Consider the following 172,627-nt stretch of genomic DNA (forward strand, 5'->3'; position numbering starts at 1 on the left):
ATTCTACTTTGGACTTTACAAGTCCTATGGAATTTCGTAAGATATATGATCAAAGGATTGCTTGATTTTTCTGTCCGAATTATTGTAGGAACTCCACTCGCCCTCTCCGCTACTCGCCGTCGTGGCTCGTAACGCTCCGAGGCACGGCTCGCTCGTCCTCAGGCATCCTGCCTTCGGATCAGAAAACATCACTCCCTATGGGTCGTTCATTTTCTGACTCGCTCACCCGTTCGATCCCTTCGTAGATTGTTTGTTAGATTGAGATTTATTTTTGGGAAAAGAGGAAAGAGTCTTTGCGGGCGAAGGGACTCGCCCTCTCCGCTACTCGCCGTCGTGGCTCGTAACGCTCCGAGGCACGGTTCGCTCGTCCTCAGGCATCCTGCCTTCGGATCAGAAAACATCACTCCCTATGGGTCGTTCATTTTCTGACTCGCTCACCCGTTCGATCCCTTCGTAGATTGTTTGTTAGATTGAGATTTATTTTTGGGAAAAGAGGAAAGAGTCTTTGCGGGCGAAGGGACTCGAACCCTCGCCAGAAGCTTGGAAGGCTGCTGTGCTACCGTTACACCACACCCGCATTGGTATATACATAGTTTTCTAGGAAGGTTCGCGGTCAATGATTTTTGGTTCCAGAATTGATTCGTTGTAGAGAATGGGTATATGGCCCTTCCGAAAGCTCTCGAAAATTACAGACAGTTCTACCGCAAAATCAAAACGTTTCAGGACATCGGTTCCGTTTTGCATTGGGATTCCGAAGTCATGATGCCTCCTTCGGGCAGGGAATACAGGGCCAAACAAATTGCGGAAATATCCGGCCTGACGCATGAATGGACCGTCGGCCCAGAATACAAAGATTTGATCGAAAAAGCGGTTCAGTCTTTGTCGGAGGTACCACAAACTCAAAAATCCCTCTGGGAAAGAGAGTTTTCCGTCTTGGAAGACGAGAGAAAAAAAGCGGAAAAGCTTCCTGCGGAGTTTGTGACGGAGTTTTCCGAAACCACGAACTTAGCTCATGCCGTTTGGGCGGAGGCCAAAAAGAACCAAAAGTTTTCCGATTTTTCGGAAATTTTGGAAAAGATAGTGGGACTTTCCAGAAAACAGGCAGATTACATCGGTTATACGACCGAGCCTTACGATGTTCTTTTGGATTCTTATGAGAAGGATGCCAAGGCTTCCGAGATCGATCAATTGTTCCAAGACTTAAAAAAAGAATTGGTTCCTATCGTTGAATCGGCTCCTTATTTCGAATCTCCTTTTTCTTCCCGCACCACTTCCAAAGAGAAACAAGAAAAACTCTGCAAGAGACTGCCTCCTCTCCTCGGTCTCTCTTTCGACGTTTCTCGTTTGGATGTAAGCCATCATCCTTTTTCCACAAGTTTGGGAAAAGCGGACAAACGAATCACCACTCGTTATTCCGAATCCGATCCTCTTTCTTCCATCTTTGGTGTGTTACATGAGACAGGACATTCTTTATATGAAGCGGGTCTTTCCGAAATAGAAGATTGGCCTAGCCCTCTCACGGAGTTTTTGAGCTTGGGAATTCATGAATCGCAAAGCAGGCTTTGGGAAAATCAAGTAGGAAGGTCTCGTTCTTTCTGGGAATTTTTATATCCGATCCTTATTTCCGACTTCGGTCTTACTGAAAAAGATATTTCCTTCACCGATCTTTATAAATCCATCAACTCGACTAAAAAAAGTAAAATCAGAGTCGAAGCGGATCAAGTCACTTATAACCTTCACATCATCCTTCGTTTCGAAATCGAAAGAGATCTCATCAATGGTAAAATCAAAGTGAAGGATCTTCCCGAACTTTGGAATTCCAAAGTGAAAGAATATCTAGGTTTGAAAATCGAAAACGATTCGGAAGGAGTTCTCCAAGACATTCATTGGTCTATGGGAGGGTTCGGGTATTTTCCTACTTATACTTTGGGAAATATATTTTCTTCTCAGTTTTTTGCCGCATTTGAAAAAGAAACTTCAGGGTATCAAAATAGTTTTGCGAAGGACGGAGATTTTTCTTCTCTTCTGAAATGGCTTCGTTCCAAAATTCATCACCAAGGTAAAATCCAAGATGTGAATTCTTTGGTTTCTTCCGCAACAGGTGAATCGCCTAATGCAAAGTATCTGATTCAATATCTTAAATCAAAAGTTTCCGAAGTGGGAACTATTTAAAGGAAATAGAATATGTCCGATTCGGATCAAGTATTGGAAAAAATAGGGCAACTTTCCTATTTCGACAATTTAGCTCTTTATTATCTTTGTATCGAAACTCCTCCTCAAACATTGGCACTTGCCTTTTTACAGATGAATGAAAAGATCTGCGGTTCTATGTTGGGAGTGTTGGATGTAAAACGACGCAAATACGTCCATGAATTGATGGCGATGCAGAAAGACGCATCTTTGGAAGATAAGGAAGCCGCCGCAAACGGACTACTTCTGATTGCGGACGGTCTGATTTCCAGAAATCTAATCGTTAAAAAAGGTCAGTTTTTCTTCGGCACTAAAAAAGACTGATACAATCCGATTCCTAAAAGAATCCAACCTATTAAAAAACAAACTCCACCTAACGGAGTGATTGCTCCTAATATCCTTTGGCCTGTGATCGCAAGAGTGTAAAGGCTGAAGGAAAAAAGAAGAATTCCGATGATGAAAAACCAAACGGAAAATAGAATTTTTCGATCCGGTTTTCCTTCTTGGACCGCTAACGAAACCAATACCACCAAACAAACGATCGTATGATAAAAATGGTATTTACTGCCTGTATCGAATACGGGAAGTCTTTCTCCGATAGTTTCTTTTAAGCCATGTGCACCGAAGGCACCTATGGCGACCGCTAAAAACCCTGATAAGCAAGTGATCAGGAAAGGAAGACGCAAGGATTGGTTCTTGACAAGATTCATAATTTACATTTCCTTTTTCCTATGAACCAAGATGCGTCGGGAAATAAAACAAAATTTGTGCGAGTTTGGAAACAATTGCAAGTGGACGAAGTCAAAAAACAACTTTTGTACATAGACGATCTGTACGGAACTTGCGGGAACTGCAAAAAACTAGGGTTAAACTATCTGAAGGATAAAAAGTGCCCCGATTGCGGCAATGTGTTCAAGTATTTAGCCACTAAAGTGAATCAGCCGAGCGAGATCGGTAAAATCCTTTCCCGCATTCAAAAAGAAGGCTTAGATTTAGTTTTAATCGAAAGAGAAGACTTTGAAAAATCCAGTGCGCAGGATGCCGCCAGAGATTTATTCAAATTCTAAAATCGAAAAGACCAATTGAATTGAGCCGTTTTGTTATGTGCTGATGTATCTTCCCAAGCATCGAAAGCACGTACGGCTCTGGTCACTGCCAGCGCCGTAAAAATTCCGATCGCATTCGGACTTTCCCAAACGGTACCAGGCCCTTTTTCATTCATCATATTTGACCAGATGTTCTTTTTAGGAAGGTTTTGCTCCGCATAGTAGTAAGCTCCTCCCACTAAAATCAAATCCACAAGAAAGTATGCCGCCATGCTGATGAGGGTGTCTTTATTCGTGTAAAGGGGGGAGTTCCATGAGTTGTACCCCACGGAAGCAACGGGAGAAATTAAATTTAACCCTTGTGATATGACGTGATACTTTCGTTCCAAAGGAACGGCAAACTCAGCAGGAGGTTTTCTTAGAAATTCCTGTTCGATGATTTGTTTCCACATCCTTTCCTGACCGGATCTAGCGGATTCGATTCTCAAAATGGAATCTTGAGAGGTTTTGCTGACCTTTCCGATATAGATATCGAAGTCGTATGGGTTTTTCCAAGTATGACGATATCGAAAGAGAAAACCTTTTGTTCTATCATCGCCGTAAAAATTAGGATCCATCTTGCTTAGAAGTGCGGTTAGGCGAAGATTCAAATCGTCGGGAGTTCCCATAATTTCGACAGTTTCTCCTGCAAATAAGGGAAAAGAAACGGAACAGAAAAGAAAACAAAGAGCGAGTTTGCGAAAAAAACGGTTCAAGGTGTGACTCCATCCATTTTCATGTAAGCAGCTAACAAACCAAAGATGTTATAGGATGCGTGGCAGGCCACGGAGATCCATAGATTTTTGGTTTTTAAATATAAAAATCCGAAATACATTCCTACGAATGTGAGTAAAAACGGAACGGCAACCGTGGTTCCGCTTCCGAAATGCAGCCAGCCGAAGATAAGGGAGATGATCATCAAACCTTCTTGTTCCAGATTTTTATCTATGAAAGATTTTAGCAAAAATCCACGGAAGAACACTTCTTCCATAATTCCTGTGATCATACCGATGGTATAAATTCCCCAAGCAAGAAGGTAACCGTTTCCTCCCGCAAGAGAGGCGGAAAGTTTTTCCGAAAAAATTCCCGGCTCCATTTTAACGCCTAATGCGAGTAATATATTGGAAATAAGAAGGACTGCCAAAAAAAGAGCAAAGCCGTTTCCTATGCCCTTTAAAATTACCTTCAAAGAAAGTTCTTCTTGAAGATCTGTGATGGGAATTTGTAGGATCTTTTTATAAAAGAAATATCCCACAACAATGTAACATAGAAACCAACTCACCGAATGCACCAAGGTGTAATGCGGTTTGTCCGAAAACATTTTGTCGTAAAACAACACTTCCAGTTTGCCCGGATTCTCTCCCATTTCTTTGGAGAATTCTTCCCGCAAAGGATTGAGGATTGCATTGTAACGATCTAGGGTTTCTTGAAAGCCGATTTTTCCCGCGATGAATTCTTCCAAAATCGGCTGCGTTTCCGCTTCCGGAATTCGGTCGCTGAAAACGTTATTTTGCATGAACCCCAGGTAGATGATAGTGAAAAGGCCGGTAGAGATAAGTATAAGTAAGAGAGCGAAAGCAGTGAGCTTAAAAATCTCATAAAAACGAGTTTGCATGTGCTCCCATCGTCGGTTTTGGGGGATAATCGTCATCGTTTTTTTAAAACCTGTCGACATTCATAGGGAAGGGTTTCTATGAAATTTTGCCGTTTAGCGATTGTCCTTTTTTGTCACATTTTTCTTTTTCATGAAACCCTTTTCTCCGAGCCTGCACTCGTGCTCGCCAATCTGGATTATCAAAATCCGATCTTAAAAAATTTAAGATCGGAAGTAAAAGAGAATCTTAGAATCTCCAAATCGGGACAAAGATACGACCAACTGATCCCTCTTAAATACTACCGCTATAAGGTGAAAAAAGAGGATAACTTTTTCAAAATCATGGCTCGTACCGGGATGGATTTGGAGACTTTGTCTTCAGTAAACGAATTGAGTTCTCCTCACGATTTAGCTCCCGGAATGATTTTGGAAATTCCAAACATGAGAGGAACCTTTCATCCCGAAGGAACACCTAACTCAGAATCGTCGAAAATGGAGTTGTCTAAAAAATATTCCATTCCTGAAGAGAAACTGCAATATGATGAATCCAGAGGCAAGTGGTTCGTTCCCGGAGTGATGATGGGAAAAGTGGAAAAATCTTTTTTCTACGGCTCAGGCTTTTTTATGCCTTTGGTTGAAGCGAGACTCACTTCCGGTTTCGGAAAAAGAAACGATCCTTTCACTAAAAAAGAAACATTCCACGGAGGAGTCGATTTAGCCGCAAAACAAGGATCAGATGTTCTTGCGTCTCAGGACGGAACCGTGGAATTTTTAGGAGTCAACGGCGGATACGGCAAGCTTATCATCCTAAAACATTCTTTAGGTTATGAAACCAGATACGGTCATTTGAGTGCTTACGAAGTCAAACATGGCGACACCGTAAAAAAAGGTCAGAAGATCGGTGAGGTAGGGATGACGGGAAGAGCGACAGGCCCTCATCTTCATTTTGAAATCAGAAGAAACTCCAAAAGACAAAAGCCGTTTTTCTCTTCTCATTGAAAGGGAAACAAGTTTTTTCTATTTAAGTCCTTTCGCAATCTGATCCCTCATCATCTTGCGGTAACGATCCATCGCATCCCTGTAGGTTTGTATACTTGTTTCCCTATCTGCGTGATTTTCCGTCAGATATCCTCTTGCCAATTTTTTTCTTAAAGAGATGTATTTTGCGAATTCGTCCTTACCTATCGCTTTAATGAAAAACTCCGTCATTTTTTTTCGCAAAGGCAGGATGGAATTCATAGTAAGAGTGACCATGATATTATTCGTCACTTCCGTAAGCAGATTTATATGACGCATTTCCAATTCCACGAGTACAGATATGTTGTTTAAGTTCTTCGCTTCTTCTTCATAGATGTTTAACATTTCCCGAATGTTGCGAATGCTGTAACGTTTCCATGCCAACCGGATCAATTCCGGCACAAGCACGATCCAGTATTCGAATGCCTCATCGATCAGATAACTATTGATATGTGAATTGTCCTCTTCCGATTCGGGAAAAAGTTCCATAAGGAATTCGGGACCCGCATTTTTTCTATAGTCCAGAACGTACACTCCGTCACTCCGTTTGATTTCCAAAATCTTCATAAATTCAAGATGTTTGAGAGCGATTCGGAGGGAGGTTTGGTCTGTGTTCAGTTGTTTGGAAAGTTCCCGCAAAGGGGGAAGTTTGTCCCCAGGTTTCAGTTTTTCCTCGTAAACGTCCCGGATGAACTTTTTCACGACAAGCTTATGAGGCAACATGGCTTTCCTGTGAGATATTTATCATTGACATTGTGATCACAATTCTTTAGTATTGTGTGAAAGTGAAATCGTCAACAGTTTTTGCGGTAATTCTGCATCGTAGGACGATTTCTGCATACAGGAATCAATTGCAGCAAATGTAAGAGGTACTACAAATGGACTTCCAAATCCCAGAATCGGTCGAATCCCTCCGCAAACAGATCAGAGAATTCATTCAGACGGAAATCATTCCTCTGGAAAAACACTATAATTACGAAACCGGTAGAATGCCGGAAGAGATCAACAGGCAAGCAAGAGCGAAAGTGAGAGCCGCAGGTCTTTGGACTCCTCATCTTCCGAAATCGGAAGGTGGATTGGGTTTGGATCAAATCGGCACCTGCATCATCTTCAGTGAAATCGGAAGATCACCCATCGCACCCTATATCTTCAATTGCGATGCGCCTGACGAAGGTAATATGCACCTTCTTTCGTTAGCCGCTACGGAAAAACAAAAGGAACTTATTTTACATCCTTTATGCCAAGGAGAATTGAGAACCGCTTTTGCGATGACGGAACCTTCTCCAGGAGCAGGATCCGATCCTACCAACTTACAAACGAATGCGGAGAAAGTCGGTGATAAATTCATACTCAACGGTCGCAAGTGGTATTGTACCGGAGCGAACGGAGCAAAGTATTTGATCGTGATGGCGAAGGTAAACGGAAGTTTCCGCAAAACTACCATGTTCCTTGTCCCTACGGATGCGAAAGGATACACGATGGTTCGGGAGATCGAGCTTATGGGATCCCACGGTCCGGGCGGTCATTGCGAATTGAATTTTGAAAATGTAGAAGTTCCCGAAGATATGGTTTTGGGAAGAGTGGGAGAAGGATTTCGCCTTTCCCAGGAACGATTGGGACCAGCTCGATTAACTCACTGTATGCGATGGACAGGTCTTGCCAGAAGAGCACTTTCCATTGCTCGTAGTTATGCGAAAGAAAGAATCGTTTTCAATTCTAAAATCGCGGAACACCAAGGAATCCAATGGATGTTTGCGGAATGTGCCACTGAAATAGAAATGGGGTTTTTACTGACACTGAAAGCCGCTTGGCTTTTGCAAACTGGTCAGGATGCCAGACAAGAAACATCCATGGCAAAATGGAAGGTGAGCGAATCACTTTGTAAATCCATCGACACTGCCATTCAAATTTGCGGAGGAAAAGGATATTCCAGAGATCTTCCTTTGGAACTCTTTTACAGAGATGCAAGAGCCGCAAGAATTGCGGACGGTCCTTCCGAAGTCCATAAAATGGTGATCGGCAGAAACTATGTTTCCGAAAAATGGGATTTTTGAGGGCTGTGTATGGAAATCAAGGAACTCAAACCTCTTATAGAAAACCATCTCACTAAAGTATGGAACTCTTCCGTAAAGATAGAAGACATCCATCATCTCAGTGGAGGAGCTTGCCAGGATAATTATTCCATTAAGCTTCAATTAGGTGAAGGATCATCCTTTTCCGAAAAAAACATAGTACTGCGAACGGACAAAGGAGCCTCCTTGCTTTCTTCCCTTTCCAAAAGAGACGAGTTTAAGGTGGCGGAACTTGCTTATAAGGCGGGAGTCAAAACTCCTGAGCCGATCTATCTGGAAGAAAACCGATCGATCATAGGTTCTCCTTTTTACTTGATGGAAAAAATTTCAGGAAGGGCAACTGGGCGTTATATCATTAAGGATGCAGAATTGAATGAATATAGAAAGTCGGGAATGGTTCCCGATTTGGCGGGGAATTTGGCCCGTCTTCATACGGTTCGACCCGAATCCGTGTTAGATGAAGAACTCAAACAGAAATTAAAAATCACGAACCCTAAAGTTTATGTGGACGATTCCATTTCCGATCTTCGTAAATCTTTGGATGAATTGCCGGAAGCTCATCCTGCTATTGAAATTTCCCTCAATTGGATGGAAAAAAACAAACCCGAGGTGGATTCCATCGTTTTGGTTCACGGAGATTTTAGAACGGGAAACTTTATGATCACCAAGGAAGGTCTGCAAGGAATTCTGGATTATGAATTCGCTCATTGGGGAGATCGTCACGAAGATGTGGCTTGGCTCTGTATGAGGGACTGGCGCTTCGGTAAATTGAACAAAGAAGTGGGCGGCTTCGGGGACAGACCCGATTTTTATCGTGCTTATGCAAACGTAAGTAAGGTGGAGATCGATCCTAAAAAAGTTCGGTTTTGGGAAATTATGGGAAATTTAAGATGGGCGATCGGTTCCGCACAACAGGCAGAGAGACATCTTTCCGGCAAAGACAAAGGAATCGAACTTGCTGCCATCGGAAGAAGAACTGCGGAAATGGAATGGGAAGCGATGAGACTCATCGAGGAGGCAGAAAATGCAGTATAGACCGGAAGCGAAAGAATTACTTTCCGCAATCCAAGATCTTTTGATGAAAGAGGTTCTTCCTAAATTGGAAGGTGAGGATTTATTATCTTACAAAACACTTGTAAGTTGGAATATGTTGGGAGTGATCGCCAGAGAATTGGATAAATCCGAGGAACAGGCATTTATCGAATTCGAAAGTTTCTCGAAAATAAAATCGGTATTGAAGGATTTCAAACTTTCTCCCGGCGAATTTCGATCCCTTTCTCAAAAGGAAAAAATAGAAAAACTTTCCTCATGGAATTCCGAACTCTCTTCTTATTTGAGAACTTCCAAAGAAAGTTCCGTAAAGTCTGAAGTTTGGGAACAGATCAAATCCGTTTTAAAAAACAATTTGGCGGTTTCGAATCCGAGGTACAACGCTTAGATGGGATTATTGTATTTGGTGCGCCATGGGCAAGCAGACCGTTTAGGAAAAAATTACGATCAACTCACCGAACTAGGTAAAAAACAAGCAGTTCTGTTAGGCGAATATTTTTTAAAACAAAGAATCGAATTCGATTCCGTTTATACGGGAAGTTTGCAGAGACAAAAACAAACTGCGGCCGGAATCTTAAGCGCATTTTCTTCCGAAAAGTTTTGTTTTCCCGAACCTTTGGAAAATGAAAACTGGGACGAGTTCGATTCCAGAATGTGGCTTTCTTTGGCTGCCAAAATCAGAAATATAGATTCCGATTTTGCCTCTTTGTATGAAAAATACAGACTCGCTTGGGAAAAAGGAGAGGAAAGCACTAGGGACTATTTTCAAATCCTTATCCAAAAAGTTTTGGCGGACTGGGTGAACGGGGTTTGGGATCCTATCGAACCATATACCTTCGAAGAATATGTAGAACGTGTGTTAAGCGCTCTTGGTTCCATTCCTCAAGACGTAAAAAGTACCTTGGTTGTTTCTTCCAGCACTCCCGTAGCCGTGACCATGGGGGAGATCTGCGGATTGGAGAGAAAAAGTTTTCCTGTTTTTATGAAATCGATCGTAAATACTTCGTTAAGCGTTTTTAGAAGAGAAAACGGAGTTTGGGAACCTGTTTCCTGGAATGCAGTGCCTCACCTACTTGACCCGGACGAAATCACAATCGTATAACAGAAAACAGGTTTTGATTACATAGGAGAGACGGAGTTGATGAATTTGAGCCTGTTTTTCGCCTTTTGCCCCCACCCGTTTCTAGGGTAGTTTTTATAAAGATGTTCGAAGGCGGCTCTTTCCTCTTCCATCGTTTTGGAAAACCTAACTTTGATTTCAGGTTCTTCCTGGAATTTGAAATTCACTTTTACATGAAAGGTTCCTAAAAAAGTGACAGTCCCGGGTTCCAAATTGAGGCGGGAAACATCGATGTCTTTTCGATCGAAGTCGATATCGATCTTTGCCGGTTGTTTGGTGGAACCGTATGCAAAATCGGAAGCTCCCCGATTCAAAAGATGAATCGCATCGTAGATTTCGTACTGTCCTTCTTTTAGATTTTGAAAGTAGTAATAGTTTTCCGTATTTTCGGAATATTCATAAACGGAATCCCCTTTTCTGAGGGTGACTTTTTGAAACCTAGGATCGATCAATTCATCTAACAGAAGTTCATCTTTTTGAAGGGTCATTTGCACGATGATCAAGGAACTTTGTGCGTTTCTTGGTCCGAAAGTGGAACAATCGGGAAAAAGAAGAAACAATATCCAAAGAATGAGTCCTTTGCGGACAAGAGAGTTTAAGACCGACCGCAGATTGAAATTGATGTTTCTTAGATTCATATTCCTAAACTCTCTTTTGATTTTATCCCATGGGGTATTGGATTTTTTTGGAAACCGCATTGATTTGGTTGAGGATGTCTTCCGATAGAATCACATCCGCCGCTTTCAATGATTCTTCCAATTGTGCGACCGTATTGGCACCTATGATTGTAGATGCGACGTAATCGTGTTGTTTGCTCCAGGCAACGGAAAGCACTGTGGGGCTCAGTCCGAAATTTTTGGCGATTTGGGTGAGTTCCGCAGTGGCAGCAAGAGTGTTGTCGTTTAAGAAACGATTGGACATTCTTTTTTGTCTGTCTCCTTCCTGCATATAACGAATGAAACGCGAATCTTTAGGAGGATTTTCCGTATTGTATTTTCCCGTCAGGACTCCGCCGGCTAACGGAGAGTAGGGTAGAAGGGAAACTCCTTCTTTTCTGCAAACTTGTGCGAGTTCGTCTTCGAATCTTCTGTTGAGGATGCTGAAGTTATTTTGAATGGAATCGTATCGGATGGATTTGTTTTTGTCCGAAGTCCAAAGGCTTTTCATCAGACCGTAAGATGTTTCGTTTGAGCATCCCGCATAACGGATTTTACCTTCTTTTTTCAATTCCGTAAGAACTTCCATTGTTTCATCGTAAGGCATATCCGGATCGGGCCAATGGGTTTGGTACAAATCGATGGTTTCCGTTCCCAATCTTCTTAAAGAACCTTCAATGGCTCTTCGAATGTGGTATCTGTCTAATGCTGTTTTTCCTTCCCGCAAAGGAGGGCTGAACCATCCGTGTCCCGGGCCGACCGCTTTGGTCGCAATGATGACTCCGTCTCTCGGTTTCGTTTGCAGCCACTTTCCGAAAATTTCTTCCGTTCTATGGACGAGTGATTTTTGGGGAGGGACAGGATAAATTTCTGCGGTATCGTAAAAATCGATTCCAGCATCATAAGCTTTATCTAATATACGAAATGCTTCCGATTCGTCGCAAGAAGAACCGAAAGTCATGGTTCCCATACAAATTTCGGAAACCACCATTCCTGTTTTGCCCAGTCTTCTTTTTTTCATAAATTTATAATTACCTTTTGATGGAGAAAGTTCTGAATTGCCCTTTCGGTTCTCCCCATTCTATGATATGGTCTTTCACTTTCGCCTTGGTAGGACCTCTTTGCATCGCACGGTAAAGGTCTTCTATGAAAAGTTGATCTCCTTCTACGACCGCTTCCACTTCTCCGTTCGGCAGATTTTGAGTGTAACCTTTCAATCTCATCTCTTGGGCTTTTTGCATGATGTAGTATCGGAAACCTACGCCTTGAACCGTTCCCCTAACGACGATTCGTGCTTTTTTCTCTATTGATTTTCCCAAGTGATCTCTCCTCTCTCTAACCTAGTTTATTTTTGTTTCTCTGCAATGTAATTTTCAATCAGCCCCTGGAAAAACGGAACAAACTTTTCATACACCGGTTTTTTGAAATCAACCACTGCATTTACAGTGTCTAATAGATGCATGTGTTTGATGGAAATGAATTCTATCTCGAAGTGATCCAGGTCGCATTCTTCCAAACTTCCGTCCCAGTAGTAGAGAATCCATCTTTGCAGCTGGCCTCTGAATTTTTGAAGATGTGAATTTAGACCTAGGTTGTTCGGAAAGTCGTAGGGAATCCAGTCAGGATATTCCCCCACATACACTGCGTTTTTAATTCCCAACTCTTCCCATAATTCTCGTTTGGCGGCATCTATATAATCTTCCCCTTCGTCGATCCCGCCTTGCGGGAACTGCCAGGAGCCGGGAAATTGATTTCTTTCCCCTACGATGACCGATCCCGAATGGTTAAAAACCACCATTCCTACGTTTTTGCGATAGGGTTTGTCCGTCATATAAGAAGAGGATTCGACTTAGAGAGAAAATCGCAAGAAAATCATTAATTTTTTGTTTCTCCCTGATGTCTCAATTTCATTCTTGGGAATAGGAGATCTTAGGATGAAGATCATTTTGGTTCGGCACGGTGAAGCGGAAGATCCTGCTTCCTCAAAATCGGATCAGTCTCGTACTCTCACTGAAAAAGGGATTCGAGACATTCATAAAATCGGAAGGTTCATTAATAAATCATCTTTAAAGGTGAGCCAGGTTTACTATAGCCCTTACATTCGAACCAGACTCACTGCAGAAATTCTTTCCGAAGAGATTCAATTCCAAGGCTCACCTGTTCCTTCCGATGAACTTGCTGCAGGAGCCGGCTGCACGAATATCCTTTCCGACCTGGTTTCTTTGACCAACTCGGACACAGTTTTGTTAGTCGGTCATAATCCCGATATCACTGATTTTGCGGCAAAACTTTTAGGAAACACCTGTGCCGCACAGAACCTTGTGTTCCAACCGGGTTCTACCATCGCCATCAATGTTGCTCGGGAAAAATTCGCACACGGTCAAATCATCTGGGCGTTATCTCCCGATTTATTGGATGAATGAGATTAAGGGACTAATTTTTTGATTTTGACACTCAAAGAAGGTGCTTCTTTCTTTCCATCGTAATACAAACAATTACTTACACAAGTATAGATAGAATTAGTGTCAGAGGTTATATACTGCACTAATAGATACGTATTAGCTGTTGCAATTCTATGCTGGAATTCCAAGCTTTGGGTTGCGGATGTCTCTTGTTTGATAAGAGACTTTATAATTACCGAATTTAATGCTGCCTTTTCAGCCTCTGAGGCACAAGTAAGTGGATTATCGCAACTTCGTGCATAAGCAACTAAGCTTTTGGCAGTTCCATTGACATAGTAAGCGTTAAGTGAATAATCTCCTGCTTCGGGAAAACGAACAATTACGTAGGAATAGCCGTTTATAGTTGCTTTAAAACAAAGATTTACAGTCGGAGTTGTTTCTATGCTTTTTAATTCTTCCACATTTGTGCAAGGAATTTCATTCGCAATTCGGAGTGCGGTGAGTAGCAAAAGATTTGTGGCATCCTTATTTTCTTCGTTCTTTTTGAAAATGAAACAATTTGAGAGTAAAGTGAATAGAAAAATGAGTAGAAAATAGCAGTAAATGGATTTCATTATGATCTTAAAAACCAGCGCGGTTCATTTTAGAATATGAAAATGTAAGGTTGGGCTGACAATCATAAATACTTAAAGAATTCGTAAAGCTTGACCAAAGTTTTCCCTCTGATTTTTTGGCTTAGAAACTAAAAACGGGGTGTAGCGCAGCGGTAGCGCACTTGTCTGGGGGGCAAGTGGTCGCCGGTTCAAATCCGGTCACTCCGAAAGTTTTTTGCTCATAGCTCTCCGAAATACCACAATCGATTTCTTTTTACATCATCGACTAAAATACGTTCACTTTCCGTAAGAGGTATAGCAAGAGGACAATTTGAATTCTGGGCATAGATTGCCAAATAAATCGACGGATCGAAAATCTTTTCTGTTTGAGAAAGGTTCAATAGATTTCGATCCTGAACTTTACTTTGACAATTCACATCATGTAAAAAGTTTTCATAACTAGGATTTAAATTTGACTTAGCTAAAATCGGATCGGTTCCTTTGGTCAACCTAGAAAGAAATTGTATTTCTTCCGATGCATCGATGATGCATGAATCGTATTTCGATGCTAAATCCCTTAGTCCTGAAATTAAAATTTCCAATCGCGCCTTCATAAGCACCGAATATGAATTCTTGTCGCAATCTTTCAGAGATAGATAAATACAGACATCCTTCTTATCCATTGAGACATCATAGGCTCTGAATCTACACCCAGACTGTGCATAATAGATATTTGCAAGAAGAAAAGTCGTTTTGCTTAAATCAGGAGAAGGAGCATTAAAACAACTGATAAAGGAAATACTAAAAATGAAAACTAAAAGTCTTCTCATAGTTAAATGTATGTTCCACCGGTTGATTCTGAAATTGAAAATAGGATTGTTTGTTTGGAACTTGGGTTTTCAGGTATTCTTCCAAACTCATTTCTTTGGATTGATAAGCACCGATTTTTTTTCCATCAACTCCAGTATCAAAAGAAGCGTATGCGTCTATCATATAGTAAACGGAAATGATTCCGAAGATCGCAGCGGATAAATAAAATCCATTTCTTGCATTTTCGAATTCATTTCTTTTTTGATTGTAATCCAAAAAATAGATAGAACTACTCACTTCTTTTCTTTTTTTCATCGAATCAAAAAAGAAATACGTGGCAGCGGTGAGAGCGGATATTTTAGAACCAAGTGCAATTGAATTGGAAAAAGAAATTTCTTTCTCCTCTCGAAGTTGATAATTTTCTCCGCTTCTAAAGTAAATCAGACTTTCGAAAGAGCTTTGCATTGGCGATGAATTATTAATTTTCTGAAAATACGCATCCTCTACAAAACTACGAACTTGGGAAGGATTGAATTTATGGCCAATATTTCCTTGCCTGATAAAGTAAGTTCCATCTTCCAATTTAGAATACTCTGCATTCGTATTAATTCCATCTTGGTAAATGATACGTCCTCGTTTCCAAACTGAATCAGCATACAAATTAGAAACAAAGACAAAGACTAAAAATAGAAAATATCTTACCATAAAATCGATTCTTTGTCTGGAACCACTGCTAATTTGTTACTCTTAGATGAATCTTTATAAAAGGTATACACTCCATTCTCTTCTTCAAAAAAACAGAATTGTATTACTTTTCCTTCTAGCATTTCTGGCGGATGTGGTAGAATTTTCGCTTTCATTAGCTTATGTCTGCAAATATTCAGCGTATCCTTAGGGCGGCTACCATCGTCTTCTACCTGCGAAGGAGTTTTAAGGCACTCCCCTTCTTCATGCTTTTTGTTCTTACAGGATAAAAAAAATAAACATAACAAAACTACAACGATAGCTTTATTATATCGCATTTGGCTTATTATCCCCAGCAAAACAAAAAAATGAAGTTTGTATACATTGATTATAAGATGTGTCACAAACTGAAGGATGAAGTTTACCTTCGGCCTTGCAAGTTTCATATGATTTTGGGCATAGAGCCAAACTAACTGCACACAATTCTTTGGATTGTGATTTTTCTTTCTTTCCCAAAAGGGATTTCCCATTTCCATCACAATGAATTACTAACAATAAAATTAGAATGATTTGAATTAATTTTTTCATACTGAGCAGTGTCCAAAGTAAAAACATAAGATAAGCAATAGTAACGTGTTATCATCAGCTGCAGGAAGTTCAGGAGGTTCTTCCGTCCATCCAGCAGGTTGTCCTGTAGGGAAAGTTGCACTGCTTGTAAAATTACATCTATCTCCCTGAGTTGGGATTGGATTTTCCCACCAATTTAAAGAAGTCAGTTTCTGATCTAAATTTCGAGTGTGCAAGGAATGTCCCCATGGGTGAGAGAAATGAATCCGATCTTCAAGATAAAGTGATGGGTTCCCTACCCACCACTTTCCTGCGGCCAATGCACCTGGATCTGAAAAAGCGAACCACTCGTCCATATGCTCTGCATTCCGGGTCATCGCTACTAAATTTTTTACCATGATAGTTTGGTAACCTAATTGTTGGGAAAGCCAAGTCGTATCAGTCCCTGCCATCCCTAATCTTGCGATGATATAATCTTCCCAAACATTTTCATGAGAACCTGCATATACACTAGATACTACAGTTGTGAGTGAGTTCAATGGCCGATGACACTGCCCTGCTGAAATGCAGGCGTCTATATCCGCAAATACCGCACCAGTAGCAGAGATACCTGCACCTAACATTTCTAAAGCTGCTGACAACATCTCTCTATAAAAGTCCCCCAATACTCCCAGATCACCAAAAAAAACAAATTCCGGTGGATCGGAAGGTCTAGGAGTTTGTCCTAGGAGAAGAACCCTTGCCCCTTGCGCTTGATGGTAAGTTACAATTCTGTTTAAATTATTGACCACGCTATTTTGTCTAAAAATGGTCAACCAAGGAATTGCTTTTAGCATCATCTCAAATCGAAGTAGATCATTCCCGCCAATCAGAATCACTGCTGTTTTGTTTTCCAGATTTACATGATTATTTGTGTGTGGGTCAGGGTAAAAAAGAAAAGGATTATAATCCGCTCGAACATCAAGGGAATGTCTTAGATCTTCTGAAGAAGAAGACCCAACTGCCTTTATCATAATATTATTTGCTTTCGATCCAAAATAAATTTCAGGATTTACTGTTATTAGTCCACCCACACTAGTGAGTGCAGCAGTCATAGAGTCTCCCCATAATAAAACATGATTTCTTGTGTTTGTTGCTACCTCTTCTACAGAAATTGGTCCACGAGGAGAAGATTGATCATTTTTTAAAAAGCACTTAGTTCCAAGTATCTCTGCATATCTGCCGTCTGCATAAGTTTTTACCATCAATGCTTCTGCAAATTCTTTGGCTAATTCTGCCTGAGTTGGAATTCCATTAATTCTCTTGAAAATATTTTCTTGATACCAGTCGTCGATTGCCCCCGCATATAGGCTGGTAGATAAAGAATGAAGTAAGAAAACAATAGATATAAAAATTATTCTTAACATTTTAAAGTCCGATTTCAGCCTTAGATTTTTCTGTGATGATTTTTATAACTTCCTCTCTTAGGAATAAATACTTATCGGATATGTTCGATATGGCTTTACATTCTTCTGAAGTATTCACATCGCATCTGCTCTTGATTAATTGAAGTGCAAACACCCATGATACTATTTCTAGGCGAAGGTCTTTTAAAAATTCTATCGGATGGTTTTTAGCATTCTCAATCGTGATTTGGATTGTTTGGTCGATGTATTCTTCCAAAGTCATACCTGGAGAGTATCCTTCTATTTGCCCAATGAACTTTGTTCCTTCCGAGGTAGTATTGTTTCTAAAAAACTCATTTAAACTTTTGAGTTCTTCCAATTGAATGGTAATGACTTGATTGTCATTAAATCCCTTTCGCAATATTAAATTTTTAGTACTTTCGATTTTTTGGGACTCTACAGCTATCATAGGCGAGGGAGCAAATCCCTCTGGAATGACTAAAGCAGGATATCTGACTTCGGTATTTGAAATTGGCGCAATCAGGTTTCCTTTAGGAGTTGAAAAGTCACAGCCAATTAGGGTACAAACCAAAATAAAAAAAATCTTTAAAAAATAGTTCTTCATAAATGATTCATTATATATTAAATCAGAATATTTTTTAAATTAAAATAGATCTAGTGATTATTTAATATATATTCAGGGTTTAGAACGTTACGAGCGTTATTTCCGTAAGTTTTGAACGTTAAAAACGGTGGATTTGAATTTTTCTGTCTGAGGAGTACCGAAAAACTTTCGTTATCTCTTTGTGAGATGAACTTGTATGTGCTGCTTGCTTTATTTGAGAAAAAAACCAGCAGGCTCTTTGAGGAAAGCCTGCCGGAGAAAATTCAGGATGGTGATGAGTATAACGAATTAAGGAGAGGTTTTTTTGTTTTCGTTCTCTTTGTTGAAATACTTGACTACGTTGTCTTTCAATTCATCAAAACGAACGATTCCCCAAGCCACTCCCATTTTTACTTTGAGAGCACTGTCACTGGTGTCTTTTTCCCCTTGTTCTTTCAGCTGTTTGAAGTTTACCTCAAACTGGCTCTTTTTATCGTTTAGGTCGACAACTAGTTTTTCCCAAACTTCTTTGGAAGTTTTTACGGCTCCGATGCCTGCGTTTACGATTTCTTGAAGTTTATTTTCCACATTGCTCATAGGAGGTTTCTCCTTATCTGAATTCCATTATTTTGCACTGCACAAAACTGGCAAGCCAAATAATATTTTTCTAGAGAAAATAGAACGGTATGGCCAAATTCATACATGCGTACATACAAACTCACTTTCCTAGTGCTTGTCCTGGGATTCTTCATTTCTTGCGGTTCCCCCGTAGAAAGAAAACCTTTGCAAGGTTGCCTCAAAATCGAAGGAACCCCCGGTCCGGAAGACATCGAACTGGCTGTTTTGGACAAAAAGCCGTTCCTCATCGTATCCAGTCATAACAGGCGTAATATGGAATCGATCGGAACTTTGTTTTCTGTCGATTTGAGCACGGATGCAAAGTCAGCTAAAGTGATTCCTTTGCAGGCGAATTATCCGGCAAACTTCAGGCCGCACGGAATCAGTTATGCGAAAGTGGGAGGGAAAGATACACTCGCAGTGATTTCCCATACTCTTAGGGAAACCAATCCTCATACTTTGGAAATATTCGAAAGAGATAAAAAAGGAAGCTGGGTTCACACTAAAACTTTGGAAGATGAAAGTTTAACCAGCCCTAACGATTTGTTCCTCACAGAATCGGGAGAGATTTTCGTATCGAATGATGCCGGATCGGGAGGAAATTTCAGAAGGTATTGGGATGTACTCATTCGAAGCGCACGATCCGACATCTCCTATTATAACGGTAAAAAATTCAAAAGTTTGAATGAACCGGTTCTTTTAGGAAATGGAATTTTAGTCAGAAAAGAAAACGGTTCCGAGAGACTTTATCGTTCCGTATTTGCGGATGATGCCCTTTCCGTTTATGAAATCAAAAGGGAATCGGACGGTCATCCTAACTTGAAGCTTTTGAAAAAAATTCCTTTGGCAAGTGGGCCGGATAACATCATTCAAGACGAAAAAGGAGATCTTTGGGTTGCCGCTCATAAGTCTACTTACCTCTTTTTGAGACACGCCTCCAATGCTAAAAATATTTCTCCCACTCAAGTCTTCCGAATCGACGGAAAGACAAACGACGTGTATGAAATTTATGCGGACAATGGAGAAGAGATTTCCGCAGGAAGCACAGGTTTACCTTTTAACGGACGTTTGTATATTTCTCAAGTGTTCGAAGATTTTCTTTTGAGTTGTTCGAAACCTTGAACTAAGGATTTTCCTACGAAGGCTGCGGCTATGGCGTCCCAAGAGTCGTCATGGCCTTTCAGATCGTGGAATCCTAAAATCAATTTAATCGCCTGCCTCACTTCTTTTTTCGTAGCATTTCCTTTTGCGGAAATTCCTTTTTTGATTTGTGTTGCAGTCGGTTGCACGACAGGAATCGCATTTTCGCCTAAACTAAGTAAGATGACTCCTCTGGATTCGGAAACTCTCATTCCTGTAGTGATGTTGTTTACGAAAAATAATTCCTCAACACATCCGAAATCGGGTTTGTATTCCAGAAGAATCTCATCCAATTCCTTTTTGATTTGAATCAAATTATGAGGGGATGGGGTTTTCGGAGGAACTTCTATGGTTCCATAAACCAATAGATCCGGTTTGGATCTATTGGTTTCCGGAAAGGATAAAACGGCATAACCGATTCGGTGAGAACCTGGATCGATTCCTAAGATTTTCATTGTTTCTATTTTTCCCGTTCACAAGCAGACTTATGTCTACTCATCCGTTCGTCAACCGGCATTGTCGAAAAATGCAAATGACAAGGTACTTTCCCAATATAATGTGGAGGAAAACCATCCCGCAGGTATGAAATAGCATGACCGCAACGGCAGTTAAACTCGAAAAATCGCAAGCAGAAAAGGCTCTTCAATCCCAAGCCTCCCTTTTAAAAGAAGTAACACAACGTCTGGCTAAGAAAAATTCCGAAAACGGAAAAGTATCCGTCAGCAAAATGGATAAAACCCAACATGTATTCTATCAACTCGCATGGATGACCGCACAACAAAGAGTTGCTGAGAACTTCATCGTTTACGCATGGGACACGAACAAAGGAACCGGTGAATTAGAACAAAAAATGGCTCTCTCCTTCGTAGGAGAAACGATCACCAATATTCGTTCCGAATTGTCTGCAAGACCTGCGGAATACGAACTCACTTATCAAGAAATTTTTTCCAAACTCTATTCGGATGAAATCAACACTTATGTCGAAGCGGCAGCTAAAATCGACAACTACAACGAAATCACTGACAAGATCGTAGAACTAGGTCATTTCGGTGCTTACGGTTATTCTGAAGATCATGAAAACTTCCGCCAAATCTTCAAAGATTTCGCAGAAGATGTAGTGATTCCTCACGCAGAACACGTTCATAGACACGACGATATGATCCCTGAAGCGATCATCGGCGGATTGAAAGACATGGGTTGTTTCGGTCTTTGTATCCCTGAAAAATTCGGCGGTATTCAACCTGACGATCGTCCTGATAATATTTCCATGTTAGTCGTTACAGAAGAACTTTCCAGAGGTTCCCTAGGCGCTGCCGGTTCTTTGATCACAAGACCAGAAATCATGTCCAAAGCCCTTCTTAAAGGAGGAACTGAGGAACAAAAGAACAAATGGCTTCCTCTTCTAGCTTCCGGAGAACGTATGGCGGGAATCATGGTAACAGAACCTAATTACGGTTCCGATGTTGCCGGAATTTCCGTAACTGCGAAAGAAGTAGACGGAGGATTTGTAATCAACGGTGTAAAAACCTGGTGTACGTTCGCAGGTTATGCGAACCTACTTTTGATCCTTTGCCGCACAGAATCCGATCCTAATTTAAAACACAAAGGTTTATCCATCCTTCTAGCTGAAAAACCTACTTTTACAGGACACGAGTTCAGCTACAAACAAGATGGTGGCGGAACCATCCAAGGAAAAGCGATCGGAACCATCGGTTACCGAGGAATGCACTCCTACGAAGTTTCTTTCGAAGATTATTTCGTTCCTAAAGAAAACCTACTCGGAGGAGAAGCTGGTCGTGGAAAGGGATTTTACTTCCAAATGGAAGGGTTTGCAGGCGGACGTATTCAAACTGCGGCTCGTGCTAACGGAGTGATGCAAGCATCTTTGGAAGCGGCTCTTCGTTATGCGCAAGAAAGAAAAGTATTCGCAAAACCGATTTACGACTATACTCTTACAAAATTCAAAATCGCTAAAATGGCGATGATCGTGCAAGCGACTCGTCAATATACGAACTATGTAGCGACTCTTTTGGACAACCACAAAGGACAAATGGAAGCAACTCTTGTTAAGTTGTATGCTTCTAAAATTGCAGAGTGGGTGGCTAGAGAAGCGATGCAGATTCACGGTGGAATGGGATATGCGGAAGAATATCCTGTTTCTCGTTACTTCGTAGATGCAAGAGTGTTCTCTATCTTCGAAGGTGCGGAAGAAGTAATGGCTCTCAGAGTGGTTGCGAAAGACCTTCTCGACCAAGCTCTTTCCGCTTAACAAGAAAATAAGTTCGGCGTAAAGCTGGCAAACCTCTCTAAGGTATCTTGGAGAGGTTTTTTTATGTCTAAAATTTAGTTTGCATACTGGAAACTAACAGAAGAAAATCGATGAGTAGATGAGAGTATTAGGATTTTTATCAATGTCATTGATTCTATATTGTCGTTCTGTTCCTCCGGTTCAGGAAACATCCGAAATCTTGAATTTGCCTTTTCGAATCGTTTCGGAAGATTTCATTTTAGTAAAAGAAATGGAAGGTGTTTTCGGAACCTTTTTTGTTTCTGAAGACAACAAACAATCCGATGTTCAACTCGAGCTGGTGATTCGGGAAGAATCCCAGCGACCGCTTCGAAATATCTGCTACAGCCTTCTAGGTCTCACGATGTTGTATTACGGTTCCATGGAAACGAGTTCCGAATTGAATATTAGTTATATGGCAAAGAACGGTTCTTTGGTGATGAAAAGCCTAAAGAATTTGGAAACTAAGGAATCGATTTGGGCACCTATGCCTTTTTATATTGGAACCGGATCTACTTTGGCTGCTCCCTTATTCAATTCGAATCGTTATCCCAGTCATTTGAGAAAGTATTGTTTGGAAGAAAATCCTGGAAATATGCGATCCATTTTTGAACAGTCTAAAGAACAAAATTGCCAAGAATATTCTAATTTTATAAAGCTTTTATTTTTGCAAAATCAGGATCAAATCCGGCAAACTTTATCTTCTATTCAAGAACATCTATGAACAAAGTATTATTTTTACTACTTCTCATTTTTTTGTCTTTTTCCGTTTCTGCGATCTCCATTCCTACCGAAAATTGGAGCTTGGTGTTATATGGTGGAACTTACACACAAACAGACTTGCTTCCCATCGTGTTACGCCAAAAAACGGAATATAAAAATTCCTATATCGGCGTGATCGGGTTCAGCAGACCGCTGGATTATCGAATTCGTTTCATAGAATTCGAAGCGGAAGGGAATGTTGTAAAACATTTCGGCTCTATGAATCATTGGGAAACCAATTTATTCTACATCGCAAAGATTTCGAATTTGGGTGGAACTCCTTTCGCAATTTCCATAGGAGAAGGGCTTTCACTTGCTTCGGAGAATCCGAAATTGGAAAATACGGAAAAAGAGATTCGATGGAATGGTTATCAATCCAAGGCGATGGAATCCAGAAACCTATTGAATTTTCTTATGGTAGAGATGAGTTATAGGCTTCCTATGGAAAGAAAGACGGATATTTTTTTGAGAGTGCATCATCGATCGGGGATTTTCGGACTCTATTGTCCTCCGGATCCGAATTGCGGTTCTAATTTTATCAGTTACGGATTTAGAACTTCCCTATAAATTGGGGCAGGAATCATTCTTTTGTTGAACGATCTATTTATCAAACATCATAGAATCCCGGAACCTGAATTGATGACGGACTCAAACCAGGCGGATGCTTATGCAAATGCGGATTTTTCAGAAGCACATTCTTCCATTATACGAACATTAGTCGATTTGACAGGATCGAGATTCGTTCCTAAACGCATTCTGGATTTAGGTGCCGGTTCGGGAGACATGACTTACAGGCTGCATACCGCATTTCCGTCTGCGGATATTTATGCGGTGGACGGCTCGGAGGAGATGCTTTCCCGAAATCAAAAATTGTTTCAGGAAAAAGGAAAGGCTGCTGGAGAAATCCATTGGGAGCTTACGACTTTACAAACTTGGATTCCGGAACAGCCGTTCGATCTTATCTTTTCCAATTCTCTGCTCCATCATCTTGCAGATCCTTTTGATTTTTGGGGAGCAGTGCAAAGAGCGACATACGAAGAAAGTTTTATTTTTGTTTCGGATCTGTTTCGACCTGAATCTTTCCAGGAAGCGGAATTTTTAGTGAATCAATATTCCGGAAACGAGCCGGATGTTTTGAAAAAAGATTTCTATAACAGTCTTTTGGCGGCCTATCGAATCGAAGAAGTAGAATCGATGCTCATTCGATTGAAGTTGGATCAAAAACTAAAGATCGATAAAATCAGCGATAGGCATTGGATCTGTTATTCCAGAAACGTTCTTTGATTTTTAATCGATTTCTTCCAATAACCAATCGTTGACTAAATCGGGAATCGGCTCTTTGCAATAATCACAATTTGTCGCATCCGTTTCCGGGAAAGGTCCTCCGCATTTTTTACAAGTCACTTCGGAAAATCCCAGTTTGGTTTCTCTTGTTCCGGATAAAACAAGTTTGAGGTTGTTCCTTTTGTGTTCCGGGAGGAGATTGTTTCTTCTCGCCGCACTCCATCTGAAATTACAGACTGCTTCGAAAGAAGTTCCTTTGTTTTGAAAGGAAGACACTTCCACGGAGCCGACAACGGGGAGGAAAAACAGTTCGCGGCGTTTTACTCCTTCCAATAAACTTTTGTTTGTTGTTTCTCTGGAAATGTATTTAGGATCTGCCTTTGTTTTTGCGTAAATCCATTTCCAAAATAAGGAGGAGGCTCTATCCTCTAGGATCTGAATGGAAGAAGGGGATTCCGTATGTTTTTTTGCAAATTCCCTGTAGTCCATAAACCTGTCCGTGTCCCATTCTACTACTTGAGTGATTTCGGAAAGTACCCAGTCGTTTTCTCCCGAATTGAATATGGAACCGCAATATTGACATTTGGTGGTAGTATGACTGAAAGGAGAATCCGCACCGCAAGAAGGACATAGATTGTGAATCAAATCTTTTCCGATTTGGGTTTTTGCGGAAAGTCGTCTGGAAAAAGAATAAACTTCTTCGTAAGTTCCCTCTTCCGCTTCGGATACAAGTTTGTTTTTTTCCTTGTCTGACAAATGAGTGGAAACGGAAACATCTTTGGCTTTGCAGGAAAGTTTTATATGAATCGTAAGATAATCGGAAAACACTTCCACATGCAGAATCTTCTGATCCAGGATTTTAAATTCAGTCGTTAGATTTTTCAGTTCATCCACTTCTTCTAGAAGTTGCAATTGGATGCGAAGTCTTTGGAAAACACCTGCGGAAACATAATGGCGAACAGGTTCCATATTTCCCTTCGTCCAGGATTCCACCAAAGTGTTACCGATGAACTTTGTTTTGGCGAAAAAATCGTTTACATCGAAATTCGGATCGTAGGATAGAATTTCTCCCAGCAGTTTCTTTTTGTTTTGTTCCTGCTTCAGTATTTCGTAAGGGTTCAATTCCACATAATAGGATGATTTTTTCCACTTAGGCAGAATCCAAAAAAAACAAAAACCTAAAATAGTAACAAAGATTAGATTAGAGGAGAGTAAAAATTCCAAATTACTTCCCGAACCGGGAGAAAGAAACAAGGCTCTCATCGCAGCTGCATAGTTTATAAAAAACCAGTTGGAAAAAAGAGAAGGATCCGTTTCTATTTTGACGATTGGAAAATATCCTTCCGGCAAAGAAGAGTTCCAATTCAAAAGCACTCTGTTTTTATCTTTTCCGATTTGAGTGATGGTGGGAATGAGTCTGCCTGCGGTAGGCTGTCCGCAATAATCGCAATCCGTAAGGAAAAGAGAAATGTTCGTTTGAGAAAGATCTACCTCTTCCGGGAAAATAATTTCCAAAGACAAAGAACTGAGTTTGTTTCTCCATTCCTTAACGGAAACCGGCTGCAGATAAATAATTTCCTTATTCCCTTGAGTGAAATGTTCACCTAGTGCGGTGAAGGCGAATTTATAATTGTAAGAGGAGGTTTCCGAATTCTCCTTTTTGATCTCGGGAGAAGAGACTGAGGCACCGATCTGGCTCCAAAAACCGGAACTCATATTGGATGAATAATCGTAATGGATTTGGTAACTAGGACTTAGAAATCTGGGGAGTAGGGAATTATTTTGGGAATAGAAATGATTGATTCCATAATCGAAGAATAATTTTTCCTGGTTCTTCGTTTCTTTCGAGAAAAAAGATAAATCCACTTCGTATCGATCGGATCCGTTTTCGTTGAGAGTGATTTTTTGATGAGTTGTGTAATGTTCTTGATCTGCCGTACCTAGATTTCCTGATCTGGAAGATACATTTGATTCTGGAAAGCCCAATAGTACGAAGTGAGTGAAATCGTTTCGCAAGGAAGATGGGTCTATCGTGATTTTATTTTCGCCTAATATTAGTTTTACGGGTTCTTCGGAATAATCGAAAAGATTAGGATCGTAATATCTTTGAGAAACCTGGAAAGATTTCCAAATTAAATCTTCATCCCATGTGATCGTTACGTTTGCTTTTTCCGGCCGGATGATTTTTTTTTCGACTTCCCAAAATAGCAGAGTGGAGTTTCCGATGGTTTCCATAGGCTGCTCGATTCGGTAGCTCAACTCCAATGGAATTTTAGAATCGTTAGCTCCTTCTTTCCAGTTCACATCGATTTCCCAATCGAAAGCATTCGCATAATACTCTACAGGTGTAACTTTGAGTTCACTGATCTTCCAATTGGCGATTTTTAGAAATTTTTTCCTTACGATTCCTACCTTGGCGGTTTTTTCTTTGATCAGAAAGGATTCAATTACATCTGCCTGTCCCGAACTTTTAAAATGGATACGGATGTCGTGTTTGTCCGCCTCGAAATAGGCGGTCGGTTCCGGGCCTGCAGGAGGAGAACTCGTATAACTGGAAGTAGAACTGCTATTATGCGAAGAGGAATTGCTAGATGAGCGGTAGGAGGAGGAAGAATAAGAACTGGATCGATACGAAGAAGAGGATGACGAGGAATAAGAGGAAGAGCTTCCTGAGGAACGGTAAGATGCGCCCATTCCCGGGCGAGATTCTAGATGAAAATGGACTATAAAAAGGAAAAAAAGAGCAAGAGGAGCAGGAAATAACTTCTTAACCAAGATACTTTCTTTCCACTTGGTGTTTGTCCATTTGGGAAATTTGGAGTTCCAAAGCAAGTTCGTCCAAAAATTCGACTTCCGCCTTGTTGAGGCTTCCGTCCGATGCTACGATGCAGACGGCATCTTCGAAAAAATTCAAAGCATATTGGTCATTGCCCACGACTGCTTTGCTGATGGATTTCATTGGGAGCGGGCTTTCGAATGTCTGAGAAAGAATTTTCAAAACTTCTTTTCTTTGTCCCTTGTATTCACTCAGCAAACATCCAGGTTCAAAAAGGACATTGACCAGCTCTCCCACAAGCTCTCCTTCTCCCGGTTTGAGCTGTCCGTCCGCATTGCAGGCGTAGGACCATAGGCTCAACAGAATTTTTGCATATTCGATATGTAAATCCGTCTCGAGAGGATTCAAATTCTGAAGAGAGGAGGGGTGAGAATTTTTATGGTTCTTTCCCTGTTTCAGATTGTGCAAAATTTTTTTCGGCATACCAAGCCTAGATCCTAATTTTTTAAATTTTCTCTTCAACTTCATTTTTTATCAGTTTTCTTAATTTTTATCAAAAATAGGCTGAATTGCATCTTTCCTTCGGGAAAGTGGAGCTATCTCTTATGTCTAAAAAAATTCTAGTTACAAGCGCACTTCCTTACGCAAACGGATCTATCCATTTAGGCCATATTTTGGAAGCTGTCCAAACAGATATTTGGGTACGCTTTCAGAAGTTAGTGGGCAATGAATGTTACCTTTTCTGTGCGGACGACACCCACGGCACTCCTATCATGATCGCCGCCAAAAAGGCGGGCAAAACACCCGAAGAACTAATTACGGAAGTACAAAAGGAACATTATGCGGATCTGACTTCTTTTTTAGTGGAGTATGACAATTATTATACGACGAATTCGGAAGAGAATCGAAAATATTCCGAATCCATTTATCTGACTCTCAAAAAGAACGGGCACATTTCCGCAAGGAACATAGAACAATCCTATTGCGAACACGATAAGATGTTTTTACCGGATCGTTTCATCAAAGGAACTTGTCCTAAATGCGGCGCCAAAGATCAGTATGGTGATTCGTGCGAAGTTTGCGGAACCAGTTATTCTCCCAAAGATCTAAAAGATTCCCACTGTTCTCTTTGCGGAACCACTCCCGTATTGAAGGAATCGAAACATCTTTTTTTCAAACTTCAAGACTTCCAAGACAGACTGAAAGTTTGGATGGAAGAAGGAGACAGACTTCAGGAAGGTGCCAGCAAAAAATTGCAAGAATGGTTTCATTCCGGATTGCAGGAATGGGACATCAGTCGTGACGGACCTTACTTCGGTTTTGCGATCCCCGAAGAAGAAAACAAATATTTTTACGTTTGGTTGGACGCACCTATCGGATATATGGCGTCTTCTCTGAATTTCTTCAAAGATGAAAAGAAATTCAACGAATTCTGGAAGGAAGGCAAAGGAGAGATTGTTCATTTCATAGGAAAAGACATTCTTTATTTTCACGGATTGTTTTGGCCTGCCATGCTGATGGGATCGGGATACCAAACTCCTTCTCAGTTGAACGTACACGGATTTTTAACCGTCAACGGGGAAAAGATGTCCAAGTCGAGAGGAACTTTCATCAATGCCTCCACTTTCATTCGTTATTTGGATCCGGAACATTTCAGATTCTACATGGCCTGTCGTTTAGGCAACGGTATGGAAGACGTGGATATTTCTTTCGATGATTTCGTCTCCAGGGTGAATTCGGATCTCATCGGAAATTTGGTGAATTTGGTTTCCCGCGTTTCCACTTCGATCCTTGATAAATTGGATCGTAAATTGGGAACTCTATCTTCCGAAGGCAAACAGCTTTTAGGCGAATTGTTGGCGAAAGAGAATGAAATCAAGGATGCTTATCAAACGAGAAATTATTCCAAAGTGATGAGAGAAATCACTTCTTTGGGAGATAAAGTCAATAAATATGTGAATGACTATGCTCCTTGGAACCTCATCAAAACGGATGCGGAAAAAGCGAGAGAAGTGGTGACAGTATCCAGCAATTGTGCGAAGATTTTATTCACTTATCTAGCTCCTGTGACTCCTAAAATCAGCGAAGAAATCAAAAAACTCTATCAATTGGATAAATTAGATTATTCTAACATATCCGAGTTTTTGGAGAACAAAACCCTGGCTCCTTATGCGATGTTGTCCAAAAGAGTGGAAGATAAAAACATCCAAGCGATGATTCAGGATACAAAAGACGCTTACGAAAAAGCAAATAAGGAAAACGTAAAAGTGGAAGTTACCAAATCCGAAACACAAACAAGTTCCAAAGAAGTAAACGAGTCCGGAACCATCACGATCGATGAACTGGCAAAAGTCGAGTTGAGAGTGGGTCTTATCAAAGAAGCGAACCATGTGGAAGGTGCCGATAAACTTTTGAACGTAAAAGTGGATTTAGGCGAAAAGGGGATCAAAAATGTCTTTGCGGGCATCAAATCTTCCTATAAACCGGAAGACCTGGTAGGAAAGAAGGTTGTTGTTGTTGCTAATTTAAAACCAAGACAAATGAAGTTCGGTCTTTCCGAAGCGATGTTGCTTGCTTCCGGGAAAGATTCCACCTTATCTTTATTTGTTCCTGATAAATCGGCGGAACCTGGCGACCTTTTAAAGTAACAAAGATATGGCGATGAAAGCGGATCAAATGCTCAGAGAAAAAGAGATTCAAGGCACAGGCTTTAGTCTCTACGGGAAAATTATGATCGCTTCCATTCTGACCATCATCACTTTTTTCATAGCCCAATCCTTGTACGAATTGTTTATGCTGACGATGATCAATTTAGTTACGATCATCGTTTTGATCGTTTTGTTGAAAACGCTCAAAAAAAATAAGTTTGTATCTGCGATCGGAATCATCTGCGTACTTCTGGATTTGGCGATCGTTAGCGCATTGCCGTTCGTTTGGTACCATTCGGTAGGAGGGGAATCCGTCCCTAGAACCTATCTCATCAAAACCTCTACTCATTTTATCATTGCGGGAACTTTGGTGATGAACGCATTCACCATTCAACCTATGTATCCGCTTTTATATTCCTTCGGAGTTGTGATCAACCAAGCGTTGTTGTTGTGGTATGCACAAGCCGATCCAAGATTCCAAAGTACGGAAAGTTTCAAGGAAGCTTGGTTGGGGAATGCCGCTCATGTGAACAATTATATCGTCACGATGGGAGTCATAGGTGTGTTAGGATTCGCGCTCGCTTATCTCACTTTCCGCATCAGAAAAACACTCTTTCTTGTAGTTAAAAGTGAATTAAAAACCGATCAATTGTCCAGATACTTTTCGCCCCATGTGATTCAGGAGATCGAATCCGCAGAAGAAGGTTTTTTTTCCCCAGGTGGTAAAAAGCAGGATGTGGCAGTTTTATTCTGTGACATTGAAGGGTTCACTCAAATTTCGGAAACACTTGGACCTGAAGCCACATTGTCTTTATTATCCGAATATCATTCTTTTATGTTGGAAGCGATTTTCAAATACAGAGGCACTCTGGATAAGTTTATCGGAGACGGAATGCTTGTCACTTTCGGAACTCCTCAGCCGAGTGAAGAAGATCCTCTTTCCGCCGTTCTTGCGGGCATTGAGATGAAACATAAATTAGCCGAATGGAATCGAACTCGCATTGCTTCCGGTTTGAAACCTATCTCGATCCGAATCGGAATCCATTTCGGTCCTGCAATCGTAGGCAACGTAGGAGTCGCAAAACGTTTGGAATATACGGTTATAGGCGATACCGTGAATGCAGCAAGCCGCATCGAATCCTTAGGAAAGGAATTGAAAAAAAGTTTTTTAGTATCGAAAGATTTACTCGATCGAATTCCGAATCCTTCCTCGATTCCCGCCAAATTGAAATCTTTAGGTGGTTTTTCCTTACGAGGAAAAACCAAAACGACAGAAATATTTTCCATAGAAGTAGAATGATATGATCCCGATTGCTTCCTCCGATTCGATCGTCCTTTTAGAAAGATCAAAGTCGACTCCTTTGTATTTTTCTTTGAAAGTTTTAAATCGTTCTTCCGCAGAACGAGAATTAAGCGAATTACATAAGAACCCTGAAATCGATTTGTATACGGATTGTGACGAAGACACGTTTCTCGTTATGACAAACGGGAATATCAAAACCGATTCTTGGACTTCGATTTGGAAATCGGGCAGTTTTTCCGTAGATGCGGCAGAGTTGGAGTCGCTTTTGGAAAAAGCACCGGATATGTTTCCTTTTTTAGCTTTGGATGAAAACGATAAAGAGCTGATGCTTGCTTGGGGAAAAATCTCCTCTTTGCGGGAAGCAATCGTTTCAGGTCACGGAACATATTACAGCAGATCCAGAAACAAACCTTGGGTGAAGGGAGAAGAATCGGGGCATCTTCAGAACCTGAATGAGATTTTGATTTCTTTGGATCCTTTTTATGTTTTGTATAAAACAAAACAAATCGGCGCCGCTTGCCACACAGGATATTATTCCTGTTTTTTTCGTCAGATACTTTCAAACGAAGAAGTTAAATTCGTATATAAAGATAAAGTGGAAGGTTTGAAATGAACCATTATGTGATCGCCGCAGTCATCATCATCGCAGCATGTCTTGTTTTTTATAAATTAAGATCTTCTCTGGCTACCGACATTCCGAAAATAAAACAAAAGTTAGATGAAGGGGCTTTGGTAGTCGATGTTCGCACCGTATCCGAGTTCGAAATGGGTCATTATCCTGGAGCGATCAACATTCCTGTGGATCAAGTGGGAAAACGTTTGGATGAGTTCGGTTCTAAAGAGAAACCTGTTGTCGTTTATTGTGCTTCCGGAGGAAGAAGTGCCAGCGCTAAGTCGTACTTGAATTCCATGGGATACCAAGATGTGACCAACGCCGGCGGTTTGTCGGATATGCCTAGTTACTGATTTTTTTACGTTTCATATACATCGTCAGCCCTGTCACAGCTTCGCTTCTGATTTTATTTTGAAGCGTCGGCAGCCATCCCATCAAAGTTCCAGGTGTGCCCAAAGCCATTCCTGCCCATTTCCATAAACTGAAACTGTCTTTGTGAGTTTTGATTTTCCCGTCTTGAAAGGTAAACTCTGCATGGATTTTATTGTAAACCATACGTCCCGTTTTGCTGAAGCTGTAGTCCGCTTCCCAATCCGCAGAACCTTTCGTATCGTCCGCTTTCACGTTGGAAAACCGGACTGTCAGATTTTGACCTCGTTCCACTAACATCAACCACATGGCGCCTACTTCTTTGCCTTTCAGATCTTTAAAAACCGGATCGGAGAAAGTGGCTTCTCCATGATAGGAAGATGCCATTGTGTTACCGTCTTTGGATTGGAACGCTGTATAGAATTTATGAATTAACTCTTCGTTGGGGTGCATATAGGGTATTAATCTTCTTGCAATAGAAATCTAACTGCAAGAAAAAAAAGAAATGAATCGAACTTTAAAATTTTCCATCGGACTTTCTGCGGTACTGATCCTTCTGGTAGGCACTTTTTTGGCTGTAGGGCTGATGCAAGATACCAATTACGAAGCAAGTATCTCCGAATTGATTCCCGCTCCTAAAGAAGAGATTTGGAAATATATTACGAATGTGGAAGATGTTCCCAATCGAAGAAATGATGTAGTTAGTGTAGAGATATTAGAGAAAGACGATACTTCCATTCCTCTCCTTTGGAAAGAAAACACAAGTATGGGCGGTTATATGATTTTTAAAAGAGGGGAAACGATTCCTTTCGCAAAAATGGAAATCGTTCTTCAGGAATCTTCTTTCAAAATCAAAGGGTCTTGGGTCTACGAATTGGAGGAAAAAAACGGGGATACCATTTTTTCCGTCACTGAAAAATCCGAAATTGCAAGCCCTGTGGCAAGAGGCGCTTTTTACTTTGCCGGACGGGACAGCACCATCCAGCAAGAGTTAACAATGGTTCGAAACTACTTTCGGGGAAGAAGATAGTTTAAGGAAGTTTGTGAATCCATTCGTTCACACCTTCGCAGATTTTACGAACCGTTTCGTTGTGAAAGATAATTCCTAAGTGGCCTTGTTCATAGCGGGTCACTACCTTGTTTTCGGAAGGAAGTTTCGCTAAATCGGTCAAGGTCTCTTCCGGAACAATCTGGTCTACCGTACCCACCACGCTATAAATAGGAAGTTTGAAGTTTTTGATGAAGTTTTCCGTGTAGTTGATTTTTCCGTCGTTCGATAAAAAGCTTCTGTCGTTGGAGATTTGACTTTGGAAAAACTGCATAATCACGGAAACCGATTCTTCGCAAAACACATCTTCAATGAAAAAATACCATTCCGGCGGAGTGATTTCCTTATAACCGACGAAGTCCTTGATCGTAAGCACTTTCGTTCCAATATTATAACTGAAGGCTCTCAGGCTTGAATGAAGATTCAAAAGGAATTTGAAGAACTTCTTTAAGTCGATGGTTTGGATGGTCGCTTGCATGGAGAAGGATGCCATGCTTAGGATCATATCCGAAATCATTCTGTGAGGCATCATCCCGAAACCTTTTTTGATCGTATCGAGACCGATGAAATTCGATTTCAAACTAATGTAGTTAGGCGAAGTGATGGATACGACTCCAGCGATGTGTTCTTCCGGTCTAGGAAGATTGAATTCTTCTTTGATTTCCTTGATGATATCGTAAGAGGATGCATAAAAACGGGGGATCATCCCTCCCATACTATGGCCTACTACTACGGTTCTTTCACTAGGATAATGCCAGCGAATCCATCTGAGAACTTCCGGGAAGTCGTCTTGGATGTAATTGTCTACGGTCCATCCTTCCTTTTTTCCATGTTTAGGCATGGTTTGGCGAGAGCGACCTCTCATATCCATAAGGAAAACTCTGTAACCGTATTTTAACGCCAGTTCTTTTCCCAGTTTGTCCATCACGGATCTGCGGCAGAAAAAACCCGGAATGAGAAGTAGGTTTTTCCCTGTGCTGTTCAATTTTTCAGGAGTGAAACTTTTTAAAGAAACCGCATAACCTTCCGTAGTCGGGATGATAAAAGAGGCATCCATCCTGTATTCTTTATTGTACTGGTGGGATTTGAAAATGATGGAAGTGACCGGCTCTTTCTGGTCTTTCGTAGTCGTATAAAAGAGGTTACGCGAATTGGAAACCGTATCCGCCTTTTCAATATTCTTTTGGGCGATGTAAGGATCATTCGCTCCTTCCATCTCTTTCGTTACTACGAATTCGATTACGTCGAACAAAGAATAAAGCTGTAGCATTAAAGGACGGATTTGATCTTCCGGGATCGGATCTTTTGTGATCCCCCATAAAATCCCGATCGGGTTTTCCTTCACGAACAGAGGAAGTCCTACCGCATAGTTCATTGTCTCGGAAAGAAGAACCTTTTTTTCAGGATGGATTTCCGCTTCCTTCAGATTGATGATTTGAATTTCGGGTCTTAGGCCTTTGTTGAAATCGATGATTGCTTTTTGAATGAAACGTGCGGATTCATTGCGAGGGTCGCTGAGAGGAATCGGTCTAGCTTTCTGCATGTATTCGTCGATTCCGGGGATTTTTCTTCTCTCTGCGATTTCTTTGAGTTTGAAATGAGTGGCAGTGGAAACGATTTTCAACTGATCCCTGTCGATGACTTCGAAGCTGGAAAAGCTGAAAACAGGCTCATCGTCGAAATGCACGAGAGAAACCATCTTATTGGCAAAGGACTGCCAGATGTTTTCGAGGAACTGATAGGTAGTTTTGGGAACGGGGAAAACATAAATTTTCTCCGGACTCACCATAAGACTTTTATTCGAGTCTCTGGATGAGTTTTTGATCAGTCGGTCATCCCAGTAGGGAATTTCTTCAAGTGCCATTCAGTATCCTTTTTATTTGTAAATACTTATACCCTATTTTCGACTTTTCAGATGCCTGAGAACTAAAAAATAAAGCAATATGCAACAATCTGTGTTTGAACCAATTTCTCGCCTTTCTGTGCCCGCCCTTGATTCTATTTTAGGCAAACCGTTTCCCGTTTTGGACGACGGTTTTGTCAGACTCGTTGATTATATGGGATCTGACGAAGCAATTGTGCAGGCGGCACGCGTTTCGTACGGAAAAGGAACAAAGAAAGTCAACGAAGACAGGGGCTTGATTCGTTACTTAATGAGACACAGACACAGTACGCCGTTCGAAATGTGCGAAGCGAAATTCCACATTCGGGTGCCTATGGATACTTGGCGCCAATGGGTGCGACACCGAATGGCAAATGTCAATGAATACTCTACGCGTTACTCCGTAGCTATCGATTCCGCACAAACCACAAAGCCGGAAGAATGGAGAATCCAATCCTTAGGAAATAAACAAGGAAGCAGCGGATACTTGGATTCCGAAAAAGGAAATCACCTAACAAAGAGAGAACAAGAACTTCAAGCGCTCACTCATTCCGTATATCAGGAACGTTTGGAATTAGGGGTGGCAAGAGAACAAGCCAGGAAAGATCTTCCTTTATCCACTTATACGGAAGCGTATTGGAAAATGGATTTGCACAACCTTCTTCATTTTCTTGCTTTGCGTATGGACGATCACGCTCAGTTGGAGATTCGTCTTTTTGCAAAAACGATCGGAGAAGAAATCGTAAGCAAATGGGTACCTAACGCTTGGGAAGCTTTTCAAGATTACCGCATACAATCGTTAGCTTTGACTCAATACGACCGCGATATCATCGCAGCTCTCAATAAATCCGGCAAAGAAGGAGCTAAAAAATTAGCCATCCAGTTGGGATTGTTGGATGAAGCGGGAACCACTACGAAAAAAAGTAGGGAGAGAGAAGAGTTAGAATCCAAATTAACCGATCTGGGATTTGAGATTCCTTGGTAAAACCGAGGGGAGAAATTCCAATTGTAAAAATATTTCTTGTAAGCCGACGAAAGTAGGGATATATTTTTTTGAATATGTCCAATATACAAAATCAATTATCCTTTATCGTCATTTCCATCCTTCTTTCGGTCGGCACTGCTGTTTCTGCTAATGAATATGCGGTTGCCGGTTATGTGAAGGGGAAAGTGAGCCTACTATCCGTAGGTGATACCGCCAAACTTTGGAAAATTGTCAAACAAAACGATGTGATCAAACCAGGAGACACCATCAAAACGGGCAATGGTTCCAAAATCGATTTGGTTTTTAAAGAAACCGAATTCAGAATCCAGCCAAACTCCAGTTTTACCCTGAAAGAATGGGATCCGAAGAGTCAGGTCTCTAAAGTATATTTGGAAAACGGTGCCGCTTGGTTCAAAGTAAAGAACTTCCAAAAAGGAAAATTTGAAGTAACAACACCAATGGCAACGGCAGGAGTTCGAGGAACTGCATTCGGAGTTTATTATGAAGTTAAAGAGAAAAGAACCTATACTTGTGTTTGCGAAGGGAAAGTAGATGTGAACGGAACCGTGTTTTCTCAAGGAACAGGAGGAGTCGTAGATGAGTCTGCCTCTTTAGAGAAGAGCGAATACAAAGAACTGTTTGAAAAAGGCGAATCCGGCAAACCAGGGAAAGCGAATTTAAATTTTCAAAAGAAAATGAAAGAAGCACCCATGCTTGCTAAATGTCTTCCTTGTCACCAAACAAGCGGATGGGAAGCCAAAGATGTTTTGGCGGATGAAAAATACGGAAAGTAGTGATTCGTAAGTTTCTCTTTCTTTTCATTTTTTTTTCTTCCGCATTGCATCTATATGCAGAGGAAGTAGTCACTACGAAAAAGGAAGAACCCGATTCCTATTACGGATTGAAGTTAGGCGCTATCGTCACTCCTACATTCGGATATCGGGTTCGAGATTCCGCTTCAGGAATTTCTGACACAACCCAATCGGAAAAAACGGGTTTTTCCATGCCTTGGACTTTGCTCTTTATCTCTAAAGAATGGGAAGATACCGGAATCAAAGTAGAGTTTTGGGGAGAAGTGATTCGCAGTAACGTTCTTTCCGCAGATACCTCTGCAGACTCCGGCACAAAAGCCAATCCTTATCTTTTCGCCATCCGACGTGCGAATGTGCAAAAGAAATGGGATTTAGGCGCAACTCGTCACAAACTTATTTTCGGAATGCAGGAACTTCCTCATATGTTCTCCGTCTGGTCAGGATACTATGACTGGCGTTATATGGAAAGATCCCCTTTGGAATCGATGGCATTCTCAGCGGATCCTGTCGATTTAGGATTATCTTATCTTGCGGAATGGAAATCTTTCAGCGCTCATTTGGCAGTAGTGAACGGGGACGGTTATCGCAGCATCCAGAATGCGGGTGGCACAGGATACGATGTGATAGGCAGAGTAAGCTGGGAGCAGAAATGGCAGGATGATCTGAAAACGGGAATTCATTTTTTAGGCAGAAAAGGAAACGCTTTCGGATATTCGGGTAATGAATGTAATGAGGCGAAAACCAAATGTTTTCCTTCGGATAACAATCCGAATACTCTTTTGAGAGGAGATGTTCGCCTGTCTCAGGAAGAAAGTTACGCAGTGGAATCGAATCTTCTTTGGAGAGAGTATATCAATTTAGGTTTGGGAGGAATGGCCAAGAAAAAATTCGGGGGCAGATATTCCGATGCCATGAATCCTACCGAATTTCCCAAAAATATCTCCGAAAAAACGGGCAGAGGAGCCTACGGTTGGATCGGTCTTGGAAATAAAATGATTCGAATCGTCTTTCGAGGGGAAATTGCTACCGGTGGACCGAACCAAGGTTTGCGTTCTACAGAGTCTAACTTACAGGAGCCTTGGGTAAGGTATTCGGAATCTGCCACTTTGAAAACGACACCCGTATATTCGGATAAAGCTTATTATATTTCGAGACAAGTTTATCTGGAATATCTTTGGAGTGAAACGGCAAGATTGGGATTCGGATATCAGGAAATTCGTTCTTTCGATTCCTCAGGAGCTCCTAATAAATGGTACATAGATAATTTCGCAAATGAAAGGACTGTTGCAGACTACAGACAACAATTTTCGACACCAAGCCCTGCCTTGATATCGGAATACAGTCGGTTGGATCGCAACATACTTGTAAAAGCGACAATGCAATTTTAAACTCATGATTTCAGAATTACAACTCTTCATTGAATCCCAGTTATCCGGCAATAGTTTTCATCCTACCGCTTTTTTCTTTTTGATCTTGGGAGGTTTTTTGGCAAGCCTCCTCCCTTGTGTGTATCCTCTTTATCCGATCACTGCCGGGATTTTAAACTCCAGAATCGGAAAAACCAAATGGCTTCATCCTTTCGTATATTATCTCGGTCTCGCCACCATGTATTTATTGTTCGGCGTCATTGCCGCTTTTACGGGAGGTGTCTTCAATCAAATTTTAAGATACCCGGAAACTAACTTAATTTTAGCATATATTCTTTTCGTTTTGGGTATGTCTTCTGCGGAATTGATTTATTTGCCTATATTCAGCCAACGTTCTGCAGGATCGCATAATTCTTCTTATTCGGGAAGTTTTCTTTTGGGAATGGGAGCGGGGCTTTTATCTTCTCCTTGTGTCGGACCTGTGGTGGTCAGTATTTTACTTCAAATCGTTACGAGCCAAGGAAATGGAATCGAATTTTTGACTGTGCTCTCCACTTCCTTAAAGATGCTCGCTTTCGGCTTGGGAGTAGGATTGCCGTTTTTGGCGATTGGGGTTTTCGGGCTTTCTTTGCCGAAATCGGGAAAGTGGATGAAGTATGTGCAATGGCTTTTGGCTCTACTCATCTTCTATTTTTCTTATACATATCTGACAAAAGCGGGACAAATTTGGGGATTATCGGATGCGAAAATTTTCCAAGCTTTCCTGTTATGGATCGCCTTACTGACATTCGCCTATTTTGCACACAGTAATTCCGAACAACTTCTCCCCGTGAGAATGAAATCCGCTTTAGCCGTTGCCAGTCTATGTTTGACGACGGTTTTACTTGCGGTTGTCCTTTTGCAGAATGGTTCTTCCGTTTCAAAGGGTGTCCTTCCGGAATCTTCTGAAATAGAAGTTTCCGGAAATCTAAATTGGCATCGATCCGAGGCGGAAGTGTATTCACTTGCGAAAAAGGAAAACAAACCAGTCTTTATCGATTTTTATGCGGATTGGTGCACGAACTGCAAAGAGTTTCAAAAGCTGACATTGGCGGATGAGGAATTGAATCAGGTATTGGAGAAGGAAGCGGTTCTTTGGAAGGTTTATGATACGGATCCGATTTTCGAAATATTTTCAGATGATCCTCGTTATGCGGAGTTGAAAATCGGACTTCCTTTCTTTTTAGTTTTAGATTCCCAAGCCGGCCTTATTTTTAAAACGAATGACTACCTTGATACAAAAGGAATGATCGAAGCGATTCGAAGGCATAATCAATAAGCCTTCGAATGCAACTCAGCTAAAAACGTAAAACTATAGTTTCGGTTTTTCGTAACTCAGAACCGGTTCTAAAGGAGAAAAAAGTTTTAAGAACCCGATCAACTGGAGGACGTTCCCTTTTTTGTATTCGAATCCAGGCAATGTAGTGAGAGGATTTCGAATGCGAACCAGCATTTCTTTCCAATCCTGCGAGTTTAAATGAACGATGATTTCCGAATCGGAATGATAATCGGGAATCACTTCTGCAACTCCTCTTCTAACATGGACAGTGATCTTTTCGTTCGAATCCGTGAATATGAAACTCACCTTTTGGTTCGTATCTGCGCTGGCAACAGGATCCAAATTGGTGACAAAGCTGGAGAATATTACAGAAATCGGATATCGTTTCAAAAGCTGTGGATTCGGCTTTACTTGTAGTTTGGCGACAAAATTTTTCTTTAACTCCAATGCTTCCGTTAAATAATAATGCCGTGAATTCGCATTCTCTTCCTTTTTCGCCAAAGCTTCCAAGGATTGAATTCTCAATTCTCTTGCTCTGGAATCTTTACGATCGGAGCGAAGTAAATAACCGCTCAATGTCAAAGCGGATTGATGATCTCCCGCATCGAATTTGGATTTCGCATATTTGAATAAATTCTCTCTTCCTCCTGCCAAATCGATGATCAATCGTGCAGTTTCATCTCTACCTAATGGATGTAAGTCTGTTGCATCTCCGCTGAACCATCCCAAATTCCCGTTGAATAAGGATCTTACGGACCAGGATACTTTTCCGTAAATCTGCTGAAGGTAAGGGGATTGGGAAAGATGAGGAGGGAGTTTCACGTATTCCACTAAATCATCCGGATTTAAACCGGCATTGATTCCTCGTAAGGATTGGTCATGTACAAATTGAACGGCATCCCTGTAATCGGTGATGATGGAATTGATTTCGGAAGCGCCGGAAAGAGGTTTCCCATGACTCGGTACTAAATGTTCGGGATGAATGGAGCGGATAATATCCAAAGATTTGTACCAATTTTTTAAACTGCGAAACCAAGTTCCTCGAATTGTATACAAATTCGGGAACGCCTTATAAAAGTTATCTCCTGTCATAAGAACTTTTTTTTCAGGAAGATAAACGTAAATTTGATCGTCCGTTTCTCCGGGAGCATGGATCAGTTTCAAACGAACTCCGGAAATCTTTACTTCCAAGCTGTCTCGAAATGTTTTTGTGGGAGGAGCGAAGTCTAGTTTGCTTTCAGAGTTGTATCCTTGGTAAGGACCGATTCCCACATTCACTAGTTCGCTTTCGTTTAAATAATTGCCGAACATTCTGGCACTTCTCGTGCCGATGATGGGAGTTGTTTCTCCTGCAAGTCTCTGCACTGTAGGAAGAAGAGTTTCGTGTGCATAGATCTCCGGCTGGTAACCTTCAACAAACGATTGTGATCCGAAGATATGATCCGGATGGCTGTGAGTGTATATGATTGCTTTTATAGGAAGAGAGGATATTTTTTTGAATTCCTCTAAGACTTCTTTGCCGGATTTCAGATCATCCATCGTATCGACGATGATGAGTCCGTCTTCTCCTACAATTAGGATCGAATTAGCAATACCGAATCCTACTGCTGAGTAAACGCCCGGTGCGACTTCGTATATTTTCTTCTCAAACTCTTGATTAAAATGTTCTAATTTATGATCGGGAGTGATTTCCTGCTTCGATTTTGTTGTGCGGCATTGCTGAAAAAGAAAGAGCGCGGCAATCAAAAGAACGATGCCGAATCGAATGTTCATTTTGTACAATTTATGAATGGGTTGTTTCATGTTCTTAATTGGATCAAGGGAAAGTTCCCGATTGATAAATCCTTATGTTGACTCAAAGGAAACCTGCCTCAAAAAGCAATTAAAATAATTCAATATAACATAAATATATCTTTTATATTGAATTGAAGTTGTTTTGCTAGAATGCAATGCGAATTGGAATTCTGAACTTTCAACTTAGCTTTGGAAGAATAAGCAGTAGGATTTTTTAGCGGAACTAGAGAACTTATAGCGGAAGTTGTTAAATTTTATAGGCTTTGAGCTTATCCTTCAAATGTAGTACCTCCTACCGAATTCTCAGATTTATCCCAACTCCTATCAGGCAAAATTCTTTTGGCAGGAAAACTTATTGTTTTGAGCCAACACACTGACAATTTATTCATTATAATGTATCTCTAGTTCGTAATAGCAGATATAACAATTGGTGATTTCATCGCACTGAAAAGTTTAGTTCCTAACGCCTCTTTCAGGAACTTCCGCATGAAATATTTTATTTCCTCACTCTTCTTGCTAACAACGATTATATTTCCCGTTTTCGCTCAGAAAGCGGAAAAGGTTACAACTCCGATATCCGCTCCATCGGATGACAGTTCTTCCAAGAATTCAGATGTTTCGGAAAAAGAACGTTGGAGACTGATTTTGTATGCGGGTTACGGAGGAGCTAATATTCAGAACAACCCGAACATTCCTTTCGCATATAGGGATCCGAATTCGGGGCAAATCAATAACACGGCTTTAGGTAGAAGAACCGGTCTAACGAATACAGGAAGTACGTTTTTCCCTTCCGAAGGACAAGGAAATAACAGAGGTTCGTTGATTTCTTTCTCGAATCACAAATGGTTTTTCAGTTACGGATATACTTCCATTCACTTCAATATGAGTCCTTCCCAACAAGGAACACTTCCTTTGGAGCATTTTCAAGCAGGATCAGATCACATCGTTCATAATTCTAGGATCGATTATAATCAGAAAATATCGGATTATTTTACAGCGGTTTTTTCCTTGAGACAGTTTGTCCGCTCAGGAACGTATCAATGGGATAATGTATTGGAATCCACATATGCGAACAATTATTATGTGGCTTTTCCGAAAGTAGAAGCGAATGATAAAATGACGATCAATATGTTTTCAGTGGGATTAAAATTTAACCCTATCGAATCGTTGGAATTGGAACCTTACTTGCAATATCGAGATGCAAGATATTTCGTGAATGTCTTTTCTACGGTAGGTTCGATTCAAAACGCATCTAATTTTTTGCCTGTTGATCCTGGCGCGATTCTCAGCACATGGGGCTATCAAAATTTAGGAAGTGCCTATGCTGTGCCTTTGTACAATTCCATCTCGAAGGATTTCGGAAACGTAGGACTTCGATTGCAATATACTCCTCTTAAGTTTTTGATTTTTAGATCGGATGTTAGGCGAAATCCTGTTTTAGCTGCTTGGGAAGTCAGAGGATCTTTTACGGTTATGCTTCATAAAAATTTCGGAATTACTTTGGGTGGGGTGTATGCAGAACGAGAAATCAATCCGCTCAATCTAAGAGGTTGGGAAATAGGGCCGACCTACACATATTTGTTCTAAGGAAGTATAAGTGACATAATACGGGAGAGAATCTTTTCGCCCCCACCCGAGTTAGGGTGGAGGGGAGTGGCTCGTGGGCCTTCCCTTCCGACCTCTAACAGAAAATCCCTTTTTCGTCGTTTTAAAATCGGGATTTTCGATTTTTTTTTAGTTTTGTTTCACCTTTTTACCTGGGTAGGGCGCCTACGATTTCCAAATACTCTTTGGCCATCTGGTGTACGATTTCTTTCGCAGGTTTGACATCTTCGATCTGCGCCACACCTTGTCCAGCCGACCAAATATCTCTCCAACGTTTGTATTCTTGTTCGATCGCTTGTTCTCCGCCCGCATGACCTGCAGCGATTTTTTTAGGACCGTCTTCCAGAATGTCGGGAGATTTATGAACGGATTTGCTCAACCAATTGGCTGGAATTCCTGAAATCTTTTCTGTATAGATGATTTCATCCGGCTCAGATTCAATTAACATTTGTTTGTATTCATTCTGCGCTCTTGATTCGGGAGTAGCGATGAATTTAGTCCCTACATACACTGCATCTGCACCTAAGGAAAGTGCGGCGGCCATCTGAGCTCCGCCTGAAATCGCTCCTGCTGCGATGACAGGAAGGCCGGTTTCTTTTTTCAGATAAGGAATGAGAGCGAAGGGAGTGATGTTCCCTGCGTGTCCGCCTGCTCCTTGTGCGACAGTGATCAAAGCATCCGCTCCCGACTTTGCTACAATATTTGCATGTTTTAATGTAGTTACGTCGCAGAAAAGATGAGATCCGTTCGATTTGATTTCTTTGGCGATGGTTCTGGGAGTTCCAAGACTTGTGATGATCAATTCGACTTTCATTTCCATAACGATTTCGAATTGTTTGGCCCAGTTCGGATTATGTTCCTTATGAAGGATCAAGTTTACTCCGATCGGTTTTTTCGTCTTGGAACGGATTTCTAATAATCCTTCCTTTAATTGTTCCGGGGTTCTATAGTTGAGAGAAGGGAAACAGCCGATTCCGCCTGCTTCGGAAACTGCAACAACTAACTCCGGATAGGAAACTAAAAACATCGGAGCCGCAATGATCGGCAAATCGATGTTCAACATCTCTGTGATTTTGGTTTTGATTTTCATTCTTTAACCTAGTATTTTGGTGAGGGATTCAAATTAGGAAGGCTTTCGGAGTATTTTCCGTTTCGAGGCACACAGCTCAAACCTACGCCGCGAATGACGTAGCAGATAGAGTCTTTGGTGATGCATTTCAAACTCTTCTCAAACTCTAAGCCGTCGATTTCCGTGGGAATCGAATGGCACTCCATTTTGTCTTGTATGAAGGTTTCTTGCGGGGTGGGAGTCTCTTGAGCGAAAACTGTTCCCGAAAGAACAAAACTAACTAGGATCAGATAAAAAAAGATTGGGAATCGAAAGGGATTCATGTACATTTATCCTGCTTCTCTATTATGGAATGATAAATTGTTAGAAGTCAAACCTATTACATGCGAAAGAATCGGAAAGAAATCCATCTTCCTTTGGATGTTCTTTTTATGTTTGCTTTCCTTGTTCGATTGTCATAGGGAAAACAAAAACTTTTTAAAGGAGGATTCTTCCCTTTCCCTCTTCGATCGCAAAAGGGAATATCTCTGGATCGATCCTAACAAGAACATCAATTCCCCGGAAATTCTTCCAACGGAAGGATGGCAGGAGTTCTCCAAATCTACTTTAGGTTTTGAAACAGAATCTGACCAAGACCTTTGGCTTCGCTTTTCCGATCGGGGCTTAAACACATTTAAAAATCCGGTGCTCTTCTTTGAAATCGGCTTGGAATATTTGGATGTGTATCACGGAAACAAACTAGTGTATCGTTTTCAGGAAAGAGACTACGTTTTTCCGCATATCATTCCTGTCGAAAACGAATCAAAAGGATACATCTATATTTTATGTAGATCATCTTACAAAGGTTTTATCGGAGTGGATAAGGGGCTGAAGTTCCAAGAACATTCCGAAGCGCTCGTACATTTATTTCTGGAGAATGCTGCCAGATCTTTTCTTTCTCCGGTACTAATCGTCCTTAGTTTTATATTTTTGGGTTTGTATTTTCTAAGGAGGCAGGAGCGTCTTTATTTATATTTTTCCGCTTTATTGTTTTCCTGCGCCATCATTGAGGCAATGAACGGGTTTATCGGTTTTTCTTTGAAATCGTATTCCTATCTTACGATTCCCCTAATGTATGTTAATTTGACTCTTTGTCCGGTTTTGCTTCTTATTTTTTTGAGAGAAATTTTCCCGTTATTTTTCAAGAAGATCTTTCAGATCCTGGTCATCATCCATCTTTTCGTTTATTTACAATCGGCCATTCACAATTGGAACAAAGGAATTTCTTTTTTGAACAATGAATGGGATTACAGTTGGTGGGTGATTGTGGAAGGGATCATCGCTATTTTAGCTTCTGCCTATGTTCTCATCAAAGGGGAAACAAAATTAAAGCTCATTACTTACGGGCTTCTTGCGGTCATCGTCACAGGATGCCATGATACTCTCGTCGATATGGAAATTTTACCTTATCAATACAAACTGATCCATATCGGATTTTGGGCAATGATCTGCCAATTTGGATATTTCGTATTCAATTACTATTGGAACGTTCTTAAATCCGTAGACACATACAATCAGGAATTGCAAAAAAAAAATAAAGACCTAGAGAGGCTGATCGCCATCGACAAGGATTTGATTCTTGCTAAGGAATTACAAAGATCCCTCCTTTCCGACTTACATAAAGAAGACGAACAAATCCGGTTGATCGCATTCAGCCAATCCCTTCACAGCATAGGAGGCGATTATTTCGATCACAACAAAGACAGCCTGGGCAATTGGGCGGTTTTGATGGCGGATGTAGCAGGGCACGGAATCTCTTCCGCCGTCGTAGCCGCTATGACAAAAATGGCCTTTGCCGGCACATCCGCATATCTTCAATTCCCTTCCAGAGTTTTTAATTCTATGAACCGTCATCTGGCAGGGAAAACGAAAGGACTTTTCATCACTGCTTCGTATTTGTTTATAGATACGGAAGCATCTACTCTGTCTTATGCGAATGCAGGGCATCCTGGATTTTATATTTTACGAAAATCTTCTCCTCGTCTTTTGGAATACAAAGCAAAGGGAAGACCTTTGGGGATTTTTTCGGATATGGCCTATTCGGAAGAAAAGATAAGTTTGGAAGAGGGTGATAAGATTTTTCTTTATACGGACGGAGTTTTGGATTTATCCGATGATCATAAATCCAATTTCGGGGAAGAAAAACTAAAACAATTGTTATGGGAAAATAAACATCAGTCGATCAAAAGTCTGAGATCCATCGTCCAAGACTCCCTGGCATCTTTTTCAAGGTCTTGGAAGTTTCAGGACGATGATGTTTCATTTTTAGTGATAGAATATAAACATTCTAGCCTAATTCAGGATTCAGAATGAATCGAATCGGATTTCCTTTTTTATCCTCTAACGCATGTAGGTATTCATTCGCTTCTTCCAGTTTATGAATTCCGCTGATGGATCGAGTCAGATCCAATTTTTTTTCAGAATACAATTGAATGAGTTCGGGAATCGCCCTTCTGTCGGAGCCGTAAGAACCGGTGATTCTGATTTGTCTTTCGATGATGAAAAAAGGCATAGGGATTTCCAACTTGATTCTGCCGATTCCTACTAGGACGATCCTTCCTCCTCGGTTCATGCTTCGGATGCTGTTTTCGATATTGGGCATAAAACCGGAAAAATCCGCTAAAAGATCGATTCCTCCCGATTTCTCTTTCAGAATCTTTCCCACTTGCATATTTTTTTCCAAAAGAATCACTTCGTCTGCACCGTAAGAAACAGCATTGTCCAAAGAACCTTTGTCGATATCCACTGCGAAGATCTTTCCTGCACCTAACGCTTTTGCTATGGCAACGGCATGAATTCCCAAACCTCCGCATCCTATGATGGCAACGGTTTCTCCCGGTTTTAGATCTCCTTGGTATTTGATGGCATGATAAGGAGTCGAAACGGCATCCGCTAAAATCGCTCCTTGCGCATAAGGAATGTCATCCGGTAGTTTGTGAAGGTATCGTTCTTCTACGATGAGATATTCTGCGAATCCTCCTCTTTGGTTGAATCCTAAAACTCCGATTTCTTCGCATAAATTGTCTCGATTCGCCAAACAATGAACACATTTCCCGCAGGAAGTTCCCGCACTGACTACGACTCTGTCCCCCAATGAGAATCGGGAAGTGTTTTCCCCCAGTTCGACGACTTCCCCGGATGTTTCATGACCGGGAATGCAGGGAGAATAAGTCGCTTTCATTTTTCCATGTAGGATGAAGTGAATGTCGGATCCGCAGATCCCGCAGGCTTTTACTTTAATTTTGATTTGATTCGGAAGAACGGGAGGAACATCCACTTCTTCGATTTGCAGGGATTTTGTTGCGCTGTTTAAGATTGCCGCTTTCATTAAAACATTCCGTCCAATTGATTCAATAGATCTGCAGATGCATCTTCTTTCACATCGAGATAATCCAAAGTGATTTCGATCGTATCCACCAAATAGTATTTATGATTTCTGTAAGATCCGAAAAAGTCTCGAACCTTTTCTTTTTCATCTTCTGTTAGGCGGCCTTCCAAAGTCAGTTTGGACAAAGCCATCACACCGAAGGCGGATTTAAGTTCGTCGGAATGATTTGCGATTTCGAATAATTCTTTCGTATCTAGTTCAGGAAAAGTGGGAAGCATATCCGAAATCAATTCCATGGCACCGATGGGAATCGCTCGATCCAGAGACTTGACATAATTCATGAGAATTCGATAACTTTTGCTGTCTCCTACATACGACAAAAGATATACCAAACCGCTTAGGATCGCTTTATGAAATCCCCAGCTCAATCTGCCTGAGTCGGCTTCCCGAACCAATTGATAGACCAGCGCCCAGGTATTCTTTTCCCCTTTCGCCGCCAATTTCATCAAATCCAGAATTCTTTTTTCCCAAAGGGGGGAATCCATCTCGGATTTCAGAATTTCTATGGATTCCAAAGGGGAAGAGGGGAGTGGTACGATCGCAGAAGCCATGGTGTATGACATAATATGACGAAAGGATACGAAGATGTCTTTTCTTTTTTATCTTGCTAAGGTTTTCCATGAGAATCCGAAAATAAGGACATAAATGCTAAGATTAGGATCTTTTCTCATCCTGCTCCTTTTTGCCTGGTCGGAGTCTTCTCCGGATCAATCCAGTTCAAAGGCAACCCAGCTAATTCGCGTTAGTTATGGATTGAAGGACAATTATGAATTTTTGAGAATTTTAAACTCTACGATTACGAACAGAGGGACGGAAGATCAAAAAAAATATTTCAAACGCTGCATACAACATCATATCGAATCGGAAATTCTACATTTACAAATGGACTTGGGAAGATCGTATGCGGAGCTTAGGCGAACTCAAGGTCTTTTGATCAAATTGTACATTCTCGTTTTGGAGGATGAAATCGCGGACTTGGATGTGGAGTTGGGAAGATTGGCCAGACTCGCCAACGGAAAGGAAAAAACGGAAACCAAACTCTATTTGAGATTAGGATACAGAGAGATTGCCGTTGCGAAACAAAAATTCATCATAGGAAAAAACATCCGTCCCTATTTGTATTTGATGAAATTACAAGAACTAGCATTCGCTTTAAAGTCGCTCAAACAAACGGAAAAATACATCGTTCTATTGGGACTTTTGCACGACTCCGTCGATGAATTCGACAGAGAAGCCCGTTCTTTTGCAGGACTTGTAGGTGAAGTGAATCGAATCATTGTCAATGATCGCGAGAAATACCTGAAGTTATTGTACGACAGTCAATTCGATTCTTATAATGCGATCAGTTTTTACGAAGGAGTTTGGAAACAGCCGGATCTATTCGAGTTGGCGCAAGGAATTCCTAATTTTGATCCTAAGTACGAACGTAATCCGGAAGAGGTAAAACCTGTCGGAGAAAAAACAAATACCAATCCATGAGATCTTTTATCTGGGAATTTCCCCTAACTGCAAGTTTTGCGGTATTTATGATCATTTTATTTCCGGTGATCAATATCTTTTTTCCAAGTTCGGTAGAGGAATATTTTATCTCCACTCCCGGAGAACTTCAGCCGATCAATTGGGTTCTAAGCACTTTTTTTCACGGTTCTTTCGGCCATTTGTTTATGAATATGTTTTTCCTGTTGATTTTGGGAAGAGTCGTCGAATTCAGAGTGGGTAAATCGAAATGGCTCGTATTCTACTTTATGGCAGGCATATTGTCAGTATTAGGTGACTGGTTCGTAAGAGGATTGATTTTAGGAGACCGCACTCCCGTTCTAGGAGCCAGCGGAGCGATTGCAGGCCTTGCTTCCGTTGCTGCCTTACTTTCTCCTTTCCGTTTCCCGATTTCTAAAAAAACAGCCATCCCTTTTCCGGTTTTTCTTTTCGCCTGGATGATGATTTATTCCGACATCACCAATTTATTTGCAAAAGACAATGTGGCCCACTGGGCTCATTTAGGCGGATTTTTTTCCGTATTCGTAACTGCTTATCTTTTGGACCAACACGAAAGAAAAGAAATCCGGCAGGGCTTTCTCATTAATTTGACCTTTTTTACATTGACTGTCATTCTTCTATTTTTTATCAACAATAGGTAATGCAGATTAAATTTAAGGCCTTTGACTATACCTCTGACGATACATTCGAAGAATCCGAATACGAATATTCGGGAAGCCAGGAGCAGGGTTGGGAGATCCGCAGAAACGGTTCTACTTACCTCCATTTAGGCCCGGGCTATAAAGTCCTTAAAACGAAAGCGTGCGGTGTTTGTTCTACGGACATCGACAGAAGATTTTTACCTCATCCTCTTCCACAAATCATCGGTCATGAAGTTTTAGCGGAAAGCATCGATGAATCTCCCCAAAAACAATATGTAGTCGAAATCAATGATACTTATGAAGCGAGAGGGGATCGAAATTTAGATTCTTTCTGTTTGGAAGGAATTCCGACTCACTCTCCTGAGAGAAAGGTTTTGGGAATCGACAGGCTTCCTGGGGGATTCGGTCCTTACATTCTTGCTCCTCAACATGCAGCCATCGATGCAAGCGGAATCTCTTCCAAAGCTGCCGTGCTGATGGAACCATTCGCTGCCGCTTTGCAAGCGATACTTGCTTCTCCTCCTCAAGCGGGAGATCATGTTGCCGTTTTAGGCCCTCGTCGTTTGGGAAGTTTAATCTTAGCTGCATTGAGAGCTCACAAACAGTCTCAGAAAGTTGACTTTCGCATAACTGCGATTACTAGACACGATCATTTAGTGGCTCTTTCCAAAAAGATGGGAGCGGACGATGTGATCGATTTGAGAGTGACGGATGTCACTTCGTTAGAAAACAAATTCGATATTCTTTACGATACTACCAGCACCGCCAGCGGATTCGAATCTGCGGTGAAATTGGCAAAAAGAGAACTCCATCTAAAAACTACCAACGGTCAGGTGATGGGCGGTCTCAAACATTTGACGGAACTTGTGGTGGATGAACTTTCTTTGCTGCCTGCCGATGCAAAAAATTTGGATTTTCATTGGCCGAAAGAAAAACGTTCCAATCAAACGATCTTTGTTTTTTCTTCCGTGGCTTCCCGATGGAAAGATAAAATTCCGCAGGGAATTCGATTCTATGAAGGAAACGAATCGGATGCGGAACGTATTTTGGCTTCGAAAGAATTCGAAGGTAAACTTCCTCGTTTCGATTTGGTGATAGCTGGTTCTCCGGATGAAATCGGAAAAACGATTCGCCCCAATTCAAAACATGAAAATGCGATCGTCCGCCCTAGAAGCGCCATATTGGTAGATACTTCGGACGCATCACAATGGTCAGGTGATGCTGCCACTGCGAAATCGTTCTTCGATGCGGGAAAAGTCATTCGTTCTTCCCGATGCGGTGACTTTCATTATGCAATTAAACTTTTGAAAGAAAACCCTGACGTAGTGAGTGCTTTGGAAGAGAATATGGTATCCCATCATTTTAATGCTTCGGATCTTCCTTCCGCTTACTCTAAGGCGAAAGAACCTTCTTCCGTAAAAGTAGTGGTCAACTTCGAAGATTGATCCGGGTAAAAACATCCAATGAACAAAACAGAAATTGAAACCTCGCTCGGGCCGTCTTTAGTTAAAAAAGATTCTCATCTTTGGGAAATTGATCTTTCTTCCCTGAGGATCTTCTTCGGTCTCTCCATTCTATCCAGATCTCTTTCGGAAGAAATCGGAAACCTGCTTCATACGAGTCCGGGAGATATTTCCTTCATTCAGAAAATCAATCCTAGCATCAATCATGAGTTAGTTGATATGCACATTCAATATGTGCAGGTTCACTCCAGAGTGGGTGTATTCAAGGACTGGTTGTTGTTTCGGGATCAATTCGAGGAAGATCTCCGTTTCGTTTTGGGATCTTTTCAAAGACAGTCTTTGGCAAAAAAACTTCACCCTGAATTCTACAGCCAAGATCCCAAGTTTCAAGGTTCTGTCGCACTTCTGTTTCCTTTTTATAGAAACAACCGATCCGAAATCGTAAACTACCAAATTCTTTTGGAAAGAGTTACAAGTCAAATCAGTGTAGGTGACTTTTTCATTCGCATAACGATCGATTCGGCGGATAGTTCCCCTTTGAATCTTTCCAATATCCCTCATGAAATCGTTGCAGACAGCGGAGTGAGAACTTACATCGCAGGTTCCTCCAAAATCAGTGAGTCCCTAAACAACGGAATTATCAATGCCGCTCAAAAAGGAGAAACCTTTTTCGAGGAAGAGAACAGGCATTTCAGCAAGGTATTCGAACAAATCGAAAAAACACCTTTAGGCAAACTAACTAATATTAATTTTTATTGGGAGGATCAATTTAGGAATTTAATCCTGAATACCGATCCTCTCAATTCCCTTCCTATGATGAAAAAACTTTTCATTCTTTTGGAAGATTCCGAAGTGGCAAAATCGATCAAGGAAGGAAATACTATCCTCGCTAAACTCGGAAAAACGGAAGTTTATGTAGACCTTTCCCGTTTGGATCGTGTTCTTAATTTCAGTTTCAATAAAAAACGAACTCATGTGGATTCCGATTTTTATCTGAGAAGGATGCCTTTATTGGAAAAGGTGGGCAACTCGGAAAATCACAATTTGAATTTTTCAGGAATCCATATCTTTCTCATCCATCACATCACTTCCGAGATCATCGCTATGATCGAGGCTCTGAGAAGACTGGAAGTCAAATCTTTGGATGTCGCCTTTGTGAAGTATGGCGGGAATATTCCTCCCGTTTATTTGGATGTTCTTTTGGACATTCCTACGGAAGCATTTTTTATGGCGGGTTTGGAGTTCAAACTCACCAAAAACAACCGCCCCTATTATGCGGTCTCTCCGCTTTACAGTAATTTTTCGGAACACAAATTCTTTTCCCAAAAACTGGAAGAGGCTAAATTCGGCTTTTTTGACGCAATGCGTTATTTGGCGACTTATCTTTTTTTCAATAAGATCCTCAAATTCAAATCCGGGGACGATAAAATTCTTTTGATTGAAGACGGAGGATATGTCGCTCCCATTTTGAATCAAAGATGCAAAGAAGATAAAACTTTGGGAGAGTTATGCGAAGAATTCTGGATCTCCTGCCCTCAGGATTTGGCTGGACGCAAACTCAAAGACTTTTTATCGGAAAGAGTGGTCGGAACCGTAGAACACACTCGAAACGGTTATGATCGTTTGGTGAAAACGGCGGGTGTGGAAAAAGATTTGGTTTTCCCTGCATTTTCCATCGCGATTTCAGAGCAGAAAACTTTGGAAGAATCGAAAGAAGTAGCGCATTCGATTTTGAATGCGATCGAAAACGCATTACATGGATTAGGCAAAGTTCTTTCCACTAGAAAGATCATGACCTTGGGATCGATGGGAAACATCGGCGGTTTTCTTCAAAAGTATCTGATCGGGGGAAGGCTGCATGAGACGAATTTGAAAGTCATCGAAGTGGATTTGAAATGCAAATCTTCCACGGATGTGTTGTTTCCCAATTTTACTAGCGTGAGCGATGAGATTTTTTATGACATCGACCTCATCATCGGAGTTACCGGAGATTCCGTTCTCAAACAGAAGGATTGGGAAAACTGGATTTTGAACGGCAACAAACCTCATTTGTATGTTGCCTCAGGTTCCACGAAAACGGTGGAGTTTGCGGATCTCATCGAATGGCTGAATCAATTGTATTTAAACAATGATCCTAAAATCGGAGACATTCCTGTCCGACTTACCAACGATCGAATTTTAGATCCTCAAACGCAGATGGATTTGGGGGGCAAGGTCAGATTCAATTTCGTCCAAGACGGGAAAGAAAAAGAAAAAACGATTTTCCTCCTGAGCGACGGTAGCCCCATCAACTTCTTATTTTTCGGAGTTCCAACGGAATCGATGGATCCTATCATCACCCAATTAACAACCGTTTCTTTAGGACTTGCCGGTCATTATAAAAACAAAACTCTCCCTGCCCCGAAATTGTATGCGGTCGATCATCAAATCGATCAGTGGGGGAAATCTTTATGAGCGACCACGGATTTTTCCAAATCACTCAAAAACTTTTTCTGAGAGATGGAAACAAACTTCTAGTTATGCGAGATAAAAAATCGGGTCATGGAGATCTTCCCGGAGGAAGAATGAACGATGACGAATTCTTCGATGATTGGATGAAAAGCGTTTATCGGGAAATCGAAGAAGAATTGGGAAAAAACGTTCGTATCCAAGTGGAACCCAAACCTATTTTCATCCATAAACACAGAGTCAACGAAGGAAATCATCCTTGCATCATAGTCGCTTATCATGCGAAGCTAGTATCGGGAGAGATTCAAATTTCGGACGAACACGATTATATGAATTGGGTTTCCGTTTCCGATTACGATCCTTCCGAATTGTTTTCGGAGTATATGCTGGAAGCAGTCAACGTTTATCTAAAAGAATATGCATAATCTATACGTACCTCCTATTAAAATTTTTATCTTTTTGTTCTTATTGGGTCTCACCGGATTCGGAGCACATGCTTTTCATAGAGCGGATGTTCCTACCCCTTCTCTTCCTACGATCCCTACTTATACATATAAGGCGGAGGAAGCGGAAGTTTCTTTGGCGGAAAAAACCTGGTCGAACATCGTCATCCAAACCAACGGTGCGGATAGAAAATATGGAAATATCATTTCCATGCAGGTCTATCTAAGATCTTCCGATTTCGCCAAAGAAGAATGGTGGGCGGGAAGAATCGAAGAACTTTTAAAAACCGGGAAAGATGCCAATATTTATGATCGAAAAACAATCGTTATTTTTCCAGAACACATAGGAACCGGTCTTGTTTTTTTAGGCGAAAAGGAATCTGTCTTCGAAGCTAAATCCTGGAAATCCGCTTTGGATCTATTCGCTTTAAAACATGAAGCGGATCTGACACCTTTTCTTCCTTCGGATGTTTCCAAACCTGGCGCCAAATGGGAAGCATCGTTTCGATTGCAGGCTCAAAAAATGGCGGATGTTTATCAAAAAACATTTTCCGCTCTCGCCAAACAATATAATGTTCCAATCCTTGCGGGTTCTATCCTGCTTCCCGGTCCGAAAGTGGTTCGAGGAACTCTTGTTATAGATCCTAAAGCTCCTTTGTACAATGTTTCCGTACCTTTCGCAGCCGATGGAAGAGTGATGGATCCTTTGGTGAAAAAGACGGTTCTTACCGACGAAGAAGAATCTTTCGTGACTGCGGGAGAAGTCAGTCAGGACAGAACTTGGATCGTTCCCGGCTGGAAGGTAGGAGTTTTTGTGGGCCATGAAGTGTTTCATGCCGCATTGTATGACAGATTGAAAGGTCGTCCTTTGGATGGACTTGTTTCTCCGGGTTTTTCTTTCTCCAAGATGAATCGAGAAAGATGGAAAGATTATATTCAAGATCCTGAATTTATGTCTCTGTCGGATGAGGATGTTTGGATCAAACACGGATTGCCCAAACACATCAAAACCACTAGAGCAGTGGAGTCTGTGCAGGTATTTCTTCAGGGAGACTTTTTCGGAGAAACTGCATCGGGAAAAACATTTAACATTCGTGATTTTGTAAACCAAGATGAATCCGGCTCGTCCAAAGAGCCTAGAATATTGAATCTATACTTTTAAGTTTTTTATGATAAGCGACTTAATTCTTCGGGCTTTTTTTTCTCTTATCATAAAATCCGTTTGACATAGGGACGATTACGGAAAGAATTTCGAAGTGCTATGTCGAACTCCGGCCTTCCTAAAAATGAATTCTATTTAAAATGTCCCCTCTACGCAAAAGGATTAGAGGTTTGCCCTAGTTCCAAAGACCGTTTATTGCCTACCGACGTCAGCCTGCTGACAACTCACTGCATAACCGACCATTACAAAACCTGTTCCTTCTTTTCCGGACAAAAAGAGGCGGAGCAAGCCGCCTAACCATCATTTAGTTTCTTTACTTTCTTAAAATAATCATACATCGACCAGTCTTCTTGAGAAAATAGAAGATTGTCGATGACAAGCTCTCCTTTTTTATTCTCATACACGATCCTGTCTCCTGACACTCCCCAAAGCCTTTCCAGAAAAAAAGGCAAATGTTCCTTCTTTCCCAAAACCTTCCATTTCATGGGTTGATTCGGTTCGTTTTGATTTACGGAGATGAATTCATCTTTTCCGCTTAGTTTCCAAGAAATCGCTTCTCTCGTAGAGATGGGAGTTCCTTTGGAGAGATAGGGATTTTTATTCGGCCCGTAAGTGATTTCTCTGAGATATAAATCTCCTACTTTCCCGCCTACGACATAAGCAGAACTTCCGTTGTTGTAGAAAATTCGGGGAAGGACGATGTCTTTGGACAACAAAGAAACTTTGGAATTCGAAAAGTTCAGATAATATAAGTTATATGATCCACCGGTGCCCACCCAGATGAGAAAATCTTTTCCTAATGTGGCTAGCTGGTAATTTGCTTTCAGTTTTGGGAAAGCGGTCGGAAAAAAATCGGATGCGATGTATCTTTTCGGTTTTTTAGGAGGATAGGTATTTTCTATATAAAGATCGTTTTCGAAAAAATAAAGAATTTGCTCCCCGCCGGAGGTGACTGCCATTCCTGTTTTGCAAGGAATATGAACTCCTGATTCGTATTCCAAGGTGGGATCTAAAATGGAATAGGCGAATATGGCACAACCTCCTTTTTGTTTGAGAGGATATTGCACAATCGCATAATCTGAGTTTGTTGAAATTTGAATGTTATCTGGCCTGAGTTTGAGTTCCAGCTCTTTACTTGTATCGTTGATGAGATCTTTGAAGAAAAGGGTTTTGTTTTCTGTCCAAACGATTTTGGTTCTGTCTTCCGAAACTTGCAGAAGCCTAGGTTGGTTCGGTTTTGATTTGGATAGAACCTCTGCGGAATTTCTATTGCCGGACAGTCTGTCTTGAAGCAAAGTAAGCGCTTTTTCGTATTTTTCTTTGGCGATCAGCTCGTCGATTTCCGAGATGAGACTTTCGTGTTCAGATTGGCAAGATACTAAAAAAATAAAAAGGGAGAATCGTAAAAATTTCACTCTAATTCCTGTTCGGCGATATGGTTCCAAGATTCGATTTCTTTAGAAAACAATGCGTGTGCGGTTTTGCCCACTTTTTTGGTATCGAAGAAAGCGAAAGTTCCCGTCACAACGGCTCCTCCTAGAGGAATCCATCTGGCGAATTGTTTTCTTAGGACTGTTTTTGTGATGAGTAGGCCGACTTTTTCGAGAAGGGTTTGAAATACCCTAACTGTTGTTGGGCGAATCAGTATTTTTAGGGAAGTTTCTTCGATGATTTTTCGAAACACCTGTGCGCTTCCGTGTTTGAAAAGGCAATACAACAAAAGTTCCCTGGTGACATGAACTTCTTTGCCATGAAGCGCCGCAATGTCCAAAACCAAATGCCCTTGAATTCTATAAATCACCAAAAGCTCGGGTAAAATGCTGAGAAGCCCCAAGGGACCGGGAGGAAGAGAGCAGGTGGCGCTGACCAGTCCTGTTTTGAAAGCGGCATTTTGAACGAGTTGCTCCACCATGTCGTCGGGAGATTGGATGGTGGGAGCATAAGGACTTCTGTATTCTTCCAAACCCGCAAAAAGGTCAATTAGGCTCTCTAAGAAGGAATTTGACTGGGGGAGGGTGTGATTTTCGTTTATCATGTCCAAATGGGCGAGAGATTTTGGTTTATCAAAATGGGGCATTCTCTACCCTTTCCATAGACATGATAGACAGATTGAAAAAAATACAAGAAAAATACCTGCGCATCGAAGATGAGTTAGGTAAGGCTACGCAATCCGATCAATTGAAGGCTCTTTCCAAAGAAAGATCTCGCCTAACGCCTGTCTATAGTAAAGCGATCGAATATCTTAAGATTACGAAGGATATGGAGGATGCGAAATCTTTGCTTTCTTCCGAATCCGATCCCGATATGCATTCCATGCTAAAGTCGGAAGTGGAAGAAGGAGAAATCAAACTGGAAGAACTTTCCAAAGAACTGGAAATTATGCTTCTTCCTCCGGATCCGAATTCAGGAAAAAACATTCTCGTGGAAATCCGTGCCGGAACGGGAGGAGAAGAATCCGGATTATTTTGTGCCGATCTTTTCCGAATGTACAACAAGTATGCGGACAAGCTGGGAATGAGAGTGGACATCATCGATTCAAGTCCGACAGGAATCGGCGGTTATAAAGAAATCGTTTTCTCTTTGGAAGACGATAGAGCTTACGATTATTTTAAATTCGAATCGGGAACCCACCGAGTACAAAGAATTCCAGAAACGGAATCGGGTGGAAGGATCCACACTTCCGCAGTGACCGTGGCTGTGCTTCCTGAAGCGGAAGAGAGAGAAGTCGACATCAAAGAAAGCGATTTGAGAATCGACGTTTATCGTTCGTCAGGTGCCGGTGGTCAGCACGTAAACACTACCGACTCTGCCGTTCGTATCACTCACATTCCTACGGGAGTGGTTGCCGCTTCTCAGGAAGAACGTTCTCAGATCAAAAACAGGGATAAGGCGATGAGAATGCTTCGTGCCAGAATCGCAGATCAAATCGCCGAGTCCGCCAAACAAAGTGCAGATGCTTTGAAAAAAGCACAAGTAGGTTCCGGAGATCGTTCCGAAAGAATTCGAACTTATAATTTTCCTCAAGGAAGATGCACCGATCATAGAATCGGTTATACGAGCCACAATTTACCTGCCATTATGGAAGGAGATTTGGAAGAGTTGATCGACGCTTTGGTTCAGGAAGACAGATCGAAACGTTTGGCCGAGGCAAAAGCCTAAAAAGCCCTTGCAAGATCTTGATTAAAATCCTTACATTGTCCGTTGAACTATGTGAAAACAATTTGGCGGCGGGCAATGAATGCGAATCTACGAAATTTACTCTTAACTCTTATTTTTTTCTGCATTTCATGCAATAAAGTAAACAGTGGAGCATCTTCCTTATTGCTGGCACTAGGCGGTGCTTCCTTTTTTCAAACGATTGATTCTAGGGAAATCATCATTCCTCCGAGTGAAGTTTCTATCAAAGCTCCTGAACTTGTTTTGCCCGGTGGGATGAATCCGAAATATTTCGGTGTTGAAAAGCTGAATGAGCCTCCTCCGCCTCGATTGAACGCACATTATATTCCAATTAGCGCTGTTTATGAAATTGGCGCTTTAGATTCCGCATTTCAATCCGTTAAGACTGAAGCTGATTTGGAAAAACTTCGTATTCCCGAAGGGGAGTCGGCAAAAATTTCATTTTCCTACGATAAATCCAAGTTAGCTGATTTGGGTCTTGCGGAAGATTTTGCCGTTTTTTATCAGGATGCATTGTCAGGACATTGGAAGAAGTTGAATTATGTTTCCGTAGATAAAACAACAAAAACTGTCACTGCTTTAACGAATCACTTTACTCCCTTTGTACTGACTTCCGTTTATTCTAATGTAGGGAATCTTCCTGCTGCACCGTCCTGTATTTTATCTGAGTATCCCGATCAAATACAATCACCTTCTTTTACGGGAGGATATCGTCCTAGATTTTATTCCGTAAAAGGCGGTCATCGATTTTATGCTGACAGAGATTATGTGATTTTAGATGATCAAAACTTTGCAAGTTTGGGCTTTGAAAACGCCTTGGGGATTTCCACTTGTGAAGGTTCTTCTGATTGCGGAGTTTCTTCTCTTCATAGTCTTTCGAATCAAAATCAATACCTTGAATTCGAAATGAATGTCGATTTTGACATTTTTGTTATGTACGATACTAGAGGCGGATCCGGATCTTTAGATGAGCGAAAATACGATACTAGCCAAGATCCGAATTGGCTTCGTTCTAATTTCACTTTGTTAAAAGATATTGAAGGCCTGCCTGTTTTCCTTAGAACTACCAGTAGTGCGGATTATTATTCTATATATTATAAAACAGTAAAGCAGAATGAAAAGATTAGTTTGGGAGGGAATCGTTTTGAGGTTACGGATCCTAACATTCAAAGTAATTATTGGGTTGTGGTAAAACCGGCTGGTTTTACCGGAAATCGTTCTTCTCGTTTCTTATGTACTCGCGATTCCGTTCGGGAATTTCCGGGCACCATTTCTAAATTTACTGGGATTCCCGGAAAAGACCAGGTAACCCTTTCCTGGTCTCAGCCAGTGGAGAAATCGTTTGCAAAAGTGTTGCTTAGGAAGAGCACTTTATCTTCTCCATCAGATCCTCTTTCAGGCATCGATTTGGACGGAGTGGAAATTTCGAGAAATGTATATATAGATAAAAATCTTCTTTCTGATGCAAATTATTATTACACATTATTTGCGTTAGATTCTGAGAATAATGTGATCGATTCCAAATCAATTCTTGTGCGAACAGGTGCGGATACTGACAACGATGGAGTTTCGGACGATGCTGAAATAGATATAACTTTCGGAAACGGGAATACCTCCAAGTTGCTGGTGGATACGGATGGAGATGGAATTTCCGATGGTGAAGAGATTGCAGCCGGAACGGATCCTACTTTAGGGGATTCTCAAAAACCAGTGATCTCTCAGTTTCTTTTGCAAAGCCTTCAGCTAACCTCTTTTCCTATCATAGAATTTAAGGTTCAATCTACAGATAACGTTCAAGTCAAAAAATGGTCTGTTACCGAATCTTCCGATCCTCCTTCTAGTTTTGATAGTAGATGGAGTTCGAAGGAAGTCATCAGTTTTACTGGCACAGAGAAAAAACTCTACAGACTGTATGCTTGGGTGATGGATGCCGCAGGAAATGTGAGTTCTGCAGTACCTCCGATTGAGGCTGAGATAGAAGGATTTGCTTATTCCAAATACTTTTATCTTACCAAAGGGAATGGAATTGAAACATTAGAATACAGCCTGTCCAGCTTTGGATTCGATTCTATCGGTTATCTTGACTTAGGTGAAACGATTTTAGATACTACTGTGAATGATGCAGGAAGCAGATTGATCGTTTCTTTGGCAAATTCGTTTCGAGTCTATTCCATTGATGCAAATACGGGAGTTTTGGCAGAGATTGCCAGAAAGCCACATACATATAGTTATAGTAAAATTAAACTTTCTGGTTCTGGAGGGCAACTTTTCGCACAAACGGGAAATTATATTCACAAATATACTTTAGATGGGAATGATAGTTTGGTTTATATCGGGTCTATTTTTGGAACCAGCGCCGGCGGCGTCGCTTCCGGTTATACGTTAGAAGGTGATCGATATAGATGGAGTGATTCTAATCCTCGTTTTTGGGGAGACCTTTCCCCCATTCCTAGAAATGTATTATTTGACTTTGATATTACTTATTCAGGTGATGCAGTATTCTACCCGGTCATTGAGAAGTATTTGCCTCCACCTACCAAACAGTTCGATGAAATTTGTACTAGAGGTATCCCCCCTATTTGCAATAATGCGGATACTTTCACATGGATTCAGAGTTTTGAAACAGGAGGCTATTTACTTAAAATCAATTCTGCTAAAAATGCGGATTATGGAAGTTCGCTTGCACAACTTCTTTTGGGTGATGACGGGGATATTATAAACATAGCAATTTCAAGAACCAATCCGAATTTGTTATTTGCGCTTACTGCAAATAACAAGCTAAAGGTCTTTTCTGTGGAAACAAATATATCAGCGACTTATCAATCTGCTTCCGTTACGTTGCCGAATGGCAGTTCCGGTTTCGATTTAGATCCCAAAGGGAAATATCTTTTTGTAAGTAATTTTTCCAATCAAACCGTCAGCAGATATGATATTACCGAAAATGGATCTATAAGTTTCAAAGATACAATTTCGACTTCCTTTCCCCCGAAAAAGATATTATTTTCGCCGAAAGGAGAACAATTGTTTGTGTTTAGTGACTCTCACATTCAAACTTTTTTAATGAACTCTATTTCTGGATCTATATCCGAACTTGCTTTGGTAGAAATAGGTTCTGGAGTAATAAAGACAAATGCATTAACTCGAAGTGATTTAAATCTTCCTCCGATCCTTCAAACAAGTCATCAGAACTATCTCATGTCTAGTTTCGTAGAGAATGGAGATCTTGTTCAAGAAAAATTATGGGAAGGGTATGGCCATTTAGGAGCGTCTACTTCCAATTGGGGTGGTTTCCTCATAACTCTATATGACTATCCTGAGTTTAATGGACAAATTAGATATTTGCAAGATCCGGATGCAGAAAGATGCAATGCCAATGTAAGCCAGTATCGTTATACATTTGACATTTTATCAAAACCTCCTACTTCCAATTTGACAAGATCTAAAATTCAACATCGCAATTTAATAGGGAATGGGAGTTCGATCGATCCATCTCTCACTGGATGGTTCAAATTTAAACCTGATAAGCCCGGCAAGTATATGCTTACTTCTTCCTGGACAGATCATCAAGGCAATTGTGGAACAGACCCTCAAACGGGAACGAAAACATTGACTTTACAAACAGGAACATTGAAGACAGCAAGCGGTTATTCGTTAATTGGTGATCCTCTACCTCCTTTACGTTACCCTGGTGCATCTAGGTCTATAACATTCAGGAAAGATGAAGTATCTGGAAGATATAGATATGTATTATTTGGGGATGGTGTTTTTACAAGAAAGTGTACTTGGCCAGGTGTCTGTGACTTGATGACAGGACCGTTAACTACCACTTGTAGGAAGCTTGGTGCTGGATTTGATTCTTATGAGGCTTTAGCAACTCATTGTAGTTCTATTTTAGTTAAAAAGCCTTTTTTTGAGACCACCTTCAGATGGTCGAGAGGCCCTTATTACAAATATACTGACAGTTGGTATGAATAAATGAAAACATATTCACAGAAAACGATATTTTTCTGTGAATTTCGCTGGATAACCTGTTGTTAATATATAGGATCGAAATATGTGGAGAAGGGAATTCTTGAAAGTTGTTAACCTAATTTTGTTATTATCTATTATTCTGCTTATTGCCTGCAAAAAAGATAAAAAAGACCCTTTGGAAGATCTTATCCTATTGTTATTGATTCAACAATCTGTAGATCCTAGTGGTCCTGACCCCTTGTATCAATACCAATGGCATCTTAAAAATAATGGAGACACAACAGGATCCTTAGTTGATGAAGATGCCAGAGTTGAAGCTGTTTGGGCACAAGGGATTAAAGGAAATGGAGTTGTTGTAACTGTTAACGACGATGGTATGGATACCGGCCATGAGGATCTAAAAAAGAATTATTCAACTGACTTTACCATCGATTATACGGGCCAGAATGCTTTTTATTCCGTAACTAGAAATTGTGCTGTCAGTGGAAGCGGTGGTTATGGTTGTCATGGAACTTCCGTTGCCGGTGTATTAGGTGCCGTTGAAAATAATGCAAGAGGCGGAAAAGGTGCTGCTCCCGGTGTGAAGATAGGTGCCAGGAACATAGGACTAACAGATAGTAACATTAATAATGCGGATGCAATGTCGAAAAACACTGCTTCTGTTTTTATATCAAATAATAGTTGGGGATATCCGGACGGTACGGGGAAAATTGATTTTTCTTTAGGTGATTCTTTGTGGCAAGCGGCTGTAGATACTGGAGTTCAAACGGGGAGATCTGGAAAAGGTACGCTTTATTTTTGGGCAGGCGGAAATGGTGGAACTTCAATTCGATCGGGGAATATATATACACCAATACAATATGATAATTCCAATCAAGATTCGCAGGCGAATTATTATGGAGTCTTTGCCGTTGCTGCATTAGGGAATGATGGCAAAAAAGCAAGGTATTCGGAAGACGGTGCTAATCTATTAGTATCTGCTCATTCTTTGGGAAATTCGGGCGTAGCGATTACAACAACGGATGTAACCGGAAACGGCGGATATAATATTGGAAATAGTTCTACTAATTACTCTGACAAAAATTATACAAACACATTCAGCGGCACTTCTTCCGCCACTCCTCTTGCCGCAGGGGTTGCCGCATTAATATTAGAAGCAAATCCTAATATAACAATGAGAGATATGAGAGTATTGCTTGCGAGAACTGCTAGAAAAAATGATCCTACCGACACTGGATGGATTCAAAATGCAGCGGGACTTAATTTTAATCACAAATATGGGTTTGGTGCTGTAGATGCAGCCTCTGCTGTGACTGCTGCAAAATCTTGGTCTAGTTTAGGGAATGTTCAGAATTCAGTTACTGTAACAGGAGGTACTGGAGGAGGTACATCGGTACCTAATAATAATGCTACAGGGCTTACGAATACCGCAAATTTCTCTTCTTCATCGCTCACAACTGTTGAATTTGTTGCATTGACCATCAATATTTCTGCGGCTACTGAGAATTCAGGCGATCTTTTGATTGAATTAACATCACCTAGCGCAACGAAAGCGGTTCTTGCCATACCTCATGTTTGTTATGCGAGTGCTACTTCCTCCACTCTTAGCAAATGCACTAATTACGCAAATTGGCGTTTTGGAGCGACTACCTTTATAGATGAACCGGCAAACGGGAATTGGAGTTTGAAAATTTCCGATCTATGTAATTATTCAGCAGGTTCCACTACATGTTCAAACTGGGGCGGGTATTCTGTGAATTCAACGAATCTGTCTGTAAGTAACAATGCTCATACTTTGAATTCTTGGTCTTTAAAAATATACGGAAGATAAGCTACCACCTTTAGGAGATAAAATATGAAAACGAATCAAACATTCAGCATTGTAAGTTATAACATTGTGATCTTTAATTTTCTTTTCGCATGCGCAACACATCCTATTTATTCAGAGGACTTAACTCCTGCTGATTTATATTATTATGATGGGAAGAATCGAATCGAATTGGAAGTAGAACCTGGTCTTCTTGCCGAGTTCGGAGCTCCAGAAGAACATACTTCTCCAAAGTCAAAATCTGGAGTCCGTGCATTAGATAAAAATGCGGGTTTAGTAAGAATAAAGGGCAGAACAAATATCTGGAAAACAAATGCTCAAGGCGGCTCCGTATCGACTTCGAAATCGTTGAATCAATCCAAACGAATCGGATATTCTCCTGTTTTTCGATCCTCTCAAGACGGGACGTTGCTCGCTCTTCCAGGCAATATCATCGTGGAATTCAGTCCTTCTTTATCTCATAGTCATATAGAAAACTGGCTGGCAATGAAAGGACTGCGTCCTGTAAAAAAATTGGAAATTGCGAATCGGAATTTTTATGAAGTGGAAACTCCTGCAGGAGTTCCTGCTTTGAATCTTGCAAATTCGTTAGTCGGTCAGGAAGGGGTTGTTTCTTCCTCTCCGAACTGGTGGAGAGAAGTAAGTCCTAAATAGTAGATCTATTTTTGACCGTATAAATCTTCTTCTTTCGCAGTATAATAATAAACTAATTTTAGGATGTCGTCCTTTTTTACCGGTTTGGTGAGATAGGATGTGCAGCCTGAATCGAAACTTTTTTTAATGTCTTCTTTCAAGGCATTGGCGGTCAGAGCGATGATCGGAGTAAAATGTTTCAGTTTGGTTTTATTTTCGACTTCTTCCCATTTCCTGATTTTTTCAGTGGCTTGGTTTCCGTCCATAACAGGCATTTGCATATCCATAAGAACGATATCGAATTTATTTTTTAAAAACAGATCATAAGCTTCTTTTCCGTTTTCTGCAACAGTGATATGAATAGGATACTTTCTAAAAAAGGTCTGAATCAGGAAAATGTTTTCAGACGAATCTTCGGCTAATAATAGTTTGATATTCGGGAATACACTCGGCTCCGGTAAATCCATCCCCAGCCAGTCGTTTTTGAAAAAGTAAGGATCTTCTTCATGAGGGATATAAGGAATTTCGAAGTAAAACAGAGAACCTTTTCCTTCCTCGCTTTTGAGGTAAATTTCTCCTCCCATCAAATGAATCAATTTTCTGGTAATGGAAAGCCCTAACCCTGTCCCTCCGTACTTTCTTGTTGTAGAGTTGTCCACTTGAGTGAAACTCTCGAAGATAGATTCCAATTTTTGTTTCGGGATGCCGATCCCGGTATCTTCTATTTCAAAAAGAATGTTTTCTTTTTTGGATTTTTCAATTGGAGTCTTTGTTATGCGAACAGAGATTTTTCCCTTTTCTGTAAACTTAAAAGCGTTTCCTATCAGGTTGATTAAAATTTGCTGGATGCGGGTCAAATCTCCGAACACGGATTTGGAGATGTCGGATGCGATGCTCCATTCCAACTGAATTCCTTTTTTCTGAGCACGAAGTAAAAATAAAGAAACCGTTTCTTGCACAAGTGCGTGCAGATTGTACGGATGGTTCTCTACTTCCAGTTTTCCGGCTTCGATTCTTGAAAAATCCAGAATGTCATTGATGATATTGAAAAGGGCTTTGCCCGAATTCTTCAGAACTTCCAAATAAGTGATCTGGCTTTGATCCAGATTGGTTTCTCCCAAAACCTCGGTCATCCCTAGTATGGAATTCAAAGGAGTTCTGATCTCATGGCTCATTGCGGCTAAAAAATCGGACTTCGCATTCGAAGCAAGAATCGCTTCTTCCTTTGCCAAAGTGGCCAGATTCATTTGTTCCCTAAGAAGTTTCTCTCTTACTACTTGCTGAGATACGTCTGAAATTTGGATCATACAGAGGGAATCTTCGGGGCGTTCCATCGGAATAGGAATGATGTGTAAAAATTGGCAGATTTTGTCCCCGGAAGTTTTGGCCAGATGGTTTTCGTAGAGAGGAAATGGGAAAGGATTTAAGGAATGAGTGAGGATCGAATACTGGTTATGTTCCAAACAGAGTTCGATCGATTTATAAGTGCGGGTTTCTTTGAGTTCGGGAAAAGCAATATCGAATTTTTTTCCCAGCAAGGTTTCTTTTTCTAGATAAGAATAACGGCTGAACCAATCGTTTACCAGTAGGATCTCAAATTTGGAATTGATGACGATGATTCCAATTCCCGATTTTTCCACAATCGATAGGAGATTTTCCTGGTTAAGTTCATTCATTTTATTTCAATTTTTCAATCAGTACTTTCGAAAGTTCTCGAATGCTTTTGAATTCAAGAACAAAGAAAATATATCCTACAATGTCTTTTCCTTTCAATCGATAGTCAATAAATGCCACTAGAATTGTATCGGAATTTTTCTGATCGAAAAACTCATCTTTGACGATATCTTCGTATTTTCCCACAAAAAATTCGGGAATTTTTGTTTCTATTCTTTTTTCCGCAAGTTTGGCGAGGTTTGTAAGCACGGAATTCAGGATGATGTTTCCGATTTCACTCAGAGCGTCTTTTTCGAATTGAGCGACTTCGTTGATGGCTACATAATCCTTCATCATCATTTTCACAATCTCCAAACTGGAGTTTTTGTGGAAGAGAAGAAATGCGGATCCTGTCCCCATACCTCCACTGAACTTTTGTTCTATGGAACAAACTTCCTTGTCTGCAAGCGCTTCCAATCGAAGAGCTTCTTCCAGCCGGATGATATTTAAATTCGGTACAGTCAAAAGAATCTCATCGGATACCATTTCACTCATCAGTTTTGCTGCTGCACCCAAACTGATGTTAAATATCTCTCCGAGAGCGTCTTCTTCCAGTTCTGTCAACTGATCCATATTAAGTCCCTGCGAAAAGAGTCTGTAATTTTTCTGCTGAAATGGGTTTTTCTATAAATTGAATTCCTAATGCGGAAGCTTTGTCTTTGATCGCATTTTGGATGTTTGCTGTGATGAGAGCGATTTTTGCCGCAGGATATTTCTCTTGCAGGCGTGCCGCCAGATCGAGTCCTGAAATTTCGCCCGGCATATTCTGATCCAGGGTGACTACATCCAAGGAAGGCAGATTCGGTAAAAGAGAAACCGCCTGGTCTGCAGAACTTGCTTCATGGATGTCCCAAGATCCGCTGTTGTCTGTGATGATTTTTCGAATCATCAATCTTGTGACTGTGCTATCGTCGACGATCAAAGCCTTTTTGGATGACATTTTGTAGCCCTACTTTTTTCTTCACATTCTAAGAACGAGTTGTCCTTTTTGCATCTGACGAGAAAAATAAAACATCGAAATAGGAAGTAAAGTGCGATCGTATATATTTTTATTATTTTTTATCACTTTATCATTATCTAATTGTTCCTCGGCGAATGGCAGGTGTTTGGAGGGGGAGTGCGAAAACGGGTCCGGTACTATGGAAATGGAGGATCTTTCCGTCTACGAAGGAAGTTTCTCCAATAAAAAAAGGGAAGGATTGGGGAACCTAACCTACCCGAATGCGGAGAAGTTTGACGGTTCTTTTTTGAACGACGCTAAAAACGGTTTTGGATCGTATCTTTACTCTAACGGGCAAAAGTTTGAGGGTCATTATGAAAACAACCTGAGGTCTGGTCAGGGTAAGTATATATATTCCGAGAAAGAACTATTCGAGGGAAATTATTCCGAAGGAAAGAAGGACGGCCAAGGAGTTTATTATTATTCGAACGGGGACAAATTCGAAGGGATTTACAAAGAAGGCAAACGAAACGGTCCGGGACGTTATACCTTTGCGGATAAAAACATTTTAGAAGGGGTATGGAAAAATAATCTTTTGGAAGGAAAGGCGGTCATCCGTACTCCCAAAGGAGGACTCATTCTGATCGGTTATTGGAAGAACAACGAATACCAAGGAATGAATCCTCTCGAAGAGGAATAACTTTAACTTTTAATTCAATAACTCGAAATTGCTAATTCCTAAAGACTCGTATATCTTTCGAGTCGCCTTAGATTTGTTTAGCGTATACATATGAATTCCTGCCACTTTGTGGTCCAAAAGTCCTCTGACTTGTTCTGTAGCCCAGTGGATTCCCACGTTTTCCGCATAACTATCGTCTTCCGCTCTGGAAAGGGATCTCAAAAGTTTTGCGGGGAACCGCGAGCCCAGAGAGAGTTCCGCCATTCTCGCCATTCCTTTTCTGGAGGAAATCGGCATCACTCCTGCAACGATAGGGATTTTGATTCCTGCGATTTCGCATCTTTCTACAAAATCGTAAAAATCATTATTATCAAAAAATAATTGGGTGCAGATGTAGTCTGCACCTTGATCCACTTTCCATTTCAGATATTCTATTTCTTTCAGTCGGTTCGGAGTAGACGGGTGCCCTTCCGGAAAACCTGCCACACCGATCCCCATTTCAGGGAAATTTTGTTTGATATAAGAGACCAGTTCTCCTGCATATTCGAACCCGTTTTCCGGTTTTACGAATTCGGTTTGGCCTTTAGGAGGATCTCCCCTAAGAGCCATTATGTTATGGATTCCGGAGGAATTGTATCTTTTTAGAACTTCTCCGATTTCATCTTTAGTTGCCCCAACACAAGTTAAATGGCTTACGATGGTGAGTCCTGTTTGTTTTTGCAATTTCACCACAAGGTCGTGAGTGAGGTCTCTGGTAGAACCACCCGCTCCGTAGGTCACACTGACATAAGCAGGATTCATAGACGATAGATCCTGAATGGTTTTGAAAAGATCTTCGGAAGCTTCCTCATTTTTGGGAGGGAAGAACTCAAAACTAATCGATGTTTTTTTGCGACCTAAGACTTGGGAAATGTGCATAAGGACTATAGTCTAAACGGGAATATTTTTCTCAAGTCCCTTGTTTGCCGTCAGCCATCCTTTCGATGCTTTTGTTTTTACCGCAAGCCAGAGAGCAAATCGAGGGAACAGAGCAGGTAGGATTACGATAGAGAATCGCAGACTGGCAGGCACCATCACCTCTCCTTTGTTTTTGCGAATGGCCTTAAGAATGGCTTTCGCCACATCGATCGGTTCGATCACAGGAGTGAAAGCGGACGGTTTGACCCCGTCGATCATTCTGGTTTTTGCCATGGAAGGGCAGATCCAACTGACTCCGATTTTAGTTTCGTAAAGTTCCATCCGTAAAGCTTGGGAAAAACCTACGACTGCATGTTTCGTTGCGGAATAAATAACGGTTCCTTCCGAACCGAATTTACCTGCGATGCTTGCCAGATTGACTATATGCGCTTCCGGTTGAGAAGATAAATGAGGAAGGCAGGAGTGAGTGAGTTTTGCGACTCCCTCTATATTGATGGAGATCGCTTTTTTCCAAACGGAAAAGTTTTGGGAAATAAAAGGCCCGGAAGGAGCGATACCTGCATTATTGATCAGGATTTGGAAAGAACGACCTTCGTATTGAATTTGTTTGGTGAATGTTTCTATGTTTTCTTCACGGGACAAATCGCACGAATAACCGTAGAATTTGACTCCGAAAGATTCCACCTGTTTCTGCACATCGGACATAGTTTCCTTCAAGACATCGACACCTATGATATGGACGCCTGCCTTTGCCAATTCCACACAGGTAAGAGCGCCGATTCCCATTCCTGCACCCGTAACTAAAGCCGTTTTTCCTTTGATTTCCATACCCTAGAATTCGATTCGTTTTTTTGTTTCGTCAATCCAAATCGTAAAAGAATAGTGATTCTATGTCTTATCAACTTCTGAAAAAAGAATCCGGCCATCATCTTCCCACGGTCGAGTCGACCAATGAATGGATCAAAGACCTTTCCGTTCCGCCGGGATCTTGGGTGGTTGCGGAAGAACAAACGAAAGGGAAAGGAAGAGGCGGAAACTCATGGCTTTCGTTAGGCGATGATAAAATTATTTTTTCCGGCAAAATACGGTTTCCTGCGGCAGATATTTCTCTTCCTCTTTTTTCCATCTTCGTATCGGGAGCGCTCCTTCGATCGATCCTTTCCCTTTTTCCTGAAAGAGAAAAGGATACTACGATCAAATGGCCGAACGATATCTATCGGGGAGAAAAAAAAGTAGCAGGCATTCTTATCGAATCCGAATTTACAAACGGAATTTATACCATCGTGATCGGAATGGGTTTGAATGTTTACGGAAAAGAAATTCCTGACTCGCTGAAGAACAAAACCTGCTTTTTGTTAGATGAATCTCCTATGGAAGGAGTTTTGGAAAGACTTACTTTCAAGTTTATAGAAGAAATCAATTCTTATGTCATTCATCTTTTGGATCCGGGCCAAATCCTCAAAGAGATGATTTGGATCGAAGAACATTCCTTTCTGAAAGACAAAGCGATCGAAACGGAATGGGATTCAAAAATCGTCCGAGGGAAAGTTTTGGGAATTGATGAATTCGGATTTTTGATTTTAATGACGGAGAAGGGAGAAAAAATCGAATTGATGGATACTTCTCCTAGTTTTCGGGTGATTTAGATGCAAGACAAACCTCTTTTATTAGTAGTCGATGTGGGAAACACAAACACTGTGTTCGGAATTTTCAGAGAAGGAGAAGACCAGCCCGATTTTCACAAAAGAACGGTCACTCGCAGAGACAGAACTTCCGACGAATTGGGTTTGTTTTTAAAAGGGTTTTTATCCCAAGAGAACGTAAAATCGGACAGCATCAAACGGGCGATTTATTCCAGTGTCGTGCCTTCTCTTAATCCTATTGTAGAGCGTATGTTAGAGGATTGGTTCGACGTAAAACCTCTGCGTGTTCATTATCAAATGAAATTAAATTTCGGCATCACTTACCCTCGCCCCTTCGAGATCGGAGCGGATAGACTTGTGAATGCGGCCTATTGCGCTAAATCTTATCCGGGAAGAAAAGCGATCCTTGTGGATTTGGGAACTGCAACTACTTTCTGCGTCATCAATGAAAAACCTGAATATGTAGGCGGAGTCATCGCACCAGGATTGAAAATTTCCATGGACGCTTTGACTAGAAACACCGCTCAGCTTCCTCCCATCATATTCGGATCGCCTACACAAGTATTAGGCGGATCGACTGTTGAATCCATTCAGTCCGGCTTTTTCTACGGATGGGTGGGTCTGTTGAAAGGGATCGTAAGCGCAATCAAACAAGAGTTGCCTGGCGATTATATCGTAGTAGGAACAGGCGGTCTCGTCACAACCATCCATGCATCGCATAACCAAGTGTTTGATGAGATCGATCCTATGATGACTTTGAAAGGTCTGAAGATCCTTGCGGATTTGAATTCATAGTCCCAAAAGAAGTTTTCTATACTCTTCCCCGATCATTTCCATTCCGATCTGATTGGGGTGAATGGGATCGTCCACCGAATACAAAAGAAGTTGGCCGGAGTGGTTCGAAAAAAGTTTTTCCAAGTCCGCTAGCCTGTATGTGGCTTTGTTTCCTGCAAGATTACGAATTGTTTCGTTGTTTTCCCTCACACTTGTTTGAATCCCTACTTGTTCCGTCAAAGGTACAGTAGACAAAACAATAAAAGACGGGTTTTTGAGTTCCAACCTGTTTAATAACTCGGAATAGTTTTCCCGAAATTTATATGTACCTTGCGACAAAGCATCGTTCGTTCCCAATTCTACGATCCATATATCCGTAGGAATCCCTTCTATATGAGAGGAATTTTCGAGCCAGGAAGAGATGTTGTATCCTGCAATGGATACGTCCGTCACAGAATAGTTGTTAGGCAGCTTTGCTTTGAGTCCGAAACCATCCGATAATTGTGCGATTGAATCGCCCACTACGGTCACTCGTATGGGAACTGTTGAGACTGTGAGGAGGCTTTGTAAAGAGTCGTTATTTTGTTTCGAATCGTAACAATGGACGAAGGATAATGAGCAAAAAACTGCGATGAGAAAATGAAATCGGAAACCTTTCATGGGACAGCCGGAATCGGTTTGCGATAAACAATTGTTTGGTAATGGAGCCAATGGTTGCTGGGAACGGGGATACTCCATTCTTCCCGAATCCAGTCAGGATGTTTTTCCAAAAATGCACTGATGGATTTGTTCTTTAAAGATTCGTTGTAAAAAACAAAAGCTTCTTGGTTTTCGATCGTGGTTTTATAATCGTCTGTTGGAAATTCCAGTTCTCCAGGAATGAATTCCAAAATATTCTGGTTCGGATTTTTCTCTTTTAAGTAGAAGTAAGGATCGGGGAGTGCTTGTAGATAAACGTTTTTATAGGGACGAAGGACCGTTTCCAATCTTTGGAAATGAGCCGTTAGTATTTTTTCACTGTCAAAGCGGATCCAATGCAAATTCGTAATCTGAATCCAGCCTAACAAAGATAATAAAATTCCCCCGGCCGCCAAAATCCTACCTAAGGATTTTTGTTCGATCAAAATGGCCATTCCCCAGGCGAAAGGGAAAAGGAAATGATAAACATACCATCCTTCCGAAGAAGAGTATAATGCGAGTAAAACGGTGATCCACCAAACCCAGAATAATTTCATTCGGGGAGAAAGAGTTTTTTTATCTTTCAAAAAGGCCAAAGAAACTGCGGACATAAGAAGAATTTGAAGAGCGATCAAAACAAGTCTGATTTTAGAAAATGCGAATCCGAAGAGGAAAATTTTCAGCTTAGTCAGCAGATCGAAACTTCCCAGAAGAGTTTTTTTACGGATCAACTGAGCTCCGAACTGCACTTGAAACAAATACCAATCCGGATGGATGTAAAAGGCCCAAACGAGCAGAGGAAGAATTCCACCTAATCCAAAATATACGATTTTCTTCCGGAAATCTTTTCTGTCAGATAACAACGAATATGCTGTCACCAGTCCCAAAGAAGCCCCGAAAGGATGGGAAAGTGCGGAACAAGAAAGCAGAATCCCCGCTAAAAAAGACTTAAAGGAACTTTTTCCCTTCGAAGTGGCTGCGATCAGACTCAGTAAAAAGAAAAAAGAAGTGAGTCCTTCCATTCTGGCAGCGGAACCGAATCGAAAGAACAAAGGTTCCATGAGTATGGTTGCGAATCCGACTAACATTCCCGGTCTGCTGAATTTGAATCGAGAGGAAAGAACCAAAAACAAACCTGCGGAAGCATAAATGGTCAAAGCACTGAGGAGTCTGACTGTAAAAATAGTCTGTGGGAAAATTTTGAGAAACCCTGCGGATGCAAGCATATAGGAAGGAGGCATCCAAAGTGTTTTCGATTCCATCCCTGGAATCAGTCCTTTTAGAACTGTAGTACCTAATACACCTGTATTGGCAAACGACTGAGCGGGAGAAAAGAAAAGAACCTCATCCGGCCAAATAGGAGGAAGATAAGGATGATTTAGAAAAAAGAAGATCCAGAAAAAGGCGGATAGAACGAAAAAGGCAAGAATCGGCAATCGGTTCGAAAAAAGACTATTTGGAAAGAGAAGCGGTTGCTTCTTGTTCTGTTTCGAAGACTTCAAAGAGATCAAGCAGTTCCACCACATCGAATACCTTCTTTACAGGAGGTGTGATGCAGCAAAGTTTCAACTTTCTTCCTTGTTTGTCCAGCTCTCTCACCATCCCCACGAAAATTCTAATTCCGGAAGAGGAAATGTAAGAGATTAGCTCTAGGTTGATGATGATGTCACCTTCACCGTTTTGCACATCGTCTGCCAATTTGGCTTCCACTTCATCGGAATGAGTGATGTCCAAACGTCCATTGAGATGAACTAAAGTGTGTTTCCCTATTTTTTTGGTGATAATTTCCAAAACGAGCCTACTTAGGGCAACAATCTCGTAAATAAGTTATGCTTCAAGAAAATTTTAGGCGGCTTTGCACTTGAAATCATCAAAAAACTCATGTTTTTGCGAATTCTGATACAATATGAGTCTTTGTTTGGTCGATTTGGAGGACCTGTGCCCTAAAAAAGTCTGAATTTCACGCAAAGGAAACCCTTGGTCCCAAAAATAGAGCGCGATGGCATCCCGAATCAGGGGGACATTCACTTCTTTTTGCAGAAGCAGGCTCGCTTTTTTAAGAATGTACTGCACCGATCGTTTCTCTCTTGCTCCGTCTTTGCCTGGGAACAAAGATCGATCGGGGTTTTCTTCATAGGAATAACGATAGAGTTCTTTTGAAAATTCATTAGCAAGAGTTATGTTTCTTTTTTGTAATCTATTTCTTTCCGGGATGCACATGGAGGTGGATTCATAGTCGAAATTATGTATCTTACACATTAAAAGTTCGGGAACGGAAATGCCTGTGGAAAATAAAAATTTTAGAATGAGATAATGAATGTGGTTTTTGTTTCTAAAATAGAAGAACAGTTTTCTGAGATCGGATTGAGTGAAGAGACAAGTTTCAAAATGAGAAAGATCGACGATCAAATCCAATGGGAGAAGGGGGAAAGTGTTGTTGAGAGAGTTTTGATTACGCATATTAGTTTTCCAAAGAAATTATCGGAGTAAAAATTTCACCTTTCCGCTAATTCTATGTAATATATGCCTTCTACTTGGCATTTAGTTCCTATAATAAATTGACTTTTTCACCTTTTTGCCCGAATTCTTTTTCTGCTTGATTCTCTGTTCCATAAATTTCAAATTTTGGGAAACAGAAAATTAGGATGATGTGCGTATGGATTCCCTGGAATTAAAATCAAAAGACCCTGAACTTCAGTTAACCGAAGAAGATATGAAAAAAGTCCAGGAGTTGACTGGCCAGATCAAATTGAATGATCCGAATGAAATCATTCAATACGGATCTTCTGCGCAAGCTAGAGTTTCCGAATTTGCGGACAAGGTGCTTGCCGAAATCAAAACGAAAGACTCCGGTTATGCGGGAGAATTATTAAACAACCTCCTATTCAAAGTAAAAGATCTCAATCTGGACGGGATCGGAGGAGAAGGAAGTCCTTTGGCAAAAATTCCTGTGATCGGCGCTCTCTTCGACGCATCCAGGCGATTTTTGGCGAAATACGAAGATCTATACTCTCAAATCGAAAAGATCATCGAAGAACTTTATACGGCAAGAACCACTCTCACAAAAGACATCACTCTTTTGCAGGCGTTATACGAAAAGAACTTGGAATATTTCAAAGACATTCAGGTTTATATCGCCGCAGGTGACTTAAAAGTCACAGAACTTAGGGATAAAATCCTTCCTGAGATGTTGGAAAAAGCGAAAGCACAAGGCGATACTCTTGCATCTCAAAAATACCAAGATATGGTGCAGATGGTAGATCGTTTCGAGAAAAAAATACACGATCTAAAACTCAGCCGTGTTCTTTCTTTGCAAACCGGACCTCAGATCCGTTTGATCCAGAACGGAAATCAGGTGTTAGTCGAAAAAATCCAAAGTTCCATCCTCAATACGATCCCTCTTTGGAAAAATCAAATCGTTATCGCTTTGGGACTCATCCGCCAAAAGAAAGCTTTGGAAGCTCAAAAAGCGGTCAGCAAAACCACAAACGATTTGATCCAAAAAAACGCAGAGATGTTGAAGACGGGAACGATCGAAATTGCGAAAGAATCCGAAAAAGGAATCGTAGAGATCGAAACTTTGAAGAAAGTAAATCAGCAGTTGATCGAAACCATCACCGAAACTTTGAAAATCCAGGAAGAAGGCAGAAAAAAACGAAAAGATGCGGAACAAGAGTTGGTAAGACTCGAATCCGAAGTCAAACAAAAGTTATTGGAAGCTAGATAAGAATGGAACCATCCGAAATTCAATCTTCGGAAGAGAAAAGATGGGCGAGAAGAGCCCATCTAACTACTCTTCTAGTTTATCCTTTGGCACTACTTCCTTTCCCGTTCGCATGGGAAGCTTTGGGTGCGGTTGCGCTTCCTTTTCTTCTTTGGATCAGTAGACCTTCCGGTTCCTATTCCTCAAGACAGGCGTTGGAAGCGATGTATTTACAAACATTAGTTGGTCTGGGTTACTTCGGCTTCGGCCAGGCATTTTCAGAAGACAGAGTTCTCTTCGTATTTTCATACGTTTTCGTGGCTTTCCTTCATTTATTGTTTTTAGGTTTCGGTGTTTTTAAAACTACTATAGGTAAACCTCATAATTATCCTTTCAGTTTTATTCCTGCATTATTTGCTTCCAAAACGAGAAAGAAAAATTGGAACGATCTCAAAAAACGGTTTCAGAACGGAGGAGACTTCGACAAATTCAAAGCCCATTTGGAAAAAATTGACTCCGTAAAACAAACAATAGATGCAGAAGCGAAACTTTTGCCGGATGCGAATCTTCAAAGTTTAGCGAATCAATTTTCCGTTTCTTTGGAAGATCTCAAACTCAGACTTTTGGAAGATCCTTCTTCCTACAAAAAAGCGGAACAATATCTGAACTATTTTCCGGAGACTACTTCTAAGATCCTTTCTCAATACAATCGAGTGAGTCGGGGAGGAGAAGCGGACAATGAAAAAAGAAAAACGGAACTGGAACAACTGCTCCAAGAAGTCATCAAAACTACGAAAGAAGTTCGCGGTAAACTGAAAGCAGACGAAACTTTGAACTTAGATGTTGAAATCACCGCCATGAAAAAAAACATAGATTTTGGCGGATACTAAATGGAGTCGGAACTCAAAGACAGGTCTTATCATTTTCTTAATTTTTTACCTTCGGTCGGAAACTTTTTAGCCGAAAAACATCTCTCTACAAATTTGCAGGTTTCCGAAAAGGGAACCTACGATTTGGTTACGGAAGCCGACTTGGGTGCGGAGAAAATGGTTTTGGATGAGATCCAAAAGTTTTATCCTCACGACGGTTTTTTATCCGAAGAGTTCGGAGAACATCACGGAGATTCCGGTTTCCGTTGGATTATAGATCCGTTAGACGGCACTACAAATTACACTCACGGCCTTCCTTTGTACGGAGTGTCCGTCGCGGTGGAACATGAAGATACCAAACAACCTGTGATCGGGATGGTTTATTTTCCCGAATTGAATACTTTTTATCATTCCATCAAAGGCAAAGGCGCCTTCCGGGATAAAACTCAAATCCATGTATCTACTCGCAAAAGTATGAAAGAAGCCTTATTCGTTACCGGCTTTCCTTACGATAGAAACAAATCTTTGGATGTTTTGATGGTGTATTATAAATCCATACTTCAAAAATCGAGAGGCATTCGTAGAACCGGAGCCGCTACTTTGGATTTATGTTGGATCGCCGATGGTAAGTTTGACGGTTATTACGAATTGGGTCTTAAACCTTGGGATATGGCAGCGGCGGGACTCATCGTACAAGAAGCAGGCGGAATGGTCACCACTATGGATGGGAACGACTTTAATGTTTATACACCCAGCATATTGGCGACGAACGGACTTCTTCACGAGTTTTTACTCAATGAATTCGAAGGCCATATCAATCGAGTAGTTTACTAACGACTCCAAGAAGTTTGTTCGTAACGATTTCTTTCGTAAAATTGGCCTTCACATAATTCTTTCCGTTGTTTCCCAGTCTTTGGCCCACTTCTTTGTGTTCCAAAAGATACTCCAGGGAGCGGCGGAAAGAAATTTCATCCGAATAATACAGACCTCCCTGACTTCTTTCGCAGTGGCCCCGCATCACATCCGATTTACCGTTCACTAAAACAGGTTTTCCATACGACCAAGCTTCCATCATCGCAATGGAAAAACTTTCCAAAGGCGAAGGGTTTAATACCAAATAACAATCGTTTAGTAGCTTTTCTTTTTCTTTTTGTTCCACAAAACCTTTGAGGTGAACGGAAGAAGGAATGAGAGAATCGGGCAGATGTTTGTTTCCTATGCACGATAAAAAGATATTTTCGGAAGGATAAAATTTCCTCCATTCATCGTACTGACGAAAAAGTTCTCCGAATCCCTTTGCAGGTTCGATTCTCCCCAAGGTGAGTAGAGAAACGGATTCCGAATCTTCTTCGGTTTCTGTTTTTGCGAGATCCGGCATAGGAACATAGGTTCCAATATAAGCATAGTTTGTCGGTAAAGTTCCCATTCTGTTTTTGTAAACTTCCGCTTCTTCGGGAGCATTAAAGGAATAGGAATATTTCGGTAAAAAAGTTCTTTCGTAAACGGGAAGTCTGAGAGGAGGTTCATCGTGAAACGTAGGAATGATCAGAACCGGTTTTTTCAGTTTGGGGAGCAATTTTACGATGGGATAATACAAATATCCCACTAAAAGGAAGAGATCGAATTTATTTTCTTCCTCTAACACTGTATTGACGAGATCCGGAAGATAGGGACCTTGTTCTTGCAGAAAATAATCTTCCAGTCCTATAGGAACATCTTTCCCTTGTTTTAGGCAAAGTTCCAGAATCTGGTTCATATTGTTCATAGACCTGGTCTGTAAAACGGGAAATCTTCTGATTCGGAGACCTTCCCATTCTTCCGTACCTGGTTTGAGTTCCGTTTTCCAAGTCGTATAGTCTTTCGCACAAGAAGTGAAAATGGTAATATCGTAATGTTCTTTCAGGATTTCTGCGTAATCTTTTGCCAGTTTTTCCGCGCCGCCCGCAACATCGGGATGGAATCTGGGAATAACGATCGCTATCTTTTTTTTCTCAGAGGGAGCGGGCATGTTCTTCCAAACTATTTAATAAAAGTTTTATGTCGGTGCGAGAGGAATAAGATTCAAGTCTTTGCGATTGTTTCAAAAGCACGGATTCTTTTTTATCAGGATTCGATTCGAGTTCCAGAATCATGTTTATGATTTCTTTGAAATTTTTCGTTCGAAACAATACTCCTGCTCCATCCATTGTTTCTGCAACGGCACCTGCATCGAATGCGATGACAGGAAGTTGGAACAACATGGCTTCGAGAAGAGGAACACAAAAACCTTCGTGTTCACTCATGGAAAGAAAATAACTGCTCTCTTGATAGAACTTGGAAAGGATCGCTTCGTTCACATAAGGAACGATTTGAACTTCTTCTTTCAATTCGTAAGTTCGAATCATCATTTCCAATTCATCCAGATAGGTTTGTTGGTTCGGGTTGCAGAAACCTACGATTTTCATCGAAAAAGGTTTTTCCGAAAAAGATTTCCAGATTTTTGCGAATCGAATGAGATCGTCTTGCCTTTTGTTAGGTGCAATTCTTCCTACAAAAAGGAATTGGATGGGATCTTTTTTATGTTTTTCATGAGAGATATCTTTCCACTTCTTGAAATTGATATGAAGAGGAAGAAGTTTAGGGTTTTCGAAACCTAAATCCACTAGTTCGCTTCTATTGAAGTTGGATACCGCAAAATATTTGTTAAATTTTTCTTTGATTATGGAAAGATCGTTTCTGCCTTCTCTCAATAAATATGTGAATTTGAGATCGTAAGGCTCGAAAAAACCGTGAGGAGTCACATTATGATAGATGAGTATTTTTCGATTGGGAAGTTTTAAAAGATAAGGAAGCACTTCCGTATGAATGGAATGATGATAGATAAGAACATCTTTGTCCGAGATTTTTGCTTTAGTGAATTTTTCAGCGTAGTTTCCTTCCGCCTTATAAACGTTTCCCGAAAATAATTTTCCTTTCCAGCCGTTGGATTGGAGGAGTTTTTTGATCTCCATCATCTCTTGAGAGATAGCATCTCCCAATTGAAATCCCGCAGAGAATTGATGTACAGAAAAATTAAGATTCAAAGTAGACTCACCAATTTGGGCAGTGTTTCTACCCAAGGAAACTCATTATAGTAAGATAATGCGCTTCTTTGAGAGTTTAAAATTTGATCTATTTTTTTGGCATCCTTAAAAACGGATTCGATTTCATTCGCCAGAGCCGTGTAGTTTTTATTTCGAAAGAGATAACCGCCTTCTCTCATCGTAGAACGGATGGCTCCTTGTTCGAAAGCGAATACGGGCAAGTTCATTCCGAAAGCTTCCAAGATCGGCAGACAGAATCCTTCATGTTCGCTCATGGATACGAATGCGGAAGAACGTTTCAAAACGGATAAAACTTCTTCGTCGGAAAGCCCTGTCATAAATTCCACATCCGCTTCCAGTCGAAGTTCGTTCACTTTGTTTTTAAGAAGATCGAAATAACCGTCGAAAGCTCCGATCACGGAACCGATACAATAGAGTTTGGAGTGAGGGTGTTTTTTTTTCCAATGAAAGAAAAACTCGATTAGATCTTCCCATTTTTTCTGAGGAGAGTATCTTCCCACGAAACAAATGGAACCGTTGTTAAATTCTTTTTCCGTATGTGGATGAATTCGATAGGACTTACAGATGGGTAGAACGGATACATTTTTAAAATTCAAATCGGCGATGGTTTCCGCATTGAAAGGAGAATCACACCATACCGAATCGCAGAAGATGGAAAGAGTTGCCAGTTCCAAATAAGAAAGCGATTCGAAACGAAGCATGGATTGATAAATTTCGGGAGTGGTACTGGTCTTATAAAAATTAGCAGGAGTTATATTGTGGAAACGAAGTATTTTTTTTCCGGGAAGGTTCTGGAAAAAATCAAAAGGATAACCTTGCCCTCCATAATGCAGGATGTGAACATCCTTGGGAGTCAAAGGAAGTTTTTGCTGCGAAGTCGGATAAAAATTCGTATCTGGGACATGTTTTCCTTTTCTAGGAATGCGGGTGATGAAATTCGATTTCCAGCCTAATGTTTGAAATGCGGCTGCCAGACCAAGAGCATCATTTCCTACTCCGTCGGAATCTTTCAGTTCGTCCAAATGTTGGAAAACATTCATTAGGAGATTTTTGTATATTTGATGACTTTTAAATTATCGGATACGGAAAGATCTCTTTCCTTGGAAAAACCGAAACCGGAAAGATAACCGCTTAATAGTTTTAAATCGATTTTAGAAACATGAACGTCCGCAAAAGGTCTGTTCTTTGCATCCGGCTCCGACTGCACTGAAAAATAGAGATGATGGTTCGGCTGCATCCACCGGGAGAGTTCTGCAAAAATAGTTTCCAGATGATGGGAAGGAAAACGATTCAGAGGGAGAAATAAAATCACATTCATTTTTTGAGAAACGTTTTTCTCCAAAGGAAATAGAGATTCCACCAGTTGGATGTTAGACGATATTTTCTTGAGAATAAAATCGTGTTCACTCGGCTGATTCGTGATCGATAGGAAAGGAATCGTTTGAAACGTAAGCTGTTTCAAAATTTCTCCCCACTCCGGAAACAAAACCAAGGTTTTGCCGGAAGCCTTCAAATCATCTAAAACTAGATTCCAATCCTGCGTGAGTCCTGAATCGTCAAAGTATTGATTGGTGGCCCATCCGAAATTCAGATTTGCCTGTCTGTTTCGGTCGGAGTGAAGAAGGTAGTCCTTGTAAAACCCTTCGAATCTGGTTTCCAGTCTTTGGACTCTTTTGCCGATTCGAATTAACTCGTGTAATACGGAGAAGAAGGCGCGAATTCTGTTTTCGGAAAGTTTTTTATCCACGAGGGAATAAAATCCGATGAATCGATTGAATAAGAATTTAAGAGGACCCTTTATGAACCAAAGTTTCGGATTGGTGAACTTGGGAGGGGCGATCCCTTTTTCGAAAAGATGTGCTGTTCCTGCGGGATCAAATTTGCGGAATCCTTCCGGAGATTCCGGTTGGAATTGCATTTGGGACACCCTTTCCCAATCTATTTCGTTGGAAGGAGATAGAGGGATCTTGGATTCGAGGTCTCGCATAATTTCTTTTACGTTCAATTGCGGATCTCTGATTTCCAGAAACGGGGAAGGTGTGAAAAGGGGTTCTTGCTCCACAGAATTCTTTCTTTGTTGAGAGGATTTGAAATTTTGGGAGAATGGCAACTAAATCTTAGGCTGAAAGCGGAAAATTCCCCCATCTATGAAAAAAATAACTACTTTGGTCACCGGAAGCAACGGGTTTGTGGGCAAATACCTTGTTTCCGCATTGGAAGAGGCAGAAAGGTATGAAATTATTCCTTTTCCCTGCGACATTCGTGATCGGGAAGAAACCGCAAAGCTGATTCAAACTACAAAACCTTCTCTTGTTTACCATTTGGCGGCACAGCCTTTTGTCCCCAGAGCCATAGAAGATCCTTGGGAAACAGAAGCGATCAATGTGGGAGGAACTCTCAATCTTTTGGAGTCTTTGCATCGATTGCAGAGTGAAGTCAGAATGTTGTATGTATCTTCGGCAGATGTGTACGGAAGACAAAATCAAACATCTCTTCCTTTGCATGAAGAATTGATCGCAAATCCGATCAATCCCTATTCGGGCAGTAAGTTGGCGGCGGAATCTTACTGCAGACAGTATTCCGCATTCAGCAAAACATTATCAGTCATCATCGCAAGACCTTTCAACCATATAGGCATCGGGCAAAGACCCGAATTCGTAATTCCTAATTTTTGCAATCAAATCATAGAAGCCAAGAGAAAACATCTAACAAACATTCAAGTGGGAGATTTGAATCCCACTCGTGATTTTTCCAATGTGAAAGATATCGTAGAAGGGTATCTTCTTTTGATGGAAAAAGGCGAGTCCGGGCAAATTTACAATATATGTTCGGGAGAGGAAACAAGCATTAGAACCGTAGTGGAGAAACTGATCGCAATCTCAGGAGTATCTATCGAATGTAAGGTGGATGAATCCAGAATTAGATCTGCGGAAACTTCCCGCGTTTTCGGAGACAATCGCAAGCTGAAACGATTGGGATGGTCTTCCAAAAGATCTTTGGAAGATACACTTCTTGAAATTTACAGGGAAATGGAAAACCTCAACTCAGTCTGATTTCGGCAAACAGCTGTTTTTGATTTTTTTCCATTGTGATTGTGAAACGAGCTGTCTGGTTCTTTTTTTCTTCTCGGAGCCGATTAACTTTTTTAAGGTGGCGATTCTTTCCTCAGTGCCTGGATGAGTGCTTAAAAAATCGGTAAAGTCGAAGAATTTGGAAGCTACAGTAGACTTTTTTTCTTCAGGATCTTTGCCGCTGTTTTTGCCTTTGTCTTCTGCCTTAGAAATTTGTTTTTCATCCCTTTGCAGTTTTTCGAAAAAACTATAAAGTCCTGTTAAGGAAAGGTTCGCATCCTTCAGAAGTTGAACCGCATATTCATCCGCTTCCGATTCGAAATCCCTTGAGAATTTTAAAACTAGAATCGTTGTTCCCAGTTCCGAAGCGGTTTCGATCATTTCGAAATCTCCCAATCCTGGTCCCACCAAAATACTGATGGCAAATGCCGTTCCCAATGCCTTGAGTAGGTTTCTGACGTGATGTCTTTTTTCTACGTGAGCGATTTCGTGAGCTAAAACACCTAACACCTCTTCCTGGCTGTCCGCTTTGTTGAGCAGTCCTGATAGAAAATAGATTTTTCCTCCGGAGACTGCGAATGCGTTTGTGTCCGGTCGGGAAATGATTTGAATGGAATACTTGTAAGGCGAATCTTTAGGGCGAATCTCTTCCGTTGCCTTTGTTAAAAATTCTTCCGCTTCTTTGGCTTCGCAAAAATCCATTCCTATACCGGATTCGATTTTTTTGTGAACCATCGAACCGATGCTTTCATCTACGCTGGTGGGAACGAGGCGGTAGATATTTAGAAGACCTAAGTAATATACGAAACCGAAAACCACAAACAGGCACCCGGCTACGGTGATCGTAAGCACAGGATTTATTTCTTTGATGTTATATATGATTTTATGAAAGAAGCCGGTTGTTTTTTTATGTTGGAACCAAACGGATTCCAATGTTTTTGCTTCTTCCTTTGTGCAAAATATTTCCAATACCGGACTTTCGTAAACTTCGTCCGGATTGAGAGTAAGTTTGCATCCGTGAGGGACGAAGTCGAAGTAAGTAAAATTTTGAATCGGAATTTTATGAGTTAGATTTTCGGAAGTGAACTGGAAGTTCGTATTCTGAATGACTGCGACCCCTTCTTCAGGAATCGCAGACTTTCCGTTAAAGTAACGAGATGGATATTCTTTCCCGGGAATCATTTTTATCCGATGAAACCTTCTAAAGCTTCCGCCAAAGCTTCTACACCTTCTACGGTTGCAGATGCAGTTGCATCCGGTTGCGCAGTGATTGTAGAAAAATCGATTTCAGTTTCCAAACTAACAGACTCCAAATAGAGTTTTGTCATGCGAACGACTGCCCAAGGAAAAGCGATGCCCAGTGTAAAGATGACTAATAAATAAGAGATGAATAGATTGAGGAAAATTTGACCGCCAGTGATATCGGAGGAGAATTTTTTACCTTGAAAAGTTGTTTTTCCCCAAATGTAATTTTGGATCTCTGCGGAGAACCAAGCTCCGTAAATTCCTAAAGTCACAATGGAAAGGAAAATTCCTTTGAGACAAAGGAAAAAAAATTCTTTTCCGTCCGCTTGAAATCCGAAATTCGCATTCCCATAACGGATGTTATTTTTGATATAAGTTTCCTGTTCGATATAAAACCAAGGAAAATAAATTCCCAAAGTAATGATGGAAAGAAGTCCGCCTCTTAGATAGATCTTTCCTAATTCCAAACCTTTTCCGTTGAATCCGAAACGAAGGTTGCGGTAACCCGTTCTGGAAGTAAGATATTTGGTTCTTCCTACTAAGATGAAAGGAGCAATGGTAAGGAACAAAGCCGCTGTTAGAATTGTCGAAACGATTTGAACAATGGATTGGGAAACAATCATTCCCACGATGGTATTGATGATCCCTAGAATGATGGCTGCTCCGATAACAAGCACCAAAGCTTTTAAAAAACCGATGAACCTTTCTTTTCCGGTTCCATGAAACGAGAATCGTTCTCCCGCCCATTCCACATTTTCAGCTACGAATTTTTGGACATTCGTCTTTGCCCAAAAATGGTATATGAAGAATGTAAACACTGTTAGAAATGCGTTTTTTAACAAAATGAGAAACAGATTGAGTCCGGTCGCATGGTATTGAATTCGTTTGTTGTCCATAGATCCTGCTTTAGAGATTTCTTGTGGGGTAATTTTGGTGTTAAGTTCGAAGAGTCGTAAAGGAAAATATTATCCTTGTAAAATATTTATTCCTGCAGAGAAAATTAAGCTGAACACAATTCGTGAGTTTTACGTCTATGGAATATATGTTCTCTTTTCGTTTTGTTCCTACGTTTCTTCTTTCGATTCTTTTGTTCGGGATCGGAGGTAATCTTGTCTCTCAATCGGAACTTCCTCCTACTGCAGGAGATCTGCAAGGGCAAGATAAATCCGTCAAACAACCTCCCGCAAGAAAAGAGAAGAAAGGTTGTTGCAAGATCAAATACCCGGCAGGAGGGTATGATTTTTTTCTGGCAACGGAAGAAGATTGCAGAAGCAGTTTGTATTTCGACAGATTTTTAGGAGAGAATAACACATTATGCTTCCGATGGGAAGAGGATTAGATCTACCAAACCTTACCGATGTTAAGGAACAATTCTATCAAACCTTAAATCGATTCCTTCCTATGTACGAAGTGTCCTTGGCGATCGCCGGAGGAGGATGTAAGGCGTTCTACGGTCTAGGCATCGGCAAAGCGCTCCGCAATTGGGGGGTGCGTTTCAACGAAGTGTCCGGAGTTTCCGCAGGAGCCGCAATGGCGCTCTGTATTCTTTCCGAAACCGAAGATGAAACCGTAGAATACTTCGAGGAAATCACAAAACGCAATTCTAGTAATTTCCATTTTTCAAATTTGCTTCGGGGAGAAAGAACCTTTCCTCATGAGGATATGTACAGAAGAGGCATTCGATTCGGAATGAGATTCGATCGAATCCTTGCTTCCGGTGTGAAGGTAATCATTCATACGGTTCGTGCTTATCCGAAAGAAAACTCCCTAAAGAATAAATTCAGACTGGCAAGGTTGATCTCTGAAACGGGAAGAGCCTTTCTTTTGGATGATCGTGACAGAAGCGAAGGCATACCTGCCAACCGCATTTCGGAAATCGTCAAAAAATGGAATATGGAAGATGTGGACTTCACCGAGAAAGATTTTTCCAACCAGGAAGTCATTGAACAGTTTATTTTAAATTCTTCTTCCATTCCTCCCATCGTAGATTTTCAATCCGTAAATAATGAGTATTATTTGGACGGGGGACTTACGAACAATTTGGTGATCGAAAAGTTTGCTCCGAATGCTAAAATCATCGCGATTCATTATGAGCCTGCTACCATCGTAGGAAAAGATCCCGACCTTCTTCGCAAAACTTATATTATGCGTCCATCAAAACGACTTCCTATCACTTCCTTTGACTATACGAATCCGCAGGGAGTGAGAGAAGCTTACGAATTAGGAATAGCGGATGCGGAATCTCAAAAAACGCAGATCTTAGAATATCTACAAAAAGATGTCAGCGAGTTTCTCAGCCGCAGCTGAGAAGGTCTCTTCTTCCGCAATCAAACTCACAATGAGAACCGTCTCCGTTTCGGGGAAACCGTACCAATCCCCCGGATGAAGATACACATTCTTTTCGGACAAAATCTTTTCCGCCCATTCCTCTGAGCTGAGATCTGAGTTTTGGATTTGAATCATCCCGTACCAGCCTGCATCCGAATAAGTCCAAGTTAGGCGAGAGATTTCCGCAAAACGTTCTTGGGCAAACATTACATTTCTTTTGATTCGGTTGAGGATTCGATTTTGAACCATCGATTTCCAAGGAAGAAGTTCGGGAAGCATCGTTTGTATGGGAGAATTTACGGATAAAAAACTATCGGAGATGATTTCCAATCCGGAAAGGGCCTGCTTCTTAAAGGAAGGATTTCCCTGCACATGGATCCAGCTCAATTTCATTTGAGGAAGGGCCAGCATTTTAGAGATTCCGTTGAGAACAAAAACGGGAGCGGAGTCAGTGACAGGATAAAAATGCGAACTTTTATCTGTAAACAGATTCGTATAGTCAGCGAACACTTCGTCCAAGACCAAAACGATTCCCGTTTTTTCGGACCAATCCAGCCATTCTTTCCAATCTTCTTTTCGCATAACAGAGCCTGTAGGATTAGCTGGGCTTACCAAAAGCACAAGTTTGGTCCGGGAAGAAATTTGTCTTTTTACTTCCTCCAGGGAATAATTCCATTCTTTGGATTCGGGCGAGAATGTGAGAGAGTATTCTTTTAAGGAGATGTTTTCCAATTCCGCTAAAAAAGGAAAGAGAGGATACCCCGGTGCGGGGATAAGAATTTCATCGTTCGGATTTGCCAGCAGTTTGAATATAAAAGAATAAGCTTCCGAGGTGCTTGCCGTTAGGATTAGATCTTCCGGATTGATTTCCAGGTTTCTCGTTCGATAGGAAGATGAGATTGCTTCTCTGGTTTGAGGAAGACCTTTCGGATCTGGATTGTATTTCGACCAAAAAGATTTATCTAAGTTATGCGAAAGGATATTGATAGGAAACTCCAACCCCACCAAAGTAGGGTTACTTGCCATTAAATCCAATACGGGAATCGATTGGGTTTCTTTTTCCCTTTTGATTCGGGTCAGTTCATTTTCTTCGTCCGAAATTCCCAAATTTCGAATGCGATCGGAAAACATAAAATCTTTCCTCTTAGACACCATTTATATCGTAAATGTCCTTATATTTCCAATGAAAAAAGATACAAGAAATTGACCAAATGCATTTTATTTTGGATTCTTTTCTGACCACTTGGTCAATGATGGTTGTATGGAAAAAGAATTTCCTCATCCTGACAATCATCCCCTTCATACCATCAAAAAAGAAAGAGCCATCATAGTCGTTCTGGCGGTGCTTCAATTTCTACATATACTGGATTTTGTGATCATGATGCCTCTCGGCCCGGTTTTTATGGAGAGCTTTAAGATCGACTCCACGGAATTCGGTCTTCTGGTTTCAGCATACTCCATCAGTGCAGGGATCTTCGGATTTATCGGAGCCTTTTTTCTGGATCGATTCGACCGCAGATCTTCCTTGCTTACCATCTTCGCAGGATTCGCCTTAGGCACGTTATTCTGTGCTGTGGCTCCTACTTATATCACTCTTCTTTTGGCAAGGATCGTTGCCGGTTGTTTCGGAGGAATGATCAGTGCACTGATTCTATCCATCATAGGAGACATCATTCCTGTGTTCCGCAGAGGAAAGGCGACAGGTGTAGTGATGTCCGCATTCTCGATCGCTTCGGTGATCGGAATCCCCGTAGGATTGTTCTTAGCGAATCAATACGGCTGGCATTTCCCTTTTTTGGCAATCACCGTGATCAGTTTTTTACTTCTGCCTGCGTCTTATAAGATTCTTCCCGAGTTAAAAGTCCATTTGGAACATCATAATCCTACCGATTCGAAATGGTCTTCCGTGAAAACCGTCCTTACTGAGAGATCGCATTATAGTTCTTTTGCGTTCATGATTGCTCTTATGTTCGGAGGATTTTCCATCATTCCGTTTTTTGCGCCTTATTTGGTTTCGAATGTGGGTTTGGATAAAAACGAACTTACCTACATTTATTTTTTCGGAGGATTGTTCACTTTCTTCACAAGCAGATACATAGGGATTTTAGCCGATCGTTATGGAAAATACAAAATGTACGCTATTCTTACGATCCTAGCCGTGGTACCTGTCACTCTCGTTACTAGTTTAGGAAGAACTCCTCTGCCTTGGGTGATCGTTCTCAGTACTTTGTTTATGATCATCGTTTCGGGAAGGATGGTTCCTGCATTCGCACTCGTCACTTCCGCTGTGGAACCTAAAATCAGAGGAAGTTTCATGTCGGTGAATTCTTCGATTCAATCGATTTCCGCGGGAGCTGCATCTTTCATCTCAGGTCATATCCTTACGCAAGGTGTGAACGGAGAGCTAGTGAACTTCGAATTGGTGGGAATGATCTCTATCGTTTGTTTGCTGGTGAGTGTCGTTTTGGCCTCCAAGATCAAAATCCCTGGAAACCATATTTGACTTATCTGAGGAGATTCATCTTCAGGGGCTTGAGAATATCCAGGTTTCCTGTTTCTAAGAAATTCAGAACCAATTCTTTCTGAGAGGGGGAGATCACCTTCCTCTCTTGAAGTTGGTTCAGGATTTCAGTGGCGATTCCTATCTCTGTTCCGTTTAACTCGGAAAAGATGTACTGAATGTTCAGATCCAGCCTGTTTTTTGCAGTATAACTGAGAAGTTTTTCCGTCAGATCCAGTATCTTTTCCTGTCTGCGGATGAGTTCTTCCATCGTGGAAAGCACGATGAATATCTCCATATCGTCCGCAAACAATGCCAACATGTGATCATAAATTTTAGGGGATTGTATGGGAAGCTCATAGATTGCATCGCCTAATGCTTGATAAAGGGTTTTTTCCTCTTCCGGAGTGAAGCCGGTGTAATCTTTGAGATTGGAGACGATGGCGGAAGGAAGTATGACTAAAAATTGACAAGCTAGTTCCGGTTCCTTCATTTCCCGAACCAGATAAACGATCACATCACAGACTTTCTGAAAGTTAAGATAGGTCCAGTATCTGTATCCTCTTACCTTAAAGAAATTTTTTTCTCTTTTTTCTTTGCTGATCGTATCTCTGATGCTGATGAAAGTTTTGTAGTCGGTTCGGAACAAACTGGCGAGAGTTTCCGAAGTGAATGCTTCTATGATGTCCTTCACTAAAGGAGGGTCACTGATATAAAGGTAGTAGGTGACTAGTTCTTGGTTTTCTTTGGATTCGGCCATGAACTCTTCTAGAATTCTATAGTTCGATTGATAAAAGGCGGAGATGCCTACCCGGAAAGTGACCCTGTTCTGTAAAAACGCTCTGAGCTTTTCTTTAGCGATGCACTGCATCTTGTTGATATCAACAAGAGTGTGCGGATCGAAGCTCATTTTACAGTTGTTCGGGCAAGCATCGTCGACAGTAGTTTCTAAAAAACATTTTCGCATAAACAAAATTAAATGAAGTGATTTATTGGACTAAATCTCCGCAGTCTCTCATTTCAGGAGCATAAGGATTTTTGACTTGTTTACCTTTTGCTACCCAGTATTTTTCCACCATCGGACAGTAGAATTGTTGGAAATCTCCCCGAACCGGAACCGCTTGTTTGATTTCGACAAGCACCAGTGCAATCTGGGAAAGATTCTCATACGATTTTTCCAAATCCTTAGGATCTTTAGGAATCAATCCCTTTAACTTAGACTTCCAATCTTGAATGCGGGGATGCGTAGAAGATGCTAAAGAATCGACTGCCTTAGAAAGGCCTTCTAGCTGTAGGTTAGGTGAGTCTTTTAGGAGTTCATCCTGTATTTTTTGGTTTTCTTCAAAAACTTGAGAAACCAGGGAAATATCCGTTTCTGTGAAGGGAATCTCTGCCTGTTTGCACAGTCCCAAAAAAGAAAGAGAAAGGAGGATCAGGGGCAAAAAAACTTTCATATTTAATAGATTTTTCATCCAGCTAAGTCTTGGAATGCACTTTTTACTGAAAATGCTCGTAGATTTACGATAGCTTTTTTGTCGACAAAGCCGGATTTTCAAGCATGATGACAGAAAAGTAAAACAAGGTACAGAAGCAGTATGATCATCGTAGAAGGCATCGGCCACGTCAATATTCCAGTTTCCCAACTCGAAGCTTCCATTGAGTTCTATCGGGAAATTTTCGATTTCGAGGTGGAGACCAAAAAGGATGCGGAAGCGATTCTTTCCTTGGATTCCTTTAAAATACGACTTGTAAAAGGCAATGTTGCTTCCGAGCAAACGATGCCGGTGATCAGCTTTGTGATGGATGTGGATGATTTCACGGAAGCGATCACAGAATTAGAAGAAAAAAATGTAAAAATCGTAAAGGGACCAGAGAGCACAGAATCGGGAGAAAGCCTAACTTTCACAGATCCGAACCAAAATCTGATCGAGATTTATTACGAAAACTAAATCGAGTTGATTTTTCGTTCTTTTTAGATACAATCCTCTTGGCATGCATTCCGTAATCCAAGAGGATGAAAACGAACTCTCCCAAATCCAAGATTTCAAAAAAGGCTACGTTTATTTTCTTTCCGGCCTTCAGAACTTAATCTCCAGTTTTCTACAATTCATTACTTCCGGGAACATTACGGAAGCTAACAAAAGAGACCTTCTTCCTTTTCGGAAGACTCTCGATACGGAACTCAACAGCAGCCAAAAAAAGATCAAAGACATCATCATCAATTTGGATGAGAAACATATGTATCCTATGGTCAAAAAGGAATATGCCCGTTATTTTATAGGTATCCAGGCAGATTCCAATCGAAACGATTTCGTTCAGTTCCACCTAATTTTTGAAATGTTACGAAACTTTGTCATCGATACGAAGGGAGGATGGGAATCCATCCGCTCTGCAATTGAGACAGGCAATTTCCAAGATCCCGAATTCCAAAGGGAAGCTTTGTTGCGATTTAGAATTATTCCCGCTTTGGATCGAATTCAGTTTTTGAGTATTTTTCTCAAACGAATGGCATATATTCTCCAAATTGAAAATCCGAAAGGGATTTGGGATTTGAAGCCCACCAAACCAAAGTTTAAGGAGAATGTGGTCTATCGGCTTTCCTCCGTTTTTTCGGACAAACTCTATCAAGGAGGAGAAAGCCAGGAAGTTGTTGCGATCAATATTCCTTTTGAAGAGAACGACAAGGTTTCTATTACAGCAGGAACCAAACAAGAATCTTCCGCACTGGCCGGGGTCGCCTTAAAAAAAGCAGAACCTGAAATTGCGGCGAAACAACCGAACAAAAAGGAAACGATCGTTAATTATATCCAAGCTTTCGGGAAGTATTCTTGGAACTCGGACCAACATTATTTTTTCCGATTCGAAACGGATAAATATGCGTCCGAAAAGGATCTGTTCAAGCAAACCATCAATATGGACATCCATATGGGTGCAGATGAACAAGTGTTACGTGCAGAACTCATCCGTTCTTTGACCAGTCTGGAAAAGAAAAACAGATCCGGAGAAGAATTGGAAAAAGAATATTTAAGTTTCCTGAATCACTTTTTCGATTTTTGCGAAAACATCATCATGATGAATATGGGGATTCCCGCTCAATTGAAATGGGTCTTTTTGTTTCACATAGGTCCGTCCCATTTTTATATGATCGCTAAAAAGTTTCTTACGGAAGTGAATACAGGTTATTTGCATGTAAAGTCCACCGACGGGAAAAAAGTTTCCAGAGTGATTCCCGGAGAAGTGGTTAAAAAACATGTAATCGATTATTGGAATCGCGTCGTTTTACCGAACGTAGGCGAAGAGAAAAACAATTTAGCTCTTTTGAAAAAACTCGTCGAAATTGTGGATCAAAAATATAAGGAGACTTCCGCACATGCGATTGCCGAATACGACAATCTTCCTGCGGACATCAAAGCTTCCAAACCTAGAGTGCAATTATTTCGGGAATATATGAATCAGTGGATGGGCGCCGCCAACATCATCATCTTCAAGCGCTTCGTGAAAAACAAATCGATTTAGAGATTTAGATCGTGATTCCGCAGGTGGAAGATCCCGCAGTCAAATAGAACTGTGTGGAGATCCCTCCCGGTATAACGACTGTAGGGTCTTTTTGTAGAATGTAATCCGTCGCTTGGCAGCTTCTATTGAAAACTCTGAGAGTGACGATGCTGTCGCATCCGATGGTGATGGATGCGGAACCTGTAATGACATTGGTTCGAAACGCTTTCGTTTCCACTCCGTCGAAAGTGATCGATTTGCTTTCCCCTTGTTTGATTTCGGTTTCTTCCCCGTATTGTTTATTGGTTACCGCATAACAATCTACGAAAAATTCCGTTCCTACACAATTGATTCCCGTTTTTTGTCCTGAGAAACAAGAGCCTCCCGATTTGGAAACAGTAACGTATCCTGAATAGGTTCCGTCAGGGACAAGGGTATGAAGTTCAGTTCCTAAATTGGCTATGATTGTGGCCTGTATTTCGTTGAAACGAACTGTCGCATCCAAGCCGAAGTTTTCGCCTTTGATGGTGACTTCCGTTGCTCCATAGGCAGCGTTCAAATTGTTCTGCGCAGGAGTTCCTATCTGAGGAGTGACTGAGGAAATAGTAGGGGGATTGACAAGAAGCGCAGCAAGCGGATCCACACTGGACTGTGTTTTGCATTGTACGAGCAAAACCGAAGCCAAATATGCGAAAAAGAAAAAAGGAAGTTTCTTCGTTTTCATAACCCCTTCTATTATCGGAATTCATTGCATGATTTCATTTCTATTTTTTCCTTGGAAAAGAATTCCATGAACTTATCTTCCCTTTCCATCAATAAGAATTATGTCGCAATTCTAAGACTGAACCGTCCCGAATTTAAAAACGCCATCTCAGTTTCGCTTTTGGAGTCTCTCCGCGACCATATCCGAGAAGTTCGAGAAAGCAAAGCGAGAGTTCTTTTGATTTTCGGCTCAGAAGATTCTTTCTCTGCGGGCGCAGACTTGAAAGAAAGAATCTCCATGTCCCAAGATCAGGTGAAAAAATTCTTATCCGACATTCGGGACTGCTTTTTGGAAATCGAATCCCTGCCTCAGCCTACACTTGCCTGCATCAACGGATTCGCTTTCGGCGGGGGATTGGAATTGGCTCTATCCTGCGACCTTCGTTATGCGAAACAATCCGCTGTGGTAGGACTTACCGAGACCAAGTTGGGAATTATCCCTGGAGCCGGCGGAACACAAAGATTGACTCGTTTATTAGGATCTTCCGTCGCAATGGAATGGATTTCCAGAGCAAAAAAAGTAAGTGCCGACGAGGGACTGCGCAGGGGATTGTATCAGGAAGTATTTCCCGATTCCGAATTCGAAACATCCTGCCTTGCTGTTGCAAACGACATTGCGGAGTCCGCACCGATTGCCGTAAAGGCTGCGAAAAAAGCGATCAAAGGTGCTTCTGTTTATGACGGAGAAGCCGGCTTAGATTGGGAAAGACTTTGTTATTACGAAACCATACAAACAAAAGATAGACGGGAAGCTCTGGAAGCTTTCCGTGAAAAAAGAAAACCGAAATTTATTGGAGAATGATCCGTGATTTTAACTGGAAAAGAAATTCTAAAAAGACTGGGCACAGACATCAAAATCGAGCCTTATAACGAAAATTTACTGAATCCGAACTCATATAATCTCTGTTTGCATGAAGAGATGCTTGTTTATTCTTCCTTTCCGTTGGATATGAAAAAACCGAATCCTGTGGAAAAGTTGATCATTCCGCCGGAAGGATTGCTGCTTGAACCTGGTAAACTTTACTTAGGCCGTACGATCGAATTCACAGAAACTCATAATTTAGTACCTATGTTGGAAGGTCGTTCGTCTATCGGTCGTTTGGGGATGTTCGTTCACATTACCGCAGGTTTCGGGGACGTCGGCTTCAAAGGATTTTGGACTTTAGAAATCCAAGTGATCCATCCTTTGCGGGTTTATTCCGGAGTGCAGATTTGCCAAATTTTCTATCACACTGTAGAAGGTGCGATCGAAGAGTATAAATCCGGGAAATATCAGGCAAACCAAGGAATTCAACCTTCTTTGCTTTATAAAGATTTCGAGAAAAAATAAAAAAGGCCCGAAGTTTTCTCCGAGCCTTTTTGTTTCGATAGAATCGCAGTTACGGACTATTTTTTCTTCTTATCCACACAATCCCAGCGAGGGTCGTCCAAGCTGACGCCCGCTAACTTGTTCCATGTGTTCGTTTTACCGATGAAAGTAATGGAACAAAGTGTACCTTTCAGATCCAATTTGTTTCCGCCGTCGATCACAGTGAATTTACCGCAGTAGGTTTTTCCGTCTCTAGGGTTATAGATTTTTCCGTTTTTGTAAGTTCCTTCCCCTACGTATTCGAAACCAGTGATGAATTGCATTCCTAAGTTAGGGCGAGTACGAAGAGCAGGGTTTTCGTTGTTATGATCTAAGTAAGGTGTTCCAGGAACTCCCTTGTCTTTGTCTTTTTCCGGGTAAGCGTTGTCTTTGATACAGACCGTTTTTCCACAGTATTTGTCCCCACATTTGAAGATTTCAATTACGGAATCTTTTTCAGGTGGGATATACTTGCCGACAGCAGCATCCGCTTCTTGTGCCGATACTGAATTTGTAAGAGCCAAAGAAACCATTCCAATGCATAAAGCGTATTTATAGTTCATACTCATCCTTATTTCTCTAGGAAATTAATTCCCATATTTTACAAAAAAGGCAAAAAGATGGCAAGCTGGTTTTTTATGGGAAGGATGGATTTGAAGCTCACTGGAAAGAAAAACGTGTTTGTTCTCTTTCCAGTGAAATCGATTTGTAATCTTTTAGTTGAGGCTGGTGGCTTTTTCCAGCAACTTAGTAAGTTTAACTACATTCTTATTGTCAGGATCGATCCCTTGCGCTCTTGTAACATAAGTTAAAGCACGATCGACGTTCCCCATAAGACGGCTAACATCTGCTAAGTTGATTAGGTTTTGGAAATTTTCAGGGTCTAGTTTCAAAGCTTCTTGTGCCGCTTTCAAAGCCCCTTCGTAGTTTCCTAGTTTTTTCTCGGACATAGCCAGATAATACCAATACTCGGAAGAAACTTGGTTTTCTTTCAAAAACTCGGTCAATACTTGAGAGGCCACATCGTAATCTTTTCCTTTGTAACTGACCAATCCCAAAAACTTATTCAGCTTTTGGTTCGTTTGATCCCCTAGGAAGGCTTTTTTCATTACGTGAATGGCTCTTTCGATTTCTCCATTTTGATAGAGAATTTTTCCTTCTTCAAAGGCCCCCGAAGTGGTGAGAGCTTTGTCCCATTCTTCGTTTGTGGATTCGAAAAAATTATCAACAGGTGCTTCCACGGAAGGTTCACTAGTATTGGAAACGGAACCTGCTACTTTTTCATCTTTGTAGCTTAATACCATCATCGAGATATCGTCGGTGATTTCTCCCGCTTGTTTGATCAACGCTTCTACTTTGTAGATGTCTCCGTCCGCATCTTCCACGTATCGAAGGACTTGCATTTCATCTTCATTGATGGTTCTCACATCTTCATCAGGAGTTAAGTCTATATCGTCTCGGCCGTCGGAACCGATGATCAAACGGTCTCCGGGAAGCAGTTGGAAGGTTTGCACTTCGAAAGGATATTCCGAATCTAAACCTAACTTGCGTAATTTGAGTTCTTCTTCTATGAAGCTTGCTTTGCCATCTCTATATAGAATGCTGAAAGGATGTTCTGCGTTGAAATACCAAACTTTCCCCGTTTCATCGTCTATGAGCATAACCGTTGCGGAGATTACCATCGTTCCACTGAACGATTTAAATACCGCATTGACTTCTTCATAAACATCCGTCAGCCATTCTTCCGGAGTTCTGTTGAGGATTCGTTTGTTTCCTGCGGAACGGGCCATAATCGAATTCATTACGACTCCCATCACCAAGGAACCACCGGCACCTTGCATGGATTTACCCATTGCATCTCCGTTCATTGCCATCGTATAACGTCGGAAATCGTCAGGTTTTCCCAGTTTCAGGTTTCCTGTGATACAAATGTCCCCGCCCAAATCCCCCGTTTTATTACGGAATTCGAATGTTTTCTTTTGGTGAACGAAAAAGTCGGAATGAATGTTGGACGATTTGTTCGCATTGAAGAACAAAGGTTTGGCGAGAAGGGAAGTGAGGAAGTAGTCCCCGTCTTGTTGTACTTTGAGTCGATGGATTTCGTCCATTTTCTCTTGTAGTTCTTTGGTTCTTTCTTTTACTTTTTCTTCCAGGTTTTCTGCGTAATCTTGCAGTTCTCTTCTTGCGTCTCGGATGGATGTCACCATCCCGTTGAATGATTCCGCTAAGAATCCGATCTCATCGTTTGTTTGGATCGGAACTTCCACTTCCAGATTTCCTTGGTTTACTTTTTCCACCCCTGCCAAGAGGCTATAGAGAGGATTAACGAGAGTGGATCGGAAGAAGAGAGGGAATACCACAAGTAGAACCACAAGCACGATCGCTAAAATCACTAACTCTAGTCTGGCGGACTTGTGCATATAAGTGCGGTAGTCTCTGTAGTTGAAACCTACTTCTCTATTGACCTTCTTCTTTGCATCGTAAGACATATAGGCCACATAGTGGGACACTCCATCCAGATCCTTACGATAGTGGCGTGTTAAGTCAGGTTTGAAATAACGGAAAAACTTGAGCATCTCCATACGAAGATCTCTTTGGGAAATTTCTTTTCCGTCCCACTGACAACCGTCCAGATGTTTGAGAATGGCGTCTCTGAAGAAGTCGACATTCTTTACTTTTTGGATGTAAGAAGTTCCCTCTTCGCAGAATTGATCCGTCAAAATATCGGACAATTTGTTCGTATTGATGAAAGTTCGTTTGTTCAACTTTTCGATCAATTGACTGACGGATTCTTTCAATTCTCCGTCTTCCAATGTTTGATTTTCTTCCAAATGATTGAGGATCGAGTTTTTGTATCCTTCGAAGTAGTAAGGAGTTTTGTTCAGGATGGAGACGATCGATTTTCTGTAACCTTCCGTAGGTAATGTTGCGATTTCATCGTAAAGTGCAGTATTGTAAAGGTCAGCCTGAACTAAGGGAAGATCCAAATTGATGTTTTGCGGGAGCAAAGATTTTTTCAACGTCTGAGAAGAGACTTCGTATTCCACAATGAAGAGAATATCTTTGGATTTTTCCCCTCCTTCCAAAGCACGCAACGCCTTTTGGATGGAAAAACTATCGTAAGATGTTTCCTTCTCTTGATCCACCAAATAACTGAAAGTCTGCATGATGAGAAGCATGGTAACGAAGGAGATACCTACGATCTTCACCATAAAAGTGGTTCTTTCACTGCTTGTATTGATGAACACGAGTGTGATGAGAAAGAATGTGAGAGTGAAAAGTAATACGAGAGCGGTGAGGTAAGTGGATCTTTCCATTGCGCCGTCTCTGCTCATAACGTTTGTTATGTTGGGAACGATGGCAGCAATCAAACCCGAGAATACCATAGCGGAAAGAGCTCTTCTTTTTCCTTTCTCCATCTTATAGAGACGGTAACCCGGCATAAAGATAAAAGAAATGAAGGAATAAATGACTATGGAGATTCCTAGGATTTTACTTGCATTCTCCGCATTGAAATCCCAGTGGTGGGCAGTGAAGTGGTATTTCTTTTCACTGATCGCAGTTTGGTACAAGAACCAAGTTACAACGATAATGGCAGCACCTGACATCGAATAAAGAAGGATGTCTGCGATTTTTTTATCCTCATTGTCAGGAAAACGGAAGAAGAACTGGCTGAAGTGAATGATTCCGAATAAAATGAGTCCGCCTGTCAGCCAACGATGGTAAGCTGCAATCGGATGGTAGTAGAATGCAGCGATAAAATAGCCTAGCTGGAATAGAGCCAGATAGATGCAGGCTAATCCCATATGTTTGGTGGCAGGTGTTTTGTCTTTTAGTGTTAAGAAAAAAACAGACAGGATGGCAATGAGTACTGTGACGATCAGACTGCCGAAGGTGTAATAGTTGGTGAGTACGTGGCTGGAAGAAAAGATGTTTTCACTCATGATCGGTGGCTTCTAGGTTGAAGGATTACTGCAAAATCGTAACAAAAATGTATCTGAAAGCAATTCATTTTCATATAGAAAAGGCGTTTGGGTGCATTGCACCAAAACGCCTTTTTGGGATTCCAAGAGGGATTTGTTTTCTTTTTATTTATTAGGAATGAAACAATCGATTCCATCGTATTTCATACGTGTTTTTAGGGACTCTGCTTTCGCTTTATCGGCAAAATCTCCTACTTGTACCACATATCTCCCTTCTCTAGGATAAACGAATACGGATTGGTTGTAGTCCGCTTTCATGGTATCTTTGTATTTCATCGCTCTTTCTTTTTCAGCAAATACACCTACTTGCACAGTGTACCCTTTTGGGTTTCCGGAAGTTGTGGTAACTGCCACAGGCTTAGAAGTCAAATTTCCCGGTTTCGGAGTTAACTTTTCCGGTTTCGCAGGAACATCATCCAAAAGTTCTGTATCATCCAGTTCGGCCGCATCCAATTCCTCTTCGCCTTTTTTCAAAACGCGGATGCCTACTTTGGTAACTCCTTTTTCTTTGAATTCCAAAATTTCCGCCGTTTTTTCGGATACGTCTACGATTCTTTCGTCTACGAAAGGCCCTCGATCGTTGATGCGAACGACTGCTTCTTTATTATTTTCTAAATTTTGAATCTTAACCAAAGAACCGATAGGAAGGGTTCTGTGTGCCCCTGTCATTTTCATTCTGTCGAAAGGTTCTCCGCTCGCAGTAGGTCTTCCTTGGAACTTTTGTCCATACCAGGAAGAAAGTCCTACTTCATCGAAATTTCCGCCGGAACTCGGTTTTTTCTCCGGAAGTTGAGATACCGCATCCGTTTTTGTCTTCGGATTCAGATCGTCCAGAATGGATTTTGCCACGGCATCGTCACCTAACCCACTAGAGGTTCTGTTCTTTTGAGATCTTTCGAAAAAGATATCTTCAGGATCGCCGGAAGCGCTGTAATTACGTCTTGTAGCATCTGTGGAGGAACAGGAAACCAACCACAGAACAATGGATAAGAAAATGAATTTTTGCATAATTTTCCCCTTTCTTATGGAATCTTACTTTCAGTTTCGGAGGGTTTTTCGTTTCTCCTTTAATTTTTATTTCCAGGAATGCAAATTTGTTTTCGATAATTCATCCATATATGGCTTCTCAAGACATTCAATCTTTTTACAACGAAGCCGTTCGTTTGGAAAAATCCGGCAATAACAAGGAAGCGAAGGATCTTTACTCAAAAGTAATCGTTTCTGATCCTGCATTTCATCTCGCCTATCAAAACCTAGGCGTAATTTACGCCAAAGAGGGAAATCATGCTCATGCGATCGATGCTTTCTCTAAAGCCATCAAGATTTCTCCCGATTTCAAAAACTGTTATAATATTGCGGTTTCTTTTTACAGACTGAAGGAATACGAAAAGTCCGTTCATTTCCTCAAACAATCGTTACATTTGGAAAAGAAATTCGTTCTGGCCCACCTGCTTTTAGCGCAAATTTATCAAATACAAGAGAATGATGAGAAAACGGAAATTTATCTCACCAATGTGATCAAGATCGATCCCAAACATAAATCAGCACTAGGAGGGCTGGCTATGTACTATTACGAAAGGAATCGTTACCCGGAAAGTTTGAGGATGTTGGAAAGATATTTGCTTCTTTATCCTGGAAATGCGCAGCTGCGTCTCATCCAATCCGAAATTTTAGCGAAACAAGGTCATTATAAAGCTTCTGCAAATCTTTTAGTGGAGATGTCCAAAACGGATGCAGGTTTTACTTCCTTCAACCAAACTCTTGAAGCGGCCTGGAAGGAAGAGGATGAAATGGCAAAGGAAAGTTTGCATAGAATCCAAGGTAAGGCGAAGAAGAAATTAAAGGAATTTCAGGCAAAATTAGAACTTTCTCGCGAAAACCCGGAGGAATTTGCTCCGCCGGATCCGCAGGAAGCTTTGGATTTGAGTTTGTTGTATCTATTCAATGGAAATCCTGAAAAAGCGATGCAATATTTGGTATTTGCTCAAAAGATGAAGGAAAATACCGATTCTACAGGCTCGTCTTGAAACATTTTTTATCCGCTTTTTTTCTACTCAGTTTTCTGTTTTGTTCCTATCCCATCAAAAAGCAGGAAATGATCGAAGGAGATAAAGTTTTCCTTTCAGCGCAAGAGAACGATCCTGCTTATGCCTGCAACGAAGAAGCTTTGGTTCTTACCCGCAAGGGTAAGTTGGATTTAGCGGAAGCGAAATGGGATGACTGCATTCAAAAATTCCCCTCCCAACTTTATGTTCATTTGAACCGACTTCATTTTTATTATGTTTTGGATGAATATGAAGTTTTCAAAAAAAAAGTGGAAGCAAGTTCGCCTAATCGAAATTCACCGATTTACAATCAGCTTTTGCAGTTCCTTCACGATCATCTTCGTTGGGAAGAGAGAGTCGTTCTTCTGGACGGACTCTTGCGTGTAAAAGGATGGGAGTTATATGCTTCCGAAGAATTGGCAAAATATTATTTCCAACAGGGAAACATTCCCTTTTCCGAAGCGTATTGGAATCAAATTTTAGAGATCAATCCCTTTCATGAAGAAGCTTTGTTCGGGATGATCGAAATCCAAACCCAGAAGGAAAAATGGCATACTGTTTTGGATTATGCGAAGTCGATCTCTATTGCTGCAAAAAAAAATAGAGAGTTTCATTATTTTTTGGTTAAGGCAAATTTCGAATTAGGCCGTTATGCGGAAGCCTTAAAATGGATCGACTCAGCTCTTCCTTCCGAAAAATCCCAAATTTCTTTTTTGGAAGTTTGGAGGGATTGCCTTTTGCTTTCCAAAGACGATCCGAGCTGGGCTCCTCTTTTGCCTTACTATCGTAAGGCGGTATCACAGGGATATTCCGTTCCGGAATCCGTTTTTTTTCCTACCTCGGATCGGTCTGGAAAAGAATTGAGAAGAACGATTCGTGCGGGAAGACAGTAAGAGCTAAAAGCGCCTGTTTTTAGTTTTTTTGAATCAGCTTCCAAATTTTTTCGGAATGTTTCAGCTTTAATACGTTATGCGTCCGAATCCAGGGAACTTGTTTTTGCAAAAGATAAATTTCCGCTGCTAAAGTGGCGTTTTCCCGTTCCATCGGAGGGATGCCACCTAATACATTTCCTAAGAAGGATTTTCTGGAGACACCTATCATTAAGTTAGGAAATTCTTCTATGATTTGGTCCAACTGGCGAAGCACTTCGAAGGAAAGTTCCGGATCGGCTCCCAAAAAAAAACCCATTCCCGGATCGAAATACAGAGAAGATTCAGGGACTCCCCAAGAAAGTAATTCTTCTTTTCGATCGTGGAAGAAGGAAAGCACGGTAGATACCACATTTTTCACGCTTAGATCCGACTTCTCTTCCGCAATTCCCAAAGTATGAGAATGCATTACGATCAATTTGGTTCCTGGGCGTTTCCGAAGTTCCTCTTGTAGAATCGTTTGGGAATCCGGGTGGGTGAAACCGGTGATATCATTGAGACATTTCACTCCCGCCCGCAAAGCTGCCAGTTGCACGGAAGGACGGAAGCTGTCCAAACTCAATCGAATTCCCCTTTGGACAAAATGAGCGATGACAGGAGAGACTCGTTGCCACTCTTCTTCTTCGGAAACGAGAGAAGCTTTGATATTGGAAGACTGCCCGGAAAGATCGATCCAATCCGCCCCTTCTTGCAATAATCTTTGCCCTTGGGTTATGGCATGTTCTGGGTTTAAAAACTTTCCCCCATCGGAAAAGGAATCTTGGGTGATGTTCAGAATTCCAAAGATTTCACTCATGGTTTTTCATAGAATGAAAGGGGAAGAGGCGGAATAGCCTTATTTTTCCCTTGGCAGATTTTTCCTTTAAACCGATAGATTAGTGAGAAGGGCAGATGAAATCATTTTATTTTCTCATTCCATTTCTGAGTTTTGGGCTTCTTGCACAACCTCTGCCAAAAACGAAAGATGTTCGTTTTAGTCATCCTCTGAACACTCAAAACGTAGAGTACAATCCGGTCGTTTCTCCCAACGGAAGGTACTTGGTGTTTCAATCCAATCGTCCCGGAGGAGAAGGGGGGATGGATATCTGGATTTCGGAAAACAAAAGTTTTCCCGACCGAATCAAAACTCCCGAATGGGAAGCTCCTAAAAATTTCAGAGAATTGAACACTTCCAATTTCGAAGGAATGTTTTCGATTCTATTCGATGAGGAAGAAAAACCGTACGAATTGTACTTCACTTCCGTTCGAAATTCGGATGCTAGAGATCCTAAAAAGAATAGAGAAGGTTACGACGGATTAAATATCTATTATACTAAGATTAATCCTCGAACGGGACTTTGGGCTTTGCCGGTTCATTTGAACGAAGTGAATTCCCATTTCGAAGATAAAATGCCCGCAATTTCGCCTGATGGATGTTCTATGATCTTTTCTTCCAACCGTCCGGGAGGAAGAGGAGGATATGATCTTTGGATTTCCAAAAGAAATCCTCTAACCAAAGATAAATCGGAAACGAAAGAAAAAGAATCCGAAACAGATAAACCCAAATTGATTTGCAGGGACGGGATTTGGCAAAAACCGATCGCTTTGGGAGAAGACATCAATTCCAAAGACGACGAGATCAGTCCTTCCTATCATTGGGACGGCAATCGGATTTATTTCAGTTCCAACAGAGAAGACAAAAATAAAAAATTCAGTTTTTATTATGCAGAGACGGATCCTGCAAACGGTCGTTTTTTGAAACCTGTTGCAATGGGTTCTCCTTTTAACACAAAACAGGCGATCAGCGGAGATTCCACAGGTTATCCTTTCGATACTCCAGCTGACTATTCCACATACAGTCTTTGGGAAGAAAGCGACAACGAAGGCATTTCCATCACTCACGACGATTTATGGTTTTACTTCGCTTCCAATCGTCCCGGGGGAGAAGGCCAGTTCGATATTTATAAAACGCAAGTGCCCGAAGATTTAAGAAGAACTTACGAATTTTTATTCAGAGGTTTGGTGCTCGACGGATCAGAAGCCATCATGATCGGTCTCGATTCCACATTAAAAATCTACGACGACACTAAACCCATTCAAATCATCACTTCCAAACGAATCGGAGGAGATCTGACCGGGGAAGACCAAGAGAATTTCAGAACCGTGATCAAAACGGGAAAACTCTATCGTGTGGAAATTTCCTCTCCCGGTTTTCATCCTCAGGAAATCCTTCTGGATTTGCGTGGGAACGTAGGAAAAGGAAAGGAACAATATTCTAGAATCGTATTACAGCCGATCCGTCCAGCTAAAGACGACAGGCCGGATAAAACGATTAAGGGTATCCGTTTTGTGATCAAAGACCGCAAAACGGATCTCATCATTCCGAACGCAGAAGCTATTTATTTCGATGATTTGGCTAGAAAGGGGAAAATGATTCCTTCCAAGGACAATTCTTTCACTTTGGAAAAGGAACCGAACATTGGTTTTGAGATTTTAGCCAAGGCCAAAGGTTATAAAGAAGAGACGTACATTTTCTCAGACAAACAAATCAAGGATTTGGTCGGAAAAGAAACGGTTCTGTATCTGAGAAATTTAAGCGACTTTGACGATCTCTACAACACTGTGATTTATTTCCCATTTAACGAAAGAGCGTTGAAGGACGAGGATAAGAAAAAATTGGATCTTTTAGCGGATTATCTGATTCATCATAAGAATGAAAAAGTTGAAATCGGCGGCCATACGGATAATATAGGAAAGAAAGAATACAATATTTCTCTCAGCGATGACAGGGCAACTGCGGTGTATCAATACCTCAGAGACAAAGGAGTTGCGAAGGAGAAAATGAAAGTTCAGGCTTATTATTATTCTCAACCTATCGCAGACAATGAGACAGAAGAAGGAAGAGCCCGTAACAGAAGGGTGAACTTTAAGAAGATAGACTAGTATGATCAATTTGGTAAAACATCATTTCCAATCCGATAGGGATTTTGTGCCTCTGGAAGAGTCGCAAAACCTGCAAGATCTGTACAAACAGATGATGGAAGCGGAAGGGATTTACCTCAAAGGTTATGATACTCATATCAAAGTTAGGTTCAAAGGACAAAGACCGGACGGGAATCATATTTTCGAAATGGAGTCGATTCCCGAATCTTTGGGAAACAGTTTCACTGTTCATACAACTCCTTCTTTTCATGCAGAAGTGGAATACGAACTGATCAGTCAAAAAGACAATTTGCTTTTGGGAAAACTGAAGGAAAAGAAACAAACCTTTTTTGTCCGCCAAGATCCAAGGAACCATAAGGTATTGGGGAATGTTCTTGCGAGTAACTTTCTCATTGCAAAAACGGACATCGATTTTTCAAAACTAACAGGAGTTAGTTCTCAGGTAATTTTAACAGACATACATAGAAATTTACTCAAAGATTATCCTCAATCTAAAGTAGTGTTTTTATCTTCCAGCGTGAACAGCGATGAGATCGAACTCATGCAGAACTATAAAAAACCTCTTTATCTCATCAACACCCAGATGATGGAATCTGCTCCTCTGAAAGAGGTTTTTGATCCTAAATCCAGCTTTGAGGAAGATTTTCTTTTGGAAGATAAAATCGCGGAGTACAAAAGGAAAAAAATGGGGTCTTTTTTGTATTACCCTATTTTCATCCAAATGAACGATCTGCACTTTTTCGCCTATTTGAGTTTGGAATATGAAAAATCCCCCGTTCCCCAGGCGGTTTTCGACTTATATAAAGAAGTTGAAGCGACCTTCCAAGAGAGAATTATGGATTCCAACACTCATATTTTGGATATCAAACAAAATGTTTTGAATATATCCAAAACCGGTGTAGCGATTGAAGTGAGGGACAGGGAGATCATCAAATCTTTGAAGATCAAACCTTCCATGACGATAGACATCAACTTCAAGATGCAGGCACCCATCCGTATGGCTCTGGAACTCAGACATATGGAAGAAGTGAACGATTTTTTTATCATTGGTAGTCGAATTGTCGGAGTCAGTGGTGACAAAAAGGCAAAAGACATCTATCACAGTTTAATCGATTTTTTTCGTTAAACTAACATTATACTAAAGGCATTTGAGGCCTATTTTGAAAGAACAAAAACTCACAACGGCAAATTATAAAGGCACTAGAGACTTTTTTCCCGATCAAATGAAATTGCGGAATTATCTTTTTTCCGTAATGAAACAAGTGGTTCGTTCCTACGGATACGAAGAATACGACGGTCCTATGATCGAATCTTTGGATCTGTACCGTGCAAAAACGGGAGAGGAAATCGTCGGGAAACAAATTTACAATTTCATCGATAAAGGCGGAAGAGAAGTCGCCATCCGTCCGGAAATGACTCCGACTGTTGCCCGTATGGTGGCTAGCAAATTGAGAGAACTTCCTCGTCCCATTCGCTGGTTTTCTATCCCTAATCTTTGGAGATACGAACAGCCCGGCCACGGAAGACTGAGAGAACACTGGCAGTTGAATGTGGATCTTTTCGGAGTCAATCATCATCGTGCCGAATTGGAAATTTTATCTTTGGCTTGCGACATTCTTTTCGCATTCGGAGCTCCTAGAACCTCCTTTCGAGTGAAAGTTTCGCATAGAGCTTTGTTAGACGAATTTTTTCTGAACGGATTGAATCTTAAACCGGAACAAGCTCAGGAAGTTTCCAAAATCCTGGACAAAAAGAATAAAATCACGCAAGACGAATATAAGGCTATGGTTTCCAAATCGATCCCCGGCGATTCGGAAGCGGTGACTAAGATCGATTCTTTTCTTTCCGCAAAGATAGAAACGCTTTCCACAATTCCTGGAATCAAAGAGGAAACACTCAAAATAATCTCCGATTTGTTTTCCGATCTTTCCGAAATGGGATTGGGAGACATGGTGGATTTTGATCCTTCCGTAGTCAGGGGATTCGACTATTACACCGGTTTTATATTCGAAATTTTCGATACTAGCCCGGAGAACAGACGTTCGTTGTATGGCGGTGGTCGTTACGATAATTTGATCGGACTTTTTTCCAATGAGGAACTTTCCGGTACAGGTTTCGGTTTGGGAGATGTGACTTTACAAAACTTTCTCCAAACGCATGGTTTACTTCCCAATTTGGGAAATGAAAATACAGTTTTCATTCCTTTGCTCGACGATGCTTTTTTTCTAAAAGCGCAGTCTCTTGCGGGGAAGTTCAGAAGCGGTTCCGTGGGAGTCGATCTTTCTTTGCAAAGCCAGAAGATGGGGAAACAACTTTCCTATGCCGAAAAAAAAGGATACCGTTGGATTCTTTTGTTAGGGGAAGATGAACTGAGGGACAATACTGTCACTCTCAAAGACATGCTGAATCGGACTCAGGAAGTTTGTTCTTGGGAACAGGCTTTGCAAAAAGTAAAAGAAGTTATCGTTTCATGAATTGGATCTCTCGTTTTGACCAGAGTGTTTCCGTCTGGATCAAGGCACATCTGCATCATCCTCGTTTGAGCTGGATCTTATCCAGAATCAATCGGGGAGAAATGTTCGCCTTGGTGTTACTCCCTTTGCTTTTTCTGAATCCGATCTACAAACCTGTTTATGTTTCCCTGCCTTTGGTATTGATCTTCACTTACGGTACGGATCGTCTCGTGCTTGTTCTGAAAAAATATTTTGCCCGCAAACGTCCGTTAGTAAGTGTTATGGGGAAGGTGGATGCCAATCCGGATATGAAACATTCCTTCCCTTCCGCGCACAGCGCCAACTCGATGATTGTCGGAACCATATTGGTGTTCGGGTTCGGAGAAACTCCCTGGTTTTTGTTATTCAGTTTATTCGCAGGAGTCGGCAGGCTTTTGACATTACACCATTATATCAGTGACATCATAGGCGGCTGGATCATCGGATTTTTCATGGGGCTCTTGGGAATTTTCGCTTACAAGCTGATCGGTATTTATCTACTCTAATTTTAGGAAGTGTAAATATGAAACTCATAGGACAATTTATCACATTCTGTTTCGTTTATCTTTTTTATTTCCCTTTCAAAATCCTTCCTTATAAAACCTGCCTTTCTTACGGAGTCCTTCTGACGGACCTTATCTTTCCTCTGGCTAAAAAACATAGGAAGATTGCGGCGGAAAACATTCGTTATGCGTTTCCTGAAAAGTCGGAAGAAGAAGTTTTGGATTTAGTGAGAAAACATTTCCGCCACTTGGGACATCTTTTGGCCCATACTTTATGGGCGCCCCGAATGACTAAGAAGTGGCTGGATCGATACTTGGTTCTGGATGAGGAAAGCCTTCGTATTGAGGAAGAGACCAAAAAACAAGGAGTAGGCGTTGTTTTGATCTCCGGCCATTTGGGCACTTGGGAAATTTTGGTTCAATTTCTTGGAATTAGGATGAAAGGGGGAGGGATTTATAAAAAAGTCAGAAACCCTTTCGTAGACACTCTTCTTCGTAAAATGCGTTCCACCAACGGAATCGTTTTGGTTCCGGTGGAAGAATCCGCTCAGGTCATCAAAATGTTGAAACAAGGATATTGGGTAGGATTCGGCTCCGATCAAAATGCGGGAAGTGCGGGAATTTTCGTTCCTTTTATGAATCGCCAGGCATCCACATTCGTAGGCCCGGTGTTGATGTCTTATCTTACGGGAGCAAAGATGCTCTACTATTCGGTGTTATCCGGTGAAGATGGCAAAGTAATTGTTCGAGTGAAAGATCTCGGTTTTGTGGATAAAAAATTGTATCCTACAAAAGATGAAGTGCTGCGACATTATACTGAACTTTGGACTCATACTTTGGAAGAAGAAGTGAGATTGTTTCCTGAACAATATTTTTGGGTGCATCGTCGTTGGAGAACTCAGCCTAAGACTGCATGAATTTTCTCAGAGAAGGTCTAAGGAATTTAATCTCTCCTTTTCAGTTGTACAAAAAGGAGAGTCCGAATTTTCCCCTTATCATCACTACTGCAATCGTAATTTCAATTTCAATCGTTCTGGAATACGGACTGGAAATTTCAAAACGCTGGGACGATTTAGGAATCGCCTTAGATTACTTTTTTCCCTTTATCACAATTGTTTTTCTCAGCTGTTTGATCTTGAAACGATTTTGGATTTTGCAATCGTTACGCTTCTGGGTTTTCTTTCTTCTTGTATTTGCCGCTCTTTATGCAAGCGACTCCATGAAATTTCATGTGGCTCTGATTCGTGATTTTGTTCCGGGAGAGCTTCGTTTCATAGTTTATAAGTTTACCGTCCAATTGAAAATTTGGCTGATTTACGGAACTCCAGCTTTACTTTGTTATATGTTCTTTCGATTCACGGAACCTCATCCTTCGGAAGAGAAAGAACGTTCCGCACGATTGGAAATTCCGATCGTCCATTATTTGATCGTTTTAGTTCCCATGATATTGGTCGTTGTTTTGGCATCTTTCGGCACCGACTTCAAAGAATATTATCCCAGAGTTCCCGGTGACAAACCTGAGTTCGGATATGTATCTACGAAAGGGTTGGTTTTTGGCTTTGAGATTGTTTATGCACTTGCCTTTTTTGCTACGGAATGGTTCTTTCGAGGTTTTTTACTGGATGCATTGAATCGTTTTTTCGGAAAAGATTCCATTCTCATCATGACCGTACTATATGTAATCATTCATTTCGAAAAACCGATTTTGGAAACGATCAGCTCCGGTTTCGGAGGATTCGCATTAGGCATATATGCGTATTACACGAAAAAGATCAGAGGAGGGGTATTGATCCATATAGGAATCGCCCTCACAATGGAATTGGCCGGCTGGTTTTGGAAGTATTATTCCTGACGACTTAAGTATAGTTTTTTGAATTCGCAGATCCGCCTTTTCGAAGGAACTTCGTCTTCAATATTTTATTGAGAATTTTCCCATTTTAATTTCGGGTATTGAGTTGAAGTTCCGAAATCCCAAACAGCATCGTCCCATGCTGCATACATGGGAACTCCCGCACAACCGTCACTGGAAACGGTTGGACATTGGAGTTGGGTCGTTGTTCTGGGAATCCCTCTTGTGTCATTGTCCGATTGACCTGCTACATCTATATTATAATAGGCATTTGTTTGAGTGCTTGTTGCCGCTCCAACTAACCCTGATTTATTGGTTCCTGTGGCTGTGACAGGTGCCACTGCATAGGAATTGATCACTATATCGGCACTCAATTGGGATCTTCCAGTGAGTCCCCCTACATAGTCTGCTCCTTGCACCGTTCCTATAAAATAACAGTTTTCTGTCGTGCTGCTGGCGGATCTTCCCGTCAAACCGCCTGAGTAATTATTTCCGGAGACTGTGGCCTTTACGAATGAACGAACGATTCTATCCCCTCCGAAGTTTTCTCCTAGGATGCCTCCTGCAAAGTCTCCCGGAGTTTGAACTGTTCCTTCAAAAGAAGAATCGTATATATAAGATGTGGAACCTGAGATTCTTCCCAAAACTCCTCCCGCATAAGATATGTTCGAATAGACAGTTCCTTGAGTGATATGTATATTTTCGAAATATCCCTGCATGTGGCCACCTAAAACTCCCACATAACTATCTCCTCTTACGTTCGGTTTGACTAGATTGATGTTCCTTGCTTGGACGGTCGAGGTGGAAGTTCCTATCAGTCCGATCCTTTGTATTCCAGGGTGATTCATTGTTAGGTTGAATAAAGTATAACCTTGTCCGTCGATTGTTCCTGTAAAAGGCGTGCTGAGATCTCCTATGGGAGTGAAATTAGAGATGGAGGATAAGTCCAAATCTTGGATGATTTTATAGTTAGAGTTAATGTGTGTAATATGAAATGTGGCGATGGATTGAAGTTGGCTCGGATTACAGATGATATACGGATCACCGATCGTTCCTGATCCGGTGGAAATGGTGGAATCGGCACACGGATTGGGAACATCTATTTTGATCTGCAGTGTCGTTTCCGCATTTCCGGAAGCGCTGGAAAGACTAACTTTAAAGTCCGTTAATGGAATGATTTCTTTCGGGATTCCTGAAATTTCACCAGTGGTCGCTTGGATCGACAGACCTTTAGGTAAATCGGGTTTGATGGTAAAGTTGGGGTTGTCCTGTTTGATCGTGATGGTTGGCGTCAAAGAAACGGATTCTTTCGTGCGTAAGGAAAAAGGAGATCCTGGATAAGAGAAGCTGGTAGATCCGCAAGAGATTTGATTGGCGATACAGAGCATAACTCGAATGTCCATCAATTGGTCTTGAGGCGACTTTTTGAGCTCAGGGAAACAGTGAGTTAAGAAGAAAAAAGAAAATATTGAGAAAACGAGTTTTGCCGGTTGGAAAAAAATAATTGCAAGTCGTTGGTTTCGCATATTGTTTCCAGGGTGGCCGCAGTCAGTCGGAAGAAAACCCCCCGAGCGTCCGGACAGACTAGATATTAGGCGCTATAAAACTGAACATGTCAATTTATTTTTCAGATTGTGCTGGGTTTTGAATATAGTAAAAAAAGCTAGAGTTATGTCGAGATAGGCGAGTGATTGATGTTCGTTTTTAGTCCAGAAATTTCTGAACTAAAAACGATTCAGTTGTGATTAGGGAATTAGCCTAACAAAGCAAGTGTGGGTTTGTGGCGAACTGCTCCTGCATCTGCGATCAAACAAGCGTCGATGATTTCATCCTGCATATTGATCGAAAATTGTTTCTCTTTGTTCACAAACAATTTTAAGAAGTTGAGAATGTTCTTCGCATACATCTTACTTGCATCCATCGGTTGAGTGCTAGGAAGATTGGAATTTCCAATGATCGTCACTCCACCTTGAACGATTGTTTTGTCGTTTTGAGTGTATTCACAGTTTCCACCGTTCACAGCTGCAAGATCCACGATTACGGAACCTTGTCTCATGGAATCCACCATCGCTTTTGTGATGAGGACAGGAGCTTTTTTTCCAGGAATGAGAGCTGTAGTGATGATGATATCCGCTTTTTCTGCATATTTTGCGATCGCATCTTTCTGACGGTTTTTGTAGTCTTCCGTTTGCTCGACCGCATAGCCACCGCTTTGTGAAGCATCTGCAGCACCTTCTACTTCCACGAATTTAGCACCTAGAGACATACACTGTTCTTTTACTTCCGGTCTGGTGTCGAATACGTCTACAACGGCACCGAGACGACGAGCAGTTGCGATTGCTTGTAATCCTGCTACACCCGCTCCTAAAATCAAGGCTCTGGCAGGAGTGATGGTTCCCGCAGCGGTAGTCAACATAGGGAAAAATCTGCTGTAATTGGAAGCTGCCAAAAGCACTGCCTTATAACCGGAAACAGTCGCTTGCGAACTGAGAACGTCCATAGATTGAGCGCGTGTAATACGAGGGATGGTATCCATAGAAAAGATCTTAGTATTGGAAGCTGCTAATTCTTTGATTTTCTGAGGCTGCGCCAAAGGAGAAAGAGTTCCGATATAGATTTTTCCGTTTCCGATTTGTTTTGCGGTGTCCGCATCGATCGGATGAATGGAAATCACCAAGTCGGAGTCGGAAAGAATTTGATTTCTGGAAGCGACCTTCGCTCCCACTTTTTCGTAATCTGCATCGGAAAAATAGGCACGTTCGCCCGCTTTGGTTTCTACAGAAACGGTAAAACCCAATTTCTGCAATGCATCTACGATGTCAGGAGTGATGGAAACTCTGTTTTCAAATGATGGTTCTTGGATTGCGCCTATTTTCATATTTAAACTCTTTTTCTAAAATATTCGATGGTTTTTTTTACTCCGTCTAACAGAGGTACTGTAGTGGAGTAATTTAATTTTTCTTTAGCTAAGGAAAGATTCGGTTTTCTTCTGGTTGGGTCGTCTTGAGGAAGAGGAAGATAGACGATTTTAGATTTGGAACCCACTTCTTTGATCACAAGTTCCGCCAATTCCTTCACTGTGAATTCTCCATCGTTTCCTAAATTCACAGGTCCGATGAAATTGTCGGTGTTCATCATTTTTACGATTCCGTTCACCAAATCATCCACATAACAGAAAGAACGTGTTTGGCTTCCGTCTCCGTAAATGGTGATGTCTTCGCCTTTGATCGCTTGCACGATGAAATTGCTGACAACTCTTCCGTCGTCCGGGATCATTCTTGGTCCGTAAGTATTAAAAATACGAATTACTCTAATATCTGTTTTGTGCTGTCTGTGGTAGTCGAAACAAAGAGTTTCCGCAACTCGTTTTCCTTCGTCGTAACAACTGCGGATTCCGATCGGGTTTACGTTTCCCCAATAGGATTCCGTTTGCGGGTGCTCCAAAGGGTTTCCATAGACTTCACTTGTGGAAGCTTGCAAGATGCGGGCTTTCACTCTTTTGGCAAGACCTAGCATATTGGTCATACCCAAAACATTCGTTTTGATGGTTTTGATGGGGTTGTGTTGGTAGTGGACAGGCGATGCAGGGCAGGCCATATTATAGATTTGATCCACTTCCAATTTGATCGGATCCGTGATGTCATGACGGATCAGTTCGAATTTCGGGTTTTCGATCAAATGTTGGATATTTTCCTTTCTTCCTGTGTGAAAGTTATCGATTGCGATGACTTCATTGCCTTCTGCAAGCAGCTTTTCACAAAGATGGGATCCGATGAATCCGGCGCCACCGGTAATTAGGATGCGTTTTGCCATTGAGATTCTATATTTGGAAGGCTTGCCTCTCCGGCAAATTAAAAAAATCTCTAATACTGTGACTGTCTGTCTCCCGGAGGAAGCAGGTCCGGGGGAATTACGACTCCGCTTTCCGGGTCGACTCCTCTTTTTTCCAACCACATCTTTGCCTCTGGGCTCAGTTGGTCCGGGAATTTCTCAAAACGATCCAAACCCAAATTTTCTTCAAAAGAATCCGCAGGAACTGAATCTTTCAAGGATCCTTTCAGGAAAAAATAGATGATCCCTATGCTGAGAAGAGACCAAAGAGTGGCGATGAGATAACCCAAAAATAAAACGGCGATCGGCACTTCTTCGTGGGATAGATCTTCCGGAGTGAGTCCGGACATCCAAAAGGCGAGAATTCCCGCATCCGTTTCGGGGAGTTTGTCCGCAAAGTCGGAAAGATCGTAGATGGAGTAGAGAGATATGCTAGTGCCTAGAAATACGAGAGTCAAAATCGATATAGATTCACCTAACATTCCTATGACTAAAACTCCCACTCCCCAGAAAATTCCGGTGAAGTAGGCTAATTCGCCTAGCTTAGAATAAATGACACTGACGGAGATCAAAAGGAGTCCGAAAAGGATCAAAGTTTGACGCGCATTTTTTCCTGCAAACCCCAGTTTGAGAAGCAGGCCTCCTACAAGGGAGGATCCTATATAACCTGCGGATACCACCAAGATGAAGGAACCTCGAAATGACGCAGGAGTCGCAATCGTTTCTCCTCCTTCATTCCCGTGCAGAGCGATCCCTTTCACCATACCGCCGGTAAACAATGCGGCACTGGCATGGCAGATCTCATGAATGAGTACTACGAATTCTTTTAGATACGATGTTACATGGTGATCCCAAAAAGCGACAAGGCTGAGGATCAACGAAAGAAAGATCGCAAATTTGACCGGTTTGTCAGACATAGCCTTTCTGATTATCGGCTAGTTTTCCCGGAAAGAGAGACCAATAAAAGTAATATCGTCCGTTTGTTCCTTCGATCCGCGAAATTGTAGGATTTTATTTTCCAGGGCACTAGGGATCTCTCGGACACTCAAATCATCGTGAAAATGTAAAAACTCGATTAAGGATTCCTCTCCGAACAGTTCTTCGTTCTCTCCGAACGTTTCAGTAATACCGTCGGAAAAAAGGAATAGTTTTGTGCCGGATTGGAGACGCAGTTCTTGGGCTTGGTAATCCGTTTCCATGATTCCTAAAACTCTTTGGGTTTTCGGATGGGTGATGATGTTTCCGTTTTGTTCCATTTCCAAAAGCGCTAAGTGGCCTGCATTGATGAATTTGAATGTTTTTTCTTTCGAATCCAGAACTCCACCTAACAAAGTCATGAATTCGTTTCCTTTGTAACGAGCGCGGAAGAAGGAATTGATTTCTCTGAAAAGTCCTTCCAAAGAAGTTCCGTTTCTCAATTGTTCCCTGACAATCCCTTTGATGGCACTGACTAAAAACCCGGTACCTAAACCGTGCCCCGCAACATCACCTAACAAAATGATCATTTTACTGGAGGATACAGGAATGATATCCAAATAATCTCCCGAGATACCTACGGCAGGTTTGGAGATATAACCGTATTCTATGTTTTTGATTTCGCTAGGGAGAATCAATCGAAGAGTGTTGTCGACGATGGATGCTGTTTGGATGTCTCTTACGATTTTTCTTTTTTGGATTTCCGCTTCCAGCAGGCTGTAGTTCTCCAAAAGCATTCCTGAAATTTTCACCACTTCATTGATGAATTTCAATTCTCCGATGGAAAAATATTTTTTATCCGCCTTCTCCCCTAAAAGAATCATCGCTTTAATGTTCTTTTTGCTGGAGGAGAGATCGTAAGCAGGGAAGGCCAACTGGACCCCCAAACCTTTTAAAAAATTATAAAGAGTTTCTCGTAGTCCGATTCCGTATTCGAGATGGGAAGTCACTGTCACTCTATCGTTGTTTATGAAGTAATTCCATATCTCCGATTGGGAAGGGATTCTCATAAAGTTGATATTGCGTAGATCGGTTCTTGCGAATTGATCTCCCGGAATGAGTATGATGATGTTAGAAACGTTCAACGTTTCCATAACGGTTCGATTTATGGAAAGAATCGTTTTTCTCATCGTGATGGGAGAAGAAATGAGTTCAGTAATTTTATCGATTCCTCTACTCAATGTTTTGTTTTTTTCAAAGAACCAATAGTCGATCCATTGTTTGGTTTTAAGTTTGATGGGGATCAAATAGGAAGTGAGGATGAGCAAAAAAAGTAAATTGAGAAACCATCGATCTTTCAAGTAAGGGACTGGGAAAACGAAATCCAGAATCAAAACGATTCCCCCGTACAAACCTGCCGTCAAAGTAACTAAAACAATTGTTATAATGGTAGGAGTGAAGATTACGAAAGAAGGAACGAAGGTATATCGATATGTTCCGTAAAAGAAAGTGATGATGAACAGTACATACGTCAGGAAAAAAAGATATCTGGGTGCGAAGAACCAAGGATGTCCGTTGAAAAAAATCAAACTGATCGGAAGGCTGATGTACAAACCGATGGAAATCAAAAGAGAGATTCTTTTGAAAAGAGCTTCGTTTTGAGGTTTGATTCGGATCAAGTCCGAAAAGTTCATCCCTAAACTCACCAATCCGAAAGTGGCATTGAGCCCGTGAGCGATCGTAGCCATTTTCTCCAAAAGCGCCATGTCTGTCGTTTCTTGAGAAGCGACAATGGCGACTACAAAAGCGATGATCATCTGAGGAAGAAGCCATTTGGAAGGAATTTCCTTCCCTCGTAAGCGATAGATTAGGTGGTAATTTAAGAAAGCGCCTATATAGAGAGAAAAGAAGAACGGAAAAATAGAATTTCGGTAAGCAAGAATGAAAATACTGGTAAGAAGAGTTATTCCTAAATTGAAGAAAAAGGCGAAGATCAAACCGTCTCTTGTGGAATAATAAAAATAAACGGCAGCGATTAGAGTGAAAAAGGCCAAAAATAAATCGAAATAAAATACATTCAAAATCTCTAATTTTTGAAATTGGACGAGTTTGAATTCGCGAGCTTTATAATTTCCTTCCTCGTCCAAAATCCGGACCGAGTAGTAATCGTCAAAGGCGGAAAGTTCCCTTTTTTCGAAACGGGTTAGATCGTCTTTATGAGCCTTTTTACCCCAAAGATCCTTGTTGTCTTCTCCTACGTTTATGATCAGACCGGAAGAATAATAAAAGAATGGCAGTCTAGTCGTTGTTTGTTGGATTCCAATGAAGGAAAAAAACAATAATAGAAAAAACAGAAATGCGGAAAAGATAGTAATGGCAAGTTCTCTCATTGCACAACCGTCTCTTGAAAACTGAATTTTAGGATGGGTTCTTTCCCTTGAAGGATCAATATGGGTCCTTTTTCCATTTGAATCATATTTTTCCAGCCGATGCTGGCGACCACTTCCTCATTGTCGTTTTCACGAGTGATGCGAAGTTGTTTTCCTTCTTGGATCAAATACAATTCGCTGTACCCGATTTTGCCTATGATGAGTTCGTAACGATCTTTCCATTCCAATTTTTGAAATGTAGATTGAATCAAAGTTTTGATGTCGGAAAAACCTTTTAAAATTCTGAGTTGGGATTGGGCATACACCACACCTAAAATATAAGAAAGAAGAATTCCTATATGTTGGTAACTTCTTCCCGCATTCAAAACAACGAAGAACCAAGATCCATCCTCCACTTGGAAAAACTCCACAAGGTTTCCGTGGCTTCTAGGATAAGCTTTGATCATCCAACCTGGAAGTTCGGGAATGGTTCCCGTTTCCAAAAGGTTCTGCACTCTTTCCGCATACTCCGCTTCTTTTCTGTATTTTTTATTTTCGGCGATATGATAAGAGAGAATATGATTGTGAATGGTTAGAGCAGATTGGCCAGCTAACAAAGATAGAGTGTGTGCCGCATCCGCATTGGGAATATTGGAAACAGCTAAAAAACCGAATAATTTTTCCCGAAACAGAAACGGATAAATATAATTCGCATGTAGTTCCAAAAAATCTCCGTTGATTTCGGGAGAGTGGATGGCTTCCGTCACCGAGGCTCCCGATTTTTTACTTCTTAGGAATTCCTGGAAGTTTTGTTTTACTTCGATGTCTTTGGTAGGGCTGAGTTTTTTTTGTCGGCCTCGGAAGTAAGTATGAAAAGAGAATGTTCCTTTCGGAGAAAGGACCGCCATCGTTCCCAATTGGCTTTCCGTGATTTTCACCATATCGGGAAACACATGTTTTACGAGAGCATCGTAATTGAACTGTTTGATTGCCTGTCGAAAAGATTCCGCATCTTCAGTGAGATATTCGGAAAGAAAACGAACTCTTAGACTTTTCGCCATCCTCTCGATGAGAGGGAGATAAATCACGATAGAGATAGCGGCCACAAGAATGAAAGTGAGTTCCAAATGATAGGTGAGGGAACGAGGGATTTGTTTATACACCACATAGTAAGTCGCAAAAACAATGAAGATATAGAGAGTCCTAGTTACGATTGTGGTGATAGACACCTTCAATTGGTAACTGGAAGGAAGCAGAGACTTGATCCATTGTTTTAGTTTATGGAACTTCATGTAGTGTAATAGGCGTTCTCTTTGATGTAACCTTCGGTTAAATCGCAGCTCCAATATGTTTTTTGCACATTTCCGCTTCCTAACTCGACCGTAATGACGATCTCTTCTTCTTTTTTCAGATACTCGGCAATCTTTTGTTTGGTGATTGCATCCGCTCCTTTTACGGGAATGCCTCCCAGATAAATGGAAAGTTGATCGTAAGGAATCGGTTCGTCGAACACTTTACCCACAGCCATCACGAATCTTCCCCAGTTAGGATCTCCTCCGTAAATAGCCGTTTTGATCAGAGGAGAGTTTAAAATTGATTTGCCGATTTTGTTCGCTTGATTTTCGTCTCTAGCTTGTTTGACGGTGAGTTCTAGAAGTTTAGTCGCACCTTCTCCGTCTCTAGCTATTTTTTTCGAAAGATCGATGGCGATGGACTCCAGATGTTCGTAGAATAGATCATCCGAAATGGTTCCCGCAAGGCCGGAACACATAAGCACGACCGTATCACTTGTGGAAGTATCCGAATCGATTGTGATGCAGTTATAAGAACGATCCACGGCTTTTTTCAAAAGTCCTTTGATGTCTCCCGATTCAGGAAGGAAGTCTGAAATGATATAAGACAACATGGTCGCCATATTCGGTTCGATCATACCTGCCCCTTTCGCCATTCCGAACATCACTCCATTAGACGAACCGTTTTGAATCTCCCTGTAGGAGATTTTTTTACGGGTATCTGTCGTCATAATCGCTTCCGCAACCTCATCCAGATTTCCCGGTTTTAAGTATTGTTTGGCGGTTTGGCAGGCAGGGATGAGTTTTTCCATAGGAAGAGGAACTCCGATGACTCCTGTTGAAGAAGGAAGAATATTGCGGGGATCGATGGAGAGTGATTTGGCGACTTCTGCGCAGATTTGATAGGAATCGTCGATTCCCTGTTTACCTGTGGCAACGTTCGAATTTTTGGAATTAATAACGATCGCTTGTAGTTTTCCGTCTTGGATATGATCTCTCCCGACAATGATGGGAGAACCGGGATAATTATTTCTAGTGAAGACTGCTGCCGCCTGACAGATGTTCTCTGAATAAATGACTGCGAAGTCTAAGGTATTGTCTTTAATTCCTATATTTCTGCCGAAGGAGTGAATTCCAAGAGGGTATTTCATATTCAAATTTCCAATGCCACAATAAAATTGGGGCATCTAGGTTACTAAACCTATTTTTTAGGAAATTCAAAAGTAAAAATAGATCCGCCTTTGGGATTTTGAGAAACGTAAACTTCTCCCGAATGAAGCCTTGCGATGTGTTTCACAATGGAAAGACCTAGGCCTGTGCCTCCTTCTTTGCGGGAACGATTCGTATCGACTCGGAAAAATCTTTCGAAAATTCTTTCCGCATCTTCCGGAGAGATTCCGATTCCTTCATCAATCACTTGGATTTTGAATTTTTCGGACGACTCATCCGCTTTTACAAGCACCAAGGAACCTTCCGGTGAATAAGCGGATGCATTGGAAATCAAATTCACTAGTACATCTTCTAAGAGAACCCGATCCGCATACACCTTTAAGGTTTTGGAAACTTCCAGGCGCAGGGTTTGATTTTTGTTGGATAAGATGACTCCCAAAGAATCGGAAACGGTTTGAAGAAGTTCGAAGAGGGAGAAAAAGTCAGCATTTAGAATGGTTTTATGATTTTCCAGTCGGGAGATTGTGAGCATATCTTCCACGATTCGGATCAAACGATCCGTGTTTCTTAGAATCGCATCCAGGAATTTTCTTTCATTGGAATTCGGAAGAAGATTGAGTTTGTATTCCAGTGTTTCCGCATAACCTTTGATAGATGTAATGGGAGTTTTCAACTCGTGGGATGCATTTTGAAAGAATTGTTCCCGTATCAGCTGATTTTGTCTGTCTTCGGTTACGTCCAAAATCACACCGATATAGAGATAGATCATATCGTTCGATTTGATGGGATAAATTCTTGCTGTATAAAAATGATTTCCTTCTTGGAACTCGGTTCTGCCTTCTGCGGACTTTTTGATTTTGCTTTCCATAAACTGAAGCAGTTCCCTGTTTTTAACGGAGGATTTGATCTCTTTGAAGCTTGAGTTTTCGGAAATGATGGAACTGGGAATGTTTCGATTCAGAAACAGAAATTTTTTATTTCCATCGATGGCGAAAACACCTTCTTTCAGGTTTTGCAGCAGATAATTGAATTTTTCCTTTTCTACGGTTAGATCCAAAAATTGATTTTTGAGACGTTTCGCCATCTCGTTGATGGAAGAAGTTAAATTCGCAAGCTCGAGAATGTCGGGAGAAGATAACTCCACTCCGAAATCCCCCGCATTGATTTCTTTGGTTTTCTTTTCGATCATCGACAAAGGGTCTGTGACTTTTCTGGCGATGGTGATGGAAATATAGAATGTTCCGAAGATGGCTACTATGACGTAGAGGAAAAGAAGTATAGGGCGAAACTGGGGATTGATGAAATCCTCTAAAAAGATAACTCCTACGGCTAATGCCAGTAAAACGAGTAGCAGCCCCCAGTTGAGAAGTAGAAGTGTGGAAAAAAAACTACGCATCCCGGAAACGATACCCGACGCCACGGATGGTTTCCAGTCTTTCTTTTTCATCCAGAAGTTTATCGCGAAGTCGTTTTATGTTTACATCGACGGTTCTATCCGTCACAAACACATCTTTTCCCCAGATTCGATCCAATAGTTTGTCTCTTGAGAACGCCACACCCGGGTTAGATGCGAATAATTGTAAAAGTTTGAATTCGATGAGAGTTAGATCGATTTCTTTACCGTCCACATGTACTTTATGAGCGGTAGGATTGATTTGAATTTTTCCGGTGGAAACAGTGCCGATGATTTCCGTTGTGGAAGGGTCGGTATTTCTTCTAGTGACCGTTCTCACTCTGGCAACTAATTCTCGTATATTGAAAGGCTTGCGGATATAGTCGTCAGCACCTAACTCTAAACCTAAAACCACATCGGTTTCCCCGGTTTTTGCGGTGACCATTAGGATGGGGATTTGAGGATATTTTTCCTTGATTCGTTTGCACAGATCCATACCTCCGATTCCAGGAAGCATGACATCCAATATGATTCCGTCAGGAAGATGTTTTTCCAAACGAGGAAGCACTTCCATTCCATTATGACAAACGTCTACTTGGAAACCTTCTTCTTCCAAATGAAACTGAATGAGGCTTGCGATATCCTCTTCATCATCAACAACAAGTATTTTCATGAATTAGTAATAAACGTATCCTAAAATCATTACAAAAAGAATACAAAACGGTTACGACTTGGGAAAAGAGTCTGCCGGAGTTATGACAGATCTCGAATGTCCCGAATCGCCTGTCTTTGTCGAATCAGTAAAAAACCTAGGAAACCCACGAAGAGAAAAAGGCCGAGCCCGTAGACCCAAAGCAGGCTTCTCAGTCTGGCTTGTTCTTTTTCGATCGCTTGCATTTCTTCCAAGTGAGAAATTAGAAAATAAAAATGGTCGATCTTCGGGTAACTTTCCTTAGCTTCTTTGCGAAGTTGAGTGATGAGTTCTTTCGTATCTTCCTTATTTAATTTTTCCACCAAAGGAAAGGTTTTCTCCAAATCCATTTCCAAAAATTCTTTGGGGCTGGGAAGGGGTGCCGGTTGGCTTTGGGAAAAAACGGGAAACGAAATCAAAAGGAAAAGAGAGAGTAAAAAAGGGTACAAAGAAATTAAACCTCGTGAAACCCAAGTTTATCTTTCCATTCCTTTAGAAAAGGAATTCGCATGTTCATCAGAAGAAAACCGAGAACCATAGAATAAAAACAAAAGAATAAACTGGAACTGATTAAAATAGGAAGAAGGGAATAGGTGGATCCGAAGAGCCAGCCTCCCAAAAAAAGAGTTCCGATCGGAATCAAAAACAATGTGAAGGAAAAAGCAAGCCCTGAGATCAAAAACTTCAAAGGAAGAATTTGGTTGAGAACTCGAAAACTCAAAGAAGGGGAAACCTGTTGGTTTTTCAACAAAGGATCCGGAGAAAGGAAAAGGGCTTCCTGGTTTTGTTTGCTTCGCTTATTCATGTTTCCACCACTTCCGAATCAAATCTTTGCCTCTGGAGATATGGCTTTTGATGGTATTGATTTTGATGTTCATATCCTCAGAAATTTCTTTCAAGGATCGATTTTCAAAATAGTGAAGCAGGATGGGTTTTTGATAAGCAATAGGAAGTTTGGATATTAAATGTCTGAGAAGATGTCCTTCTTCTTCATGAGCCAATTGGTCTGCGAAAGAAGGAGTGACATTGGGAACTTGTGTAGGAAGAGAATCGTCCCAAGTCTGAGTGGAAAGTTTTTTCTTTTTGAAATGTTTGGAGATTTGGTTTCTTGCGATTTGAAACAACCAAGTGGAGAACTGAGCTTCTCCTCGGAAGGTACTCAAAGATTCGTAGGCTTTGAGAAAAACTTCTTGGGTAAAATCTTCCGCTTCTTCGGAACTGGAGAACGCTTTGTTGGCTTGAGAAAGTACCATTGCTTGGTACCTTTTCATGAGTTTTTCGAATTGGGACGCATCACCTTTTAGGACTGCCTGAATGGAGTCCCAATCTTCTTGGTTGCAGGCCCTTTCGGGGGCGGCTATTTGCTTTGTTTGTAGTAGGTCAAGAGACCTAGCCCAATTGCGAATGGTATTAACCCTCCGAGCATCGCCATGGAACGACCCAAGACGAGTATAAATACAAAGGATAGTGCAAATCCCGTGAATGTCAACAAAAGACCCAGGAAAAAGGAATAGGCCCTTAGATCGAAGCTCCAGGGCTTGTACTGCCCGGATTGGATGAGAGCCATCTTTTGTTTATGCCACCATTGAAATAGAAAGAAGAGAAGAGTTGTCCCGAAAATGATCCCTACGTTCGGAACTAGGTAGAGGATGATTTTATAAGAAGAACGCTCTTCGTTGAAGTTCTGAATTTCTGTCAGCAGTCTTAAAATTTCTTGGTATTGTTCGGGAGTCATACTACTTCTTGTTCCATGAGTCCGGAAGCGTAACTTCCGATTAGACTCATTCCTTCCTGCCTGTCGCATTGGAAAATCTGAATTCCAATACTATTATTTTCGGACTCATTTTCTGCAAGTTTGATGCTTCTTAAAGTTCCGAAAAAAGTATAAGGAAGAGAATTGATTTCGATTTGAAAGGAGACAGGGGAACCAAGCACTCTTCCTTCGATCATCTGTCTGTTTTGAATGTAGATTCCGATCCCTCCTCCGTTCTGGCTGATGTCTCGAATTTGTCCTTGCTGAGCCACCGTTTCCCAATCTTTCGCATAAGAGAATTCCAGTTGGAATACGAACTCTTCCGCTCTTGCATCTAAAAAAGAAATCAAAGGAGAGATTCCTCCTTGTCCATCGATGTCATTCTGTAAGGCGGCGTTTCCTAGATCGGGAAGATTGCTTATGATTTCAAAATAACCTAAAAGCACTTTGCTTGTGGAAAATACCGGAAGGATTAACACCGATTTGATGTTGTTTAAAAGCAGATTGTCCATAAGCGATCTTACGTAGTTTTCGCTCAATTTTTTAGGAGAGAAAAAACCTCTGTCCGTATAGAATATCCTGCGATTGGCATCTCTTAAATAATAAGGAGTTTTTGATGCGGCCAAAGCTTCCATCAAAGGAGTGTCAGCCGCATAAAAAAATCCGATATTCACCCGTTTGATGAAATATCCGTAGCTTGTGAGAAGCTGCTCCAAATGCATCTGCCATTGTGTTAGAGATTGGTTGATCAAAGATGTTTTTCCATACAAGGAAATGATCGTGCCTAGATCGGCCGTTTGGGCGATTTTGATTTCTTTGGCGGAAACGGAATCGATATTCGCCCGTTTGGCGGATCTCTCCAACGGTTCGATCAAAACTTCCGTAACTTGGAAAAGATCTTCCTGATAAGGATTCACTTGTTTGATTTTCAGTTCCACCCGATTCTCTTTCAGTACGCAGGAAAGAGTGTTCGGTTTGGAAACCATCGGCTCTTGAGCCGCCAAATGAAAATGAACCGACTTGATGATATCGTTGACCGCGGATGGATTTTTTACGTTGTATTTTTGTTTGCTCTGCGGGTCTGTCAGCGATGTGGAAGATAATTTGGAAAGGATTCCCAAAACAGTTCTTTGATCTGTCAGTCTGTATTTTTTCATGTCTAAACTAATATGATTCAGAAACTGTTTCTATTTGCCATAGTTTTACCATCTTTTTTCCCATTATGGTCGGAAAAACCCACATTCGAATATTCGGGAAAAGCGTACGACTTGAGTTCAGGAAAGTACCTGTATTCGGACAACCACAGTGAATATTTCAAAAACGGGATACACAGGTATTCTGAAATCGTATATAAGAATGCGGAAGGAAAACCTTTCGCAAACAAACATATCGAGTTTTTTCCCAATGCATGGGCTCCCAGTTTCGTTATGGAAGATTTTCGAGACGGTTATCAAGAAGGAGCGGAGGTGCAGGATAAATCAGTGCGCCTCTTTTTCAAACGCAAAAGAGAAGATGCTTTGGAGGAAAAAACGTACGTACCACGTTCTCCTGCAGTGATGGACGGAGGCTTCGATCATTTCGTCCGTTCCAACTGGGAGAAACTTTCTGCAGGAGAAAGGATGAGCTTTCGTTTTTTGGCTCCTGTCCAGTTGGATGATTATCTTTTTGCTGTGGAAAAAATCAAAGATGATACTTGGAAAGAGAGAAAGGCACTTTACTTAAAATTGGAAATCGACAATTTTATATTGAAGAGGCTGATCAAACCGATCCTGCTTGTTTACGATTATAAAACAAAAAGGATCCTTCAATACGAAGGAATTTCGAACATCAACGATCCGAACGGCAAAAGTTTAAAAGTAAAAATCATATATGATTATCCTAAGGAAATACTCATAGATTGACCCAGAGAGACTTCGCACAATTTTTTAAAAATCCCAGGGAATGGAAAGAGGATCTAGTCGCAGTCGGAGGGGACTTCGGCGTAGAACGGTTGCTTTATGCCTATACTCACGGAATTTTTCCCTGGTCGGAAGATCCTATCCGCTGGTATTCACTCGACCCCAGAGCGATTTTCGATTTAAAAAACGCCCGTTTTTCCAAAACAGTGCAAAGAAAAATCAGAAAGGGAATGTTTCGAATCACTTATAATGAAGCATTCGATGCAGTGATGCAAGGTTGTTCCTACAGGGAAAAAGACAATACTTGGATCACTTCCGGTTTTTTCAAAGGATACAATCAACTTTATAAATTAGGCTGGGCGCATAGCGTAGAGGCTTGGAACGAAAAGAACGAACTAGTGGGGGGTGTTTACGGAGTTGCGATCGGTAAGTTTTTTGCGGGAGAATCCATGTTCGCTTACGAATCGGATGCCGGTAAAATCGCTCTGTTTCACCTTTTTGAAAAACTAAAACAAAGCGGTTTCACTCTATTCGACACCCAGCAGTTGAATCATGTGACTTGGTCATTGGGAGCGTATGAGATTCCCAAATTTTCCTATTTGGAGCGACTGGAAAAAGCGGTTTCTTCACCGGATCAGTGGATCATTCCACTGTGATTTTATCCAACTCGTCCAGATTCATCACCCAAACTTCCGTTATTTCATTCAACATTTTCAGTAGATCTTCTTTTTGGGATTTTTGGTTCGCATAAGGATCGATATGCGAGTATTTTTTTAGAACTGCGACAGCTTTTGCAAAAGGCAGAGTGGTGCGAAGTATCTCAAATTCCTGAATCCCCACATCCGGATTTTTTTCATTTTTAACATACAATGGTTTGGATAGACTCAGAGTGATTTCTCCCACTTCATAAGGAGCTAATGCGAATGAGAGTCTGCTGAGGACCAGTGCCTGTACTAAAAAAGTGTTCTTTTTGTATTCCTCTTGTGAATCGAATGTGAGTGCTGTGGAACCACCGTAACTGACAAGGACTGACCAACGTTTGTCTGTAGGATTCAAAATCATTTTCCATTCTTTCAGTTGATCTTGTAAGATCATAGGAATGAACTGAGCGATTGCTTCTTCCGTTTTTATGTTCTGGTTTTTTTGAATGGCAGTGATTTCTTCTTTGCCTGCCTGCTTTTTGCTGCACTGCACAGTAAGACAAAAAACTGTGAAAAGTAAAATCGATAAAAAAGATGAATGCTGCTTCATGTTATGTTTTGGATTTTTGTGAGTTCAGTTCCTTAGGGATACCTCCAACTAACATCTTCCCATACATGATCCAATCGGATATGAAGGATAAGAAAGGATACTTAAATGTGGCAGGTCTGTTTCTTTCTATGAGGAAATGACCTATCCATGCAAAAAAATAGCCGGAGAGTAAAGCACCCAATAAAGCGAAAGGGTTACCGCTCACTGCAAAACCTAAGATGAATCCCAAGGCCAAAGAAGAGCCGATAAAATGCAAAGCTCTATTGATAGGATGGCTGTGTTCAGTTAGATAGAAGGGAAAAAATTCCTTTAGATTTTTATATCTTGGGGATGTGGTTTGTGATTCGCTCATACTCGTACTTCCTTTCGAAAAAGGATATTCTTTTTTTTAAATTCTGCCAACTACAATTCTATTGCCGGAAATCTGTTTTGTATGTGGTTTGAACCCGGTTCAAGTGGTCGAAAAAACAGCCGTTTCTACTCAATAATCTTCCAAAAGTTAAACGAAAACAAAAATAATGTTGCACGTTAGAAGGCCGTACCTAATCTGCATTAACATTTAAAAATATAACAAAGAACAAACTAATAAAACAAGTTTCATTTAGAGGTGCCTATGAAACCAAAAGCAATTAAATCTGATGAGTTATCGAAAATCTTCTCAGACTTAAAAAAAGGGGAGGAATCTTCCATCGGAAGTTATCTGATTAAAGGTGTTCGTCTTCAAATCAGCAAGTACAATCTGTCTGGTGCAGAGAGAGTACAGTTGCTTTATAAAAGAAGAAGAACGCAAGGACTATGCATCGTGTGCGGTAAGAAGGTAACAAAGAAAAATACTTCTACCGGTCAACTCTACCGTTTGTGTGAAGAACATAGAAACAAAATAGACAAAGGAACTGTGAAGTAGTTCTCGCTCTTAAAAAATCTGTCTGCGCCCTTTCAGGCTCAGTTCTTTCGGGAATTGAGGCGCAGAACAACGACAGGTAGGGTGGGTTTCTTTCAGAAGCTCACCTGAAACCCTTCCTCTCTCCTCCTCAAACCGACCGAACTCAGAATCAATTTTCTTTTTTAAGTTCCGACTTTCTGATTTCTAATTTTTTCCAAACTTCTGTTCTTTCCTCTTCCGAATAGCTCGACCAGCGCCCGATTTCTTCGAGGGTTCTGTGGCATCCGGCGCAGAGACCTGTTTCAGGGTCCATCATACATATTTTGGAGCAGGGGGATTTTAGCGACATAGTGACTAAAATGGTAAATTTTTATAAATTTTCCTAAGCATGTTTCAAATTCCGTCGATCCTTCATTTGAGGGAACAAGGGAAGGGGACCGAATGTTGGATTGGGTAGAATCGCTTAGAAGTTTATTTACTAATGAAATAGACTGTTACAAACGCCTCCTGGAATGGGAAGGCAAAAAAAGAATCGCAATCCATGCTGCCGACGGAAAGGCACTAGAATCCTGTGTAAAAGAGAGTTACCACATTATGGTTGAGGCTTCCGAATTGGAAAGAATTCGAATGAAGACCATAGAAGATGTTTATAAGAAAGAACAATTCGAAAAAGCGGAAGCAAGCGTTACACTCACTCATTTTTTAAACCAGATGGACAGAGAGTCCAATTTCAAACTCAAAGGTTTTGCGCAAGATTTGAAAGCGACCGTTCAAGATCTGAAAGAAGCCATTCTATTGAACGAAAAACTTCTCAAGACCAGAAAAGAATTTTTACAAAACACGATCGATTCTCTTCACGAACAGGCGAGAGAAAAAGTTTATACGTCTAGCAAACAACCGATTCGGCGAGGGCAGGCCCAAAAGAGTGCGGTCATTCTGAACGCTACTGCCTAGGAGTTAAGTTTATGGGATCCACATTTCAAGGAATCGAAATCGGGAAAAGAGGGCTTTCCGCCCACCAACAGGCAATTCAAACCACTGGTCATAACATATCCAATGCGGATAACAAACATTATGCTCGCCAAAGAGTAGTTATGAACAGTATGGATCCGATTTACGAGCCGGCTTTGAACAGAGCGGAAGTGGCGGGCCAAATCGGACAAGGAGTGAAAGTTGCTGAAATCGAAAGAGTCAGAGACAATTTCATCGACGATAGAATTATAGATTCATCCTCTCTCAAAGATTATTGGGGCAAAAAGAACGATTATCTCTACCAAGTAGAGACTGTATTCAACGAGCCGTCAGGTACCACATTACGATCTCTTATGGACAATTTTTGGTCTTCTTGGGAAGATCTTTCCAGTTATCCGGAAGAAACGGCGCACAGAGCGGTCGTTCAGGAAAAAGCGGAAGGTCTGGGCAGTCGAATGGAAGACGTATTCCGTAAGCTCACTCAATTGAGAGATCAGTCGAACCGCGAAATCGAATCCAAAGTAAATCATTTGAATACGGTAGCTGAGAACATTAAATCTCTCAACGAAAAGATTACAAAATCACAAGCATTAGGTGACAATCCTAACGATCTTTTGGACAGAAGAGACGAACTTTTGCAGGAACTTGCGGGTATGGTGGATATCACCATCGGAAGAAGTGATGAAGATGAGCTTATGGTTTTCATCGGTCAGCAGATTCTTGTGCAAGGACAAAAAGTTCATAAAATCAATATCGTAGGAAACCCGAACAACGACGGGCTTTTGGATATGCAATGGTCCGAAACGGGAAGTCCTGTTCTTCTTAGAAAAGGAAGCATTCAGGCTCTTTATGAAATCAGAGATAAGATACTTGTGGAGAAAATCAATTCCGTAGATGCTCTCGCCATCAATGCGATGGATGTGATCAATGAGATCCACAAAGACGGTTTCGGTCTGAATGGAAAAACGAATTTAAACTTTTTCGAACAAAGGTCCTTAGCCACAAATACGTTCGGCGAAATCGATACGGACGGGGACGGAGTGAACGATAAAACGGCTGTTTTTCGGGTCACAGGAAGGACTTCTTTAGATCCGGATCGTCCCATCGGAATCAGTGGAACTCTTCGTTTTTTGAAGGCAACGGATAGAGGAGAAGAGGAAGTTTTGGTTCCTTACTCCAAAGACGATACTTTGAACGCAGTCATCAAAAGAATCAACCGCTCCGAAACTGGTGTGGTCGCCTACATGTCACACGACAATCAATTGGCGATGAAATCGACGACTCAGCCTTTTAACAAAAAGGAAAACTTCATCATCCGTCACTTGGAAGACTCCGGAGAATTACTCGTAGGTTTGACTGGAATTTTATCCGCAAGCGGAGCCGCAGGATCTTTCGATTATAGAAAGTTAGGGGAATTGAATAAGTTCCAGGCAAACTCGCAAGACATCACTCTCACTCCTATGTATCATCCTTCCGCATTCTTTAAGATGTCGGAAGACGTTCGGAACAATCCTGCGAATATCGCTGCTGCGAGAGGAAAGGATGTTGGCGGAACGGGGGATTATAATTCACCTAATGGACATAAGGATGGAACGAATGCGCTTTTGATTGCCGCTGCGCTTCGGGAAAAACCGGTGATGTTCGATTATTCCAAAACGACGGACGATTTTTATAATTCCTTGATTTCCCGTTTGGGAACGGAAGCTCGTGAAGCGAACCAGGAATATACCACTCAAAACGAATTGATGGTAGAGCTGGAAAATATGCGTCAATCCGTAATGGGTGTGAACCTGGACGAAGAGATGGCGAATATGGTACAGTTCCAACAATCTTACAATGCTTCTGCGAGAATGATCTCCACATTAAACGAAATGTTAGATACCATTATCAACAGGTTAGGTGTATAGTATGATACGTATCACCAATATGATGCAGAATAACTCGCTTGTGCGGAACCTAAACCGTCATCAAGTGTCTATGGACGAGACCCAAAACCAATTGGGAACCGGTTTGAAGATCCGCAAACCTTCCGATGATCCCGGAGCGGCTACGAACCAAATGTTCTTTCGTTCCAGACTCAACGAACTAGCGCAATACGAAGAAAATATCGGGGACGGTTACCAAAGACTCCAACAAATCGACGGAGTTTTGGACAAGATGGGAGAGATTTTCCAGAGAGTCCGTGTTTTGACCGTCCAAGCGGGAAACGGTATTTATCAAGGAGATAAAGGTTTCGAATTGGAAGTGGCGATCGGTAAAGAGATCGACCAACACCTTCGTGCCATTGTGGATCTTGCCAATGCAAGAGATGCTACCGGACAACCTTTGTTCGGTGGTTTTGTGACAGAACGTCCTCCTTTCGAACCGATCGAATCCAAAATCAAAGGTCTGCAAGGTTTGGAATTGAAGAACCAATATGTGGGCGTAGAATACAGAGGAGATATCGGAGAGCAGCTTCGCGAAATCGAAAAAGGAGAATACATCCCTGTCACCATTCCAGGAAACAAAGTTTTCTGGGGAACGAACGTAAGTGTGACGAGTAAGGTGGATAACTCTTCTTATCAGGCGACTTCCGACCAAGTATTCAAAATCGATAACGTAGAGGTTCATATTTCCGTTGGAGATACGATCGATGACATCATCGATAAAATCAATAATGCTCCTTTGGAAGTGAAAGCGAGTAAACTGGCGCAAGATAATATTTCCATTTCCTCCACGGCACCTCATCAGATTTGGATGGAAGATGTGGCGGGAGGAACCGTTCTAAAAGACATCGGTCTTATCGAACCTTCCGCAAGCGAACCACCGAATAACTATTCTAAGTCGGCAACAGTAACCGGACTTTCCGTTTTCGATGTTTTGATTCAGTTGAGAAACGATTTAATTCAGAAAGATCAGGAAAGAATCGGCGGTCGCGACTTGGGCGATTTGGATTTGGCTTTGGAAAACATTCTCAGACACAGGGCAACCGTAGGTGCTAGAATGAATCGTATGGAACAGCATGAAGAACGTGTTTCTTACGATAAAATGTACATGACCGAACTTCTCGCGAAAAACGAAGGGATCGATTTCCCTGAAACCATCATGAACATGAAGTGGTTGGAAACAATTCATAGTTATGCGTTGAACGTGGGCAGTAAAATCATTAAACCTACATTGATGGATTTTTTACGTTAAAAGACAGGACTTAGAATGGCAGTTACGATACATACAAAACCTTTTGGAACCATTCAGGTTGATTCCAGACAAATTTTACAATTTCCACAAGGCCTTCTCGGATTTGACGAATACAATGAATTCGCTCTCATCGAGGAAAATGCGGAAAGCCCTTTCAAATGGCTTCAATCCACTCAAGAATCGGGTTTGGCTTTCATTCTCATTCAGCCGGATCTTTTTCTTACGAATTACAAACCGGTGATTTCGGAAGATGAACTTACCGACATCGGAATCAAAGATTGGAAAGACGGGATTATTTTTCTCATCGTTACCATTCCTCACGATAATCCCAGAGGGATGACAGCCAATCTGCAAGGCCCCATCATCATCAACGGAAAAGAAGGCAAAGGGAAACAATTTATTTCTCGTGACGAAAATCACCCTATCCGAAAAAGTATCGTCGAATCGATGGAAGAACCTTCTTCCCAAACGGTATAATAAGTGTTAGTTTTAGCAAGAAGAAGCAATCAATCCATAATGATAGGTGATGATATAGAAATCGTCATTGTGGATATCAAGGGAGACCAGGTCAAAATAGGAGTGAAGGCTCCTAAAAACGTTTCGGTTCATCGTGCTGAAGTTTATAAAGAGATTCAGGAAGAGAATAAAAAAGCCGCAGGAACCACGATCAAACCGGAAGATCTGGGTAAGTTGAGCGATATCTTTAAAAAGAAACCTTAAATATTCTGCCCGATTCTCCAAAGAACACCGGAAGGATCGATCACTATAAAATCGATCATCTTCCAGGGCTGTTCTTCCGGTTCAGTGATTTTGATTTTATATTTTTCCGCCAGTTTTACTTCCTTTAGGCGGTCGTACCACGCTTGTACATCCTCCACCAAAAGATGCATCATCAAGTTTTCCGCTAACTCTTTTACGCAAAAGTCCTGCAATAGAAAGCTGCAGTTTCCGAAAGCGAAATAGGAAACTCCTCCTCCCTCCGATTTCATTTCAAAGCCCATGTCTTGATAAAATGTTTGGGACAGTTTGTAATTTTGGGCAGGCACGAATGCTTTGATTTCTACCGTTCTTAGTGAGGATTCCATAAAGAGAAAGCTTGGGAAGGGATGGGAAAAAGTCAATGAGAATTAGTCTCAAAATGGGGACCGGACTTTCGTTTTTGGTTTTCTTCGCAGTCCCCTTCTTGAATTTTTGATGTTCAGGATATCTTTTTGAAACGAAAGTTCTTAGTTTGGTTTTTGCCTTTGGTTGCCGTTTTTTTACAAAGGTTGGTCGGTCTCACTTCCAGCATCAGGGTTCTGGGAGATGAATCTTACAATAGTTTGGTGAAGAATAAATCTCCGCTCATCCTTTCCATCTGGCACACGAATGTGCTCTATTCTCCTTATTTGCACAGAGGTAAAAACGTCGCTGTTTTGATTTCGGAATCCAAAGACGGAGATTTCATCAATGAAGTGGTGCATCGATTCGGGAATACGAGCATCCGAGGCAGTTCCTCAAAAGGAGGATCTAAAGCTTTAAAGGCGATGATCCTTCATCTAAAAAAAGGTTTTTCTGCAGCGTTCACTCCGGACGGACCGAGAGGTCCTGCTTTGATCGTACAACCAGGGTTAATCGCTGCCGCACAAGTGACTCAAGCTCCTATCGTGCCTTTTCATTACGAATGTAGCAGGCAATGGATTTTGGAAAAAGCCTGGGACAAACATAGAGTGCCTAAACCTTTCACTACATTCGTCGTTTGTTACGGAAATCCTATTTATATTCCTCGGGAAATGAATGATGAAGAATTCGAAACGCAGAGAATTCTAGTGGAAAAAGCGATGTTGGAAAATAGGCAGAGAGCGATCGACGAAGCGGAAAGACTAAGGAATCATTAAATTAGAAAATCTTCTTGTTTTCTACTTCCGGGTGTAGTGTGATGAGTCATGGCAAATTCTTTCGCACAAGATGTAATCGTCCGCACTGAAAAAAAGAAATACGAAACTTCCATCGATACCGGCCAGCATCGTTGGACTGCGGACGAACCTGTGGAATCGGGAGGAACCAATTTAGGACCGGCTCCTACTCAGATTCTTGTGGCGGCTTTGGGGTCTTGTACGTCGATCACCATACGCATGTATGCCGATAGAAAAGAAATGCCTTTGGATGCCGTAGAAGTTTCTTTGAATCTTGAAAAAACGGCTCCCGACCAAAATAAAATCATCAGAAAAATCAAACTTGTCGGTAATCTAACAACTGAACAACGAGAAAGGCTTTTGTCGGTTGCGAACGCCTGTCCTGTTCATAAATTGTTGAGCGGTAAAATCGAAATTGAAACCGGTCTTTCCGACTGATCTTTCGGAGATCGTCCGTTGGCATTCTATCACTATACAAGTTTATCTTTAGCTGATCTCTCTTCCCTTCTCTCGAAACGCATTTGGGAAGAGAAAAAAAAATCCCCACTCGCTGCACCGATCGTCATCATCCCCAATTTGAATATGCGCAAATGGCTTGACCTCCATTTGGCAAAAATCAGCGGACTTTCCACTCACATAGAATACCAGTTTTTGGAGAAATTTTTCGAAAGGTATTATATAGAACGTTCGGGAAGAGCGTATAATCCCGGAGAGTCATATTTTTCAAGTTATGCGAATGGGCAAAGAAAGATCATTTCTTATCTTTTGGCTGAGGAAAATAAAAAAGAACTTTTCGATTTATCTTCCTATTTGACCAACATGGCTCGGGTTTTTTCCTACAGCACAAAATTGACCTCTTTGTTTAAAGATTACGAATTGAACCGTTCTGCTTGGATCGAAGTTTGGGCGAAGGAAAAATCGATTTCCGTCCCTCGTATCTCCAAAAAACAGTCTCTTTTGCCAGGTAACACATTCAATGCGATACTCCAAAAAAAGATATATCAGGAAGTGATTCTGGACGGAACTTCTTCGATTCCTTTTTTTTTACAGCAGCGTTCTTCAAAACCTTCTTCCGTTCGAGAGACTGCGATCCACCTATTTTGCCTTTCTAACTTGGCCGATACATATTTGGGACTTCTAGAGTCCTTGTCCGTGCAGGATGGAATTTCCGTTTTCTTTTATCAATTTCACAACGGTTCTGATCGGATGGATGCAGGGCAGTCGGATAAAATCGTCAGATGGTCCAAACCTCAAATCGAAATCGCTTCCAGGATTAGAAACATTAAAACGGCAAAATGGGAATCTATCCCTGTGGAAAAAACTTTCCCGAAAGGATTGAAGTTACTTAGAGATTCTTTGAGCGGAATCGGTAGTTCTGTTTCTGATTCACTAAATGGTAATTATGCGACAGAGGACGGTTCGGTTCGGTTCTGGAATGCTCCTTCCGTTTACCGGGAAATGGAGGCGGTTGCGAACGATATTCTCTTCAAAATGAAGAACGATTCCTCTTTGAGTTATCTTGATTTTGCAATCTTACTGACAGATGTTAACTCTTATCGGTCTTCCGTTGAATGGGTATTCGACGGAGGCATTCTTCTGCAAGTAGAGGGATCGGAAATCCCCGTTCGGAAAAAGATCCCATATTCACTTACGGACATCAAGTCGAACGAATCTTCCTATTTGTACAGAGGACTTGCCGATCTTTGGGAAATTTGTTCCGGTAGGGGGATGCGAAAAGAAAATCTTCTTTTTCTTTTAAGGAATCCTCTTCTGCTTTCTCGATTTGAAATAGACGAAGAGACTTTGATTCGTCTGGAAGATCTCATCGAAACTCTAGGTGTCCGTTATGAGGAAGAAGGAAGAGATAAGGAAGCGTATCAAATCTCGGACGGCTTGAAGCGTGCTCGCCTATCTACTGTTTTAGATTCTGATTCTGCATGGGCAAAATGGAAAAAGGCTTTGGTTGTTTTGGAATCTTCGCAAGATCCCGTCCTATTGACTTCTGTGGTCGAATCCTTATTCCAAGTTCGTTCTTATGTAATTCGTTCTTTCCGATCCGGAAATTGGGAAAAAGAAATGTTTTCTCAATTGAGAACTCTTTTGGAATCTGTTTTCGATTTGAGCGATCAGTTTCCGGGAGAAAGTTTTTTATTTCAAAATTGGTTGGAAACGATTTCCGATTGGGAAGGATTACAACTAACAAAAGATCACGATGGCATAGAAATTTTAAAACTTTTGACGGAGCAGTCTTTCGAAAAAATTCCCTTTCGAAAAGGGGAGTATCTAACGGGGGGAGTTACGATTTCTTTACTACAACCGATGAGACCGATTCCTTTCAAACACGTATATATTTTAGGTTTGGGAGAATCCAAATTCCCCGGTTCGGTAGATCGTTCTTCCTTGAATTTGAGAACGGGAGCACCTGAAAACTGGGACTTGAATCGGAGAGAAATTCAAGAATCCCTGCTTTGGGAGTCCGTTCATTCCGCACAAGAATCGATTACTTTTAGTTATGTGGGGAAAAACATCCAAGAAGATAAAACCTTCGAGCCTTGTTCTTCCTTGTTCGAAATTATGGATTCTTTGCACATAAGCACTGCCTTGGAGATCCCTCTGCATCCTTACAGCGAAGAATACATTCATGAAGAGGAAGATCTTCGTTTAGGGAAATTGAGTTTTGATTTTTCCAGAGTATGGGTCAACGGAGATTCATCTTCTCATTCATTGCTCAGCCGTTTTCAAGATCCTAAAGAGCTGGAAAAATTGAAAGCGTCCGAACCTCCTTCTTCCGTTGATTTGAAGGAACTTTCCCGTTTCTTAAGCGATCCTCTCGATACTTATCTCAAAAAAAGAATGAAGATGTATGCGTTAAGTGATGAAGAGGTCGAAGAAGAGGGCGAATTTTTCGATCTTCCTGCTTATGCGGAATCAAGAATATTAAAAGAAGTTCATTCTTCCATTTTCCCCGACTTGGTATCGGATGAAAGATGGGATTGGTCTGAGAAAAAACTTATTTCTGTTATCGGTGAGATTCTTGAAAAAGAAAAGGCGGAAGCCAAATTTCCCGGATCCGTCTTTTTTAAAGTTAAGGAAAAAGAGCTGTTGCGTTATTCCGTTCTTGCTTCCGAAATTCTTTCCGATTGGAAAGAACGATTTCAAGGAGGCACATTCTATCGTCACTTGAGTTTAGGCGATACAGGTCTTTCCGAATCCGTCTGTAAAAAACTGCCTTCTCTTTCTTTGGATCTTACAAACGGCTCCCGATTGGAGATCGTAGGAGAATGGGAGAATGTGATTGAAAAGGACGGAGTGTTGTATTGGCTCAGTTCCAAATCTTGGGAGACGGAACCTACTTACGATGGTTATAAACATTATAAGGATTATTGGGAGAAGATGAGTTTTCCTTTTCTCAGTTTGATCGCCGTTTCTTCACAAGAGGAATCTTCCTTGGAAATGTTTAATTTGAAATCGAGACCTAAACAGGATGAGGATGAAATAAAAAACAATAGTTATGTGCTAAAATACAAAAAGGATAAAAAGCAGGCATATCGTGAATATTTGACATCCTTAGCGGAATTGTATCTTCAGGAAGATCCGGTATTTTTTCCCAGATACGCTTTTTTACAATATTATCAAAATGAAATGTTCGAGAAGGTAGGGAAAAAGAGAACATTCGTTCGAGAGAAATATGAGGATGAAGCCGCTTGGAAGCGTTTTTTGAAGGATGAGGCCGATTTTATTTCTTCTCGTCTTTCCGACACGGTTCGACTGTATCCCGGAACCGAATCTTTGATTTTAAAAACTTCTATTCGTTATGCGGAAAAATTTTATCAGCCATTTTTGGATTGGAAACTATAATGCAGCGTCCTTTCCCTTTCAAACATAGTTTTATAGAAGCTTCCGCTGGTACTGGAAAAACGTTTACGATTATGGAAATCGTATCCGATCTCATCCAGGTTCATAAAATACCTGTATCTGAAATTTTGATTTTAACTTTTACCCAAAAAGCCGCAGGAGAATTAAAAGACCGTCTTCGAAAGAAATTGATAGAAGAGAATTTAACTAAAGAATTGCGGGAGATCGAAGAAGTCACTATTTCCACGATTCACGGTTTTTGCAATATGATTCTATCCGAGTATCCCATTGAAACGGAATCGATCGAATCGTGCCGATTAACTACGAACACCGAAAGAGCTAAAGAAGCATTGTATCGAATTCAACATTCTCTCTGGGAAGGAGTAGACTTCGGTTCGAAATCGGGTTTTAACAGGGATGAGATTCTCGAAAACCTCATCATTGAATCCGATTTTTTAAATAAGAAAGATCAAATTCTGTATGCCGCAGAACGTTTATTAAGTGAGAAAAGTTATGTTTACGAACCTGTTTCTCCTTGGACTGCTTCCAATTTCAATCAAAACACTTCTATTTTGGTTAAAACTTTGGTTCAGGAGGATTTTGCATCCGGCAAATGGATCAGCTATGACCAGATGATTCTGAACGTAAATCGTTCTTTGAAAAAAAATCCTTCTTTAAAAGAATCTCTTCAATCGAGATACAGGGTGGGAATTCTGGATGAATTTCAGGATACTGATAAGGCTCAATACGAGATTTTTTCAGGCTTATTTTTAGATGCGAACGACAAAGCTTTGTATTTGATCGGAGATCCGAAACAGTCCATCTATTCTTTCCGAGGTGCGGATATAGGCACCTACTTTAGAGCAAAACAAGAGTTAACGAATCTAGGTGCAAATTCATTCGCATTGGATACGAACTTTCGATCCGTTCCCGAATTGATTTTAGGATACAATGAAATCATCGAAACCGTTTTTCCTATAGAGGAAGTAGGGGAAAACATCGATTATACGTCCGTATTTGCGCCTTCTCTGGATAAATGTAAGATCAAAAAATCGAACACCGATCAAGCCGCCTCTGTCCAGCTCATTCAACTTTCTGAAGAGAAGCTCGGTCTTGGAAAAGCAAGGGATCTTTGGATCACTGCGATCGCTGATGAAATTCTTCAAATATTAAGTAAATCTAATTTAGATTACGAAGAGAAAACCAAGGAAGGGACTTGGATACGGAAAAATATCAGAGCGCAGGACATTGCCGTTCTGGTGGATAAAAAAGAAAACGGCCATTTGGTCGGTCAAGCTTTGAAAGAAAGAGGAATTCCTTTTACCCTTTACAAACAACAGGGAATTTACGCCTCGCAAGAGTCGGATCAAATTCTGAATGTGCTCAACTGTCTGTCAGATCCGAACAATCCGTCCTCATATAGAAAATTATTGATTAGTGATTTGTTCCAGATTCCTCCTGAGTTTCTTCAGGCTTTCGACGAACATTCCATCTCTTCTTATGAAAAGACGATTTTGGATCATTGGAAAAGTTTGGCAAGATCGAGAAGGTTCGCTGAGTTGTTTCGATCGATAGAAGAAGGGACTCGCATCTTTCTAACGGAAGAAGCAAAGGATATTTTTTGGGAAAGGAAAAGAACCAATTATAGGCAGATCTTTCAGAAACTTCTTGTCTTTCAGGTTCAGAACCATGCCGGTTTATCCGAAGTTCTGGAAGAACTCAAGAGATTACGAACGGAAAAAGCGAATGAAGCCGAACTTCCATTATATGAAAAGGAAACGGAAAAAGATGCGGTTCAAATTCTAACCATTCATGCTTCTAAAGGTTTGGAATGGCCGATCGTTTTTTTCTTTCATTTGAAAGGTTACATGACTACTTATACGAGTTATGAATACAGAACTTCCGATTCTGAAGATTCCCGCACGATTTATCGTTTGGATCTTTGGGACAAGGAGGATAAAGCGTATAAAGAACAGCTTCATAGAGAAGACATTCGAGTGACTTACGTAGGTTTGACGAGACCTAAACTTCGTTTGTATCTTCCTTATTTTCCGGTCGATTCCAGAACCAATTCCTTTTATACCAAATTTATGATTCCTTCTTTGAATCAAATCTTGGAATCGGGATCGAAAAATATAGAGAAAAAAGAATGGAAACCTCTTTCGAATTTTTCCTCTTCCTCTTTGCATGAACCCGCTCGAAAAGCCGGGTCTTTTGTTCCCCTTCTGTTTTCTGAATCCGATCTTCCTAAGACAATTGTTTTAAACAGTTATTCTTCCATCAAATCCAAGGATAGTTCTTCCTTTACCGGTTCCGGTCTTATGGAAGAGGATAAAGTCATTTCAAAGTTAGATGATGAAATAAGAACCGATCCTTTATTTGAAGATCTGCTTCCTTCTTCCGCAAATACAGGTTCTTTTCTACATAAGCTGTTGGAAGAGTTCGATTTCCTTTCTTTCGATACGAAGTCGTATCAAGATCTGGGAAATAACGAAAAACTTATCTCTAGAATCTCACATTATATCGATAGATTTGGATTAGGTGCTGATAAAGAGAATTATCTATCCAGAACTTTGGAGATCCTTTGGAACAGTTTGCACGCAAATTTGACGGATCGGGACGGGCTTTCTTTCTCGCTTAAATCTCTTTCTAAAGCGGATCAAGTTTGCGAAATGGATTTTCATTTGGATTTAAGCCGTCCTCCTTATTCCGTTCCCGGGCCGGGAAGTTTTTTAAAGGGTTCCATCGATTTGGTTTTTTTATGGAAAGGCAAATACTATTTAGCGGATTATAAATCCAATTTGCTTCCCGATTACTCTCCTTCCACGATTCGACAGGTGATTTATAACAGGGAAAATCAATACAATCTGCAAAGAGATATTTACGCATTGATTCTGAAAGAATATTTGGAAAGAATTTTCGGTGCGGAGGAAGCTTATAAAAAGTTAGGTGGAGTTTATTATTTATTTCTGAGAGGGATGAAATCGGGCGAAAATAAAGGCGTTTATTTCGATGGGAATTGGAACCGAGAAAGGATCTCTCTCATTGAAAAAGAAATCGGAAGAAGGATTTTATTATGAGCGAAATGTTCCTTTCCCGATTGAAGGACGATCTAACTTCTCTTACGAATCTTTCGGAAGACATCGAACCTATCCTAACGGAACTTTGGCTGGCGGAAGAAGAGGGTAACCTTTGTATTCCTGTCAAAGAAGAATGGAAACATCTTTTGAAGAAAAATCCTGTTGGTTTGGTTCAGGAGAAGATTAAGGGAGAAACGTTTTTATTTTTTTCAAAGACACATTCTACGAAATCGGTTTTAGAAACCCACTTAAAACAGAGAATTCGTCATGCCGAAACAAAACAGTCTTCGGAACAAATTCCCGATTTCCAATCCTTGTTAGAAGATTTGGAAAGAAATAGTTTCCAATTGAAGGAAGGCCAAAAAGAAGCGGTCCTTACTTCTCTTAGATCCGATTTTCAAATCATCAGCGGCGGGCCGGGGACAGGGAAAACGACTGTGGTCGCTTTCATTCTGGAGATTTTGTATCGGTTGGGAAAACTGCCTTCTTCCGATCAGTTGGCACTTGTTGCTCCTACGGGAAGGGCTGCTCAAAGATTGACCGAATCAATTCAGGAAAATTTATCTAAAATCGCAGGGCTTAGAGAAGAGAACCGATTTCTAAGAGGGCAAACCATTCATAACTTGCTTTCTTATAAACCACAGTTAAATGGTTTTTATTATAATCAGGAGAGATATCTTCCTCATAAAATGATTCTTGTGGACGAAGTGTCCATGGTGGATGCGGATTTAATGAGATCCTTATTGGAAGCATTGCCTCCTTTGAGTCACGATCTAAAGTTGATTTTGATTGGAGATCCGAACCAGTTACCTTCCGTAGAAAAAGGAGCAGTGTTGGGGGATTTTCTGACCGCTTTGAAAAACAAAAAAGGATTCGTTTCTCATTTAACGGAAAGTAATCGCCAGAAGCCGAATGCAAACGGCAAAGTTTCCAGAATCGTAAGTTTGGCCGAGGAGATTTTATCTTCTTCCGAACCTAAGTACGAAACCAAGTCGAAGAACAAAAAAGAAATCAATCAGCCTGATCTTTTTGCACCTAAAGAAGATAACGAGGAAATCAAATCCGTTTCCGCGCTGGGAGAATCGTTTCCTTATCCCAGTGAAGTAGTTTGGTTTAATCTTGAGCTCAATCAGGTTAAGTTAAATTCATTTCAAGAAAGGGAAAAAATCGTATATCATATTTGGAAAAAATTTCTTTATCCTCAGATCATTCGAATCTCCGGCTGGCAAATTCAGGATAAGGAAAAACTGAACGACTATTACGACGATTTCACGAAAGAAATCAAACGATTCAGATGCCTTACCGTATATAGTGGTTATGCGGGAGTTGCCGGAATGCAGGAACAAATCGCTCTTATCGCAAAACGAAGCCTTAATCTTCAAAAGGAAAAATCCAGAATTTATATTCCTAGAAAAAAACTCTCGGAAAGAACCTATTACGTCGGCCTTCCTCTGCTGATCACTGAAAACGATAAAAGTCGTAAATTATTCAACGGCGATATCGGTTTGGTATTGAAGATTGAAAACGAATTAAGGGCCGTGTTTTCCATTGAAAATCAATTGTTTCATTTCGCTTTGGATACGTTACCTCCTCATAAAGAGGCGTACGTTTTGACCGTTCATAAAAGCCAAGGTTCAGAATATGATACCGTTTTCTTTTATCTACCTCCCGAAAACCAGAAGGATGAAAATCAAACCTCAAAACGTCTTCTTACGAAACAAATTCTTTATACGGGACTCACTCGTGCGAGAAACCAAGTCATTTTGGCGGGATCTATCGAGTCTTGGAAGTTCGGAATTCAAAATCAAGTGCATCGACAAACTGGATTTCAATGGTTGGAGGAAAAGTAGATTGAATCGTTTTTCTCTTTTGCTCTTACTTTGTATCTTCATTTCGTTTTGTCAGCAGGCGGATGAAGAGCCTGAGGTGACTTCTGCTCCTCCGATCCCTCCTAGAGTTGCCGTTCCTTTTCCGGAAGCAATGTACATTCAAAACGGGTGTTCTGCCTGTCACGGAGAGAGAGGAGATGGGAGGGGAGCTCTTTCCGGTAAACCTAATATGGGTTATCTGCCGAATTTTAATGAACCCTCCACGTATCGAAACGGGACTTCTATCGACAAAATCAGTAAATCGATTGTAAAAGGAATTCCCGGAACGATGATGCGTGCCTATCCGAATTTAAAATCGAATGAAGTAAAAGCGATTGCGGAATACATTCATAAGATGCAGTGACTTCAAAGAGATTCCCAAACGGGAATGACTGTGGCGGAACCTCCGTCCCATGTGATCTTAGTATGAAAATGTTTTTCTTTGCGGATGCGGGGAACTTTGGCTCCGTTGACATAGAAGGTTCCTCCCGTATAGATCATCGTCTCTCTTTCCTTTTTGAACTCGTGTACGAAATGGTGCATGTGGCCGGAAAGAACTGCAGGAACTTTTTTGCCTTGGTCCTTTGCATATTCCACAGCGATTGCCAAATCCAAATCACCTCCGTCTCCTCCTTCCTTCTTGTAGTCTGCGCCGTATATGGAAGTTTTTCCGCTTCCCAAACCTTGAGGTCCGTTATGCGATAGAAAGAAAATGTTTTTTTGAGTAGTGGAATCGATCAGTTTTTTATACTTCATTACGGAGGTTTCCATATCTGCGATAAAGTAATGTTTTGCGAGATTTCTTGCGAAGTTGAAACCTCCTCCCATGGAATGAGGGCGGCCTACGATCAATGCCAAGTCTTTTTCTTCGGACAGAACAAGAGAACTGTAACCGGTGAGTGCGATGGGACGTATCTTTTCAGAGAAAGATTTCATCCTGCGTGCATAACCGAAACTTCCTAAAAATTTCAAAACTTTGCTGTCAGTCGCTTCTCCTAAAACTCCGATTAGGTTGGTTCCGTCCCAGTTTCCTGGGATCAGATAGGCCTTTTTTGTGAGACCTTCGAATTTGGTTTCCTGAAACGGATTTTTTGTTAGGTGAAATCCTCCGAAATCACCTGTGAAGAAGATGGCATCGTAATCGGACTCGTTGAAATATCGATTGTCTTTTTCGTCCCAAAACCCGTGAACATCGCCGATCAATGCAAATTTCATTTTACTTCCTCAACCCGGAGAGTCCGTCTCTCAGAACCTTTTCATTCTTTCCACCTAATCGAATGAATGCGGTTGGCTTTCCCAAAGGAGATTCCGTTTCTACAAAACTTCCTCCTGAAAAAACCTCATTCGTCCAAATGTGTTGCCATTCTCCTGCGGGAAGATAGGCTTTGACTTTGGTCGCTCCTGAAGAAGTGACAGGTACCACAAGCAGATCATCTCCTAAAAAGAACTGGTATTTTTGCTCGATAAGAACTGCATCTTTCGGTTCCACAAGGAAGTTGTGACGTACCACAGGAAGTCCCGTTTTGAAAGCCTCTTCTTCGAGGAGTTTTAAATATCCTTTTAAAGCGAAATGAAGCTGTCCGATTTTGGCGAATATGGAAACCGTCTCCTCATCGGACAAGGAAGAGATTCCTTTTTCAGTGGTGTATTGGTAGACTTGCCAATTTTTCAAAGGACGGTTTCCCTCATGAGTTCTGAATACAGGGCTGAATGCGGAAAGTTCCGCCCATCTTAAAAGAAGTTCCTTTGGTCTGTGGTAGTTCCTAAGCGGATTAGAAATTGTGGTATATCCGCCGATATCGCTGTGGTTTAGCGCATAACCACTGATACCTGAAGAGGTGAGTCCTAAGATGCTGGAAGGAAGACCGTCGTGAGTTCCCCAACTTACCAGTTGATCGCCTTCCCAGAATAAGGTGGAATATGCATTCGAATAACTGTAACCTGCTCTGGTAAAAAATACGATTTTTCCCTCTTTGCCCGCTTCTTTGATCGCCTCTTTATTGATTCTAGCCCAGTCGACTGGATACCTATTGTGATACACTTTCGCATCCACACCGGAATGTAAGACAGCATCGTAAGGCAACCATTCTCCGAAATCCGCCATCCAACCGGACAAACCAGCTTCGATCATATTTTTTTTGATGATTTCCTTGGTCCATTTCACAGCCGCAGGATTGGTAAGATCGATCAGATAAGCGGGAAAGCCCACTGTCTGGATGAGATAGTCTTCCCCTTTGGAATTTTTTACCAAATAACCTTTGTTTTTTGCTTCCGTAAGCATAGGATTTGTGAAATCGTCACCGCCCGGTTTTTTTGGATCGGTATCGCCCAGAAAGGAATTTATATAACCCAATACATGAACGTTTTTGGAGTTCATCTCCTTTACGAATTTTTTGAAATCCGGATAAAGAGTTTCATCCGCATACCAGCGCCATTTCAACTGATCTCCGAAATTGGTGACTCTTCTTCCGCACCAATCTTGGATCCAAAGAGCAGTCACGGGATTTCCCGCCGTTTTCGCTTGTTCTACGATGGCGGAAACTTTTAAAGAACCTCCCTGCACTCCCAGCCAGGTTCCATAAGACCAATCGGGAAGAGGAGAAAATCGTCCTGTTTTTTTCGTATAAGCTTCCACAAGTTCTTTCGGATGGGAGCCGATCCATATATTTCCTTTAAAGCCTCCGTCGAGTTGTGTGTCCCAAAAGTTTATAGTGACGGAGTTGTTTGAAGTCAAATCGAACTCAGAATAACCACTGTTATCAATGAATACGGATCTGTTTTCCGAACTGATGTAGTGGGGGATCGGTGCATAAGTGCTGTATTCGTTCCCTCCTGCACCTGCAAGAAGATTGGCTCCGAAAGTGATCGGTTGATCTCCTCTTCCGACTCCTTGTTCTTCCGTGAATAGGAACGGTTTTTTGCCTTTGAATTCGTTATTGGAGAATTGTTCCCCGAATCCGTAAAATTTTTCTTTAGAGTCTGAATCGTATTTAAACCAAACTCTATTTAGGCGATTGTCGGAGAATACAACGGAGAATTTGATTTCTTTTTCGGAAACAGGAATGATTGTGAAAGTATAATCGGTATTACAGTAGGAACCTTTTAATTTTCCTTTCTGAATGAAATTCCCTTTTTCTACACGGCTTTCTTCTATGAATTGATCGGAACAGAACCTGGAGATGTTTTCTTTGAAACTGAAAGTGGCCATTCTGTATTTCACATTTGCGTTTCCTTCTGCCGCTTGGAGGAAGGGCTCGGACAAAGAAAAAGAAATGAATTCTCTTCCTGTTTTGCTGTGAAGCAATCGAAGTTTTTCTTTGTTTTGTTCAACGGAGAGTTGGGAACCCAAAGGAAAGGAAGCGGATGCCTTTAAAGGAAATTGAATTTGGGTGGTTGTGCAGGAAAGAGTGAAGAGAACTAAAACGAAAGAGAACGAAAGTGGAAATTTTTCTGAGGAAAAGAAACGAGATAAAGGAACGAAGAGAAAAGCCATGACATCCTCCGGGGAAGTCCTATGATTCGTCCTGGCTTTCTTCTTTTCGTAAATTCTTTTTTTAGACTTTCTTACGATCCAATCCGCCGACTCTAGGTGCTCCGGAAGTCACAGCGGTTTTTTGTCCGAATACGGATACTGCTTGTTTTGGCAGGCTGGATTTTCTCCATTCAAACCAAGAACCTTGATAAGTGCTTACGTCGATATAACCTGCTTCTCTCAACATGAGAGCCAAAAGGCAGGAACGAGCACCGTTGTAATCGTAAATGACAGTAGGTCTTTCCGGCATAAAAGGGAAACCGTTCAGCCTTTTTTTGAACAAAGAACGATCGATTAGGTTTGCTTCCGCATCGTAAAGGTTTCTCCAATCCCATAAGAAAGCGCCAGGCAGTCTTCCGCAAAGAGTTCCTTCTTCCGGTGCTGTTAGGCGAGGGAGTCTGCCTTCATATTCGTCCATGGTGCGTGCGTCGAAAATTTGAAGTTTGGTGAGATTTTTTTCCATAAAGGCTTTGTCTACGACGCCTTCCATAGGTTTCACTTTGTCCGCCAAAGGGAGTTCCATTTTCAGAGTTCCCGGCTTTTTGTTTCCTTCGAAAGGCCACTTTTTAGCCAGCACATAACTTTCTTTAATGCCCATGCTGCGAAGTAGGAAAACCATTCTTGTGGAGAACATTCCCATTCCTTCATCGAAAACAATGACTCTTGTTTTTTTGGATTTCTGAATTTCCGCAACGACTGCGGTCATGGGTCCGTAGAGCTTTTTCTGAGATTCGGGGTCAGATCCGAATGCCTTTTTGATAAATGGAAAGTAAAATGCACCTTCCAGAGTTTCTTCTTCGTAAGCGGTTTGTGAACGACAATCGATTAAAAAATCTCCCGCCTCAATCTCTGTTTTAAGAAAGCTCCAGTTCAAAAAAAATCTCCTTATCGGTACATTACTTTCCCCCCCTCTCTTTTTTGAAAGCCTGAAAACCAAAAAAAATAATTACCTATAAAGGTGAGACATAATCCGGAAACAATTCAAGATCCCTTCTTCAATTCTTGGGGGTAGGTGAACCGATATTCTATGTATAATCCCTTGAGCCCCAATATGTTTTCTCAATTTCAACTGACCGTTTTGTCCTTACTTATGCCGCTTTTTTATGCAGGCGCAGGATTAGAGGCCGGTAAAATTCATTCTGGAAAAAAACAAACTTCCTTATCATTGTTATATGAAGAACTGAAAGCGGACGGAAAAATAACTATCGGCGTTCAAATTAAGAATTGGATTCGGAACAAAAACCTATTTGCGTTCCAGGATTCATCCGGCTGCAAGCTGAAAGGATCCGGTTCCTATCAAACGGTTCGTTACTATTCATTGGATTGTGAAAGCGGAAACAAAGAAGGATTGATTCGTTTTTCTCAAGCGAAATTGGAAAAACAAATTCCTCCGGGTCATTTTCGACTGGCAGGATACCATAAGATCGGAAATAAAAATTACCTCGAAGTCGTAATGGGTCCATCCGAAGTCGATAACATCGCAGCGAACCAGACGCACACGTACAATAAGAACGATTTGGAATTCGATTATCCCGGCACAAAGTCTGTTTTTACCAGCAAAACGGAAAAGAAAAACAGCTTCCGAGAACTGAAGAACCCCAATTTGATTTATTTTAAAACGATCGCTTACGACGAAAACAGAAGAAAAGAATCACCTAGCAGTATTGAGGTGTTTTTTGATGATACATGTCCTCTTTTGTTCCAGGAAGTAGATGAAAGTTTTTATTGGGATAATACGATCTCTTATGTTTTTCAAATCTCCTGTGTGAAGAACACTCCGTACGCACTTGTGCGGGTTCCAGGAAATCCCGCAGGGAAACTGGAAGTTTCAGGAGTTGTTTCCGGAAATCCTGCGAAGGGAGATCGTTTTTTCGCAAAATTGAAAATGAGAAAAATCACGAATGAACAGGCTTTTTGGGAGGAGCATAAACTTTTTTATGAATAGAAATACATTCATCTCCTTTGTCTTATTTATCTTTTTTTCTTTCTCCCTTTTCTCTCAAAACAAAGAGGAAGATGTGGGAGTGGAGGATATCTTTCGTTCCGTGGTCCTGGTTCGAAACGACGGTTTTTCCTCCGAAAATAAAATCCAGCCTTGGATGAAAAAGAACCTAAGTACCGGACTCGGTTCGGGACTTGTGATTTCGGATCGTTTGGTTCTTACGAATGCACATGTGATTCAAGATGCGAAACGAGTCACAGTGCGAACGGGAGTGAGCCGCAAAGAATATCCTGCGGAAGTGAAATTCATCGGTTACGATTGTGACTTGGCACTTTTGGAAGTGAAGGATAAAGAATTCGAAAACAATACCGATTCTTTGAGTTTCGCAGATATCCCTCCCGCGCTCGGCTCCGATTTGTTAGTGTTAGGCTATCAAAACGGTCAGGAAAACTTAACCGTAGAAAAAGGTTCCGTTCTTCGTTATGAAAAGAACCGTTATAGTTTTTCCGGTCTTGATTTTAGAAATGTGATCCGAATCCATGCCCATGCCCAACCAGGAAATTCGGGAGGACCTGCCATTCAAAACGGAAAGGTTGTGGGACTTTTGTTCCAAATCAGCAAGTTGGGAAAAGACATCGCTTATCTGATTCCTAACGATATCATTCAGCATTTTTTATCCGACATCAAAGACGGAAAATACGACGGATTTCCTAACTTAGGATTCACTTTTCAAGGAGGGACTCCGGTAAGTTTGAAGCAAGCTTTGCGAATCCCTGCGGAAGAGTCCGGAATTTTCGTGAATCGAGTGTACCCTCAGTCTACCTTCTCGTCGTTATTGAAAGAGAAGGACTTTTTAGTAAGCATAGACGGATTTAACATCAGCAACGAAGGTGAAATCAACCAGACAGGGAAAAAAGAATTCATCATCGAATACATCGAAGGGAAACAGTTAGGCGCTAAAATCAATTTAGAGGTGTACCGCTCAGGTAAAAAATACCAAACGGAAGCAACATTGCAGAAAAATTTCTCTTTGGAACTTTACAGGGAAAATTCGGATCATTATCTTCTTTCCGCGGGATTTGTATTCCAGCCCGTTTCCAGATCTTTTTTCAATTCTGAAGAAGGAGATTTGGACAGTTCCTTAAAATACCACTACAGTTATTTCATTCAGGATCTACTCTATCGTTATACGAACAGGGATATTGTTCTTAGTTATACGTTCGACGATCCTGAAACTGCCAAATACAAAAAATATAAATTCAAAGTTTTGGAATCTATTAACGGAGTGGTGCCGAAGGATTTGGATCATTTGAAACAAATCTGGAAAGAAAATTCCAGGAATTTCATCGTGCTCCGTTTCAGAGGAATGGATCTTCCTATTGTTTTGCGGCCCGAATCCGTGGAACAAATCAATGTCAGAGTTAAAAAAAGATACGGAGCTAATTATGAAACTCTGTAAAGCCGCAGTCGTTTTTTGTTGTTTGTTTTTGCATTCGTATCTGTTTTCCGTTTCTTTGGAAGACAGCAATTCGGTAGATGTAAGGATCACCTTTCAAAAGGTCAGCCATCAGAATCCCTGGATGATCGGAGAACCTTTCGTGAAAAAGGGAACTGCCATTCATTTGGGAGGCGGTCAGTTCTTTACGATGACATTGGCACGTCAAAAACCCATTTTCGCTGAATTCGAATCTTTGGATTTTTCCGTTCCCAAATTAAAAGTTGCCGCATACGATCCTGAAACAGGTTTCACATTACTTCAATCAGTCGATACGGAGAAACTTTCCAAAAAAATCTCCCTAGACGATAAGTCTGCGAAAAAACTTTGTTCGACCGGAAAATCCAGATATGTGCAGTTGCCTTTTTCCAAAACGCCCATCAAGGTTTTTCTTTTGGAGAAAAAGGAAGCGGACGAACCCAATTTCATTTTCAATAAATCTTTGTTATGTGGTATTAGCTATTCCGATTTTCTGATTCCTACGGAATATGTTCGTTATTTTTTCAACGAAACCGGATCCGTTCGATCCTTCCCTCATCCCGGCTGGACGTTCGATGTTCAATTGACTCCTTCCGAAAAGGAATATTATTCCAAAGATATAGGAAGAGGAGTTCTAGTGTCGGAAGCGGTTCCAGGAGTCGGCCCCGCATACAGCTTGTTTCCCGGAGACATCGTCATAGGAATCGGGGAAAGTTCTTTGGCTTCTTTGAACGATTGGGATCGTTACGACAGAGTGATGGATTTGATTTTAAGGGACGGAGCTGGAAATCTGAAAAAGGCAGGATCAAAAACGGATCTTACCGTCTACCGCAACCATACAAAAGTTAAGGTATCTTACCCTCTTTCCCGTTATAAAACGGATGCGTTCCTGATTCCTGATGAAGCTCCTGAACAAAAACCTTTGTATTTCATCATAGGAGGGTTCTTTTTTACGGAACTTTCCGGATCTTATCTGAAGGAATTCGGAGCGGAATACAGAGTAAAGTCCGAGAAAAAGTTAGTTTATCTTACCGATTTTTATCAGAAAAAAACGCACCCTGTTCGCGAGAAGATCGTTATTTTAAGCAGGGTTTTTCCTTTGGAAGGAAATTTAGGATATCATGAATTTCAGGACTTGATTTTGGAAAAAGTGAACGGAGTTAGGATTACTTCACTTTCACAATTGAAAACCAAAATCGAAACGGACGACATCGATTATTTTGCCTTCGAGTTTTCGGGAGGAAAGTTTACCGTCTTTACTAGACGGGATCTACAAGCCCTTCAGTCGGAACTCCAATCCGCCTATAAAATCGACCGCTTTCAGAATTTGCAAGATTAAGCACATCTCCGAAAAAATCGATTTACAGGAGAACGGAAATTTGGCGAAATTGAAGGCCGGTCTTAGGCTGTATTGATGAAAATCCTCTTTGTTGATGATGAAGATAATATTCGAGAACTCTTCCAAGAATATTTCCACAGAGAGTTCGATGTCCATTTAGCTTCCAACGGGGAAGAGGCACTTCTTGCCGCTACCACTCAAAGTTTCGACCTAATCATTTCCGATATCAGCTTGCCTAAGTTAAACGGAATACAGTTCATCCAAAAACTCAGATCTGAATCCATCTATACTCCTTTCGTAGTCATTACGGGGGACAGCGACATTCAGATAGCAATTGATGTGTTCCGTATGGGAGCCGTCGATTTTTTCCTCAAACCGTTTCGGATGGAATCTCTCCGTCTTAGAATTAAAAAATTCGAAAATACGGATAACGACACGAATCTGTTGTTTCATACGGGAGAAGTTTCTCTCGTTGCGGGAGACTATACCCTTCTCTTCCGACCTAAAATCAAAAATATCAATAAATATGTGGCTCTCATTTTAGAACCCATTTTGAACAATCCTCGTGCCAGAGAGGAAGATTTACTTTCCTTAAAAGTTGTTTTGTACGAACTCATCGCCAATGCCATCGAACATGGAGTAGCCGGTGTGAGTTATCAGGAAAAACAAAAACTTTTGGAAGCAAACGAAGATTATTTCCTCTATGTGGATCGAAAATGCGAACAGTGTCAACTGTCCATAGAAGTGCATGTGAGTTTGGATCAGAATGGAATTCAGATCATGATTAAGGACGATGGAGAAGGTTTCGATTTGGCTTCCGTTCCCAATCCCATCGAAAATCCGGGAGCGAATTTAGTGAGTGGAAGAGGGATCTTTCTGGCAAAGATGAATATCGATACGATCAAATACAATCAGAAAGGAAACGAAGTTCGATTTTATAAGCACTGGACTACGCCTGTTTAGAATTTAAAACCTGCAGAAACATAATATCTCCAAAATTCTTTTTCCGCCGACTTTTCTCTAAAAGGCTCCGTTACAAATACCACGGTTTTTTGGGGATCAACATTCGCATAACAAATGGAAGCTGTAAAAAAGCCTTTGATCGTATTCTCCAAATTTCCTGTAAGCTTCAGAATCATTTCCGTTCCCATCCCCATTTCCGAATGAGAACGGTTGAGGAACACATCTCCTCTCAAAGAAGGCAGAAAGGAATGTCCGATTTGGATTCCAGTCATTTGAATTCCTTTGTTTTCGAATCCGGGATCTTTTTTCGCCAAAAGATCGTAAAACAATCTGTCGTTTGGAAAGTAAACGGACTGATAAAGTAAAAAAGAGGAATATCCTCCCAGAACTCTAGGTTCCGCAAGAGGAGCCGCATATCCGTCGCTATTTGAATCTCTTCTCTCTTCTTTGTCCTTACGGGTGTACAAACCCGATATCGATAAAAGCCAATCCCCTAGATTTCCATGAAGGGAAGAGTAAGCTAAAAAACTGTCGGTGGTTTGCTCCGATTCCTGCCAAGGGTAAGCGGTTTGTTTTCTGCTTCCTGTGACTCGAATCAAAGAAAGATCGAGATTTGTATCTTTCCAAAAAGAAGCCGATCTGAATTCCATTCCGGAGTAGAGATAGTGTCCGAAAACATTTTGAGGATAAAGTTTGAATTCGGATGGATCGAAATTCGGTTCTCTATAGATATAATGAAAGAACTGAAGGTTTTCCCAGAATAAAATTCCTTGCGATCGAATGTTTCCCCCCCACATTTCTCTTCTGCTGTGATTCCATGCTTTCGGAGAAAGGGGTTCTTCTTCCGGTTTCATTCTAAGAGAAAGGAGAGAAAAAGATAAAACTTTGTTTTTGGAAACTCCTACTTCTCCGAATTCCGCCATTCCGTTGAATAAAAAACCGAAACCGTCTAACCTTTGCCAGCCTCTTCCTCCTTCCAAGTGAAAGTCGAGGTTTTGAAATTCCGCTCCGAGACTCAAAACGGCTTCCCCGTCCCAGACAGAGTTTACTGTTTTTTCGATTAACTTTGATTCTGCGGCAAGAAGTCTGGGTCCTAAGATCAAAGAGAGATAATACGATTTCGATCTATAATAAAAAGCGGCTTGGGCACTTGCCTGCCCTAAACCCAGATATTTTCCCGCTTGGTCCTTATCGTCTCCTCCTCTTTGGGAACGAAAGGCACCTCCTCCATAGATATGATAGTCGGCTCCGAAACCTTCCTGAGGTTCTTCTACGAAATTCTGAAATCGATTCTGGGCTTTGGGACTGACTCTTCCCCAATCCAAAGCGGCTTTGAAGTCGTCCCAAAAATAATCCGAATAAGAAACGGCAGATATCTGTGTAGAAATAAAAAAGAGAGAAAAGAAAAGGATACCGTAACGGTTCATGCGGAAGTTTCTATTTCCTAAAGTAAGCCAAAAAGTATCCCACCAAAATCAGCCAGGAAACCACTTGTCCCAAAAATAAGGAAATGGCCGCACCGTTCGCTCCCCAATCGGGTATGATCCAGAAATCGAATACGGCTCCCAAAGCGAGTCTGAGAAGCGCCAGTCCCGCCAGCATCTTAGGTTGACCTAATGCAAATAAGGCGGTTCCCAGAGGGGCGAATACCAATTGAAGAAGGAAATTGGGATAAAGGATTTTAAATACGGATATGGAATTCGAATACTTTGCTCCGAATAACAGAGTCAGTATGGGTTCCGCAAGAAAAATTCCCGGAAGAAGTAGGAAGGCGATGAGTCCTCCTAGCGCTACCGACTTTTTCAGGAAGTTGGGAAATTCCTCCGAGTCGGCCAGTCGGGAAAGTTTAGGATAGATGATGGAATTGAAAGTCGATAGTATGATGACGAATCCACTGAATAATTGTAAGGCGGTTCCGTAATCTGCCACAATTTCGGGAGGATGAAATTGATTCAGGAAAAAAATCTCCAATCTGTCGGAAAGGATGGCGAATATGGATGCCGCAAACGCCCAAAGATTGAACATCATCAGTTTTTTCTGGCTGTCTTGTATCGCCTCTTTCGGTGCGGAAAAAGAAAGTTCCTCTCCTTGGAAAAAAAAGAAAAACAAAAACAGAACGAAGAGAGGAGAGATGCAGAAGATGGTGAGTATGTCCAGATAAGAAAGAGGATGAATGCTTGTTTCTGCGAAATAGATGAGAACACCTAATCGTAGTAAATTGGGTAAAGGGTTCCATAAAGAAAGTGCTTTGTATTTTCTGTAAGAAACGAAAAGGCTTTCGAAGTAGGAAAGAAAAGATACGATCACTCCCCCGAAGAGTAAAATAGCGATTACGAAATAATTTTCATTTGTGAATGCGAAGGCCAGGATGCTGAGCGCAGCCAGAATCATAAAAGAATAGAATTTGATTCTGAGGGAAGCATTGAGAAGAGCCCCCGGGTCTTCTTTTTTGTCAACTAACGGAGATATGTATTTGATCAGTGCATTGGGAAGACCGAATTCTGCAATAGCAAGTACCACCGGTAGAAATCCCAGAAAGTATTGAAGTTTTCCGTTCTCCGTTTTGCTCAATAGATTTACGGAGTAAATCATAAAGGCCAAATTGGTGACCGAAGAAATTCCTTTCGAAAAACTAACAAAGAAGGAATTTTTTAAAACTCCTTCTCTAGTGAGTTCTCCTTTCAGAGAACGAATTACGTTTACGATTTTTTTCATCGGGAGGCGGAAAGAAAACGCCCTCCTGCAATCCTTTGAAGTAAAATAGGATAAATTACGATGAGAGCAAAACTTGTAATCAGGTAACGTATGTATCTGAGAAGCAGATCATCCTTCCATTCCGTTTTTTGTGCGAGGGACGACGGCAGGATATAAAAGATTCCTAAAACTAAAATCAATACCGACAGTCTCACACCGAAGGCAGATAGATCGAACTTTCCTTCAGAAACAGGCATACCCCAATTCAAAAATTCATGTTTTGAAAATTTAGGATAAAACAAAACTCCTATCCAGAAACCTGCGATGGAACCGGCGGCTGTGACCGCAGTCGCCAAACTATGATGATGTTCCGGGGATAAATATTTCGAATCCAGAAGAATCACTGAAAAACTCAAAACCAATCCTAAAAGACTGAGGGTTCTGTGTTTATCCGTCTGAATGAAGTAATGCGGAAGGGATTTTTTATCCAGATAGGAAAGGAAAGAAATTAAGATTCCTAAATGGATAAGACCCACGAAAAAACCCGCAGTCACATCTCCCAGATAATGCACTTTCAAATACATTCTCGTTAAGGGAGTGATGAGGATGATCGAAATGCAAAGCAGTCGGAACCAAACATTTTTAAAACGATAAGCTAACAATCCCCATACGACTACTGCCGAGTAGGCGTGCCCGGAAGGAAAACCGAATGCTTTTTCTCCGAAGGCTTCCGGATAAGGAAACGGTCTGGGACTTTCGAAATAGAATTTGCCCAAGGCAATCACAAGGCCGGAGGTCAAAAGGCCGGTAGCCAGCTCGAATCCGAGTTTAGGATTGTAAAATGCGTAAGCGAAAGAGATGAGAACCAGGAAAAAAACGGTTCCTCCCAGGTAATGACAAATGACGGAGAGGAAAAAAAACAGGGAACCGAAGGTAGGATCCAATCCGTGGAGAAAATCTAAAGGTTCTCCCGAAAACCAAATCTGTGCGAAAATTGCTGAAGTTAGGATCATAGGATTTTCCATCTAGGATGAAAATCCAACTTGATTTCATAAAGTTTTATTTTCAGATGTGTGGAGTTTCCTATGGATGAGAATCAAAAAGACAACGATATTTTAGACAGTTTATTTGTAATTCCCAGAGAAGTCCCTAAAACGATTCTCAGGAGCCTTTTGGAATTGGTGTATGATGTGAAAGTCACCGGTTCCCAGTTCATCCCGGAAACGGGGGGAGCTCTTTTTGTCTCAAACCATACGGATTATCTGGACATTCCCGTCCAAGGCGCCTATGCGGAGAGAAAAATCGTCTATTTGGGAAAATATGAACTCTTCCATCCTCAGGAAGAGATCATGAAATATGTGAATCATAAAAATTCACCGTTTCATTATCCCCCTCTCAGCTTCACCAAACCTATGATAGAATACACTCTCAAATCCTTGGGAGGGATCATCAAAGCCAACCTCATCCACTGGGGAAGTATGCCCATCATTCGAAATGCCGCAGGGGAAACCACAACCATGGATAAAAAAGCGGCTATGGAATATTACGAAAAACTGGAAGAATACATGGTGGGTCTTATGCGAGGAGGAGAAATCCTTTCCATTTACCCGGAAGGTACCAGATCCGAAACGGGAGAAGTGGGATCTTTCAAAGCTATGGCTGCAAAAATGGCGATCCGTGCAGGGGTTCCTATCATCCCTTCCGGAATCAGCGGTGCCACCAATATGTCCAAACCTCAGGCATTTCTTTCCGGAAAAGCGTTCAAAGCGAAGATTCGTTATAATATCGGAAAGCCTATCCTGCCTTCCGAATTTCCTCAAGGGCCGGAAAAAAAGGCAGCGAAAGAACTTACTGAGATTCTGGAAAAGAGAGTCGCAGCTCTAGTCCAAAACCCTGAGTCCGATTAACGAACTTTTTCCTTAATAGTTCCAAAACTATGGCATAGAAGGTTCGATTTTAACATTGAATCTTCTGGGGTTCCCGTGAGATCGTAGTCATGTATGATCATGGAAACCTCTACTTACTCACCTAAAAACAAAATACGTTTTGTCACTGCGGCTTCTCTCTTTGATGGGCACGACGCTTCCATCAATATCATGAGAAGGATTTTGCAGCAGAGCGGGGTAGAGGTCATTCATCTGGGCCACAACCGAAGCGTCCAAGAAATCGTAGAATGTGCCATCCAGGAAGATGTGCAAGGGATCGCCATCACCAGTTACCAAGGCGGCCACGTAGAATTTTTTCAATATATGATCGATCTTTTGCAACAAAACGGAGCAGGTCATATACATGTGTTTGGCGGAGGCGGTGGAACGATTCTTCCTTCGGAGATCGACGAACTTCATAAATACGGAGTCACTCATATCTATTCCCCGGATGAAGGAAGAAATATGGGATTGCAAGGGATGATCAACGATGTGGTTCGAAGATCCGACTTCCCCACTCCTCTTTCGTTTAACGGGGATCTGCAAAGCCAGATCGTTAAAAAAAATCCTTTGGCTCTCGGCCAAGCAATCACTCAGATGGAATTTTCTTTGCTGCAGGATTCCCCTTCCTTATCTTTGAAACTAAACTTTCCCGAACCGCAAACCACCATTCCTGTTTTGGGAATTACGGGAACGGGAGGAGCGGGAAAATCCTCTCTTACCGATGAACTGGTTCGTCGTTTTTTGAACGATTTTCCCGAGAAGACGATTGCGATTTTATCTGTGGATCCTTCCAAACGAAAAACGGGAGGAGCTCTTTTGGGGGATCGAATTCGAATGAATTCCATATTCAACAAACGAGTGTATATGCGGTCTTTCGCCACAAGAGAAGCCAATATCGCTCTCAATCGAAGTGTGAAAGGCGCCATTCAAATCTTAAAATCGGCAGGATACGATCTCATCGTAGTAGAAACGGCAGGGATCGGGCAAAGTGACTCGGAAATTACGGAAGTATCCGACGTGTCCCTTTATGTGATGACTCCGGAATACGGAGCGGCTACGCAGCTGGAAAAAATCGATATGATCGATTATGCGGACGTGATCGCTATTAATAAGTTTGACAAACGAGGCGCATTGGATGCGTTACGTGACGTAAAAAAACAATACCAAAGATCGAGACAGGCTTTCGACAAAAACATAGACGATATGCCTGTCTTCGGAACTATCGCTTCTCAGTTCCAAGACGCAGGAACGGACGAATTGTACATCAATTTGATCCAAACAGTGATCGATAAAACGAAATTGGATTGGAAGAGTGATTTCAAAAATAAAAAATCCTCGAATGAATCTTCCGTAGTTCTTCCGCCGGATCGAGTTCGTTATTTGGCGGAAATCAAAGAAGAAATCGACCGAAATCTTTCCTGGATCGAAAATGAATCGGAAACTGCAAGATCCGCCTTTCAGCTGAAAGGAAGCATCGATCTATTATCCAAAAAAGGAAAGGATACGAAAGATTTAGAATCCGAATTCCAAATCCTTTGGGACTCTCTGTCTTTGGATTCCAAAACGCATATAGAGGAATGGAAACAAAAAGTAGAAAGTTTTAAAAAAGAGTCTTACAGCTATTTTGTGAGAGGAAAGGAAATCAAAGTTTCCAATTATACGGAATCTCTCAGTCATTTGAAAATTCCTAAAATCGCAGCTCCTAGGTTCGTGGATTGGGGAGACATCGTTCGTTGGTCGTATCAGGAAAATTTTCCAGGTTTTTTTCCTTATACTGCGGGAGTGTATCCTTACAAACGAAGCGGGGAAGATCCCACTCGTATGTTTGCGGGGGAGGGCGGCCCGGAAAGAACCAACCAAAGATTTCATTATTTAAGTTCAGGAATGCCCGCCAAACGACTGTCAACTGCATTCGATTCGGTCACTTTGTACGGAGAAGATCCCGATCTTCGTCCGGACATCTACGGAAAGATCGGAAACTCCGGCGTAAACATCGCAACTTTGGATGATGCGAAAAAATTATATTCCGGCTTCGATCTTTGTGATCCTTCCACTTCAGTGTCCATGACTATCAACGGGCCGGCGCCGATGGTTTTAGCGTTCTTTTTGAACGCTGCCGTCGACCAAGCTTGTGAAAAATACATTCGTGCGAACGGTCTTACCGAAGAAGTTCAATCCAAAATCGATTCCATATACAAAGCGAAAGGAATCGCAAAGCCTGGATTTAATGGAAATCTTCCTTCCGGAAATGAAGGATTGGGACTTTTGCTTCTGGGAGTTACGGGAGATGAAGTGCTTCCTGCGGATGTTTATTCCAAGTTGAAAAAAGAAGCTCTATCCCAAGTCAGAGGAACCGTACAGGCGGATATCTTGAAGGAAGATCAAGCGCAGAATACTTGCATCTTTTCCACGGAATTTGCTCTGAAAATGATGGGGGACATTCAGAAATATTTTATCGAACAAAATGTCCGCAATTTCTATTCCGTTTCCATCAGCGGATATCATATTGCGGAAGCGGGAGCCAATCCGATCACACAAGTGGCTTTCACTTTGGCGAACGGTTTTACTTACGTGGAATATTATCTAAGCAGAGGAATGAACATTGATGACTTTGCTCCGAACCTTTCTTTTTTCTTTTCCAATGGAATCGATCCCGAATATTCTGTGATCGGACGTGTGGCTCGCCGTATTTGGTCGAAGGCGATGAAATACAAATACAACGGAAACGAAAGATCTCAGATGTTGAAATATCACATTCAAACTTCAGGTCGTTCCCTCCATTCTCAAGAAATCGATTTCAATGATATTCGAACCACATTGCAGGCATTATATGCAATTTACGACAATTGTAATTCCCTTCATACGAATGCTTATGATGAGGCGATTACTACTCCTACGGAAGATTCTGTCCGTCGTGCGGTCGCCATCCAGTTGATCATCAATAGAGAGTTAGGTCTTGCAAAGAATGAAAATCCTTTGCAAGGTTCTTTCATCATCGAAGAATTAACCGATCTTGTGGAAAATGCAATTTTGGACGAATTCAACCGTATTACGGAAAGAGGCGGAGTTCTGGGTGCAATGGAAAGAATGTACCAAAGAAATAAGATCCAAGAAGAATCCCTTCATTATGAAACTCTAAAACACACTGGCGAGTATCCGATCATAGGAGTGAATACTTTCCTAAGTAAAAACGGTTCTCCTACTGTGATTCCCGGAGAAGTGATTCGTTCTACGGACGAAGAAAAGAAAAAACAAATTTCCAATCTCCAAAACTTTCATCACAGAAACCAACCTAAGTTGGAAAAAACGATCTCTTCGCTGAAAGAAAAGGCACGAAATAAGGAGAATATTTTCGAAGAACTTTTGGAAACGGTGAAAACCGCTTCTTTGGGGCAAATTTCACAAGCGCTCTATGAAGTGGGTGGACAGTACAGAAGAAATATGTAAACTATCTCTCAAGATCGGCATTCTTTAGGGAGAACTATGAACTCTTGGGAATTCATAAAAAAACATAAATTAGGCATCCCGCTTCTTTGGGATCTTGTGATGGTGTTGGTTGTTTTAGGCAACCTATGCCTCATCCTCTTCGATCTGACATATCTTTGGTTCAGACCTTTTTACTTTAAAAACTTCCCCGAAGTTTTGACGATTTACGATAAACCTGTATTAGGAATCGAGCCTCACCGAGTTACATCTGCTTATACCGGTTATGTGAATGACCTCGCGTATCTCACTAAGCTGAGAGACGACGGGTTTCGGGAAAATGAAAGGAAAAAAACGAGAGAAGAGATTTATTCCGTACTTCAATTCTTAAAATCCCATGTAGCGAACGAAAAGTTCGACAAATTATTTTCCGAATTTGAAGAGGGGATGAAACTGGAAGATCCAGAGTTGAGACGAACCACTCTCGAGGCCATCTTAATACAGTTAAATGAGTTTGTGATCGTTCTTGAGGAAACGGATGAGATCAACTCACTCATCGAATTGTCCGAAAAATATTCCTTTATCAATCGTCTCAGCAAAGAGGGAAATGAGGTAAAGGAAGTCCAAAAAATCATCTTGAGCATGGACAAAAAGATGTTGGAGATCGTAGAGACGAATCCTTTCGCTATGTCCGGGCAAACGGAAGACTTTTCCGAAATTCAAACGATCATTAAAGCGGAATACCAAATCCATAAAACCAAGGCGAGAGATACCAAACTCAGACAAGAGCTGGATCCGATCTTAAACAAAGACCGCATTCCCTCGACAGTAGTCGCATTTGCTTGGTTTTGGAGAGATAACGAAAGATCTTTAACCGATAAGATCTCTTTTTTCGATTCCCATCTCAGAATCCATTTCGATCTTAATTATTACAGAGGGATCGCTTCGGATGGAACACCGATTAATAATTATCTTTTGTTAGACGCTCCTTTCCTTGCTTTCTTTTTGGTTGAATTCGCTATCAGCTGGCTTCTTGCCATCAAACGAAAGACTTATATCGCATGGTTTTTGTATCCGGTCTATCACTGGTATGACGTTCTGGGTTTGATTCCCGTAGTGGAATTCCGTTTTTTCAGATTGGTGCGTGTGTATAAAATTTATCTGATGCTTCAAACAAATCAATTCACTCGAATCTTAGGAAACGATTTGATCAGTAAAACGATTCGTTACTACAGCAACATCATCAAAGAAGAAATATCCGATCTAGTTACCATTCAGATCTTGACGGAGACACAAAACGAAGTTAAGTCGGGGAATTCTCTCGATCAGTTCGTCCAAGCCATCGATTTGAATCGGGAAGAGCTGAAAAAAGTCGTGATCAACAATATCGCAAAATCCGCTCAGAATGAAAACTTAAAAGCTTTGATCGAGAATTTAGTGAACGAGGTTTCTGAAAATATTTCCAGCAATCTAAAGCCTATTTCTTTTCTTCCTAAAGATATGCAAGCCAATCTTACTAGGCAATTGAGTATGTCCATTTATCATGCGATTTCCAAAACGACCGTAGCGATGGCGCAGGATCCGATGGGCCGTAAATCGATCGAAAATCTAATCGATTATCTTGTGGATGAGATGATTCTTTTTGCGGAAGATCCGGATATGATTAAGTTGAATACGAACATCACAGTCGCTTTGATTGAAAATATGAAGAAATCGGTCGCAGAGAAAAAATGGCTGAAAGCGAGTGTGGAAACAAGTTAGAGGTTTGTCCTCCTGTCACCTAACAGGAGGAGGGCCGCCGGACTGCGGCGTTTTTACATAGTCCGGTTTTGCGGACCTGGATGCGATTTGGTTTGCATCCGAAAGAGTGACTTGGTAGCTGATCGTATCTTTTCCGCTTCCGTTCCAGAAAAACCAAACCGTATCGATTTCCCAAATTCCGTCTGACGCCAGGAAGGCGGAATCTTGTTTCGGATTCCCTGCTGTGAAAGGAATATAAGAAGGATTAATAACCCCGAAAAGCTGGTCGGATTGAGGATCGTGAGGAATCCATTGATCCGTGCTTGCATCATAAATCTCTAAAATGGAATGAGGAAGTGCAGGAGGAGGATCTGACCAAGTCCCTATTCCGTAAAGTCCTCTGACCGGAATTTTAAGGGCACGTAACATTCCTATGGCGATGTAAGTGAAATAACCGCAATCTCCGGTTCCTTGTTCCAACCATTCTTTCACACTTGAGCCTTCAACTCTGGTTCCGTACTTATAATTTTTTCGTAAGTAGGAAAGCGCTAGTTCCGCCTTTTCACCTAACGTATTTCCGCTAGCTGTGATCTCTTCTACTTTTGCCAGGAATTCCGGATCTTCTAAAGAAAAGAGTCCGTCTCTATTTTCGGTTGCCCAGGCATAGTACGGATCGTTCGGAGACGAAGGTTTTAATTTGGCAGGCCGGGAACCGACTCTACGTAAATTTTGATCTATTTTTAGTTCCAGGCGGATTTGCTGCGGCCATTCGGTTCCCGGGTCTTTTTTCAATTCCAAAAACTGATTCCCTCTGCTTGTTTTTCTTTTGGTTTGAATTCCGGGAGAATCGGATCGAAAAGAGACTGTTTTTTGGTAGGGTCTGTCTACTGGAAGCGTTATGCGGACTGTATCGTTGTTTTGGATGCGCCAAGCTTCCAGTAGTTTGGTAAGTTGGATGTTCCATACTATGTCGATGGTTCTGGGAGCGAGCTGACTTTTCACCCAAGATCCATTAGGTGCAATTTGTAATGCCTGATTCGTATCTCCCTTCGAGTAGTAAAGCCAGGCTAAGTTTTCAGGAAACCATTGAGAAGGTGTTTTCCCTGCGGACTTCAGTTCTTTTTGTGCGAGTGAATTTTTTTGAATGGCTAAATCGATTTTACCTAATGATTCAAGGCACTGAATCGTTTCTTTGTAAGGAAGTTCATCTCTTTCGGCATTCAATTGCCAAGAAGTTTCCAAATAAGGAAGAGCTTCTTTCGGATTTTGAAGATAATTCTTTAGAGTGAATCCTATCATAAACGGACGAGACCATTGATTCGGTTCTAATCGGTAAGCATCTTTAAAATAGGAGAGCGCGTCTTGAGGTCGATTTTTATTATAAAGCAGATCGATCCCTTGGTTGTATTTCTCGGCACCGGACTCCGCGAAGGTGGTTAGTATTGGAAAATAAAATAGGATCAGGCAAAGAAATCTTTTCATAAGAACCTCATGGCGAAATTTGTTACGGTAGGATTTTATAATTGATAAGCACTATTTTGTGATAAACAAAGAAGGATCGATTTCCTTCAGTTTCGCTTGAGAAATTCCAGTATAAGCTTCCATCAGTTCTTTTTGATTTCTCTTGATGATTTCCAAGTCGTGTTCGTTAGTTAAGGGCTTTACGATCTTCATTGCGATATCTGCATATTTTTTGTTAGCTGCCCAATCATTTATGATCCTATCTTTCGTTTTTCTTAATTCTATTTTTGTTTCTTCGGGGACATTCGGATTGTTTAAGGCTTCCTCTAAGTCAATTAAACCTTGATCCTTCATTGTTTTGAATTTTTGAATTCCTAGCTCTCCTTGAGAAACGTTCCAAGCCCAGGCCACTTTCGCATTGACCTTTACGAATTCTGCATAATCTTTAAAACCCGCTTGTTGGATAACGGATTCGATTTCTGCGAACATCGCAAGTCCTGTAGGATCGTTTTTTTCCGCGATTTTTTTGGGGATATCCGGGCCTAATTTATGAAGAGCTTTGACTGCAGTTACATACTTTCGGATGACGTCATCGTTCAATTCGACTCCGGAAACATTTTGGTCGTAAATTTCGTAAAGTTTTCCGCATTGAGAGAAAACAAGAAGAGTAGAGAGAAAAAAAGTCGTAATGAAAAAACGATTCATGATCCTTCTCCCTAAGGCCGGATTTTTAAGTTTGCGGTAAATAAAATCCGGAAACAAAATTGAATTCAAGAAAAAATTTACCGAAAGAAATTTCTTTTTGCAAAAGATGATCGTAAGATGAGCAAACCCTCTTCCCCCAATTCTCGATTTTTACCGAAAGGTCTCTCGATTCTCCATGAAGACAGAGATATATTGGTAGTAGATAAACCTTCCGGCCTTCTCACTGTAGCGACCGATTCCGAAAAAATCAAAACCGCATTTGTTTCTTTAACAGACTATATACGAAAAGGAAGCGCCTCTTCCAGAAAAAGGATTTATGTGGTTCATCGATTGGATCGAGATACATCCGGGATTTTAGTCTTTGCTAAATCGGAAGAGGTCAAAGATAAACTTCAATCCGGCTGGCAGAACATTGAAAAAAAATACGTAGCCGTGGTGCATGGACATTTTAAAGAACCTTCCGGAGTGATTACTTCTTATTTGGCAGAGAACAAGGCGCAGGTGGTTTATTCTGTGAAAGACATCACTCTGGGGAAATTATCACACACTTCTTATCGAGTTTTGAAAGAAACAAAAAACTATTCTTTGGTGGAAGTGGATCTGCTTACTGGAAGGAAAAATCAAATTCGCGTTCATTTTGCAGAAGAAAAACATCCGATCGTAGGAGACACAAAGTACGGAGAAGATCGAAAATCTTATCCTAGAATGGCACTTCATGCCAGATCGATCTCATTCGAACATCCGTTCCATGGCAAAAAAATGTTTTTTGAAACGGAAATCCCTTCTTTTCTCACAGGCTTGGTTGGAGGGATGTAAAACCATTCTTCTTATTGAAAGATGCATGCCTTTCTTTCTTCGTTCCTCTATTCGATAAATATTTTCTCTGCAAGTTAAGAGTAACCCATCGGTGATGAGCGTGCGAGGATTTGGCAAAGCTCGACTTTATATTGGGGATCTTGAAAGTCTTTTGCTTTTGTTAGATAACGATGAGAAGCGAGCATCTGTAGGGTTGTAGTATCTCTTACAATCCCAAACGTACGCATAATTCCCAGCCAACCAATTTCCTCCCAGGCCAATAACAAAGATAGAAGTTTACTTCTGGAGATCCCAAGCGCATCGGCAAGAATGTCCATCTCGGCTAACTCTCTTTCGTCGGCTCGGCAGCTTATTTTTTGAAGTTCTTGGCCTGGATCTTGGTAAGATTTTGTTAGTTTTTTTCTCTTTGAGGGAATGAGTCCGTAGTAGATGGGATAAGCGGATTCTTCTAAGAGGTTACGAAGTCTAGCGGAGAAAGATGAAGTTTCTACGTTTCTGGGATTTTGCAATTGTTGTAAGAGTTTCGGTGGAAGCAGGAATGTTGTGACAATGGTGCTACCTTTTTCATAGAAATAGAGTGAATTCGCTTCCGGCTTTGTGATCGAAATCGTTTTTATTTCTCGATTCCAGTTTGTAATTATAGAAACACTTGGTTCATCATCTTTCATTGCGAATGAAAGGTCAGAAATATACAATTTGGTTCAGAGTGAAGGAAGTTAAAGGTTTTGCGAGAGGGATGCGTAGGGCTTGGTCTCGCGTCAGCAGACGGGAGCGAAGCGGACCCCGTAGCAGCCCGGCCCCGGAAAAACGGAAGTTAATGTTTATTTGAACTGTTGTGTTAGCAAATTTGAATTAGAATTTCCGGGGACTCGCCCCTATAAATGGCTTACTCTTTGATCAACAAATGTTCGTAAGCGGAAGGATTATCGTTCTTGAAATAATGTTCTAAGATGATGTTCACATCTTCTTCGGTTTGCAGGCGGAACCATTTTCCTTCCGGGTAACAGACTTGAGCCGGTCCTAGTTCGCATCTTTCCAAACAACCTGCTCTTTGGATGCGAAAAGGGTAATTTAATCCCGCCTTGGATGCTTTTTGTTTCAGAAGCTTTAGAATTTCTTGTGAGCCTTGATTTCCGCAAGAGACCCTTTCTCCAGGGCCTCTTTGGTTTTCACATACAAAAAAATGTTTTTCGTAAACTTGGCTCACGACGGTCACCTCTTATGTGTATTGTTCCATAGGAATGCAAGAGCAGATTAAGTTTCTATCTCCGTACACATTGTCCACTCTTCCCACACTCGGCCAGAATTTACGCGAACGAAGCCAAGCCAATGGATACGCCGCTCTTTCTCTGGAATAAGGATGGTTCCAAGAATCTCCGATCACCATCTCTGCCGTATGAGGAGAGTTTTTCAAAGGATTGTCGGCTTTGTCCAAAACTCCACTTTCCACATCTTTGATTTCCTGAGCTATGCAGAGCATGGAATCGATGAATCGATCCAATTCTTCTTTGGATTCTGATTCTGTCGGTTCCACCATAAGAGTTCCAGGAACAGGGAAAGACATAGTAGGGGAATGAAATCCGAAGTCGATCAATCGTTTGGCGATGTCTTCCACTTCGATCCCGCTCGTTTTTTTGAATCCTCTCATATCCAAAATACACTCGTGGGCGACTAATCCTTTGTTCCCTTTGTAAAGAACTGGGAAAGAAGTTTCCAATCTTTTGGCAACATAGTTCGCATTTAAAATAGCCAGTTTTGTGGAATGTCTGAGTCCCTCAAAGCCTAACATAGCAATGTATGCCCAAGAGATGACCACGATGGATGCGCTTCCCCAAGGAGCGGAGGAAACCGCCCATTGACTGTTATTCGATCCGTTTTCGATCAAACTATGTCCAGGTAAAAAAGGTGCTAAGTGTTCTGCGACTCCGATCGGGCCCACACCAGGGCCGCCGCCGCCGTGAGGAATACAAAAAGTTTTATGTAAGTTCAAATGGCATACGTCTGCACCGATATCCGCAGGACGAGTGAGTCCCACTTGTGCATTCATATTGGCTCCATCCATATAGACTTGCCCGCCGTTTTCATGAATGGCATTACAAATCTCTACGATGGATTCTTCGAACACTCCGTGTGTAGAAGGATAAGTGACCATCAGTGCACCTAAGTCGTTTTTATGTTCGACTGCTTTTTTCTTGAGATCGGCCACATCGATGTTTCCGTTTTCATCGCAGTTCACTGCGACTACTTGGAAACCCGCCATCACTGCGGAAGCAGGATTGGTTCCGTGCGCAGAGATAGGAATGAGACAGATGTTTCTATGATTGTCGTTTCTACTTTGGTGATAGTTGCGAATGGCAAGTAGTCCTGCATATTCTCCTTGTGAACCTGCGTTAGGTTGCAAAGATACTTCAGAAAAACCGGTGATCTCGCAGAGCCATTTCTCCAATTGCCCGAACAATTTTCTATATCCTTCCGTTTGGTTCTCAGGAACGAAAGGATGTATATTGGATAGTTCGGGCCAAGTCACAGGATACATCTCCGTAGATGCATTCAACTTCATCGTGCAGGAACCGAGTGCGATCATGGAAGTAGTTAAGGAAAGATCTTTCGCTTCCAATCTGCGAATATAACGAAGCATTTCCGTTTCCGTATGAAAACTGTTGAATACAGGATGAGTGAGGTAATCGGATTTTCTTTCCAAAATTTCAGGAATCACCCATTCTTCTTTTTTAGAAAGATCTGCCAGTGAGAAGTGGAGGGATTTGTTCTCGTTGAACACTTCCAATAGATCTTGTACGTCGGAAAGAGTAGTGGTTTCATCCAAAGAAACACTGATTACGTGTTGGGAAATGGAACGAAGATTGATCTCTTTATCTTCCGCATAACGAATGATCTCTGCGGAAGTGATTTTGGACAACTCGATGCGAATGGTATCGAAATAAGGTTTGGAAAGAATTTTATAACCTAATTTTTCCAATCCCGTAGCAAATAGAGTCGTCATACGATGCACTCTGCTTGCGATTTGTTTTAATCCTTTCGGGCCGTGATATACTGCATACATGGAAGATAACACTGCCAGAAGTACTTGCGCCGTACAAATGTTAGAAGTTGCTTTGTCTCTTCGTATATGTTGCTCCCTCGTTTGAAGAGAAAGTCTGTATCCTGGTTTTCCTTGCGAATCTTTGGAAACTCCTATAAGTCTTCCCGGCATACTTCTTTTGTATTCTTCTTTCGTTGCGAAAAAACCTGCATGAGGTCCTCCGAAGCCGAGAGGAAGTCCGAATCTTTGAGAACTTCCTACGACTACGTCCGCATTCATTTCGCCGGGAGGTTTTAAAACTGTAAGCGCCAAAAGATCCGCAGCAACGATCGTTTTCGCACCTACGTCGTGTAATTTGGAGATGAATTCAGAGAAATCGTAAATGGTTCCGTCACTGGAAGGATATTGAACGATGGCTCCGAAAAAATCAGTAGAGGGAACCATCTTTTTAAAAGATCCCACTACTACATTGATTCCGATAGGAAGAGCTCTTGTTTTGATGACATCCAATGTTTGCGGATGAACGGATTGAGAAACGAAGAAGGATTTACCTTGAGACTCCGACTTCACATTGAATAACATAGTCATCGCTTCCGCTGCAGCAGTACCTTCATCCAAAAGAGAAGCGTTTGCGATTTCCATTCCTGTAAGATCGGTCACCATCGTTTGGAAATTGATCAAAGCTTCCATACGGCCTTGTGCGATTTCCGCTTGGTAAGGAGTGTAAGCAGTGTACCAACCCGGGTTTTCCAAAATGTTTCTTTGGATTACCGGAGGAGTGATGCAAGAGTTATATCCGAGTCCGATATAAGAACGGAAGATTTTGTTTTTAGAAACTATTTTTTTCAGTTCTTTCTGAAGTGCGTATTCCCCCAAAGGTTTAGGAAGATCCAAAGATTTTTGCAAACGAATGTTTGCCGGAACCGCATCACCTATGAGTGATTCCAGATCTTTATAACCTATAGCTTGCAGCATCTCTTGGATGCGGTCTGCATTCGAGCCAACGTGTCTTCTTAAAAAAGTATCACTCGGCTCGAGAGTTTCCTCGTAATTGGAGTCTATGGAAGAGGAAGTGGGGGATTGGGTGGGAACACTCACAGTGATGTCTCCTGGATTAGTCTAATTTAGAAACGAATTCTTTGTATTGAGAAGCGTTGAGCAGAGAACCTAATTCAGATGCATTGACTCCTTTCAATTTCACCATCCAAGCGTCGAATGGATCTGAGTTTACTGCTCCCGGATTGGAAGAAAGAGATGCATTCACTTCCGTTACTTCTCCTGAAATAGGAGAATAAAGATCTTCTGCGGCTTTTACGGATTCGATCGTTCCTAAACTGTCTTTTTGGGAAATTTTTTTGCCTACTTTAGGTAGATCGATGAATACGATATCACCTAATGCACCTTGTGCGAAATCAGTGATCCCGATCAATGCCGTATCTCCATCCACTTTCACCCATTCGTGTTTTTCAGTGTAGTAATAACCTTCTTTTGCCTGCGTTTCTGCCATATATTGCCTCTGGTTTGATAATGATTGAAAATTTCTTTATTTATTCATTCGGACGCTTCCTTTGATGAAAGCTCCTGTTTCTACTTTTGCTTTTTTCTTTTGACCGCGTATATCCACAAATACCTCGGTTTGATTTTTCGTGAATTCGAAATCTAAAATAGCAAGCCCTAGAGATTCTTTTCTGGAAGGAGAATGGGTTCCGGAAGTGGTTTTTCCTATTTCTTTTCCTTCCGAAGAAAAGATAGGGAAGTTTTCCCTAAGGACGCCCGGTTCTAGTAAAATGATTCCTACCACTTTCTTTTTGGGAGAATTTTTTTTATCGTTTTGGATTCTTTCATAAGCGAAGTAAGGTGTGGATTTTTCTTTTACGATAAAACCGATTCCCGATTCTACAGGAGACCATTCCGAATTCAATTCATGGCCGTAAAGAGGATACTTCGCTTCCAATCGAAGGGTATCTCTGGCGCCTAATCCTACAGGAACGATGCCTAAACTTTTACCTGCTTCGAGTAGATCTTTCCAAAGTTTGACTCCCAAAGAATGAGAAGTATAGATTTCGAATCCGTCTTCGCCGGTGTAACCTGTGCGGGAGAGAATGATTGTTTCTCCTTGCACTTCTATTTCCGTAAAATGATAGTAAAGAAGAGAACTTAAATCTTTTCCCAGATAATTTTCCAGGATTTGGTTCGCATTAGGTCCTTGTAATGCGATTTGATGCCAGTTTGCACTTTGATCTTCTACTTTGCAGGTACCACTTACTAATTTCTGTAGATGTGCCGCAACAGCAGGATAATTCGATGCATTCGAACAGATCATGTATTTTTCATTCGAAAATTTATAAACGGTGATATCATCTACAAGTCCTCCCGATTCATTGAGGACTGCATTGTATTGCACTTGGCCTTCTTTTAAGGAAGAGATTTGATTGCATGTTGTTTTTTCCAAAAGAGAAAGGATGTCTTCCTCTTTCCCAGTCACAAAAATTTCTCCCATATGAGATACATCGAAAAGTCCTGCATGAGATCTTGTTGCAAGGTGTTCTTGAATGATTCCTGTGTATTGTACAGGCATATCCCATCCGCCGAATGGGACCATCTTCGCTCCCATTTCTCTATGGATTTGATTGAGTGGGGTTTGTTTTAATTCCAAGGTAGTTCTCTTCTTGATGATTTCGATATTAAACTGACGCAACTACCATGGAAAAATCTTTTCTTAGCAGTGGAATTCGATTTTTTTAGAAAACAGAATGAATAGAGAAGTTTATCGAGTCGTTAAAACAGGTTCTTTGCAGGGATTAAAAAGAATGCAGGAAGAACTTCCTCCCCCCGGAGAAGATGAAGTTACCATACAAACAAAGGCGATTGGCCTGAATTTTGCGGATGTTTTTTCCATATTCGGACTGTATTCTGCAACACCAAAGGGAAGTTTTATTCCCGGATTGGAGTATGCAGGAGTAGTGATTGCAAAAGGAAAAAACGTAAAAGAATTCAAAATAGGAGATTCCGTTTACGGAACGACTCGTTTCGGAGCTTACTCCACTCATTTGAATGTGGGAAAAAATTATGTGTTTCCACTTCCTAAAAAATGGAATTTTGCACAAGGAGCTGCCTTCCCCGTACAAGCACTGACTGCATATTATGCTCTCATTCCTCTAGGTAATTTACAAAAATCACAAACTGTTTTGATTCATAGTGCCGCAGGAGGAGTAGGGCTTTTGGCGAATCGAATCGCAAAGAAGTGGAATGCATTTACCATCGGACTTGTAGGAGATGATACAAAACATTCTCTTCTCAAAGAAGAAGGATACGATGTGTGTATCACTCGTTCTTCTTCTTTTCAACAAGAGATGAAGCAAATTTTATCAGGAAAACGATTGGATTTAGTGTTAGAATGCACGGGAGGTCGTTATTTTCAGGACAGTTATGAATTATTATCACCTATGGGAAGATTGATTACCTATGGAAGTGCTGTTTTTACCCCCGGATCCTCACATCGAAACTGGTTCCAACTTGCTTATCATTATCTAAGAAGACCTAAGATAGATCCTCTTTCGATGATTTCCGAGAATAAATCGGTGATGGGATTCAATTTGATATGGCTTTGGAATGAAATTGATGTCTTGAAAAAACATTTTGCATCATTAAACGAGCTTCATCTTGCTCCTCAAAGGATAGGAGAAGAGTTTTCATTCGATGATTTCAATCTTGCATTGGAAAAATTTAGATCAGGCAAAACAATTGGTAAGGTCGTTGTTACTCTTTCGTAGAATGAGTATTAGTTTGTTTTATCAAAAATAAAAAATGAAATAAAATTCTTACAAAAAATATTTTTTCTTTACAACAATATTGAGATGAATTAATTATGTCGTATCAATCGACTGACTGTATGCCAAGGACAGAGGTTGTTTGAAATCAAAAGATAAGGACGATCACAATGGTTGCTAAAAAGAAAGCTGCAAAAAAGAAAGCCGCAAAGAAAAAGGCTGCAAAGAAAAAAGCTGCGAAAAAGAAGTAAGCTGCTTATTTAACATAAGAACTCTTTACTTCGATTCGTTCGAATAAAGATTGTGTGAACCCGCAAAACCTGCGGGTTTTTTCATTTTAAAAGGGTGTTTTTAGGCAATTGCCCGAGTAAAACCTCTTCTCGCCATGTAAATTCCAGGTTTTTTATCCGAATTCGGCCTTTCCAGTCCTATAAATTGGAAATGATCCTTCTTGTTGATGGATTGAAACAGAGATTTGATTAATGAATCGATGTTAGGGTGGGAGACGTTCTTATACACCTTTTTCGATCCGTCTTTGCCCCAAATTTCCAAATGATCCGACTCAGGTAGCTTTAGAATCAAAGAACTGAGATCGTATCGTTTCATTAGAATGTGACAAGTGTCTTCGAAACCAACTTCGGTGATGGCAGAGTGATCGAAAAAACCGAGTAAATAAAGAATGGAGGTGGGTTCTAACTTTCCGGAATCATCTGCGACCTTTTGAATTCCATCTAAAACTAAAAATCTTAGATTTTTAGATTGGAGCCATAGTTTTTGGTCTTCATGGCGCTTGAGATTTACTTCTTCGGAGAATCTTTTTTGAAAGACGGTGGATAAAAAGAATCCGGAAGAATCTTTTCTTTCTTCAAAGATGCGTTCCATATCGAACGGCTCGAAGTCGAGGTTGAAATATTTGGTGTAAGTCTCTGCCATAACATTCTTAGTAACGGTCAGAAACTTTTTTTTAATTCGTACTTTTTGTAACTACTTTCAGAATTCCAACATTCTACGTTCCGAATCGTGAAAAAAGGTAAACCCTTCCTTTTTCCAAGTCTCCCAGAACTTCAAAGAACCTTCCCTCATAAAACAAAGTCTTTCTTCCGCAGAAATCGGAGTGAGTAATAGGAAGTTCACTCTTTTTCCGTTCTCGGAGATGAGTCCGTTGAGAGCAGGATAACTAGGATTTGTACCCGGATGAGAATCCAATTCATCGGTGATATTGTTAAAAACGAACCAACCGAAATCCAAATAGAGTTGATCCGGATCTTTTCTGGGATTTTGCAAAGTATGAGAGTGACCGAACCAGATTCCTGTGTTCCAAGGAAACTTAATCATTTCACCTAAAACATGTTGGATCCATTGTTCGGAATGATCGTCCGTATCGGGAAGGAGTTTGATGGCGAAAACAAGTTCGATCCTAGTAAAATCTTCGAATTTTTTATGATACAGTTCGACGGAGGGTTGGTTTTGTACGCTCATCCCAACGGTAGAGAAGACTTTAATGCCCGGAAATTCTTTGGGATAAAAAGATGCGATTCCTAAAGAAGGATACTTTCCTCCGTCAGCGGACCAATATTTATCGTGTTTGCCCAGTTTCTCTTCTAAGAATTGCAGTCGAAGGCTTTGTGCTTTTTTCCAATGGTCTTTTGCAGAGACCCCTTCCCAAAATTTTCTAGCTTGGTTGACTCTTTCCGCAATCACTCCGCTTTTCCCATCACCTAACGGAGAGGCGGCGATTGCTTCTTCTTTTGCTTCTTTAGAATAACCGTGAACCCCTTTGATCCCGGACCAAGGAGGAAGATAAGCATAGAGTTCTTCGTCCAAAAACAAAGCGACTGCATCTCCTTCTTCGGACCAGATAAAATGAATTTCATCTTCTTTTAAACTGGGAAGACCTTGCGGATTGTTGACTTCCGCTTTTGTTAAGAGAGGTGCAAGTCCTTGGTCGAAATCTTCCGGGTCTCTCTCTTCAGGAGCATCGATTCGATTGCGAATCCAGAGAGTTTTCATCGGCCATTCCGGATTGTTATGGGATTGTAAATACAGATAAATGGTTCTTCCGTCGTCTTCTAGGAAGGCAGTAAAAGAACCATAAGGGTTTGTCTCTTGGTAGAGAACCTTAGGTTTTTCAGGGTTCATTAAAATTTATGAGCTACGATTCTTTTTTTAAAATTTTCTAACAGTCGGGCAATCTCATCGTCCATTCCCGACTCGAAATAGATTTCAGGATAATAAGCGGAAGCATTGCGAAGCCCTTTGAGTTCGGGTTCGTTCCATTTGCGGTAGTTCTTGAGAGAGTTCCAGGTTTCTTCCGAAACTTCCAAACCTTGTTTTTTTGCATCTAAGAAGGATTGAACCGTGCGTGTGGGAGTCATTCTGTTAGTAGAGTATTTGCTTAGATACCACCTTTCCAACAAATTTTTCTGCCCGATTTTAAAAAAACATCCGGCCTTGATCGAAGTGAAATCTATCATAAGCAGATGGGCGCCTCGAATTTGTTAGTTGATAAGTATATTTACAAGCCTCGACCGCGCTCTTCGCTCCAATGAAACGAAAACCGACTCTCTTAAAGCAACGAAACCAGTTTCTCACGGTGGCGGAGACTAGGATGGTCGAAGCTCGGGAGTCGAAACAGGAAGTTTCGCGACCGAGAGTGTGAAACAGGTTTCGTTTCATTTCTGCTGCGATCGCTGGCGCAGGGTATTATCTCCCCGCCCTGACCATTGGGTGGGGTGATCCTGGAGTTCCTACCAAAAAACGGACAGAAAAATCAAGCAATCCTTTGATCATATATCTTACGAAATTCCATAGGACTTGTAAAGTCCAAAGTAGAAT

163 protein-coding genes and 2 tRNA genes are annotated in these 172,627 nt (G+C 41.2%); 81 read left to right on the forward strand and 84 right to left on the reverse strand.

Translation table 11 applies throughout. The features are described from left to right. Positions 1-506: 506 nt before the first annotated feature. Positions 507-577: transfer RNA gene (locus tag EHS15_RS17875), tRNA-Gly, on the reverse strand. A gap of 83 nt (positions 578-660) precedes the next feature. Here EHS15_RS17875 and EHS15_RS17880 point away from each other — a divergent pair. Both EHS15_RS17880 and EHS15_RS17885 read left to right on the forward strand, forming a co-directional pair. After that, on the forward strand, positions 661-2,172 hold the full coding sequence (locus EHS15_RS17880) for a carboxypeptidase M32 (RefSeq protein WP_135761960.1): 1,512 nt from the start codon (positions 661-663) through the stop codon (positions 2,170-2,172). Between the two features lie 12 nt (positions 2,173-2,184). Further along, complete coding sequence (locus EHS15_RS17885; RefSeq protein WP_135761961.1) at positions 2,185-2,514, forward strand: hypothetical protein; 330 nt, start codon at positions 2,185-2,187, stop codon at positions 2,512-2,514. Here EHS15_RS17885 and EHS15_RS17890 read toward each other — a convergent pair. Then, positions 2,484-2,900: a DUF423 domain-containing protein gene (locus tag EHS15_RS17890; protein WP_135761962.1), complete on the reverse strand. Its 417-nt coding sequence runs from the start codon at positions 2,898-2,900 to the stop codon at positions 2,484-2,486. The genes EHS15_RS17885 and EHS15_RS17890 overlap by 31 nt on opposite strands. A gap of 21 nt (positions 2,901-2,921) precedes the next feature. On the opposite strand from EHS15_RS17890, the gene EHS15_RS17895 reads away from it, so the two are divergent. Further along, positions 2,922-3,257: a hypothetical protein gene (locus EHS15_RS17895; protein ID WP_135761963.1), complete on the forward strand. Its 336-nt coding sequence runs from the start codon at positions 2,922-2,924 to the stop codon at positions 3,255-3,257. On the opposite strand, the gene EHS15_RS17900 is transcribed toward EHS15_RS17895, so the two are convergent. Further along, positions 3,254-3,991, reverse strand: a complete 738-nt coding sequence (locus EHS15_RS17900; RefSeq protein ID WP_135761964.1) for a hypothetical protein — start codon at positions 3,989-3,991, stop codon at positions 3,254-3,256. The two genes, EHS15_RS17895 and EHS15_RS17900, sit on opposite strands and share 4 nt — an antisense overlap. After that, positions 3,988-4,890, reverse strand: a complete 903-nt coding sequence (locus EHS15_RS17905; RefSeq protein WP_135761965.1) for a CPBP family intramembrane glutamic endopeptidase — start codon at positions 4,888-4,890, stop codon at positions 3,988-3,990. Before EHS15_RS17905 ends, EHS15_RS17900 begins: the two co-directional genes overlap by 4 nt. A gap of 78 nt (positions 4,891-4,968) precedes the next feature. Between EHS15_RS17905 and EHS15_RS17910 the strand changes: the two genes are divergently transcribed. After that, complete coding sequence (locus EHS15_RS17910; protein WP_135761966.1) at positions 4,969-5,868, forward strand: LysM peptidoglycan-binding domain-containing M23 family metallopeptidase; 900 nt, start codon at positions 4,969-4,971, stop codon at positions 5,866-5,868. Positions 5,869-5,886: 18 nt separating this feature from the next. Here EHS15_RS17910 and EHS15_RS17915 read toward each other — a convergent pair whose 3' ends face one another. Further along, positions 5,887-6,609: a FadR/GntR family transcriptional regulator gene (locus EHS15_RS17915; protein WP_135761967.1), complete on the reverse strand. Its 723-nt coding sequence runs from the start codon at positions 6,607-6,609 to the stop codon at positions 5,887-5,889. A gap of 155 nt (positions 6,610-6,764) precedes the next feature. On the opposite strand from EHS15_RS17915, the gene EHS15_RS17920 reads away from it, so the two are divergent. From EHS15_RS17920 to EHS15_RS17935, 4 genes are read left to right on the forward strand one after another with little or no spacing between them, the layout of a single operon-like run. Further along, positions 6,765-7,940: an acyl-CoA dehydrogenase family protein gene (locus EHS15_RS17920; RefSeq protein WP_135761968.1), complete on the forward strand. Its 1,176-nt coding sequence runs from the start codon at positions 6,765-6,767 to the stop codon at positions 7,938-7,940. 9 nt (positions 7,941-7,949) lie between these two features. Then, complete coding sequence (locus EHS15_RS17925) at positions 7,950-8,993, forward strand: phosphotransferase family protein (protein WP_135761969.1); 1,044 nt, start codon at positions 7,950-7,952, stop codon at positions 8,991-8,993. Continuing rightward, entirely contained in the window at positions 8,983-9,396 is a 414-nt protein-coding gene (locus tag EHS15_RS17930) for a DUF6285 domain-containing protein (RefSeq protein WP_135761970.1), read from the forward strand. The genes EHS15_RS17925 and EHS15_RS17930 overlap by 11 nt, the downstream gene beginning before the upstream one ends. Beyond that, a complete protein-coding gene (locus EHS15_RS17935) occupies positions 9,397-10,110 on the forward strand; it encodes a histidine phosphatase family protein (RefSeq protein ID WP_135761971.1) in 714 nt (237 codons plus the stop codon). It begins immediately after the preceding gene. A 17-nt stretch (positions 10,111-10,127) separates the two neighbouring features. On the opposite strand, the gene EHS15_RS17940 is transcribed toward EHS15_RS17935, so the two are convergent. Genes EHS15_RS17940 through EHS15_RS17955 form a run of 4 tightly spaced genes read right to left on the reverse strand, consistent with a single transcriptional unit; the run spans position 10,128 to position 12,615 of the window. After that, positions 10,128-10,766, reverse strand: a complete 639-nt coding sequence (locus EHS15_RS17940; protein ID WP_246052289.1) for a hypothetical protein — start codon at positions 10,764-10,766, stop codon at positions 10,128-10,130. A gap of 22 nt (positions 10,767-10,788) precedes the next feature. Then, on the reverse strand, positions 10,789-11,805 hold the full coding sequence (locus tag EHS15_RS17945; RefSeq protein WP_135761972.1) for an aldo/keto reductase: 1,017 nt from the start codon (positions 11,803-11,805) through the stop codon (positions 10,789-10,791). Between the two features lie 10 nt (positions 11,806-11,815). Continuing rightward, a complete protein-coding gene (locus EHS15_RS17950; protein ID WP_135761973.1) occupies positions 11,816-12,103 on the reverse strand; it encodes an acylphosphatase in 288 nt (95 codons plus the stop codon). Between the two features lie 26 nt (positions 12,104-12,129). After that, entirely contained in the window at positions 12,130-12,615 is a 486-nt protein-coding gene (locus tag EHS15_RS17955) for an RNA pyrophosphohydrolase (RefSeq protein WP_135761974.1), read from the reverse strand. A gap of 103 nt (positions 12,616-12,718) precedes the next feature. Between EHS15_RS17955 and sixA the strand changes: the two genes are divergently transcribed. Next, complete coding sequence (gene sixA / locus EHS15_RS17960) at positions 12,719-13,207, forward strand: phosphohistidine phosphatase SixA (protein ID WP_135761975.1); 489 nt, start codon at positions 12,719-12,721, stop codon at positions 13,205-13,207. A gap of 2 nt (positions 13,208-13,209) precedes the next feature. On the opposite strand, the gene EHS15_RS17965 is transcribed toward sixA, so the two are convergent. Next, positions 13,210-13,800 (reverse strand): hypothetical protein, encoded by a 591-nt coding sequence (locus EHS15_RS17965; protein ID WP_135761976.1) that lies wholly within the window; start codon positions 13,798-13,800, stop codon positions 13,210-13,212. Positions 13,801-13,935: 135 nt separating this feature from the next. On the opposite strand from EHS15_RS17965, the gene EHS15_RS17970 reads away from it, so the two are divergent. Next, positions 13,936-14,007 (forward strand) — tRNA-Pro (locus EHS15_RS17970). A gap of 11 nt (positions 14,008-14,018) precedes the next feature. Here the strand turns inward: EHS15_RS17970 and EHS15_RS17975 are convergent. The 6 genes from EHS15_RS17975 to EHS15_RS18000 form a co-directional block, all read right to left on the reverse strand. After that, positions 14,019-14,609: a hypothetical protein gene (locus EHS15_RS17975; RefSeq protein WP_135761977.1), complete on the reverse strand. Its 591-nt coding sequence runs from the start codon at positions 14,607-14,609 to the stop codon at positions 14,019-14,021. Continuing rightward, positions 14,581-15,294, reverse strand: a complete 714-nt coding sequence (locus tag EHS15_RS17980; protein WP_135761978.1) for a hypothetical protein — start codon at positions 15,292-15,294, stop codon at positions 14,581-14,583. The genes EHS15_RS17975 and EHS15_RS17980 overlap by 29 nt, the downstream gene beginning before the upstream one ends. After that, complete coding sequence (locus EHS15_RS17985; RefSeq protein WP_135761979.1) at positions 15,288-15,812, reverse strand: hypothetical protein; 525 nt, start codon at positions 15,810-15,812, stop codon at positions 15,288-15,290. Before EHS15_RS17985 ends, EHS15_RS17980 begins: the two co-directional genes overlap by 7 nt. A gap of 45 nt (positions 15,813-15,857) precedes the next feature. Continuing rightward, complete coding sequence (locus EHS15_RS17990; RefSeq protein ID WP_135761980.1) at positions 15,858-17,246, reverse strand: SGNH/GDSL hydrolase family protein; 1,389 nt, start codon at positions 17,244-17,246, stop codon at positions 15,858-15,860. Between the two features lies 1 nt (position 17,247). Beyond that, positions 17,248-17,850 (reverse strand): hypothetical protein, encoded by a 603-nt coding sequence (locus EHS15_RS17995; protein WP_135761981.1) that lies wholly within the window; start codon positions 17,848-17,850, stop codon positions 17,248-17,250. 288 nt (positions 17,851-18,138) lie between these two features. After that, a complete protein-coding gene (locus EHS15_RS18000) occupies positions 18,139-18,426 on the reverse strand; it encodes an LIMLP_16025 family protein (protein WP_135761982.1) in 288 nt (95 codons plus the stop codon). A gap of 105 nt (positions 18,427-18,531) precedes the next feature. On the opposite strand from EHS15_RS18000, the gene EHS15_RS18005 reads away from it, so the two are divergent. Continuing rightward, complete coding sequence (locus tag EHS15_RS18005) at positions 18,532-19,569, forward strand: arylesterase (protein ID WP_135761983.1); 1,038 nt, start codon at positions 18,532-18,534, stop codon at positions 19,567-19,569. Here the strand turns inward: EHS15_RS18005 and EHS15_RS18010 are convergent. Continuing rightward, positions 19,527-20,042 (reverse strand): crossover junction endodeoxyribonuclease RuvC, encoded by a 516-nt coding sequence (locus EHS15_RS18010; RefSeq protein WP_135761984.1) that lies wholly within the window; start codon positions 20,040-20,042, stop codon positions 19,527-19,529. The two genes, EHS15_RS18005 and EHS15_RS18010, sit on opposite strands and share 43 nt — an antisense overlap. A 137-nt stretch (positions 20,043-20,179) precedes the next feature. Between EHS15_RS18010 and EHS15_RS18015 the strand changes: the two genes are divergently transcribed. From EHS15_RS18015 to EHS15_RS18030, 4 genes are all read left to right on the forward strand, one after another. After that, positions 20,180-21,856 carry an acyl-CoA dehydrogenase family protein gene (locus EHS15_RS18015; protein ID WP_135761985.1) on the forward strand — a complete coding sequence of 559 codons (1,677 nt, stop codon included), beginning with the start codon at positions 20,180-20,182 and terminating at the stop codon, positions 21,854-21,856. Positions 21,857-21,998: 142 nt separating this feature from the next. Next, entirely contained in the window at positions 21,999-22,598 is a 600-nt protein-coding gene (locus EHS15_RS18020; protein ID WP_135761986.1) for a hypothetical protein, read from the forward strand. Beyond that, on the forward strand, positions 22,595-23,203 hold the full coding sequence (locus tag EHS15_RS18025; RefSeq protein ID WP_135761987.1) for a hypothetical protein: 609 nt from the start codon (positions 22,595-22,597) through the stop codon (positions 23,201-23,203). The genes EHS15_RS18020 and EHS15_RS18025 overlap by 4 nt, the downstream gene beginning before the upstream one ends. Positions 23,204-23,227: 24 nt before the next feature. Then, positions 23,228-23,920, forward strand: coding sequence for a class I SAM-dependent methyltransferase (locus tag EHS15_RS18030; protein ID WP_246052291.1), 693 nt, complete (start codon positions 23,228-23,230; stop codon positions 23,918-23,920). Between the two features lie 3 nt (positions 23,921-23,923). On the opposite strand, the gene EHS15_RS19275 is transcribed toward EHS15_RS18030, so the two are convergent. Both EHS15_RS19275 and EHS15_RS18040 read right to left on the reverse strand, forming a co-directional pair. Further along, entirely contained in the window at positions 23,924-26,614 is a 2,691-nt protein-coding gene (locus EHS15_RS19275) for a hypothetical protein (protein ID WP_135761988.1), read from the reverse strand. A 73-nt stretch (positions 26,615-26,687) separates the two neighbouring features. Further along, positions 26,688-27,179, reverse strand: coding sequence for a tellurite resistance TerB family protein (locus tag EHS15_RS18040; protein WP_246052292.1), 492 nt, complete (start codon positions 27,177-27,179; stop codon positions 26,688-26,690). 107 nt (positions 27,180-27,286) lie between these two features. Here EHS15_RS18040 and metG point away from each other — a divergent pair, with 107 nt between their 5' ends. The 4 genes from metG to EHS15_RS18060 are packed head-to-tail and all read left to right on the forward strand — an operon-like array spanning position 27,287 to position 31,613. After that, positions 27,287-29,344, forward strand: a complete 2,058-nt coding sequence (gene metG, locus EHS15_RS18045) for a methionine--tRNA ligase (protein ID WP_425460657.1) — start codon at positions 27,287-27,289, stop codon at positions 29,342-29,344. Between the two features lie 13 nt (positions 29,345-29,357). Then, entirely contained in the window at positions 29,358-30,644 is a 1,287-nt protein-coding gene (locus EHS15_RS18050) for an adenylate/guanylate cyclase domain-containing protein (RefSeq protein WP_342775533.1), read from the forward strand. 1 nt (position 30,645) lies between these two features. Next, positions 30,646-31,260 (forward strand): phosphoribosyl-AMP cyclohydrolase, encoded by a 615-nt coding sequence (locus EHS15_RS18055; protein WP_246052293.1) that lies wholly within the window; start codon positions 30,646-30,648, stop codon positions 31,258-31,260. After that, a complete protein-coding gene (locus tag EHS15_RS18060) occupies positions 31,257-31,613 on the forward strand; it encodes a rhodanese-like domain-containing protein (protein WP_135761992.1) in 357 nt (118 codons plus the stop codon). Before EHS15_RS18055 ends, EHS15_RS18060 begins: the two co-directional genes overlap by 4 nt. Here EHS15_RS18060 and EHS15_RS18065 read toward each other — a convergent pair. Next, the gene (locus tag EHS15_RS18065) at positions 31,603-32,082 is read right to left on the reverse strand and encodes a nuclear transport factor 2 family protein (protein WP_135761993.1); all 480 of its coding nucleotides are present in this window, start codon (positions 32,080-32,082) and stop codon (positions 31,603-31,605) included. The two genes, EHS15_RS18060 and EHS15_RS18065, sit on opposite strands and share 11 nt — an antisense overlap. A gap of 52 nt (positions 32,083-32,134) precedes the next feature. Here EHS15_RS18065 and EHS15_RS18070 point away from each other — a divergent pair, with 52 nt between their 5' ends. Continuing rightward, entirely contained in the window at positions 32,135-32,659 is a 525-nt protein-coding gene (locus EHS15_RS18070) for an SRPBCC family protein (RefSeq protein ID WP_135761994.1), read from the forward strand. 1 nt (position 32,660) lies between these two features. On the opposite strand, the gene EHS15_RS18075 is transcribed toward EHS15_RS18070, so the two are convergent. Further along, positions 32,661-34,541: an alpha/beta fold hydrolase gene (locus EHS15_RS18075; RefSeq protein WP_135761995.1), complete on the reverse strand. Its 1,881-nt coding sequence runs from the start codon at positions 34,539-34,541 to the stop codon at positions 32,661-32,663. Positions 34,542-34,659: 118 nt separating this feature from the next. On the opposite strand from EHS15_RS18075, the gene thyX reads away from it, so the two are divergent. The 4 genes from thyX (at position 34,660) to EHS15_RS18095 (ending at position 39,041) form a co-directional block, all read left to right on the forward strand. Continuing rightward, positions 34,660-35,544: an FAD-dependent thymidylate synthase gene (thyX, locus tag EHS15_RS18080; protein ID WP_246052294.1), complete on the forward strand. Its 885-nt coding sequence runs from the start codon at positions 34,660-34,662 to the stop codon at positions 35,542-35,544. A gap of 74 nt (positions 35,545-35,618) precedes the next feature. Then, complete coding sequence (locus EHS15_RS18085; RefSeq protein WP_135761997.1) at positions 35,619-36,338, forward strand: FecR family protein; 720 nt, start codon at positions 35,619-35,621, stop codon at positions 36,336-36,338. Continuing rightward, positions 36,338-37,744, forward strand: coding sequence for a hypothetical protein (locus EHS15_RS18090; protein ID WP_135761998.1), 1,407 nt, complete (start codon positions 36,338-36,340; stop codon positions 37,742-37,744). Before EHS15_RS18085 ends, EHS15_RS18090 begins: the two co-directional genes overlap by 1 nt. A 4-nt stretch (positions 37,745-37,748) precedes the next feature. Beyond that, complete coding sequence (locus tag EHS15_RS18095; protein WP_135761999.1) at positions 37,749-39,041, forward strand: protein-disulfide reductase DsbD family protein; 1,293 nt, start codon at positions 37,749-37,751, stop codon at positions 39,039-39,041. A 33-nt stretch (positions 39,042-39,074) separates the two neighbouring features. On the opposite strand, the gene EHS15_RS18100 is transcribed toward EHS15_RS18095, so the two are convergent. Beyond that, positions 39,075-40,844: an alkyl sulfatase dimerization domain-containing protein gene (locus EHS15_RS18100; protein ID WP_246052295.1), complete on the reverse strand. Its 1,770-nt coding sequence runs from the start codon at positions 40,842-40,844 to the stop codon at positions 39,075-39,077. Positions 40,845-41,321: 477 nt separating this feature from the next. Between EHS15_RS18100 and EHS15_RS18105 the strand changes: the two genes are divergently transcribed. Further along, on the forward strand, positions 41,322-42,422 hold the full coding sequence (locus tag EHS15_RS18105) for a hypothetical protein (RefSeq protein WP_135762000.1): 1,101 nt from the start codon (positions 41,322-41,324) through the stop codon (positions 42,420-42,422). A 166-nt stretch (positions 42,423-42,588) separates the two neighbouring features. Here EHS15_RS18105 and EHS15_RS18110 read toward each other — a convergent pair whose 3' ends face one another. Continuing rightward, complete coding sequence (locus EHS15_RS18110) at positions 42,589-43,530, reverse strand: NAD(P)H-dependent flavin oxidoreductase (RefSeq protein ID WP_135762001.1); 942 nt, start codon at positions 43,528-43,530, stop codon at positions 42,589-42,591. Between the two features lie 300 nt (positions 43,531-43,830). Here EHS15_RS18110 and EHS15_RS18120 point away from each other — a divergent pair, with 300 nt between their 5' ends. Then, positions 43,831-45,861, forward strand: coding sequence for a SpoIIE family protein phosphatase (locus EHS15_RS18120; protein ID WP_135762003.1), 2,031 nt, complete (start codon positions 43,831-43,833; stop codon positions 45,859-45,861). Here the strand turns inward: EHS15_RS18120 and EHS15_RS18125 are convergent. Further along, positions 45,836-46,876: a zinc-binding dehydrogenase gene (locus EHS15_RS18125; protein ID WP_135762004.1), complete on the reverse strand. Its 1,041-nt coding sequence runs from the start codon at positions 46,874-46,876 to the stop codon at positions 45,836-45,838. The two genes, EHS15_RS18120 and EHS15_RS18125, sit on opposite strands and share 26 nt — an antisense overlap. Then, positions 46,876-47,499 (reverse strand): hypothetical protein, encoded by a 624-nt coding sequence (locus EHS15_RS18130; protein ID WP_246052296.1) that lies wholly within the window; start codon positions 47,497-47,499, stop codon positions 46,876-46,878. The genes EHS15_RS18125 and EHS15_RS18130 overlap by 1 nt, the downstream gene beginning before the upstream one ends. A gap of 82 nt (positions 47,500-47,581) precedes the next feature. On the opposite strand from EHS15_RS18130, the gene EHS15_RS18135 reads away from it, so the two are divergent. Genes EHS15_RS18135 through EHS15_RS18160 form a run of 6 tightly spaced genes read left to right on the forward strand, consistent with a single transcriptional unit; the run spans position 47,582 to position 54,590 of the window. Continuing rightward, positions 47,582-48,415 carry an adhesin OmpL37 family surface protein gene (locus EHS15_RS18135; protein ID WP_135762005.1) on the forward strand — a complete coding sequence of 278 codons (834 nt, stop codon included), beginning with the start codon at positions 47,582-47,584 and terminating at the stop codon, positions 48,413-48,415. Further along, on the forward strand, positions 48,412-49,074 hold the full coding sequence (locus EHS15_RS18140; RefSeq protein ID WP_135762006.1) for a rhomboid family intramembrane serine protease: 663 nt from the start codon (positions 48,412-48,414) through the stop codon (positions 49,072-49,074). The genes EHS15_RS18135 and EHS15_RS18140 overlap by 4 nt, the downstream gene beginning before the upstream one ends. Beyond that, positions 49,074-50,519, forward strand: a complete 1,446-nt coding sequence (locus EHS15_RS18145; RefSeq protein WP_135762007.1) for an MDR/zinc-dependent alcohol dehydrogenase-like family protein — start codon at positions 49,074-49,076, stop codon at positions 50,517-50,519. The genes EHS15_RS18140 and EHS15_RS18145 overlap by 1 nt, the downstream gene beginning before the upstream one ends. An 18-nt stretch (positions 50,520-50,537) precedes the next feature. Next, entirely contained in the window at positions 50,538-52,991 is a 2,454-nt protein-coding gene (locus EHS15_RS18150) for a hypothetical protein (protein ID WP_135762008.1), read from the forward strand. After that, the gene (locus EHS15_RS18155; protein WP_135762009.1) at positions 52,988-53,410 is read left to right on the forward strand and encodes an NUDIX domain-containing protein; all 423 of its coding nucleotides are present in this window, start codon (positions 52,988-52,990) and stop codon (positions 53,408-53,410) included. Before EHS15_RS18150 ends, EHS15_RS18155 begins: the two co-directional genes overlap by 4 nt. Then, positions 53,403-54,590, forward strand: a complete 1,188-nt coding sequence (locus EHS15_RS18160; protein WP_135762010.1) for a carbon-nitrogen hydrolase family protein — start codon at positions 53,403-53,405, stop codon at positions 54,588-54,590. Before EHS15_RS18155 ends, EHS15_RS18160 begins: the two co-directional genes overlap by 8 nt. 293 nt (positions 54,591-54,883) lie before the next feature. Here EHS15_RS18160 and EHS15_RS18170 read toward each other — a convergent pair whose 3' ends face one another. Together EHS15_RS18170 and EHS15_RS18175 are read right to left on the reverse strand one after the other, a co-directional pair. Next, complete coding sequence (locus EHS15_RS18170; protein ID WP_210416377.1) at positions 54,884-56,005, reverse strand: hypothetical protein; 1,122 nt, start codon at positions 56,003-56,005, stop codon at positions 54,884-54,886. Beyond that, a complete protein-coding gene (locus tag EHS15_RS18175; RefSeq protein WP_246052297.1) occupies positions 56,002-56,667 on the reverse strand; it encodes an EcsC family protein in 666 nt (221 codons plus the stop codon). The genes EHS15_RS18170 and EHS15_RS18175 overlap by 4 nt, the downstream gene beginning before the upstream one ends. A 20-nt stretch (positions 56,668-56,687) precedes the next feature. On the opposite strand from EHS15_RS18175, the gene prfA reads away from it, so the two are divergent. The 4 genes from prfA (at position 56,688) to EHS15_RS18195 (ending at position 64,221) form a co-directional block, all read left to right on the forward strand. Continuing rightward, positions 56,688-57,749, forward strand: coding sequence for a peptide chain release factor 1 (gene prfA, locus EHS15_RS18180; RefSeq protein WP_135762116.1), 1,062 nt, complete (start codon positions 56,688-56,690; stop codon positions 57,747-57,749). A 75-nt stretch (positions 57,750-57,824) separates the two neighbouring features. Then, the gene (locus EHS15_RS18185) at positions 57,825-61,742 is read left to right on the forward strand and encodes a beta-propeller fold lactonase family protein (protein ID WP_135762012.1); all 3,918 of its coding nucleotides are present in this window, start codon (positions 57,825-57,827) and stop codon (positions 61,740-61,742) included. A gap of 97 nt (positions 61,743-61,839) precedes the next feature. After that, on the forward strand, positions 61,840-63,570 hold the full coding sequence (locus tag EHS15_RS18190; RefSeq protein ID WP_167884283.1) for a S8 family serine peptidase: 1,731 nt from the start codon (positions 61,840-61,842) through the stop codon (positions 63,568-63,570). Between the two features lie 24 nt (positions 63,571-63,594). After that, complete coding sequence (locus EHS15_RS18195) at positions 63,595-64,221, forward strand: hypothetical protein (protein ID WP_135762014.1); 627 nt, start codon at positions 63,595-63,597, stop codon at positions 64,219-64,221. Positions 64,222-64,226: 5 nt separating this feature from the next. On the opposite strand, the gene EHS15_RS18200 is transcribed toward EHS15_RS18195, so the two are convergent. From EHS15_RS18200 to EHS15_RS18210, 3 genes are read right to left on the reverse strand one after another with little or no spacing between them, the layout of a single operon-like run. Further along, on the reverse strand, positions 64,227-65,876 hold the full coding sequence (locus EHS15_RS18200) for an ATP-binding protein (protein WP_135762015.1): 1,650 nt from the start codon (positions 65,874-65,876) through the stop codon (positions 64,227-64,229). 1 nt (position 65,877) lies between these two features. Then, on the reverse strand, positions 65,878-66,486 hold the full coding sequence (locus EHS15_RS18205) for a chemotaxis protein CheC (protein WP_135762016.1): 609 nt from the start codon (positions 66,484-66,486) through the stop codon (positions 65,878-65,880). Between the two features lies 1 nt (position 66,487). Further along, positions 66,488-66,853: a response regulator transcription factor gene (locus EHS15_RS18210; protein ID WP_135762017.1), complete on the reverse strand. Its 366-nt coding sequence runs from the start codon at positions 66,851-66,853 to the stop codon at positions 66,488-66,490. A 199-nt stretch (positions 66,854-67,052) separates the two neighbouring features. On the opposite strand from EHS15_RS18210, the gene EHS15_RS18215 reads away from it, so the two are divergent. Then, positions 67,053-67,553, forward strand: coding sequence for an MORN repeat-containing protein (locus EHS15_RS18215; protein WP_135762018.1), 501 nt, complete (start codon positions 67,053-67,055; stop codon positions 67,551-67,553). Positions 67,554-67,562: 9 nt separating this feature from the next. Here EHS15_RS18215 and metF read toward each other — a convergent pair whose 3' ends face one another. After that, entirely contained in the window at positions 67,563-68,450 is an 888-nt protein-coding gene (gene metF, locus EHS15_RS18220) for a methylenetetrahydrofolate reductase [NAD(P)H] (protein WP_135762019.1), read from the reverse strand. A 12-nt stretch (positions 68,451-68,462) separates the two neighbouring features. After that, entirely contained in the window at positions 68,463-69,278 is an 816-nt protein-coding gene (locus tag EHS15_RS18225) for an SDR family NAD(P)-dependent oxidoreductase (protein ID WP_135762020.1), read from the reverse strand. Between the two features lie 62 nt (positions 69,279-69,340). Between EHS15_RS18225 and EHS15_RS18230 the strand changes: the two genes are divergently transcribed. Further along, positions 69,341-70,096 (forward strand): biotin--[acetyl-CoA-carboxylase] ligase, encoded by a 756-nt coding sequence (locus EHS15_RS18230; protein WP_135762021.1) that lies wholly within the window; start codon positions 69,341-69,343, stop codon positions 70,094-70,096. Continuing rightward, the gene (locus EHS15_RS18235) at positions 70,097-70,888 is read left to right on the forward strand and encodes a type III pantothenate kinase (protein ID WP_135762022.1); all 792 of its coding nucleotides are present in this window, start codon (positions 70,097-70,099) and stop codon (positions 70,886-70,888) included. It begins immediately after the preceding gene. On the opposite strand, the gene EHS15_RS18240 is transcribed toward EHS15_RS18235, so the two are convergent. Genes EHS15_RS18240 through EHS15_RS18255 form a run of 4 tightly spaced genes read right to left on the reverse strand, consistent with a single transcriptional unit; the run spans position 70,883 to position 74,005 of the window. Continuing rightward, the gene (locus tag EHS15_RS18240) at positions 70,883-71,527 is read right to left on the reverse strand and encodes an SGNH/GDSL hydrolase family protein (RefSeq protein WP_167884284.1); all 645 of its coding nucleotides are present in this window, start codon (positions 71,525-71,527) and stop codon (positions 70,883-70,885) included. The two genes, EHS15_RS18235 and EHS15_RS18240, sit on opposite strands and share 6 nt — an antisense overlap. Further along, positions 71,524-72,981, reverse strand: a complete 1,458-nt coding sequence (locus EHS15_RS18245; protein ID WP_135762024.1) for an ArnT family glycosyltransferase — start codon at positions 72,979-72,981, stop codon at positions 71,524-71,526. Before EHS15_RS18245 ends, EHS15_RS18240 begins: the two co-directional genes overlap by 4 nt. A gap of 16 nt (positions 72,982-72,997) precedes the next feature. Next, positions 72,998-73,336, reverse strand: a complete 339-nt coding sequence (locus EHS15_RS18250) for an STAS domain-containing protein (RefSeq protein ID WP_135762025.1) — start codon at positions 73,334-73,336, stop codon at positions 72,998-73,000. A gap of 54 nt (positions 73,337-73,390) precedes the next feature. Beyond that, positions 73,391-74,005, reverse strand: a complete 615-nt coding sequence (locus tag EHS15_RS18255) for a tyrosine-type recombinase/integrase (protein WP_135762026.1) — start codon at positions 74,003-74,005, stop codon at positions 73,391-73,393. A 196-nt stretch (positions 74,006-74,201) separates the two neighbouring features. On the opposite strand from EHS15_RS18255, the gene EHS15_RS18260 reads away from it, so the two are divergent. Genes EHS15_RS18260 through EHS15_RS18270 form a run of 3 tightly spaced genes read left to right on the forward strand, consistent with a single transcriptional unit; the run spans position 74,202 to position 76,951 of the window. Continuing rightward, entirely contained in the window at positions 74,202-75,272 is a 1,071-nt protein-coding gene (locus tag EHS15_RS18260; protein ID WP_135762027.1) for a toxic anion resistance protein, read from the forward strand. Positions 75,273-75,274: 2 nt separating this feature from the next. After that, a complete protein-coding gene (locus tag EHS15_RS18265) occupies positions 75,275-76,138 on the forward strand; it encodes a 5-bromo-4-chloroindolyl phosphate hydrolysis family protein (protein WP_135762028.1) in 864 nt (287 codons plus the stop codon). Next, complete coding sequence (locus tag EHS15_RS18270) at positions 76,139-76,951, forward strand: inositol monophosphatase family protein (protein ID WP_135762029.1); 813 nt, start codon at positions 76,139-76,141, stop codon at positions 76,949-76,951. On the opposite strand, the gene EHS15_RS18275 is transcribed toward EHS15_RS18270, so the two are convergent. The 4 genes from EHS15_RS18275 to EHS15_RS18290 form a co-directional block, all read right to left on the reverse strand. Next, on the reverse strand, positions 76,932-78,125 hold the full coding sequence (locus tag EHS15_RS18275) for a glycosyltransferase family 4 protein (protein WP_135762030.1): 1,194 nt from the start codon (positions 78,123-78,125) through the stop codon (positions 76,932-76,934). The genes EHS15_RS18270 and EHS15_RS18275 overlap by 20 nt on opposite strands. Next, the gene (locus tag EHS15_RS18280; protein WP_135762117.1) at positions 78,109-79,110 is read right to left on the reverse strand and encodes a glycosyltransferase family 4 protein; all 1,002 of its coding nucleotides are present in this window, start codon (positions 79,108-79,110) and stop codon (positions 78,109-78,111) included. The genes EHS15_RS18275 and EHS15_RS18280 overlap by 17 nt, the downstream gene beginning before the upstream one ends. A gap of 65 nt (positions 79,111-79,175) precedes the next feature. Continuing rightward, on the reverse strand, positions 79,176-80,240 hold the full coding sequence (locus tag EHS15_RS18285) for a glycosyltransferase family 4 protein (protein WP_135762031.1): 1,065 nt from the start codon (positions 80,238-80,240) through the stop codon (positions 79,176-79,178). Next, positions 80,240-81,262 (reverse strand): LIC_10202 family protein, encoded by a 1,023-nt coding sequence (locus tag EHS15_RS18290; protein WP_135762032.1) that lies wholly within the window; start codon positions 81,260-81,262, stop codon positions 80,240-80,242. Before EHS15_RS18290 ends, EHS15_RS18285 begins: the two co-directional genes overlap by 1 nt. An 85-nt stretch (positions 81,263-81,347) precedes the next feature. Here EHS15_RS18290 and EHS15_RS18295 point away from each other — a divergent pair, with 85 nt between their 5' ends. After that, positions 81,348-82,253, forward strand: coding sequence for a GDP-mannose 4,6-dehydratase (locus tag EHS15_RS18295; RefSeq protein ID WP_135762033.1), 906 nt, complete (start codon positions 81,348-81,350; stop codon positions 82,251-82,253). Here the strand turns inward: EHS15_RS18295 and EHS15_RS18300 are convergent. Next, positions 82,245-83,453, reverse strand: coding sequence for a M48 family metallopeptidase (locus EHS15_RS18300; protein ID WP_135762034.1), 1,209 nt, complete (start codon positions 83,451-83,453; stop codon positions 82,245-82,247). The genes EHS15_RS18295 and EHS15_RS18300 overlap by 9 nt on opposite strands. 2 nt (positions 83,454-83,455) lie before the next feature. Continuing rightward, entirely contained in the window at positions 83,456-84,412 is a 957-nt protein-coding gene (locus EHS15_RS18305; RefSeq protein ID WP_135762035.1) for a YjgN family protein, read from the reverse strand. A 146-nt stretch (positions 84,413-84,558) separates the two neighbouring features. Here EHS15_RS18305 and EHS15_RS18310 point away from each other — a divergent pair, with 146 nt between their 5' ends. Then, positions 84,559-84,855, forward strand: a complete 297-nt coding sequence (locus tag EHS15_RS18310; RefSeq protein WP_246052299.1) for an LIC_11321 family protein — start codon at positions 84,559-84,561, stop codon at positions 84,853-84,855. A 62-nt stretch (positions 84,856-84,917) separates the two neighbouring features. Continuing rightward, positions 84,918-85,823, forward strand: a complete 906-nt coding sequence (locus EHS15_RS18315; RefSeq protein ID WP_246052309.1) for a patatin-like phospholipase family protein — start codon at positions 84,918-84,920, stop codon at positions 85,821-85,823. Here the strand turns inward: EHS15_RS18315 and EHS15_RS18320 are convergent. Then, positions 85,785-86,975 carry a pyridoxal phosphate-dependent aminotransferase gene (locus EHS15_RS18320; RefSeq protein ID WP_167884285.1) on the reverse strand — a complete coding sequence of 397 codons (1,191 nt, stop codon included), beginning with the start codon at positions 86,973-86,975 and terminating at the stop codon, positions 85,785-85,787. The two genes, EHS15_RS18315 and EHS15_RS18320, sit on opposite strands and share 39 nt — an antisense overlap. A gap of 130 nt (positions 86,976-87,105) precedes the next feature. Between EHS15_RS18320 and EHS15_RS18325 the strand changes: the two genes are divergently transcribed. Beyond that, entirely contained in the window at positions 87,106-88,347 is a 1,242-nt protein-coding gene (locus tag EHS15_RS18325) for an MFS transporter (protein ID WP_135762038.1), read from the forward strand. A gap of 1 nt (position 88,348) precedes the next feature. Here EHS15_RS18325 and EHS15_RS18330 read toward each other — a convergent pair whose 3' ends face one another. Both EHS15_RS18330 and EHS15_RS18335 read right to left on the reverse strand, forming a co-directional pair. Further along, complete coding sequence (locus tag EHS15_RS18330; protein ID WP_246052300.1) at positions 88,349-89,254, reverse strand: hypothetical protein; 906 nt, start codon at positions 89,252-89,254, stop codon at positions 88,349-88,351. A gap of 79 nt (positions 89,255-89,333) precedes the next feature. After that, a complete protein-coding gene (locus EHS15_RS18335) occupies positions 89,334-89,798 on the reverse strand; it encodes a DUF3347 domain-containing protein (protein WP_167884286.1) in 465 nt (154 codons plus the stop codon). Between the two features lie 141 nt (positions 89,799-89,939). Here EHS15_RS18335 and EHS15_RS18340 point away from each other — a divergent pair, with 141 nt between their 5' ends. Both EHS15_RS18340 and EHS15_RS18345 read left to right on the forward strand, forming a co-directional pair. Next, complete coding sequence (locus EHS15_RS18340; protein WP_135762041.1) at positions 89,940-90,293, forward strand: VOC family protein; 354 nt, start codon at positions 89,940-89,942, stop codon at positions 90,291-90,293. Between the two features lie 43 nt (positions 90,294-90,336). Then, positions 90,337-91,860, forward strand: a complete 1,524-nt coding sequence (locus tag EHS15_RS18345) for a hypothetical protein (RefSeq protein ID WP_135762042.1) — start codon at positions 90,337-90,339, stop codon at positions 91,858-91,860. 4 nt (positions 91,861-91,864) lie between these two features. Here EHS15_RS18345 and EHS15_RS18350 read toward each other — a convergent pair whose 3' ends face one another. Next, on the reverse strand, positions 91,865-92,563 hold the full coding sequence (locus tag EHS15_RS18350; RefSeq protein WP_135762043.1) for an LIC10067 family putative lipoprotein: 699 nt from the start codon (positions 92,561-92,563) through the stop codon (positions 91,865-91,867). Positions 92,564-92,629: 66 nt separating this feature from the next. On the opposite strand from EHS15_RS18350, the gene EHS15_RS18355 reads away from it, so the two are divergent. Continuing rightward, positions 92,630-93,403 carry an enoyl-CoA hydratase-related protein gene (locus tag EHS15_RS18355; protein ID WP_135762044.1) on the forward strand — a complete coding sequence of 258 codons (774 nt, stop codon included), beginning with the start codon at positions 92,630-92,632 and terminating at the stop codon, positions 93,401-93,403. Positions 93,404-93,406: 3 nt separating this feature from the next. Further along, a complete protein-coding gene (gene dcd, locus EHS15_RS18360) occupies positions 93,407-93,931 on the forward strand; it encodes a dCTP deaminase (protein WP_135762045.1) in 525 nt (174 codons plus the stop codon). A 56-nt stretch (positions 93,932-93,987) separates the two neighbouring features. Here the strand turns inward: dcd and EHS15_RS18365 are convergent, their stop codons facing one another. From EHS15_RS18365 to mpl36, 3 genes are all read right to left on the reverse strand, one after another. Then, entirely contained in the window at positions 93,988-94,512 is a 525-nt protein-coding gene (locus tag EHS15_RS18365; RefSeq protein WP_135762046.1) for a DUF2147 domain-containing protein, read from the reverse strand. A gap of 153 nt (positions 94,513-94,665) precedes the next feature. Beyond that, entirely contained in the window at positions 94,666-97,893 is a 3,228-nt protein-coding gene (locus tag EHS15_RS18370; RefSeq protein ID WP_135762047.1) for a SpoIIE family protein phosphatase, read from the reverse strand. A gap of 144 nt (positions 97,894-98,037) precedes the next feature. Next, positions 98,038-98,940, reverse strand: a complete 903-nt coding sequence (gene mpl36, locus EHS15_RS18375) for an RlpA family plasminogen-binding lipoprotein MPL36 (protein ID WP_135762048.1) — start codon at positions 98,938-98,940, stop codon at positions 98,038-98,040. A gap of 86 nt (positions 98,941-99,026) precedes the next feature. On the opposite strand from mpl36, the gene EHS15_RS18380 reads away from it, so the two are divergent. Beyond that, positions 99,027-99,959, forward strand: a complete 933-nt coding sequence (locus EHS15_RS18380) for a tetratricopeptide repeat protein (RefSeq protein ID WP_246052302.1) — start codon at positions 99,027-99,029, stop codon at positions 99,957-99,959. Further along, positions 99,956-100,870 (forward strand): tetratricopeptide repeat protein, encoded by a 915-nt coding sequence (locus EHS15_RS18385; protein ID WP_135762049.1) that lies wholly within the window; start codon positions 99,956-99,958, stop codon positions 100,868-100,870. Before EHS15_RS18380 ends, EHS15_RS18385 begins: the two co-directional genes overlap by 4 nt. A 19-nt stretch (positions 100,871-100,889) precedes the next feature. Here EHS15_RS18385 and folP read toward each other — a convergent pair whose 3' ends face one another. Beyond that, entirely contained in the window at positions 100,890-101,702 is an 813-nt protein-coding gene (gene folP, locus EHS15_RS18390) for a dihydropteroate synthase (protein ID WP_135762050.1), read from the reverse strand. A 95-nt stretch (positions 101,703-101,797) separates the two neighbouring features. Between folP and EHS15_RS18395 the strand changes: the two genes are divergently transcribed. From EHS15_RS18395 to EHS15_RS18420, 6 genes are read left to right on the forward strand one after another with little or no spacing between them, the layout of a single operon-like run. Then, complete coding sequence (locus tag EHS15_RS18395) at positions 101,798-103,828, forward strand: OmpA family protein (protein ID WP_135762051.1); 2,031 nt, start codon at positions 101,798-101,800, stop codon at positions 103,826-103,828. Position 103,829: 1 nt separating this feature from the next. Then, entirely contained in the window at positions 103,830-104,954 is a 1,125-nt protein-coding gene (locus EHS15_RS18400) for a DUF1577 domain-containing protein (RefSeq protein WP_135762052.1), read from the forward strand. 34 nt (positions 104,955-104,988) lie between these two features. Continuing rightward, positions 104,989-106,302 carry a histidine--tRNA ligase gene (gene hisS / locus EHS15_RS18405; RefSeq protein ID WP_135762053.1) on the forward strand — a complete coding sequence of 438 codons (1,314 nt, stop codon included), beginning with the start codon at positions 104,989-104,991 and terminating at the stop codon, positions 106,300-106,302. Then, complete coding sequence (locus EHS15_RS18410; protein WP_135762054.1) at positions 106,299-106,826, forward strand: phosphatase PAP2 family protein; 528 nt, start codon at positions 106,299-106,301, stop codon at positions 106,824-106,826. The genes hisS and EHS15_RS18410 overlap by 4 nt, the downstream gene beginning before the upstream one ends. A gap of 17 nt (positions 106,827-106,843) precedes the next feature. Then, positions 106,844-107,740, forward strand: coding sequence for a lysophospholipid acyltransferase family protein (locus EHS15_RS18415; RefSeq protein ID WP_135762055.1), 897 nt, complete (start codon positions 106,844-106,846; stop codon positions 107,738-107,740). Beyond that, positions 107,737-108,675 (forward strand): CPBP family intramembrane glutamic endopeptidase, encoded by a 939-nt coding sequence (locus tag EHS15_RS18420; protein ID WP_135762056.1) that lies wholly within the window; start codon positions 107,737-107,739, stop codon positions 108,673-108,675. Before EHS15_RS18415 ends, EHS15_RS18420 begins: the two co-directional genes overlap by 4 nt. A gap of 65 nt (positions 108,676-108,740) precedes the next feature. On the opposite strand, the gene EHS15_RS18425 is transcribed toward EHS15_RS18420, so the two are convergent. The 14 genes from EHS15_RS18425 to EHS15_RS18490 all read right to left on the reverse strand — a co-directional run bounded on the left by EHS15_RS18425 (position 108,741) and on the right by EHS15_RS18490 (position 123,243). Then, positions 108,741-110,198 (reverse strand): Ig domain-containing protein, encoded by a 1,458-nt coding sequence (locus tag EHS15_RS18425; RefSeq protein ID WP_135762057.1) that lies wholly within the window; start codon positions 110,196-110,198, stop codon positions 108,741-108,743. Between the two features lie 227 nt (positions 110,199-110,425). Beyond that, complete coding sequence (locus tag EHS15_RS18430; protein ID WP_135762058.1) at positions 110,426-111,550, reverse strand: Re/Si-specific NAD(P)(+) transhydrogenase subunit alpha; 1,125 nt, start codon at positions 111,548-111,550, stop codon at positions 110,426-110,428. A gap of 2 nt (positions 111,551-111,552) precedes the next feature. Then, positions 111,553-112,485, reverse strand: coding sequence for a UDP-glucuronic acid decarboxylase family protein (locus tag EHS15_RS18435; protein WP_135762059.1), 933 nt, complete (start codon positions 112,483-112,485; stop codon positions 111,553-111,555). A gap of 50 nt (positions 112,486-112,535) precedes the next feature. Next, positions 112,536-113,420, reverse strand: a complete 885-nt coding sequence (locus EHS15_RS18440) for a M50 family metallopeptidase (RefSeq protein WP_135762060.1) — start codon at positions 113,418-113,420, stop codon at positions 112,536-112,538. An 18-nt stretch (positions 113,421-113,438) separates the two neighbouring features. After that, positions 113,439-115,808, reverse strand: coding sequence for a PP2C family protein-serine/threonine phosphatase (locus EHS15_RS18445; protein ID WP_135762061.1), 2,370 nt, complete (start codon positions 115,806-115,808; stop codon positions 113,439-113,441). Next, positions 115,805-117,079 carry a hypothetical protein gene (locus tag EHS15_RS18450; protein ID WP_135762062.1) on the reverse strand — a complete coding sequence of 425 codons (1,275 nt, stop codon included), beginning with the start codon at positions 117,077-117,079 and terminating at the stop codon, positions 115,805-115,807. Before EHS15_RS18450 ends, EHS15_RS18445 begins: the two co-directional genes overlap by 4 nt. Next, a complete protein-coding gene (argJ, locus tag EHS15_RS18455) occupies positions 117,076-118,230 on the reverse strand; it encodes a bifunctional glutamate N-acetyltransferase/amino-acid acetyltransferase ArgJ (protein WP_135762063.1) in 1,155 nt (384 codons plus the stop codon). Before argJ ends, EHS15_RS18450 begins: the two co-directional genes overlap by 4 nt. Positions 118,231-118,280: 50 nt before the next feature. Beyond that, positions 118,281-119,645 (reverse strand): HAMP domain-containing sensor histidine kinase, encoded by a 1,365-nt coding sequence (locus tag EHS15_RS18460; protein WP_135762064.1) that lies wholly within the window; start codon positions 119,643-119,645, stop codon positions 118,281-118,283. Beyond that, positions 119,638-120,315, reverse strand: a complete 678-nt coding sequence (locus EHS15_RS18465; protein WP_135762065.1) for a response regulator — start codon at positions 120,313-120,315, stop codon at positions 119,638-119,640. Before EHS15_RS18465 ends, EHS15_RS18460 begins: the two co-directional genes overlap by 8 nt. 80 nt (positions 120,316-120,395) lie before the next feature. Beyond that, positions 120,396-120,782 carry a hypothetical protein gene (locus EHS15_RS18470; protein WP_246052303.1) on the reverse strand — a complete coding sequence of 129 codons (387 nt, stop codon included), beginning with the start codon at positions 120,780-120,782 and terminating at the stop codon, positions 120,396-120,398. Between the two features lie 5 nt (positions 120,783-120,787). Beyond that, a complete protein-coding gene (locus EHS15_RS18475; RefSeq protein ID WP_135762066.1) occupies positions 120,788-121,138 on the reverse strand; it encodes a hypothetical protein in 351 nt (116 codons plus the stop codon). Beyond that, on the reverse strand, positions 121,131-121,604 hold the full coding sequence (locus tag EHS15_RS18480; protein WP_135762067.1) for an RNA polymerase sigma factor: 474 nt from the start codon (positions 121,602-121,604) through the stop codon (positions 121,131-121,133). Before EHS15_RS18480 ends, EHS15_RS18475 begins: the two co-directional genes overlap by 8 nt. 86 nt (positions 121,605-121,690) lie before the next feature. Next, positions 121,691-122,068 (reverse strand): DUF6249 domain-containing protein, encoded by a 378-nt coding sequence (locus EHS15_RS18485; RefSeq protein ID WP_135762068.1) that lies wholly within the window; start codon positions 122,066-122,068, stop codon positions 121,691-121,693. Beyond that, on the reverse strand, positions 122,065-123,243 hold the full coding sequence (locus EHS15_RS18490; protein ID WP_135762069.1) for a hypothetical protein: 1,179 nt from the start codon (positions 123,241-123,243) through the stop codon (positions 122,065-122,067). Before EHS15_RS18490 ends, EHS15_RS18485 begins: the two co-directional genes overlap by 4 nt. A 111-nt stretch (positions 123,244-123,354) precedes the next feature. Here EHS15_RS18490 and EHS15_RS18495 point away from each other — a divergent pair, with 111 nt between their 5' ends. Together EHS15_RS18495 and aat are read left to right on the forward strand one after the other, a co-directional pair. Next, on the forward strand, positions 123,355-123,987 hold the full coding sequence (locus tag EHS15_RS18495; RefSeq protein WP_246052304.1) for a hypothetical protein: 633 nt from the start codon (positions 123,355-123,357) through the stop codon (positions 123,985-123,987). Then, positions 123,984-124,640, forward strand: coding sequence for a leucyl/phenylalanyl-tRNA--protein transferase (gene aat, locus EHS15_RS18500; RefSeq protein WP_135762071.1), 657 nt, complete (start codon positions 123,984-123,986; stop codon positions 124,638-124,640). The genes EHS15_RS18495 and aat overlap by 4 nt, the downstream gene beginning before the upstream one ends. On the opposite strand, the gene EHS15_RS18505 is transcribed toward aat, so the two are convergent. Next, positions 124,627-125,235 (reverse strand): hypothetical protein, encoded by a 609-nt coding sequence (locus tag EHS15_RS18505; protein WP_135762072.1) that lies wholly within the window; start codon positions 125,233-125,235, stop codon positions 124,627-124,629. The two genes, aat and EHS15_RS18505, sit on opposite strands and share 14 nt — an antisense overlap. Before the next feature lies 1 nt (position 125,236). Next, positions 125,237-125,587: an Mpo1-like protein gene (locus tag EHS15_RS18510; protein WP_135762073.1), complete on the reverse strand. Its 351-nt coding sequence runs from the start codon at positions 125,585-125,587 to the stop codon at positions 125,237-125,239. Between the two features lie 261 nt (positions 125,588-125,848). Here EHS15_RS18510 and EHS15_RS18515 point away from each other — a divergent pair, with 261 nt between their 5' ends. Next, a complete protein-coding gene (locus tag EHS15_RS18515) occupies positions 125,849-126,139 on the forward strand; it encodes an LIC10235 family protein (protein ID WP_135762074.1) in 291 nt (96 codons plus the stop codon). A gap of 148 nt (positions 126,140-126,287) precedes the next feature. Here EHS15_RS18515 and EHS15_RS18520 read toward each other — a convergent pair whose 3' ends face one another. Beyond that, positions 126,288-126,467 carry a DUF1289 domain-containing protein gene (locus EHS15_RS18520; RefSeq protein WP_135762075.1) on the reverse strand — a complete coding sequence of 60 codons (180 nt, stop codon included), beginning with the start codon at positions 126,465-126,467 and terminating at the stop codon, positions 126,288-126,290. Positions 126,468-126,559: 92 nt separating this feature from the next. Here EHS15_RS18520 and flgN point away from each other — a divergent pair, with 92 nt between their 5' ends. Genes flgN through csrA form a run of 5 tightly spaced genes read left to right on the forward strand, consistent with a single transcriptional unit; the run spans position 126,560 to position 130,987 of the window. Further along, positions 126,560-127,072 (forward strand): flagellar export chaperone FlgN, encoded by a 513-nt coding sequence (gene flgN, locus EHS15_RS18525; protein WP_135762076.1) that lies wholly within the window; start codon positions 126,560-126,562, stop codon positions 127,070-127,072. 11 nt (positions 127,073-127,083) lie between these two features. Beyond that, positions 127,084-128,997, forward strand: a complete 1,914-nt coding sequence (gene flgK / locus EHS15_RS18530; RefSeq protein ID WP_135762077.1) for a flagellar hook-associated protein FlgK — start codon at positions 127,084-127,086, stop codon at positions 128,995-128,997. Positions 128,998-129,001: 4 nt separating this feature from the next. Next, a complete protein-coding gene (locus tag EHS15_RS18535; RefSeq protein WP_246052310.1) occupies positions 129,002-130,267 on the forward strand; it encodes a flagellar hook-associated protein 3 in 1,266 nt (421 codons plus the stop codon). A gap of 15 nt (positions 130,268-130,282) precedes the next feature. Beyond that, positions 130,283-130,744 (forward strand): flagellar assembly protein FliW, encoded by a 462-nt coding sequence (gene fliW, locus EHS15_RS18540; protein WP_135762079.1) that lies wholly within the window; start codon positions 130,283-130,285, stop codon positions 130,742-130,744. 3 nt (positions 130,745-130,747) lie between these two features. Further along, positions 130,748-130,987 (forward strand): carbon storage regulator CsrA, encoded by a 240-nt coding sequence (csrA, locus tag EHS15_RS18545; RefSeq protein ID WP_135762080.1) that lies wholly within the window; start codon positions 130,748-130,750, stop codon positions 130,985-130,987. On the opposite strand, the gene EHS15_RS18550 is transcribed toward csrA, so the two are convergent. Then, a complete protein-coding gene (locus EHS15_RS18550) occupies positions 130,984-131,352 on the reverse strand; it encodes a VOC family protein (RefSeq protein ID WP_135762081.1) in 369 nt (122 codons plus the stop codon). The two genes, csrA and EHS15_RS18550, sit on opposite strands and share 4 nt — an antisense overlap. Before the next feature lie 126 nt (positions 131,353-131,478). On the opposite strand from EHS15_RS18550, the gene EHS15_RS18555 reads away from it, so the two are divergent. The 6 genes from EHS15_RS18555 to EHS15_RS18580 are packed head-to-tail and all read left to right on the forward strand — an operon-like array spanning position 131,479 to position 141,329. Continuing rightward, positions 131,479-132,144 carry a lysophospholipid acyltransferase family protein gene (locus EHS15_RS18555; RefSeq protein WP_135762082.1) on the forward strand — a complete coding sequence of 222 codons (666 nt, stop codon included), beginning with the start codon at positions 131,479-131,481 and terminating at the stop codon, positions 132,142-132,144. Positions 132,145-132,192: 48 nt separating this feature from the next. Next, positions 132,193-132,600: an OsmC family protein gene (locus tag EHS15_RS18560; protein WP_135762083.1), complete on the forward strand. Its 408-nt coding sequence runs from the start codon at positions 132,193-132,195 to the stop codon at positions 132,598-132,600. Between the two features lie 18 nt (positions 132,601-132,618). Beyond that, positions 132,619-136,020 carry an exodeoxyribonuclease V subunit gamma gene (locus tag EHS15_RS18565; protein ID WP_135762084.1) on the forward strand — a complete coding sequence of 1,134 codons (3,402 nt, stop codon included), beginning with the start codon at positions 132,619-132,621 and terminating at the stop codon, positions 136,018-136,020. Next, on the forward strand, positions 136,020-139,097 hold the full coding sequence (locus EHS15_RS18570) for a UvrD-helicase domain-containing protein (RefSeq protein ID WP_135762085.1): 3,078 nt from the start codon (positions 136,020-136,022) through the stop codon (positions 139,095-139,097). The genes EHS15_RS18565 and EHS15_RS18570 overlap by 1 nt, the downstream gene beginning before the upstream one ends. Then, positions 139,094-140,947, forward strand: a complete 1,854-nt coding sequence (locus EHS15_RS18575; protein WP_246052305.1) for an ATP-dependent DNA helicase — start codon at positions 139,094-139,096, stop codon at positions 140,945-140,947. The genes EHS15_RS18570 and EHS15_RS18575 overlap by 4 nt, the downstream gene beginning before the upstream one ends. A 1-nt stretch (position 140,948) precedes the next feature. Beyond that, complete coding sequence (locus EHS15_RS18580) at positions 140,949-141,329, forward strand: c-type cytochrome (RefSeq protein WP_135762086.1); 381 nt, start codon at positions 140,949-140,951, stop codon at positions 141,327-141,329. A gap of 2 nt (positions 141,330-141,331) precedes the next feature. On the opposite strand, the gene EHS15_RS18585 is transcribed toward EHS15_RS18580, so the two are convergent. The 3 genes from EHS15_RS18585 to EHS15_RS18595 all read right to left on the reverse strand — a co-directional run bounded on the left by EHS15_RS18585 (position 141,332) and on the right by EHS15_RS18595 (position 145,371). Next, positions 141,332-142,180, reverse strand: a complete 849-nt coding sequence (locus tag EHS15_RS18585; protein WP_135762087.1) for a metallophosphoesterase — start codon at positions 142,178-142,180, stop codon at positions 141,332-141,334. Between the two features lies 1 nt (position 142,181). Next, positions 142,182-144,458, reverse strand: a complete 2,277-nt coding sequence (locus EHS15_RS18590) for an alpha-glucosidase (protein ID WP_135762088.1) — start codon at positions 144,456-144,458, stop codon at positions 142,182-142,184. 61 nt (positions 144,459-144,519) lie between these two features. Next, positions 144,520-145,371 carry a sulfurtransferase gene (locus EHS15_RS18595; protein WP_135762089.1) on the reverse strand — a complete coding sequence of 284 codons (852 nt, stop codon included), beginning with the start codon at positions 145,369-145,371 and terminating at the stop codon, positions 144,520-144,522. Positions 145,372-145,524: 153 nt separating this feature from the next. Between EHS15_RS18595 and EHS15_RS18600 the strand changes: the two genes are divergently transcribed. The 4 genes from EHS15_RS18600 to EHS15_RS18615 all read left to right on the forward strand — a co-directional run bounded on the left by EHS15_RS18600 (position 145,525) and on the right by EHS15_RS18615 (position 150,215). Next, positions 145,525-146,442 carry an LIC11113 family protein gene (locus tag EHS15_RS18600; RefSeq protein ID WP_135762090.1) on the forward strand — a complete coding sequence of 306 codons (918 nt, stop codon included), beginning with the start codon at positions 145,525-145,527 and terminating at the stop codon, positions 146,440-146,442. Beyond that, positions 146,435-147,898: a S1C family serine protease gene (locus EHS15_RS18605; protein WP_135762091.1), complete on the forward strand. Its 1,464-nt coding sequence runs from the start codon at positions 146,435-146,437 to the stop codon at positions 147,896-147,898. The genes EHS15_RS18600 and EHS15_RS18605 overlap by 8 nt, the downstream gene beginning before the upstream one ends. Further along, positions 147,885-149,252 carry a PDZ domain-containing protein gene (locus EHS15_RS18610; RefSeq protein ID WP_135762092.1) on the forward strand — a complete coding sequence of 456 codons (1,368 nt, stop codon included), beginning with the start codon at positions 147,885-147,887 and terminating at the stop codon, positions 149,250-149,252. The genes EHS15_RS18605 and EHS15_RS18610 overlap by 14 nt, the downstream gene beginning before the upstream one ends. Before the next feature lie 75 nt (positions 149,253-149,327). Next, complete coding sequence (locus tag EHS15_RS18615) at positions 149,328-150,215, forward strand: ATP-binding protein (RefSeq protein WP_135762093.1); 888 nt, start codon at positions 149,328-149,330, stop codon at positions 150,213-150,215. Here the strand turns inward: EHS15_RS18615 and EHS15_RS18620 are convergent. Genes EHS15_RS18620 through EHS15_RS18630 form a run of 3 tightly spaced genes read right to left on the reverse strand, consistent with a single transcriptional unit; the run spans position 150,212 to position 153,922 of the window. Next, a complete protein-coding gene (locus EHS15_RS18620) occupies positions 150,212-151,642 on the reverse strand; it encodes a hypothetical protein (RefSeq protein WP_135762094.1) in 1,431 nt (476 codons plus the stop codon). The genes EHS15_RS18615 and EHS15_RS18620 overlap by 4 nt on opposite strands. Before the next feature lie 10 nt (positions 151,643-151,652). Continuing rightward, a complete protein-coding gene (locus tag EHS15_RS18625; RefSeq protein WP_135762095.1) occupies positions 151,653-152,930 on the reverse strand; it encodes an oligosaccharide flippase family protein in 1,278 nt (425 codons plus the stop codon). Then, positions 152,927-153,922 (reverse strand): phosphatase PAP2 family protein, encoded by a 996-nt coding sequence (locus tag EHS15_RS18630; protein WP_246052307.1) that lies wholly within the window; start codon positions 153,920-153,922, stop codon positions 152,927-152,929. The genes EHS15_RS18625 and EHS15_RS18630 overlap by 4 nt, the downstream gene beginning before the upstream one ends. A gap of 72 nt (positions 153,923-153,994) precedes the next feature. On the opposite strand from EHS15_RS18630, the gene EHS15_RS18635 reads away from it, so the two are divergent. The 3 genes from EHS15_RS18635 (at position 153,995) to EHS15_RS18645 (ending at position 160,021) form a co-directional block, all read left to right on the forward strand. Further along, entirely contained in the window at positions 153,995-154,816 is an 822-nt protein-coding gene (locus tag EHS15_RS18635) for a lysophospholipid acyltransferase family protein (RefSeq protein WP_135762097.1), read from the forward strand. Between the two features lie 99 nt (positions 154,817-154,915). Next, positions 154,916-158,284, forward strand: coding sequence for a methylmalonyl-CoA mutase family protein (locus tag EHS15_RS18640; protein ID WP_135762122.1), 3,369 nt, complete (start codon positions 154,916-154,918; stop codon positions 158,282-158,284). 36 nt (positions 158,285-158,320) lie between these two features. Beyond that, complete coding sequence (locus tag EHS15_RS18645; protein WP_135762098.1) at positions 158,321-160,021, forward strand: hypothetical protein; 1,701 nt, start codon at positions 158,321-158,323, stop codon at positions 160,019-160,021. Between the two features lie 15 nt (positions 160,022-160,036). Here the strand turns inward: EHS15_RS18645 and EHS15_RS18650 are convergent, their stop codons facing one another. Then, positions 160,037-161,482, reverse strand: a complete 1,446-nt coding sequence (locus EHS15_RS18650; RefSeq protein ID WP_135762099.1) for a transglutaminase domain-containing protein — start codon at positions 161,480-161,482, stop codon at positions 160,037-160,039. Between the two features lie 51 nt (positions 161,483-161,533). Then, a complete protein-coding gene (locus EHS15_RS18655) occupies positions 161,534-162,166 on the reverse strand; it encodes a hypothetical protein (RefSeq protein ID WP_135762100.1) in 633 nt (210 codons plus the stop codon). 117 nt (positions 162,167-162,283) lie between these two features. On the opposite strand from EHS15_RS18655, the gene EHS15_RS18660 reads away from it, so the two are divergent. After that, complete coding sequence (locus EHS15_RS18660) at positions 162,284-162,982, forward strand: RluA family pseudouridine synthase (RefSeq protein ID WP_135762101.1); 699 nt, start codon at positions 162,284-162,286, stop codon at positions 162,980-162,982. A 74-nt stretch (positions 162,983-163,056) separates the two neighbouring features. Here EHS15_RS18660 and EHS15_RS18665 read toward each other — a convergent pair whose 3' ends face one another. The 5 genes from EHS15_RS18665 to gcvT form a co-directional block, all read right to left on the reverse strand. Then, positions 163,057-163,650 (reverse strand): DUF1564 family protein, encoded by a 594-nt coding sequence (locus EHS15_RS18665; protein ID WP_135762102.1) that lies wholly within the window; start codon positions 163,648-163,650, stop codon positions 163,057-163,059. Positions 163,651-163,868: 218 nt separating this feature from the next. Further along, on the reverse strand, positions 163,869-164,189 hold the full coding sequence (locus tag EHS15_RS18670) for a (2Fe-2S) ferredoxin domain-containing protein (RefSeq protein ID WP_135762103.1): 321 nt from the start codon (positions 164,187-164,189) through the stop codon (positions 163,869-163,871). Positions 164,190-164,201: 12 nt separating this feature from the next. After that, positions 164,202-167,084: an aminomethyl-transferring glycine dehydrogenase gene (gene gcvP / locus EHS15_RS18675; protein WP_210416379.1), complete on the reverse strand. Its 2,883-nt coding sequence runs from the start codon at positions 167,082-167,084 to the stop codon at positions 164,202-164,204. A gap of 52 nt (positions 167,085-167,136) precedes the next feature. Beyond that, positions 167,137-167,529: a glycine cleavage system protein GcvH gene (gcvH, locus tag EHS15_RS18680; RefSeq protein WP_135762105.1), complete on the reverse strand. Its 393-nt coding sequence runs from the start codon at positions 167,527-167,529 to the stop codon at positions 167,137-167,139. 36 nt (positions 167,530-167,565) lie between these two features. After that, entirely contained in the window at positions 167,566-168,678 is a 1,113-nt protein-coding gene (gene gcvT / locus EHS15_RS18685; protein ID WP_135762106.1) for a glycine cleavage system aminomethyltransferase GcvT, read from the reverse strand. 97 nt (positions 168,679-168,775) lie between these two features. Here gcvT and EHS15_RS18690 point away from each other — a divergent pair, with 97 nt between their 5' ends. Continuing rightward, positions 168,776-169,795 carry a synaptic vesicle VAT-1 family membrane protein gene (locus tag EHS15_RS18690; RefSeq protein ID WP_135762107.1) on the forward strand — a complete coding sequence of 340 codons (1,020 nt, stop codon included), beginning with the start codon at positions 168,776-168,778 and terminating at the stop codon, positions 169,793-169,795. 348 nt (positions 169,796-170,143) lie between these two features. On the opposite strand, the gene EHS15_RS18700 is transcribed toward EHS15_RS18690, so the two are convergent. From EHS15_RS18700 to EHS15_RS18710, 3 genes are read right to left on the reverse strand one after another with little or no spacing between them, the layout of a single operon-like run. Next, positions 170,144-170,725: a hypothetical protein gene (locus tag EHS15_RS18700; protein ID WP_135762108.1), complete on the reverse strand. Its 582-nt coding sequence runs from the start codon at positions 170,723-170,725 to the stop codon at positions 170,144-170,146. Between the two features lie 57 nt (positions 170,726-170,782). Beyond that, positions 170,783-171,931, reverse strand: coding sequence for a suppressor of fused domain protein (locus EHS15_RS18705; RefSeq protein ID WP_135762109.1), 1,149 nt, complete (start codon positions 171,929-171,931; stop codon positions 170,783-170,785). Then, entirely contained in the window at positions 171,931-172,266 is a 336-nt protein-coding gene (locus tag EHS15_RS18710; protein ID WP_425460658.1) for a hypothetical protein, read from the reverse strand. Before EHS15_RS18710 ends, EHS15_RS18705 begins: the two co-directional genes overlap by 1 nt. Positions 172,267-172,627 lie beyond the last annotated feature (361 nt).

The sequence above is a fragment of the Leptospira idonii genome (assembly GCF_004770995.1).
In the GTDB taxonomy this organism is placed as follows: Bacteria; Spirochaetota; Leptospiria; order Leptospirales; family Leptospiraceae; genus Leptospira_A; species Leptospira_A idonii.

Bases quoted from the DNA above. Each gene is read 5' to 3' on its own strand.
- EHS15_RS17880 (WP_135761960.1), top strand. From the start codon at position 661: ATGGCCCTTCCGAAAGCTCTCGAAAATTACAGACAGTTCTACCGCAAA.
- EHS15_RS17885 (WP_135761961.1), top strand. From the start codon at position 2,185: ATGTCCGATTCGGATCAAGTATTGGAAAAAATAGGGCAACTTTCCTAT.
- EHS15_RS17890 (WP_135761962.1), bottom strand. From the start codon at position 2,900: ATGAATCTTGTCAAGAACCAATCCTTGCGTCTTCCTTTCCTGATCACT.
- EHS15_RS17895 (WP_135761963.1), top strand. From the start codon at position 2,922: ATGAACCAAGATGCGTCGGGAAATAAAACAAAATTTGTGCGAGTTTGG.
- EHS15_RS17905 (WP_135761965.1), bottom strand. From the start codon at position 4,890: ATGCAAACTCGTTTTTATGAGATTTTTAAGCTCACTGCTTTCGCTCTC.
- EHS15_RS17910 (WP_135761966.1), top strand. From the start codon at position 4,969: ATGAAATTTTGCCGTTTAGCGATTGTCCTTTTTTGTCACATTTTTCTT.
- EHS15_RS17915 (WP_135761967.1), bottom strand. From the start codon at position 6,609: ATGTTGCCTCATAAGCTTGTCGTGAAAAAGTTCATCCGGGACGTTTAC.
- EHS15_RS17920 (WP_135761968.1), top strand. From the start codon at position 6,765: ATGGACTTCCAAATCCCAGAATCGGTCGAATCCCTCCGCAAACAGATC.
- EHS15_RS17925 (WP_135761969.1), top strand. From the start codon at position 7,950: ATGGAAATCAAGGAACTCAAACCTCTTATAGAAAACCATCTCACTAAA.
- EHS15_RS17930 (WP_135761970.1), top strand. From the start codon at position 8,983: ATGCAGTATAGACCGGAAGCGAAAGAATTACTTTCCGCAATCCAAGAT.
- EHS15_RS17935 (WP_135761971.1), top strand. From the start codon at position 9,397: ATGGGATTATTGTATTTGGTGCGCCATGGGCAAGCAGACCGTTTAGGA.
- EHS15_RS17940 (WP_246052289.1), bottom strand. From the start codon at position 10,766: ATGAATCTAAGAAACATCAATTTCAATCTGCGGTCGGTCTTAAACTCT.
- EHS15_RS17945 (WP_135761972.1), bottom strand. From the start codon at position 11,805: ATGAAAAAAAGAAGACTGGGCAAAACAGGAATGGTGGTTTCCGAAATT.
- EHS15_RS17955 (WP_135761974.1), bottom strand. From the start codon at position 12,615: ATGACGGACAAACCCTATCGCAAAAACGTAGGAATGGTGGTTTTTAAC.
- sixA (WP_135761975.1), top strand. From the start codon at position 12,719: ATGAAGATCATTTTGGTTCGGCACGGTGAAGCGGAAGATCCTGCTTCC.
- EHS15_RS17965 (WP_135761976.1), bottom strand. From the start codon at position 13,800: ATGAAATCCATTTACTGCTATTTTCTACTCATTTTTCTATTCACTTTA.
- EHS15_RS17975 (WP_135761977.1), bottom strand. From the start codon at position 14,609: ATGAGAAGACTTTTAGTTTTCATTTTTAGTATTTCCTTTATCAGTTGT.
- EHS15_RS17980 (WP_135761978.1), bottom strand. From the start codon at position 15,294: ATGGTAAGATATTTTCTATTTTTAGTCTTTGTCTTTGTTTCTAATTTG.
- EHS15_RS17990 (WP_135761980.1), bottom strand. From the start codon at position 17,246: ATGTTAAGAATAATTTTTATATCTATTGTTTTCTTACTTCATTCTTTA.
- EHS15_RS17995 (WP_135761981.1), bottom strand. From the start codon at position 17,850: ATGAAGAACTATTTTTTAAAGATTTTTTTTATTTTGGTTTGTACCCTA.
- EHS15_RS18000 (WP_135761982.1), bottom strand. From the start codon at position 18,426: ATGAGCAATGTGGAAAATAAACTTCAAGAAATCGTAAACGCAGGCATC.
- EHS15_RS18005 (WP_135761983.1), top strand. From the start codon at position 18,532: ATGCGTACATACAAACTCACTTTCCTAGTGCTTGTCCTGGGATTCTTC.
- EHS15_RS18010 (WP_135761984.1), bottom strand. From the start codon at position 20,042: ATGAAAATCTTAGGAATCGATCCAGGTTCTCACCGAATCGGTTATGCC.
- EHS15_RS18015 (WP_135761985.1), top strand. From the start codon at position 20,180: ATGACCGCAACGGCAGTTAAACTCGAAAAATCGCAAGCAGAAAAGGCT.
- EHS15_RS18020 (WP_135761986.1), top strand. From the start codon at position 21,999: ATGTCATTGATTCTATATTGTCGTTCTGTTCCTCCGGTTCAGGAAACA.
- EHS15_RS18025 (WP_135761987.1), top strand. From the start codon at position 22,595: ATGAACAAAGTATTATTTTTACTACTTCTCATTTTTTTGTCTTTTTCC.
- EHS15_RS19275 (WP_135761988.1), bottom strand. From the start codon at position 26,614: ATGGGCGCATCTTACCGTTCCTCAGGAAGCTCTTCCTCTTATTCCTCG.
- EHS15_RS18040 (WP_246052292.1), bottom strand. From the start codon at position 27,179: ATGCCGAAAAAAATTTTGCACAATCTGAAACAGGGAAAGAACCATAAA.
- EHS15_RS18050 (WP_342775533.1), top strand. From the start codon at position 29,358: ATGAAAGCGGATCAAATGCTCAGAGAAAAAGAGATTCAAGGCACAGGC.
- EHS15_RS18055 (WP_246052293.1), top strand. From the start codon at position 30,646: ATGATCCCGATTGCTTCCTCCGATTCGATCGTCCTTTTAGAAAGATCA.
- EHS15_RS18060 (WP_135761992.1), top strand. From the start codon at position 31,257: ATGAACCATTATGTGATCGCCGCAGTCATCATCATCGCAGCATGTCTT.
- EHS15_RS18065 (WP_135761993.1), bottom strand. From the start codon at position 32,082: ATGCACCCCAACGAAGAGTTAATTCATAAATTCTATACAGCGTTCCAA.
- EHS15_RS18070 (WP_135761994.1), top strand. From the start codon at position 32,135: ATGAATCGAACTTTAAAATTTTCCATCGGACTTTCTGCGGTACTGATC.
- EHS15_RS18075 (WP_135761995.1), bottom strand. From the start codon at position 34,541: ATGGCACTTGAAGAAATTCCCTACTGGGATGACCGACTGATCAAAAAC.
- EHS15_RS18085 (WP_135761997.1), top strand. From the start codon at position 35,619: ATGTCCAATATACAAAATCAATTATCCTTTATCGTCATTTCCATCCTT.
- EHS15_RS18095 (WP_135761999.1), top strand. From the start codon at position 37,749: ATGATTTCAGAATTACAACTCTTCATTGAATCCCAGTTATCCGGCAAT.
- EHS15_RS18100 (WP_246052295.1), bottom strand. From the start codon at position 40,844: ATGAAACAACCCATTCATAAATTGTACAAAATGAACATTCGATTCGGC.
- EHS15_RS18105 (WP_135762000.1), top strand. From the start codon at position 41,322: ATGAAATATTTTATTTCCTCACTCTTCTTGCTAACAACGATTATATTT.
- EHS15_RS18110 (WP_135762001.1), bottom strand. From the start codon at position 43,530: ATGAAAATCAAAACCAAAATCACAGAGATGTTGAACATCGATTTGCCG.
- EHS15_RS18120 (WP_135762003.1), top strand. From the start codon at position 43,831: ATGTACATTTATCCTGCTTCTCTATTATGGAATGATAAATTGTTAGAA.
- EHS15_RS18125 (WP_135762004.1), bottom strand. From the start codon at position 46,876: ATGAAAGCGGCAATCTTAAACAGCGCAACAAAATCCCTGCAAATCGAA.
- EHS15_RS18130 (WP_246052296.1), bottom strand. From the start codon at position 47,499: ATGTCATACACCATGGCTTCTGCGATCGTACCACTCCCCTCTTCCCCT.
- EHS15_RS18135 (WP_135762005.1), top strand. From the start codon at position 47,582: ATGCTAAGATTAGGATCTTTTCTCATCCTGCTCCTTTTTGCCTGGTCG.
- EHS15_RS18140 (WP_135762006.1), top strand. From the start codon at position 48,412: ATGAGATCTTTTATCTGGGAATTTCCCCTAACTGCAAGTTTTGCGGTA.
- EHS15_RS18145 (WP_135762007.1), top strand. From the start codon at position 49,074: ATGCAGATTAAATTTAAGGCCTTTGACTATACCTCTGACGATACATTC.
- EHS15_RS18150 (WP_135762008.1), top strand. From the start codon at position 50,538: ATGAACAAAACAGAAATTGAAACCTCGCTCGGGCCGTCTTTAGTTAAA.
- EHS15_RS18155 (WP_135762009.1), top strand. From the start codon at position 52,988: ATGAGCGACCACGGATTTTTCCAAATCACTCAAAAACTTTTTCTGAGA.
- EHS15_RS18160 (WP_135762010.1), top strand. From the start codon at position 53,403: ATGCATAATCTATACGTACCTCCTATTAAAATTTTTATCTTTTTGTTC.
- EHS15_RS18175 (WP_246052297.1), bottom strand. From the start codon at position 56,667: ATGCCCCATTTTGATAAACCAAAATCTCTCGCCCATTTGGACATGATA.
- prfA (WP_135762116.1), top strand. From the start codon at position 56,688: ATGATAGACAGATTGAAAAAAATACAAGAAAAATACCTGCGCATCGAA.
- EHS15_RS18185 (WP_135762012.1), top strand. From the start codon at position 57,825: ATGAATGCGAATCTACGAAATTTACTCTTAACTCTTATTTTTTTCTGC.
- EHS15_RS18195 (WP_135762014.1), top strand. From the start codon at position 63,595: ATGAAAACGAATCAAACATTCAGCATTGTAAGTTATAACATTGTGATC.
- EHS15_RS18200 (WP_135762015.1), bottom strand. From the start codon at position 65,876: ATGAATGAACTTAACCAGGAAAATCTCCTATCGATTGTGGAAAAATCG.
- EHS15_RS18205 (WP_135762016.1), bottom strand. From the start codon at position 66,486: ATGGATCAGTTGACAGAACTGGAAGAAGACGCTCTCGGAGAGATATTT.
- EHS15_RS18210 (WP_135762017.1), bottom strand. From the start codon at position 66,853: ATGTCATCCAAAAAGGCTTTGATCGTCGACGATAGCACAGTCACAAGA.
- EHS15_RS18215 (WP_135762018.1), top strand. From the start codon at position 67,053: ATGGAAATGGAGGATCTTTCCGTCTACGAAGGAAGTTTCTCCAATAAA.
- metF (WP_135762019.1), bottom strand. From the start codon at position 68,450: ATGCACATTTCCCAAGTCTTAGGTCGCAAAAAAACATCGATTAGTTTT.
- EHS15_RS18225 (WP_135762020.1), bottom strand. From the start codon at position 69,278: ATGGAAATCAAAGGAAAAACGGCTTTAGTTACGGGTGCAGGAATGGGA.
- EHS15_RS18230 (WP_135762021.1), top strand. From the start codon at position 69,341: ATGTCTTATCAACTTCTGAAAAAAGAATCCGGCCATCATCTTCCCACG.
- EHS15_RS18235 (WP_135762022.1), top strand. From the start codon at position 70,097: ATGCAAGACAAACCTCTTTTATTAGTAGTCGATGTGGGAAACACAAAC.
- EHS15_RS18240 (WP_167884284.1), bottom strand. From the start codon at position 71,527: ATGAAAGGTTTCCGATTTCATTTTCTCATCGCAGTTTTTTGCTCATTA.
- EHS15_RS18255 (WP_135762026.1), bottom strand. From the start codon at position 74,005: ATGCGTAATCAAAACTCTCTCAACAACACTTTCCCCCTTCTCCCATTG.
- EHS15_RS18260 (WP_135762027.1), top strand. From the start codon at position 74,202: ATGGATTCCCTGGAATTAAAATCAAAAGACCCTGAACTTCAGTTAACC.
- EHS15_RS18265 (WP_135762028.1), top strand. From the start codon at position 75,275: ATGGAACCATCCGAAATTCAATCTTCGGAAGAGAAAAGATGGGCGAGA.
- EHS15_RS18270 (WP_135762029.1), top strand. From the start codon at position 76,139: ATGGAGTCGGAACTCAAAGACAGGTCTTATCATTTTCTTAATTTTTTA.
- EHS15_RS18275 (WP_135762030.1), bottom strand. From the start codon at position 78,125: ATGCCCGCTCCCTCTGAGAAAAAAAAGATAGCGATCGTTATTCCCAGA.
- EHS15_RS18280 (WP_135762117.1), bottom strand. From the start codon at position 79,110: ATGATGGAGATCAAAAAACTCCTCCAATCCAACGGCTGGAAAGGAAAA.
- EHS15_RS18285 (WP_135762031.1), bottom strand. From the start codon at position 80,240: ATGAATGTTTTCCAACATTTGGACGAACTGAAAGATTCCGACGGAGTA.
- EHS15_RS18295 (WP_135762033.1), top strand. From the start codon at position 81,348: ATGAAAAAAATAACTACTTTGGTCACCGGAAGCAACGGGTTTGTGGGC.
- EHS15_RS18300 (WP_135762034.1), bottom strand. From the start codon at position 83,453: ATGATTCCCGGGAAAGAATATCCATCTCGTTACTTTAACGGAAAGTCT.
- EHS15_RS18305 (WP_135762035.1), bottom strand. From the start codon at position 84,412: ATGGACAACAAACGAATTCAATACCATGCGACCGGACTCAATCTGTTT.
- EHS15_RS18310 (WP_246052299.1), top strand. From the start codon at position 84,559: ATGTTCTCTTTTCGTTTTGTTCCTACGTTTCTTCTTTCGATTCTTTTG.
- EHS15_RS18315 (WP_246052309.1), top strand. From the start codon at position 84,918: ATGTACGAAGTGTCCTTGGCGATCGCCGGAGGAGGATGTAAGGCGTTC.
- EHS15_RS18320 (WP_167884285.1), bottom strand. From the start codon at position 86,975: ATGTTTTCCGATCGCATTCGAAATTTGGGAATTTCGGACGAAGAAAAT.
- EHS15_RS18325 (WP_135762038.1), top strand. From the start codon at position 87,106: ATGGAAAAAGAATTTCCTCATCCTGACAATCATCCCCTTCATACCATC.
- EHS15_RS18330 (WP_246052300.1), bottom strand. From the start codon at position 89,254: ATGAGCTTCGATCCGCACACTCTTGTTGATATCAACAAGATGCAGTGC.
- EHS15_RS18335 (WP_167884286.1), bottom strand. From the start codon at position 89,798: ATGAAAGTTTTTTTGCCCCTGATCCTCCTTTCTCTTTCTTTTTTGGGA.
- EHS15_RS18340 (WP_135762041.1), top strand. From the start codon at position 89,940: ATGATCATCGTAGAAGGCATCGGCCACGTCAATATTCCAGTTTCCCAA.
- EHS15_RS18345 (WP_135762042.1), top strand. From the start codon at position 90,337: ATGCATTCCGTAATCCAAGAGGATGAAAACGAACTCTCCCAAATCCAA.
- EHS15_RS18350 (WP_135762043.1), bottom strand. From the start codon at position 92,563: ATGAAAACGAAGAAACTTCCTTTTTTCTTTTTCGCATATTTGGCTTCG.
- EHS15_RS18355 (WP_135762044.1), top strand. From the start codon at position 92,630: ATGAACTTATCTTCCCTTTCCATCAATAAGAATTATGTCGCAATTCTA.
- EHS15_RS18365 (WP_135762046.1), bottom strand. From the start codon at position 94,512: ATGAACTATAAATACGCTTTATGCATTGGAATGGTTTCTTTGGCTCTT.
- EHS15_RS18370 (WP_135762047.1), bottom strand. From the start codon at position 97,893: ATGAGTGAAAACATCTTTTCTTCCAGCCACGTACTCACCAACTATTAC.
- mpl36 (WP_135762048.1), bottom strand. From the start codon at position 98,940: ATGCAAAAATTCATTTTCTTATCCATTGTTCTGTGGTTGGTTTCCTGT.
- folP (WP_135762050.1), bottom strand. From the start codon at position 101,702: ATGAGTGAAATCTTTGGAATTCTGAACATCACCCAAGATTCCTTTTCC.
- EHS15_RS18395 (WP_135762051.1), top strand. From the start codon at position 101,798: ATGAAATCATTTTATTTTCTCATTCCATTTCTGAGTTTTGGGCTTCTT.
- EHS15_RS18400 (WP_135762052.1), top strand. From the start codon at position 103,830: ATGATCAATTTGGTAAAACATCATTTCCAATCCGATAGGGATTTTGTG.
- EHS15_RS18410 (WP_135762054.1), top strand. From the start codon at position 106,299: ATGAATTGGATCTCTCGTTTTGACCAGAGTGTTTCCGTCTGGATCAAG.
- EHS15_RS18415 (WP_135762055.1), top strand. From the start codon at position 106,844: ATGAAACTCATAGGACAATTTATCACATTCTGTTTCGTTTATCTTTTT.
- EHS15_RS18420 (WP_135762056.1), top strand. From the start codon at position 107,737: ATGAATTTTCTCAGAGAAGGTCTAAGGAATTTAATCTCTCCTTTTCAG.
- EHS15_RS18425 (WP_135762057.1), bottom strand. From the start codon at position 110,198: ATGCGAAACCAACGACTTGCAATTATTTTTTTCCAACCGGCAAAACTC.
- EHS15_RS18430 (WP_135762058.1), bottom strand. From the start codon at position 111,550: ATGAAAATAGGCGCAATCCAAGAACCATCATTTGAAAACAGAGTTTCC.
- EHS15_RS18435 (WP_135762059.1), bottom strand. From the start codon at position 112,485: ATGGCAAAACGCATCCTAATTACCGGTGGCGCCGGATTCATCGGATCC.
- EHS15_RS18440 (WP_135762060.1), bottom strand. From the start codon at position 113,420: ATGTCTGACAAACCGGTCAAATTTGCGATCTTTCTTTCGTTGATCCTC.
- EHS15_RS18445 (WP_135762061.1), bottom strand. From the start codon at position 115,808: ATGAGAGAACTTGCCATTACTATCTTTTCCGCATTTCTGTTTTTTCTA.
- EHS15_RS18450 (WP_135762062.1), bottom strand. From the start codon at position 117,079: ATGAAGTTCCATAAACTAAAACAATGGATCAAGTCTCTGCTTCCTTCC.
- argJ (WP_135762063.1), bottom strand. From the start codon at position 118,230: ATGAAATACCCTCTTGGAATTCACTCCTTCGGCAGAAATATAGGAATT.
- EHS15_RS18460 (WP_135762064.1), bottom strand. From the start codon at position 119,645: ATGCGTAGTTTTTTTTCCACACTTCTACTTCTCAACTGGGGGCTGCTA.
- EHS15_RS18465 (WP_135762065.1), bottom strand. From the start codon at position 120,315: ATGAAAATACTTGTTGTTGATGATGAAGAGGATATCGCAAGCCTCATT.
- EHS15_RS18475 (WP_135762066.1), bottom strand. From the start codon at position 121,138: ATGAATAAGCGAAGCAAACAAAACCAGGAAGCCCTTTTCCTTTCTCCG.
- EHS15_RS18480 (WP_135762067.1), bottom strand. From the start codon at position 121,604: ATGAAAAGGTACCAAGCAATGGTACTTTCTCAAGCCAACAAAGCGTTC.
- EHS15_RS18485 (WP_135762068.1), bottom strand. From the start codon at position 122,068: ATGACTCCCGAACAATACCAAGAAATTTTAAGACTGCTGACAGAAATT.
- EHS15_RS18490 (WP_135762069.1), bottom strand. From the start codon at position 123,243: ATGAAAAAATACAGACTGACAGATCAAAGAACTGTTTTGGGAATCCTT.
- EHS15_RS18505 (WP_135762072.1), bottom strand. From the start codon at position 125,235: ATGAAGCAGCATTCATCTTTTTTATCGATTTTACTTTTCACAGTTTTT.
- EHS15_RS18510 (WP_135762073.1), bottom strand. From the start codon at position 125,587: ATGAGCGAATCACAAACCACATCCCCAAGATATAAAAATCTAAAGGAA.
- EHS15_RS18515 (WP_135762074.1), top strand. From the start codon at position 125,849: ATGAAACCAAAAGCAATTAAATCTGATGAGTTATCGAAAATCTTCTCA.
- EHS15_RS18520 (WP_135762075.1), bottom strand. From the start codon at position 126,467: ATGTCGCTAAAATCCCCCTGCTCCAAAATATGTATGATGGACCCTGAA.
- flgN (WP_135762076.1), top strand. From the start codon at position 126,560: ATGTTGGATTGGGTAGAATCGCTTAGAAGTTTATTTACTAATGAAATA.
- flgK (WP_135762077.1), top strand. From the start codon at position 127,084: ATGGGATCCACATTTCAAGGAATCGAAATCGGGAAAAGAGGGCTTTCC.
- fliW (WP_135762079.1), top strand. From the start codon at position 130,283: ATGGCAGTTACGATACATACAAAACCTTTTGGAACCATTCAGGTTGAT.
- EHS15_RS18550 (WP_135762081.1), bottom strand. From the start codon at position 131,352: ATGGAATCCTCACTAAGAACGGTAGAAATCAAAGCATTCGTGCCTGCC.
- EHS15_RS18560 (WP_135762083.1), top strand. From the start codon at position 132,193: ATGGCAAATTCTTTCGCACAAGATGTAATCGTCCGCACTGAAAAAAAG.
- EHS15_RS18570 (WP_135762085.1), top strand. From the start codon at position 136,020: ATGCAGCGTCCTTTCCCTTTCAAACATAGTTTTATAGAAGCTTCCGCT.
- EHS15_RS18575 (WP_246052305.1), top strand. From the start codon at position 139,094: ATGAGCGAAATGTTCCTTTCCCGATTGAAGGACGATCTAACTTCTCTT.
- EHS15_RS18585 (WP_135762087.1), bottom strand. From the start codon at position 142,180: ATGAAATTTGCATTGATCGGCGATGTTCACGGGTTTTGGGACGAAAAA.
- EHS15_RS18590 (WP_135762088.1), bottom strand. From the start codon at position 144,458: ATGGCTTTTCTCTTCGTTCCTTTATCTCGTTTCTTTTCCTCAGAAAAA.
- EHS15_RS18600 (WP_135762090.1), top strand. From the start codon at position 145,525: ATGTATAATCCCTTGAGCCCCAATATGTTTTCTCAATTTCAACTGACC.
- EHS15_RS18605 (WP_135762091.1), top strand. From the start codon at position 146,435: ATGAATAGAAATACATTCATCTCCTTTGTCTTATTTATCTTTTTTTCT.
- EHS15_RS18610 (WP_135762092.1), top strand. From the start codon at position 147,885: ATGAAACTCTGTAAAGCCGCAGTCGTTTTTTGTTGTTTGTTTTTGCAT.
- EHS15_RS18615 (WP_135762093.1), top strand. From the start codon at position 149,328: ATGAAAATCCTCTTTGTTGATGATGAAGATAATATTCGAGAACTCTTC.
- EHS15_RS18620 (WP_135762094.1), bottom strand. From the start codon at position 151,642: ATGAACCGTTACGGTATCCTTTTCTTTTCTCTCTTTTTTATTTCTACA.
- EHS15_RS18625 (WP_135762095.1), bottom strand. From the start codon at position 152,930: ATGAAAAAAATCGTAAACGTAATTCGTTCTCTGAAAGGAGAACTCACT.
- EHS15_RS18630 (WP_246052307.1), bottom strand. From the start codon at position 153,922: ATGATCCTAACTTCAGCAATTTTCGCACAGATTTGGTTTTCGGGAGAA.
- EHS15_RS18635 (WP_135762097.1), top strand. From the start codon at position 153,995: ATGGATGAGAATCAAAAAGACAACGATATTTTAGACAGTTTATTTGTA.
- EHS15_RS18640 (WP_135762122.1), top strand. From the start codon at position 154,916: ATGGAAACCTCTACTTACTCACCTAAAAACAAAATACGTTTTGTCACT.
- EHS15_RS18645 (WP_135762098.1), top strand. From the start codon at position 158,321: ATGAACTCTTGGGAATTCATAAAAAAACATAAATTAGGCATCCCGCTT.
- EHS15_RS18650 (WP_135762099.1), bottom strand. From the start codon at position 161,482: ATGAAAAGATTTCTTTGCCTGATCCTATTTTATTTTCCAATACTAACC.
- EHS15_RS18655 (WP_135762100.1), bottom strand. From the start codon at position 162,166: ATGAATCGTTTTTTCATTACGACTTTTTTTCTCTCTACTCTTCTTGTT.
- EHS15_RS18660 (WP_135762101.1), top strand. From the start codon at position 162,284: ATGAGCAAACCCTCTTCCCCCAATTCTCGATTTTTACCGAAAGGTCTC.
- EHS15_RS18665 (WP_135762102.1), bottom strand. From the start codon at position 163,650: ATGAAAGATGATGAACCAAGTGTTTCTATAATTACAAACTGGAATCGA.
- gcvH (WP_135762105.1), bottom strand. From the start codon at position 167,529: ATGGCAGAAACGCAGGCAAAAGAAGGTTATTACTACACTGAAAAACAC.
- EHS15_RS18690 (WP_135762107.1), top strand. From the start codon at position 168,776: ATGAATAGAGAAGTTTATCGAGTCGTTAAAACAGGTTCTTTGCAGGGA.
- EHS15_RS18700 (WP_135762108.1), bottom strand. From the start codon at position 170,725: ATGGCAGAGACTTACACCAAATATTTCAACCTCGACTTCGAGCCGTTC.
- EHS15_RS18705 (WP_135762109.1), bottom strand. From the start codon at position 171,931: ATGAACCCTGAAAAACCTAAGGTTCTCTACCAAGAGACAAACCCTTAT.
- EHS15_RS18710 (WP_425460658.1), bottom strand. From the start codon at position 172,266: ATGATAGATTTCACTTCGATCAAGGCCGGATGTTTTTTTAAAATCGGG.